At 44.2% G+C, this 230686-nt stretch carries 213 protein-coding genes, 3 riboswitches and 1 other annotated feature (2 of these 217 cut by a window edge); of the genes, 179 read left to right on the plus strand and 34 right to left on the minus strand.

The annotated features are described in order from the left end of the window. Positions 1-292, minus strand: partial view of a DUF2627 domain-containing protein gene (locus tag NSS67_RS11995; RefSeq protein ID WP_339319741.1) — the 5' portion only. 14 nt of this gene lie to the left of the window's left edge; the window shows 292 of its 306 coding nt (coding positions 1-292); it begins with the start codon at positions 290-292; its stop codon lies off the left edge, out of view. Between the two features lie 167 nt (positions 293-459). Here NSS67_RS11995 and lpdA point away from each other — a divergent pair, with 167 nt between their 5' ends. From lpdA to lipB, 5 genes are all read left to right on the plus strand, one after another. Further along, on the plus strand, positions 460-1881 hold the full coding sequence (gene lpdA, locus NSS67_RS12000) for a dihydrolipoyl dehydrogenase (protein ID WP_339319742.1): 1422 nt from the start codon (positions 460-462) through the stop codon (positions 1879-1881). Between the two features lie 131 nt (positions 1882-2012). Next, a complete protein-coding gene (locus NSS67_RS12005) occupies positions 2013-3044 on the plus strand; it encodes a thiamine pyrophosphate-dependent dehydrogenase E1 component subunit alpha (protein ID WP_339319743.1) in 1032 nt (343 codons plus the stop codon). A 3-nt stretch (positions 3045-3047) separates the two neighbouring features. Continuing rightward, entirely contained in the window at positions 3048-4034 is a 987-nt protein-coding gene (locus NSS67_RS12010; RefSeq protein WP_339319744.1) for an alpha-ketoacid dehydrogenase subunit beta, read from the plus strand. Between the two features lie 183 nt (positions 4035-4217). Next, positions 4218-5588, plus strand: a complete 1371-nt coding sequence (locus NSS67_RS12015; protein ID WP_339319745.1) for a dihydrolipoamide acetyltransferase family protein — start codon at positions 4218-4220, stop codon at positions 5586-5588. Positions 5589-5645: 57 nt separating this feature from the next. Next, on the plus strand, positions 5646-6365 hold the full coding sequence (gene lipB / locus NSS67_RS12020) for a lipoyl(octanoyl) transferase LipB (RefSeq protein ID WP_339319746.1): 720 nt from the start codon (positions 5646-5648) through the stop codon (positions 6363-6365). Positions 6366-6437: 72 nt separating this feature from the next. Here the strand turns inward: lipB and prli42 are convergent, their stop codons facing one another. Next, positions 6438-6539, minus strand: a complete 102-nt coding sequence (gene prli42, locus NSS67_RS12025; RefSeq protein ID WP_094872112.1) for a stressosome-associated protein Prli42 — start codon at positions 6537-6539, stop codon at positions 6438-6440. Positions 6540-6633: 94 nt separating this feature from the next. On the opposite strand from prli42, the gene NSS67_RS12030 reads away from it, so the two are divergent. Then, on the plus strand, positions 6634-7761 hold the full coding sequence (locus tag NSS67_RS12030) for a tripeptidase T (protein ID WP_339319747.1): 1128 nt from the start codon (positions 6634-6636) through the stop codon (positions 7759-7761). 307 nt (positions 7762-8068) lie between these two features. Here the strand turns inward: NSS67_RS12030 and NSS67_RS12035 are convergent, their stop codons facing one another. The 3 genes from NSS67_RS12035 to NSS67_RS12045 all read right to left on the minus strand — a co-directional run bounded on the left by NSS67_RS12035 (position 8069) and on the right by NSS67_RS12045 (position 9780). Continuing rightward, positions 8069-8995 (minus strand): IS3 family transposase, encoded by a 927-nt coding sequence (locus NSS67_RS12035; RefSeq protein WP_339320580.1) that lies wholly within the window; start codon positions 8993-8995, stop codon positions 8069-8071. Then, positions 8944-9261, minus strand: a complete 318-nt coding sequence (locus tag NSS67_RS12040; RefSeq protein WP_339314317.1) for a transposase — start codon at positions 9259-9261, stop codon at positions 8944-8946. Before NSS67_RS12040 ends, NSS67_RS12035 begins: the two co-directional genes overlap by 52 nt. Positions 9262-9606: 345 nt before the next feature. Then, complete coding sequence (locus tag NSS67_RS12045; protein WP_339319748.1) at positions 9607-9780, minus strand: hypothetical protein; 174 nt, start codon at positions 9778-9780, stop codon at positions 9607-9609. Positions 9781-9857: 77 nt separating this feature from the next. Here NSS67_RS12045 and NSS67_RS12050 point away from each other — a divergent pair, with 77 nt between their 5' ends. From NSS67_RS12050 to NSS67_RS12090, 9 genes are all read left to right on the plus strand, one after another. Continuing rightward, the gene (locus NSS67_RS12050) at positions 9858-10430 is read left to right on the plus strand and encodes an NUDIX hydrolase (RefSeq protein WP_339319749.1); all 573 of its coding nucleotides are present in this window, start codon (positions 9858-9860) and stop codon (positions 10428-10430) included. Continuing rightward, on the plus strand, positions 10421-11620 hold the full coding sequence (locus tag NSS67_RS12055) for an endonuclease Q family protein (RefSeq protein ID WP_339319750.1): 1200 nt from the start codon (positions 10421-10423) through the stop codon (positions 11618-11620). The genes NSS67_RS12050 and NSS67_RS12055 overlap by 10 nt, the downstream gene beginning before the upstream one ends. An 81-nt stretch (positions 11621-11701) precedes the next feature. After that, on the plus strand, positions 11702-12352 hold the full coding sequence (gene spoIIM / locus NSS67_RS12060; protein WP_076284509.1) for a stage II sporulation protein M: 651 nt from the start codon (positions 11702-11704) through the stop codon (positions 12350-12352). Between the two features lie 89 nt (positions 12353-12441). Continuing rightward, on the plus strand, positions 12442-12906 hold the full coding sequence (locus tag NSS67_RS12065; protein ID WP_339319751.1) for a Fur family transcriptional regulator: 465 nt from the start codon (positions 12442-12444) through the stop codon (positions 12904-12906). 162 nt (positions 12907-13068) lie between these two features. Further along, positions 13069-13302, plus strand: a complete 234-nt coding sequence (locus tag NSS67_RS12070) for a DUF4227 family protein (RefSeq protein WP_339319752.1) — start codon at positions 13069-13071, stop codon at positions 13300-13302. Positions 13303-13461: 159 nt separating this feature from the next. Continuing rightward, the gene (gene xerD / locus NSS67_RS12075; protein ID WP_339319753.1) at positions 13462-14355 is read left to right on the plus strand and encodes a site-specific tyrosine recombinase XerD; all 894 of its coding nucleotides are present in this window, start codon (positions 13462-13464) and stop codon (positions 14353-14355) included. 228 nt (positions 14356-14583) lie between these two features. After that, positions 14584-15762, plus strand: a complete 1179-nt coding sequence (deoB, locus tag NSS67_RS12080; protein WP_339319754.1) for a phosphopentomutase — start codon at positions 14584-14586, stop codon at positions 15760-15762. Between the two features lie 45 nt (positions 15763-15807). Next, positions 15808-16632, plus strand: a complete 825-nt coding sequence (locus NSS67_RS12085) for a purine-nucleoside phosphorylase (RefSeq protein ID WP_339319755.1) — start codon at positions 15808-15810, stop codon at positions 16630-16632. 43 nt (positions 16633-16675) lie between these two features. Continuing rightward, entirely contained in the window at positions 16676-18007 is a 1332-nt protein-coding gene (locus NSS67_RS12090; protein WP_339319756.1) for a pyrimidine-nucleoside phosphorylase, read from the plus strand. A gap of 102 nt (positions 18008-18109) precedes the next feature. Here NSS67_RS12090 and NSS67_RS12095 read toward each other — a convergent pair whose 3' ends face one another. Then, positions 18110-19123 carry a serine hydrolase gene (locus NSS67_RS12095; RefSeq protein ID WP_339319757.1) on the minus strand — a complete coding sequence of 338 codons (1014 nt, stop codon included), beginning with the start codon at positions 19121-19123 and terminating at the stop codon, positions 18110-18112. A 357-nt stretch (positions 19124-19480) separates the two neighbouring features. Here NSS67_RS12095 and NSS67_RS12100 point away from each other — a divergent pair, with 357 nt between their 5' ends. The 11 genes from NSS67_RS12100 (at position 19481) to NSS67_RS12150 (ending at position 32257) form a co-directional block, all read left to right on the plus strand. After that, on the plus strand, positions 19481-20668 hold the full coding sequence (locus tag NSS67_RS12100) for a D-alanyl-D-alanine carboxypeptidase family protein (protein WP_339320581.1): 1188 nt from the start codon (positions 19481-19483) through the stop codon (positions 20666-20668). A 175-nt stretch (positions 20669-20843) separates the two neighbouring features. Further along, a complete protein-coding gene (spoIIAA, locus tag NSS67_RS12105) occupies positions 20844-21197 on the plus strand; it encodes an anti-sigma F factor antagonist (protein WP_339319758.1) in 354 nt (117 codons plus the stop codon). Beyond that, positions 21194-21649, plus strand: coding sequence for an anti-sigma F factor (gene spoIIAB / locus NSS67_RS12110; RefSeq protein ID WP_042129726.1), 456 nt, complete (start codon positions 21194-21196; stop codon positions 21647-21649). The genes spoIIAA and spoIIAB overlap by 4 nt, the downstream gene beginning before the upstream one ends. Positions 21650-21660: 11 nt before the next feature. After that, entirely contained in the window at positions 21661-22416 is a 756-nt protein-coding gene (gene sigF, locus NSS67_RS12115; protein WP_042129724.1) for an RNA polymerase sporulation sigma factor SigF, read from the plus strand. A gap of 97 nt (positions 22417-22513) precedes the next feature. Further along, positions 22514-25447, plus strand: coding sequence for a PAS domain S-box protein (locus tag NSS67_RS12120; RefSeq protein ID WP_339319759.1), 2934 nt, complete (start codon positions 22514-22516; stop codon positions 25445-25447). 40 nt (positions 25448-25487) lie between these two features. Then, positions 25488-26150 carry a response regulator transcription factor gene (locus NSS67_RS12125; RefSeq protein ID WP_339319760.1) on the plus strand — a complete coding sequence of 221 codons (663 nt, stop codon included), beginning with the start codon at positions 25488-25490 and terminating at the stop codon, positions 26148-26150. A 203-nt stretch (positions 26151-26353) separates the two neighbouring features. Next, the gene (locus tag NSS67_RS12130) at positions 26354-27952 is read left to right on the plus strand and encodes a methyl-accepting chemotaxis protein (RefSeq protein ID WP_339319761.1); all 1599 of its coding nucleotides are present in this window, start codon (positions 26354-26356) and stop codon (positions 27950-27952) included. Positions 27953-27993: 41 nt separating this feature from the next. Beyond that, on the plus strand, positions 27994-29073 hold the full coding sequence (cheB, locus tag NSS67_RS12135; protein ID WP_339319762.1) for a chemotaxis-specific protein-glutamate methyltransferase CheB: 1080 nt from the start codon (positions 27994-27996) through the stop codon (positions 29071-29073). A gap of 181 nt (positions 29074-29254) precedes the next feature. Further along, a complete protein-coding gene (locus NSS67_RS12140) occupies positions 29255-30022 on the plus strand; it encodes an ABC transporter ATP-binding protein (RefSeq protein ID WP_339319763.1) in 768 nt (255 codons plus the stop codon). Then, positions 30012-31976, plus strand: coding sequence for an FtsX-like permease family protein (locus NSS67_RS12145; protein ID WP_339319764.1), 1965 nt, complete (start codon positions 30012-30014; stop codon positions 31974-31976). Before NSS67_RS12140 ends, NSS67_RS12145 begins: the two co-directional genes overlap by 11 nt. 59 nt (positions 31977-32035) lie before the next feature. Further along, the gene (locus NSS67_RS12150; protein WP_339319765.1) at positions 32036-32257 is read left to right on the plus strand and encodes a hypothetical protein; all 222 of its coding nucleotides are present in this window, start codon (positions 32036-32038) and stop codon (positions 32255-32257) included. A gap of 70 nt (positions 32258-32327) precedes the next feature. Here NSS67_RS12150 and NSS67_RS12155 read toward each other — a convergent pair whose 3' ends face one another. After that, entirely contained in the window at positions 32328-33335 is a 1008-nt protein-coding gene (locus NSS67_RS12155; protein ID WP_339319766.1) for an ABC transporter substrate-binding protein, read from the minus strand. Between the two features lie 213 nt (positions 33336-33548). Between NSS67_RS12155 and NSS67_RS12160 the strand changes: the two genes are divergently transcribed. The 7 genes from NSS67_RS12160 (at position 33549) to NSS67_RS12190 (ending at position 42475) form a co-directional block, all read left to right on the plus strand. After that, entirely contained in the window at positions 33549-34607 is a 1059-nt protein-coding gene (locus NSS67_RS12160) for an iron ABC transporter permease (protein WP_339319767.1), read from the plus strand. 2 nt (positions 34608-34609) lie between these two features. Continuing rightward, positions 34610-35644 carry an iron ABC transporter permease gene (locus tag NSS67_RS12165; RefSeq protein ID WP_339320582.1) on the plus strand — a complete coding sequence of 345 codons (1035 nt, stop codon included), beginning with the start codon at positions 34610-34612 and terminating at the stop codon, positions 35642-35644. Positions 35645-35687: 43 nt separating this feature from the next. Then, a complete protein-coding gene (locus NSS67_RS12170) occupies positions 35688-37403 on the plus strand; it encodes an ABC transporter ATP-binding protein (protein ID WP_339319768.1) in 1716 nt (571 codons plus the stop codon). A gap of 42 nt (positions 37404-37445) precedes the next feature. Further along, a complete protein-coding gene (locus tag NSS67_RS12175; RefSeq protein ID WP_339319769.1) occupies positions 37446-38486 on the plus strand; it encodes an NAD(P)/FAD-dependent oxidoreductase in 1041 nt (346 codons plus the stop codon). Positions 38487-38626: 140 nt separating this feature from the next. Then, complete coding sequence (locus NSS67_RS12180; protein ID WP_339319770.1) at positions 38627-40138, plus strand: spore germination protein; 1512 nt, start codon at positions 38627-38629, stop codon at positions 40136-40138. Then, positions 40135-41340, plus strand: a complete 1206-nt coding sequence (locus NSS67_RS12185; protein ID WP_339319771.1) for a Ger(x)C family spore germination protein — start codon at positions 40135-40137, stop codon at positions 41338-41340. The genes NSS67_RS12180 and NSS67_RS12185 overlap by 4 nt, the downstream gene beginning before the upstream one ends. 37 nt (positions 41341-41377) lie before the next feature. Next, positions 41378-42475 (plus strand): GerAB/ArcD/ProY family transporter, encoded by a 1098-nt coding sequence (locus tag NSS67_RS12190; protein ID WP_339319772.1) that lies wholly within the window; start codon positions 41378-41380, stop codon positions 42473-42475. A 1-nt stretch (position 42476) separates the two neighbouring features. On the opposite strand, the gene NSS67_RS12195 is transcribed toward NSS67_RS12190, so the two are convergent. The 3 genes from NSS67_RS12195 to NSS67_RS12205 form a co-directional block, all read right to left on the minus strand. Beyond that, positions 42477-42707, minus strand: a complete 231-nt coding sequence (locus tag NSS67_RS12195; RefSeq protein WP_339319773.1) for a hypothetical protein — start codon at positions 42705-42707, stop codon at positions 42477-42479. Positions 42708-42883: 176 nt separating this feature from the next. Further along, positions 42884-43849 (minus strand): ABC transporter substrate-binding protein, encoded by a 966-nt coding sequence (locus NSS67_RS12200; RefSeq protein WP_339320583.1) that lies wholly within the window; start codon positions 43847-43849, stop codon positions 42884-42886. A gap of 160 nt (positions 43850-44009) precedes the next feature. After that, positions 44010-45596: an AraC family transcriptional regulator gene (locus NSS67_RS12205; RefSeq protein WP_339319774.1), complete on the minus strand. Its 1587-nt coding sequence runs from the start codon at positions 45594-45596 to the stop codon at positions 44010-44012. 230 nt (positions 45597-45826) lie between these two features. Here NSS67_RS12205 and NSS67_RS12210 point away from each other — a divergent pair, with 230 nt between their 5' ends. Further along, entirely contained in the window at positions 45827-46186 is a 360-nt protein-coding gene (locus NSS67_RS12210; RefSeq protein WP_339319775.1) for a (2Fe-2S) ferredoxin domain-containing protein, read from the plus strand. A gap of 93 nt (positions 46187-46279) precedes the next feature. On the opposite strand, the gene NSS67_RS12215 is transcribed toward NSS67_RS12210, so the two are convergent. Beyond that, positions 46280-46882, minus strand: a complete 603-nt coding sequence (locus NSS67_RS12215; protein WP_339319776.1) for a hypothetical protein — start codon at positions 46880-46882, stop codon at positions 46280-46282. A 238-nt stretch (positions 46883-47120) separates the two neighbouring features. Between NSS67_RS12215 and NSS67_RS12220 the strand changes: the two genes are divergently transcribed. The 4 genes from NSS67_RS12220 (at position 47121) to NSS67_RS12235 (ending at position 53808) form a co-directional block, all read left to right on the plus strand. Continuing rightward, positions 47121-48467, plus strand: a complete 1347-nt coding sequence (locus NSS67_RS12220) for an extracellular solute-binding protein (RefSeq protein ID WP_339319777.1) — start codon at positions 47121-47123, stop codon at positions 48465-48467. Between the two features lie 133 nt (positions 48468-48600). Further along, the gene (locus tag NSS67_RS12225; RefSeq protein ID WP_339319778.1) at positions 48601-49476 is read left to right on the plus strand and encodes a sugar ABC transporter permease; all 876 of its coding nucleotides are present in this window, start codon (positions 48601-48603) and stop codon (positions 49474-49476) included. Further along, entirely contained in the window at positions 49476-50306 is an 831-nt protein-coding gene (locus tag NSS67_RS12230; protein ID WP_339319779.1) for a carbohydrate ABC transporter permease, read from the plus strand. The genes NSS67_RS12225 and NSS67_RS12230 overlap by 1 nt, the downstream gene beginning before the upstream one ends. 43 nt (positions 50307-50349) lie before the next feature. Then, on the plus strand, positions 50350-53808 hold the full coding sequence (locus NSS67_RS12235) for a glycoside hydrolase family 2 TIM barrel-domain containing protein (RefSeq protein WP_339319780.1): 3459 nt from the start codon (positions 50350-50352) through the stop codon (positions 53806-53808). A gap of 99 nt (positions 53809-53907) precedes the next feature. Here the strand turns inward: NSS67_RS12235 and NSS67_RS12240 are convergent, their stop codons facing one another. Continuing rightward, positions 53908-55476, minus strand: a complete 1569-nt coding sequence (locus NSS67_RS12240) for a response regulator transcription factor (RefSeq protein WP_339319781.1) — start codon at positions 55474-55476, stop codon at positions 53908-53910. Further along, the gene (locus NSS67_RS12245; RefSeq protein WP_339319782.1) at positions 55451-57304 is read right to left on the minus strand and encodes a histidine kinase; all 1854 of its coding nucleotides are present in this window, start codon (positions 57302-57304) and stop codon (positions 55451-55453) included. The genes NSS67_RS12240 and NSS67_RS12245 overlap by 26 nt, the downstream gene beginning before the upstream one ends. A gap of 495 nt (positions 57305-57799) precedes the next feature. Here NSS67_RS12245 and NSS67_RS12250 point away from each other — a divergent pair, with 495 nt between their 5' ends. The 10 genes from NSS67_RS12250 to NSS67_RS12295 all read left to right on the plus strand — a co-directional run bounded on the left by NSS67_RS12250 (position 57800) and on the right by NSS67_RS12295 (position 71804). Next, a complete protein-coding gene (locus NSS67_RS12250) occupies positions 57800-62923 on the plus strand; it encodes a glycoside hydrolase N-terminal domain-containing protein (protein WP_339319783.1) in 5124 nt (1707 codons plus the stop codon). A gap of 184 nt (positions 62924-63107) precedes the next feature. Next, complete coding sequence (locus NSS67_RS12255; RefSeq protein WP_339319784.1) at positions 63108-64268, plus strand: mandelate racemase/muconate lactonizing enzyme family protein; 1161 nt, start codon at positions 63108-63110, stop codon at positions 64266-64268. A 15-nt stretch (positions 64269-64283) separates the two neighbouring features. Beyond that, a complete protein-coding gene (locus tag NSS67_RS12260; protein WP_339319785.1) occupies positions 64284-65246 on the plus strand; it encodes a sugar kinase in 963 nt (320 codons plus the stop codon). A gap of 16 nt (positions 65247-65262) precedes the next feature. Continuing rightward, positions 65263-65907, plus strand: coding sequence for a bifunctional 4-hydroxy-2-oxoglutarate aldolase/2-dehydro-3-deoxy-phosphogluconate aldolase (locus NSS67_RS12265; protein ID WP_339319786.1), 645 nt, complete (start codon positions 65263-65265; stop codon positions 65905-65907). A gap of 12 nt (positions 65908-65919) precedes the next feature. Continuing rightward, complete coding sequence (locus NSS67_RS12270; protein WP_339319787.1) at positions 65920-66702, plus strand: SDR family oxidoreductase; 783 nt, start codon at positions 65920-65922, stop codon at positions 66700-66702. 24 nt (positions 66703-66726) lie between these two features. Beyond that, positions 66727-67635, plus strand: a complete 909-nt coding sequence (locus NSS67_RS12275) for a dihydrodipicolinate synthase family protein (RefSeq protein ID WP_339319788.1) — start codon at positions 66727-66729, stop codon at positions 67633-67635. Between the two features lie 15 nt (positions 67636-67650). Further along, complete coding sequence (locus NSS67_RS12280) at positions 67651-68409, plus strand: FadR/GntR family transcriptional regulator (protein ID WP_339319789.1); 759 nt, start codon at positions 67651-67653, stop codon at positions 68407-68409. 320 nt (positions 68410-68729) lie between these two features. Then, complete coding sequence (locus tag NSS67_RS12285; protein WP_339319790.1) at positions 68730-69884, plus strand: AI-2E family transporter; 1155 nt, start codon at positions 68730-68732, stop codon at positions 69882-69884. Positions 69885-69903: 19 nt separating this feature from the next. After that, entirely contained in the window at positions 69904-71382 is a 1479-nt protein-coding gene (locus tag NSS67_RS12290) for a carboxylesterase/lipase family protein (protein WP_339319791.1), read from the plus strand. Positions 71383-71399: 17 nt separating this feature from the next. After that, positions 71400-71804, plus strand: coding sequence for a VOC family protein (locus NSS67_RS12295; RefSeq protein WP_339319792.1), 405 nt, complete (start codon positions 71400-71402; stop codon positions 71802-71804). Between the two features lie 94 nt (positions 71805-71898). Here the strand turns inward: NSS67_RS12295 and NSS67_RS12300 are convergent, their stop codons facing one another. Together NSS67_RS12300 and NSS67_RS12305 are read right to left on the minus strand one after the other, a co-directional pair. After that, the gene (locus NSS67_RS12300; RefSeq protein ID WP_339319793.1) at positions 71899-73401 is read right to left on the minus strand and encodes an N-acetylmuramoyl-L-alanine amidase family protein; all 1503 of its coding nucleotides are present in this window, start codon (positions 73399-73401) and stop codon (positions 71899-71901) included. Positions 73402-73618: 217 nt separating this feature from the next. Then, positions 73619-74791 (minus strand): substrate-binding domain-containing protein, encoded by a 1173-nt coding sequence (locus NSS67_RS12305; protein ID WP_339319794.1) that lies wholly within the window; start codon positions 74789-74791, stop codon positions 73619-73621. 205 nt (positions 74792-74996) lie between these two features. Continuing rightward, positions 74997-75145, plus strand: a riboswitch (FMN riboswitch). A gap of 126 nt (positions 75146-75271) precedes the next feature. Here NSS67_RS12305 and NSS67_RS12310 point away from each other — a divergent pair. From NSS67_RS12310 to NSS67_RS12340, 7 genes are all read left to right on the plus strand, one after another. After that, complete coding sequence (locus NSS67_RS12310) at positions 75272-76228, plus strand: DMT family transporter (RefSeq protein ID WP_339319795.1); 957 nt, start codon at positions 75272-75274, stop codon at positions 76226-76228. Positions 76229-76572: 344 nt separating this feature from the next. Continuing rightward, on the plus strand, positions 76573-78285 hold the full coding sequence (locus NSS67_RS12315; RefSeq protein WP_339320584.1) for a histidine kinase: 1713 nt from the start codon (positions 76573-76575) through the stop codon (positions 78283-78285). An 11-nt stretch (positions 78286-78296) separates the two neighbouring features. After that, a complete protein-coding gene (locus NSS67_RS12320) occupies positions 78297-79937 on the plus strand; it encodes a response regulator (RefSeq protein WP_339320585.1) in 1641 nt (546 codons plus the stop codon). Between the two features lie 109 nt (positions 79938-80046). Next, positions 80047-81750: a sugar ABC transporter gene (locus NSS67_RS12325; RefSeq protein ID WP_339319796.1), complete on the plus strand. Its 1704-nt coding sequence runs from the start codon at positions 80047-80049 to the stop codon at positions 81748-81750. A 247-nt stretch (positions 81751-81997) separates the two neighbouring features. Next, complete coding sequence (locus NSS67_RS12330; RefSeq protein ID WP_339319797.1) at positions 81998-82888, plus strand: ABC transporter permease subunit; 891 nt, start codon at positions 81998-82000, stop codon at positions 82886-82888. A gap of 24 nt (positions 82889-82912) precedes the next feature. Next, positions 82913-83791, plus strand: a complete 879-nt coding sequence (locus NSS67_RS12335; RefSeq protein WP_339319798.1) for a carbohydrate ABC transporter permease — start codon at positions 82913-82915, stop codon at positions 83789-83791. Positions 83792-83793: 2 nt separating this feature from the next. Continuing rightward, positions 83794-84840, plus strand: a complete 1047-nt coding sequence (locus tag NSS67_RS12340) for an arabinogalactan endo-1,4-beta-galactosidase (protein WP_339319799.1) — start codon at positions 83794-83796, stop codon at positions 84838-84840. 59 nt (positions 84841-84899) lie between these two features. On the opposite strand, the gene NSS67_RS12345 is transcribed toward NSS67_RS12340, so the two are convergent. Beyond that, the gene (locus tag NSS67_RS12345) at positions 84900-85088 is read right to left on the minus strand and encodes a glycosyl hydrolase 53 family protein (RefSeq protein WP_339319800.1); all 189 of its coding nucleotides are present in this window, start codon (positions 85086-85088) and stop codon (positions 84900-84902) included. Between the two features lie 304 nt (positions 85089-85392). On the opposite strand from NSS67_RS12345, the gene NSS67_RS12350 reads away from it, so the two are divergent. After that, positions 85393-86376, plus strand: coding sequence for an alpha/beta hydrolase (locus tag NSS67_RS12350; protein WP_339319801.1), 984 nt, complete (start codon positions 85393-85395; stop codon positions 86374-86376). Positions 86377-86403: 27 nt separating this feature from the next. Here the strand turns inward: NSS67_RS12350 and NSS67_RS12355 are convergent, their stop codons facing one another. Both NSS67_RS12355 and NSS67_RS12360 read right to left on the minus strand, forming a co-directional pair. After that, complete coding sequence (locus NSS67_RS12355; RefSeq protein WP_339319802.1) at positions 86404-86622, minus strand: hypothetical protein; 219 nt, start codon at positions 86620-86622, stop codon at positions 86404-86406. Between the two features lie 163 nt (positions 86623-86785). Further along, the gene (locus NSS67_RS12360) at positions 86786-87007 is read right to left on the minus strand and encodes a lasso peptide biosynthesis protein (protein ID WP_339320586.1); all 222 of its coding nucleotides are present in this window, start codon (positions 87005-87007) and stop codon (positions 86786-86788) included. A gap of 323 nt (positions 87008-87330) precedes the next feature. Between NSS67_RS12360 and NSS67_RS12365 the strand changes: the two genes are divergently transcribed. The 5 genes from NSS67_RS12365 to NSS67_RS12385 all read left to right on the plus strand — a co-directional run bounded on the left by NSS67_RS12365 (position 87331) and on the right by NSS67_RS12385 (position 92611). Then, positions 87331-87987 (plus strand): stage V sporulation protein AA, encoded by a 657-nt coding sequence (locus NSS67_RS12365; protein WP_339319803.1) that lies wholly within the window; start codon positions 87331-87333, stop codon positions 87985-87987. 2 nt (positions 87988-87989) lie between these two features. Continuing rightward, positions 87990-88415, plus strand: a complete 426-nt coding sequence (locus NSS67_RS12370; protein ID WP_339319804.1) for a stage V sporulation protein AB — start codon at positions 87990-87992, stop codon at positions 88413-88415. 536 nt (positions 88416-88951) lie between these two features. Further along, on the plus strand, positions 88952-90574 hold the full coding sequence (locus NSS67_RS12375; protein WP_339320587.1) for a spore germination protein: 1623 nt from the start codon (positions 88952-88954) through the stop codon (positions 90572-90574). Between the two features lie 126 nt (positions 90575-90700). Continuing rightward, complete coding sequence (gene lysA / locus NSS67_RS12380; RefSeq protein ID WP_339319805.1) at positions 90701-92035, plus strand: diaminopimelate decarboxylase; 1335 nt, start codon at positions 90701-90703, stop codon at positions 92033-92035. Positions 92036-92179: 144 nt separating this feature from the next. Then, positions 92180-92611, plus strand: coding sequence for a peptidylprolyl isomerase (locus tag NSS67_RS12385; RefSeq protein ID WP_339319806.1), 432 nt, complete (start codon positions 92180-92182; stop codon positions 92609-92611). Between the two features lie 32 nt (positions 92612-92643). On the opposite strand, the gene NSS67_RS12390 is transcribed toward NSS67_RS12385, so the two are convergent. Then, on the minus strand, positions 92644-93411 hold the full coding sequence (locus NSS67_RS12390; RefSeq protein WP_339319807.1) for a TIGR02206 family membrane protein: 768 nt from the start codon (positions 93409-93411) through the stop codon (positions 92644-92646). Positions 93412-93691: 280 nt separating this feature from the next. Between NSS67_RS12390 and NSS67_RS12395 the strand changes: the two genes are divergently transcribed. The 22 genes from NSS67_RS12395 to NSS67_RS12500 all read left to right on the plus strand — a co-directional run bounded on the left by NSS67_RS12395 (position 93692) and on the right by NSS67_RS12500 (position 116986). Continuing rightward, a complete protein-coding gene (locus tag NSS67_RS12395; protein ID WP_339319808.1) occupies positions 93692-97153 on the plus strand; it encodes a collagen binding domain-containing protein in 3462 nt (1153 codons plus the stop codon). A 363-nt stretch (positions 97154-97516) separates the two neighbouring features. Further along, positions 97517-97921: a large-conductance mechanosensitive channel protein MscL gene (gene mscL, locus NSS67_RS12400; protein WP_339319809.1), complete on the plus strand. Its 405-nt coding sequence runs from the start codon at positions 97517-97519 to the stop codon at positions 97919-97921. Between the two features lie 618 nt (positions 97922-98539). Continuing rightward, positions 98540-98715: riboswitch (FMN riboswitch) on the plus strand. A gap of 216 nt (positions 98716-98931) precedes the next feature. Next, the gene (ribD, locus tag NSS67_RS12405; protein ID WP_339319810.1) at positions 98932-100032 is read left to right on the plus strand and encodes a bifunctional diaminohydroxyphosphoribosylaminopyrimidine deaminase/5-amino-6-(5-phosphoribosylamino)uracil reductase RibD; all 1101 of its coding nucleotides are present in this window, start codon (positions 98932-98934) and stop codon (positions 100030-100032) included. Between the two features lie 34 nt (positions 100033-100066). After that, positions 100067-100735 carry a riboflavin synthase gene (locus tag NSS67_RS12410; RefSeq protein ID WP_339319811.1) on the plus strand — a complete coding sequence of 223 codons (669 nt, stop codon included), beginning with the start codon at positions 100067-100069 and terminating at the stop codon, positions 100733-100735. Positions 100736-100796: 61 nt separating this feature from the next. Further along, positions 100797-102050: a bifunctional 3,4-dihydroxy-2-butanone-4-phosphate synthase/GTP cyclohydrolase II gene (locus NSS67_RS12415; RefSeq protein ID WP_339319812.1), complete on the plus strand. Its 1254-nt coding sequence runs from the start codon at positions 100797-100799 to the stop codon at positions 102048-102050. Positions 102051-102086: 36 nt separating this feature from the next. Continuing rightward, positions 102087-102554 carry a 6,7-dimethyl-8-ribityllumazine synthase gene (gene ribE / locus NSS67_RS12420; RefSeq protein ID WP_036676377.1) on the plus strand — a complete coding sequence of 156 codons (468 nt, stop codon included), beginning with the start codon at positions 102087-102089 and terminating at the stop codon, positions 102552-102554. Positions 102555-102689: 135 nt separating this feature from the next. Then, positions 102690-103481 carry a segregation/condensation protein A gene (locus tag NSS67_RS12425; protein WP_339319813.1) on the plus strand — a complete coding sequence of 264 codons (792 nt, stop codon included), beginning with the start codon at positions 102690-102692 and terminating at the stop codon, positions 103479-103481. Then, entirely contained in the window at positions 103450-104052 is a 603-nt protein-coding gene (gene scpB / locus NSS67_RS12430; protein ID WP_339319814.1) for an SMC-Scp complex subunit ScpB, read from the plus strand. Before NSS67_RS12425 ends, scpB begins: the two co-directional genes overlap by 32 nt. Positions 104053-104238: 186 nt before the next feature. Next, a complete protein-coding gene (locus tag NSS67_RS12435) occupies positions 104239-104952 on the plus strand; it encodes a DUF2953 domain-containing protein (RefSeq protein WP_339319815.1) in 714 nt (237 codons plus the stop codon). An 84-nt stretch (positions 104953-105036) separates the two neighbouring features. Then, complete coding sequence (gene ytfJ, locus NSS67_RS12440) at positions 105037-105528, plus strand: GerW family sporulation protein (RefSeq protein ID WP_339319816.1); 492 nt, start codon at positions 105037-105039, stop codon at positions 105526-105528. A gap of 166 nt (positions 105529-105694) precedes the next feature. Beyond that, positions 105695-106894 (plus strand): D-alanyl-D-alanine carboxypeptidase family protein, encoded by a 1200-nt coding sequence (locus tag NSS67_RS12445; RefSeq protein WP_339319817.1) that lies wholly within the window; start codon positions 105695-105697, stop codon positions 106892-106894. Positions 106895-106930: 36 nt separating this feature from the next. Further along, entirely contained in the window at positions 106931-107596 is a 666-nt protein-coding gene (locus NSS67_RS12450) for a nucleoside recognition domain-containing protein (protein ID WP_339319818.1), read from the plus strand. 7 nt (positions 107597-107603) lie between these two features. Then, entirely contained in the window at positions 107604-108137 is a 534-nt protein-coding gene (locus NSS67_RS12455; RefSeq protein WP_339319819.1) for a spore maturation protein, read from the plus strand. Between the two features lie 66 nt (positions 108138-108203). Next, positions 108204-108548: an N-acetylmuramoyl-L-alanine amidase gene (locus tag NSS67_RS12460; RefSeq protein ID WP_339319820.1), complete on the plus strand. Its 345-nt coding sequence runs from the start codon at positions 108204-108206 to the stop codon at positions 108546-108548. A 20-nt stretch (positions 108549-108568) separates the two neighbouring features. Continuing rightward, the gene (locus NSS67_RS12465) at positions 108569-109327 is read left to right on the plus strand and encodes a pseudouridine synthase (protein ID WP_234531783.1); all 759 of its coding nucleotides are present in this window, start codon (positions 108569-108571) and stop codon (positions 109325-109327) included. A 120-nt stretch (positions 109328-109447) separates the two neighbouring features. Next, positions 109448-109969 (plus strand): redoxin domain-containing protein, encoded by a 522-nt coding sequence (locus tag NSS67_RS12470; protein ID WP_339319821.1) that lies wholly within the window; start codon positions 109448-109450, stop codon positions 109967-109969. Further along, a complete protein-coding gene (locus NSS67_RS12475) occupies positions 109969-111654 on the plus strand; it encodes a cytochrome c biogenesis protein ResB (protein WP_339319822.1) in 1686 nt (561 codons plus the stop codon). Before NSS67_RS12470 ends, NSS67_RS12475 begins: the two co-directional genes overlap by 1 nt. After that, positions 111651-112913: a cytochrome c biogenesis protein CcsA gene (ccsA, locus tag NSS67_RS12480; RefSeq protein WP_339319823.1), complete on the plus strand. Its 1263-nt coding sequence runs from the start codon at positions 111651-111653 to the stop codon at positions 112911-112913. The genes NSS67_RS12475 and ccsA overlap by 4 nt, the downstream gene beginning before the upstream one ends. A gap of 77 nt (positions 112914-112990) precedes the next feature. Next, the gene (locus NSS67_RS12485) at positions 112991-113707 is read left to right on the plus strand and encodes a response regulator transcription factor (protein ID WP_036676174.1); all 717 of its coding nucleotides are present in this window, start codon (positions 112991-112993) and stop codon (positions 113705-113707) included. Further along, the gene (locus NSS67_RS12490; RefSeq protein WP_339319824.1) at positions 113708-115144 is read left to right on the plus strand and encodes an ATP-binding protein; all 1437 of its coding nucleotides are present in this window, start codon (positions 113708-113710) and stop codon (positions 115142-115144) included. 118 nt (positions 115145-115262) lie between these two features. Next, positions 115263-116756: a glycerol kinase GlpK gene (gene glpK, locus NSS67_RS12495; RefSeq protein WP_339319825.1), complete on the plus strand. Its 1494-nt coding sequence runs from the start codon at positions 115263-115265 to the stop codon at positions 116754-116756. Positions 116757-116770: 14 nt separating this feature from the next. Continuing rightward, complete coding sequence (locus tag NSS67_RS12500) at positions 116771-116986, plus strand: DNA-binding protein (RefSeq protein ID WP_339319826.1); 216 nt, start codon at positions 116771-116773, stop codon at positions 116984-116986. A 76-nt stretch (positions 116987-117062) separates the two neighbouring features. On the opposite strand, the gene NSS67_RS12505 is transcribed toward NSS67_RS12500, so the two are convergent. The 6 genes from NSS67_RS12505 to NSS67_RS12530 form a co-directional block, all read right to left on the minus strand. Continuing rightward, the gene (locus tag NSS67_RS12505; protein WP_339319827.1) at positions 117063-118055 is read right to left on the minus strand and encodes a ketoacyl-ACP synthase III; all 993 of its coding nucleotides are present in this window, start codon (positions 118053-118055) and stop codon (positions 117063-117065) included. A 57-nt stretch (positions 118056-118112) separates the two neighbouring features. Beyond that, the gene (locus NSS67_RS12510; protein ID WP_339319828.1) at positions 118113-118463 is read right to left on the minus strand and encodes a hypothetical protein; all 351 of its coding nucleotides are present in this window, start codon (positions 118461-118463) and stop codon (positions 118113-118115) included. Between the two features lie 195 nt (positions 118464-118658). After that, positions 118659-119027 (minus strand): carboxymuconolactone decarboxylase family protein, encoded by a 369-nt coding sequence (locus tag NSS67_RS12515; RefSeq protein ID WP_339319829.1) that lies wholly within the window; start codon positions 119025-119027, stop codon positions 118659-118661. Between the two features lie 9 nt (positions 119028-119036). Then, positions 119037-120680, minus strand: a complete 1644-nt coding sequence (locus NSS67_RS12520) for a thiamine pyrophosphate-binding protein (protein WP_339319830.1) — start codon at positions 120678-120680, stop codon at positions 119037-119039. Between the two features lie 118 nt (positions 120681-120798). Then, positions 120799-120894, minus strand: a riboswitch (cyclic di-GMP riboswitch). Between the two features lie 189 nt (positions 120895-121083). Then, complete coding sequence (locus NSS67_RS12525; protein WP_339319831.1) at positions 121084-122334, minus strand: HAMP domain-containing methyl-accepting chemotaxis protein; 1251 nt, start codon at positions 122332-122334, stop codon at positions 121084-121086. A gap of 117 nt (positions 122335-122451) precedes the next feature. After that, positions 122452-123414: a YafY family protein gene (locus NSS67_RS12530; protein WP_339319832.1), complete on the minus strand. Its 963-nt coding sequence runs from the start codon at positions 123412-123414 to the stop codon at positions 122452-122454. A 172-nt stretch (positions 123415-123586) separates the two neighbouring features. Between NSS67_RS12530 and NSS67_RS12535 the strand changes: the two genes are divergently transcribed. Further along, entirely contained in the window at positions 123587-124420 is an 834-nt protein-coding gene (locus NSS67_RS12535) for an SDR family NAD(P)-dependent oxidoreductase (protein WP_339319833.1), read from the plus strand. A gap of 72 nt (positions 124421-124492) precedes the next feature. Here the strand turns inward: NSS67_RS12535 and serA are convergent, their stop codons facing one another. Next, positions 124493-126085 (minus strand): phosphoglycerate dehydrogenase, encoded by a 1593-nt coding sequence (gene serA / locus NSS67_RS12540; protein WP_339319834.1) that lies wholly within the window; start codon positions 126083-126085, stop codon positions 124493-124495. Positions 126086-126331: 246 nt separating this feature from the next. Further along, positions 126332-126562, minus strand: a binding site (T-box leader). 110 nt (positions 126563-126672) lie between these two features. Next, positions 126673-127584, minus strand: a complete 912-nt coding sequence (locus NSS67_RS12545) for a hypothetical protein (protein ID WP_339319835.1) — start codon at positions 127582-127584, stop codon at positions 126673-126675. A 115-nt stretch (positions 127585-127699) separates the two neighbouring features. On the opposite strand from NSS67_RS12545, the gene NSS67_RS12550 reads away from it, so the two are divergent. The 3 genes from NSS67_RS12550 to NSS67_RS12560 are packed head-to-tail and all read left to right on the plus strand — an operon-like array spanning position 127700 to position 129494. Continuing rightward, positions 127700-128293 carry a CPBP family intramembrane glutamic endopeptidase gene (locus NSS67_RS12550; RefSeq protein WP_339319836.1) on the plus strand — a complete coding sequence of 198 codons (594 nt, stop codon included), beginning with the start codon at positions 127700-127702 and terminating at the stop codon, positions 128291-128293. Then, on the plus strand, positions 128290-128658 hold the full coding sequence (locus NSS67_RS12555) for a hypothetical protein (RefSeq protein ID WP_339319837.1): 369 nt from the start codon (positions 128290-128292) through the stop codon (positions 128656-128658). The genes NSS67_RS12550 and NSS67_RS12555 overlap by 4 nt, the downstream gene beginning before the upstream one ends. Then, positions 128652-129494 (plus strand): metallophosphoesterase, encoded by an 843-nt coding sequence (locus tag NSS67_RS12560; protein WP_339319838.1) that lies wholly within the window; start codon positions 128652-128654, stop codon positions 129492-129494. The genes NSS67_RS12555 and NSS67_RS12560 overlap by 7 nt, the downstream gene beginning before the upstream one ends. A 94-nt stretch (positions 129495-129588) precedes the next feature. On the opposite strand, the gene NSS67_RS12565 is transcribed toward NSS67_RS12560, so the two are convergent. After that, on the minus strand, positions 129589-130485 hold the full coding sequence (locus tag NSS67_RS12565) for a polysaccharide deacetylase family protein (RefSeq protein WP_339320588.1): 897 nt from the start codon (positions 130483-130485) through the stop codon (positions 129589-129591). Positions 130486-130579: 94 nt separating this feature from the next. Here NSS67_RS12565 and NSS67_RS12570 point away from each other — a divergent pair, with 94 nt between their 5' ends. The 50 genes from NSS67_RS12570 to NSS67_RS12815 all read left to right on the plus strand — a co-directional run bounded on the left by NSS67_RS12570 (position 130580) and on the right by NSS67_RS12815 (position 176505). Then, a complete protein-coding gene (locus NSS67_RS12570) occupies positions 130580-130951 on the plus strand; it encodes a hypothetical protein (RefSeq protein ID WP_339319839.1) in 372 nt (123 codons plus the stop codon). Positions 130952-131214: 263 nt separating this feature from the next. After that, the gene (locus NSS67_RS12575) at positions 131215-131829 is read left to right on the plus strand and encodes a genetic competence negative regulator (RefSeq protein WP_042190227.1); all 615 of its coding nucleotides are present in this window, start codon (positions 131215-131217) and stop codon (positions 131827-131829) included. Between the two features lie 150 nt (positions 131830-131979). Next, positions 131980-132672: a glutamic-type intramembrane protease PrsW gene (gene prsW / locus NSS67_RS12580; RefSeq protein WP_339319840.1), complete on the plus strand. Its 693-nt coding sequence runs from the start codon at positions 131980-131982 to the stop codon at positions 132670-132672. 359 nt (positions 132673-133031) lie between these two features. After that, positions 133032-134390 (plus strand): germination protein YpeB, encoded by a 1359-nt coding sequence (ypeB, locus tag NSS67_RS12585; RefSeq protein ID WP_339319841.1) that lies wholly within the window; start codon positions 133032-133034, stop codon positions 134388-134390. 139 nt (positions 134391-134529) lie between these two features. Continuing rightward, complete coding sequence (locus tag NSS67_RS12590) at positions 134530-135183, plus strand: flagellar brake domain-containing protein (protein ID WP_339319842.1); 654 nt, start codon at positions 134530-134532, stop codon at positions 135181-135183. 176 nt (positions 135184-135359) lie between these two features. Continuing rightward, on the plus strand, positions 135360-136100 hold the full coding sequence (gene cmk / locus NSS67_RS12595) for a (d)CMP kinase (protein ID WP_339319843.1): 741 nt from the start codon (positions 135360-135362) through the stop codon (positions 136098-136100). Continuing rightward, positions 136097-136684 carry a lysophospholipid acyltransferase family protein gene (locus NSS67_RS12600; protein ID WP_339319844.1) on the plus strand — a complete coding sequence of 196 codons (588 nt, stop codon included), beginning with the start codon at positions 136097-136099 and terminating at the stop codon, positions 136682-136684. The genes cmk and NSS67_RS12600 overlap by 4 nt, the downstream gene beginning before the upstream one ends. Before the next feature lie 175 nt (positions 136685-136859). After that, positions 136860-138182 carry a 30S ribosomal protein S1 gene (gene rpsA, locus NSS67_RS12605; RefSeq protein ID WP_339319845.1) on the plus strand — a complete coding sequence of 441 codons (1323 nt, stop codon included), beginning with the start codon at positions 136860-136862 and terminating at the stop codon, positions 138180-138182. A 169-nt stretch (positions 138183-138351) separates the two neighbouring features. Then, positions 138352-139677, plus strand: a complete 1326-nt coding sequence (gene der / locus NSS67_RS12610) for a ribosome biogenesis GTPase Der (RefSeq protein ID WP_283908310.1) — start codon at positions 138352-138354, stop codon at positions 139675-139677. Positions 139678-139689: 12 nt separating this feature from the next. Beyond that, positions 139690-140307: a glycerol-3-phosphate 1-O-acyltransferase PlsY gene (gene plsY, locus NSS67_RS12615; protein ID WP_339319846.1), complete on the plus strand. Its 618-nt coding sequence runs from the start codon at positions 139690-139692 to the stop codon at positions 140305-140307. Continuing rightward, the gene (locus tag NSS67_RS12620; protein WP_339319847.1) at positions 140300-141340 is read left to right on the plus strand and encodes an NAD(P)H-dependent glycerol-3-phosphate dehydrogenase; all 1041 of its coding nucleotides are present in this window, start codon (positions 140300-140302) and stop codon (positions 141338-141340) included. Before plsY ends, NSS67_RS12620 begins: the two co-directional genes overlap by 8 nt. A gap of 66 nt (positions 141341-141406) precedes the next feature. Next, a complete protein-coding gene (locus NSS67_RS12625) occupies positions 141407-141682 on the plus strand; it encodes a stage VI sporulation protein F (RefSeq protein ID WP_038572437.1) in 276 nt (91 codons plus the stop codon). A gap of 198 nt (positions 141683-141880) precedes the next feature. Then, positions 141881-142060: a DUF2768 family protein gene (locus tag NSS67_RS12630; RefSeq protein WP_339319848.1), complete on the plus strand. Its 180-nt coding sequence runs from the start codon at positions 141881-141883 to the stop codon at positions 142058-142060. A gap of 34 nt (positions 142061-142094) precedes the next feature. Then, the gene (locus NSS67_RS12635; protein WP_339319849.1) at positions 142095-142463 is read left to right on the plus strand and encodes a 2Fe-2S iron-sulfur cluster-binding protein; all 369 of its coding nucleotides are present in this window, start codon (positions 142095-142097) and stop codon (positions 142461-142463) included. 30 nt (positions 142464-142493) lie between these two features. Beyond that, positions 142494-143240, plus strand: a complete 747-nt coding sequence (locus NSS67_RS12640) for a hypothetical protein (RefSeq protein ID WP_339319850.1) — start codon at positions 142494-142496, stop codon at positions 143238-143240. Between the two features lie 430 nt (positions 143241-143670). Next, entirely contained in the window at positions 143671-145149 is a 1479-nt protein-coding gene (gene spoIVA / locus NSS67_RS12645; RefSeq protein WP_339319851.1) for a stage IV sporulation protein A, read from the plus strand. 376 nt (positions 145150-145525) lie between these two features. Continuing rightward, positions 145526-145798, plus strand: a complete 273-nt coding sequence (locus NSS67_RS12650; protein ID WP_036676223.1) for an HU family DNA-binding protein — start codon at positions 145526-145528, stop codon at positions 145796-145798. A 117-nt stretch (positions 145799-145915) separates the two neighbouring features. Then, positions 145916-146164 carry a trp RNA-binding attenuation protein MtrB gene (gene mtrB, locus NSS67_RS12655; protein ID WP_313639199.1) on the plus strand — a complete coding sequence of 83 codons (249 nt, stop codon included), beginning with the start codon at positions 145916-145918 and terminating at the stop codon, positions 146162-146164. Between the two features lie 93 nt (positions 146165-146257). Continuing rightward, the gene (locus tag NSS67_RS12660) at positions 146258-146800 is read left to right on the plus strand and encodes a hypothetical protein (RefSeq protein ID WP_339319852.1); all 543 of its coding nucleotides are present in this window, start codon (positions 146258-146260) and stop codon (positions 146798-146800) included. Between the two features lie 90 nt (positions 146801-146890). Further along, the gene (locus NSS67_RS12665) at positions 146891-147784 is read left to right on the plus strand and encodes a heptaprenyl diphosphate synthase component 1 (RefSeq protein WP_339319853.1); all 894 of its coding nucleotides are present in this window, start codon (positions 146891-146893) and stop codon (positions 147782-147784) included. 3 nt (positions 147785-147787) lie between these two features. Beyond that, positions 147788-148540: a demethylmenaquinone methyltransferase gene (locus NSS67_RS12670; RefSeq protein ID WP_339319854.1), complete on the plus strand. Its 753-nt coding sequence runs from the start codon at positions 147788-147790 to the stop codon at positions 148538-148540. Beyond that, on the plus strand, positions 148533-149405 hold the full coding sequence (locus NSS67_RS12675) for a UbiA-like polyprenyltransferase (protein ID WP_339319855.1): 873 nt from the start codon (positions 148533-148535) through the stop codon (positions 149403-149405). Before NSS67_RS12670 ends, NSS67_RS12675 begins: the two co-directional genes overlap by 8 nt. Next, complete coding sequence (locus NSS67_RS12680; RefSeq protein WP_339319856.1) at positions 149405-150007, plus strand: flavin prenyltransferase UbiX; 603 nt, start codon at positions 149405-149407, stop codon at positions 150005-150007. Before NSS67_RS12675 ends, NSS67_RS12680 begins: the two co-directional genes overlap by 1 nt. Positions 150008-150011: 4 nt before the next feature. Continuing rightward, entirely contained in the window at positions 150012-150872 is an 861-nt protein-coding gene (locus NSS67_RS12685) for a menaquinone biosynthesis protein (RefSeq protein WP_339319857.1), read from the plus strand. After that, positions 150869-151837, plus strand: coding sequence for a polyprenyl synthetase family protein (locus tag NSS67_RS12690; RefSeq protein ID WP_339319858.1), 969 nt, complete (start codon positions 150869-150871; stop codon positions 151835-151837). Before NSS67_RS12685 ends, NSS67_RS12690 begins: the two co-directional genes overlap by 4 nt. Before the next feature lie 101 nt (positions 151838-151938). Then, complete coding sequence (ndk, locus tag NSS67_RS12695) at positions 151939-152382, plus strand: nucleoside-diphosphate kinase (protein WP_339319859.1); 444 nt, start codon at positions 151939-151941, stop codon at positions 152380-152382. Positions 152383-152409: 27 nt separating this feature from the next. After that, positions 152410-153213: a protein-glutamate O-methyltransferase CheR gene (locus tag NSS67_RS12700; RefSeq protein WP_339319860.1), complete on the plus strand. Its 804-nt coding sequence runs from the start codon at positions 152410-152412 to the stop codon at positions 153211-153213. 106 nt (positions 153214-153319) lie between these two features. Further along, positions 153320-153481, plus strand: coding sequence for a hypothetical protein (locus NSS67_RS12705; protein ID WP_339319861.1), 162 nt, complete (start codon positions 153320-153322; stop codon positions 153479-153481). 1199 nt (positions 153482-154680) lie between these two features. Continuing rightward, positions 154681-155850: a chorismate synthase gene (gene aroC, locus NSS67_RS12710; RefSeq protein ID WP_339319862.1), complete on the plus strand. Its 1170-nt coding sequence runs from the start codon at positions 154681-154683 to the stop codon at positions 155848-155850. Between the two features lie 2 nt (positions 155851-155852). Continuing rightward, positions 155853-156956: a 3-dehydroquinate synthase gene (aroB, locus tag NSS67_RS12715; RefSeq protein ID WP_339319863.1), complete on the plus strand. Its 1104-nt coding sequence runs from the start codon at positions 155853-155855 to the stop codon at positions 156954-156956. Further along, positions 156950-157324: a chorismate mutase gene (aroH, locus tag NSS67_RS12720; RefSeq protein ID WP_339319864.1), complete on the plus strand. Its 375-nt coding sequence runs from the start codon at positions 156950-156952 to the stop codon at positions 157322-157324. Before aroB ends, aroH begins: the two co-directional genes overlap by 7 nt. Positions 157325-157757: 433 nt before the next feature. Next, on the plus strand, positions 157758-159323 hold the full coding sequence (gene trpE, locus NSS67_RS12725) for an anthranilate synthase component I (protein WP_339319865.1): 1566 nt from the start codon (positions 157758-157760) through the stop codon (positions 159321-159323). 39 nt (positions 159324-159362) lie between these two features. Continuing rightward, positions 159363-160403 (plus strand): anthranilate phosphoribosyltransferase, encoded by a 1041-nt coding sequence (trpD, locus tag NSS67_RS12730; RefSeq protein WP_339319866.1) that lies wholly within the window; start codon positions 159363-159365, stop codon positions 160401-160403. After that, positions 160393-161223, plus strand: coding sequence for an indole-3-glycerol phosphate synthase TrpC (gene trpC / locus NSS67_RS12735; protein ID WP_339319867.1), 831 nt, complete (start codon positions 160393-160395; stop codon positions 161221-161223). Before trpD ends, trpC begins: the two co-directional genes overlap by 11 nt. Beyond that, entirely contained in the window at positions 161216-161893 is a 678-nt protein-coding gene (locus NSS67_RS12740) for a phosphoribosylanthranilate isomerase (RefSeq protein WP_339319868.1), read from the plus strand. The genes trpC and NSS67_RS12740 overlap by 8 nt, the downstream gene beginning before the upstream one ends. Next, positions 161890-163089, plus strand: a complete 1200-nt coding sequence (gene trpB / locus NSS67_RS12745) for a tryptophan synthase subunit beta (RefSeq protein WP_339319869.1) — start codon at positions 161890-161892, stop codon at positions 163087-163089. Before NSS67_RS12740 ends, trpB begins: the two co-directional genes overlap by 4 nt. Further along, positions 163086-163910 carry a tryptophan synthase subunit alpha gene (trpA, locus tag NSS67_RS12750; protein ID WP_339319870.1) on the plus strand — a complete coding sequence of 275 codons (825 nt, stop codon included), beginning with the start codon at positions 163086-163088 and terminating at the stop codon, positions 163908-163910. The genes trpB and trpA overlap by 4 nt, the downstream gene beginning before the upstream one ends. 59 nt (positions 163911-163969) lie before the next feature. Next, entirely contained in the window at positions 163970-165067 is a 1098-nt protein-coding gene (gene hisC / locus NSS67_RS12755; RefSeq protein ID WP_339319871.1) for a histidinol-phosphate transaminase, read from the plus strand. Between the two features lie 48 nt (positions 165068-165115). Continuing rightward, complete coding sequence (locus NSS67_RS12760) at positions 165116-166210, plus strand: prephenate dehydrogenase (protein ID WP_339319872.1); 1095 nt, start codon at positions 165116-165118, stop codon at positions 166208-166210. Positions 166211-166869: 659 nt separating this feature from the next. Further along, positions 166870-167457: a sigma-70 family RNA polymerase sigma factor gene (locus NSS67_RS12765; protein ID WP_313639728.1), complete on the plus strand. Its 588-nt coding sequence runs from the start codon at positions 166870-166872 to the stop codon at positions 167455-167457. 5 nt (positions 167458-167462) lie between these two features. Further along, positions 167463-168053, plus strand: coding sequence for a hypothetical protein (locus tag NSS67_RS12770; RefSeq protein WP_339319873.1), 591 nt, complete (start codon positions 167463-167465; stop codon positions 168051-168053). A 181-nt stretch (positions 168054-168234) separates the two neighbouring features. Next, positions 168235-168822 carry a histidine phosphatase family protein gene (locus tag NSS67_RS12775; protein ID WP_339319874.1) on the plus strand — a complete coding sequence of 196 codons (588 nt, stop codon included), beginning with the start codon at positions 168235-168237 and terminating at the stop codon, positions 168820-168822. An 89-nt stretch (positions 168823-168911) separates the two neighbouring features. After that, a complete protein-coding gene (locus NSS67_RS12780) occupies positions 168912-169994 on the plus strand; it encodes a hypothetical protein (RefSeq protein WP_339319875.1) in 1083 nt (360 codons plus the stop codon). Between the two features lie 243 nt (positions 169995-170237). Further along, positions 170238-170417, plus strand: coding sequence for an IDEAL domain-containing protein (locus NSS67_RS12785; protein ID WP_042129535.1), 180 nt, complete (start codon positions 170238-170240; stop codon positions 170415-170417). 1493 nt (positions 170418-171910) lie between these two features. Further along, a complete protein-coding gene (locus NSS67_RS12790; RefSeq protein WP_339319876.1) occupies positions 171911-172330 on the plus strand; it encodes a DUF2487 family protein in 420 nt (139 codons plus the stop codon). 240 nt (positions 172331-172570) lie between these two features. Beyond that, positions 172571-173131, plus strand: coding sequence for a ubiquinol-cytochrome c reductase iron-sulfur subunit (locus NSS67_RS12795; protein ID WP_339319877.1), 561 nt, complete (start codon positions 172571-172573; stop codon positions 173129-173131). Between the two features lie 6 nt (positions 173132-173137). Continuing rightward, complete coding sequence (locus NSS67_RS12800; RefSeq protein ID WP_042129529.1) at positions 173138-173809, plus strand: cytochrome b6; 672 nt, start codon at positions 173138-173140, stop codon at positions 173807-173809. Between the two features lie 26 nt (positions 173810-173835). Then, the gene (locus NSS67_RS12805; RefSeq protein WP_339319878.1) at positions 173836-174708 is read left to right on the plus strand and encodes a c-type cytochrome; all 873 of its coding nucleotides are present in this window, start codon (positions 173836-173838) and stop codon (positions 174706-174708) included. Between the two features lie 93 nt (positions 174709-174801). Further along, on the plus strand, positions 174802-175449 hold the full coding sequence (locus tag NSS67_RS12810; RefSeq protein ID WP_339319879.1) for a DUF1405 domain-containing protein: 648 nt from the start codon (positions 174802-174804) through the stop codon (positions 175447-175449). 156 nt (positions 175450-175605) lie between these two features. Then, complete coding sequence (locus NSS67_RS12815) at positions 175606-176505, plus strand: sporulation protein YpjB (RefSeq protein WP_339319880.1); 900 nt, start codon at positions 175606-175608, stop codon at positions 176503-176505. Between the two features lie 126 nt (positions 176506-176631). Here the strand turns inward: NSS67_RS12815 and NSS67_RS12820 are convergent, their stop codons facing one another. Then, positions 176632-177501 carry a YitT family protein gene (locus NSS67_RS12820; protein ID WP_339319881.1) on the minus strand — a complete coding sequence of 290 codons (870 nt, stop codon included), beginning with the start codon at positions 177499-177501 and terminating at the stop codon, positions 176632-176634. A gap of 169 nt (positions 177502-177670) precedes the next feature. On the opposite strand from NSS67_RS12820, the gene NSS67_RS12825 reads away from it, so the two are divergent. The 26 genes from NSS67_RS12825 to NSS67_RS12950 all read left to right on the plus strand — a co-directional run bounded on the left by NSS67_RS12825 (position 177671) and on the right by NSS67_RS12950 (position 203058). Next, positions 177671-178000, plus strand: a complete 330-nt coding sequence (locus tag NSS67_RS12825) for a nucleotide pyrophosphohydrolase (protein WP_339319882.1) — start codon at positions 177671-177673, stop codon at positions 177998-178000. 59 nt (positions 178001-178059) lie between these two features. Beyond that, positions 178060-178581 (plus strand): tetratricopeptide repeat protein, encoded by a 522-nt coding sequence (locus NSS67_RS12830; protein ID WP_339319883.1) that lies wholly within the window; start codon positions 178060-178062, stop codon positions 178579-178581. Between the two features lie 36 nt (positions 178582-178617). Continuing rightward, positions 178618-179421, plus strand: coding sequence for a 4-hydroxy-tetrahydrodipicolinate reductase (gene dapB, locus NSS67_RS12835; RefSeq protein WP_339319884.1), 804 nt, complete (start codon positions 178618-178620; stop codon positions 179419-179421). 15 nt (positions 179422-179436) lie between these two features. Then, positions 179437-179859, plus strand: a complete 423-nt coding sequence (locus NSS67_RS12840; protein WP_339319885.1) for a methylglyoxal synthase — start codon at positions 179437-179439, stop codon at positions 179857-179859. Beyond that, the gene (gene bshB1 / locus NSS67_RS12845) at positions 179856-180563 is read left to right on the plus strand and encodes a bacillithiol biosynthesis deacetylase BshB1 (protein WP_339319886.1); all 708 of its coding nucleotides are present in this window, start codon (positions 179856-179858) and stop codon (positions 180561-180563) included. The genes NSS67_RS12840 and bshB1 overlap by 4 nt, the downstream gene beginning before the upstream one ends. Positions 180564-180586: 23 nt before the next feature. Then, a complete protein-coding gene (gene bshA / locus NSS67_RS12850) occupies positions 180587-181744 on the plus strand; it encodes an N-acetyl-alpha-D-glucosaminyl L-malate synthase BshA (protein WP_339319887.1) in 1158 nt (385 codons plus the stop codon). Further along, positions 181680-183143: a CCA tRNA nucleotidyltransferase gene (locus tag NSS67_RS12855; RefSeq protein WP_339319888.1), complete on the plus strand. Its 1464-nt coding sequence runs from the start codon at positions 181680-181682 to the stop codon at positions 183141-183143. The genes bshA and NSS67_RS12855 overlap by 65 nt, the downstream gene beginning before the upstream one ends. Then, positions 183133-183933 carry a biotin--[acetyl-CoA-carboxylase] ligase gene (locus NSS67_RS12860; RefSeq protein WP_339319889.1) on the plus strand — a complete coding sequence of 267 codons (801 nt, stop codon included), beginning with the start codon at positions 183133-183135 and terminating at the stop codon, positions 183931-183933. Before NSS67_RS12855 ends, NSS67_RS12860 begins: the two co-directional genes overlap by 11 nt. A 337-nt stretch (positions 183934-184270) precedes the next feature. Next, positions 184271-185137, plus strand: a complete 867-nt coding sequence (panB, locus tag NSS67_RS12865) for a 3-methyl-2-oxobutanoate hydroxymethyltransferase (RefSeq protein WP_339319890.1) — start codon at positions 184271-184273, stop codon at positions 185135-185137. Between the two features lies 1 nt (position 185138). Then, a complete protein-coding gene (panC, locus tag NSS67_RS12870; protein WP_339319891.1) occupies positions 185139-186029 on the plus strand; it encodes a pantoate--beta-alanine ligase in 891 nt (296 codons plus the stop codon). After that, the gene (gene panD, locus NSS67_RS12875) at positions 186022-186405 is read left to right on the plus strand and encodes an aspartate 1-decarboxylase (protein WP_339319892.1); all 384 of its coding nucleotides are present in this window, start codon (positions 186022-186024) and stop codon (positions 186403-186405) included. The genes panC and panD overlap by 8 nt, the downstream gene beginning before the upstream one ends. 114 nt (positions 186406-186519) lie before the next feature. Then, on the plus strand, positions 186520-187161 hold the full coding sequence (locus NSS67_RS12880) for a hypothetical protein (RefSeq protein ID WP_339319893.1): 642 nt from the start codon (positions 186520-186522) through the stop codon (positions 187159-187161). A gap of 125 nt (positions 187162-187286) precedes the next feature. Continuing rightward, on the plus strand, positions 187287-190157 hold the full coding sequence (dinG, locus tag NSS67_RS12885) for an ATP-dependent DNA helicase DinG (RefSeq protein ID WP_339319894.1): 2871 nt from the start codon (positions 187287-187289) through the stop codon (positions 190155-190157). 129 nt (positions 190158-190286) lie between these two features. Continuing rightward, on the plus strand, positions 190287-190940 hold the full coding sequence (locus NSS67_RS12890) for a redox-sensing transcriptional repressor Rex (protein WP_339319895.1): 654 nt from the start codon (positions 190287-190289) through the stop codon (positions 190938-190940). Then, positions 190927-192228: an amidohydrolase gene (locus tag NSS67_RS12895; RefSeq protein ID WP_339319896.1), complete on the plus strand. Its 1302-nt coding sequence runs from the start codon at positions 190927-190929 to the stop codon at positions 192226-192228. Before NSS67_RS12890 ends, NSS67_RS12895 begins: the two co-directional genes overlap by 14 nt. Before the next feature lie 179 nt (positions 192229-192407). After that, positions 192408-192926, plus strand: coding sequence for a DUF5590 domain-containing protein (locus tag NSS67_RS12900; protein WP_339319897.1), 519 nt, complete (start codon positions 192408-192410; stop codon positions 192924-192926). Between the two features lie 408 nt (positions 192927-193334). Continuing rightward, positions 193335-193877, plus strand: coding sequence for a hypothetical protein (locus NSS67_RS12905; RefSeq protein ID WP_339319898.1), 543 nt, complete (start codon positions 193335-193337; stop codon positions 193875-193877). Next, positions 193870-195372 (plus strand): AAA family ATPase, encoded by a 1503-nt coding sequence (locus NSS67_RS12910; RefSeq protein WP_339319899.1) that lies wholly within the window; start codon positions 193870-193872, stop codon positions 195370-195372. The genes NSS67_RS12905 and NSS67_RS12910 overlap by 8 nt, the downstream gene beginning before the upstream one ends. Before the next feature lie 133 nt (positions 195373-195505). Continuing rightward, the gene (locus NSS67_RS12915) at positions 195506-196378 is read left to right on the plus strand and encodes a 3-hydroxyacyl-CoA dehydrogenase NAD-binding domain-containing protein (protein WP_339319900.1); all 873 of its coding nucleotides are present in this window, start codon (positions 195506-195508) and stop codon (positions 196376-196378) included. Next, positions 196375-197583: an acetate kinase gene (locus NSS67_RS12920; RefSeq protein WP_339319901.1), complete on the plus strand. Its 1209-nt coding sequence runs from the start codon at positions 196375-196377 to the stop codon at positions 197581-197583. Before NSS67_RS12915 ends, NSS67_RS12920 begins: the two co-directional genes overlap by 4 nt. 21 nt (positions 197584-197604) lie before the next feature. Next, on the plus strand, positions 197605-198903 hold the full coding sequence (asnS, locus tag NSS67_RS12925; protein WP_339319902.1) for an asparagine--tRNA ligase: 1299 nt from the start codon (positions 197605-197607) through the stop codon (positions 198901-198903). Positions 198904-198929: 26 nt separating this feature from the next. After that, complete coding sequence (locus NSS67_RS12930; protein ID WP_339319903.1) at positions 198930-199682, plus strand: DnaD domain protein; 753 nt, start codon at positions 198930-198932, stop codon at positions 199680-199682. Positions 199683-200192: 510 nt separating this feature from the next. Further along, positions 200193-200729, plus strand: a complete 537-nt coding sequence (locus NSS67_RS12935) for an RNA polymerase sigma factor (protein WP_339319904.1) — start codon at positions 200193-200195, stop codon at positions 200727-200729. Then, positions 200726-201208: a hypothetical protein gene (locus tag NSS67_RS12940; RefSeq protein ID WP_339319905.1), complete on the plus strand. Its 483-nt coding sequence runs from the start codon at positions 200726-200728 to the stop codon at positions 201206-201208. The genes NSS67_RS12935 and NSS67_RS12940 overlap by 4 nt, the downstream gene beginning before the upstream one ends. A 21-nt stretch (positions 201209-201229) precedes the next feature. After that, complete coding sequence (locus NSS67_RS12945; protein WP_339319906.1) at positions 201230-202336, plus strand: hypothetical protein; 1107 nt, start codon at positions 201230-201232, stop codon at positions 202334-202336. Then, entirely contained in the window at positions 202333-203058 is a 726-nt protein-coding gene (locus NSS67_RS12950; RefSeq protein ID WP_339319907.1) for a hypothetical protein, read from the plus strand. Before NSS67_RS12945 ends, NSS67_RS12950 begins: the two co-directional genes overlap by 4 nt. A 74-nt stretch (positions 203059-203132) precedes the next feature. Here NSS67_RS12950 and proC read toward each other — a convergent pair whose 3' ends face one another. Genes proC through proB form a run of 3 tightly spaced genes read right to left on the minus strand, consistent with a single transcriptional unit; the run spans position 203133 to position 206449 of the window. Then, positions 203133-204002: a pyrroline-5-carboxylate reductase gene (gene proC / locus NSS67_RS12955; protein WP_339319908.1), complete on the minus strand. Its 870-nt coding sequence runs from the start codon at positions 204000-204002 to the stop codon at positions 203133-203135. Between the two features lie 57 nt (positions 204003-204059). Continuing rightward, positions 204060-205307 (minus strand): glutamate-5-semialdehyde dehydrogenase, encoded by a 1248-nt coding sequence (locus NSS67_RS12960; protein ID WP_339319909.1) that lies wholly within the window; start codon positions 205305-205307, stop codon positions 204060-204062. Between the two features lie 38 nt (positions 205308-205345). Further along, the gene (gene proB / locus NSS67_RS12965) at positions 205346-206449 is read right to left on the minus strand and encodes a glutamate 5-kinase (protein WP_339319910.1); all 1104 of its coding nucleotides are present in this window, start codon (positions 206447-206449) and stop codon (positions 205346-205348) included. A gap of 428 nt (positions 206450-206877) precedes the next feature. Here proB and NSS67_RS12970 point away from each other — a divergent pair, with 428 nt between their 5' ends. After that, positions 206878-207075 carry a hypothetical protein gene (locus NSS67_RS12970; protein ID WP_339319911.1) on the plus strand — a complete coding sequence of 66 codons (198 nt, stop codon included), beginning with the start codon at positions 206878-206880 and terminating at the stop codon, positions 207073-207075. Between the two features lie 106 nt (positions 207076-207181). Here NSS67_RS12970 and NSS67_RS12975 read toward each other — a convergent pair whose 3' ends face one another. Both NSS67_RS12975 and NSS67_RS12980 read right to left on the minus strand, forming a co-directional pair. Continuing rightward, on the minus strand, positions 207182-208093 hold the full coding sequence (locus tag NSS67_RS12975) for a LysR family transcriptional regulator (RefSeq protein ID WP_339319912.1): 912 nt from the start codon (positions 208091-208093) through the stop codon (positions 207182-207184). Positions 208094-208284: 191 nt separating this feature from the next. After that, complete coding sequence (locus NSS67_RS12980) at positions 208285-209634, minus strand: FAD-binding oxidoreductase (protein ID WP_339319913.1); 1350 nt, start codon at positions 209632-209634, stop codon at positions 208285-208287. A gap of 316 nt (positions 209635-209950) precedes the next feature. On the opposite strand from NSS67_RS12980, the gene leuC reads away from it, so the two are divergent. The 15 genes from leuC to NSS67_RS13055 form a co-directional block, all read left to right on the plus strand. After that, on the plus strand, positions 209951-211375 hold the full coding sequence (gene leuC, locus NSS67_RS12985) for a 3-isopropylmalate dehydratase large subunit (protein WP_339319914.1): 1425 nt from the start codon (positions 209951-209953) through the stop codon (positions 211373-211375). A 29-nt stretch (positions 211376-211404) separates the two neighbouring features. Beyond that, positions 211405-212007 (plus strand): 3-isopropylmalate dehydratase small subunit, encoded by a 603-nt coding sequence (gene leuD, locus NSS67_RS12990; RefSeq protein ID WP_339319915.1) that lies wholly within the window; start codon positions 211405-211407, stop codon positions 212005-212007. 186 nt (positions 212008-212193) lie between these two features. Further along, entirely contained in the window at positions 212194-213774 is a 1581-nt protein-coding gene (locus NSS67_RS12995; protein WP_339319916.1) for an N-acetylmuramoyl-L-alanine amidase family protein, read from the plus strand. Positions 213775-213921: 147 nt separating this feature from the next. Beyond that, complete coding sequence (locus NSS67_RS13000; RefSeq protein ID WP_339319917.1) at positions 213922-215364, plus strand: N-acetylmuramoyl-L-alanine amidase; 1443 nt, start codon at positions 213922-213924, stop codon at positions 215362-215364. 114 nt (positions 215365-215478) lie between these two features. After that, complete coding sequence (locus NSS67_RS13005) at positions 215479-216144, plus strand: GerMN domain-containing protein (protein WP_339319918.1); 666 nt, start codon at positions 215479-215481, stop codon at positions 216142-216144. A gap of 81 nt (positions 216145-216225) precedes the next feature. Beyond that, positions 216226-218961: an S-layer homology domain-containing protein gene (locus tag NSS67_RS13010; protein ID WP_339319919.1), complete on the plus strand. Its 2736-nt coding sequence runs from the start codon at positions 216226-216228 to the stop codon at positions 218959-218961. Positions 218962-219180: 219 nt separating this feature from the next. Further along, positions 219181-219861: an endonuclease III gene (gene nth / locus NSS67_RS13015; protein WP_283908250.1), complete on the plus strand. Its 681-nt coding sequence runs from the start codon at positions 219181-219183 to the stop codon at positions 219859-219861. 25 nt (positions 219862-219886) lie between these two features. Continuing rightward, positions 219887-220153 (plus strand): hypothetical protein, encoded by a 267-nt coding sequence (locus NSS67_RS13020; protein ID WP_042129455.1) that lies wholly within the window; start codon positions 219887-219889, stop codon positions 220151-220153. A 412-nt stretch (positions 220154-220565) separates the two neighbouring features. After that, positions 220566-222218 carry a dynamin family protein gene (locus NSS67_RS13025; RefSeq protein WP_339319920.1) on the plus strand — a complete coding sequence of 551 codons (1653 nt, stop codon included), beginning with the start codon at positions 220566-220568 and terminating at the stop codon, positions 222216-222218. A 2-nt stretch (positions 222219-222220) separates the two neighbouring features. After that, positions 222221-224251 carry a dynamin family protein gene (locus NSS67_RS13030; RefSeq protein WP_339319921.1) on the plus strand — a complete coding sequence of 677 codons (2031 nt, stop codon included), beginning with the start codon at positions 222221-222223 and terminating at the stop codon, positions 224249-224251. A gap of 149 nt (positions 224252-224400) precedes the next feature. Further along, complete coding sequence (gene purT / locus NSS67_RS13035) at positions 224401-225591, plus strand: formate-dependent phosphoribosylglycinamide formyltransferase (protein WP_339320589.1); 1191 nt, start codon at positions 224401-224403, stop codon at positions 225589-225591. Next, positions 225581-226045, plus strand: coding sequence for a GNAT family N-acetyltransferase (locus NSS67_RS13040; RefSeq protein WP_339319922.1), 465 nt, complete (start codon positions 225581-225583; stop codon positions 226043-226045). The genes purT and NSS67_RS13040 overlap by 11 nt, the downstream gene beginning before the upstream one ends. 670 nt (positions 226046-226715) lie before the next feature. After that, positions 226716-228368: a response regulator gene (locus NSS67_RS13045; RefSeq protein WP_339319923.1), complete on the plus strand. Its 1653-nt coding sequence runs from the start codon at positions 226716-226718 to the stop codon at positions 228366-228368. A gap of 2 nt (positions 228369-228370) precedes the next feature. Beyond that, on the plus strand, positions 228371-230200 hold the full coding sequence (locus tag NSS67_RS13050) for a sensor histidine kinase (protein WP_339319924.1): 1830 nt from the start codon (positions 228371-228373) through the stop codon (positions 230198-230200). Beyond that, positions 230197-230686 carry the start of a substrate-binding domain-containing protein gene (locus NSS67_RS13055; protein ID WP_339319925.1) on the plus strand. It continues 533 nt past the right edge of the window, so the window shows 490 of its 1023 coding nt (coding positions 1-490); the start codon lies at positions 230197-230199; its stop codon lies beyond the right edge, outside the window. The genes NSS67_RS13050 and NSS67_RS13055 overlap by 4 nt, the downstream gene beginning before the upstream one ends.

Consider the following 230686-nt stretch of genomic DNA (forward strand, 5'->3'; position numbering starts at 1 on the left):
CCTGCGCTGCAGCTTGTTTCGCTTTTTGCTTCTCCTTGAACCGAGGGCCAACATAATTGCGTTTGCGATCTCTTGTTAGAATCCATCCGCCAAGGAAGGTCATACCAGCTGCAAAAAGTAACAGTCCACCACCGAAATGCAGCCAAGCGAAATCCGGCACGACGGTGTCGTCGCCATGCATGGATATGTAATTAAAAATATCGTCTTTCATCATTAAGAAGCCCTTCATTGCAATTAAACCAGGAAACACAAGAATAAGGATGGCAATGAAGCGTGAAATTAACAGTTTCATAAGTGTCTCCTACCCCTCTTAACCCATTGGATTCATCCATATGATAACGCTTTAGTAAGAAAAAGTCCATTTGGATATGACGTTTATAAGTTTTGTAATACTCTGAAAAGAGAGTACAATATACATTGTAAAATGAACTTACGTGTAATGACTGGAGGATACATATCATGACAATTTCATGTGACGTGGCCATACTTGGCGGAGGAACCGGGGGATATGTGGCGGCCATTCGCGCTGCACAGCTTGGAAAGTCCGTCGTCGTCATCGAGATGGACAAACTGGGAGGAACCTGCCTGCACCGTGGCTGCATTCCAAGCAAATCGCTACTCCGAAGCGCTGAGGTATATGCTGAAATCAATGAGAGCGAGAGCTATGGCATTGAGACAAGCGGTGTACAACTTGTATTCCCAAAAGTACAAAAGCGCAAGGAAGCGGTAGTTGAACAACTTCATCAGGGCGTACAATATTTGATGCGCAAAAATAAAATACAAGTTATAAAAGGGAAGGGACGCGTGACTGGTCCTTCTATTTTTTCCCCGCGCAGTGGTGCTGTAGCTGTTGAACTAGAAGATGGTGAAATGGAAACAGTAGTCTCTAGCCATCTTATTATTGCTACTGGATCTCGTCCTCGTGTATTACCTGGTTTGGTGCCAGACGGGAAAGCTATTCTTAGCAGTGATGAAGCACTCACGCTTGAAGAGTTACCCTCTTCCATCATTATTGTTGGTGGCGGAGTAATTGGTGTGGAATGGGCCTCTATGCTGGCTGATTTCGGAGTCCAGGTTACGGTGGTGGAAGCTGCAGGTCAGTTGCTGCCACAAGAGGATGAAGAGGTAGCTAAAGAACTGCAACGCTTATTGAAAAAACGTGGCGTTAAAGTATTGACTGAAACTACAGTGGAAGCTGCAAGCTGCAAGGTAACGGAGGATGGAATTTCAATCGATGCCCGTAAGGGAGAGCAGACTCAAAGCCTATCCGCAGAAAAGCTGCTTATCTCCGTAGGTAGAGTAGCCAATATCGAGAATATTGGTCTGGAAAACACAGATATTCGCTTTGATAAAGGAATTATTTCTGTAAATGCTAATATGCAGACGGCTGAGCCACATATTTATGCGATTGGCGACTGTATCGGTGGACTTCAACTAGCTCATGCGGCCAGTCATGAAGGCATTAGGGCGGTTAATCATCTTTCCGGGGAGAAGCTTCATCCTTATCATACACATCTTGTACCGCGTTGTGTCTATACACGTCCAGAAGTAGCGAGTGTGGGTCACACTGAGAAGGAAGCTAAAGCATCGGGACATGATGTTGTGACTGGCAAATACCCCTTCTCGGCCATTGGCAAGGCGATTGTATACGGCCAGAAGGACGGGTTTGTTAAAGTTGTAGCGGATCGGAGCAGTGGAGATATTCTTGGTGTGCAAATGATTGGGCCACATGTTACGGATCTAATTGGGGAAGCAGCACTGGCTCAACTGCTGGATGCAACACCTTGGGAGATTGGTGAAGCCATTCATGCTCACCCTACACTTTCGGAGATCATCGGAGAAGCAATGTTAGCTGTAGATGGAAAATCTATAGGGATTTAGCTTTTCTTTTTGGGTGGAAAGGGATTATAATAAACTCAAGCCAAGTCTTAGTACCAGGTTTTAAGATCAGGATACAATTGGTCTTAAATCCTGTAAGACTTCAGGCTTTATGAATAAGGAGGTATCTCTTTATGGAACCCCAAGGTACTGTAGAAACGATTAACAGACATAAGCAGCTTGGATTAAGTGACGGCCAGGTCATCGATATGTACAGATATATGCTGCTCGCACGTAAATACGACGAGCGCAGTCTGCTGCTTCAGCGTGCTGGCAAGATTAACTTTCATGTCTCCGGTATTGGCCAGGAGGCGGGTCAGGTGGCAGCAGCATTCGCGCTGGACCGGCAGAATGATTATTTTTTACCTTATTATCGTGATTATGCTTTCGTACTCTCCGTGGGTATGACTACTCGTGAACTGATGCTGTCTGTGTTCGCGAAGGCAGAAGATCCGAACAGTGGTGGACGGCAAATGCCAGGCCACTTTGGTAGTAAGCGTCTGCGTATTGTGACAGGCTCAAGTCCTGTAACCACGCAGGTCCCTCATGCGGTTGGTTTTGCATTGGCAGCCAAAATGCAGAAAAAGAAATTCGTCTCATTTGTAACCTTCGGGGAAGGTTCAAGCAACCAAGGCGATTTTCATGAAGCTTGTAACTTTGCCGGAGTGAATAAACTGCCGGTTATTATTATGTGTCAGAATAATCAGTACGCCATCTCTATTCCTGCTCACAAGCAGCTTGGCGGCAAGATCAGCGACCGTGCACTGGGCTATGGATTTCCAGGGGTGCGTGTAGATGGCAATGACCCGCTGGAAGTTTATCGTGTCGTTAAAGAAGCTCGGGAAAGAGCACTTGCGGGTGAAGGTCCTACGCTAATCGAAGCGATGATGTACCGTCTGTCTCCACACTCCACCTCGGATAATGATTTGGCTTATCGGACCAAAGAAGAGGTTGATGAGAACTGGAAGAAGGACGGCGTAGCAGGATTCCGAAATTACCTGATTGGTCTGGGACTTTGGAGTGACGAGCAAGAACAAGATCTTATTGCTGAGTGCAATCTTGAGCTTAAAGCGGCTATCGAATATGCTGACAACGCTCCGTTCCCGAAACCGGAAGATACACTGCTGCATGTATACAGTGATTCCGACCTGAAAGGAGGCGTATAAACCATGGCTATAATGGAATATATCGATGCTATTCGGCTTGCGATGAAGGAAGAAATGGAACGCGATGAATCCGTGTTCGTGCTTGGTGAAGATGTGGGTCTAAAAGGCGGCGTATTTACCACAACGAAAGGTCTGCAAGAGCAGTTTGGGGAAGAGCGTGTACTGGATACACCGCTTGCGGAATCAGCTATAGCTGGTGTGGCGATCGGTGCGGCCATGTATGGTATGAAGCCGATTGCTGAAATGCAGTATTCCGACTTCATGCTTCCAGCAACGAATCAAATTATTAGTGAAGCGGCTAAAATCCGCTATCGTTCAAATAACGATTGGAATTGTCCGGTTGTCATTCGTGCGCCTATCGGCGGCGGTGTGTTCGGCGGTCTGTATCATTCGCAGTGTCCGGAATCGATTTTCTTCGGTACACCTGGATTGAAGATTGTCGCACCATACTCTGCTTACGATGCTAAAGGATTACTGAAAGCAGCCGTACGTGATCCTGATCCGGTGCTATTCTTCGAGAATAAGAAGTGCTACAAGCTGATCAAGGAAGAAGTGCCAGAAGGCGATTATACGGTTCCTATTGGCGAAGCCAATTTGCTGCGGCAGGGGACGGATATTACGGTTATTGGCTATAGTTTGCCATTGCATTTTGCGATGCAAGCTGCAGAGGAATTGGAGCGCGAAGAAGGCATTACAGCGCATATTCTGGATCTACGGACCTTGCAGCCTCTAGATCGTGATGCGATCATAACAGCTGCTCGTCAGACCGGGAAGGTATTGATTGTGCACGAGGACAATAAGACAGGCGGTATTGGCGGCGAGGTGGCGGCGATTATCGCTGAGCATTGTCTGTTCGAACTAGACGCGCCGATCTTCCGTCTATGTGGTCCTGATGTTCCGGCTATGCCAATCAGCCCACCAATGGAGAAGTTCTTCATGCTTAGCAAAGAAAAAGTGAAGGCGGAAATGCTTCGACTGGCGCAATATTAAAATAGTTGAGTGGACGCGAAGCTTCGTGAAACTTAAAGATTATGCTTACGAAGGCAAGTTTTACTGCGGAGTATTACTAAGAAGCGAAGCTTCGTAAAACTTAAGATTAAGCTTACGAAGCAAGTTTTACTGCGGAGTATCTCTAAGAAGCGAAGCTTCGTAAAACTTTTAAGGAGTGAAAAGATGTCTGACAACCAAAAGTTGACTGACGTGATCATGCCGCAGCTGGCGGAATCGCTAGTATCGGCGACGATCGGCAAATGGCTGAAGAAACCGGGCGATCCGGTAGAGCAATACGAACCAATATGTGAGCTTATTACAGATAAGGTAAATGCTGAATTGCCTTCAACGATAGATGGAGTTATGGGTGAACTATTAGCGGAAGAAGGTCAGGTTGTCAATGTCGGCGAAGTCATTTGTCGTATTGCCGTGCCTGTGACTGCATCTGCTGCTGCAAACGTGACTAACACTAACACAGTTGCAGCTAATTCCTCTAATAATGTTGCAGAACAAAATGCGACTTCAACTGCTAACGATACGATGCGTGCACGCTACTCTCCTGCGGTACAGACTTTGGCGGCTGAGCATAACATCGACCTGACTTTAGTTATGGGTACTGGTATGGGTGGCCGAATTACCCGTAAGGATGTGCTGGCCTTCATCGAAAGTGGCGGAGCTACATCTCCAGCTTCGATTTCTGCTAGTCAACCAACCCCAGTGGTGTCACAACCGCCTGCTCCACAGTTCGTTCAAGCCCAAGAGAAGAAGGCGGAAGAGCCTCTTCGCCATTCGGGTCTACATTTGAGCGAATCTCCTCGTATTCCAACAATTGAAGTCGAGGGTGGACGAGGCAGCAGTTCGGAATACCTGATTGATGTAACACCAATCCGGAATACAATCGCTACAAGAATGCGCCAAAGTGTCTCGGAGATTCCGCATGCTTGGACAATGATTGAGGTAGATGTGACTAATCTGGTCGCACTGCGCAATAAACATAAGGATGAGTTCAAGCGTAAAGAAGGTATCAATCTAACCTATCTGGCTTTCATGATGAAGGCTGTTGTGAGTGCGATTAAGGATTACCCGATTATGAACTCTGTCTGGGCTGTAGACAAAATTATTGTCAAACGTGATATCAATATCTCGTTAGCGGTAGGTACTGAAGATTCGGTTATCACTCCTGTAATTAAGAAGGCTGATCAGAAAAACGTTGCCGGGCTGGCACGTGAGATTGATGAATTGGCACAAAAAACCCGCGAAGGCAAACTGAGTCTGGAAGATTTGCAGGGAGGGACTTTCACTGTAAATAATACCGGCTCATTTGGCTCCATTCTTTCTTATCCAATCATTAACTATCCACAGGCAGCGATTTTAACGTTTGAATCGATTGTAAAAAGACCTGTGGTCATTAACGATATGATAGGTGTAAGATCAATGGCTAATATTTGTCTGTCGCTGGATCATCGGATTCTGGACGGAGTGATTTGCGGTCGTTTCTTGCAACGCGTCAAGGATAACATTGAAGGATATACCCCAGATACGAAACTTTACTAAAAAATAATAACGAGCCAAACTGTGCAGGCATGAGACTGAAAAAGGGGACCTGACGGTATGAATAATTCGGATATTCGTAAGCTGCAGATTTCATATGACCCTATTATGGAGTATGGGGAGGCTTGGGATCTGCAAAAGGAAAGTGTGCACGCCATTGATGCTGGTGAGCAACCGGAACGATTGATTCTTTTGCAGCATCCGCCTACCTATACTATTGGTTCACAGAATCATCCCGAACATCTTCTTCTAGATGAAGAGCAGCTCAAAGAAAAAGGAATTGCGCTGTTTGAAATCGACCGGGGAGGAGATATTACATATCACGGACCGGGTCAGCTTGTAGGTTATCCGATCCTTATGCTCGGTGAAGAAGGTAAGGTGGATTTACGCGGGTACTTGCGCAGTCTGGAAGCAGTGATTATTGATTATTTGGCATCCTACGGAATTGTAGGGGAACGGAAGCCGGAATATACAGGGGTATGGGTTGGTGACGAGAAAATCTGTGCTATTGGCGTCAAGTTTAACAAAAGCAAATTCCGAAAAGGGTTCGTTACCAGCCATGGGTTTGCTTTTAACATTACTGAAGGGATCTCTGGACACGGCTTTCAAGGAATTATTCCATGCGGTATTACCGAATTTGGAGTAACCTCACTAGAAGAATGTGCAGGTCGTCGATTTGAGCTTCAAGATGTGGCCAAAGAATTGGTTCCATATTTTCTAAGACACTTCCCATATGAGGAGCAGGGTGAGTCCTTCAGCGATATGGCTGTGGCTGATTAATCAACAAACAGACAAGCCAAATAGCGGCAAGGGAATCCCTAGCCGCTATTATCAATGTTCCTTGTGCAGTGTTTAACCCGCAAGGAAAGGCTCGATAACCATAAAGAGCGTAGAGGCAATCATGGCGAACAACATGACGTAGATGAAGATTTTGAACCACTTATTACGTTGCATGAGTAACTCCTTTAGATTTAGTTTAAGTTAATATCATAAAGATGGTCTTGCTGTACAACCATTGTAACGTATTCACGAAAGAGAGGGAAGTCCAGTGATTTCACAAGACAGATTGATTAAAGAATTTATGGAACTTGTCCAAGTTGATAGCGAAACAAGAAATGAACGGCAGATTGCCGATGTGCTTAAGAGCAAGTTTAACGCTCTAGGATTAGAAGTTACCGAAGATGATTCCCAGGAAAGAACCGGACATGGCGCAGGTAATCTATTCATTAAATGGCCAGCTGAGAACGGTGGAGCAGCACCAAAGCTGCTGTTCACTTGCCACATGGATACGGTTGTTCCTGGACAAAATATCAAGCCTACACTTGGCGCGGATGGATGGATTACAAGTGACGGAACTACGATTCTCGGAGCTGATGACAAAGCAGGGCTCGCTGCACTGTTCGAAGCGATTCGAGTAATCCAGGAGCAAAAGCTGCCGCATGGTCAGATTCAGTTCGTAATTACTGCGGGTGAAGAATCTGGATTGCTAGGTGCACGTTCGATGGATCCGAGTAACTTGGATGCAGATTTCGGTTTCGCACTTGATTCTAATGGTGAAGTCGGAGCGATCGCAGTTGCGGCACCTACACAAGCTAAAATTACGATGCAAATCTTCGGAAAATCTGCTCATGCAGGTGTTAATCCAGAAGACGGCATCAGTGCGATTCAAGTAGCCAGCAAAGCGATTGCTGCTATGAAGCTTGGTCGGATCGACAACGAAACGACTGCGAATATCGGTAAATTCGCTGGAGGCGGCCCTACGAATGTGGTGTGCGATCACGTTCAACTGGATGCAGAAGCACGTAGTATCGTGCAGGAGAAGGTGGGCGATCAAATCGCTTCGATGCGTGAAGCACTGGAGACCACTGTCCGCGAATACGGTGCAGAATGCGAATTCCGCAGTGAAATTATTTATCCAGCTTTCAGCTTTAATGAAAATGATCCAGTGGTACAGCTTGCACAACGGGCTATCACTTCTATGGGTCTTACGCCGCGTCTGTTCCACTCTGGTGGAGGAAGTGACGCTAACGTCTTCAATGGCCTGGATGTTCCGACCATTAACCTTGCTGTAGGTTACGAACATATCCATACCACTAAGGAACGGATTAAAGCCGAAGACATCGTTAAGGTGGCTGAGCTTGTAGTGAATATTGTTAAAGAGAGCGTAAAGGGCTAACCTTCGCATAAGACAGCAGAACAGCGATCCTCACTAGAGGATTGCTGTTTGTTTTTTTATGAACAAGTTTGCTTTACAGGGTAAGGGGAGCGCGAAAAAGCCGCATATAAGGTCATCTGTGTCCGATAGCCTTGAATCATAATCTAGCGCTGAGGATATCGGACCCAAATGACGTTATTAGCAAAAAAAACGTCTTTTGAGCAGAATTTTCGGACTCCAGTGCAGCTATGGCCCATGAAAAGCTTGTTTAATGGGGATTTTTATGCCAATAACGCCGCTATTGGACCTCTGTCAAGAAAGTGGACAGTCACGAAACAGATTTTCCAGTAAATTGCTCAGCAAAACGAACGGGGGAAAGATACCCCAGCGCACCATGCATTCGCTTGCGGTTATAGTAAAACTCAATGTATTGAAAAAGCGCCTGGTAGGCTTGCTCCTTGGTTTTGAAGCGTGGATTGCAATAGATAAGTTCCTTCTTCAAAATGCTGTGCCATGACTCGATACAGGCGTTATCGTAACAGTTGCCTCTGCGGCTCATGCTGGATTCCATGCCGTATTCCTTCAATTGCTTAGCGTATTCATGAGAAGTATATTGAGAACCTCGGTCGGAGTGATGCAATAGGCCCTTTTTGGGTCGTTTGGCTGCGTAAGCATCTTGCAAGGCACCCAAAACCAGGCTAGTTTCCATATGGTTCTCCAGACGCCACCCTACAATTTCACGCGTACAAAGATCCATTACACTGGCTAGATACAAGCGTCCACCTCGGCAAGGAATATAGGTAATATCCGTGACCCATACTTTGTTGGGTTTAAGGATCTTAAATTGTTGGTTTAAAGTGTTCGGAGCGATCGGGTGGTCATGATTGGAGTCGGTAGTTTGCACGCGATACGTTTTACACACAACGGAACGAAGCTTCATTTGTCGCATATACACGCTTACAGTACGCTCGGTAATGGTGTAGCCTTCTTGATGTAACAGGACGGTGATCTTCGGACTCCCATACCGCTTATGATGATCCGCAAAATGATACTGAATTCGCTTCATTATGGCAGTCCTACGAAGCTTTTGTGTATTGGTTTTTTCTAACCGCCACTTGTAGTATCCGCTCCTTGACACCTGTAGAGACATGCACATCTTCTCCAAGTGGAACTCGGAGCGATGCTTTTCAATAAACTGGAATCTTAGTTCCTTGGTTTGCTGAAGATGTGCACTGCTTTTTTTACGATCGCTAATTCTTCTTCCACATCAGCGATCTTATTATCTTTTTCTTGAAGTTGGCGACTCATTTCTTTCAACTGCGCCTCAAGTTCTCGTACTCGATCCCTGCTGGCTACCGGTTCATTCTTCAGTTCTCGGTATTGGCTCATCCATTGATGAAGAGTACTTTTAGGGATGTTGAGCTCTTCGGCCAAGTCACCTACCGTCTTCGTTTGATCTTGAATGAATTGCACCGTCTGTTTCTTGAATTCTTCGTTATACCGTTGTCGATGTTCTCCCATGTGAACACACCTCCGTGGACTCATTATCGGTCAGTCTGTTAACTGGTGTCCACTTTTAATTCTAACTCCATATGGTCCGTTAGCATCCTAAAATTGCGAAAAATTCGCATATAAGGTCATCTGTGTCCGAAGACTGCAACGAGCGCAACCTCGCGATCTAAACGAACTATGTCCGATAGCAGCATGGTCCATACACTCGTAATCAAATGGAACGAAGATTAGTATTCTGATTCAGCAGTGAGAAGCCCAAATTTAAGGGGGGCCCCAGCAGCCATTTTAAGGCTTTTAGGACACCCCTATATTTGGATTTGCATGTATGATTAAATCCTTATGGAAAGAATGAATTCATCCTGCTTTGGTGGGGATGATCTTGGATTGATCCTTTAGGGATAGAATGTACGATAGCGGCATATCGCGTCCATACTGCTCTATCCACCTAGTTAAGATGGCCTTGATTTCCTCCGGTTTACCTACCATTGTGACTGCAGATGAGCTTGTACGGCTGAAGATTTCGTTCATTTGAAATTCCTTCTTTCCCTTTAAGTTTGCTATAATACACCGTATGCAGAACAGAGATAAAGGAGACCAGAAATTTTATGGGAAACCAACATTTATACAGTAAACCAGAGCTTGACGAAATAACGCTGTCTACACAGCCTGTATTTGATGGGAAAATTATATCTTTGCAAGTGGACACTGTGAGACTGCCCGACGGTAATACCGCAACACGTGAAGTTGTGAAGCATCCCGGCGCTGTAGCAGTACTGGCTCTGAATAACAACAAAATGCTTGTTGTGGAGCAATACCGTCAGCCTATGCACCGCACAGAGGTGGAGATTCCAGCCGGTAAGCTGGATAAAGGTGAAGATCCATTAGTTGCGGCTGGTCGTGAGTTACAGGAAGAGACAGGTTTTCATAGCGGAGATTTGAAGCTACTTAAATCGTTCTATACTTCCCCCGGCTTTGCCGATGAAATTATACATTTGTACGTGACTACTAACGCTCAATCGGGGGACATGTCGCTTGACGAGGATGAATTCTTAGAGGTCTCGGAGCTTACTTTGGAGGAAGCCTATCAATATATAGCGGACGGACGCATCGCGGACGCGAAGACGATGATGGCGGTGTACGCTTGGCATTTATATACGCTGACAGGCCAATGGAATTAACACCTGAACTGAAGAGCTTCTATTGCGATCTGCATGTTCATATTGGACGAACGTCGGAAGGACAAGCGGTCAAAATTAGCGGCAGCCATGAGCTCACCTTTGCTGGAATCGCTAAAGAAGCCGCAGAACGCAAGGGACTTGAGATGATCGGCATTATTGATAGTCATTCACCTGGCGTATTGCGTGATATGGAGCGTTCCTTGGAATCAGGAGAGATGACGATAGCTGAAGGTGGAGGGATCACTTACCGGGGGACCACGATCATTCTGGGAGCAGAGATTGAAATCCGTGAACCTGGGCGAAAAGAGTGCCATGTACTCGCCTTCATGCCGGACGTGGACCGTATGTCAGACTTTAGTGCTTGGATGAGCCGTCATATGCGGAATGTGAATCTTAGTTCCCAGCGCCTCTATGCACCCGCTAGGGAGCTTCAGGATGAGATTTATGGCCGTGGGGGCATTCTAATCCCTGCACATATTTTTACGCCTCACAAGGGCTTGTACGGGTGCACTGCGGAACGGATGGCGGACATCTTTGATCTGGATCGTATAGCTGCAGTTGAGCTTGGGCTGAGTGCAGATTCGGAAATGGCTGGTTACCTCTCTGAGCTGGATGACTTCACCTTCCTAACGAACTCTGATGCGCATTCACTAGGCAAACTAGGGCGCGAGTATAATGTAATGGATTTGGCACGACCTTCGTTTGCTGAACTGCGGCTAGCACTTGAACGTAGGGAAGGACGGAAGGTAACTGCCAATTTCGGACTTAACCCCCGACTTGGCAAATACCACCGGACCTACTGTGGAGGCTGTGGCAGTATTATTGACGAAGCTTATGTCACATCGGAGCGCTGCCAGTATTGTGGCAGTCTTAAATTGGTGCGGGGTGTATTCGACCGGATTCTTGATATCGCTGATCGCAAGACACCTGTAGTACCTGCAAACCGCCCGCCATATCATTATCAGGTTCCGCTTGAATTTATACCGGGCCTTGGGAAGGCTAAGATGAATGCTTTGCTGCAAGCTTTTGGCACCGAGATGAACATTTTACATGGTTGTGGTGAAGCTGAAATTGCTAGTGTGGTAGGAGCGGATTTGGCGGCTATGATCGTTCAGGCTCGCTCAGGCGTATTGGAACTATCAGCAGGCGGAGGAGGGACGTACGGTAAAGTCGTACAGCCCAGAAAGTAGCGTTATTACGTGAAGGACAAGTCATATCGCAGGGCGTTTTCTCATATGGTGTAACATGTAACCGGAAAGGGGAACGTCTCGATGCGTAATTTAAGGCTGATGATGAAGGAACAGACGCCTCTGTATATTTTTGTCGGCGTGTTATTTCTGGTGGGTGTTGTATTTGGGGCTCTTATCGTTAGTGCGCTTACGATGGATCAGCAACAGGAGCTGGGGGATTATCTGGGGAATTTCTTTGTAACGGTTGATCAGCAGGGTCTACCAGCAGCACCTGATTCTTACTGGAGTATAGCGGCCTTAAATCTGAAATGGATCGGGCTGATCTGGATCCTTGGGTTATCAGTCATTGGGCTGCCGGGAATCTTGATTCTTGATTTTCTTAAAGGGGTATTGATCGGCTTTACGGTCGGTTGTCTAGTGAGTCAATATTCATGGCATGGGATGCTGTTCGCACTAGTCTCTGTGGCTCCGCACAATCTGGTGCTGATCCCTGTGCTGTTAGTAAGTAGTGCGGCGGCGATCGCCTTTTCCTTGCAGATGATTCGTAGCCGAGTGTTAGGACAACGCCGGACGCCGGTGACCCGACCTTTTACAATGTACACGATATTGTCACTTGTGATGGCACTGTTGATTTTGGGCATTTCTAGTTTTGAGACCTATGTCACGCCGATCATGATGCGCTGGGTTACGCCCTCACTTGTACAAGCGGTGACGACCTTGGGCTTGCAGTAAAAGCGTTTGACTTCTCAAAGCGACACCCCCTATAATGGAAGAAGTGGTTTGAAGACCGGTGAGGTAATTTTCCAAGGGGGAGGGAGACAATGGAAGCCCGGATAGACAAGATTAAGCAACAGTTACAATCCCAAGGATACAAGCTTACACCCCAACGGGAAGCGACCTTAAGAGTGCTGCTGGAGAATGAGGAAGATCATCTTAGTGCAGAAGATGTATTTATGCTTGTGAAAGAGAAAGCTCCCGAGATCGGTCTTGCGACTGTATATCGTACCCTGGAACTGCTTAGCGAGCTTCATGTCGTAGAAAAGATTAACTTCGGTGACGGTGTCGCCCGTTATGATCTGCGAACAGATACTTCGAAGCACCATCATCATCATTTGATTTGTGTGCAATGTGGTAGTATGGATGAGATCCGCGAAGATTGGCTAGGTCCGTTAGAAGAGCGACTGGAGAAAGAATTTAATTTCACAGTGCTTGATCATAGACTTGATTTTCATGGGATATGCTATCGGTGTAGCGATAAGAATAATACAAACGGAAATCCGTCCTAAGTTATCTTATAATGAAATTCAATTCATAAGCTCTTTCCGGTTTTTTTACCGGAGGGAGCTTTTTAAATGAGTGGTCCATAGGAGAAATACATATCAGTCCATTTTGGTGCATAAAGTGAAGGACGAGCAGATCTTAACTGTTCGTTAGAGGGAGGCGTCCATATGATCGTTTCTGTGCCCAAAACAGTTCGAAAGCTGTATTTTATGATCATGTTTGTGGCTCTAAGCTATTTACTCTACTATGCTATGAGCTGGCTAGGTGAATGGATTAGTCCGATAGAGAATTATGGAATTCCTGAAGGCACTGCCGTTCGGGCATTTGATCATGCCGATCGTGGTGATGATGGTTTGGATACAAGGCAGCGCTTGCGTTTCTATTACTGGTACGGAGAATGAAAGCTCTATGGGAAGCAGGAAAAAGCGAGAAGAATGTCGAAGAAAGCTAGAGTGGATTCATGCAGCGTATACTAATTGTACACATCTGCAGAAACCTCTTGCTGAATGTGCTGCAGGAAGTCACTATGAGTAGCTGCGCCAGGACAGGAGCGTGAAATAATGAAGTCACACTTGCAGCCGTTTTTACATTATTTGTCCGGAGATAAAGGTTTGTCCCCGAATACACTGGAATCTTACGGTAGGGATGTATCGCAGTTTCTAGAGTTTGCTGATGAGCGGGGGGCTAGGCAGCCTGATGAGATCCGAAGATCTCATGTGATGTTATATCTTGGCTCATTACGCGGAGCGGGACGAGCAACGGCAACGTTGAACAGGAACGCAGTATCTCTCCGTGCTTTTTTCCATTATTTGCTGAAGGAACGTTTGATTGAGCAGGATCCAACACTGGATATGGAGACCATGAAGCCTGATAAGAAACCTCCTATGGTGCTTACCATTTCGGAAATTGAGCAGTTGTTGGCTGCGCCGGATGTGAGTACGCCACAAGGGGTACGTGACAAGGCGATGCTGGAATTGCTCTATGCAACAGGCATTAAGGTCTCTGAATTAATCTCGCTTAACGTGGACGATGTGCATACGGATATGAAATTTGCACGTTGTACAGGAAATTCTGGCAAGGAACGGGTGGTTCCCATTGGAACCATTGCTGCTGAGAGTGTAGCGGCTTACACTTCACTTATGCGGGACAAGCTGCTTCGTGATCATCAGGAGGAGCCAGCCATGTTCCTGAATAGTCTAGGCGGGAGATTAACTCGGCAAGGCTTTTGGAAAATCATAAAAAAATACGCGCGGGAAGCAAACATTGAGCAGGATATTACACCACATACACTTAGGCATTCCTTCGCAGCCCATCTACTGGAAGGCGGAGCAGATTTGCGTTCCGTGCAACAAATGCTGGGCCATGCCGATATTTCGACGACTCAGATTTACAACGGTATCGCCCGTAAGAATATGAAGGAAGTATATGAGAGTCACCATCCTAGGGCTCGCTAATTCTGCTTCAAAGATGCTTTTTGTGAGTAAGATGGTTATGATGGAATCATACTGAAAGGATAGACTGGGGAATACTCCGCAGGTTATCCTTTAGCAGAAACGGATACCTGATAAGCGGTACATTGTATCGCTAGCTTCGGAAGCGTATGTCTTCTGGAGACGGTACAGCCGTTTCTTCTTGTTGGTACGAAAGTATAATTTATATTAAAAAAAGGAGTGAAGACAACAATGTCCTCATTTAAACGAATTGGTTTTATTGTTCTAGATAGTGTTGGTATCGGTGAAGCGCCAGATGCTGCAAATTTCGGTGATGCTGGGTCGCATACGCTTGGTCATATATTGGATCGTGTTCCTGGATTGAAGCTGCCTAATCTACAACAGCTCGGGTTAGCTAACATTGCTCCGCTGCCGCCACTTGAACCTGTAACTTCTCCAACAGGGTACTACGGCAAAATGCAGGAAGTATCAGTAGGTAAGGATACGATGACAGGACACTGGGAGCTAATGGGGCTAAAGATTGAAGTTCCTTTCAATACGTATCCTGATGGCTTTCCAACAGAATTGATTGAGAAGTTCGAAGCGGCAACTGGACGTAAGGTGATCGGTAATAAACCGGCATCTGGTACGGAGATTCTAGTTGAATATGGCGAAGAGCAAATGAAAACAGGGGCTTGGATTGTCTATACCTCCGCGGACAGTGTATTCCAGCTTGCAGCACATGAAGATATCATTCCACTCGAAGAGCTGTACAGCGCGTGCAAAATAGCCCGTGAATTAACAATGGCTCCTGAATTCTCTGTAGGTCGCGTCATTGCTCGTCCTTATGTTGGAGAACCGGGGCATTTCGTTCGGACGCCAAATCGGCATGACTATGCTGTGAAGCCGCCAGAACCAACGGTAATGAATGCGCTGGCTGATATCGGGAAAGATGTTATTGCGGTAGGTAAGATCAACGATATCTTTACAGGAGAAGGCGTTACGGCTTCTTATCCTACGAAGAGTAATGAACACGGAATCGAAGTTACCATTGAGCAGCTTCGTCAACCGTTTGATGGCTTCCTGTTCACAAATCTGGTGGATTTTGATTCCCTGTATGGACACCGTCGTGATCCGGAGGGTTATGGCCGTGCACTGGAAGTATTCGATCAGGCTTTGCCTGAAATTCTATCCACACTTGGTGAAGATGACCTGTTGATCATTTCTGCAGACCATGGCAACGATCCAATCCATAGTGGAACTGATCATACCCGTGAATATGTGCCTCTCTTAATTTATAGCCCACGGTTTAAACAACCGGAAAGCTTGGGTATTCGTGAGACCTTCTCTGATGTTGCCGCAACCATTTCCGATAACTTTGGAGCGAAAGCACCGCAGTATGGGACAAGCTTCTTAGCGAAACTGCAATAAAGGTATGTAGGGTTTCTCCAATACATCAATTCAGGAGGATCATCCATGAGCGCATTAACTCAACAAGAAATTCAAGAAGCAGCCATTTATATAAAAGACAAATTTCCGGTGGCTCCGGAAATTGGATTGATCCTTGGGTCAGGTCTCGGTGTGTTAGCAGATCTTATCACTGATGGAATCAGCATTCCATATGATGAGATTCCTCACTTCCCTGTGTCCACTGTAGAAGGACATGAGGGCGAACTATTGATCGGTATGATCGAAGGACGCCGAGTAGTGATGATGAAGGGCCGCTTTCATATGTATGAAGGTTACGGACCTGAGGTAACGGCATTCCCTGTACGGGTGATGAAAGAGCTTGGTATAGCCAGCCTACTAGTAACTAATGCTGCTGGTGGAGTGAACACAGATTTCACGCCGGGTGATCTGATGCTCATTACAGATCATCTTAATCTGACTGGACGGAACCCGTTAATAGGACCTAATGATCCTGCACTTGGAGTCCGATTCCCAGATATGTCGTCTGCCTATAGTCGCCGCCTAATCCAGGTAGCGAAGGAAACGGCAGCTCAGCAGAATTTCGAGTTCAAAGAAGGCGTTTATGCTGGTCTACTTGGACCTTGCTACGAAACGCCTGCTGAAATCGTAATGCTACGTCTTCTAGGTGCTGATGCTGTGGGCATGTCTACTGTATCGGAGACCATTGTTGCCCGTCACGCAGGTATCGAGGTATTGGGTATCTCCTGTATTACTAATATGGCAGCGGGAATCCTAGATCAACCTCTCAATCATGAAGAGGTGATGGAAACTGCTGACCGTGTGCGTGAGCGTTTCCTGAAGCTGGTCTTGGGCTTTATTCCGAAAATGTAATTTCGGGTACTGCATTTTAAGTTACTGGGAGGTCATATGTAAGATGAGAGCTGTCGATATTATTCAGAAAAAAAGAGATGGCGGAGAGCTGAGTCGTGAGGAAATATCCTTCCTAATTCAGGGCTTCAGTAAAGGTGAGGTTCCTGATTATCAACTTTCCGCTTGGGCAATGGCTGTTTATTTTCAAGGCATGAACGCTCGGGAGACCGGCGATCTAACGATGGAAATGGCGATGTCTGGTGATCAAGTAGATCTAAGCCCAATCGCAGGGATTAAGGTCGATAAACACTCCACAGGCGGTGTTGGAGATAAAACAACCGTGGTGCTTGCACCGTTGGTAGCCTCTGCTGGAGTACCAGTAGCGAAAATGTCCGGCCGTGGACTTGGTCATACCGGAGGCACACTAGATAAGCTGGAGTCGATCAGTGGCTTCTCTGTAGAGATGGATCGCGAGCGTTTCTTTGATCAAGTAGGAGAAATTGGAGCGGCTGTTATTGGTCAGTCGGGCAACATTACACCTGCAGACAAAAAACTGTATGCACTGCGTGATGTAACAGCGACAGTAGAGTCCATTCCACTAATCGCAAGCTCTGTGATGAGCAAGAAGATTGCGGCAGGTGCAGATGCCATCGTACTGGATGTCAAGACTGGTAGCGGGGCTTTCATGAAGACACTCGATGATTCTATTGCGCTTGCACAGGCGATGGTTGACATTGGCACACATTTGGGTCGCAATACCGTTGCGATCATTAGTGATATGGACCAGCCACTTGGATACGGAATTGGCAATGCGCTCGAAATTAAGGAAGGAATCGAGACCTTGAAGGGGCACGGTCCGAAGGATTTGCAGGAGGTCTGTCTTATTCTGGGCAGCCAGATGCTTGTTCTTGGTGGTAAAGCCAAGGACGAAGCAGAGGCTCGCTCGATTCTTATGACACATATTGAAGATGGCACAGCGCTGGAGAAATTCAAACAGATCGTGAAGGCGCAAGGTGGAGATGTATCACAAATCGATGATCCGGAGAAACTCCCTACTGCTAAGCGATTCATTGAAGTGAAAGCGAAAACTAAGGGATTCATTGAGGGTATTCAAGCAGAAGAAATCGGTATTGCTGCTATGCTGCTTGGTGCAGGACGTGAAACCAAGGAATCTGTGATTGATTTGGCAGTTGGTATTCAACTCGCTAAAAAAGTTGGAGATGCTGTCGAGATCGATGAGACACTCGCCGTATTGCATATTAACGATGCTAGTGAGCAGAAAGTAAAGGAAGCTGAAGGTAAGATATTAGAAGCTTACCGTATCACTTCTGAATCGGTTCCTCCGCTACCCCTGGTATTTGCGCTTGTTACGAAGGATGGAGTAACACGGTACTAGCCAAAGTAATGTAATTATTGTCATGACAAAGGCTGTAAATAGACAGTAAAACAGCGATCCTCCTGTAATAGGAGGATCGCAGTTTTACGTTTTTGGCGGAGTCTATAAATGTTTATCGATAACATTGAAAATCTTAGAAGCCCCGCTACCCACATTACACATTACGACTACAGTCTCACCACTAGCTGGATAGATAGCTGACCGGAAGGAAACACCGGGATCGTAGCCCATAATGTGAAACTTAAACACTTTTCCTTCTCGGAGAGTGATCCAAACTCCATAACCATAATATCCTTCGCCATCTACATGTACGTGGGGAGTAAGCAGTAGTGAAGTTAGTACAGGACTCAGTAGTATATGGTTCATTAGCCCGCTCCAGAAAAGTTGCATGTCGGGAGCCGTTACGAATGCGCCACCGTCAGAGCCACCTTTTACAGGGATTGAATAGATATTTGTTCTCCAGCTACCATCCTCGTTCTCTATGTATCCCGTTGCACAGTTGGGAGGCAGGGCATCTAACGAAAAGTAACCGGATTGCTCCATTCCGCAAGGCTTAAAGATACGAAGCTCCACATAATCGGAAAAGGACATTCCGCTCAATTCCTCGACCAGTAACCCCAGTACGATATATCCGGTATTATTGTAATGGAATCGTTCACCAGGGGGCCACATCATAGGAAGGTTTCGAAACATCGGTACAAAGTCTTCAAGCTGCCTTAAAGTGTACATGGGTCGTGTCTTCCACAGTTCTTCGAAATCATCCATGATCGTTTCATCAAAATAATCAGGAATCCCAGAGCAATGCGTAAGCAGCTGATGTATGGTGATTTCAGAACTAAAGAGAGGGAACTCTACCTTCTTCAGAAAGTCTGATAATCTACTTTCGAAAGAAATCAATTCCTGTTCAACCAGTTGGCAGACGGCGAGGGCTGTGAATATTTTACAACCGGAAGCGATGCCGAATCGAGTATGAATATTGTTTGCTCGCTCATCTGACTTATTGGCATAACTGTAACAGCTGCTGGTGATTTCTTTATCATGTTGTTTTACTTGTACTACGCCAGAGAAATTGTTCTGTAAAGCTTCTGTCTCAATATAACCTTCAAGTGGGTTCATTCGTATTCTCACTCCTCTATAAAACAGTATAGGTTCTTAGATAGCATTCGTGAAAGACAACGATTTACCTTTATAAGGACTGAAATGAGAACTTGAAAAATGGAAATACTTTAAATTTGAAATATCATTTGATCTCCCCTATAATAAAAAATACTCTTACACAATTTACATAATCCTTATATTTCTCGCTCAAACGCTTGCTGTCCATAATAGGACGTTGAAGGTGTTTATACTCGTGATAAATAATTGTGGTTATTTGCTTAATAATGGAATAATTTTCACCCTTTCTGACGAAACTGAAACACAGTACCTGTGATATGAAGGTTAACGTTCAGGAGGGGAACCATTGTGAGAAAAATGCGTTTTGCTGTGCTTGTGCTCTGTATCGTTGTGTCGGTTTTAGGACCGGTGTCAGGTGCTTATGCTGAGGAAAAAAGCAAGAATGCTGGCAGTAAGACTGCCGCTGTAGATCTTGCGCCTGGTGCGCGTTCCGCGATTCTAATGGATGCAGGCACCGGCACTATTATTTATGAAAAGAACAGCCATGATAAGCTGCCTCCCGCAAGTATTACGAAGATTATGACGATGCTGCTTACGGTGGAAGCGCTGGATGAAGGAAGGCTGCAACTGACGGACAAGGTGCGCACGAGTGAATATGCCGCATCGATGGGCGGATCGCAAATTTTCCTGGAGCCTGGTGAAGAAATGACGGTGGACGAGATGCTGAAAGGCATCGCTATGGCCTCCGGTAATGATGCATCTGTGGCGATGGCAGAGAAAATAGCTGGTTCGGAGAGCGCTTTTGTCGATCTGATGAATAAACGTGCAGAGGAGCTGGGTCTAAAAGATACCCATTTTGCCAACTGCAACGGTCTTCCGGCCGCCAATCACTATTCCTCAGCTTATGATATTGCGGTCATTAGTCGGGAACTTTTGAAGCATGATCAAATTATCAAATATACCGGTTCCTATCAGGATTACTTACGTAAGGATTCAACCAAACCGTTCTGGTTGGTGAACACGAACAAGCTGGTGCGTTTCTACACTGGTGCTGATGGACTGAAGACAGGTTATACAGCCGAGGCTAAATTCTGTCTGTCCGCTACAGCTGCAAGAGATGGCCTGCGTGCTGTCGCTGTTGTGCTAGGCGAGCCGAACACGAAGACACGCAACAGTGAAGTGTCAGGCATGTTCGATTACCTGTTCTCGCAATATAAAGTACACACGATCCACAAAGAAGGGGATGCGATTGGCACCCTAAAGATTGAGAAGGGCGTAAAGTCCGAGCTGCTGATTACGGCGAAAGAGACGTACAGTGTTCTTTTGAAAAAAGGTGGGACCCAAGAAGGCATTCGCCACGAGCTAGTGCTGCCGGAAAGCGTGAAGGCTCCAGTGGCTGAAGGTCAATCCGTGGGCAAGCTGGTTGTCTACCAAGGAACCAATGTGATTAAGGAATATGAATTAAAAGCAGGGGAAGCTGTGCCGAAAGCAAGCTGGTGGAAGCTCTTTAAGCGCACAACAGGCTCGATGTTCGGCGTGGATTAAAAACAGTTTTTTTGTAGATTGCCCCCATGTACTCTGTAGATTCATAGGGGTTTTCTTCTAGTTTTGTCGTGAGGCAGGATTCCTGATTTGCCGCGTAGAAAACCTTGTCCTTGTAGGGAATAGGTACAGTCTTTCAAGGTCAGTTTTCAAAGCAACGAAGAGGAGAGTGGCAAACATGAATTCTCATGTGGAGATGGAGCATCACAGGGGTGTGTTGATTGTCCGTTTATCAGGGGAGCTGGATCATCACGCAGCCGATTTTGTAAGAATGGATATGGATGAAGCGATTATGCGTAGTCAGGTATCGCATTTGGTTCTTAGTCTTAAGCATCTGCAGTTTATGGACAGTTCAGGCCTAGGTGTGATTCTGGGCAGGTATAAACTGATCCACAGTAAAGGTGGAAAAATGGCTGTGTGTGATGCAACGGCACCAGTGAAGCGGCTTCTGGAAATGTCAGGCCTCTTCAAAATCATGCCCCTATATGACGACGAGAGCACTGCACTCTCGGATTTGGAGGTTGCGTTATGACAAATAGTAAGGCTGGTAACTTCATGAATGTGCAGTTCGCTGCACGCTCGGAGAACGAATCGTTCGCGCGTGTAGTCGTAGCGGCATTTGTTTCCCGGCTTGATCCTACGATGGACGAGCTGAATGATCTGAAGACAGTCGTGTCGGAAGCGGTCACCAACTGTATTATTCATGGGTATGATAGTGATCCGGAAGGTATTGTGACCATCTCGGCATCACTGGACAACGAAACGGTACATTTAACCATTGAGGATCAGGGACGGGGCATTGAGGATTTAGAGCTGGCGCAACAGCCGCTGTACACCTCTAAGCCAGAACTGGAGCGGTCGGGCATGGGCTTTACTATTATGGAGAATTTCATGGATGAATTTGAAGTCACTAGTGAACCGGGACACGGTACTTCTATCTCAATGAAGAAAACCATCGTCTCGAAAAAAGCTTTATACAATTAGGGGTTGGAGCCATGGATGCAGAGTCAAAAAAAGCTCCGCCGACCTATTTGGACGATGCGGAGGTCAAACGTCTTATCGCACTCAGTCAGGCCGGAGATAGTCTTGCCCGAGACACGCTTGTAAGCTGTAATATCCGACTGGTCTGGTCGGTAGTACAGCGGTTTATGAATCGCGGGTATGAGCCTGACGATTTGTTCCAGATCGGTTGCATCGGACTCTTGAAGTCCGTTGATAAATTTGATCTCAGCTATGAGGTCAAGTTCTCCACCTATGCGGTGCCGATGATTATCGGTGAGATTCAGCGTTTCCTTCGTGACGATGGTACCTTAAAAGTCAGTCGTTCCCTTAAGGAAATGGCTAACAAGGTTCGCAAGATGAAGGATGAAATGTCTAAAACGCTTGATCGTCTGCCTACGATTGGTGAAGTTGCGGAAGCACTCGGGGTTACTCCCGAAGAAGTGGTATTCGCTCAGGAAGCCAATAAGCCGCCGACCTCTATTCATGAGACGGTGTTCGAGAATGATGGCGATCCGATCACGCTGATTGATCAAATCGCTGACGAATCACAGGAGCGTTGGTTCGATAAGCTGGCATTAAATGAAGCTATCGGAGGCCTTAGCGAACGTGAACGTCTGATCGTCTATCTTCGATACTATCGTGACCAAACGCAGTCGGAGGTCGCCAGTCGTCTAGGGATTTCTCAAGTGCAGGTATCCCGGCTGGAGAAGAAAATATTGCAAAATATCCGTGAGCAGATTGCTCAGTAGGATAAAGCTAATCATGTAATGACGCTTGTAAAATAGCGAATTGGAAGAAAAAGCCGCCCCGAAAAGGGGGGGCTTTTTATGTGGAGGTGATCTCAATATGCATGCACTCGGCGACGAGAATGTGATCACATGGTCTATAGATATGGAAGAAAATCTGCTGACGATGTCGAATGGTTTAGAGAAATGGGTAGGTGTCACAAGTAAGGCTATTTCGCATAGCCCTAATTTTCTGCGGGAATTTGTGTATGTAGTGGATCTTGATCAATATGATACCTACATGGAAAGATTGAATGCTGGTCTTATCAGTAGTCTTGAGTATCGGATGCAACGATCTACTGAAGAACTTAAGTGGGTTCAAAGTATTGGTACGCCAATTCTAAATGAGGATAATAAGGTCTGCCGAATAGATGGAGTTATGCTGGACATTACTGAACAAAAAAAGGCGCAAATTCAATTAGAAAGCACATTTTCTTTGTATCAACAAATGCTCTCCAAGCTTGATGTGGCAATTTGGTCTTTCGATTACGTATCTAAGAAAGTGCTATTTATATCGGATGCCATTTTCAATATCACCGGTTATTCAGTTGAAGAGGCGAAGGAGGATGACTTTTGGCTCCGTATTGCGCATAAGGAAGAAAATCCTTTGGATCAGGAGATCATGTCAACGGCTCTGCAGGGGATTCCAATGCTTACTGAATATCGGATCATCCACGCAAATGGTGAGCCTCGATGGTTACAGGTCAGGATCATACCCAGTCTAGATGAATCCCAAGCGGTGGTTCGGCTTGATGGGATATTGGCAGATATCACTGAAAAAAAGTGTATGAAAGAGGCTTTCTTCAAAAGTGAACAACGTTATAAATCTTTATTTGATTATAACTCAGACGTCGTATGTGAACTGGATCTGCAAGGGAATATTTTAGCAATTAATTCTGCGGCAGAGCAAATTACTGGAGAATCTTTAAGTATGGTCGGAGAGAAATTGTCCATTATGAATCTATTTGGAGCAGAGAATATACCAAGGATGGCGGATTATTTTGAAAGAACAGTACGAGGATCTGCTCAGCATTATGTTGTGACATCTTCCCGCAAGGATGGAAAAGTGAGTCACTGGTCTATGAAAAATGTCCCGGTATATGTGAATAGTCGTATTGTTGGTGCTTTTGTGGTCGCTAAAGATATAACATCAACAGTAGAAGTAGAGCACAAGCTGGTGCAACGTGAAGCAGAATACAGACTTATTATTAATAACATGAAGGATATGATGGGTGTTCTAGATCAGAAAGGGAATTTCATTGTAGCTTCCCCCTCCTGTGAGACCCTAATCGGTATTCCTGTAGGCTTAATCAAAGACACTACTATACTAAAATATATCGATCCAGATGAGCAAGAAAGCTTGCGTGAACAGATATCAAATATTTTTAGGACAAAAGCAAGCATGATGTTTTACAATCGTTTTATTCATTCAAAAGGTTATATCTTAAATTTAGAATGTCTTGCTACTCCCGTTCTAGGTGAGGATGGAGAAGTAATGAGTATTGTAATTGTAGCAAGAGATATTACCAAGAGAGTGCAAATGGAAAAAGAATTAAGGGAAAGCGAGGAGTTCAATCAGCAGTTGATCAAGCTATCACCTGAAGCGGTCGTTCTTCATAGCGAGTATAAGTTTGTTTATGTGAATTTCGCCTGTCGTGGTTTATTTGGAGTTTGCGATGAGAGTCAGTTGATCGGTAAAACGATTTTTAATTGGGCGCATCCGGACTATTTGTCGCTGGCGAAAGAACGCATGCTTGAAATCTATAAGGAGCCCTATAAGATCTTAGTTCCAATTGAACAAAAGGTCGTACGTTCGGATGGAACGATTATCGATGTAGAGGTAACAGCTAGCTCCATTTTGTACAAAGGGAAAATTGCATGCATCTCTATATTTAGGGATATAAGTGATCGAAAAAAAACAGAAGAGGACAGACAACATGCCTCCCAAATGATTCGTGAAAGCGAGGAAAGGTATTTTCGTTTGCAGATGAGTCTGGACCAGTTCTCACAGGATCTTTTTGGTGTAATGAAGATTAGCCATATGGAACAGCGGTTGCTCAAAGAAGTCAGAGATATCCTGCAGGTATCAAATATTAGTCTAATCGATGTTGAACATAATCATGATAAATTATGCGAAATTATCGAAACGGAGCAAGGGTATTCACTCAAGATCGGGGAGTTCCGCGGAACAAGTTATTTACTATCGATTAACGAGAAGACCCGTTTATTAGAAATCAGTTCTATTCGAGTCTGGCTTGAGACGATCACCCGTTATGTTAGTGTTCTCTTTGATCATTTTTTGCTGATTGAAGACTTAACTAAGGATCTTGAGCAAGCGGCTTCCAAGCAAGTAGCTCCTACATGGCTTCTCCGCTTTATGTTTAATTTATCCGAGAATGAACGAAAACGACTTGCTCAGGATTTACACGACTCCGCCCTTCAAGAACAAATTATCTGGTATCGTAAGCTGGATCTTCTCCTAGGGGATAAGTCCATTAGTGGGGAATTTAGAGGACAACTAGAACAGATCACAGAAGGCTTACTAGATGTCATCTATCAACTGCGGATTATTTGTAACGAGCTCCGCCCCCCTGCACTAATTAATGAGGGCCTTACCTCTTCGCTGGAGACGTTGTTTGAATTCACTCAGCTGCGTACCAATTATCAGATTTATTTCCAGTCAGAAGCATTCACACATAAGCTAGATGATGAAATGCTTATAGGATTGTACCGGATTGTGCAAGAGCTTTTAGCTAATGCAGCGAAGCACTCCTTTGCGACAGAAGTCCACATTACCTTAGCTAGTGTAGCTGAGCAGATTCATTTGAATTATCAAGATAATGGAATTGGAATGAGTTTACTTGGAGAGGATTCGCTAAAAAGTATGGGGATATACAGTATGAAAGAAAGGGTTCGGAGTATGGAGGGGACGATAGTATTCCACTCGCCAGAGAATAAGGGATTAGCGGTCAATATATCTATACCTGCAGATTAATCATGCGGCATAACAATTGGATAGAGGTGTAGTAGTAGGCATGATTCAAATTTTGTTAGTGGATGACCATCCATCTGTAATGGAAGGGACTAGAATGATATTAGAACAAGAGGGAGATATGAAGGTTACTCTAGCCAATTCTGCCCATGAGGTGCTTGAAATGGTGAGTAGTCATTCTTTTGACGTAATGTTATTTGATCTTCATATCGCCGATGTGAATGGAATTGATTTGGCGAAACAAGTATTAACAATGAACGCGGATGCGATCATTTTAATCTATACCGGATACGAATTTAACAACAAATTTAATTTGATGATCGAATCAGGAATATTTGGATTTATCTCAAAAACGACCAATAGAGAGCAGTTGATTACAGCAGTACGTTGTGCATTAAGAGGGGAAGTCATTCTACCGCAGACTTTAGTCAAGCAGTTAAGAAAAGTACCACCTAAAGGATTAGAAATCACTGATGAACAAGCAACCTCCATGATTAGCAAAAGGGAACATGAAATGCTAACAGAAATTGCAAAAGGAAAAAGTAACAAGGAAATAGCAGAGATAGTGCTTATGAGTCAGCGGTCTCTTGAATATAGTTTAACTAATTTATTCCAAAAGCTAAATGTGAAATCAAGAATTGAAGCGGCTATCACAGCTAAAAGGCTGGGAATATTAAAGGAATCAGATTTTACTAATTCATTGTGAAAATACGTAATAATCACATAGATTGAAATCCCGTTCACTGGTTAGTGAGGCGGGATTTTTTGTTATGCGCATCTTTGCGGGGGGACGCAATAATTTTGCGCGATCACGCCATTTTTTTTCGGTTACCATATTCTGCTTACAGTTTATGATGAAATAGTTCCTAAGAATTTCAAAAATTTACTAGCGTAATGAGGTGCAGAAGGGTGAAATGGTTTTATAATTTAAGAACAGCAGTAAAGTTAATCTCAGCATTTGTGTTGGTATCGGCCATATTATGCTTCGTAGGATTCTATGGAATAAGCAATTTAAGTAAGATGGATGAGTCCATCGAGGATATGTATAAGAATCGCTTAACACCGATTGCCTATCTCGGTGAAGCGAATGAGCTTTTTTTAACGAATAGAATAAACATTCGAGATATAAATACGATGGCCAAAACCGAGGTGAAGAAAAAAGAGTATCGAGATAAATTACATAAGAATGTCCAAAGCATTGAAGATATCATGAGTAAATATAGTAAGACTAAATTGAGAGAAGAAGAATCAGAGAAGATGAAGACTTTTCCTGAGATTTGGCAACGATACATCACCAGCGTGGATCATGCGATTGAATTGGATATGAAGATCATCAGTAATGAAGAATATACAAATTATTTGCTAACAGGAGATTTACAGTTGGCTACTACGGAGATGACGGATTTCCTGCAAGGTCTAATTGACATCAACATGAAGCAGGCACAGGGATCCAGTGAATACGCAAATAAGCTATATCAATCCTCTCGTTTGATTACCTTCAGTGTTACTATTGTTGCACTGCTGATCAGTGTGAGTTTTGGTTATTTAATCTCTCAAATTATCGCACGACCTCTAAATCAAGTGATGCGCCTGCTGGGTAAAGTAGCCAGTGGAGACTTAAGCGAAACATCAAATCTGGAATCCAAGGACGAGATCGGAAAGCTGGCCCATTCAGTTAATGCCATGGTTATGAACTTAAGGCGTACCGTGGGAGGTATATTGTCCTCGGCGGAAAGTGTCTCAGCTGCTGCGCAGCAAATCTCTGCAAGTACTGAGGAAGTAGCTAGCGGTAGTATGAGTCAAGCCACTGCAGCGCAAACGATGAATGAACTATTCCGAGAATTATCTGAAGCGATTAATTCAGTAGCTCAAAGTGCAGAGCATGCCTCAGAGCTGTCAGATCAGACGATGCGTATCGCTCAGGATGGAGGTGCTGTAGTTACGGACTCCATACAAGGGATGAGGCTGCTAAATAATCAAATGTCTAGTTTAGAAGAAGGCTCTGATAAAATTGGGCAGATTATTGCGGTTATTGATGATATTGCAAAACAGACAAATCTGCTGGCCTTAAACGCAGCAATCGAAGCGGCTCGTGCTGGAGAACAGGGCAGAGGATTTGCAGTTGTGGCAGATGAGGTAAGAAAGCTAGCAGAGCGGAGCAGTGAAGCTACGAAGCAAGTTACGGACATTATTAAAGACATGCAGAAGAATACGCAGCATAGCGTGAAGGCTGTCGTAGAAGGTGTAGCTTTCTCACAAAAAAATGGGGAAGCCTTTGATTATATTATTTCTATGGTTAACGATACCGCACATAAAGTAACAGAAATCGCAGCCGCGAGTGAAGAACAGGCTGCACAATCATCAGAAGTCCTGTACTCCATTGAGAGTATATCAGCAGCAACAGAAGAAATGGCGGCCAGCAGCAGTGAAACGGCAACGACGGCTAATGCATTAGCACAGCTTGCGGAGGAATTAAATGCTCTCGTATCATTTTTTAAAGTTAAATAAACAGTGTCATGGGTATTATCATTGATAGGAGAGGAGAAGTAGTGCAAAAGTTAAAGGTGCTCGTAGTAGCTACTTCAGTAACCATGCGTAAACAGATCTCGATCCTAATTGCGGAGGATTCAACTATCGAGGTCATTGGAGCAGCTCGAAATGCATCCGAAGCGGTTAGCAAAGTACAAGAACTCAGACCCGATGTCGTAACTATAGATATAGAAATACCGGAATTAAATAGTTTGGTAGCACTCTCAAGCATTATGTCACAGCGTCCAACGCCAATTCTTATTCTGGGTTCAAGAACTAAGGATGGAATAACAGCGACCATCACAGGGCTACAAAACGGTGCAGTGGATTTCATATCTAAACCAACCAAATCCAATGGATTTGATCTATCTGACATAAAAGATGAGCTGCTATTCAAAATAAAACAAGCTGCCCAAATCCCATTGAGAACCCTCATCCTTAATAACATTACCGTTTCCAAAGTGATTTCAGGATTACAGGCAGAAGAAAATTCTAAGTCCGGTTGTAAGGAAGCATTGGATCAAATTGTGGCAATAGGATGTGGAGTAGGTGGCCCGAAGGCGCTTGAAATCGTAATCAGCTCGCTCCCAGCGAACTTCCCATACCCCTTACTAATCGCTCAGCATATGCCGCCCAAGTACACAAAAGTATTGGCAGAACGATTGAATCGGTTCTCAAATGTACGGGTGGTTGAGGCGAAGGATGATCAGTTGGTGCTCGGCGGAACGGTATATATCGCACCTGGTGATCGTCATATGACCGTAATCCAGAAACAGCAAGAATATAGAATCAAACTTCATCAGAAGCTTCCGGTGAATGCGCACCGTCCATCTATTGATGTGCTGTTCGATTCCATCTCTGGATTAAAGAGCCTGAAGCAGCATTTGATCTTAATGACCGGAATGGGAAACGATGGGGCGAGAGGAATGCTACTTGCTAAACAAGCAGGAACTCAATCAACGATTGTTGAATCGCATGAGACTTCTATTGTAAATGAAATGCCCGGAGCAGCGGTGGCGCTTGGGTGTGTGGATTATGAGGTTCCTTCGCATTTGTTAGCCTCGAAGATTATGGAGGTTACGGGGGAGTTGCGACGGTAGGTAAGAATGGAAAGAGTCTCCTTTAGGAGGCTCTTTTTGTACATTTGCACGCTCGAAACAATTAAACCTCTGTGAGCAATCTAACAACCGAACGCTCCGCGTACCTTTATAGTATTAGCAGGAATAATGTGATTCCATTTAATGTTAATTCATTCCGAGCTATGAAGGGGAAGGTGCCAGCATGTCGATTCTAGAAGTAGAGAATCTCTCTAAACAATATAGAGGCAAAGGCAAAATGAATGTATTTCAGGCGCTAAACGGGATAAGCCTGAGTGTGGATAACGGTGAGTTTGTAGCGATAATGGGACCTTCGGGGAGCGGGAAAACGACGCTGCTGAATATCCTTAGCGGAATCGACACGGAGTATAGTGGGGTAGTACGGATTGCAGAGACAAGCATAAGTGAGATGTCCAAGAACGAGCTTGCACTTTTTCGCCGGCAGCGAATGGGGTTCGTTTTTCAGGATTACAATTTGCTGGATAGTTTGACCCTTCGGGAAAATATCATGGTGCCTATGGTGCTGGATGAACAAGAGGTAGAAGACATCAATGCCAAGACTGATGAGACGGTATCTCTATTTGATCTAGGTGAGGTGAAGGACAAGTATCCGTATATGGTTTCAGGAGGGCAGCAGCAGCGAGCGGCGATCAGCAGAGCGATTATTAATAATCCGGCTGTGATTTTTGCGGACGAGCCTACGGGGAATTTGGATTCCAAATCATCGAGTACAGTGATGAGAACCTTTGCTAAACTGAATGCTCTGAAAGGAGCGACGATTGTAATGGTGACGCATGATCCTTTTGCAGCCAGCTATTGTAATCGAGTGCTTTTTATCAAGGATGGGAAGGCGTTATTAGAGATTGCTAGAGATAATAAAGAGCGCAGAGCATTTTTCGATATGATTCTGGAGAACCTGGCCTTCATTGGAGGGGGAGAAGATGACCTTTAGGAGAATGGCTTATCAGATCTTTAAGGCGAACCTTAGAAGGTATTTGTTATTTTTCCTGTGCAGCAGTTTTACGATCATGGTCTTCTTCACATTCTATTCGCTTTATACGAACCCTGATTTCAATAACCCTTATCAAGTGAATGGGATGGTATCCGGTAATTTATATGCTCCTTTTTTGGTTATACGAGTGTTTGCTGTTCTATTTATTTTGTACGCACAAATGGCCTTTGTGAAATTTAGAAAAAGCGACTTCGGGCTGTTAATGGTCCTAGGAATGACGTATCACAATATCCGCAAAATAATTTTTTTCGAGAATAGCATGATCGCTTTAGCTTCGATTCTCACTGGTTTAGGTTCAGGGACGGTTTTTGCGGGAATATTTTTCTTCATCGTATCGAAGTTTGTTGATATTGGGGACAGTGCTTTTACACTGACGTTGGATAGTTATTTTCATACTACTATATTCTTCGTGGTTATTTACATTGTAGTGATAGCGGTCAATCTATTGTTAACCCTGAGATATAACATGGTGCGCCTTTTAAAAGAATCCAGAACTGCAGAACGCAGCCTTCTTCACGGGAAAATTACCGGGTTCGTTGGAGTCGTACTTTTGGGAATCGCAGTTTATGATATGCTCAGTCATTACAGTTACACTAACGGCAATGTGATGCTAAGAAGTATCGGAATATGTATAGTGGGAGTCTATTTTTTGATGTCAGGACTTGGGGGGTGGATGGAGTTCTTCTTATTGCGTGTAACACGCTCTAATCACAAGCACCTTCTGTTTATGTCCGATCTGAGCCATACCCTTGGACGGTCACGAATAGTAATTGCTCTTATCACCTTCCTCGCCTTCATTACTATTTCTCTGAGCAGTATTATATTTTTTATCACCTGGGATTCTCAAGCGATTGCGGTTAAGAATAACCCGTATCATATCGCCTATACAGAAGTATTCGGGAAAAATAGCATTTCACCAGAGACACTTAGCGAGATCACAGATCATGGCGCTACACCGCTGATTTCACATCAAGAGCTTCCATATATAGATTTATTCGCTTTCAAAATATTCTCTGTCCAGAGTATAAACTCATTAGCTGGCAGTGATTATCATGTAGAGAAAGGTCACTTTCTTAATCTTGCTTTAGTTGCTCAAGGTGACGAGCTTAAGAATCAAAGACCGGAAATGCCATCCTTCGAAATGAAGCTTTCCTCCGGCAACCAAACGCTGCACTCACAAGGTCTCATTTTAAAAATGCTATTCAATCCTGTGCCGATTCTAATGAATGGACTTCATATCATTGTGAATGAAGAAGATTATGCGGCTCTGAAGGCGGAGCATACGAACTCACTCGGGAATCTTCAGCTGCTTAACTTCAAGGATTGGAAGAAGACTGCTGAAATAGATGCTAAGATAAATGCGGCATTAGCCAATTATAACAAGGACAACACGGAGTCTTGGTATGGAGATGATCGGCATGATGCCAGCGCATTCTCCACCAAGTCTAGAATTAATGAATATTCACAGTTACAGGAGTCGGGCCGATTCGGAATTTTCGTATTTACGTTTGTAGGCCTATTATTCTTTATTGCTTCTGGTGTGGTTCTGCATTTCAGTATTCTTACGGATCTAGAGCGAGAGAAGATAAAATTCAGGAAGCTGAACAAGATTGGAATTACTTCTAAGGAAGTGGCCCAAATCATAGGTAAACCCTTTAAAGTACTATTTTTTCTCCCTTATGTATTAGGTGCGATGCTGGCTACTTTTTTTGTAGTAAGTTCTACCAGGATAGAAATGTCCATAGGTCTGGCTCCGTTTTGGTTTTGTTTGTTAATAGGAGGGGCGTATCTTGTATTTCAAGTCCTCTTTTATAATGTATATACCAAAATATATACTCGCAAGATGCTGTCTCATATCCAATTACTTGAAATTCCCTTAGCAGAACAAAAATGATACCAATATAATTCCAAATATGATAATATTAACAAACAAAAAACGTAGGGGGATTCCGTTTGAAGAAGATCTTATCCAGAATTGCAGTGGCATTGTTGATCTTGACTCTAGTTGCTATTGTCACTTGCTTTTATATTGGTGAATTCACTTATGCGTACTTATTAATTTTGGTACTGTTTTTTGTTTTTGCGGGGATGGGGCAGCTATACAAGCTTAAGAATGATGAGTATATGTACAAAAAATTAAATAAGTCCGATCAGTATGAAGAATATACTAGATAACATTCATTTAATACCAAAACACCCCACTTTAGGCATCGCCTTAAGTGGGGTGTTTCTTTGTTTGTTATGCTTATTTCTTACCGTTTCGCTCAAGAATCATTTCCACGAACAGATCGATCTGTGCGGTAATTGCAATAGGATCATAGCGGTAGAAGGTATCAAAATCGTTGTAGAACAGATGGTCGTTCTTCGCAGCATCAAGTCCATTCCAAACTGGAGATTCCTTCAGCTCTTTCAGTTTATCGCCTTTTTTATCAGGATCATAAGTAGTTAGGAACATGTAGTCAGCTGCATATTCTGGCAATAGCTCCATAGACAGCTGTAGCGTTTGGTTGTCGTTGCTGTTCTTTGCAGGCATTTTCAGCTTAAGCGCGTTATAGAGGGCTTGTCCACCACGGCCAGCATTGTTCCCGAAGGTCCATAGCTCGCCTTTGTCAGTAAGCTCATAGATGCCAAAAGTATCATTTTCATTTACGACATCTTTAAGCTTCTCGCGGCCTTCCGCAGCCTTTTTCTCAAAGTCAGCGATGAATTGTTTGGCTTTGTCAGGTGCACCTACAATATCACCGAACAGTTCTACTGTCTCATAGATATTCGTTGCAGTCCCGTAAGGAATATGAACCGTTGGCGCAATTTTGGATAAAGCATCGTAGTTATCATCGTACATAACGACAATTAAATCTGGTGTAAGTTCTAAAGCTTTCTCAGCATTGACTGGAGCACCTACATCTTGTGTATTTTTGAGTAAATCTTTCAAGAAGGGGTTGTCAAAGGTACTAGGTTCAACACCGACCACATTTGCTCCAACGGAAAGCAATTCCCCGCCATAATAATCGGTAACGATACGCTGAGGTTTAACTGGAATTTGCACAGTACCTTTACTAGTTTCATAGCTACGCGTTTCAGCGGCAGGAGCTTCTGTAGCTGCCGTTGCCTCGGCACTTGGTGCCGTTTTTGCTTCGGATGTAGCTGATGGTGTATTAGATGAAGCATTGTTGTTCCCCCCGCAGGCGGTCACAAATACGGACAATAACATTGTGAGTGCCAGGATGGGGAAGAGGGTCTTTCTTTTAAACATGGTAAACCTCCCTAAGTATACGTGCTAATTAATAATAATGAGAATCATTATCATTATTATTATTATTTTGAACCATATCAAATCCTAGAATTCGTGTCAATGCAATAATTTAAATTTCACCAATTAAATCTATCTATTGCCAAATCCAAGAAGTCTAAATTACAATAGACAGGTGATAATGAGAATCAATTTCATAGAAATAGGGTGGCATTCATGAATCAACAGATAACTACCAGGATAGGAGCCGATAAGGGAGTAGTAAAACGAGATTTTCGTTCACGTCCTTGGGCTGCAACCTTAATCTTGGTTGGCGGTCTGGCGCTATTAGTATTAGGTATCGCTGTCTCCGTCTCTTTCGGTGCAGCAGATATTAAGCTGTCTGTGGTGTGGTCAGCTGTATTTAACTTTAATCCGGAGATCATGGATCATCAGATTATTAGAGAATTAAGATTACCCCGTGTACTTGGCGGGGCAATGATAGGGGCCAGCTTTGCAGTTGCTGGCGCCATTATGCAGGGGATGACGCGAAATCCACTGGCAGATTCAGGTCTGATGGGTATCAACTCAGGCGCAGGATTTGCGCTCGCGCTTTGTTTTGCTTTTTTTCCAAATTTATCGTTTATGTATTTGATTCTATATTCTTTCCTGGGTGCCGGAGTAGGTGCGGGCGTTGTATACGGGATTGGATCACTTGCCAAAGGAGGATTAACTCCTGCTCGATTGGTGCTGGCGGGTGCTGCTTTTAGTGCACTTTTGTCGGCGCTTAGTGAAGGGGTAGCTTTATATTTTCACATCGGTCAAGATTTGGCTTTCTGGTATGCGGGAGGCGTGGCTGGGACGAAATGGATTCAACTCAAAATCATGTTCCCTTGGATAGGGGCTGCTTTACTTGGTGCAATGGTAATCTCCCGATCGATCACGATGCTCAGTTTAGGTGATGATGTGGCTAAAGGGCTAGGTCAGCGTACAGGGCTTGTGAAGTTGGCAGGGGCTTTAATCGTATTGGTTCTGGCCGGATCATCGGTTGCCGTAGTTGGTGCCGTTGGTTTCATTGGACTTATAATTCCGCATTTAACACGTTTTTTTGTGGGTGTCGATTACAGGTGGATCATTCCTTGTTCAGCTATACTTGGCAGTCTACTCGCAGTGTTTGCAGATTTAACGGCACGGATGATTAACCCTCCTAATGAAACGCCGCTTGGGGCGATTATTGCACTGATCGGTGTGCCTTTCTTCCTTTATCTTGCGCGTAAAGAAAGGAGGGAGCTGTAATGATGGAGAAGACCACGTTCTCTACCTTCGAAGCCTCTAAGAATAAACGGGGTTTTATTACAATGATTTCGTTGGCTGTACTGATTGTTATTGCTTTTATTATTAGTATGAATACAGGATACATACGTTTGACTCCTATGGAGCTGCTAAATACGATATTCGGTAAAGGTACAGATAAACAGGAACTTATTTTATTTCAATTTCGGTTACCGCGTATTGTGATTTCTGTTCTGATCGGAGCAGGTCTGGCTGTATCTGGAGCTGTCATGCAAGGGGTCTTTCGGAATGCCCTTGCGGATCCCGGTATTCTTGGTATTAACGCCGGCGCGGGAATTATGGTTATGCTGTTAATTTCTTTTTACCCGACGGCAACCGCGGCTCCAGTGTATTTGCTGCCAATGGTAGCGTTTGTTGGCGCGGGAGTTACTGCTGCCTTAATCTACGCCCTAGCTTATAAGCGGCATCAGGGAATATCCCCTATGCGGCTGCTGCTGACTGGTGTAGCTGTAGCAGCAGGGATGAGTGCAGCTATGATCGTGCTGACGCTCCGCTTGGATCCTGAGAAGTATCAATTTGTCGCTACCTGGCTGGCGGGTAGCATTTGGGGAACAAGCTGGAAGTTTGTCCTCTCTCTCCTACCGTGGATTCTTATTTTGGTGCCTTATGTCATCTATAAGGCAAGGGTGATGAACGTACTAAATTTAGGTGAGCAGACAGCCGTGGGACTTGGGGCCGCAGTTACGAAGGAACAATTCCGTCTTCTTGCGGCTGCAGTAGGGTTAGCGGCGGCGAGTGTCGCTGTTAGCGGTGGCATTGGCTTTGTAGGATTGGTCGGGCCACATTTGGCTAGACGGCTAGTCGGGCCGAAGCATCAACTCATGCTTCCAACCTCGGCACTGCTCGGGGCACTGCTCGTGATTACAGCGGATACTATCGGGCGCTGGATTCTACAGCCGTCTGAGATTCCTACGGGCATCGTTGTTGCTGTAATTGGAGCACCATACTTTTTGTATTTGTTAGCCCGTACGAAATCTTGATGAAAGTAGGCTGATTACTCACCAGAAGGAGCGAATTCTTACCATGTTGCGTCGTTTTTTTGCTTACTATAGGCCTTATAAGGGATTGTTTATTCTTGATTTTTCCTGTGCTATTGCTGCTGCACTGCTGGAATTGGTCTTTCCTCTGGCTGTTAACCGGGTAGTTGACGATCTATTGCCAACTGGAAACTGGAAGTGGATACTCTATTCTTGCCTTGGCTTGCTAGGAATTTATATCGTCAGTTCCTTCATGCATTTTGTCGTCACTTACTGGGGGCATAAGCTGGGGATTAATATCGAATCAGATATGAGAAAGAAACTATTTGACCGTGTACAGAAGCTGTCTTTCAATTTCTTTGACAATAATAAGACGGGTCATTTGGTCTCTCGGATGACAAATGATCTGATGGATATCGGTGAGATTGCCCACCATGGTCCGGAGGATTTGTTTATAGCGGTGATGACGCTGCTCGGCGTATTCGGTATCATGCTCAGTATCAATTGGCAATTAGCTATTCTGACGTTTGTTATCGTTCCACTTATGATTTATTTATCGATGTACTTCAGTCGAAAGATGTCCAAAGCCTTCAAGATCATGTTTGCGGACATCGCAGATTACAATGCACGCGTAGAGAACAATGTGAGTGGAATCCGTGTCGTGCAGGCTTTTGCTAACGAGAATTATGAAATTTCCCGCTTTGCGGTGAATAACGAGCGCTTTCGGATTACGAAGCTGCTAACCTATCGAATTATGGCTTGGAACTCATCCTTTAGCTTTATCTTAATGAAATTAGTCTCTTTATTTGTTCTACTGTGCGGAACATATTTTGTGATTCAGAAGCAAATGACTTACGGTGAATTCATTGCCTTTGTGATGTTGTCCAATGTTTTCTTAGGCCCATTACAACAGATTAACTCGGTCATTGAGACGTATCCGAAAGGCATCGCTGGTTTCAAGCGTTATCTCGAACTACTGGAGACTGAGCCAGATGTTGCTGATGCCAAAGACGCCAAGCCAGTACATGGTCTTAAGGGGGATATCACCTTCAATGATGTAGCTTTCGCCTACAGCGATAAAGATAAGGTGCTTCAAAATGTGAATCTATCGATTACTGCAGGAGAGACCGTCGCTCTGGTTGGACCTTCCGGTGCGGGTAAGACAACGCTATGTAGTCTACTGCCTCGCTTCTACGATGTTAGCGGAGGTAACATAACCATTGATGGAATTGATATTCGCTCGATCACACTTGAATCTCTTCGTTCCCATATCGGGATTGTACAACAAGATGTATTCCTGTTTGACGGAACTATCCGTGAGAATATCGCTTACGGTAGATTGGGTGCTTCCGACGAGGAGATCTGGGAGGCAGCACGGCGTGCTCAACTGGAAGAACTGATCAAATCTCAGCCTACTGGGCTGGACACTATGATCGGGGAGCGGGGCGTTAAGCTGTCCGGAGGCCAGAAGCAGAGGTTATCCATCGCCCGGATGTTCCTGAAGAATCCGACGATTCTCATTCTGGATGAAGCCACATCGGCGCTGGATACCGAGACGGAGTCCGCGATTCAGGAGGCGCTCGCTGAGTTGTCTCAAGGTCGTACAACGCTTGTTATTGCTCACCGTCTTGCAACGATCAAGAATGCCGACCGCATCGTTGTCGTTGCGGAAGGTGGTATCTCAGAACAAGGTAAACATGAAGAACTGTTACAGACTGCCGGAATTTACAGTCGACTGCATGAGGCACAATTTGGGGCGTAATCGGCTAAGAACATCAAAAGAATATACTTTTGGAGGGACACAATGAACAATCAACTGGAATTATACGATGTAACTATTATTGGCGGCGGACCTGCTGGGATGTATACAGCTTTTTATAGCGGGATGAGAGACTTGAAGACCAAGTTAATTGAAGCGAAGGATGAGCTCGGAGGAAGAATGCTTATTTATCCTGAAAAAATGATCTGGGACGTAGGGGGCTTAACTCCCACTCTCTGTCACCAGCTAATCGGTCAGCTCAAGGAGCAAGCTCAGACCTTTGAACCAACCATTGTGTTGGGGCAGCTAATCATGAAACAGGAGAGACAAGAAGACGGGACGTATATTTTAACCTCGTCCACCGGAGAACAGCATTGGACAAAAACAGTTATTTTAACTATTGGCTACGGAATTCTACAGATGGCTAAGCTCGAAATTGAAGGTGCGGATCGCTATGAGGTGACGAATCTTCATTATACCGTTCAGGAGCTGGAGCCATTCCGTGGCAAAAGAGTGCTAATCTCAGGTGGAGGCGACTCCGCAGTAGACTGGGCGAATGAACTGGAGTCCATCGCAGCAAGTGTAACGATTGTACATCGTCGTGAAAAGTTTGGTGGTCATGAGAAAAATATTGTGCGGATGAAGGAATCTTCAGTCAATGTCCGCGTGCCATATGCAGTAAGCCAATTACACAGCAGTAACGGTGAAACGATAGATCAGGTTACGATCAACCACATAGACACGGGAGAAACAGAGAAATTCGAAGTGGATGCAGTCATCGTAAACCATGGTCTGAAGAGTGATTTTGGACCGTTAAAAGAATGGGGGCTTGATATGGGCGATTGGTGTGCGAATGTAACCGATAAGCTGGAAACCAATCTCCCTGGGATATTTGCTGCTGGTGACTTTGTGGATTATACGAGCAAGGTTCGTTTAATTGCAGGTGCTTTCACGGATGCGGTTTTGGCGCTTAATAGTGCCAAGCTGTACATAGATCCATCTGCGGACAAAGTTGCTTACGTTTCTTCTCACAATGAGCGGTTCGCGGAGAAGAATAAGGCGCTTGGCGTCGTTGATGGTCATTAATAAGAATATATGCCGATTGGCCCATCGTGGCTGATCGGTTTTTTTGTGTTTAATTGTTCTAATCCGAGTAATGCTCTAAATTCCAATAGTTGTATAAAAAAAAGATACAGAACAAATAGTATAGGCAGGAGGTGTTGAGGATGGACCCCTTTAACTCTACTATTTTGGCAGATAATCTTGAAGAGCTTCAAGGCAGGCTTGGGAATAGTCCTGATATTGTTATTCGTAGGCTTAAATCCATTACGACACAGGTTGAAGTGGCTGCGATATATATTGATGGCTTAGTAGAAAAGTTGATGGTCAATGAGTTTGTAGAGCATGCAATGTCTTTTGATAAGCTCAGTGAAGTAAACCTTGAGTTAACATCTGCCGAGGATATTTTTAACTATATGAAAGAGGTAGCAAGAGGGATCGGAGAAGAACAAACCACTAGTGACTGGGATGGGCTATATGAGGCTTTATTCTCCGGAGATACCATTCTATGGGTTGACGGTGTTAAGGACGCTATAAGAGGGAATACGAGCGGTGGTGAGGTTAGAGCGGTTTCGGAGGCGACAACCCAAGTAGCCATTCGCGGCTCTAAGGAAGCTTTCACAGAGTCTATGGGGACTAATATTTCATTGGTGCGCAGAAAAATACAGAGCCCTGATCTATGGATTGAGTCTATGAAGATAGGTAAGGTCACGCAAACGAATGTATCACTTATGTATATCCATGGAATCGTCAATGATTCAATCTTGGATGAGCTTAGAAAAAAACTCAAAAGTATTACTATAGATGGCATTCTGGAATCTGGGTATATTGAGCAACTTATTGAAGATACTCCTTTTACGCCTTTTCCAACATTATATAATACTGAGCGCCCTGACAGTGTTGCTGGAAATCTCCTTGAAGGGCGAGTGGCTATTTTTGTAGATGGCACCCCATTTGTACTGATTGCTCCAACCACTTTTTTTATGTTTTTTCATGCAGTAGAAGATTATTACCAGCGGTTTGACATTACGACCTTGATCCGCATATTAAGATTTATTTGTTTGGCAATTTCATTATTTGGACCCGCACTATTTGTTGCGATTCTAAACTTTCACCAAGAGATGATTCCTACACCTTTGCTCATAAATTTAGCTTCACAAAGAGAGGGAGTACCGTTCCCGGCTTTTATTGAAGCGATTTTAATGGAGATTACCTTTGAGATTATACGCGAAGCAGGAATTCGTATGCCCTCACCTATAGGCCAAACAGTATCGATCATTGGGGGCTTAGTCTTAGGACAGGCTGCGGTACAAGCAGGTATTGTCTCTCCTGCGATGGTTATTGTAGTTTCCCTCACAGGAATATCCAGCTTTGCTACTCCAGCCTTTAATATGGCTCTATCCATACGCATACTGCGTTTCATCATAATGTTTATTGCTGCCTTTATGGGGCTTTACGGAATGGCGATCTTTCTCTTTATTTTAATTGCTCATATGTGTAGCTTGAACTCGTTGGGATTTCCCTATATGTCGCCATTTGCTCCTTTTATCGCAGATAACCAGAAAGATACCATCATGCGAGTGCCGCTGAAATATATGAAGACCAGACCTCGTCTATTATACCAAAAGAATCATACCCGACTCAAAACGAATGAGAGAAAGCCGGGGGGAGCGAAATGAATTTTGGATGGATTGTGCGTTCATTTGTTTATATGGGCTGCCTACTGCTATTAACTAGCTGCTGGAACAGTCGTGAATTAAACAATCTGGGTATAGTAAGCGGAATGGGTGTGGATAAAGTACCAGATAAAGAGGAATATCAGGTTACTTTCCAGGTTGTAATTCCATCCTCTACAGCAACAAGTGCAGGGGCAAGTACTGGAAAGCCCACGATTACTATTTATTCTGCTAAGGATCGGACAATATTCGGTGCTTTTCGCAAAACTTCAAAAATTGCGGCTAGACAATTGTTTTTTGCACACACGCAGCTGTTCGTTATAGGGGAATCAACTGCTAAGAGTGGCATTGAAGGTATTTTCGACATCTTTGAGAGATCCCATGAGCTGCGGCTTAACACGGAAGTCATTGTAGCGAGAGATACAGATGCGATCTCAATCCTGAAGCTTCTGCAGCCCATAGAGAATCTCCCTGCTGTGGGGATCGTTAAGAAGAGTAAGAATACCGCTAGAATATGGGGAGAGAGTAGAGATATTAATGTATTTGAGCTGGTCAATGGAATGGGTGGTGAAGGGGAAGTGGTCATCTCCGGTGCAAAGATCATCGGAAATCCTGAAGATGGTGCGAAGAAATCAGGAATGGAACAAACCATAGTTAAAGCACTTGTTACAATGAGTGGGATTGGGGTATTTAAAAATGGGATTTTGCAAGGCTGGCTGGATGATTCGGTGGCTAGGGGAGCACTTTGGGTTCAAAACGAGATTAATGAAACCAGTATCAATGTAGATTCGCGTGATATTAAGGATTCTATAGCCGTAAACATAAACCAATCTAAAACGAAAATTAAAATTGAACTCCATGATAAGCAAGCGATCCTTCATGTTGATGTTGTGGAAGAAGGAGGAATAAATGAAGCACAGAGCTACATTGATATGAGCAAGAAAGAGGAAATTGAAAATTTGGAAGTCGAATTGGCCCAAGAGACCAAACGTGAGATCATTCAAGCATTACAGGCTGCTCAAGAAATGAAATGTGATATTTTTAATTTTGCAAATGAACTCAAACGTACAAATCCGAAGGCATGGGACTTGGTAAAGGATGATTGGGAGTCTGTGTTTGCGAAGGCGGAATTGGATGTTTCTGTTAAGGCATATATACGCAGTATAGGAATGAGGTTAAATCCGCAATTGTTTAAAAAGAAATGACAGAGTTCTAGAGGAAAGGTAGAAGGAGGGGGAGCCTATGAGAAAAGAAACTATCAGCGCGAATCAATTATTTGCCCTAATTCTTTTGTTTGAATTGGGAACCGCACTTGTGGTACCGATTGGACTTGAAAGTGGACATGCAGTATGGATTGCCATTTTGTTAGCGTTGCCCGGTGGCCTTCTACTGTATATGCTCTATGTATATTTATACCGTCAATATCCTGACATGATTATTAGCGGGTATACAAGGAAGATACTTGGCAATGTTATAGGTTGGCCGGTAAGCTTAACGTTCATTCCAATTCTCCTCTTCAATGCCTCTAGAAATCTACATGAAGTAGGCGATTTATTAATAGCCGCATCTTATGACAAAACACCAATGATCATTATTAATGCGATGATGATTGTTGCCGTTATCTACATTTTGAGTAAGGGCATTGTAGTGTTTGCACGGGCTGCAGAAATATATATGCTATTCATTATATTGATGGGTGTAGTCTGTTGTTTTTTAGTTGTAGCTGCCGGTCTTATAAAGCTGGACAACTTGTTTCCAATCCACGGCTCAGACTGGAAGAATGCATTGAAATCGGCCTACCTGAACATTTGGCTGTTTCCGTTCGGGGAGATGATTTGCTTCACTACGATTTTACCTCATATCATTAAACCAAAAGTGGCCAAGAGAACAGGGATCATTACAATCGTATTAAGCGGATTATTACTCAGCTTTATACATGCTATTGAAATATCCGTTTTAGGTGCAGATATCTATGACAGAACAACCTTTCCGATGTTTACTACGATTACTTTGGTTAACTTAGCTAATTTCATTCAACGCATGGACGCACTGGTTATCTTAACAATGATCATTGGTGTATTCTTTAAATTGTCAGTGTATTGTTACGCTGCAATGGTGATCACTGCCGATTTATTTAAGGTCAAGGACAGTAGAAAGCTTGTAGCTCCTGTTGGTGTTGTTGTTCTGTTCGGCTCATTAATTAGTTCGTCCAATTATACGATACACTTAGATGAGGGAGAAGTCTTTTTGAGATATGTATTGCCTTATTTCTGTGCTGCAGTTCCAATTCTATTATTCATCGTTCATTACTTCCGCAGAAAATTTGGGAGTGTACATTAGTTTATTTGATGGATTTATGTTTTCGTTTTCGGATGTAGGCTGTAATGGCATTCACAAACGGAATGGAGAAAAAGACAAACATAACCATAGATTCTTGTAAGCTTGTAACAGCAAAGGAGGCATGGATCGACCGCATTGAATCAGAAAGCGTTCTTCCCGATAGAAGATCAATGATTACAGCCATAAGCAAGCTCATAAATGCAAGCATGAAATACAAGGATAATAACTTCATATTTATCAACTCCTTTTGGTAAAATAAGAATGATACCATTGTAGTGTGGATAAACAGTATTATTACCTCTTGCGGAAATTCGTAGTCATTAAGGCAGAATGACAAAACCCCACCACTCCAACATTGTTGAAGGTAGTAGGGTGTCATTGTTAATTAGCTTTGAGAACTCGTTGCATTTATTTCGTAAGCCAAGCGGCCAGCTCTTCGGTCTGTGATAATACTGCGATAGGGTCATAATACCAAGAACGTTCTTCTTTCCATACATAGAGATGTCCATTTTTGACAGCAGGAAGATTGCTCCAGAATGGATCGGCCTTGTAATCAACTTCTGTAAGGTTGTTGGAGGTTAGAATAATATAATCCCCTGCGTACTTAGCGAGCGCCTCTTTAGATATTTCCGCCCACTGCTTCTCCATAATCTCCGCCGCTACAGCTGTAGGAGGCTTGCGTCCTAGCGCCTGATAGACAGGCTGTCCACCCCGCCCAAAATTGTCGCCATAGGCCCAGATGGATTTCCCACCGTCTTCCAGGATAGAGAAGGTTGCATCAGCTGGGATAGCCTTATCCACTTTTGCTTTAGCATCGGCTATCCGTTTGTCATAATCTGCAAGCCAATTTTTTGCTTCTTCTTCCTTGCCAAGGAGTTCACCGAAATAGGTCAATTCTTTATGCGCGTCTTTCAGATCTCCATAAGGAACAATGATAGTAGGAGCAATTTTACTGAGAGCTTCATAGCTTTCGGCTTGTCCCGAAATAATTAAGTCTGGATTCAGCGCGATGATTTTCTCAGGTGACATTTTGCCGTACGTCCCTGTATCTGTAACACCGGTTAGCGCTTCTTTGTAATACATATTCTCTAGGGTCAATCCGGGCGCACCGACAGGGATGGTATCAAGTGCTATTAGACTTCCCAAGTATTCCTCAGCGACAATTCGTTTTGGATGAACAGGAATTTCAATATCACCATTTATGGTGCTGACTGTTTTTAGAGTAGGGGCTTCGGTGTTTTCCGCTTGTTGACTATTTTCAGCAGGTGCATAGGTTGGCGCTGCTGTTTGGCTAGTGTTATTGGTACCACCTGTATTTTCCACCGTAGTATTGGAATTTCCACAAGCTGAAATGACTAGAATTAATGTCAGCATGAGGGGAAATAGAAGCCAATGGGTTTGTTTATTGATACTCTTTTGTTGATTATGCAATTTGTTGTTCCTCCTATGTATATTGATTATCATTCTCAATAAGAACTTTACAATCTTCTCTGGGTATTTACTATGGACGAATATGATCTTTGTTTGTGCATATTTATGATGTCATCACATGTAGCAATTCTTGAAGTTGTGCTTGAGAAGATAGTGGATCAAATCCATAAAACATATCGGCCTTGTTCAGAATATATACCCGTTTGTTACGGACTGCATCTAATTGATTCCAATCATGGGAATGAAAAAGGCGAGTGAGACGTTTTCTCCCCTCGGATGATGATGGGATGCTGGTAATAATAATATAATCTGCAGAATAGGACCCAATCTCCTCAATAGATGACACTAGATACCCGGAATCCATTATTCCGTTCTCCATAATGATGGATGGTGGCTTGAATTCAAGATCGCCGTACAAAATCTGGCAGCCCCTGCCGTAACTGCTACTGAAGCAATACGCTGCTCGGGAACTGATCTCCCATACGATTGCCGTTCCTCTTTCCGATCCTAACGAATGGTTCAGTTTCTTATTGGCAGCATGGCATAGCCCGTCATAATGACTTAACCATGCTTCTGCTCGCTGTCTCCGATTGACCACATCGGCGATCAACCCAAATTGCTCTCGCCAGCTCATTTGCATAAAGGGTAGCTCAATGACCGGAGCAACAGGAGTCAGGATCTTATTCTCAGGAAGAGTATAGCTGATAATGACATCTGGCTCTGCGGAAGCTACCGAATCAAAGAGGAGAGAGGAATTACCTTCGCACATAGTAAGTTGTTTAGAGGCGGGCACCTGCTCCAAGCTTCGCTGCCAATCGGAATACACACCGAGTTGAGGCATAATTTCCAATACACGTAGGATAGCTGTGTGATTGTAGTTCAGAGCTACAATTCTTTTATTCTTGTTCTGATAGGCCGTAGGTGAAAGGCCGACAAGCTGCTTGAATTTACGACTTAGATAAGTCCCTTCTTCATAACCAACCTCATGCGCCAGCGTGGTTAGATTTGGGGAACTGGTGAGGATTCGTTGCTGTGCTCTGCGGATTCTTAACAGTGTAATATAAGCGCTGAAAGTTTGGCCCATGAATTTTCGAAAGGTACGTGAGAAGTGCTCAGGACTTACCCCAGCTAACGAAGCCATCTGCTCCCGGGTGATATCTTCGTTGTAGTGTGCTTCTATATATTCAAACACTTGTTCAAGCCAGCTTCCTGACGTCTTCTTTCTTGCAGACTGTTCATGATGAAGCTCCACGATGAATTGGGTGAACAGTTGCTGGACCCTAAACGGTTTGTGCTCATCTGGTTCTATCCAGGCACTGTAAAGTTCACCTGCAAGCGTCATCAAACTAGTTGAGGCGTGGTGTAATTGAGAGATTTCATTTGAAAAAGAGTTCTCTTGCTTTCGATTTGTCATACAGAAGTATTCTATCCATACCCCCTGTAACTGTAGCTCGGATTCCGGATTCAATTCGGATAATACATCAAAGGTCAGGATACTTCCGGCCTTGACGCTGTGAAGCTCACCATCTAGCTTAAGCTGACCAATGCCTCCCCATACAATCAAAATGCTAGAGTTAGTCGCTGGGATATTTTCAGTTGTGTAGTGGGAAAGACCGGTTAGGCTAGTGATCTTAACAGGCATATAAAATGGATGGGAATGATGTGGCATCCTGCCGGATTGGATGGACATGTAAGTACTCGCTCCCTTTTTCAGTGATAATCATTCTCACTATAGTATACCAGTCATTCTTTCTATTGACTATAATGACTCTTATGATAGTGTTTAGAATAATCCACTAACGGAATATTGTGAACGAATCAGGAAGTATATATTTGGGGCCCCCGCAAAGTACCTGAGTACGCATCGAAGCAAAGCCCCACTTTGTGGGGATATCTTAGGCATGAAAGGAATGGGATTTCATGACAACTTGGAATTTACAAGGAACTGTAAGTCATTTGTTGATATGTAATGGAAGCAGCTGCAAGAAACACAAAGGTGAAGAGGTAGCTGAAGCGATAGAAGATGAGATTGAAAAGCAAGGTGCGCAGAGTCTAATACATACAACGGTAACTCGTTGTAATGGGAGATGTTCAGATTCCTGCGTTGTGATCGCATACCCTGAAGGGGTGTGGTATAAAGAGATCACGCCCAAATTAGCGAAGTCGCTGGTACGGAAACATTTACAGGGCGAGAAGCTTGATGACAACGTGCTTTATACGTATGATGGGCTGTTGATTGCAGCAAATGACAAGGGAGCTAAAGGGAAGAAGAAAAAATAGTTCACCGCTGATAAAAATGGCACTACCCCAGTGAACTAAGACAATGCATCAATGAGAGTAAAGAGGCCAAACCGGTGAGTTGGTTTTGCCTTTTTATTTAGTATTTTTCAACCTTTTAGGGCGCTTAACTTGTAAATTGTCAGTCTGAATTAACGTTACCTCCTCTTCAACCCTAAAGGTATAGCCGTAACCGCATAGTAACCACTCTTTACCTACCCCAGGAGCTGAAAACCATAAACCCCAAAAGGTCATCCTATGAGTAGATGGGTCCAAAACTTGAAGCCCTATTGTACCCGTACCGGGAAATACATTCCGCCTATTTCCGCCTCTTTTTCCACCTGTATTGTTATAGAAATAAGAACCGCGAGTTGAATTAGGTGGAATTATACCTGAATCAAAAAGACGATAATCGGTCCGAGCAATGAAGCTATCCCATTGACGGTTGAAGGCTTGTTCTTCTCCAAAGTCATTAATAAAGACTCTGATTTCTTTATTCGTTGTATTACGGATGGTCAAATAATTTTGTCCATTATTATTGGTGCTGCAGTCGAATAATGTACAACCACATCTTGATTGCCAGTTACCATTTCGACTTCGATTAACCCCGAGGAGATAATCATACTTGACCTGAGTGGCAGATGTTGAACGTTGAATGATTTTTTTTAACTGTGCTTTTCGTTTAACGCTCTTTTTCAAAAGGCATTCTCCTTTCTATGAACTATTAATATAGTATTCGTCGATAGAATAATCTGTGAGTTATTAGGAGCCTTTTTATGATCATCTCATTCAAGAATTTTAAAACTGATCGTTCGCTCATTCGCGATACAAGAGCTCTATTTATTCATGATAAATGGCGGATTTGTTACGTTTCTAGTCTTTAGGAATTGTTTTATTATTAAGGCAGAAAGATCACAAGTATTCAAGGAGGGGTACGATGAAGAAAGGATTGTTAGCATTTGTTGCTTCTGTGACAGTACTTAGTTTGGCAGGATGTTCAGGGAATAATGCAGCTGAAGGTAATAAAGGGAATACGGATGCACAAAATTCTACTACTACTAATACCGCTACAACAGCACCAAGTACGGATGATTCGAGCAAGCCAAAGGAAACGATTGAGATCAAATGGTTTAGACAAGAGGTTGGCGCTGCGAGAAATAAGGAGTTCTTCAAGAAAATTGAGGACAAATTCCATGAATTAAATCCGGACATTAAAGTAACTGGTATCGCTAACAATTCAAATTTAACAGCAACGGAATTTTTGAAAACATCGCTTACTTCCGGAGATATGCCGGACGTGATGACGGTACAGTCCGCCGACGAATTCGTTGGGGCAAACGCTTTGCTTGAAATTCCAGACGATGTTTCTAGTCTACTTGCAGACCCGCAGTTTGGAAGAACGAATGGAAAGCTTTATACCATGCCGTACAAAACAGATGTAGTTGGTGTTTTTTACAATAAAAATATGTTCCAAGAGCAAGGCATCGCAATCCCTACGAAATGGTCTGAGCTAGTAGCTGCCATTGATAAACTGAAAGCTAGCAAAGTTATTCCAATGTCGATCTCAGGAAAAGATAGCTGGGTCCTTGGAATGAGTGGTTTATGGCCGTTAATTGGTACGGAAGCCCTTGAATCCAATCCTGACTATCCTAAGCTTCGTGCCCAAGATCAAGCTACATTTGCAGATCCTGTATTTGAGAATGCGATGAAGAAGTTTGATGAGCTGAATAAAATGGGGGCATTCGGTAAAGGTGTTTTAGGTATCAACTATCAGCAAGCGACGGAGCAATTCACTTCAGGAAAGGCTGCGATGTACCTGATGGGATCATGGATCGCCGGTGCTGACTTGCCTAGCTTAAAGCCTGGTTTTGATGTTGGATTCTTCCCACTTCCTTCTGAAAGCGGTGTCAAAGGATACTTAAGCAAAGGCTCCGAAGGATGGAGCGTGTCCGCAACCTCAAAACATCCGGAAGCAGCTTTGAAATTTGTGAAGTTCCTGTTTGAAGATAAGGAAGTATATGCTAGCTTGCTAGAAACAGAATCTGCTTTCTCTACAACTGCAGAACCCGTGGAATATCCAATCAACGAATATGGTCAAGCTGTGCTAGATGGAATTAAAGGCTTAACACCGTATCCACTGCCTGGCTTTGGATTAGGTGAGACAGCATGGGTATCTGGAATGGACTCCTATCTGTTTAAATCATTGCAAAACGTAATCAGTGGAAGTGATATCGCCAAAGAAATAGCTGGTGCTGACGCTGAATGGAAGCGTTTGAAAAATTAGTAGCTACAAAAGGCGCAAAGATCTTACCTTTGCGCCTTCTTATTAAAAGCTTTACGAAAATTTTCACAAGAAACGGTTACCGTCTTTAATGTCGACAATACCGTTCCTTCTTATCAAGGAGAGTGAGTGCGAGATGAACAAAAAAATACTGCCCTATATCATATTATTAGCACCTGCCTTAATCGGATATCTCATTTTTGCGATCGTACCCATTTTTATGAGCTTTTATTTCAGCTTCACTAATTTCGACGGGGTTAAGTCGGTTTATGATTTTATTGGTTTCGACAATTACGTTACTGCATTCCAGGATGATCGTTTTTTTTACTCGGTCAAAGTAACGCTGATCATAACCGTCATCAGCTGTTGCATCATTAACATACTTGCTCTTCTGCTGGCAATGCTGCTGAACATGATTAGAAGAGGTAAAGGGCTGTTCCGGTTCTTGGTCTTTTATCCACAAATATTAAGCTTTGTTGTCGTAGGATTTGTGTGGGCTTACATTTACAATTACAATTCAGGTGTTCTGAATTATGTATTGCAGCTATTTGCACTAGATGGTCTGATGATGGATTGGTTGGGAGACCAAAGCATTGTTCTGTTCTCCATTACTTTTGTCATCATTTGGCAATCGATAGGCTTCTATACCGTTATTTATTTGGCGGCACTGCAAACGGTCCCTTCAGATGTATTAGAGGCTGCTACCATTGATGGGGCAGGAAGATTTCAAAAATTCAAAACCGTTATTTTCCCATTATTATCCTCTTCATTTACTATTAACTGGATTCTTTGCTTTATTAGCGGTCTTAAGACCTATGATGTCGTAAAGGTTATGACAGATGGAGGCCCCGGTTTCACAACCGAAACTATTGCCTTTAATATCATCTCGCAAGCCTTTGTCTCGAACAAGCAAGGATACGCTTCGGCACTGGCCATGTTGTTGTTTGTCTTCATAGCGCTGCTATCACTGGTCCAAGTACTGTATCTACGCAAGCGGGAGGTTGAAGCATAATGGAGAAAAAGAATAAATTAATTAATCTTGGTCTCGAACTTCTAATGGTTTTGATTGGAATCTTGATGCTTGTTCCAGCTTACATTGCTATAGTTAATGCCTTTAAGCCTGCTCAGGAAACTGGATTAAATCCATTTGCATTCCCAACATCCTTTTATTTAAAAAATTATTTGGAAGTATTTCAGACCATAGATATGTGGGCTATATTCAAAAACAGCTTTATCATTACAGCGGCGACGTTAATTCTAATGGTCGTTACGAGCTCTATGGCTGCTTTTACGATACAGCGTAAGGCTAATCGCTGGACGGGAGCTATTTATCTCTTATTCTTAGCCGGTATGATGATTCCGCCACAAACGCTGTATATCCCTATGATTAAGCTGCTAAAAACACTGGGACTTATGCAAAGCTTTGGAGGATTGCTATTGTTCTATATTGGTTTATACATGCCTTTCTGTATATTTTTGTTTACCGGCTTCATGAAAAGTGTCCCTCGTGAACTTGATGAATCAGCAACTATGGACGGTTGCGGAACGATTCGTATGTATTGGCAAATTGTATTTCCATTATTGAAGCCTGCAACGTCTACTGTCATTATCTTTGTATCGATGTGGACGTGGAATGACTTTATTAATCCGTTCATATTTTTAGGAGCTCAAAAGGGCGAGACGATTACATTGGCATTCTACGCATTTATAAGCCAATACAATACGTCATGGAATCATGCTTTTGCAGGTATGATTATTACTTCACTTCCTGCGATGCTCTTGTTTATGCTAATGCAGAAGCAATTTATTAGCGGAATTACAACCGGTGCGGTTAAAGGCTAGCAAGTAGCAATGTCAAATTTGAAGATGCTTGGAGGAATTGTATATGCGGCATGAAGAAATGACATCTGGAAATATACTGGTATGGGAAGAACCTGTTATTATCCCGAAACCTAATTATTGCCTCGACATTCCATCACCTGTTCTAAGCTTGAACAGTGACGCAGGCTTTCATTGGCAGTTCGGAAATGGCGCTAGATCCTTCGACGATATTATTCATTCGGACAGAGGTTTGGTGACATGGAGTGATATTCTGGTCCCTGGTGAACCAGCCATGCAGGGTCATGATCTTGAGAATGATGTCCCGTATTATTATAAAACGAAATTCATGATACCTTCTAATTATACTGAAAATAAGATTTTTTTGCGATTTAACGGCGTATATTCAAAAGCTAAGGTGTGGGTAAATAACGAATATATCCGAGAGCATAGAGGCGGTTTTACGACTTGGGATTGTGACATCACCCATCAAGTCGTTCCAGGTTCTGAGGCGACAGTCATTGTTGAATTCATAGATGATATTTGGGATCCATCGATCGGTAGTATTTATGCCCATCACAATATGGGAGGCATTATTAATAGCGTAGAGCTGTTAGCAGTACCTCAAACACATATAACTAAAATGCATTATACGGTTGATTTTGATAAAACTTTTCATGATGCGGAGTTGACGGTTACGCTAGGTGTTTCATTAGGGTATGCTGCGGCCTCGTTTGTTCAATTGGAGCTTCTCGATTCTCATAACAACGTTATTCAGCTCGATCATTCATTCATCGAGTTTCAGGCGGAATCTCAGGTAAAAGAAGTCATTTTCCATATTGCTAATCCTGTAAAATGGGATGCTGAGCATCCTAATCTGTATACATTGCAAGCCAAGCTTTATAACGAATCCTTGCAAACCCAACTGCTACAGGCTTGCCAAGTAAAAGTAGGGTTTCGCAAGATTACTTACGGTGGCAAGGATGGTACAGATAAACGGGAAATTTACGTTAATGGACAACGTGTTAAGCTCAGAGGCACATGTAGACATCATGTCCACCCGACATTAGGCCGTACAGTAACGCCAGAGATGGATCGCGAGGACGTTGTGCTTTTGAAAGGGCAAAACGTTAATTATGTGCGAACCACGCATTATCCACCGACACAAGAATTTTTGGATGCTTGCGATGAGCTAGGGATGTACGTTGAAGAAGAGACCGCGGTTAACTTTCAATATGCAAACGGACCGGGTCCCTGGAGAGATGATGAAAGCTGGTTTATGGATCAATTCTCGGAAATGGTAGAGCGAGACAAAAGCCATCCATGTGTCCTTATTTGGTCCCTTGGCAATGAATCAGGCTGGCGCGCAGGCGTCGAAGGGGATAAATTCAGGAAGCAATATCAATATATTAAACAAGTCGATAGGAGTCGACCGGCTAAATTCAGCTATCCATTTAATATTGAAGACGGCACCGTGATGGATATCTATAGCGTGCATTATGCAAAGTATACGGATAGTCCAGTTTATCTTCGAGCTGGATACACCAATGGTGAAGGATCGGAAGAGCTAGTTATCGAGTATAATGGGCCTGTCATTCACGATGAATATGCGCATATTGCTTGCTATAATTTGAATGAATTAGAGCGTGATAATAATGTTCGGAATTTCTGGGGTGAGAGCTTAACTAAATTTTGGCAACAGATAGTACTTACAGAAGGTGCATTAGGTGGAGCTTTATGGGCTAATATTGATGATGTTTTTCAACTGCCAGAGGGAGTTCGCGAAAGACATCAGCTGCATTCCAGTGGCACGGCTGCAGGTTATGGTGAATGGGGAAATATGTGCGATCAGTGGCGACGAGAGAAACCAGAATATTGGCTTACGAAGAAAGCCTACTCTCCTATTCGGATCGAGGATAAGCCGCTAGGTAACCCTGGGCATGCGGAGCTACGAATTCCTATCTTCAATTGGTTTAATCATACGAATTTGCTTGAGGTTCAAGTGCTATGGAGTATTACTGTAGACGATCATATCGTAGAGCAAGGGCAAATGATGGGGCCAGATGTAAAACCGTATCAGCAAGGAGTACTCGTATTTCCTAAGCGAGCTTGGAGAGAAGCCGAGCATGTATATGTGAAGTTTATTACAACTGACGGAATAACTGTAGATGAGTATGACTTGCCTCTAGCAGCAGCAATCTTTACATTTGAGGAAGAACGATTAGGAAGTTTAAGCGTTGAGGAATCTGACGATCAGCTTTCGATTTGTAGTGAAGCACTTGAAATTGTGTACTCCAAGCAGACCGCTCAGATTGTGACAGCTACTTATCAAGGGCAGCTGCTCATGACAGGAGGTCCTCGTCTTCATCTGACAGGAGAGGAACTTGGTGAGTGGAATGCTGAGAGTATGAGCATTCCACGCTCGACAGAGCAGCTTGTAGAACTCTTAATCATTGGTGAATATAGCAATGGCTTGAAGGTGCAATTTCTACAAACGATCGAAAATACTGGTAAATTTACAACAAGCTATCGATTATTAGATTGTAAAATAAATTATGAACAAAGTGATTACGGAGTCATGTTCGAGCTTCATCAATCGCAAGATGATCAGTGGGATGCGAAATTAAATGAGCTCGGGTTAGTGTTCGATCTTCATCAAGGTGTAACAGGGGTGGAATGGAGGAAGGAAGGAGCTCATTCGGTTTATCCTGAACATCATATCGGTAGATCGTTTGGTCATGCGGATCGTATTCGCCAAGACGCAGAAAGCGAACCGGATCGTTATCGCATCGCTCCAAGCTGGAATTGGAAAGATGATATGCGTAATTTTTACCTCGAAGATCGCTCGGACCGGACAAAAGGGCTCGTTACAAGAGATTTTAATAGTATGAGAGAGCATATTAAGTATTACTCCGTTTTATTCGAACATACAGATGCTCGAATAAGGGTAGAATCGCCAGGGACTGATGCGGCGCGGATTCATTATGGATATACCAAGCGTCCTGTAATTCAAGATAGGGATCTGGAACAAATAAGTTATACTGGTAATTGGCAAGATGGCTCAGATCCGAAATGTCTTTTAGGAACAGAGACCTTCTCCAATCAGCCTGGCGCGAAAGCGGAATTCTCCTTCCAGGGTACCGGAATTAGAGTATTGTATAAGAAGCAACGGACAAATGGGAAAATGCTAGTAAGCATTGATCAGCAGCATCCTGAGCGAATTGATACATTTAGTGATATTGGTACGCCTCTTTATCAGCAAATATACGAAATTAAGGATCTTATGTACGGGCAGCACACGATAACGATTGAAGTGCCTGAAGATAACGAGGGAAGAATGGTTTCGATCGATGCCTTCGAAATTATTGATTCTACTACAATTACAGAAATTGAAGCAAAACTGATCGTAAATAATGAGTGGAGATACTCTGGATTAAGCTGGGGTAACTACTTGGGACCAGTCATTAAAATATCAGACGGTTACGAGAATCAGGTCACGCTACGCTTTACAGATCATAATCGTTAATTTCTGATGCATTGCTAATTTATATCCAGTTTCCTACAATGAAAAATGAGCCTCAGTTCTAATCTGAAGGCTCATTTTTCATAGTTACGGATTCGCTGATTACTTTACGTTGCTAGGCAGCACACCGAATTGCTGTTTAAAAATTCTACAAAAATAGTTGTAGTCTTTGTAGCCTACCGACTCCGCAATTTGATAGATTCGTTGATTCGTCGACTTTAATAAATGCTTCGCTTGTGTCAATCTTACTTTATTCAAATAATCGTTATAGGATTCGCCTTTATCCTTGCGGAATAACTTGCCCAAATAGCTTGAATTCATATAGTAAATTTCGCCAAGGTCCTTAAGCTTAATATCCTCCGCATAATGCTCATCGATGTAGCTGCAGACCGCTTCGATAATCTTGCTCGGCCGGGATTGCTGCAAACGCTGAATATTAGCGATGACCTCGGAGGAGATAAGAATTAAATGCTCGGCGATCGCATCGATCGAATTCAAGGAAGTAAGCCGCTGATACAGACTGGTTTGACCGTCATATAAGAAGGAGAGATTGCCGTTATATTCTTTCAATACCTCGACACTATTAAAGATAAATTTCATGGCCATGTATTCAATATAGGTTCTGGGGGGGACCGCTTCTTGAAGTTTCTTTGTGAACAATTCCATTATTATCTGTTTGGTGGTCTCCAGGCTGCAGCTACGGATGGATCTTTCATAACTTGAGAGCCATTCTTCCTCGTTAATCGATACATGAGAGCTAACGGGAATCGAGCTGCTGGTAATGACCAGGTTATACCCGAGAAAAAATGTATATTCAAGCAACTTGATCGCTTCCGAATAGGCTTGATGAAGACCCGATAACGAATACGCTTGATCGCTAAGTACGATCGTTACGGTTGTCTTAACGTAGATGCGTATTGCATGAAGAATACCTTCCATTTTTTGCTCTGGCGTTTCAGCTGTATTCATATCCTCAAAAAGACATACGATCCGGTGCTGACTATCCTCGAATACAACAGAGGCTAATCCATCATTTCGGAATATCTCTTTCACAACGTTAAGGCATGCATAGAGTGTGGCGTACTCCATGCTGTCTAGTTCTTCATCGTATTTCGCTGCCAAACATTCCAACTCAATAATCGCCTTGCGATAAGGTGCACTTGGAATTTCGATTTGCAGGAAATTTGCCCGGTTACGAAATTCAATCATGGAGATCTTATGTTGAATCATTCTGTTCATTAGATGATTGGTTAAGATTTGTGAATGCTCGCTACCCAAATACTGATGCTCGATCTTCGTGCTAATGGCGTGTTTCACATTTAGCAAAGTTTCGATTAATTCCTGTTCGGAGATAGGCTTCAGCAAATAATTATCCACTTGATATTTCATGGCTTCCTTCACGTATTCAAATTCATTGTATCCGCTTAGAACAATAATTTTTAGCTCGGGATTAAAGGTTCTGATTTCCTGTATTAACTCGAGACCGTTCATATTTGGCATCGATATATCCGTAATCATTACATGGAAATAAGCAGATTTAAGCTTAGTTAATGCCGTTTCTCCATCCGAAGCTTCATCCACAATGCAATAGCCTAGCTCTTCCCACGGGATTAACTGCTTGATGCCTTGCCGTATGATCGATTCATCATCGACTATGATCGTTTTTAACATATTGTCTCATCTCCAGTATATGTTTGGCAGGGAAACAAGCAGCAACCGTAATACCGCCATGAGCATTACTCGAAATCTGTAATCCATAGATGCTGTCAAATCCGAATAATAAACAAATTCGTTCATGTACATTGGATATACCGACCGCATTGCTTGGCTCTCGTTCGAGATTGCTCTGCCTGCGAAGCTGGTGATTAAGGAGCGCGATCTGGTCAGGCGGCATGCCTGAGCCATTATCGCTTATGCGAATGAGCAGACAGTCCTCCATACGTTCTGCTTGTATGTGAATGCTGCAAGAACCGGAGCTATTCCTGAAACCATGAATAAAAGAATTTTCCACAATAGGCTGCAGCATAAGCTTAAGGATACCGAACGATAATATGTCCGGCGGTATGTCGATGGTGTAGGTCAGCTGTTGTCCAAAGCGAATCTTTTGAATGTCGAGATAGGTACTGATAAACTCAATCTCTTCTTCCAGCGATATGACTGCATTCATCTCCTTCACATTCCAGCGGAATAAGTCGGCCAATATCTTAATCATGTGCGCTACGTCCGTATCCTGATTCAGAGCGGCTTTCATCCGAATACTCTCAAGCGTGTTATACAGAAAATGCGGATTAACCTGCATCTGTAACGCCTTTAACTCTGCTTCCTGACGGCGTATGCTGCTGATATAGGAGGTATCAATGAAATCCTTCAGCCGCAGACGCATGATGTCTATGCTTGAAGCTAGCTGTCCAATCTCATCCTGTTGTTTAAACGGAATGACAGGGATGAAATTACCTTCTTCGATGCGGTGAATTGCTTTTAGCACTAGATTCAATCGTTTGAAAAAGCCTCTTGAAATCAATAACAGTGTCAGCATCAAACAAACAATCGCGATCATGACAGTTATTATAATGGTGAGATTAATTTTGGAAATTCCATTGGTTAGCTGAGAGTGCGGAATGACTGTGACAAGCTTCCACTTAAAAGATGGTACCGTGGTATAACTGATATATTTGCCTCGTTCCCAATTTACGAATTGATGACCACGCTCTTGTGTGAGCGTATTCGCTAAGTCTGTAAATGAATCAGGCTTCTGGCCTGTGTATCTATTCTTGTAATCGTATATGATCGAGCCATCTTCACCAAATATGTAGAAATCTCCTTTAAAATCCTTCGTATAACTCTCGAAAATATGTTGGAACGTTTCCGTTTGTAGGTTTACAATAATCGTCCCGATGTCGCGAAGATCACGAATCTTCTGAATATCATAAATATTGCGGGCAAAAGTGATCATATATTTGTTGGTATTGAAATTGTCTAAATAATCGGGAATGTTCGTATCCATAATGGTAATTTGTCGCTCATTTTGCTTAATCGCTTTATACCAATTCTGGTCGGCAAAGTGGTAGCCATTTACACGTCCAATATTATTTGCTCCCCAGAAGTAGGGGGTATCAGACACATTATTGAGGAGTAAAATCGATGAAATTTGATATCTAGAGCTATTGAAATTTAGAAAAAATCTTGAAAAATCATAATTCATTTGCAAAGCCTTGTCCGTCTCGTTGGTTGTATTCAGGAAACTATAGAATGGGTTTTCAAGATTGCCCTCGTAAGCTAATACCTTGGTTAAATTGTTCAAGTCATCGTATAGATCGTCAAGACTTTCTGAGACTTGATCCAAAATATTGTTCTGCAGAGAAATATTTAGTCCCGTAACCTCTTTGGACACTTGTTTCGTCGTGAAATAAATTATAACCATGGATGAGCATAAAAGTATAACAGCGTAGTAAATAGAGATTTTGGTGAAGAGACTATTTTTTTTGAATAGTTTGGCCATGGAGAATAACCACCTTCAAGGGGATTGTCACATTTCGAAAGCGATTACAAATTGAAGTATCTGGCCTGGCCCTAAAGATGACCACCTGGCATATTTAACTCGGTAATCTGTCTATTGTAAAAGATAACCCGCTATAGGTGAATACCATTGATTAATCTTCACTATTTTAACATGGTAAATAGCTAGTTCATACTGTATTGCACCCTTTTCTATTCTTCTACAATTGTCATGCCAGAACATTCAAATTGAATAAGGCTGTGTTTTCATTCACATTATGGCATTATGGACATTCTGATGGGGCGGGAGCGCCGGTATAGGGCTGTCCGACAATGACGTCGTATTCCTCATGGTAAATGTCTAATTCGTACTATATTGATTCATCTTCCAGTGAACTACAATGAAAATGCTAAACCCTTCTAAAGTTAGCGCATCCGTTAATTAGCAGTTTTTTCTCCAGTAGGGCGGGGAGGCAAATCAAATTTAGGGAGGTTTAAAATGAATAGTTGTAAGCGTTATCAAAAGTTGGTGTCCTTGTTAATGGCGATTTGTATGATATTTTCAGCCTTTAGCGTGGTAAACGCCGCTGAGCCAACTACAGACATCAATGATTCATGGGCGGCACCTGTATTTAAAGAATGGGCTGAAAAAGGATGGTTAAACGGCTATAACGACGGAACCATGAGACCAAATAACATCATCACAAGGGCGGAATTTGCAACATTAATCAATAGAGCAATGGGCTTTACTGACAAGGATAATATAAGCTATAAAGATTTGGATGCCGGTACTTGGGCATATGAGCAGATGGCCATTGCCGTCAAAGCAGGTTATATCAAAGGTTATGAGGACCAAACCATTCGTCCGAATAAAGCTTTGACCAGGCAAGAGGCCGCTGTCATGTTGGCTGCTACACTGCGATTGGAGTCCAAGCAAGAGAATCTATCTCGTTTTACCGATGCATCCAGCATTGCAAGCTGGAGTCAAGCAGCTGTGAGTAATCTTGTTGAGAATGGAATCATGAATGGTTATCCAAATGGATTATTCCAACCCAGAAGTAACATCACGCGAGCGCAATCAGTTGTAGCCATAACTAGAGCGATGAATTGGAAAATGAAGTTTGGTAACAAAACCTATAATCAGGCAGGAGTTTATGGTCCGGAAGCTGGTGCGGAGGTAGTTGAAGGCAATGTAATTATTAATGCGCCAGGTATTACGCTTCAGAATCTGGTCATTAAGGGAAATCTAATTGTAAACAAACAAGTAGGAAATGGCGATTTCACGATTGACCATGTAAAAGTAGAGGGAGATACGACGATTCTGGGCGGTGGAGCCAACTCCATCTACTTTATAGATTCTACATTGGGACTTGTCATAGTCAATAAGATGGAAGGAGATGTTCACTTAGTCGCAAAGGGTTTGTCAACTATTGTTCAAATCATATTGCTATCGGGGGCTAAGATTGAAGAATCTGAAATAAAGGGTGCGGGCATCACAGACATCGTTCTATCAAAAGATTTGCCCGAAAATTCAATTGTTGTATTGCTCGGTGCATTTGAAAAAGTAGATGTTCAAGCTTCTAATAGTATTGTTAATATCGTGCAAGGTAGCATCAAACAATTAAATGTGAGTTCGGATGCAAAAGGAGCTCAAATTAATTTAAATGCCAGTTCAACAATAATCCAATTAATCGTAGATGCACTAGTTAAATTAACTGGACAAGGAAAAATTGAGAGTGCGAACGTTCAAAAAGGCGGAAAGGGGTCAACTTTTGAGCGCTTGCCAAATCAAATAAACGGATTAGGGGCAGACAGCATGATTTATACTGGTGGAACACCAACGGATTCGGGGTCAACGGCAACGCCGGAGCCAACGGCAACACCGGAGCCAATAGCAACACCAGAGCCAACAGCAACACCAGAACCAACAGCAACACCAGAGCCAACAGCAACACCAGAACCAACAGCAACACCAGAACCAACAGCAACACCGGAGCCAACGGAAGAACATGATTGGAGTAACATGAAATTATCCTATAATTCGCCTGCCATTACGAGCGGGGAAGGGTCAGCTTTTGGAATACCGATGGGAAATGGTAGCTTTGGAGCCAAGCAATTAGGCGGAGTATCAGAGGATATTTTCCAGCTAAGTGACAAAGGCTTCTGGTCAGGGGATCCAGCCACGATTGATGATCTCCAGGCAGGTGGCACTGGCAGCCATGGCACGACACCAGAGGGACGACTTGATGCTTTTAATAAGACTAGAGAACTTCTTGCAGAAGCGTATTCAGAAGGAATAACAAGCGAAGCTCGATTAACCAAAATGAAGGAAGGTGATTCCGAAGCCCAAAAAATGTGGAGCTCCTCTTATCTAAGCACGCATTTGCCATTAGGTAAAATGAAGCTTCAATTTCCGGATTTAAAGGATAATGAGGTGACGGGTTATAATAGATACCTAGATATGGACGGCGCAACTTCGAACGTTTCGTTCGTAAAAAATGGCACAACATACACCCGTCAAGCTTTCACTAGCTACCCTGATAATGTAATGGTTGTGAAGATTAGCAATGATAATAATGAGCCTATGAATATGAATGTCATGATGGAACTACACAACAATATGGTGGGTAAAATTGCAGATAATAAAGTAAGCGCTGACATCGCCAACAATGAAGTGGTAATGACGGGCAGAGCTCCTGTATCCGGTAGCCAAAATATTTGGGATCCGAATAGAGGCATCACCTTTGAATCTCGCGTTAAGGTTATTCCCTCCGGTGGAACTGTGGAAGCCCGCGATGGGAAATCATTAGTTGTTTCAGGAGCTTCAGAGATTATTCTCATCTATTCTAGTGAAACGAGTTTCAAGGATATGTTTACGGATCCATCGAATAGCGGAATTGACGTCTCCGGTATTGTACGCAGCAATATTGATGGCGCGGCTGCCCAAACCTATGATGCGTTATTGCAAAGTCATCAAGACGATTTCAGATCGATTTTTAGAAGACTATGGATTAACCTGGAAGGTGATTCGATTAAAGCAAAAAATAATGCTTCGATTACACCTTATGAATATGCAAGACATTATCAGTATAGCCGTTATCTAATGATCTCAGTGGAACGAGAAAATACGGACCCTATTCCAAACAATTTACAGGGAATGTGGAACTATAAGTGGTACCCTGAAAATCAGAGCGCTTACTTTCTAAACGAAAATATTCAAAAATTCCATGCACTTTTAGGGCCGGCTAACATAGCGGATACTGCAGAACCGCTGTGGCAATGGACGAAGGGCCTAGCAATTAACGGTCAAAAAACCGCAAAAGAAAGCTTTGGAATTGATCAAGCTTGGATGGTAGCCCATTCTACGGACATCTGGGGTAAAACGGATTTATATGGTTTGGATACGGATTGGGCCAACTGGACGAGCGGCGGACTCTGGCTGATGAATGATATTTATAATCTATTCGAGTTCAATCAGGACATCGAATATTTGAAGGAAATGTACCCGATTATTGAGAGAGCGGCTCGTTTTGCGCTAGGTACCTTAATGGAAGTAGAAGGTGTGAAAGGCGAGCTTAAAAACTATCTAGTCATTGCTCCATCCGCATCTGCCGAGCACTGGTTCACGGCGAACGGAAGCAAGGTAAGCGGAGTCGATATCAGTTCTGCAGGCGATATTCAAATTTACAAAAATTTGTTTAATATCGTGGCAAGAGCGTCCAAACAATTGCAGAAATCCGGTTATGAAGTAGACTTGGATTTCGTCAATCAGGTGAATAATGCAAACGCTAAAATGGTACCTCTAGAGAAGTATATTACCGAAGATGGTCGCTTAAAGGAATGGTATAACGAGTATACATGGGGGCAAGCGAATCATCGTCATGCGTCTCATTTACTAGGCTTATTCCTAGGTTATTTGGATATTAACGAGAGAATGAATCCTGCTGTATTCGAAGCAGAGAAAAAAGAGTTGATTCGTTTAACCGGTTTGGGCGGAGGCTATCATCCTGACGATATCACTTTATCAGTCCACGCGGGTATTCCTACATGGGGTTATAATAAAACGCTTCACGGTATACTTAGCTCAGGATATAACAGCTCTGATGTGGCGTATTGGGGACCGATTGCAGGGGCATCTATTGCCGAAACGATTCTTGACAGTCGCTTTGATGAATTGAATATTATGCCAGCTTTACCAAGTGAGTGGAAGACGGGGCAAGTTAGCGGAATACGTGCACGCGGTGGCTATGAGCTGTCAATTTCATGGGAAAACGGAGAACTAACGAAAGCTGTTATTCATTCTCCTACTGGAGCTACTCCATTCGTGCGTTATAAAGGGCAGGCAATTGATCTAAGCACTGACTCGCGGTTTGAGCTGAAACTCGAAACAACGACATTAGACAAATTGATTGCTGAAGCAAACGAAAAGTTGGAGGGTCCATATACCAATTTCTCAAAAGATGCTTTGCGGGATGTGCTTGTAAGCAATGATTACAATACCATTTCTACAGCTATATTCCATCTGGTTTCTGTTGAAATCGGTGCTATGGTCTCACTCACAACAGATAACGATCAAACAGAACTTACAGAAGAAGATGAAACCTTGCAGTTGATAGGGGGATCCAACGTACCGGATACACAATATGTGTGGAAAGTATCTGCTCTTAATGGGAATGCAACAGATGCCGCTACCATTGATCAGAACGGGCTTCTGACGGCTAAAAAAACCGGTCAGATTCTTGTTACAGTATCTCTTCGAGGAATGCCAAGTGTTTCTGCGAATTTAGAAATCAGTATAAAAATTCCTGGACTTTCTCAAGAGATCGTTGATGATCGAGATCCAAGAGTTAAGTACACCGGTGCGTGGAAACAATGGAATGAGGGCAAACACTTGAATGGAACGGTTACCTATGCTGATGTAAGTAACACAGGGGATTATTCAGTGGAATTTACATTTAATGGGACCGGCATTGAGTTTGTATCCTCTCGCGGCAGCGATATGGGTCAGGTCCACATTGAAATTGATGGCGCAGTCGTCGAACAGAATCTTTCTTTGCGCGGCGAAGGGATTTGGCCATTTTATGTGTATAAGAAGCTAGATTTATCAGAAGGGGAACATACGATCAAGATATCTAAAGTTAACCCAGGTCTGGATGCTAAAAATGGCGTGCAAGTGGATGGATTTGTCGTTTATACCCAAATAGGAACATCAGAACCAGAACCTACAACAGAAATTGTTGATGATCGAGATCCAAGAGTTAAGTTCAGCGGAAATTGGAACAACTGGAATGAAGATAAACATTTAAATGGAACGGTAACCTATGCGGATCCCAATAGTACAGATGATTTTTCAGTAGAATTTAGTTTTGAGGGAACCGGTATTGAGTTTGTATCCTCTCGCGGTAGCGATATGGGCCAGGTACGTGTTGAAATTGATGGCATAGTCGTTGAAGAGAATCTTTCTTTGCGCGGCGAAGGGATCTGGCCATTTTATGTGTTTGAGAAACTAGATTTAACAGACGGGGAACATACGATCAAAATATCTAAAGTGAAGCCAGGTCCGGATGCTAAAAATGGCGTGCAAGTGGATGCGTTTATTGTTCATTCCCTGATTTATAACTAATACTAAGAGGCTGGAAGACAGTTTTTATCGCTGTTTTTCAGTCTTTTTGTGCATTCTATGTAAGCGCTGCTATTGAAGTCGTAAGGTTTTCTACTACAAAAAAATATAGGATTGACTTCGCGATAAATACATCATATCATATCAACATAAAGATATGATCATTAAATACATGGAGGTTTTCGGCGTGAAAATTACGGACGTGAAGGTATGGTTGGTTGAAGGCGTCAAATATAATTGGACGATGATCAAAATTTATACCGATGAAGGCCACACAGGGGTCGGGGAAGCGACGAACTGGCCGGGAAGTCCGATTGTCGAAGCTGCCGCCAGGCATGTGGGCGAACGGATCATCGGTCTTGATCCGATGAAAACAGATTTTATTTGGACTAAATTGTATCGCGATTTGAACTGGGTAGGACCATACGGAGCAAGCCTGTGCGCGATAAGCGGAATTGACATGGCGCTGCTTGATTTGAAAGGAAAAGTGCTTGGCGTTCCTTGTTACGAGCTGCTCGGCGGAGCGTTCCGCACGGAGATTCCGCTTTATGCGAATTACTGGTTTACGGGCGGCGGTCATAATGCGGAGGATTACGCGGCGCAAGCACTTAAAGTGAAAGAAGCCGGCTTTGGAGGATTGAAGTTCGATCCGTTCGCTCACACCAACTATTTATACGGGGAGGATTTGTCCAGCAATCTTTCTTTGACGCCAGAGCTTCAGCAGAGAGCATATGATGTCACGAAGGCTGTACGTGAAGCGGTAGGATACGAAATGGATATGATGATCGAAACACATGCTATGCTGAATTTCAAAACGGCAATCACAATGGCAGATAGGCTTGCAGAACTAGATATTACGTGGTACGAGGAGCCTGTAGGACCTGAAAGTGCAGAGACATTAAAGGCCATACGTGAAAGGCTAAACCCAAAGGTATCGATTTGTGTTGGTGAACGCCACTATACCAGATATGGAATCCGCCCGATTCTTGAGAAGCAATTGGTCGATATCATAATGCCGGACATTACACGTTGTGGCGGCCCGTCCGAGATGAAACGAATGGCGACGATGGCGGAAGCTTACAATGTACAGTTAGCACCGCATAACCCTAACGGGCCGCTCTCCACGTTGGCTAGCGCTCATGTCTGCGCTTCGGTTCCGAACTTCTTTAGACAGGAATTTATGTTCAATGATGTTCCGTGGAGAGACGAAGTGATCGATCATCCAATCGAAGTAAGACAAGGACAGCTCGTGTTATCAGGGCGTCCGGGACTTGGTGTCGATTTGGTCGAGGAAGTAATGAAAGCGCATCCGGGGGTTCGGGAAGCTAGACCAGGATTCTATGTGTAAAGGGAGATCTGACTTATGAAATCAATAGACCTCATTACATTCGGCGAGTCGATGGCATTATTTACATCAGCTAGAACATTGCCACTAGAATACGAGAATCAGTACTTTAGGCAAATGGCAGGTGCGGAATCCAACGTAGCCATAGGCATGAGCAGACTCGGTCATTCCGTAGGCTGGTTCAGCAAGCTAGGTCAGGATCCATTCGGCGAATTTATCTATAAATCAATGAAAGGTGAGGGCGTTGACGTGTCTCGCTGCAGTTTTACCGAAGAAGCACCGACTGGACTGTTTTTCAAGGAAAAACGCAACTCGGGAGATGTAAGAATCTATTATTATCGCCGTAATTCCGCCGCAAGCCTGATGAGACCCGAAGATTTGGATGAGGACTATTTGAAATCCGCTAAATATTTACATATCACGGGGATTACGCCTGCGTTGAGCAAGTCATGTAGAGAAATGGTATTTGCTGCTATCGAAATCGCCAGCGCTCACGGCGTAAAAGTCGTGTTCGATCCTAACTTGAGGCTGAAGCTCTGGAACGGGGAGGAAGCACGACAGGTGTTGACTGATCTCGCTGATAAATGTGATGTCATCCTCCCGGGCATGGATGAAGGCGAGTTCTTGACCGGTGAGCATACTTGTGAAGCCATAGCGGCTAAGTTAGCGCAAAGAGATAAGACGGTGATTGTAAAGCTGGGCAAATCTGGTGCATTTTATCTAAATATGAATGAGTCCGGGATCGTGCCGGCCTTTCCAGTGAAGGAAGTCGTTGATCCCGTAGGGGCAGGAGATGGCTTTAGCGCAGGTGTCATAAGCGGACTTCTTCGTAACGAGCCATTATCGATGGTCGTCAGGCGGGCTAATGCCATCGGTGCGATGGTTGTCGGCGTGCATGGAGATAGCGAAGGATTGCCAAAGAATGAGGAAGTCGAGCGTTATATGGATAGTAGTCAATCCGAGCGAGATGTAATCAGATAGGAAGCGAGGTGTTGCAATGATGAAATCGATACAATTGCAGAAACTCCAAGATTCAGGAGTGGTTGCCGTTATCCGCCGACCTAGACTTCAAGATGTGCTGCATATCGCGCATGCATTGGTTGAAGGGGGTGTAGGCGCGTTAGAAATAACAGTTGATTCAACAGGTGCTTTTGATTTGATTACCCTTTTGAAGGAGACATTTGGTGAGCGTGTTTTAGTGGGGGCTGGCACTGTATTAGACGCGGATACAGCGAAACAGGCAATTCAGGCTGGATCAGATTTCATATTCTCCCCCATCTTGGATATTGACACAATCCGGGTAACCAACGAATATGGGAAGATCTCGATCCCAGGAGTGATGACCCCAACCGAAATTGTAACAGCCTACAGGGCGGGTGCAGACTTGATTAAAGTGTTTCCCGGAAATGCACTTGGGGTCGATTATATCAAAGAGCTTCAAGGGCCATTGGGACATATCCCAATGATGCCGACCGGGGGTGTGACGCTGGATAATGTGGCACAGTTCATACGGAACGGGGCCGTTGCCGTTGGAATTGGCGGTAATTTAGTGAATAAGGCTGCCATTGAGGCCGGGTGCTTCGAAGAGGTGAGAGAGTTGGCAAGAACGTTCACGCAGCTTATTCAAAAAGCAAGAAGATAAGGAGATTACCAAATGACACTTAATATTGATCTGAGTGGCCAAGTCGCTATCGTGACAGGTGCATCCGGAGGCATCGGGCTAGGTGTGTCACGCGTGCTGGCGCAGGCAGGGGCAACAATCGCAGGTTGCGCTCGCAACAGCAGCCCGGCATGGGAGCACTTCCAAAAGGAACAGCAGGAATTGGGGAAGCAAAGCCTATTTGTGGAGGTAGACATTACCGACGACGAGGCGGTTCGTCATTTCGTGAGGCAGACAGCTACGGTGCTCGGAGGTATTGATATTCTCGTTTCGAACGCTGGTGCTAATGTGTTTGCTGGCGCGACGGACTGCGATGCGGATCTATGGCAGCATAATATGGATCTCAATTTGAGATCCCATTGGTTTATCAGCCAATGCTGCAAAGCGGATCTGGAGCAAAGCAAGAACGGTGTGATCGTTATTATGACGTCGAATCATGCCATTTCGACGATAGCTGGCTGCTTCCCTTACAATGTCGCCAAAACGGCGCTTACTGGGCTCGTTCGCAGCCTTGCCATCGAATGGGGACCTTCCATTCGGACCGTTGGCCTCGCCCCCGGGTTTATTGATACGCCTGGCAACGATTCCTGGTTCCAATCCTTTCCCGATCCGCAAGCGGAACGGGAGGAGACGGAGCGAAGGCATCCTGTCGGACGTCTCGGAACGACCGAGGAGATCGGCGCCTTCTGCGCGTTCCTTGCTAGTTCTTATGCGGCATTTGCCTCCGGCACGACTTATGTAGTGGATGGCGGCCGCACGGCGCTGTTGCAGGATTAAACATTGTAGGAGGAAAAATTAGCAATGGGAAAATCGATTTCGGGCATTGTACCTATCGTTGCCGCGACCTTTACGAACACCGGTCTACTGGATGAGGACAGCTTTCAGCATCTGGTGCAGCATTTGCTTGGTACCGGCATTTCCGGATTGACTTTGTTCGGCTTGGCAACGGAATTTTATAAGCTGACCGATGAAGAGAAAAAAACGATGCAGCGGATTCTACTGGCGGAAACGTCCGCGCATCCGACAGTGGCTAGCATGATCTCCGTGACGGATCACTCCGCTGAAGTGGCGGAACACAGAGCGAAGCTAGCCGAGCATCAGGGGGCGGACGCGCTCATGCTGCTGCCGCCGTTTTTCCTCCAACCATCAGAGCATGCAATCATGGAGCATATTCGTCGAGTCGTCAGCGCCGTTTCGATTCCAGTTGTCGTTCAATACGCGCCAAGTCAGACCGGCGTAAGGCTGTCGCCCGATGTGTTCGTTCGGCTAAAGGAGCAGCACGACAATTTGCAGGCCATAAAAGTCGAAACGCAACCTCCGGGCCGTTACGTAGGGCAATTGCTGGACAGCTCGAATGGAAAGCTTGGCGCTTTGGTCGGATACGCTGGCGTACAAATGCCTGATGTGCTTATGCGAGGGGCAAGCGGCATCCAACCCGGGTGTTCGTTCTCTGAAGTGTATGTGGAGCTGCTCCGACTGAGTCAAGTAGATCATAAGGCGTACTTGAGCTTGTTCCATCGATTGCTACCGTACATTTCGTACTGGATGCAAGGGGTAGAATTAATTATTAAAGCGGAGAAAATTATTTTGTATAGACGAGGGCTAATCGCGTCCGACTACTGCAGAACACCGGCATATGGCATGGACCAGCAGGAGCTTGAACAAATTGAGAGCTTTTTGGACGAATTTGGAGCCTACTGGACGATTTAGAGTAGACAAGGACTCTTGGATGCATTGATCTTACTGCTGCCCTTACGGTATGATGAGGACAAAGTCAAGATGAATGAGGAGAAGAGTGTCACTGTGAAGAAACTTGCACATGAATCTATTCTCGAGCAGATGAAAGCTCGTATCGAATCGGGAGTCTGGAAACCTGGTACACGTTTGCCGACCCTGAAGGAGCTCGCCGAAGAATTTTCGCTTAGTGTGACGGCTGTGAGGGAAGCCCTTCGTATCCTTGAGAGCCAGAGAATTATTAGCATCGAACATGGAAGGGGCTTATTCGTCAGTAACGAACCGGGGCTGCTCGAGGATGCAGGACATAAGCTGCGCGAGATGGGGAACAGCTCGTTGCTCCAGCTGCTTGAAGCGAGAATTGTACTGGAGCCCGATCTCGCTTACTTCTGCGCGCAGCGGGCAACTCCTTCGCAGGTGAAGCAGCTAAAGGAGCTTGCCGAGACCATGGAAGCGCAAATGAGAGAAGGAGGCGACTTCTTTACAACCGATCTGCAATTTCATCAATTGATTGCCGAAGGTGCGGACAACCCGGTTCTTGCCCAAATGTTGGCAGCTGTCACAGATTTGTCTGCGGCCGGAAGGCGGGAGACGAACAAGCTTCCGAATATGAGAGGCAAGGCGATGAGTTATCATAATCTAATTGCCATAGCCATGTTGGAACGTCAAGCCGAGCAGGCGAGAGAGCTCATGAAGGCGCATATTGCGGATATGATGAAGTCGGTGAGGGAACACGTGAAGAGTCGTTAAATCACGGAATAAGCCCCGAGTATGCACCGGTATTCGGATGGGGTCTGTCCGGCTGTGGCGAGTTTTCTCCTTAAATAATGTGTTGAAAGAGGAAGAGCTCAAATGAACGCGACTCACGATGTCGCGTTCATTTGAGCTCTTTTTCTTAGTCAGCTTCAATATACTGCACCACCGACTTGCGTTCTCGATGAGAAACTGAATGAGCAGACGGGCAGAATCGCGGATATCAAATTTGACTTGCGCCCCTAACGTTGACTATGCTATTAAAAAGTGAATAAATAACACTTCATATATGGTGGGCGCATGGGGGAGAGGGTACGATGGAGAGGCTGCAGGTGTGGCCAGAGAAGTTTAAAAAGTTTTTTCTGAACAATAAATTTGTGGTGACCTTACTTATTTTATTGTTAACTGGGATAACGATCCTGGTGTTCTCAAAGATACCGTTTATTTTTACGCCTATATCTGTATTGCTACACACGGTGGCTGCACCATTGTTACTATCGGGTATCGCTTATTACTTACTGAATCCGTTAGTAGACCGAATGGAAAAAAGATACAGAATAAAACGTGTGTATGCGATCATCATTCTTTACCTGTTAATTGCGGGTATCATCACATTGATTCTGGTAATGGTGATTCCAATTCTTCGTACGCAATTATCTGGTTTGATCGATGAATTTCCAAGGTATAGTGACTTGATCCAGGAACGATTTATGAATCTAACGGGTAGTGAATTTTTTGGTCAAATTCAAGATAGTATAGGAACCAATTTAAGTGAGATAACCAGCAAGATTACGGCTTGGGGCACTTCTTTTCTGAATAATGCTCTAAACGGCGTAGGGAGCTTCGTCGGCGCAGTTACGGAGATAGTGCTGGCGGTAGTAACGACACCGTTTATTCTATTCTACTTGCTTCGTGATGGAAAAAGATTGCCGGATTATATTCTAAAATTCGTTCCTACCTCGCTGCAGCCGCAGACTCGGATGGTAATGTCGGAAATGAACGCTCAGATATCTTCCTATATACGAGGGCAAATTATAGTAAGCTGCTGTATTGGTGCGCTGCTATATGTTGGCTATTTGATTATTGGGCTGGAGTATTCACTCGTTCTTGCCATCGCCGCTGCTTGTACAGCAGTGGTTCCATATTTAGGTCCAGCAATTGCTATTACACCAGCCTTAGTTGTGGCCATGGTCACTTCTCCATTTATGCTGCTGAAGATGATCATCGTCTGGACGGCTGTACAGTTAATTGAAGGGAAGTTTATTTCTCCACAAATTATGGGCAAGTCGCTGAAGATTCATCCGATCACTATCATTTTTGTGATTATTTTTGCCGGAAAAATGTTCGGCGTTCTCGGGATTATCCTTGCAGTTCCTGGTTACGCAGTACTAAAGGTTGTATTTACACATATTTTTCAATGGTTCCGGTTCCAGTCCGGATTATATAAGCAGGTTGAAGAGAATAAGGAATAATGTGGAAGGGTGAAATGTAATGGGTGGACCGATAGCAGTAACCTCTTATGGTAAGCTTCAAGGACGAGAGGAGGGTGGCGTGTATGTTTGGCGTGGAATCCCTTTTGCAGCTCCGCCAGTTGGGGAGCTTCGATTTCGTGCGCCGCAGCCACCAGAAGCTTGGAGCGGAATTAGAGATGCTTCTGAATTTGGTCCAGTTTGCCATCAACCGGCGGATACGAGAGGTACTCGTTTTGGTGGCATAGCACCTCGTCATTCTGAGGATTGTTTGTACTTAAATGTATGGTCACCTGCTGCCCCGGGCGAGGCGCTTCCTGTAATGGTCTGGATTCATGGGGGCACATTTGTGACTGGTGCGGGAAGTCAGCCACAGTTTGATGGCACTAGCTTCGCGGAGCAGGGTAAGGTAGTTTTGGTGACGGTTAATTATCGACTGGGGCCGTTTGGCTTTTTGCATCTGTCTTCGCTAGGTGACGGATTTGCGTCTAATCAAGGCTTACTGGATCAAATCGCCGCGCTGGAATGGGTGAAGCTTAATATTTCCGCCTTTGGAGGCGACCCGCAGCGAGTCACGGTATTCGGAGAGTCAGCTGGCAGTATGAGCATTGCAGCACTCTTGGCAATGCCTGCTGCAAAGGGATTATTTGCTGGAGCGATCATGCAAAGTGGAGCTGCCCAGACGCTGCCAAATCAGCAGGGGAAAGATATTGCAGTAGCTTTACTTTCTGAATTAGGCATTTCGCCTGATGGGGATACTAGCCTGATTAGTTCATTTTCAGCGGAACAAATTGTTGAAGCCGCCACAAGAATGACCATTAAATTAACGGGTGGATCATTAGCGATGTTGTTTCAACCTGTCATTGATGAGAATACGCTTCCTGTAGAGCCTGCACAGGCAGTGGCATCAGGATCGGCTGAGGGTATCCCATTGTTGATCGGAACCAATCGCGATGAGGGTAACTTGTTTTTCAGGGGAGAAATGCCTGGTGCAGACTTTGAGGAATCGCTCAAGGCGCTGGAGCAGATGATGGGGACTGGAAGTCTAGCGGACATTGCCGGCCACTATTCTTCTACCTGGGAAGGACAGGCGGAGATTCTAACGGATCTTTATTTCTGGGGGACTTCTATATTCTTTGCAGAGAGTCAATTGGCTTATGCGCCTGTTTGGATGTACCGTTTTGATGGAACGGTCCCTGGTCATCCGCTGTTAAACAAAGCTGTGCATGGCGCAGAAATTGCTTTTGCCTTTAATAATCTGTCTCATATATCTCGTCTTGGTGCGGAAATTACACCGGCGATGCAGAAGCTGTCTGATAGTATGCATGATGCATGGATTGCCTTCGCGCATAGAGGAGATCCTATCACATCCGAGATGTTATGGCCCAATTACACTCTGGAAGAACGTGCAACGCTGATCTTTGATGAAGAGATGTACGTAGCTCATGATCCTGAGTCGGAGAAACGCAAGAGAATCATCTCTATTCTGGTTGGAGAATGATGAGGGGATGAACATAGATGAAGGTCCAAGGCTTTAATCATGTGACGGTGAATGTGAGTAATTTATCGCGTTCATTGAATTTCTATACTGGTATTTTAGGCCTTCAGCTTATTCACAAAGGGAATACAGATGTTTATCTGGAATGGGGAAGTGCTTGGATTTGTCTCATTGAACAGCCTGAGTACACCGAATCCAAGGGTAATGTAATTGGGGTAGACCACATTGCCTTTAGTATAGCGGAAGAGCATTTCGAGGAGGCTGTCCAAGTACTCCAATCCCACGAAGTACGAATAATTAGGGGACCAGTTAAACGGGGATTAGGCTGGACGGTCAATTTTCTCGACCCAGACGGGATCCAGCTAGAGCTGCATACCTCTAATCTAAAAGAACGAATGAGCGTTTGGAATAACGCGATAAAATAGAAAATGGGCGCTCTCACAGCCAATATGGCTAATGGAGCGCCCATTTTTAGTCGTTTTTAGGCTCTTATAGGGAGATTTTCCCTATATAAGTTTGTTAACGACCTAATTGTTCTTTAATTCCTAAAACGACTGCATTAGCTACTTTATCCTGAAAGTCTGCACTGAAGAGTAGTGCTTCATCCTTGGTGTTACTTAAATAACCGCACTCAAGTAAAATAGCAGGCATTGTGGTCTCTCGTGTGACATGGAGACTACTTTGGCGAACCCCACGGTCTGAAAGACCCGTAGCGGCTACGAGATACTTATGAACAGTTTGAGCAAATTGTAAACTTTCTTTACGAGTGTAATAGGTCTCTGTGCCACTTGGATTACTCTTGCTGCCCTCCGGAATACTATTCGCATGAATAGAGATGAACAGATCAGCTTTAAGGTTGTTAGCTAGCTTAGCTCTTTCCTGTAGAGTGGGATATGTATCATCACTTCGGGTCAGCACAACCTGAATATTTGGATCGTTCTTTAACAATTCTGCAATTTTCAGCGCAGTTGGCAACGTGAAATCCTTCTCATAGAGCTTATTTACACTTACGCCCCCTGAATCTTTCCCGCCGTGTCCTGCATCAATGACGATAATCTTCTTGCCAGTATCGTTTGTTACAGGTGGTGGTGTTGTGACTGGTACTTCAGGTGCAGTGGTTGCAGGAGGCGTGGTGCTTGTCCCATTTAGATCCACTATAATAAGTCCATCGTTAGCATTGGTCACACTATAGTTACTAGCGCTGTTAAGATCAATGACAATCCGAATTGTTGATGGGGAACTACTGAATAATGAATAACGAACTGCAGAGACATTAGGATTATCGGTAATTGTTAATTGCCCGTTTTGGTTCTTTCCGGTAGAAAGGTTCTGATGGAAGCTGTCTCCAAAGCTGGTGTTCGGTAAGTCTACGACAATTCGGTCTTTATCTGTCATAGTGAATACATTGGGTGTTACACTGCCGTTCACCGCTATGATCAGCTTGTTATCTACGAAGCTAAGATTTGTGGCTGCAGACACCGAGGCGTTTCCACCGGTTGCTGTGTTGCCATTTGATCCGTTATCGGAGGGTGTAGTTACAGACGTGTCTGGAACTTTAATTTCTGGATCGCTTACGCCAATCTCTGGTGCTGGAGAAGTTAAGTATACTGTTTTGGTCACATTATCCCAACCGACAGAAGTTCCTGTATGTTCTCCAACAAATCTTAAAGGGACGAGAGTCGTGGTACCACTGAGAAACGGAGGGTTGTCCAGTTTAACCTGTTTCCCTGAAGCCTCTGCCATCTCATTATTCAAGATTAACTTTAATATCGTTCCCTTTTGCTCAATGAGTGCAGTCTTAGTCACATTATCCCATTTCACGGTATAACCAAGCTGCTCCGCAACGACGCGAAGTGGAACCATCACGCTTCCATTTACAATTTGAACCTGTGCTTCTTTTGAAATCTTAAGATCATTGCCGTCTAGATTGATGTGTGTTTCTGCAGAGCCGGCATAACCAGTTCCTGGGTGAACCAGTACCAACAACAGCAGCAGTAACGCCAAAAAACCAAACTTCTTCATCTGCAATCCCTACCATCCCCGTTTCTTGGTCTCTAGCAAACTTACTTTTTTTTCCTTTGAGGCAGTTTCGGCTTATATAAATCTTAAACGACAATAGTTTCCAAAAGTTGCGCTTTGCAAGAGAGAAAAAAGGAAAAATTTCTCTAGATAAAGTGAAGAGGGTCAGCAGCACTCCTAGATTCTAGGAGCGCTGCTGACCCTTTAAGTTCAATCGATTTTATTTCAAAGAAGTATAACCAGTTTTCTCTACCAATTCCTGCCCCTGTGAGGATTGAAGCCAATCTAGGAACGGCTGGATATTTGGATTGTCATTTCGAGTGGTTACAGCATAAAATTCGGTGGCTAATGGGTACTGTCCACTACGAATACTCTTCTTGTCGGGCTTTACACCATCGATAGATAGGAGTGTGATTTCTCCACTTTGATTCATTTCTGAGGCATAAAATAAGAAGCTGTAACCGAGTGCATTCTTATAATTGCGATAGCTGGAGGTTTGTTGAATGATTCCGCTCATAACATCAGCTATATCTTCTTGAGGTGGTGTCATGAGTGGAGTATCCCCCATAAACTTTTGAAGCATTGTCTGACTTCCGCTATCTTCTGGCCGTTGAAAAGCACGTATCCGGTTACTAGGACCACCAACAGTCTTCCAATTTGTGATCTTACCTGCGTAGATATCTTTAAGTTGATCAGCGGCTAGTCCGGTTACGGAATTTCGTTTATTCACAAAAAATACGAAAGCCTCGCGGCCGATGGGTGTAAGCTTCAGCTCAACGCCTTTTCGCTTCGCATGTTTCTGCTGTGCGAGGGAAGGAGCAGCCACAAAAATAATATCGGTCTCACCTTCAATTAGTCTTTTGTAGGCCTCTGGTGTACTAGTACAAAGCACTTGACTGTTTCTATAGTCATATGGATCATATTTGCCAACAGGATAGACGGATTGCACGAAAGCTGAATACAGGGGGTAGAGTGCAGTTGCACCATCTAATCTAGGAGCATTACTGTCGATATGAAAATCTGCTGGTTCATCCAGATTTACTACTTTGGAATTCTCGACAAAAGGCTCATACAGCGTTAGATTGACCTCCCGATCATCAACTGTGGCAAGTCTGCTGACATAAGCAGCTTTAATCTCATATCCAGCGGTAGCCAGCAGGCTAAGACCGACGATGGATAACAGCACAATACGGCTTATTTTTCGTGACAAAATATTAAATATAAGGAGTACAACATAAATGGCGATTACAACAGATAAAACCACTACAAGTGGCGTATAAAACATAAGTCCCCCGGAAATTGCAGTAAATATAAAACCTATGACTCCTAAGAAAGCTATTCCGCCTACGGCAAAAAAGGAGAACAATAACTTCGTCCAGAATGATTCCTTCATTATAACCTCCTTGTATTTATTGTTAAAGTATGGAAAAACTTAATTTCATTATACAGTAGCTTTTAGGATGAATCTGTAGAATATTATCGAAAAAATATGTAATAAAAAGCTGTGACACATGAAAATTTTATGTATATTTTCATAAAGTGCTGGACTAATTACAAGAAGAGGTTTATTCTGAGATTGTGAAAAAAACAACGGAATACAAGATTCTCGGGGTAGGGTGAAATTCCCAACCGGCGGTAATGTTCAAAGCGAACTGAGCCCGCGACTCACTTGTTCTGCTTGCAGAGAAGTGACTGATCTGGTGTAACTCCAGAGCCGACGGTAAAGTCCGGATGGGAGAGGATCATAAGATAAAGGCGCTAGGAGTCTATCCTGTACGTCTTTATTGATAATGCCCCCGAGTCTACCTATTATGGTAATTCGGGGGTTTTTGGTCTCTTATCGAGGGTTTGTATCGACAAGGAGAATGGAATTATGAGTAATGTAACAGTTTCATCATCAACTAAGGTAAGCAGCACGTCTCCGCTACGCAGTGGGTTTTGGCTCGTTGTGATCGGTGCAGCACTATGGGGCGTTGATCCGCTCTTTCGTATTATCCTCTTAAAGTCGTTAACCTCGTCGCAAATTGTCCTGTTGGAGCATGTTGTGCTTTTCTTTGCGGCTTCACCGGTTCTTTGGCGTCACCGTGCCGAGCTTAAAGGCGTCGGACTACGCCAAATAGGTGCGCTGTTAATTGTTTCATGGGGAGGCTCCGCCGGGGCAACAATCCTATTCACGATGGCACTTTCCAGTGGGGATTTGAATGCAGTGCTATTGCTGCAGAAGCTGCAGCCAATATTCGCGATCGGTCTGGCGGCTTTAATTCTTAAAGAACGTCTGCCCAAAAATTTCGGAATTCTCATTGTTCTGGCACTGGTAGGAACCTATCTGTTGACCTTTGGTTGGAGTATTCCTTTTGGACATGTGAATAACTTTATCGGTGTTAGCAGTCTGATGGCCTTAGGAGCAGCCGCACTGTGGGGTGGATCGACAGTAATGGGTCGTTATCTGCTTGGGTCTATGAAATATGAGACAGTGACTTCCCTACGATTTATTTTGGCGCTACCCTTGCTCTTCGTTATCACTACATTAGAAGGTGCACCATGGCAGAGTCATGGCGGATTTGGTGCATCTGCTGCCATAGCCATTAATTTGTTGCTGCAAGCTTTGCTGCCAGGATTACTCAGTATGCTTCTGTATTACAAAGGACTTAGCACTACTAAAGCTTCCTTCGCCACATTGGCTGAACTAAGCTTTCCTATGACGGGAGTCATTATTAACTGGATCGTATTCCAGCAGCTTGTTACTCTTCCGCAAATTATCGGATTTGCTTTGATCTGGACCGCTTTATTCTTTATATCGAGCCAACAGTCCAAACCACAAACGCTCTGAGTAGACTCTCATTGAATAGATTCGACTATATAAAGGGATGACTGAAATGCCTAGAGGCCTTCGGATCATCCCTTTTTTATGTCTCTACACTATTTTCTCGTTCATTCGACTGCAAAAACTGCAGAAATGTTTCGTACGTAACATATAGCAGACTAATTTAAGCCTTTACAATAAGAGTGGCGATAACAGCGCTTGAACAGGGAAATGCCAATCTACTTCATTTTGCAGGGATATTTGTTCTATGCGTCAGCGAAGATTATTTGTACAATAGGGGCTATGACATTTGAGTCGGGGTGTGAAGGAAAGTGTATAGATATAATTTATTTACCAAAATCGTGAGTATCATGGTCATTATGCTGATCCCGATTACGATCCTCTACTTCTATTCCAACAAAACGACTACGGATGTGCTGCGCACGGAGTTAAATACTTCGAACAGCAATCAGCTCAGTTTTTTTCAGAATCAGGTAGAGAGTAATATGGAGCTATTATCATCGTGGCCGATCTTGCTGATTCATGATCCTGATATTTTGAGCTTAAAGGACACTTATTTGAAGGGTACACATTTGAATCTGGATGCGATCAACCTGGTCAAGCGGATTCAGACCAAAATTAGTATCCAAGAAAGCTCCTCCAACTGGAAGAGCAAGTTGTATCTATACTCCCCGTCCATCCATCGAATGGTGTCAGAAAGTGACGCTATACCGTATGCGGATGAGGATTTGAAGCGGGAAGTAAAGTCAGGCTGGCATGTAGAAAAGATCAAGGAACAGGATGGCGACCGCTTCTTGTTCTCATGGTTTTCTTTTACACCCTTTATGTCAGAGTTCTCTCCGGAAAAGGTCAATACGGTTATGAAGGTAGAGTTCGACAGCCGAAACATTGAAGATATGCTGGATAAATTCAAAAGTGATGGTAGAAGAGATCCTTTTTATTATAAGCAAGGTACTGGACTTATCTTTAACCGCAGTGCCGACAAGCTGCTAGCCAAAGAACTAGTAGAAAGGCTGGAGCAAGAGCAGCTGAATCAGAGCGAGAATCGTACTGTGAAAATTGAAGGCGAGTCATACAGTGTAAATATAGTCTATTCGGACAAAATGGGCTGGTATTTAATCGACTATATGCCGCTGTCAGAAATACTGCATCCGATCCTAACCTCCAACCGCTTATTTTATTTTGCTGTTAGTGCATTGTTATTAATGAGCTGTCTCGTAGCCTATTTATTATATGTTCAGGTGCAAGTGCCCGTTAGATTATTGGTTGGAGGTTTCCAGAGGCTGAAGCAAGGGGACTACTCTACACGGGTGGAGATCAAAGGTAGGAATGAGTTCAGCTTTCTGTCCGGACGGTTTAACAGCATGGTAGAACAGATCCAGCAGCTGATAGAGAATGTGTTAATGGAGAAAATCCATGTTCGCGAAGCTAGATTAAAGCAGCTTCAATCCCAGATCAATCCGCATTTCTTCTATAATTGCTTCTCATTTATTACGAGCATGGCGAAGCTCGATAATATGGGTGCTGTCGTCGGTATGTCGCATAATTTATCTCGATATTACAGATATACAACCCGCCAAGAACGTGATCTAGTCGCTTTATCCGAAGAGACAGAATTCGTGACTCACTATTTGGAAATCCAAAAAATGAGGATGAGCAGACTTCAGTATGAGGTGAATATCCCGCCGCAAATGCGTAAAAGAGATCTTCCACCGCTAGTTCTTCAACCTTTGGTTGAGAATGCGGTTATCCACGGGATTGAGCCCGTCTCTAAAGAGGGGCTGGTGCGAATTACCGGTTCATGCAACGGTAGAGTCATGACATTATCGGTTGAGGATGACGGACAAGGCATGAGCCGAGAGGGTATTATCGAATTGGAAAATAAACTAGGCAAGGCGATGGATGAAGAAATGGGCTGTGGGCTTTGGAATGTACATCAGAGAATGCGGCTGCGTTTTGGTGAGGAAGCAGGATTGACGATTTCACCATCACCACTCGGGGGATTACAGGTTACACTGCAGTGGTTAATACCACTAACTGACAATGATACGGATGACATCTAGGAGGGAATATGATGATAGAGATATTGTTAGTCGATGACGAGCCTTATGTAACGGAAAGTCTGGCCCGCACCATTCCGTGGGACGAGATTGGAGTAAAGCAGGTGCATCAGGCGGCATCAGGTGCCGAGGCACTACAAATACTGGAAGAGCAGGACATTGATATCATGGTTACTGATATTTCTATGCCTGGGATGTCCGGGTTGCAATTAATTGAAATGGTAAGTGAGAGATGGCCGGATATTCGGTCGATTCTACTGACAGGTTATTCTGATTTTGAGTACGCGAAGAAGGCTATTCAGCTGCAGGCATTTGATTATATTTTGAAGCCAGTAAGTGATGAGGAGTTTATCAACAGTGTATCCGGTGCTATCGAATCTCTGAAAGACGAATGGGAGGCACATGATAAATATCATTTGCTTCTCTATAATCGGAAAGCCGATTACAGTGTCTTGCGGGCGAATTTGATGCATGAATTACTTCTTGGCAGGGTGCTGTCTGAGCGGACGCTTGCACTAAAGCTTAAGGAATATGAAATCTCTTTCGAATCGGATGTTGAAGCGTCGATGTTATTGATTCAACTGGGTAAGCATTATGCCGCAATGGATCATCATTCGGTTTCCTTAATGGAATATGCTATCGGCAATATTGCCGAGGAACTCTTCAAGGAGCAGTTCCATGTCTGGTTCTGCAAAGCACCGCATGATTGTTTAATTCTGCTTGTAGAACTGAAGCCAGTAGTTCAGCGAGAGTTGGAGAAGTCGGATAATTACGAAGCTGCGAGACAGCAAATCCTTAAGTCAGCGATAGCTAATTTCCGAATTAGTGTGAGCAATTACCTCAAGGGCCAGATATCGCTTATCGTAACGGAGTGGTTCGCATTCCCTGAAGGGATGACGGCTGCATATCGGAGTGGCCTAAGTTCTATGTATTTAGCAGCACATAATGAAACCGGCTCGGTACTTTATCTGGGGGATCGACATCATCAGGAGATGATGAGCATCAAATCGCTCGAAAGTCTTTATCGTCCGCCAACGCTCATTCATTTGCTGGAATCTAAGCAATGGGATATAGCCCGCCAGAAGATTGCGGATGTGTTCCGAGATATGGAGAATGCACGCTTTTCAAGTGAGCATCTTTATGAGGTCTTTCTGTCAATTACTAATGCGTTCATGTACATTGCTCACAAAGGGGGGCAGTTCATCTCGCAAATCGACCAATATGCGTTTGATCCGATGTTGACGCAGAGTATAATTGTTTCGTTTGACAAGCTGAAGGACTGGGCGTTTGATATGCTAGACAAGCTTCAGAAGGAGCTCTCGGAAAGTGACCAGAACACGAAAAGTTATATTATAAAGCAGGTACATGAGCTGGTGGGAAACCATTCTGGGCATGATCTGTCGGTTAAGACGATAGCGGATCATGTGTATCTGCACCCCGTATACTTATCTAAAATATATAAAGCTGAGACAGGAGAAGGGCTTGGAGACTATATTATCCGCATGCGGATGGAACGCGCACTTTATCTGCTTAAGAACACCAACAAAAAAATCTATGAAATCACTTCCGAGCTAGGATATCAGAATCCGCAATATTTCAGCAAAATGTTCAAAAAACATTACAATATGACACCAAATGAATTTCGGGATGGATAGAGAGGTTGAGAAAGGTGCAGAAACCTTGTTTAAATGACGTATTCGACATCATCTTCGTTCCCTATAATTAAGCTATAACCAACACTTAAGGAATCTAAGGGGGAACAAAATGAGCGCGATGAAGAGAAAGAAATGGCTGCCGCTCCTGTGTATGAGTATGCTTATGGTAGGTAGCATCGCAGGTTGTTCAGGCAATAACGCTGCTGATGGAAAAAATACAGCTGGTGAAACGACTACAAATACAGCGACTAATTCTGAAAACGCCTACAAGGATAAATACGATCCTGAGGTGACTATTACAACCGTATGGGGCGTTGACCCTGAGCTTAAATTCAAGAACGGGGAAAGCATTGAGAATAACGTAGCTACGAAGTGGGCAAAAGAAAAATTCGGCATCAACATTAAGTCACTATGGTCCATCACAGATACGAATGGTGCATTTGGAACTAAGCTACGCCTATCGATGTCATCTGGTCAGGAAATGCCTGATGTTGTAACCATCGGTACGGGAGATAGCACGATTGCTCAGGATTTGATCGATTCCGGTATGTATGCTGAAGTGGGAGAAATGTTCGATAAATATGCTTCAGATACTTGGAAAGAAGCGATGGCACAGGATCCTAACGTATGGAACCAATACAGCCGCGATGGCAAAAAAATGGGTCTTCCTGTACTCGATTACGCGTACAACCATGATTACGTGCTTTGGATCCGCCAAGATTGGCTGGATAAACTAAATATGCAAGCTCCTAAAACGATCGATGAGCTGGAAAAAGTTATGGATGCGTTCAAGAATCAGAACCCTGATGGCTTGGCACCAGATAAAGTAACTCCACTTAGTATCGGCTTTAAGACATCAATGAACACTTGGATGGGCGATCCTTCTTGGATCTTCGGTGCTTACGGAACCCTTCCACAGCAATGGAATCTAGATGCTGATGGTAAATTGGAATACGGCTCTGTGAATGCAGGTATGAAGCAAGGGCTGGAAAAAATGAAGGAATGGCTCGCAAAAGGTTATATTCCTCAAGAAGCAGCGCTTTGGGATGAGAACAAAACAGCTGAGCCTGCAGTGGCAGGTACAGCAGGTATTCTCCCAGGACCTTATTGGATGAGTGGTTGGCCGCTTCAGGATACCGTGAAGAACGCTCCGGATGCCGTATGGGCTCCAATTGAAATTCCTGAGGGTCCAGATGGTAAAGTTATGCGTCACGGTACACAGTTCACCAATGGTGTAACTCTGATCAGCACTAAAATGAAAAATCCAGAAGCATTCTTCACTTATCAAAACTATCTGTTCGATAACTTCGCTGATCCAAAGCCTGGTAGTGAGCTAGATAATGGTCTCTTCGCAGGATATGACTATGAACTAGATGCGGCTGGTAAGATGTTACCTAATGATCAAATTGCTGGCGGTTATGTGAATAGTGTTCGTTATATGCTAGTTCGTGATGGTGCGCGGATTCCGGATGCCCAAATGAAAGCACTTCTTAACCTGGCAGATGGTGCTGAACCAACAACACGTCTGGAGAAGGATGTAGCCGTAAACTATGGTAAGGATACTCCTGCAGCTGCGAAAGTCCTGCTGGCGCAAGAGGATAAATCCTTCAAAAATATGTTCACAGGTCCTACAACTCAAACCATGAAATCGAAGATGGATTACCTGAACAAGATCGAGAACCAAACGTTCAATGAGATCATCTATGGCAACAAACCACTGGATTCTTTTGATACCTTCGTGGCGTCCTGGAAATCAGGCGGCGGCGATCAAATCACTAACGAAGTAAATGAATGGTACGACAGCGTAAAATAATGCTTTGTTAAGTGTATAAGTAACACAATACGGGACCGTTTCCTTAGCTGTATATTCAGCTGTAGGGACGGTCCTTGCTTGCGTTTTGGGTTACCGGAATGCGTTTACATAAACATCTATTTCTATGTGGTAAAGAGATTGGTTTTGTACCATATATATTGGTTTTGCTCGCTGTTTGGCGAATCCTGTCGTTGTTATAATTTGAGTATGGTTACAGAAGAACTTGACACGATATGGGGGACCAAGGATGAAAACACTTAAAAAAACATGGCCTTTTCACTTGATGTTGCTTCCGGCGATGATATTCCTGATCATCTTCAGCTTTATTCCGATGGGCGGAATTGTGATGGCATTTCAGGATTATAAGCCATGGCTAAAGATTTCCGGATCAGCGTGGGTTGGACTAGACAATTTCCGCTATCTATTTGAACGTAATGACAGTATGCAGGTCATTTGGAATACATTGATTATTGCCGTTCTGAAGATGATCTTCAATCTGGCTGTGCCGTTTGTGTTCGCCATACTATTAAATGAGATTCGTAAGGTTTACATACAGCGTACAATTCAGACGTTGGTTTATTTACCTCACTTCTTGTCTTGGGTCATCCTCGGTGGGATCTTGCTAGACTTACTAGCTACAGATGGTTTTGTCAATCAGATCCTCGGCAGCATGGGGATTAAACCCATCTTTTTCTTAGGTGATAATAACTGGTTCAGGTTCACGGTCATCCTCACAGATGTATGGAAGGAATTCGGTTATAACACGATTGTCTTCCTAGCCGCTCTAGCGGGTATCAACCCTTCATTATATGAAGCTGCTGAAATAGATGGCGCTACTCGCTGGAAACAGACACGTTATATCACAATGCCTTCTCTACTGCCAATGGTTGTTGTTGTAGGTACTTTGGCTCTAGGAAACGTATTGAACGCAGGGTTTGACCAGATCTTTAACCTCTACAATCCGCTGGTCTATCAGAAAGGCGATATTATCGACACCTTCGTGTACCGTACAGCTATTTTGAATGGTGAGATGGGCTTTGGTACGGCGATCGGACTGTTCAAGTCAGCCATTAGTATGGTCCTGATCCTCGTTTCGTACAGTCTGGCTAAAAAATGGGCAGGATATCGCATTTTCTAAACTACCAAGGGAAGAGGGAAACCTATGTATTACAAAACTAAAGGTTATCGTATTTTCAACATATTCAATACTTGTTTTCTGATCATACTAGCACTCATGTGTATTGTTCCTCTGATTCACGTATTAGCTGTATCTTTCAGTGCCAAGTCTGCGGCAGATGCCAACCTGGTGGGCTTGTGGCCAAAGCAGTTCTCTCTGGAAGCTTATAAAAAGACAATGAATAACCCGATATTCCTACACTCCATATGGGTATCCGTACAAAGAACTATACTCGGAACTGGACTAACACTTTTAATTACTTTTCTGGCAGCTTATCCTTTGTCAAAAGAAAATTCGGCCTTCAAGGGCCGGAATGTGTACTCTTGGTTATTCGTCTTCAGTATGGTGTTCAACGGTGGATTGATTCCATTCTACATTGTGATTCAAAAGATTGGCCTAATGGATTCCTTCTGGGTACTAGTTCTACCAGGTGCAGTAAATACGTTCTTGGTAATCCTGATGTTGAACTTCTTCCGAGGTATACCTAAAGATCTGGAAGAGGCTTCGTTAATCGACGGAGCAGGACATTTCCGTACCTTGTTCAGCATTTACTTGCCAATTTCATTACCGTCTATTGCGACGATTGCACTGTTTAGTATGGTGTTCCATTGGAACTCCTGGTTCGATGGACTCTTGTATTTGAACAATTCCAAGCAGTTTCCGCTGGCAACCTTCCTGCAGACTGTTATTATTCAACGGGATATGAGCTCTATGAGCATTAATCCGAAGGAGATGGAATTGATCTCGCAGACCACGGTTAGAGCCGCGCAAATATTTATCGGGGCCGCTCCAATCCTGATCGTATATCCTTTCCTGCAAAAGTATTTTGTTAAAGGAATGACACTTGGTTCTGTAAAGGAGTAGAAATGATGATCAGCACATTTATCAATGGAATGGACATCTCGTTTCTGGATGAAATTGAACAGGGTGGAGGCAAGTTTCATTGTAGCTCTGTTCAGGCAGCTGAGGAGGGTGAGGATCTGATTCATCTCCTTAAGGACAGTGGAGTAAATGCCATACGACTGCGAATTTGGAATGACCCTCCAGGTGGCTTCTGCAATTTAGAACGTACGCTGTTTATGGCAAAGCGAATTAAGGAAGCAGGCCTTAACTTTCTACTAGATTTTCATTATTCAGATAAATGGGCCGATCCAGCTAACCAATGGAAGCCAAAAGCTTGGGTGGCACTTGATTTAAGTGGTTTGACATCTGCCGTGTATGAATATACTCGCGAGGTTCTTGGGGCTTTACAGTCCCAAGGCACGCTGCCTGATATGGTGCAGATCGGAAATGAGATTACGCCGGGCATGTTATGGGGTGAAGGCAAGGTGGATGGAGAGTGTGATACTCCGGAACAATGGGAGCAGTTCACTACGCTAGTTAAAGCAGGTATAGCGGGTGCGAAATCCGTCGATGCTGACTTGTCCATCATGATCCATATTGACCGCGGGGCGGATCATCCGGCAAGTCGTGAATTTTATGATCGGTTCTTAGAACATGGTGTCCATTTTGATGTGATCGGATTATCTTTCTATTCTTGGTGGCATGGTACTTTGGACGACTTGCAGCATAACCTGAACGAATTAGCGCTGCGTTATAACAAGGATATCGTTGTGGTGGAAACAGCCTATCCATGGACGCTGAATGCACCTGAAGGCTTTTCCATAATTGTTAATGAGGAAGCCCAGCTGCATAAAGGTTATCCCGCCACAGTAGAGGGTCAGGCTAAGTATATGAAGGATTTTATAAACGTAATTGAGAATACACCTAACGGAAAGGGCATCGGCTTTTATTACTGGGAACCTGCTTGGATTCCTTCGCAAAAGGAATGGTCTGTTGGCCATGAGAATGGTTGGTCCAATTTAGCCATGTTTGATTTTGAAGGTAAGAAACTGGATTCGCTCCATTTTTAAGAATCTCTGGGATAGAACAAGAAGACAGCCTATGGTTTAGCCATGGCTGTCTTCTTTTTTTAATTCAAAAAGGCATCCAATGCTAACGTTGGTTTTCCAGAAGAATCAAAGGCGCCCTTCGTGTAAGCGTACCATGTCCCGTAACTCTCCGGCTCCCAATAGAACACGCCAAGCCCTTTGCCGCCGCTTACCGATTTAGTTTTGCTAATAATATCCGTAAGAAAGGCTTTAGCTGCTGAAGGTCTCATTTACAAATCAATTAGGCAGATGATTAGTGGGATATTGCGTAAATGAATTTATACGAATGAATACTAAATGTCCATTTTATGTTATTCAAATCGGGAAATACACGGAAAGAGAGTGTCCCCAAAGGGCGCTCTTTCTGGTCTATCTGACTGTCTGGTGAGTAATGACAGCTTTTGCGTCGATTTTTTAACCAGAATTTAAACAATCAAAGAACCTCATTTTAACCTTTGTCTTCTACAATTAATATGAAGATGAGTGACAAGGATGTCTACTTATCCAATCTTTTGTAAAGGGAGCAACGCTAAAATGAAGACGAAGAGAACGTTTAGATTTACAAGGATGATTCGAAACATTGTGCTGGGTTTAACCACAATTATGCTAATAGTTGTGTTAGTGAATCAAGTACTTTCAAGGTACGAACACAAGAAATACCCTGCATGGGGTCAATATGTTGAAGTAGATGGAAAGAAAATGCATGTGTATACAAAGGGGACGGAGGGTAGCGCCATTGTTTTGTTAAGCGGACTGGGAACGATTTCACCTGTATTGGACTTCGAACCCTTAATTAACGAGTTGGCCAACCATCACAAAGTAGTCGTTGTAGAACCTTTTGGATATGGTTGGAGTGATATGACCGATAAAGAACGAACGGTGGAGAACATCGTAGGGGAACTTAGGAGCGTGTTGCAAAAAGCAAAGATAGATGGTCCCTATATCCTAATGCCTCATTCTATTTCCGGAATTTATAGTATGTATTACGCCAATAAATATCCCGACGAAATCAAAGCTATCGTTGGAATCGATATCACCTTACCGCAAGCCGTGGACTATTTTAAGGAACCCGTTCCCACTATGCCCAAATATATGAGCTTGGTCGTGCCGAGCGGGTTGGCAAGACTTGCATCCTATATCAGTCCGGGCATTGTTTTACCACAGGCCGATGAAGGTACTTATACTCTTGAAAATCTAAAGATGACCCAAATCATTACCGCATGGAAAGCCTATAATAAGAATGTAGTGAATGAAGCAAGGGAAATAAAGAACAATATTGCTGCTACAAAGGATATGGTCTTTCCGCCAAGTCTGCCTGTAATGATCTTTACGCCCCCAAGTGATAAAGTGAATGCCGATGGGAAATCTAATTTAACCTTCTATGAGGATCAGCTCCGTAAGCTGGATCAGCATCAGCTCATCATCATAAAAGGGCATCATTATCTGCATTGGACCCAATATAAGCAAATATCTGCTGACGTGAACATGTTCTTAAACAACTCTGCTGCATTGGAGTGAATCATGAGGGAGCAAGCTCTCTCAACTTCATCCGATGGCCTTCGCTGAACACTTTTGTAACGTGCTGCCGCAAAAACTCCGTTGCAGTTCTTTGCCAGACATTTCTCTATTCGTAAATGACCCATCATAGTTAAGCAGATTTCCACAGGAAGATTTGTCCTGTTTATATATAGCAATGGTCACATCTTGCTCCTCAGCTAAATAAAGCGCCGTTTGCGCCTCAAAAAAACGTGTCCACCAAAACACAATCTAATGATGAAAATACTTTGTTATCTATAAATCACAAATATTTGAGAACGATTCTAAATTAAAATCACTGATTTATTCTTATTATATAGTTGGCGCATGTCTAGTTTATCCTTATAAAGGAACAACCCAAGCGACCAATTTAAGCATCAGGTCCTTTGGGTTACGACTGCTGGATTGAAAGGTCAAATGCCTTTCCATCAATCTTGATCCAGGAATGATCGAAATACGGTTCATCCGGTCGCTGAACTTCTCCGATGCAAAGCTCCGACTCAATGCCTTGTTCGTTAAGCATCACATACATGATGGAAGATAGTAGATGACAAACGCCTGGACTTGGGTTCTTCTTAAAGTCGTCATTCAGCAGGAAAAACGTCTTATGGATTGCCGCTTACTGAGAATGGTTGAAAATTACCTCTTCCGCGACCTCGCTCCAAGTTTTCCCACAGCAGCCTCCGCAGATTAGGATTTAAACAACAATGCCCATTAAGAAGAGATGTTTGTATCCGCTTACATAAAACTCCTCCCTTCGTCTTTTATAACAAAATTGTAAGGTGGGGTAAGCATTCCCGATACCAATAAAAATTCAACATTTCAACATCTTTGGAAATTGATTCAGAGCTTCAAGAGTAAAAATAAGGCTTTACTCCCATACTACCGTTATCTTGCACCGGAGCTACTTCACCACAACCTTTAGGAGGACTGCGGATGAAACAACATTCTGCTCCCGCCATCTATATACAGCTTAAGAACCGTGTGTCGGTGCCCAAAGGTAAAAATATCACACTGGGTGATATTGCTTTCTTGATTGCTGAGCCAGAGCTGAAGGAGTCGTTGGAATCTATTCTGCTAAAAGAGCCGGAGCAAAGTGACGGTAACCTGATTTTGATCGATCTGCTGATGGTTATTCCGCTCATCCATGAGCTTCTGCCGGATGCAGTGATAGAGCCGATCGGTGAAGGAAGGACGATTGTGCAGATTGAGGGGCCGATGGAGAGAAGGAAGCCTTCAGTAGCGATGTTTGTATTAGTGTGGCTGCTGTTATTCTTTGGATCTGCGCTGACAATCATGAATTTCCATGCAGATGTAAACATGCTGGAGGTACAAATCCGAATTGTGGAGATGATAACCGGACATCGTGATGAGCATCCGATTGTATTTCAGATTGCTTATTCTGTTGGAATCGGTTTTGGAATGGTCATTTTTTTCAACCATTTATTTAAGAAGAAGTGGAATGAGGAGCCTACACCGTTAGAAGTGGAAATGTACCTGTATCAGAAAAATATCGATCATTACGTCGTCAATGAGGAATACAGCAAAATGAGGCGCCGTGGAGAAAAACAACCGGAGAATATGGAGGACTGAAGATGACAGCACCTTTATCTCTGGGACTGAATTTATTGCTGGGGATTGCGGGAGGAATCGCAGTTGGCGGCGGGGTGATCGCATTATTTGTTGTGCTCGATATGGTGCCTCGTCTGGCTCAATTAACCTCTTCCTACGATAAAGTTCACTGGTACGAAGGTGCGATGGTTTGCGGATCATTGGTAGGTACCGTAAGTGATTTTTGGAATTGGAAAATATCCTCAGGTCCTTTGGTTGAACTTGGTATAGGACTTTTTGACGGGATTTTTGTCGGGATGCTCGCTGCAGCATTGACCGAGGTATTAAATGTGCTGCCAATACTAGCGAAACGCTTGAATATGACACATTATCTGTTCGGGCTGTTAATGGCGATGGTGAGCGGGAAGGTCGCGGGTTCATTGTTCGACTGGTTTGTATACCGACAGTAAACGGAGGGGTTAAGTATATGAGTAAATATATTCACAGCGGTGATTCTGCGCCGGAGGAGGACCATCAGGAAGATAACGCTGCGGCTGCCGCAGCAATGAAGAATACTGCAGCGGATCTAGTTGCAGATCACACAGATGCTGATGTAGCTTCTATGACCAGTGAAAGTGCAGATTCTGCGGAAAATGCTGTAGTAGATGAATCGAGTCTAGGTCAGCAGGATGCAGAGACGTCTGCGGAGCTAGGGACCGAAGAGCAAAGCACTGAGGCATCAGTTCAGCCGGATTCAGGTCAGCAGGATGCAGAGGCATCTGCGGAGCTAGGGACCGAAGAGCAAAGCACTGAGGCATCGGCCCAACCGGATTCAGGTCAACAGGATGCAGAGGCGTCAGATGAGCTCGGTAATCAGGAGCAGAACGAGCCTAGCAAAGGTTTTTTTGCCAGGTTATTCGGCTTAGATTCAGACTCGGAATCCGAAGGTGAGACGCAAGATCAGAATGCCCAGCAAGCAGATGGATCAGAGGCAGCAACGGGGTCTGTGGAAGAATCCCAAGCGACGCGAAAGTCCAAACCATCTAAGAAGCAAGCGTCACAAGAGAGCACTGAGCAAAAGGGAACCAGTAAGCTGCAAAAGAAACGCGATAGCGAGCGCTCCAATTCTTTAAAGGAATCCGTCATTTACTGGCAAGGAACTGATGAAATCTCACCTTCCCTGCAAGATACGAAACAAACACTTACTGAGGTAATGGGGCTGGGAACAAGCTTTGATGTCACATTTAGACAGATGTCCTTTGGTGGACATAAGACAGCTCTACTCTGTTTAAGTGGATTTACCAACACAGATGTAACCGATGATATACTCAAACGTTTGACCTATCTCACATCTGAGAATCTGTCTACGGGTGTGCTGTCTAGCTTTATGAATGAATATGTCCCTCACATACAGGTGGAAGAGGGCAATTCATTAAGTGAAAGCATCGAAAAGGTACTAGAAGGTTTGAGCGTACTATTCGTCGAGGGTGAAAACAAGGTTATCATAATGGATACTCGTGCTTACCCTAGTCGAAGTCCTGCCGAGCCTTCGATTGATCGAGTGGTGCGCGGTGCGCGCGACGGTTTTACAGAGACTCTACTGAGCAATATCTCGCTTGTCAGAAGACGGGTTCGTGATCCGGGACTGAAATATGAGTTGTTTCGGGTTGGACGACGGACACAGACGGATGTCTGCGTGGCTTATATTGATGATATTGTTGATAAAACACAGGTTAAATCAGTGATCGACAAAATCAATAGCATTGATATCGATGGCATTCCTCTGGCAGATAAGCAATTAGAGGAAGCGATTATCGGTGGTGGATGGAATCCATATCCTATGGTGCGTTATTCTGAACGCCCTGACGTTGTTGCCTCCAATTTGTTGGAGGGACGTGTAGTAGTGTTTGTAGATACCTCACCCATTGTTATAGTTCTTCCGACTACGTTTTTTGATCTTTGTCAGCATGCAGAGGAGAATCGCCAGACTCCTTTTATGGGAACGTACTTGCGATGGGTTCGTTTCATCGGTATTTTTGCGTCGATGTTCCTGCTGCCGCTATGGATGCTGCTTGTCATTCATCCTGAACTAAAGCCAGCTGTGCTGGATTTTATTGGGCCTCAAAAGACCGCTAGAATTCCTTTACTCGCCCAGTTTCTTATTGTTGAGCTTGGGGTTGATTTACTGCGGATGGCTGCAGTACACACACCAACACCTTTAGGCTCAGCGATGGGCCTGATTGCAGCCATATTGATTGGTGATATAGCGGTACAGAGCGGTTTGTTTGTAAACGAGGTAGTTCTGTATATGGCTGTAGCTTCTATCGGTATGTTTGCAACTCCGAGTTATGAGCTGGGTCTGGCCAATCGAATAGTCAGGCTTGTGTTATTAGTAGCCGTTGCGGCATTCCAGGTGCCAGGATTTATGATTGGAACGACGCTACTTACGATTTTCCTGACGACCCATCGTTCCTATAACTCCTCATATATGTGGCCGTTTATACCTTTTAATGCAAAGGCAATGAGTGAAATTCTATTGCGTAAGCCGGTCTTAAGTTCGAAGACAAGGCCGTCTTTTAACAAAACTAGAGACAATACCAGAATGCCGCCTTCTCAAAAGAATGATTAACAGTCGCAGGAAAATACAAAACTACTGCAAATTAGTCCATTCAATGGAGTTCCCACTGTCTGTTATACTGAATACACTAAGACAGGGTGGAACCTTGATATTCCACAGAAATTGGAGGACTAAAGAATGTTTCTACACGGTACTAGCCGAATTAATGATGCTGGGCATCTGGAGATCGGCGGATGTGATGTAACTGAATTGAAAGCGGAATATGGAACCCCGCTATATATATTGGACGAGCAATTGGTTAGACAACGTTGCCGGGAATATATGGATGCTTTTAAAGCCTCTGGACTTGGTTTCCAAGTAGCTTACGCAAGCAAGGCGTTTTCAGTGATGGCAATGGTACGTTTGGCTGATGAGGAAGGCTTGTCGCTTGATGTTGTATCTGATGGCGAGCTTTATACAGCTTTGCAAGCTGGCTTTCCTGCTGAACGTATACATTTTCATGGCAACAATAAGACGTCCGAAGAGATCGAAATGGCGATTGATGCCGGGATTGGCTGCTTTGTAGTCGATAATCTGGTAGAGCTTAACCTTTTGCAGTCGATTGCTGCACGCAAGGAAGTTACGGTTAACATCTTACTACGTGTGACACCAGGTGTTGAAGCACATACGCATGAGTACATTACAACAGGTCAGACTGATTCCAAATTCGGTTTTGATATCGGTAATGGATCGGCTTATGAAGCAGTTAAAGCGGCAGCTAGCAAAAAGAACTTAACGCTGCTTGGCCTACATTCCCATATCGGTTCTCAAATTTTTGAAACAGATGGATTCCAGCTTGCTGTTGAACGTGTAGCGAGTTTTGCTCGTAGTGTTAAAGAAGGCTTGGATGTGGACTTCCGTGTAGTAAACCTAGGTGGAGGTTTCGGCATTCGTTATGTTGAGGGAGATACTCCGTTACATGTTTCTGAATATGTTGCGGCGATTACGGATGCAGTGAAGACTCATTTTGCTGGAATTTATAATGCTTTGCCTGAAATTTGGGTAGAACCGGGCCGTAGCATTGTTGGAGATGCAGGTACTACACTTTATACAGTAGGTACTAACAAGGATATTCCAGGCGTGCGTAAGTACGTTGCGGTAGATGGCGGAATGACCGATAATCCACGCCCTGCATTGTACCAGTCTAAATATGAGGCAGTACTTGCTAATCGTGCGAATGAAGAAGCTACAGAGACCGTCTCCATCGCTGGTAAATGCTGCGAGAGCGGAGACATGTTGATCTGGGATGTAGAGCTGCCACAGGCTGAAAGCGGCGATCTGTTGGCTGTAGCTTGCACAGGTGCTTACAATTACTCCATGGCGAGCAACTATAACCGGCTTCGTCGTCCAGCTTTAGTGTTCGTTCAGAACGGACAAAGCGATCTTGTAGTGCGTCGTGAAAGCTACAATGATCTTATTGCCAACGATATTGTTCCTGAGCGTATCGCTAAACAAGCCGCTGTTGCCAAGTAACAATCGCTACTGTAAGTAGGGAATATTAGTGAGGCATAAAGAGCAAGTAGGAATTACTCCTACTTGCTTTGCTTTGTGCGTGGTTTCATAGTAATATAATTGAGGTATTCTAATTTTGTTTATTTTGAAAGGGGTCATTTACATATGGCAAAGCAAGCGAAAATTACTCTTGAAAATGGCGGCGTTGTGCTGATTGACTTGTTCGATCAAGACGCACCAAACACTGTAGCTAACTTTGAAAAGCTAGCAAAAGATGGTTTCTACAATGGATTGACATTCCACCGTGTTATCCCTGGTTTTGTAGCTCAAGGCGGATGTCCTAACGGAACTGGATCTGGCGGTCCTGGGTACACAATCAACTGCGAGATCAACCCAAACAAACACGAGCGCGGAACACTTGCAATGGCTCATGCGGGTAAGAACACAGGCGGAAGCCAGTTCTACATCTGCTACGCACCGCAACCACACTTGGATGGAGTACACACTGTATTCGGTAAAGTAGTGGAAGGTATGGAGCTTGTTGATACTTTCAAAGGACGCGACAAAATGACTTCGGTAGAAATTATCGAAGCGTAAGATTTAGAAATTTAAAAAGGCTAGTCTCCGAATTATCGGAGGCTGGCCTTTTTTTGGCTTACTCGCTTGCGCCTCGAATTACGCCGCTCTGGCACCCAGAAGAATATCAAATACATGAGCAGAAACAGAATGAAGGCAAACAACTCTTCAATAAGCAGGTAGTAAGGATAAGGTCCGAAATAATCTAATACGGAATAAGTGCTGGGCTTGTAAGACAGGAACATGTAGTTAGATCCAAGGATGTAATTGGCGATCCAGACACAAGCGGCCACAATGTTTAGGCCAAGCATGGTGAACAAGAGTGACTTCCAAGTCGGTTTATAGCCCTCAATCCAGGTCATATAAAGAGAAGCGAGAATGATACCACCATGAGCTATGAAGAACAGAAGAAATCGGAAATGTGGGAACGGATAGACCAGATTAGGTGTAAGTAACGCAATGAATGCTCCACCAATTCCAGCAAAATAGAGAAAGGAATATAGTGTTCGGCTGCGTGTAATCAGCATGATAACGGATAGTAGTAAAGTGATCCCGCATAGTTCGAGCGGTAGTGAGGTACTGGATCGCCATACGTTCTGAGAGATGTACCATATTTGAAGTCCCGCTTCTGAGGATACAAGGATCATAATCAGCAGCAAGCGAACACTTTGCCGAAGTTTTACATCGGTGCGAATTTCGAACCTGAAGCCGTAAAGCAGTAGACACACCAATGCGATGATGGACAGAGCGATCCAATGTGAAGGGGAGAACATAATGAAATCCTCTATGCGCTGTCGATCAAAATATGATGAAAGTTGCATGAACGAACCTCCTTTGAACATAAAACATACTCCAATAATAAATTATGTAAAATTTTTATATTTATTGTTTCTGGAATCCATGAAATGGTTAAATATGTATGCAATCTGTCGACTCCGCTACATAAGGGAAGTCTTTTCATTATTTTAACATAAGATGGGGCGATGGAAGCGGAATTACATAAGAAGCATTCAAGCATGAAGAGTGGCAGAGATTACGCTTCAAGAGAGGATTCAAACACAGAAAAAACAAATTGGAAAAGGAATTGGGGGCTTTTGGATCATGTTAAAGAAAAGAATAAGTATGATGATCGTTATTCTGATGCTGGTATCGCAATATGCTTATGGCATCGGATTCGCTCCACAAGTAAAAGCAGCAGCGATCGATCAAGAGCGGAACATCATCACCAGTGTCTCAATGGCTGTGTACGGTGCAGACGGGCAGACCGTCACGGATAGCGTCTATGAGCAAGATGCTAATGTTACATTGGACTATACGTGGTCTCTTCCTAAAGATCATCAGTACAAGCAAGGTGACACTTTTACCTTTCAGCTTCCAGAGCAGTTTCAGCTTTATAATGATTTTAACGGATTGTTGGTCTCAGAGGATGGAGATGTGGGAACTTTCGCTGTGGAGCAGAGTTCTCACCAAGTGATTATGACCTTTAATGACTACATAGAAACGCATGATGACGTGCAAGGAACGCTTCGGATAAATACTAAATTTGATAAACAAAAAATCTCAGGAAGTACTATTCAACAAATTTTATTTCCTGTGAGTGGTGGTGTTCAGACAATATCGGTAAATTTTAAGCCGAGTGTCGGATCGACCATTGAGAAGAGGGGGATCGCTCAAGGCTTCAATGCAGATCGTATTTTGTGGTCTGTTGACGTTAATAAATCGTTAAAAACCGTTGGAAATGCAGTCGTAACAGACCCTATACCGACAGGTTTGTCATTGAGCACTCCGGTTACTGTAAGCGTGTATCAACTAAGTATCCAGCTGGACGGTTCGGTAACGCAAGGTGCACTACTCGATACTAGCAAATATTCTACAGAGTTTATTGGAGGATCACTAATTGTTCGTTTCACTGATCCAGTGATCACTAGTGCTTACCGTATTGAATACACCACAGCTATTACTGACGAGCATCAGCTGAATTTCACCAATACAGCGACCTTTACAGGAGATGGGCAAGTTCCTGCTAGTTCCTCTGCTACTGTCCAAGTAGAACGAGGAGGAAGCTTGAACAAGTACTCTAGCGGGTATGACTGGAGCAAACAAATCATTTCCTGGGCAATCGAATATAACTATAATAAAAAAACGATTCCGCAAGGAAAAGCTGTAATAACGGATTTGTTTAATGATTCACAAGAGCTAGTTGTGGATTCGTTAAAAGTGTACACGGTGCAACTGGATTCAGCGGGTGCGGCAACGATAGGCAATCTTTTGGCAAAGGATCTTGATTACACAGTAGCTGCAGCGTCAGACGTGAATAAGACTGGGTTTACCTTGCAATTTAAACATGATGTATCCTCCCCCTATCGAATCGAATATAAAACCAAAGCTGTAAAACGTGTATTTGCAGATACTACAATCACTAATACAGTTACGGATAGTACTTACACTGAAGAAGCTACTCGCTTAATACGGTCAGCCATTCTGTATAAGAACTTATCAGACGTGGATTACCAGAATAAAACGGTGGGATGGAAAGTCACATTGAACAGTGACAACTATCCAATGAGTCATGTTGAGATTACGGAATCGTTCCCCTTTGGAGGACTGAAATTCATTCCGAATTCAATTGTGATTAGAAATCTGAAGGGCAATGTATTGAATCCAGCAAATTATAATTTAGTATACAATACACCTGTTCAGTCTAATAAAGGCTTCAAGGTTGTCTTCAAATCGCCGATTTCTGAAACTTATACAATCAGCTATACTACAGAGTTTAATAAAGATTGGATTTGGTCAAATACTGAAAATTTCAATAACAAGGTTAGGATGGACTGGTTAGACACGTCCGAAATTCCTCGCACAACAGTAGCAGAAGGTTTATTTATCCCAAGAACTGAAGCGAAGAGTAATGGTTTGAAATTTGGTTCCTATAATGCTTCGACTAAAGAATTAGCTTGGACAATAGGGGTCAACTATAATGGCAAAACGATTACAGAGCCAGAGGTCGTGGATATATTGCAATCTGGCCAAAGCTTGGTTCCTGGATCGCTGAAAGTGTACACCATGAATGTTGCAAAGAATGGTGATCCAACTAAAGGTGTTGAGGTGAATAGTAGCAAATACACTTATAGTGTTAGTGGTAATAACGAGATAAAGGTCTCTTTTAATGACGCTATTCATTCCGCATATTATATCGACTTTCATACAAGTCTTGAAGGCCAAGTCATCGGCACTTCTATTGATAACAAGGCCAATCTTTATGACGGGACAAAAAAGATCTCCAAGGATTTGAAGGCATCGGTAACGATTCCTTATGGAGACGAATATCTCTTAAAGAATGGTGCCCAGAACGGAGATAAAATAGATTGGAGTATTCTAATTAATCGTGGTCAGTCTACTGTGAAGAATGCTTTAATCCAAGATACTCCTAGCGCAAATCAAATTTTGTTACAGGATTCATTCCACCTCTATCCTACTGCAGTGGCTGTAAATGGGGATGTAACCAAAAGCGGACCTGAACTGGTTCAGGGTACCGATTATAGCGTTGAAATAAAAACGGATGTTGATGGTAAACAGTCTTTTGATTTAAGCTTCGCTAAGGAGATTAGTAAAGCTTATATTCTTGATTATCAATCTCTGATTATGGCTAATACAGGAGATAAAGTTATTAATACCGTTCGTTTCAGTGGTTACAATGTTATTGAAATAAGTGAAGATTCTTCCAAAGAAATTATCGTCGGTGTCTCGAGTGGATCGGGATCAGGTAGCGGGGTTAAAGGCATATTGACGATCAAAAAGGTGGATGCAGAGGACCACTTGAAATTGCTTAGTGATGCGACTTTTGCACTTTATCGACTAAATGGCGCTGACCGAGTATTTATTAATAGCTTGACCACAGATTCCGCTGGAACAGCCACATTTAATAAAATATGGATGGGCAACTATGTATTGATTGAGACAGCAGCTCCAAGTGGCTATGTACTTGATCCTACAGAACACCCAGTGTCTATTCATTCTTCGTCAGCGAAACAACTCGTGATTACGAACCAAAAAGCAGTGGAGCCTACGCCTACTGCAACGCCAGAATCAACTGTAACTCCAACACCATCAGCTTCGTCGGAACCCACCGTTACTCCGTCAACAACGCCGACTGCCACAACAACACCGGAATCGACGGTAGCACCTACACCAACATCAGGAACCCCTGGGGGTCCGGTTGTACCTACGCCTACGAGTTCGTTGGTGCCTGGAGTAATCATCAATGATCCGGCAGTACCTGCTGGCCCTGGGAATACGACTGGTCTGGAGTCCGCGACATCAGTAGAGGAGGAAACTCCAGATCTAGTTATTACAGATGAAGATGTTCCTTTGGGAGAAGTCGACATCGCTGATGAGGAAGTACCTAAGGGTACTGTGAACAACAGCACCTCAGGTGCTGCTCATCCTCAGCTTCCGAAGACGGGGGAGAGTAGCCCTGTGCCACTCTACATGACAGGTATAGGATTAATAGCAATAGGCTTTATTCTGAACCGTGTATTCCGGCGGAGGGGAAACATAGAGTAAGTGAACTGATCAAGTATGCTTCGAAATTGTAATGAGAAAGCACCCGTCGAGATAATGTCGGGTGCTTTTGGCGCTAATTGTTATCGTGTTCATATTTTCAATGCTCAGAAAAGGTTGATAAAGAAAATTCGGACCAGTGGGCGATGCAAGGCGGACCCGGGAACCATTTGTGTTAACGTGAAATAAAAGCGTGAACAGTAATTAAATCTATTCACTTAGAACGCAAACGAATTGAAACTCGGTAATCCTTTCTAGTAGCCATTAATCTTAATTTATCAAGAGAATTCATAACATGTCTTAAGATTTGGGAGACTACTATGCTATAATAATTTCAAATTCAATATGTTGGAGGAGAATTGAAAGATGTGGAAAGAGTTTAAAGCCTTTGCCCTGAAAGGAAATGTACTTGATTTAGCGATTGCTGTCGTAATTGGAGCAGCTTTTGGTAAGATCGTGACATCATTAGTAGCTGACATTATAATGCCGATCGTCGGTTTGTTAACAGGGGGGATAGATCTCAAGGAGCGAGCTCTGAATGTCATGGTTATGGATAATAAATTATCTATCCCGTACGGTCTGTTTTTACAGTCGGTAGTTGATTTCTTTATTATTTCCTTCTCAATCTTTATGGTGATCAAGCTGGCAAATAAATTTCAACGTAAAGAAGCGGTTAAAGTTGAAGTGGTGGAGACTCCTGCACCATCAGAGGATATCGTGCTGCTTACTGAAATTCGTGATTTGTTAAAACAACAAGAACGTGGTTTGTAATCGTGAAAATACAATCAAGAAGCGCTGGGAGATACTTGTTCCGGCGCTTTTTGGTTTCTTTTTTTTACGTAAATAAAAGGATTGATGAAGGGTATAAGCAGCACAGTGTAACTCAAAAATGCCGATGGTTGACTAGTCAGTAGTGATAGTACTCCAGTTTTATTAGGGGGCCTAGGAGCTAGAGCGGGAAAGAACGGTATAAATCCCGTAGAATTGACGGAATTGGGCGCTAGAGGGGGAAAGAACGGTATAAATCCCGTAGAAATGACTGAATTGGGTGCTAGAGGTGGAAAGAACGGTATAAATCCCGTAGAAATAGCATAATTACGCCGAAGAAGCAGAAAGAGGGAGTAACTTTTCACTGTGTGATGTTAGCTCAAGGGTTCTTGAAGATTTTATATAAAAGTATAAGTTTTACGCTGAAAATAATTCTACTAACTCTAAGAGAAACGACTATCTTCTTTTCCATAATGACAACCTCGTATCTACTTGTAATCACCATACATCTTAGAATTAAGTTACAAATTTTAAGTAAATATATTAAACGCACTTGCATTTCGATGGTGTAAGTGATAATTTTGTTAGTAAGGAAAACTTGAATCTCAATTTAATAAAGGATCAATCCTTCAGGGCAGGGTGTAATTCCCTACCGGCGGTGATGCTGTTGTAGAATGCTTATTTATTAAGTTTATCTACTACACTTAGTCCGCTACCCGGCTCGCGTTGTTGACGCGAACGGTGGACCCGGTGAAATTCCGGGACCGACAGTATAGTCTGGATGGAAGAAGGAGAGGTTAACCGCTTGTCTGCAATAGACAAGTGGACTGCAGTGTTTTCATTTATTATGTGCGATATTTCACAATTGCCGTCGTTGGACGGTTATTTACGCACACTTTTATTTGGACTGCCGATAAACTCTCGCATAACCCATCTTGAGCTCCTCCTGGAGAATGAGATGGGTTTTTCTGTTTTTAAGTATCAGATAGACAGTAAATGGATAGGAGGACGAGATGGACAACATGAATGACGAGTTCTATATGTCGCTAGCGCTGGATATGGCGGAACGGGCCCAAGGACAGACGGGAATAAACCCTGTTGTTGGCTGCGTTGTTGTAAAGAATGGAGCTATGATTGGACTTGGAACTCATTTGCAGCGCGGAACAGGTCATGCTGAGGTGCATGCCTTGAATATGGCGGCCGGTCAAGCTCAGGGCAGTACAGCCTATGTCACACTGGAACCGTGCAGCCATTATGGTAAGACTCCCCCCTGCAGCCAAAGGCTGATCGACGAGGGAGTAGCCAGAGTTGTAGTTGCTTGTGAAGACCCTAATCCACAGGTGGCGGGTCGCGGGGTTCAAATGCTGCGTGAGCATGGCATTGAAGTCGAGGTAGGGCTGCTGCGTGATCGTGCGCTGCGGCTGAATGAGCGGTTTATCAAATATATTTTGACCAAACAGCCTTTTGTTACACTCAAGAGTGCCAGTACGCTTGATGGCAACCTAGCTACCAAATCTGGTGACAGTAAATGGATTTCGAATGGAGAAGCGCGGGAGATCGTACATACGCTGCGGCATCGGCATCAAGGAATTATGGTCGGTGTGAACACAGTGATTGCAGATAATCCTTCACTGACGACAAGAACGGAAGTTCCGGGTATTAATCCGGTACGGATCGTGATTGATTCTGGACTGCGTATTCCTTTGGATTCGGCAGTTGTAAGTGACGGTCTAGCGCCTACTATTATCGTGACTACAGAAGCCGCAGACGTTGCGAAGAAAGCGGCTCTGCTAGAGGCAGGTGTTCAAATCGTTGTAAGCGGAGCAGGACCACGTGTGGATTTGAAGGCTGCTATGGTAACGCTCGGCGAGATGGAAATTGGATCGATTTTACTCGAAGGCGGAGGCACGTTAAATGGTGCGATGCTGGAGAGTGGGTTAGTAGATCGAGTGATCCTCTTTTTCGCTCCAAAGATTGTCGGCGGCGGTGCTGAAGCGAAAGGGACCTTCGTATTCCCAGGTGTAGAGCTGATGAAGGATGCGATTTCTCTGGAGGGATTGGAAGTAAAAGTGCTCGGGGATAATGTATGTATCAGCGGTACTCCGGTGCGCTAAAGCGTATGCTTACAAAACTTTTAGGAGGGAAAGCATGTTCACTGGATTAGTTGAGGAAGTTGGCACTTTGAGAAGTGTCTCTACCGGTGGCGAAATGATGGTGCTGAACATTACAGCTTCGGTCATCATGGATGATCTGAAAATTGGTGATAGCGTGTCGGTTAATGGCGTCTGTCTTACAGCGACAACTTTAGGCGAGAACTTTTTTACAGTGGATGTCATGCCTCAGACCTATCGAAATAGTAACTTGAAGGAGCTACGTCCTGGCAGTCGGATGAATCTGGAGCGAGCCATGGCAGCTGGTGGTCGATTTGGAGGACATATTGTTCAGGGGCATGTGGACGGTACAGGTGTTATCAAAAGCGTAAAACGTGATCAGAATGCAGTCGTCTATGAGATTGCGCCAGATCGCAAATCGCTGTTCAAATACATCATTCCTAAAGGGTCGGTCACGATCGATGGTATTAGCTTAACAGTAGTAAAGACTACGGCTTCATCGCTTACAGTATCTATTATTCCGCATACGTTAGGGGAAACCGTGCTAACCTACAAGCGGGCTGGGGACAGTGTAAATATAGAGTCTGATGTTCTGGGTAAATATGTAGATCATCTTCTTCATTATGGCTCAGCAGCACAGGATGAAGAATCTGATAGCAGTTCCGGGATCAGTCGTGATTTCTTGGCGTCGAATGGATTTGTTTAATTATAAGAGGATGCTTACGAAGGATGTAGTGCTTCGTAAAGCTATATAGGAGGATAAAATCATGAGCGAACAATCGAAAAAGGAAAGTGTCTTGGACCCGATTGAAGAAGCTATATATGATTTAATGCGCGGCAAAGTTATCATCGTGGTGGATGATGAAGACCGTGAGAATGAAGGGGATTTTATAGCACTTGCTGAACGGGCAACACCAGAAGTCATAAATTTCATGATCACTGAGGGACGTGGTTTGGTCTGTCTGCCAATTACTGCAGAGCGAGCAGAAGAGCTTGAACTTCAGGCCATGGTCAGCCACAATACGGATAATCACGGTACAGCTTTTACTGTATCCGTTGACCATGTAGATACAACTACTGGTATATCTGCGGGGGAGAGATCCTTGACCGTTAAGGCCTTGATTGATCCAAAAGCAAAGCCCTCTGATTTTCGTAGACCTGGCCATATGTTCCCGCTGATTGCGAAAAAAGGCGGCGTATTGCGTCGTTCCGGACATACTGAGGCTGCTGTTGATTTAGCCCGTATGTGTGGTTCTTATCCAGCCAGTGTGATCTGTGAAGTTATCAAGGAAGATGGTACGATGGCCCGGCTGCCTGATCTGGTTGAGCTTGCAAAGAAGCATGATCTTAAGTTGATCAGCATCAAGGATCTAATCCACTATCGGAACGAAAAGGAACAACTCGTTAATCGTGAAGTATCTGTGCGTCTGCCAACTGACTTCGGTGAGTTTCAGACGATTGCCTATACGAATGAAGTGGATGATAAAGAACATGTAGCTTTGGTGAAAGGTGATATTTCTGGTGATGAACCAGTGTTAGTACGTGTGCATTCCGAATGTTTGACGGGGGACGTCTTCCACTCCCATCGCTGCGATTGCGGCCCACAATTTGAAGCGGCGCTTCGGCAGATCGAAGCTGCAGGTAGAGGCGTGTTGCTCTATATGCGCCAAGAAGGCAGAGGCATTGGTCTCATCAATAAGCTCCGCGCCTACAAGCTTCAAGAGGAAGGCCTCGACACCGTAGATGCGAATCTAAAGCTTGGTTTCCCAGCAGATTTGCGTGATTACGGGATCGGTGCACAGATTCTGAAGGATTTAGGTGTACGCCAAATTCGCCTCTTAACTAACAACCCTCGAAAGATCAAAGGGCTGGAAGGCTATGGATTGGAAGTTGTTGAACGCGTGCCAATACAAATGCCGGAGAATAAGGATAATACCAATTATCTCCATACGAAACAGGCGAAGCTTGGGCATTTACTTTCTTTTGACGATATCGAACAAAATGAAGATTCAAAAGTATAACCATACACAATAAAAAACGAAGGGTAGATGAATGATATGCCGAAATATTTAGAAGGACATTTAGTTTCTGAGGGATTAAAATACGGGGTTGTAGTAGGACGTTTTAATGAATTTATTACTAGCAAGCTGTTATCCGGTGCACTGGATGCTTTTAAACGCCATGGCGTTGGTGATGATGAGGTGGATGTAGCTTGGGTTCCAGGTGTGTTTGAAATTCCGTTGATCGCTCAAAAAATGGCTGAAAGCGGCAAATATGACGCTGTAATTACTTTAGGAACAGTTATTCGTGGTTCTACAACACACTATGATTATGTATGTAATGAAGTCGCTAAAGGGGTTGCAGCGATCAACCTTAAAACAGGCGTTCCGACGATTTTTGGGGTAGTAACAACTGAGAATATTGAACAAGCCATTGAGCGTTCAGGAACCAAAGCAGGGAATAAAGGCTGGGATGCTGCGACTGCTGCGATTGAAATGGCGAATCTTAACAAACTGTTTAAGTAAGACAGCTATTGACGAATCAGTTGAATTCGTGCTTATTTATAGTATAAGAAGAAAGCATGGATTATAGAGCCCTTTCTACTTGTGTAGCGTCCTTTTGGGCGCTGCACTTTACTTTTTTTGGCGGGAGGATGCTTCGTGACTGTATTGTACAAGCTGGAAACGTTTGAAGGTCCGCTGGATCTGCTTTTGCATTTAATTGATAAGGCGGAAATCGACATCCAGGACATTCCGGTCGCCGAGATCACCGAACAGTATATGGAATACCTGCGAAGTATGCAGGAGCTTGAACTGGATATTACGAGTGAATTTCTCGTGATGGCCGCAACCCTATTATCTATAAAGAGCAAGCTATTGCTGCCCAAACCACCGGTCATTGAGATCGATGATTTTGAATATTACGAAGATGATGAATTTGATCCACGAGCTGAACTCGTTCAGCGACTGATTGAGTATCGTAAATTCAAGAGTATTGCTGTTCATTTAATGGATATGGAGAGCGAGCGGAGCTTGATTTTTACGAAGGAACCGGAGGATCTGGGTCCATTCGTGCCTGAAGAGATTGACCATACGCTAAAAGGACTACATACTTCCGACCTTATAGCTGCTTTCCGTAAAGCACTAAGTAAGGCGGCAAGAAGGTCTTCTTACCAGCGGATCACCCGGGACGAAATATCGGTAAAAGATCGTATACGTGATGTATCGGATGCGCTGCAGCGCAGAGGAAAGGGCGGAAGGCTCCATTTCTCAGCACTGCTTCACGATGAAATGGCGCGACACGAAATCGTAGTTACTTTTCTTGCGATTCTGGAACTGATGAAAATGAAGGCGATTTTTTGCTATCAAGAGAAATTGTTTGAAGACATCGTAATGGAGTGGAGAGGAGGAGAACACTTCAATGGATTACAAAACGCTGAAATCGATTATTGAGGGCCTGTTGTTTCTATCAGGTGATGAAGGGATCTCCGTGCGGCAAGTCGCCGAGATTACGGAGCAGCGGCCAGAGCTTGCGGCTGGAGCATTAGAAGAACTGAAAGAGGATTATGTTGCACAGGAGCGGGGTTTGCAGGTAGTCCAAATTGCTGGGAATTATCGGCTGGCTACATTGCCTGATCATGCCCATTATTTTGAGCGCTTGGCTTATTCCCCATCCAGATCAACCTTGTCTCAGGCTGCATTAGAGACATTGGCAATCGTGGCATATCGTCAGCCAATTACACGGGTGGAGATCGAAGAGATTCGAGGCGTGAAATCCGAACGTGCAATTCATACGCTGAATAACAAGGATTTGATCCATGAGGTAGGTCGTGCGGAGGCCGTAGGGCGTCCAATCTTGTATGGGACGACTAAATCATTCTTGGAGAGCTTTGGCCTTGCAAGTCTGAATGAGCTGCCTGAACCATCCAACTTCGAATCCACTGATAATTTGGAAGAAGAGACACAGCTACTGTTCAATAAACTGGATACTCAAATGACGTTCGAGGATATTGAGAAACCTTAGAATTTTTGTTATTCCGCAATTATTTTTTTATTAATGGAACTGCCCCAAAACCATTTATCTGGTGTTGGGGCAGTTTCTTTTTTTTTGAAGAGCCACATTTTTTAACCAAACCCCGAATTTTTTCCAGCTTATAATGCCATACTAAACCAAAGGTTCCCATTATTAAGGTTTCTTGGAGGTAAATACGTGACGTTATGGCTTGTAATTCCCCTCGGTTTGCTAGTACTGGCAATGATCTTGGTTCTGTCTTCATCTATCGATTTCCGCATTCGGTGCTATAAACATGGAAAAAATGACCTGCTGGAGTTAGATGTTACCACTCTTTTTGGTCTAATTAAACTCCACTATGAACTGCCCCGATTGGTCTTTAAGGGATTGGAGCAAGGGGTGATTGGGAAGTTCAAAGAGACAGGTACTGCAACAATAGGTGTAGATACGGTAAAAGAAGAGCAATTCGATAAAGAAAGATTAGAGCGTTGGAGGGACAATTTACAGTTAGCAATGAAATCCACACGTGGATTGAAGGAATGGTTCAGGGACGTCTTATCTCATGTCAAAATATCAAAGCTTGACTGGTCCACTGATTTCTCACTAGGTGATGCAGCAGATACTGCCATAGCATCAGGAGCCGTTTGGGGACTGAAATGGAGCATCGTTGGATTTATTTCGCAGTGGGTCAAATTGAAACACAATCCACGAGTGTTTGTGAAGCCTGTTTTTCAGGATGAGCATTGTTTTTCAATGGAGCTAGTATGTGAAGGTAAAATGTCAGTTTCCTATGCTGTATACGCATCATTTCAGCTTCTTCTTCGTGTCTTGAGAGAGACAGGAGGGATCGGTAAGTGGAGAAAGTTACTAAAACGGATGCGAAGTGAGCCTCGTGGGCAAAGTTTAGAATGAAAGTTACATACAAATGTGTGGATGTGGGGATGATAAGCGCTGTAGAAGCAAGAGAAATCGTACTCAATCAAAGGAGGAAACAATATGAGCGACCATCCTATTCAGGGCCTAATGCAAACAGCGATGGAAAATATCAAGGGTATGGTAGATGTGAATACGATTGTTGGAGACCCAGTACAAACACCTGACGGTAGTATTATTCTGCCGATTAGTAAAGTGGCTTTTGGGTTTGCTGCAGGGGGTAGTGATTATCGAGTAGAAGATTCTATAAGCGGATCAAGCTCCCAAGGCGGTGTCAAAATGCTTCCTTTTGGTGGTGGTAGTGGGGGCGGTGTCTCCATCAGACCGATCGCTTTTCTAGTGGTTGGTAAGGATGGAGTAAACATTGTGCCACTCGACAATCAAACGCATTTGTTCGAGAAAATCATCGATGCCACACCAGGGCTCATCGACAAAATCCAGACTATGTTTCAAAGCAGTAGTTCTTCAGCTCAAGCTGGGACAACACCCACTGCTCAAGCTGCACAAGCACCTGCTAAACCCGATCCAAGTACATCTCAAACTTCAACACATTAGGTACACATAATTCTTCAAATAGCCTCGGGGATATCGCCTTACATCAGGCGGTGTCCCTTTTTGTGTGGAGAGGACATACCCTAAGGCTGGTCCGCATACACTTGTACAACATAAGCATGAAATGAATCACTTTACTTAAGAACCGATAAGAATCCGGAGGATAAAAATGAAGACAATAACTCTAAAATTTCCAATCGCTTTATTACTGTGCATTTTGCTGGTGTTTCTGACACCGCTAACCTTAATTCATGCGGAGAATAGCTCCATATCTACGCATGCAAGGGCAGCGGCGTTGATTGATGTGGAATCCGGGCGTATTTTGTATAGTACTCGAGGGGATGAGCCTATGCTTATTGCCAGCCTGACAAAAATAATGACCGCCCTTGTAGCTATTGAGAATGGTGATTTAGCATCGAAAGTCAAAGTTGGAAAAAATGCCTTCGCTAAAGAAGGCTCCTCTATTTATTTGCAGCAGGGTGAAGAGATGACACTGGAAAATATGCTATATGGTCTAATGCTGCGCTCAGGGAATGATGCGGCGACAGCGATCGCTGAGCATATCGGCGGATCTGAGGAAGGCTTTGTATACCTGATGAACACTAAGGCTGAGGAGCTGGGGCTTAAGAATACCCATTTTGCTAATCCGCATGGTCTAGATGCTGAAGGCCATTATTCGAGTGCTAACGACTTAGCTGTACTGACGGCTTATGCTCTTCATAATCCTGTATTTAAGCAAATTGTGAAGACGCAGGAGAAAACTGCGGACAATCCAAATGAGAAATGGGATTACAAGTGGAGAAATAAGAATAAAATGCTGTACTTATATGAGGGTGCGGACGGTGTAAAGACAGGTTATACCAAAAAAGCGCTACGCTGCCTTGTTAGCTCGGCGACCAGAAACGGCCAGCAGCTTGTCGCAGTGACCATCAATGATGGTGATGACTGGAATGATCATGCTTCACTACTAAACTTCGGGTTTAATCACTATCCCCTTAAAACATTAATCGAACGTGGGGACCCCGTGAGCGGTTATGACTTTGTGACAGCCAAAAAATTTGCCTATCCTCTCGGACAAGGCGAGCAGAATAGAGTGACCACTAAGCTTGTATTAAATCAGATGCCTGCGGCGTCAGCCAAAGCTGCAAGATCAAACTTTGGACTGCAAGGGGTCCTCGTTCTAGATCTAGGTGGCAAAGAGATAGGTCGGGTACCGTTGTATACACGAGAGTCTTTACCGCCTGAGGAATCCGCTTATTCTAAAAAATATAGCACAACACAAGCACACTCCTATCCTGCCGATAATTGGTTTCAGGCTTTAGGGAGTGCACTGAAGGCGTTATTTAAACTGGGTGAAAGTTCCAAGTAAGCAGATAGGCTGAATAATGAAGAGGGAGGCGTATCCATGATTAACGGGATTTGGCTAGGAATGATCATCATCGGTTTTCTGTTCGCCGCCGTTAACGGCAGAATGGATGAATTTACAGCCGCCGTATTCGACGGAGCCAAGAATGGGGTTACAGTAAGTTTCGGCTTAATAAGTGTACTTGTATTCTGGTTAGGGATCATGCGGATCGCTGAGGATGCTGGTTTACTTAAAAAAATAGCCAAAATACTCGGTCCGATCGTATCCTTTCTATTTCCAGATGTGCCGAAGGGCCATCCTGCGATCGGATATATTCTCTCCAACATGAGCGCTAATCTGCTCGGACTAGGCAATGCGGCAACCCCAATGGGCATCAAGGCGATGCAAGAGCTGCAGAAGCTCAACCCAGATAAAGACATGGCTACGCCTGCCATGTGTACCTTGCTGGCGCTTAACACAGCAAGTATTACGCTTATCCCCGCCACTCTAATTGCGATACGGTTAAATTACAATTCGACAGATCCAGCGGGTATAGTGGGGACAACCCTTGCAGCAACGGCTGTGGCTACCCTTGCTGCGATTGCGGCTGACCGATTTTTCCGAAGGATGTCTTTGCTGCGTAAACCTCCAAAGCCGCCATCAGTAAAGTCTGGTTCTGCCCCATTGGCGAAGACGCCGCTGCCTAATTCTTCCTTGAAAGGGTGAGCATGACTTGTACCAGTTAATCAGTCTCATATCGGCATGGGCGATTCCGGTCATGATTACGTTCATCCCGCTCTATGCTTTTACACGTAAAGTCCCAGTGTATGAGTCATTTGTTGAAGGAGCGAAGGATGGATTTGGTACGGCAATAGCGATTATTCCTCATCTTGTGGGGATGCTTGTAGCGATCAGTGTCTTTCGCGCATCGGGCGCACTCGACTTCCTAATGGGGTTCATAGCCCCTGCCCTGCAGGGGCTTGGCGTACCTGCAGAAGTATTGCCACTCGGCCTTCTGCGGCCCCTCACAGGCACAGGGTCGCTTGCTTATACCACGGATCTGATTCGCGTTCATGGCCCAGATTCTCTAATCGGCATGATCGCCTCCACTATACAGGGGAGTACGGACACTACACTCTATGTGTTAACGGTTTATTTTGGAGCTGTAGGTGTGCGTAACGGCCGTTATGCACTTAAGGTAGGACTTTTCTCCGATGTCGTAGGCTTCGTCGCTGCTATCGCGATCTGTCTACTACTTTTTGGGTAGGAGACGTCACCCCATTTCCCTCCTCGACATATGCTATTGCAGCAATGTGGAGGGAGGCAACCCGTTATGAACTATAAAGGCTTTATACTGCATCAGTCTCGCTGCCCATCTATTAACGGTAAAGGCTTTGATTTCTGGGTTGGTATGGATGGAGGAATCTATGCTGCGCCACTGTTGACCGATCCGGAGTATATTCACATTTGCCTGGAAGGGGATTTCAGCAAAGAAGACAACCAACCTCAATTATCTGGAAGGCGTAATCAGCTTTTTGCAACGGTTAAACTTTTGTTAGAACTGGTAGATCGCTATCAAATTTCCCCATTAATCATAGAACCCCACAATAATTACTGCCCAGGAGCATTTTTTCCATGGAATGAACTTGTGATTTATCCCTCTGATGGTTATCATTAACCTGAGGTGACTAGTCGAAAATGGAAAGATTACAGAAAATTTTGGCGCAAGCAGGTGTAGCGTCTAGACGCAAGTGTGAAGAAATGATTTTGGCCGGTAAAGTGGAAGTCAACGGGGAACTCGTAACTACGCTTGGCACGAAGGTAGACCCCGCAACAGATATTATTAAAGTCTCCGGTCGACTGATTAGAGGCGAGAACAAAATTTATATTATGTTCAATAAACCAAAAGGAGTAATTACAAGCGCTTCCGATCCAAAGGGTCGCAAGGTTGTAACGGACTACCTTAAAGGGATTACTGAACGGGTTTACCCTGTAGGCCGTCTGGATTATGATACGGAAGGATTGCTGCTGCTGACAAATGATGGCGATTTTGCGAATCTGCTTACCCATCCTAAGCATCATGTCCCTAAGACGTATCATGCTACGGTCAAGGGTATACCGCACGGTACTGCACTGGACAAGCTAAAGGCCGGGATCAAGCTGGAGGATGGCATGACAGCGCCTGCGGAAGTGGAGTATAAGGATATTGATGAAGTGAATAAAGAAGCGGTAATCAGTATTACGATTCACGAGGGACGTAACCGTCAGGTACGACGCATGTTTGATGCGATCTCACACCCCGTACTCCGTTTGAAGCGGATTTCTTTCGGGGATATTATGCTGCAAAATCTCAAACGTGGCTCATACCGTCATTTAACTAAAGATGAAATTAACCATCTGCAGCAAATTGCTAAAGCAGGGTTGCTCAAAGAAAGAACTCCACGTAAAGAGTCATAAAGACACACAATATTCACAATTAGGCCCCCTAATGATATGACGAAATTCGCTATAATGTTCATAGGATGTTCACACCTTACAACATAAGTATGAGTTGCGTCACAGAAGGGGGCTTTACATGTGGGTAAAGCGAGAAAACCAATTCAAATCGTAATTCTGTTTCTAATCGTTCTAGTGGGTGGTTATGCTATTGGTTCCTCTGTATTTGGAGGAAACGGAAAGCCAGAGGAAGGTAGTAAAGCGCCTGCCATTGATTTGCTTGGGCTGGATGGCCTTGGGCATACGTTAGACGAGTATAAAGGTAAGGCTATTGTGCTGAATTTCTGGGGCACATGGTGCGCACCTTGTGTAAAAGAAATGCCGGCTCTCCAAGCACAGTGGGAGAAATGGAAGGACAAGGATGTAGTCGTTGTTGGAATCAATGTAGGTGAAGATCAGATGACTGTCGAGAATTTTGTGAAGCAAGTCGACATTGATTTTCCGATTTTGATGGACACGGGACGAGACGCTGTGCGAAGCTATGGTATTTCTCCACTCCCAACTACTTTTTTTATTAATGCAAAGGGTAAAATTGACAGCATCCATATAGGCCAGCTTGATTTAGATTCACTAGATGATCAAATTGGGAAGCTGGTGGATTGATGAGTAAACGCGAGGCTTTTATCACCAATACTAAATGTGAATGTGGCCACCAGAACCCTGTAGGCACTGTTCTCTGTGAAGCATGTGGAAAGCCGCTTGGCAAAGAATCGGACTGGGGCGAGAATCTGGAAATGCGTTATGATGGTGTAGCCCGCCGTTCGCAGCGCGTTAATCCAGGCATTATTGATCGAGTTTGGAACTTCTTTTCATCCGTCAAAATAGCAATTTATCTAATCGTTTTGACACTGTTAGGCTCTATGCTGGGAACAATTTTCCCTCAGGAGAGTACTTTCCTTAATATTGACGCATCGAGTTATTATAAGCAGGAGTATGGAACAGCTGGGGACATCTACTATAAGCTTGGACTTTCACATACATACGAATCCTGGTGGTTTGTAACTCTACTTGTAATGATTGGCGCTTCACTGGTCATTTGTAGTTTGGACCGAGTCCTTCCCCTATACAAGGCATTAACTAGGCAGAAGATTCGGAAACATCGTCAGTTCTTAACCCGGCAAAAGGCCGTGCTAGTCACTGAAGTGCAAGAAGAACCAGAAGCATGGGTTGCTCGGGTGGTTCAACCTATGCGTAAAAAGGGCTACCGAGTCAAGACAGAAGGAGGAGCTCTGCTAGCAGAGAAACACCGCTTCAGCCGCTGGGGACCTTACGTAATACATATTGGTTTGATTATTTTTTTACTTGCTGTACTGGCAAGAGGATTGCCGGGACTCAATATGGATCAGCATCTTGCCTTCCCGCAAGGGGAGATTACACAGATTCCGGATACTACCTACTATTTAAAAAATGAGAAATTCACCGTAGAGTTTTATACAGATGAAGAGATGCCTGAGGAGTTTCGCGGCAAAAAAATCCTTCCGAAATTATTCCAAACCAAAGCAGTGCTATATCAATGTACCGCGGATTGTGGAGATCCTACTAAGGAACCGCAGCTTACCGAGGTGACAACTCATAATATCCAAGTTAACTCACCTTTGGATTATAAAGGATTGAAAGCGTATCAGTTTGATTATGATTTAACGCCTGTGCTCCGTTCCGTACAGCCTGTACTTAAGAATTCCGACACTGGAGAGGCATACGGTAAATTTAAACTGGACATGAAGAATCCGCAGCGTGCGATTACAGCGGGACCTTATTCGTTGACTTTAAAAGAGAAGTATATGGATTTTGGTCTCAATGAGGAAGGGCAGCCGATATCCAAGTCACCTTATCCGAATGCACCTGCATTTTTGTTCTTGATTCAAGGTCCGAATTTGCCTGAGGAAGGGCAGCAGTATTTCTATTTTCCTAAGCAGGTAGATAAGGCACAGTTTCAGCAGGTAGCGATTAACGATAAGCTTGGTGGCAGCAGTAGATTTCTTGAGCTTGAAGTGGACAACATGAGCGATGTTGATTTTTCGGAATCGACCACATACTTGAACATACGTATTGATCGTGCAATGCCTTTTGTATGGTTAGGTGCAGCAATCGTGATGCTAGGATTAGTCCTTGGATTTTACTGGCAGCATAGACGCATCTGGCTTACCGTTACTAACGGAGAGCTAATACTCGGAGGACATACGAACAAGAACTGGTTCGGCTTCCGCCGTGAAATCGTTTCTATTTTAGAAAAAGTAGATATGGTAGTCGATGAAAAATCAATAGATAATGGAGGAGGCCTTACATGAGCTTGCTCGATATCAGCAGCGCTGTCTTTATTGCCGCATTCTTATTATACAGCGGTTCGTTTATGTTATTCACTATCGCTATCATGGGTCGCAAGTGGTCGGGCCGTAAGCCAGAGGAACATACTGCTCGCTGGGGGAAAATAGCTTTTATTGTTTCTTCAATAGGACTTATCTTTCATCTCATATATTTCTTTACACGCTGGTCTGGTTCAGGACATATTCCAGTCAGCAATATGTATGAGTTCATGACTTTCTTATCTATGATGGTTATGGTAGCCTTTACAGTGATGTTCGCGATCTATCGAAAGGTGATTCTCGGTCTGTTTGCAGTGCCAATTAGCATTATTGTGATGGCATATGCAGCTGTATTTCCACAGGAGGTTCAGCCGCTGATTCCATCCCTACAATCGAACTATCTTAAGATTCACGTAACACTGGCTGCACTAGGTGAATCCTTCTTCGCAGTAGGATTTGCGGCAGGGCTGATGTATCTGCTGCGGACTGTGAATTTTGCCAGTAAAGAGAAGGCGGATCGTAAGCAGCAGAAGATGATTGAATTTACTCTCTTTTCAATCATTGTTATAATTGGTTTTCTGGGTTCAGTTTTTGCTTTCCGCGGAGCAGGTTATGAGACTGTTTTTGTCCGTCCCAACGTTACGATTGACAGCGCAGGGCAGGAAAATAGTACAATAGAGAAAGTGAGTTATCGAATGCCGCCGATTGTGGCTCCTCACAATAGCGAAATAGAAAGCTTCCAGTCGTTTCTTGGCATGAAAGAACCTCTCTTTGAAGCTCCTTCTTGGATGAATGGTGTGAATGCTGGCCGGAAGTTTAATACTGTAATCTGGTCGATTCTCTCTGGATTAATCCTTTACGGAATTCTTCGCTTAATCATACGCAAGCCATTGGGCGCAGCGATTCACCCAGTGATGGATGGAATTGATGAAGGCGATCTAGATGAGATTACGTATAGGGCGATAGCGATTGGCTTTCCTATTTTCACATTAGGCGCTTTGATTTTTGCAATGATATGGGCGCAAATAGCCTGGGGAAGATTCTGGGGATGGGACCCCAAAGAAGTCTGGGCACTCGTTACTTGGCTTTTCTACAGTGCTTATCTTCATTTACGATTGGCTCGAGGATGGCAAGGGCGAAAATCTGCCTGGCTTGCCGTTCTAGGCTTTTTGGTCGTAATGTTTACCTTGGTTGGCGTTAATCTAGTCATCGCCGGACTTCATTCTTATGCGGGGACGGACTGAGCATAGTTTACCTGCTAACACAGCACAATGGATTTAAGGTTACGTTCTACTGTATTTGATGAAGGGGTTGTTGTGAAATGGCAGATCATTTAAACAGAATTCTGGTAGTGGATGATGAGGAACGCATTCGCCGCTTGCTTAAGATGTATCTTGAAAAAGAAGGCTATGAAATCGACGAAGCAGAAGACGGCGAAATCGCTCTTCGTAAAGCAACGGCAAATGACTATGGTCTAATTTTGCTGGATGTTATGCTGCCTGGCATTGATGGAATGGAAGTGCTGACCAGACTCAGAGGGGTCAAGTCAACACCAGTCTTAATGCTTACAGCTAAAGGTGAAGAGATTAATCGTGTGCAGGGCTTTGAGATGGGCGCTGATGATTATGTCGTGAAGCCTTTTAGCCCTCGAGAAGTGATTTATCGCGTGAAGGCAATTATGCGCCGATCATCGGCAACAGCATTTTTGTCGAAAGAGAGCAACTCCAGTAATAACATTGTATTTACTCATCTTATTATTGAGCATGACGCGCACCGAGTTACTGCAGGCGGTGAAGAAGTGAGTCTGACACCGAAAGAATATGAACTGCTGCATTATTTGGCGATTTCGCCGGATAAAGTGTTCTCTCGTGAAGAACTGCTTAAGGATGTTTGGAATTATGAGTTTTTTGGAGATTTGCGTACAGTCGATACCCATGTTAAGCGTCTTCGTGAAAAACTAAATAAGGTATCACCGGAATCCGCGGCGATGATTACAACTGTATGGGGTGTAGGCTACAAACTTGAGGTACCTAAATAAGTGAACTTCTGGAGAAGTCTTGTCGGCAAGCTGTGGGTCACGATCATCTGCCTGGTCGCTGTCGTGCTTATTACACTGGGGTTGTTCCTGCTGCCCTATATCGACAGTAACTTTGCCAATTCCGGCGATATCAAACGTTTATTTATGTATACGTGCATGATCGGATTTTCTTTGACGACATTCTTCGCGTTGTTCTTGTTTACCAAGATTACTCAACCGATGCAACGTGTCATCGAGGCTGCAAACAACATTCGACGTGGTGAATACGGAACAAGGCTGACGCTTGTCACAAGCGACGAAATCGGCCAATTGGCGACTTCATTCAATCATATGGCTGAGGAGCTGGAAGAGAATATTCGCAGTCTGCACCATGAGAAAGGTCATCTATCCAGTGTATTGCGCAGCATGAGTGATGCTGTAATCACTTTTGACATCGAAGGCCAGATTATTCTGACCAATCCGCATGGTCAGTCGTTGCTTGAGAGCTGGAGCGATTTAGAGTGGGAACAAGATAGTGACATTCAGCTTCATTCGGAAACGGCGGGAAGTAATGTTCCACCTCCCCTGCGTCCTTTATTTTTGAGTACGTTGAAACAAGGCGGCGATGAGCGCTCTAATGTGCATGTCCGGCAGGGTGTATGGTCTGTCCATATGGCACCTTTAAATTCTGAGGGTAACATTCGTGGAGTGGTTGCTGTTCTGCGTGATGTGACTGAAGAGGTGCGACTCGAAAAAATGCGCCGTGACTTCGTGGCTAACGTCTCCCATGAGATTCGGACTCCGTTATCGATGATGCAAGGTTATAGTGAAGCACTAATTGATGGGATGGCTTCTTCACCCGAGGAAAGTAGTGAACTGATTCAGGTCATTCATGACGAATCACTACGGATGGGACGTCTCGTTAAGGATTTGCTCGACCTTGCGCGGATGGAAGCTGGGCATACAGATATGCTGAAGGCAGAGGTAGATGCGAATGAACTGCTGGAACGAGTTTATCGTAAATTTTCCGTACGTGCTAAAGAACGCGATATTCATCTTCAGCTAAACAAAGAAAGTGATGTCCCTATTCTTAAGGCGGCGGATGAAGATAAGCTGGAGCAAGTCTTAACCAATCTACTCGATAATGCTTTTCGTCATACACAGGGTGGAAAGAAGATCACCGTTCATACAGGAACTTGTGTCTTAGAAGGACGCCGCTATCTTGAAATTAAAATTCGGGATGAAGGAGTCGGCATACCACAGGAAGATCTGCCGTATATATTTGATCGTTTCTACAAAGCCGATAAGGCTCGTGTACGGGGAGAATCAGGTGGAACCGGACTGGGGCTAGCAATTGTCAAAAATATTGTAGAAGCGCATCACGGGTACATTTCCGCTTCCAGTAAGCTTGGAGAAAGTACGACCTTTACGCTAAGACTTCCTGTCGAAAAACAGTAATTCCAAACACAATGTGTGATAGCGCCTCTGATAGCAGAGGTGCTTTTTGTTGAAACAAACACATTAATCTTGTTCATCGTGGAACATATCTCATTGTTTATGCTTGGGAGGCCATTAAATGATTTTATCTTTAGACCAAGGTACTACCAGTTCACGAGCCATATTGTTCGATAAGGACGCTAGAATGGTCTCACAAGGGCAATATGAGGTTAAACAATCATTCCCACACCCTGGCTGGGTGGAGCATGACCCAGGGCAAATCTGGGCTTCACAGCTTGCAGCTGCAAGAGATGCAATTACTCAGGGCGGGATAACCGCTCAGGAGATCTCTTCCATCGGAATTACGAATCAGAGGGAAACGGCCCTGATCTGGGATAAAGCAACAGGTAAGCCGATTTATCCTGCGATTGTGTGGCAGGACAGACGTACTGCGGAGCTGTGTGAAGAGATCAAGAGTAAGGGACTAGAGCGATTAATTGCAAGCAAGACGGGACTCGTTGTGGATGCTTATTTTTCTGCTACTAAAATTTCCTGGATACTTGATCATGTGTACGGTGCTCGAGAGCGGGCGAATAATGGCGAGCTACTAGCTGGGACGGTAGACAGCTGGTTAATCTGGAAGCTTACTGGTGGGGCTGTACATGCCACTGATGTAACCAATGCATCGCGTACGATGTTATATAATCTCCATGAGCGTTGCTGGGACGATGAGCTAATGGAAGAGCTTCGTGTACCGCGTTCCATCCTGCCAGAAGTGAGAATGTCTGGCGGTGAATTTGGAGCTGCAGATGCAGAGTGGTTCGGAGTAGAAATTCCTATTCACTCTGTATTGGGAGATCAACAGGCTGCTTTGTTTGGACATACTTGTCTTGAACCCGGCAGTGCCAAAAACACATATGGAACTGGCTGCTTTATTCTAATGAATACAGGCACGGAAGCCGTAGTCTCCAGTCATGGGTTGTTGACCACTGTGGCTTGGGGAATGGGAGATGAACTCTATTATGCGCTCGAGGGTAGCGTATTTGTAGCAGGTGCGGCTGTACAATGGCTTCAGGAGGGTCTTGGCCTTATAGAGGAGCCAGCAAGCTCAGAAGACAAAGCACGGGAAGTTGAGGACAGTGAGGGGGTTGTCGTTGTACCTGCTTTTACTGGACTGGGTGCACCCTATTGGGATATGTACGCTCGTGGTGCAGTATTCGGTCTGACTAGAGGCACGACCTCGGGACATTTGGTACGAGCAACTTTAGAGTCATTAGCATTTCAGTCTAGAGACGTAATCGGCGCTATGGAAAAAGACGCAGGCATGCCGTTGACTGGATTGCGTGTAGATGGTGGAGCTGTGCGCAACGATTTGCTGATGCAGTTCCAATCTGATATTCTCGGTAGTGAGGTTACACGAACTACATATGCGGAGACGACTGCGCTGGGAGCAGCACTACTCGCTGGATTGACCTCTGGGATCTGGACGAGAGAAGAGCTAGAAAGCTTCAACAAAGCGGAGAGGGTCTTTTCACCTGTAATGGATATAGAAGAACGTGAACGTCGCTACAACGTCTGGAAAGACGCTGTAGCGCGAACGATGGGCTGGGAGAAACATGAAAGATATCAGTGATCAGGGGGATGCACATGTCTATGTTTAACGGAACAGAATCTGATCTACCAAGTGGTCTATCTAACCCGGCACTTCGAGCGCTTCAGGGTGCTGGTTATGTACAGCTTCAACAATTTACTAAGCTTACTGAGTCAGAGCTTCTGAAGCTACATGGACTGGGTCCAAAGACGATCGTTCAATTACGAAGCGCACTCGCGGAGAAGGGTCTAACCTTCGCGGGTAAATCTTGATCTAGCTTTCATTTCTATAATAAAAAGCGGCAAGCTAAGGAATATCCTTGGCCTGCCGCTTTTTGTATTGCAACTCTTAATATTCAATAACAAATGCTACATTTTGCCATCCGGCGCCCACTGTCCAGAACAGAACTTTATCACCGCGTTCGATTTTTCCAGTAGTTATAGCTTTGTGTAGAGCAATAAATGGGCTGCTAGTTGAGGTATATCCGAATTCATCCCCTATGTACACTGCCACATCACGATCAATACCAACTTTCTCACAAACACCAACGATATTAGGCAGTGAAAGCTGTGAGAAACAGGCTGCTTTAATAGCTTCAGGCGCTATGTTGTTATCAGATAGAAGGGTGCGGATCGCTTCAGAAGCAGCATCTACACAAATGGAATCATCAAATGGAATGAACTTCACATTGAATTCTCCAGCCGCGACGCCTTTTCTACCCAGATTGGCCAAGCCTTCAGCCGGGAACATGGAGTTGCCGTAAACACATGTGTCTGTTTGATAGATAGAATCAATGAAGCCTACTGCATTTTCATCACGCTCAAGAAGGACAGCCGCAGCTGCATCACCGAAGTTAGCGTAGTAGACCGGATCATTCTTGTCAGCATGTGGTGCCACATGATCGGACCCGATGACCAAAGCACGTTTAATTCTAGGATTCGCTTGCATTTGACGGCTTACCTGTTCAACCGAAGCAGTCATACCCGCACAGTTAGCATTGCTGTCAATGCAGATCGTATGGGATGCGCCGTTGATTAAACGGTGAATCATTAAAGAGTTAGTAGGAAAGATATATTCAGGAGTTTGACTCGCATAGGCAATAAGATCGATATCGGCTCCAGTGAGACCGTTTTTCTCCAACACATTACTGGCAGCCTCGAAAGCCATCGTAAGGGAATTTTCTTCCTCGTTCTTAATACTGTAGCGTGTATCACGGCCTAATACGGTCAGCAGACCTCGGATATCGATACCCTTTTCGTCAAAATGCTTAATGAAAAAGTCATTACCAACTTTATTGCTAGGATGATAGATATCAATGTCTTGAATACGAATTCCGGTCATATGACTCCTCCTGAAAGACTCTATAGTATATTTTTTAATTCAAGATAATTGAAGAACTTAAGCAGTAACGCTAGAAATGATCTCGATGTTATCAAGTCCAGCTTTACGTCCAAGACGAGCTAGCTGCATTTTAAGGATTGGGTTATTCTCAAGGGTTAGATTTACTTTTACAAACCCATCATTCTTAAACATTACGAAGCAACCTTCCAAAAGAGGTACAACATCAGGTGCAGTTACGTTTAGCTTTCTGCAGTCGATTTGCAATTCATAGTCTACTGGATTGATAGGATTAATAGTTTGTTGATAAGCTTGGATGGATTTCAGACCATCTTCTTCAGAAAATGTTCCTTCCAGCTCAATATTGATCACTTTTTTAGTAGTGTCCGTCTTCAAAATAAATTGTCCCACGTTACATCTCTCCCATTGTTTGATTTGTTCTAATCATAGTTTGGCTGTAATTTACAGCCGTGTGAATATCCATATAAATTGTTTATTTAGTCATGTTTCGACAATGGACAGTATATATTGGAATATTTTAACTCTATTATAGGCATATACATATCGAATTTGCAATAATAAAGTCGAAATGTGTCGAACGAATAATTATTTTATTTCATCAATCGTTTCGAGAAGGATATTAAAAGCCGTGATGATTCTAGGTGCCCCTATAGCGGGTACTAAGTGTAATAGAATCCCTTTGAGTTGTTCTACAGTAACACCCACACTAAGAGCCATAACATAATGAACTCCCAACTGATCGAACTGGCCCATCGCAATCAGAGCAGAGATAACCGCAATTTCCTTCCAATCAGCTTCAATGGTATTACGTTGAAAAATATCGCCGTAGGCATTACCCATAATAAATTCAGCCAAGTCTGGAAAATGTTCTTTAATCGGGGCCAATGCTTTAGCGCCATAGTCTCCTGAGAGATTCGTGAAGTGGTTCAGACCACTGTTAACATTGTCTTTCATAGTAACCTCCTAATTTAGATTCAAAGTACGGTGAGCAGTCGGTGGGACTTCATCACGGTTTGTTAGCAGTTCAATGACGGCAACACGGTTGATTGCTACGGCATCCTTGATGGCAGTTTCGAATTCTTCTGCTGACTCACACTTGTAGCCCGTTGCTCCTAGTGATTCTGCAAATTTCACGGTGTCCATAGGGACTTCGTAGATAGTTCCGTCAATACGGCCTGTAGTTTTTTCCATTCCTTTTAGAGCCATATCTAGCTGCTTATTATTTACAACAATGAATATGACAGGAATATCTTTACAGACAGCAGTATTAATCTCCGCGCCAAGCATCATAAAGCAACCATCACCTGCAATGCAGAAGATAGTTTCTTCTGGAGCAGCAACTTTTGCGCCGATAGCCATACCGATGGAATTACCCATACAAGCAAAGTAAGCATCGAAAACAAAACTGCCCGGTTTCTTAACCTTGAACCATTTCGCGGCATGGAAACCGTGGCTTCCATCATCAACAAAGACGGTACTGTTATAGGGAATCAAATCACTCATCGTACTCAAGACCGATGCAAGTGAAAGGCCTGGTAAAATCGGAAGCTCTTCGGAATAATCGACATTTGTGGCAACTTCGCGTTTTGTGATGTTGTTCGTGTCGATATGATTGAGATAGCAAACCAGATTATCACGTAGATCTCCAGTGACTGGGATCGTGTTAGAGAACAATATTTTGCCGACAAAGGTCGGATCGCTATCAAATTGAATTAGTGTTTTCGGATGATTTTCCCGTTTAAGATTACAAATAGTCATATCACTTAGGCGTGAGCCGAGAACGATAAATAGATCACTTTGATTCAGCAAGTCATCCCCATGGGTACAACCGCCTACTCCAATTGGACCGTGATAGAGTGGATGATCCCAAGCTATAGCCCCTTTACCACCTGGAGATGTAACTACAGGAATATTAAATGTTTCCGCTAATTGAATCAGCTCACTATGTGCTCCTGAGCGGTTAACTCCTTTACCGGCGATAATTAATGGATTCTTTGAGTTGTTAATAGCTTCAAGGAACCGGTCGATATTCGCGAAGCTAACCAGTGATTCCCGCTCAGGGATCACAATATTACACTCCTCCAGCAATTCTGTTTGAACATCAAAAGGGATACAAAGATGAACTGGACCGCGATTGCCGCTCAGAGCAATGGATATCGCATGATTAAAAATCGTGCTAAAGTGATCTCCACGTTCAATAAGCTTGCTAAACAAGGTAGCAGGTCTAAACATATCTGCTAAATCAGCTAGATAAGAGGAAGAGTCCTGACATTGTGGAATACCAAGCTCTTTAATGGATTGGTGTCCGGTAATAAATAGGACAGGTAAGTTGTTAGCCTTCGCATGTGCCGCTGCTGTAAGCAGGTTTGTTCCACCAGGACCGGAAGTACCAAAAGCTACACCTATATTTCCAGTTTTTAGCGCATACCCAGCTGCTTCGAATCCTGAGCTTGTTTCGTGTCGCCCAGGAATAAATTCAATACCGTAATCTACCATTTTAAGAACGATTGGACAAATAGATTTACCAATAATACCAAAGGAATGGGTAACACCAAGTTTCCTTAGTGCTTCCGACATGTAATCTGCGACTGTCTTCAAAAAGTACACCTCACAAGTTGATTATTATTTGAATAAAAAACAATAGAAAACCTGTGCTCAAAAATAGGGCACAGGTTGGAAGCATGAATCGCCATAGAGACCGAACAATAGTCCAGTCGTCTTGGTTTTCAGCAACCTGGCAGTCATGGCCTCAAATTAAAAATGAGGCTGTAGATCCATGGCTTTGCGTCATCCTCTTTCGAAGATTTTGCCAATATTAATTTAAAATTTATAAGAAGAATTTTCCTTTACAATATATTCCTCGAGATCCTTTGTCAATATATACTCGCAAATTAACTCGAATTTTGACGAAAATCTTGTCTAACATTTGAAATAATGGACAGAAAAAAACCGCCACCTAAGTCAAACTTAGGGGCAGTTAAAGGGTATGTTGATAAGGATAGTCAGTTATTTAAAATTTGAAGATATGGATTGTCTTCTGTAAATTAAATACCGCCGTTGTCATTTTCTCGGTTTCTTCTGCGACGGACTGCAGGGCATTAATCTGTTCATTCATAGCGGCTGATACTTCTTCTGTGCCCGCAGCGGTTTGCTGAGTGATCGCAGAGATATTCTCTATTGCACTTGAGATTTTCAAGGCACTTTCCAACATAAGATCACTTTCTGCAGAGAAGGAAGAAATCTGCTCGGTAATATACTGTACACTTTGCACAATTTGCGCAAAGATATGAGCGGATTGAGTGATCATTTCATTCTGTACCTGTACGACTTCTTCGTTGATAGCGATATTGTCAATTGCTTGTTTAATATCAGTTTCGATGCTCCGAACCAAGCCGAAGACTTCCTTCGTTGAAGCCGTGGATTCCTCAGCGAGCTTACGAACCTCCTGTGCGACAACAGCAAATCCTCGACCATGTTCACCGGCACGAGCTGCTTCGATGGACGCATTAAGCGATAAGAGGTTGGTCTGCTCAGCGATCTCTGTGATGGTCTTGGTGATCATCGTAATTCCGCGAGCATTATGAGAAAGGGCCTCGATAGTATCAGCTACTTTTTGAGTAGCTTGGATGTTTTTACGCATGCCTTCAGCTTGAGTATCAACGGATTGGCGTCCTTGTTCAACTAGTTCTAGCGTATGTATTGAACGTTTGTTCATTTCTTTCGTTGAGTTCGTGTAATTGGATACTTTATTCTCAATATCTTTAATAGATTCTGTCATCTCAGCGATATCCGTAGATATTTCATTTGCACCAAGCGCTAGCTCGTTAGAGGAAGAGGCTACCTGTGCCATGACTATTTTCAAATTCTGATTCTTATCCTCAATTCCGCGGCTTGCATCCATAACTTGGCGAGTGATTTGCGAAGCTTCTGTCAAAATCTTCTTGAGTTTGTCAATCATAGTATTAAAGGAACGACTTACGTCCCCCATAGACCCGTTCTCATCGGCTCTACTAGTAAAATCCCCTTTTGAAATACTATGAGATACATTCGCGATGTCATCAAATGAAGATGTAAGCGTTCTCTCGATGAAGCGGGCAACAGGTAAAGTTAAGGCTGCAAGTACAGCTACTAGAACAATACCCAAAATAATGTTGCCTAAGATCAAAAAAGTAACTAAAACAGGAATGGCAAATAGTGCGGCAACTAGGTAACATCCGGCAACAATTCTTTGTTTTAACGGAAGTTTATGCATCCAGTTCATTGGTATAATGTCCCCCTTATTAATATTATGTATTGGTGCTATTATATGGGATTTAAAGGTCATTGGTCTATAGTAAGAACTGACATAAATCTTCATTTAAAAAGAGTTTTTTTAAATTCATGTCAAAAAATCCTCGTATATAGCGGAAATTGTTGCGATAGAAGACTTTACCATCTCTAACAGCTCTTGTGGAGCAAGAACAATAACTGAGGGGCTAAAGGAGAGTATTATCCTGCAGGCAGATTCGATAGTATTAAATTCGGCATTTACGTTCACCCACTCATTGTTGCTAGATGGTTCTATCCAAAGGATAGAGACGAATCTTTCACGCTGCAATTCTTTTAAGACAGATGCTTTAACCCTCAATTTTACCGGATACTTTGGCAGCGCTGCTTTAAAGGCAGTAGTGGACTCTTCCCAGTATTGTTTTAAATCAAAATCGTCAGGTCTATTAAACCACTCTTGAGTCTCCTCAACGTTAACTAATCTGGACACACGAAAGGTTCGCAGCTCACCCTCGCTTCTGGCTACGACATACCATACTCCACGTTTTGCGACTAGTCCAAGAGGTTCAATGAAACGGATCTTAGTCTCGTCATTTCTGAGATAAGTGATTTTTACTTTACGGTCCTCCCATAAAGCTCCCTGAAGTACAGAAAGGAACGGATAAGTCTCATCAGAAGGATGCCAACTGGCACCGTCAATATGGATACGCTGGCTTAAGAAATTTGCGGGGGTACTAGTTCGATGTGAGGAAGCAGCCTCCAGTTTGAGAACCGCTGAAGAGAAGTCATCCTGTATCCCCAGATCCTTCATTATTGATGCATCAGCGGACAGAAGCAGCGAACCAATCTCTTGTGGCTTCATACCCGTTAGGGAGGTCCGGTACCCTTCTGTAAGCATCCAACCTCCTTCACGACCTCGTTCAGATAAAATAGGAATCCCTGATGCACTCAATGCCTCCATATCTCTAAACACAGTTCTTTCTGACACTTCGAGTGTTTGAGCTAGTTCTCGAGAAGTCATTTTTCCACGCTTTTGCAACAGAAGCAATATGGATAACAAACGGTCAGCTCTCATTAGTCTTCTATTCCTCCTCGTATTAATCTAAGTCGATCTCCGTTAATTATTTCTAAATCACAATTATATTATATATGTCAGTTGATGTCATATATAAGAGCTATAATTATAAATTATAGGGAATGATCACAGAATACTGAAATCTGAAATCATGTTGAAAGGATTGAGGGATATGACATTGAAAGGGAAAGTCGCACTAGTTACTGGGAGCAGCAGAGGTGCTGGCAGAGGGATCGCTTTAGAGTTAGCAAGAAGAGGCGCTTTTGTCTATATTACTGGGAGAACCACAGATGTATCTGCCACTGAACATATTAAAGGGAGCATAAATAGCGTACTTAGGGAGATAAAAGAGAGTGGAGGAGCTGGTGCGGTAATACGATGTGACCATACGAAGGATCAGGATACAGAAGCAGTGATCCGTCAGATCGCTGAAGAGCAGGGGCGACTCGATATCCTAGTTAATAACGTATGGGGAGGCAATGATTTAGCTATCGAGCAGAAGCCTTTTTGGGAGCTACCTACAGCGCATTGGGAGAATATGTTTGATGCGGGTGTGAGAGCACAGTTGATCACAAATTATTACGCAATTCCCTTAATGCGCAAGGCAAATACTGGCGGACTAATTATTCATACAACCTTTTGGGATCAATATAAATATTTAGGTAACTTTTATTATGATCTTTCTAAAAACACACTTTTACGTATGGCCTTTGGTCTGTCGAAGGAGCTGAAGGATGACGGGATTGCTGTTATTCCACTTTCGCCTGGATGGATGAGAACAGAAGCGGTTCTAGAAGCGATGAATACAGATGAGGAGCATTGGCAAGAAGTCGAGGAGCTGAAAATGAGTGAATCGACGACATATATTGGTCGAGCTGTAGCTGCACTTGCCGCTGATCCGGATATTATGTCCATGTCCGGTGAGCCGCAGTTGGTTGGAAAGTTAGCTGAAAAGTATGGATTTACCGATTTTGATGGAAGGGTAATCCCTGCGTTCACAGTGTAGGAAGAATAAGGATTGATAAATAAAAGAAAGGCCATCCCAGTACATTCTGGAATGGCCCTTCTATATTATAGACTAAAGTAGGATGATTTCTTCAGCAGTGTTAATCTCTGGTATACCAGCAAGCTTCACAAGAACTTGCTTAGGAACAGCTTTGTCAACGGTCAGCAGCATAATTGCAGCGCCCCCAACAATTTTACGTCCCACTTGCATGGAAGCGATATTGACATCGTTCTCGCCCAGAAGTGTACCTACAAGTCCGATTATCCCTACCTTGTCGTTATGGGATACGTAGATTTGATGACCTTCAGGAGCAATATCAACTGGGAACTTATTCACTTGAACAATCCGTTCTCCATATCCTTGTAGCAGTGTGCCAGCAACAAGATACTCTTGGTCACGATCGGCTTTTAGTGTAACAGTAATCAGGTTGGTAAAGCCCTTAGTTTTGGAAGCTTTAGTTACTACTACATTCACGTCACGTGTCTTCGCCAAATGCATGGAGTTTACGATATTAACATCCTCCGCAAAGTGGCGGGAGAGCACACCCTTTACGATGTAGCGAGTTAATGGCTGGGTATCGACATCTGAAAGATCCCCAGCATACTCAACATGGATCTCACGGATAGCTGCAGCCGTAATTTGGGTAACAAAGCTGCCCAGCTTTTCTCCAAGTGTGAAGTAAGGTTGAAGCTTATTCATTACACTTGGAGCCACTGGAGGAATGTTGACCGCGTTAATGAACGGTTCATTACGCAGAATATGCAGCACTTGCTCCGAAACATCGATCGCCACATTCTCTTGAGCTTCAATTGTAGAAGCACCAAGGTGAGGAGTCACGATGATTTTTGGATGAGACAGGAAAGGATGATCTGCTTGAGGCGGCTCTTTCTCGAATACGTCGAATGCAGCGCCAGCAACAATACCGCTATCTATAGCTTCTACTAATGCCATTTCATCAATTACACCACCACGGGCACAGTTGATGATGCGCATTCCCTTTTTCATCACCTCGAATTGCGGGCGAGAAATCATATGGCGTGTTTCCGGAGTAAGTGGAGTGTGCACAGTAATGAAGTCTGCTCCGCGAACAACATCGTCTACGGAAGCCAATTTAACTTCCATCTTTTCAGCACGTTCAGCTGTTAGGAAAGGATCAAAAGCAAGAATTTCCATACCGAAAGCTTTGGCACGTTTAGCCACTTCGCTACCGATTCTGCCCATTCCCAGTACACCTAAAGTTTTGCCACGAAGCTCTACACCTACGAATGTTTTTCTATCCCAGGTTCCACCGATTGTTTTTGCATAAGCTTGTGGAATGTGACGGGCCAGTGCCATCATCATTGCGAAAGCATGCTCACAAGTCGTAATCGTATTTCCATCCGGAGCATTGATTACAACAATACCACGCTTTGTTGCAGCATCCAGTTTGATATTATCTACACCAACACCTGCACGACCAATTACTTTTAGGTTTTTTCCTGCTTCGATGATTTTGTCTGTTACGGTAGTTTGACTGCGGACAAGTAAACCATCGTATTCACCGATAATTGCAATGAGTTCGTCTTCGCTGAGGCCTGTTTTTTTGTCAACAACTACATCTTCTGCGTCCATCAATTTTTGAATGCCCAAATCACTGATTGGATCCGATACTAATACTTTAAACATGGTTTCTTATCCCCCTTAAAGTTGAAAAGCTTTATATGTCGAGGACGCCTTTTTGGGCAATCCACAATACCTGAAGATTCACGAACTAGTAGAGAAAAAACATGTGATAATAGTAGATCAACGCGGTGTCGCATAAAAGAAGGAGCTTGCAGGAGTGCCGCGGAATCGGTAACTTTGGGCAAAAGGATAGTATTAAAAGGTTATTTAGGAATTAAAAAAACTCCCGACCCCCATACTACTGCCGTAGTAAGGGACGAGAGTTATCTTCGTGGTACCACCCTAATTCACTGCAACTTGGAAGAAGCAGCCTCATTGGCCTGTAAAGGCCACACTGGTAACGGAGTTGATCCGATTGCACCTACTTTAAGGTTCGATACAATATCTCAGGAGCGCTAAAGACATCTGTTTGTCACCGGTTTGCACCAACCACCGGCTCTCTGAAGACTTTCAGAATCTTTGTTCCATCATCGTTTTTGATTGATTAATTTTTTCATAATGTAACACGGTAATCTAGATGTGTCAATAGGCTTTGAAAGTAGGCTTTCTTGAAGTGAACTTCATTTTTCGTTATGATTCAATGACTGGTTCTATTCGTAAAAAAACGGGAGCTGTGGAATCGTCTCCTTGCTATAGTACTGTTCGCGCCACTTCATAAAATCCTCTACCTGTATAGCACCTGTGGAAATAAGCAGGGTTACTGAGGATTGAACATCGGTAAGATTCAATGAGCTGGCAGTACCAGAATGTATCAAATCATCTATTTTTGCTGTAATGTCCTGAGGATCGTAAGCTGAAAAAATTCCGCGATTCAACATCATATCCGCAATAGATGCGTTCTTTTGCAGGAGAGGCATTTTTTTCCACTGAACAAAAGACATGGTCTTAAGTTCACCAGCATCAGAAGGGATTTTCTGGTTTGTCTTAGAGCCCCATTTTAGCATAGAATCATAAAAGTTCTTTTGTCCTAACAATCCAAACTTAACAGCACCGACTGTAAAAGGATCATTTTTCAGCAATTTTGCCGTTTCTGCACCAGATGCACTTGCAGATATTTCACCAGAAGCTTTGGAGAATAGAGTTAGGCTCTTTAGTATATTGAGCTGTGATTGATGTAACAAAGGAGAGTTAGAAAAGATAGAGTCCTGGTTAACTCTCTCATATTGTTTATCTGCTAGAATGCTAAGATTCTTTATGGCTGCTGCGTTCACACGGGCATCTGTGCTGCGTGCTAGCTTGTCTACTTGTGTGTTCCAATTCTGCTTGAATTCCCGATAAGGCAAAAATACGTTATGATAGAAGGTAACAAGATCCTTTTGTTGATAAGAGCCTGTGAATTCTTCTAATCCAAATCCATTGCTGCTCTTTTGTTTTTCATATTTAGCTTCAGTTTTATCTGCGCCAACCTTCACGCCTGTGAAAAATGCGGCGAAGGCGCAAATTAGGAAAAACAAAAAGAATAGTGTGTATAACATTTGAGTACGGGAATTACGTTTGCTCATAATAAGTGCTCCTTTTTCTGGGGGAATTATCCTATGTATTATGTATTGATAGCAACCTTATGGACGGTTTCTCTTTCGGAGCTGCCCGAAAAAATTAAAGAACAGGCAGGTCACGATGAAAAAATTCAAATTTGGCGAGATTAAGATAAAAAAAGTAGAACCAGGCCAGTTAACAGACCGTCTTCTGCTCCTCAATCTCTACATTACTCAGGGGCTTACATTAATTATCGGTTTGATATGGATATTATTTCAGAAAAGAAACCCTTTTCAGCTATTAATTTTTCCAGAAAGCGTACATTTTGTGGCATGGGGCCTTGGACTGGCCGCTGTAATGCTGGTAGTAGATTATTTACTGACTCATATTGTACCTGAAGAAAGTATGGATGACGGGGGAATAAACGACCTTTTATTTCGAAATCGGCCCATATGGCATATTGTTGTAATTGCTGCAATGGTATCGATTTGTGAAGAGCTTCTGTTCAGAGGAGCTATTCAACATTCCATTGGCCCTTATTGGACGAGTATTTTATTTGCTCTTATTCATGTTCGTTATTTACGTCATTTCGTCCCTACCGGATGGGTATTCTTAAGCAGCTATGGTCTTGGATATATATACATTCATTCAGGAAGCCTTTGGGCACCTATACTATGTCATTTCTTCATCGACCTATTCTCTGGTCTGGTGATCCGCTACAGGAGGGAATCATGAGTGAGGAATTGAGCCGGTTGAAGTCTCGCCAGAAAAAACGTAGTAGCGAAGGCAAACCTTCTGGCAAAAGTAAAAAAGTGAATCCGCGATCGGAGGGAACTCCTAGGAAGAGCAGTCATTCACGGACAACAGCAACAACTTTATCAAGAAAAGCGCGCCGGACGGCAGCTTCTGTAAAGGGATCTACCAGTGGGAACAATGAGCAAGAAGAATCTATTCCGTCACGTTCGAATACGTATTCTTCAGAACGTGTTCGTCTTAGCAAAATGTTTGTGAATTCTCTGATCTTCATTTTTGTGATATTGCTGATAGCGCTCCTCTGGTGGGGAATTGAAGGGGCGCCGCCTTTGAGAACATTATGGTGATTTTTTGGATATGGGGATTGGTCGTGGCTGCGGTTTTGATCGCGGTAATAGTTGCAGTGATTATGGTAAGTAACGCCTTTAAAAACAAAATTATTACCGAGGAAATAATTTTGAAGTCGCTCCCTGATGTGTTTGATGGATTTCGTATCTTGTTTATAACCGACATTCATCGCCGTCGCCTTCCATCAGCGCTATTGACTCCGTTAAAGGGAAGTGTAGATGCTGTTTTGTTAGGCGGTGATCTAACGGAAAAAAACAGCCCTCTGAATCGACTGGTCGATAATATGAGTCTGGTCACCTCTATTGCTCCTACCTATGTTGTGCATGGGAATCATGATTACCGAGCCAATATATCATTGGTTGATCAGATTATTCGCGGCAGTGGTGCAAAGCTATTATTGGATGAAAATGTGAGCTTTGAACGTGAGGGTGTTTCTCTTTGGTTAACTGGAGTGGATTTTCCGAAAAAGGGTGGCAACGCTTCTTATCGTCTGTTACCACGATTAACGACACATGCTTCTATTAATGATACTTGTCGTATCATTCTTGTGCATGATCCATTATGGTTGTCCAAACAAAAAAGTGTGCCGGCTGATCTGATATTGGCAGGTCACACGCATGGAGGACAGGTTATTCTTCCTTTTTTAGGTCAAAGGCATGTAGAAACCTTCTATCATAAATATGACGCGGGAATGTTTCAATGGCCCAGGAGGGATGGGACCGGAAGGGATGCAAAGCTGTTGATCAGCAGAGGGTTTGGAACCTCTCACCTGCCGATCCGCTGGAGAAGTCCTGCTGAAATGCATGTACTAACCCTTCGTAAAGAGCAACATTAGGAAGAAGTCAATGTACAGCTGAACTGGTAGACAAAAACAGGTAACCACCTTTCGAATAAGGTGATTACCTGTTTTTATTTGTCCTATTTAAGAATTAGCGCATCTTAAGCTCAATGCTGCGAGGATCTACGAAGCTGTAGCCCTTGCCCTCAAGAGTAGTAAGCAGCTTATCCAATGCTTCGACGGTCCAAGGCAGCTCATGCATCAGAATATTACTGCCTGAATGCAACTGGTCCGTCACATTTTTGATTAATTTATCCGTTTTCCCAGTTTCTTTCTCTTTCATCTCCCAATCCAGAGATCCGTTGGACCAGGTCATATATAACATTCCATTCTCAGCGGCAATCTTTTTACCGACATCTCCGCCAGCACCATGTGGAGGTCGGAAGAAGTTAGGTGCTTCACCGATGATCTCCTTGACAGAGCTCTGAACGTCTTCGATTTGCTTCTTAACCTCTGTGTAAGACTTGTCCTTGAGAATAATATGATCCCAGCTATGGTTGCCGATAATTCCTCCGCGGTTATGAATTAACTCTAGAAGCTCGGGATGCGCTTTGACACGGTACCCGTTCACGAAGAAAATGGCTTTGGCCTGATGCTTGTCCAGAATATCCATTAATGGATTAATCATAGCCGCATCTTTGGGGCCATCGTCAAACGTAAGTAAAACAACTTTTTTATTTGTTGTTTCTTCGTTGGGGACAATATCATAATTTTTGTTCATATGGTACAGAAGTGGAACTTCAGCTGAGGACTTATCCCCAGTGGCAGTATTACTAGAGGCGGCTTCTCCACCCACAGTTGTTTGAGGTGTAGGACTGGCCGTAATTTCAGTTGTTGGTGTCTCGGTTTCTACGCTCTGAGTAGCTGCCGCTGTGGGCTGATTATTTGTAGTGTTTGTTTCCTTAGCTGTATTACCGTTTCCTCCGCTGTTGCCACAGGCTGTTAGCAGTAAGGTAGCCAGTAAGAGCACTGATGTCATTTTACCCACTTTTTTCAACTCGCTTTCTTGTTATTAGGTTGTATGAGCTGGAATCTTTCCGCGAACACTAAACATGATTTTACCATACAAGGAGGCTGGGAATATGAATACTTCGTCATTTTTATGTGGGGTGCTGATGGGCGCCGCAGCTAGTATGATTATGTCCAAAAAGCGGAATTCATTAATGTCTTCGCTGGGGCAATCGGGTGGTTCCATGAGCGGAGCCGCAGATAAAGCAAAAGAAAAAATAATTGGTATGGCTACGACAGGGTTTGGAAACACTGCTGCTTCAAGCAGCAATACTCAAAGTAATGGCTCGAACAGCGCAACCTCTGAGCATAAGACGGAATCGCCGGCAAAATCGAAAGAATCTAATCTTAAATTACTGAAGGACTTCATTCGCAACAATCCTGAAGTGAAGAGTGAAGTGGAACAGATTCTTAAAGAAACGCATACAGCCATACCGGGATTGTAACCGTAAAGAACTCCTTCAGAATCATTTTGGGGATGAAATATTCCACAGAATGATTCTTTTTTATTTTCAAGCCCATGAAAATGGTTTATGTAGTAGAATAAGCTCTTCAGTAGTGGCAACGCTTTAAGAGGATTTTATATATTTATTTACGTGCATTTATCTCTGCAAAATGATAACATACATACATAGTAACCATTTTTGGCTCATTACTCGGGACTCATCATACATTATAATAAATGAGCTTGCAAAAGGAGGATCCTGTCATGAGAATAGAGCGATTAAGTCAAGATAAGATACGGATTTTCCTCACTTTTGACGACCTGAGCGAGCGGGGCATCCAGAAGGAAGACATGTGGCAGGAAGTTCCCAAGGTTCATGACCTGTTTACGGAGATGATGGATCAAGCATATAGTGAACTAGGTTTTGATGCTACCGGTCCGCTTGCCGTAGAAGTTTTCGCATTGCCCGCGCAAGGCATGGTCGTTATAGTGACCCGAGGAAAATATGATCACCATCAGTACGGTGCGTCCGGGGAAGAAGAATTGCCAGAAGAGATTTATGAAATGGAAGTTACTCTTGAACAAAGCGACTCCATTGTATATGCATTCCGCGATTTCGAGGTTCTTGTTGAAGCGGCTCATGTGCTCATTGGTAATATTACTTCTCAGGGGAAACTGTATTCTTATAACAATAAATGGTATCTGTACTTCGATCCTAAGGAATTTGAAGAAACAGCATTGTCAGGCCTTGTTGGCGTATTAGCTGAGTTTGGAGATTCCTCACCGGTTACAGAAGCTGTTCTCGATGAATATGGGAAGACAGTAATGCCGGAGAATGCAGTCCAGTTATTGTGCACTCATTTTAAGCGTCAGGATTAATTAACAGGATGGGGCTGATTAAGCATCATTTTGCCTGATTAGCCCTAGCTTGTTCTTAGTGGTATGGCGGTCATTCTTGAATTAAAACTGTTATCTGCCTTGCTGTAAATCAGCAGAAATAGGCGCTTAGGGGTATAGGGAGGTTATTCGGTGCTCGTGTTATCGGTTATTTCGTCGGCAGTAGCGCCGGGACTTGCTCTGCTGACCTTTTTTTATCTGAAAGACAAGTATGATCAAGAACCGCTTCATATCGTCATTAAGGTGTTCCTTCTAGGCCTCCTGATTGTATTTCCTGTTATGATCATTCAGAGAGGGCTGATGCTAGGACTAAATGGCGGTCCTTATGTGGAGTCGTTTCTCATATCCGCTGGCGTGGAAGAATGTCTAAAATGGTTTGTGCTTTACCATATGATTTACAATCACACCGAATTTGACGAGCCATATGATGGGATACTATACGCCGTAGCGATTTCGCTCGGCTTCGCAACAATAGAAAATGTAATGTACGCTTGGTATAGCAATGCTTCAATCGGTTCCATGTTTCTGAGAGCACTGCTTCCGGTTTCCGGACACGCTATGTTTGGTGTAATCATGGGCTATCATTTAGGAAGAGCCAAGTTCTCAAAAGGGGCTAAAACAAAAGGGATTCTGTTGATCTCTATCTTGTTGCCGTGGTTGTGGCACGGGATTTATGACTTTATTTTGAGTACGACAGCCTACTGGATATGGTTTATTGTACCTTTGATGGCTATTCTATGGTATGGAACGATGGGGAAGGTGGATAGAGCTAATAGCCGGTCCCCTTTCCGCTTTCTGAAACGAGAAGAAGAGGTTAACCTATAATCGAGATGGACACACTTATACTCAAAGGATAGTTCCTTAGCGGGGAATTCCAGAGAGGAGAGAGGTGTCTTTTTTTGCGTATAAAAGTCCGTATACTTTGCAAACGGTGCGGTGAGACCTACATATTAAGAGGGATAAGAGAGCAGGGTGTTATTCAAACCGGCTTTAAGCAATGCCTTTGCAGTAATAGTAGTGGCTTTGAGATCGAAGAGAGAGCGTAAGAGCGTTGCTATGTAATTTTGGAGTAAAATGCTCTATTCAAATGATTTAGTCACATTGTGTTACAGACGGGTGCATAAGACTCCTAGTTTATTGTCAAACTAACGCCAATAAGCTATCGAAAGGAGTCTTGCAGCCCTATGTACAAAAGATTAAGTGCTGTTATGTTCCCGCTGACTGCGCTGCTGTTAATTGGAGCGCTTGTGTGGGGTTATCAGGAGAACCAGGAGAAGAATGCGATTCTAATTAAGGCGGAGAACCAATATCAGCGTGCCTTTCATGATTTGTCTTACCATGTGGAACGTCTTCATGGAGAGCTAGGGAACACCCTAGCTGTTAACTCCGCTTCTAACGGGATGCACCGCAAAGGACTTGTTAATGTCTGGCGGATGACAAGTGAGGCGCAAAACGAGATCAATCAGCTGCCACTCACCTTACTGCCATTTGTCAAAACGGAGGAGTTTCTGTCCAAAATCTCCAACTTTTCATACAAAGCTGGGATTCGTGACTTCACTAAGAAACCTTTAACAGATGGTGAATTGAGTAATTTAAAAGCATTATACAAGAGCTCAGGAGAAATCTCTAAAGATTTGCAAGAGGTTCAGAATAAAGTGATTGGCAGCCGCTTGCGCTGGATGGATGTTGAAACCGCACTGGCTACTGAGAATAAGGCAGAGGACAATTCAATTATTGACGGCTTCAAGTCGGTGGATAAACGTGTTGAGGGTTACCCTGAACTGGATTGGGGGCCTTCTGTTGCAAGTATCTACGATAAACGTTCCGTAAAAATGCTCGGAGGTACCCCTGTTTCAGTTGAAGATATCAAACGGAAGGCCATTAAGTTTGCTGATGCAGGATCCAACGCTAAGGTAGATGTTAAAGAAAACGGAAAAAATACGGAGTGGCCTTCCTATACGGCTACGGTCAGTGGTTCGAATAATAAGCAGATTGTCAGTATGGACTTCACCAAAAATGGTGGTTTGCTGATTTCCTATTATGATAACCGTGAGGTTGGTCCTGCTAAGGTATCTTTAGAAGAAGCAGTTACCAAGGCGGAGAAGTTTCTTGAAAAAAAGGGATATCCTCATATGACGGCAGTCAATGCTGACCGTTACGATAACATGGGGAATTTAACTTTTGTGACCAAACAGAATGATGTGTTGATTTATCCTGAAAAAATGACGATTCGTATAGGACTTGATACTGGATCAACAATAGGATTTGAGGCTAGCGAATATGTTAATGAACATAAGGACAATCGTAAGATTCCAAAGCCGAAGCTCACTCTTGCGGAAGCAAAGAAATTTCTGAATTCGGATTTCAAAGAGATTTACCATCGCAAGGCTTGGATTAAAAATGATGACTCAGTAGAAGTATTAACATACGAGTTTGGCGGAGAGGTAAATGGTACACAGTATCGTATTTATCTTAATGCGGATGATGGCATCGAGGAGTCTGTAGAAGAAATCAGGGCTTCTTCGGGATTGGAAAAAAAATAAAGTTATAAGGCGCATCCATTTATTTGGGTGTGCCTTCTTTTATTTTTCATATTCGAATAATATATCTCTCATTGGGTGATATTCCCATGCTATAATCATTGTTAGTATTTATTACTAAACTGATCTGGCGGTGACATCTTTGTATCCTAAAATTAATGAATATCTATACATACAGGTTGCTTCTAGTGACGCTTCTGAAGCAGAAGTTGAATATAGATCGAGAATTGCAGAGACAGAAGACAACGCGTTCCTGATTGAAATTCCTATGCAAGAGAGTAATGGTCATTTGAAAAAGCTTTTTATGGGGGACGAGCTTTCGGTTTATTTTATAACTGAGGGTGGTATTAAAAATTACTTTAATACACATGTTCTCGGTTTTAAAGAAGATGTAATTCGTATGGTCCGGATTCAAAAACCAGCGATGGATTCGATTTTTAAAATTCAGAGACGAAGCTTTTTTCGAGTCAATGCAGATCTTGAGTTAGCTGTGAAGGATAGCGCTGGTAATAGGTTTCTTGTACGTACAGATGATATCGGTGGCGGAGGGACCTCTTTTCTGGTGGATAACCAGGTAAAGATCGAAGTGGGAGGGAAATTGTCCTGCTGGGTTCTAGTGCCTTATCGAAACGGTAGTATTGAGCATGTGGACTTTGAAGGTGAAGTGGTTCGGATTAAAAGTCTTGAGAATGGGCGCCAATTAGCCATGCTGAAATTCGTAAGTATTACGGATAATGAGCGCCAGAAAGTAATACGTTACTGCTTCGAACGTCAGTTTGATTTCCGCAACCGATAGACATTTTTCTTAGCTCTATTAAGCGGTCTGATTTTGCACTGAAGTATAAACTGTGGTATAATTTTATAAGTCGCAGGCAATGCCTGCTTTTTTCTTGATAATATCATCAAGCATATCAATTGTATGTGCTCTTTGATATTGCAGGAACGAACTTGACATCGCTAGATGCTTTTCTTATGAAAGAGTGTTTGAGGAGGAATGCCCCGTTGGATAGGCAGGGTACACATACTTACGACAGAATTAACGTCGCCATCGACGGACCTGCCGGGGCAGGCAAGAGTACTGTAGCCCGATTGGTAGCCCAGAAGTTGTCTTATATTTATGTCGATACAGGTGCAATGTACCGGGCGATCACCTGGTATATGATCCGGGAAGGCATAGAACCGGAAGATCAGAATCAAGTGAACCAGAAAGTTCGCGACATGGTTATTGAGCTTATTCCGGAAAAAGACATCCAGAAGGTGCTGATTAATGGGGAAGACGTAACGCCGCATATTCGGAGTCTTCAGGTCAGCGGCCTTGTGTCGCAGTATTCGAAGATCGAAGGTGTAAGATCCAGACTTAGTCATTTGCAGCGTCAGATGGCGCTTCGCAAAGGCGTTGTAATGGATGGCCGCGATATCGGTACGACCGTACTGCCCGATGCCGAAGTGAAAATTTTTATGACGGCAAGTGTGGAAGAAAGAGCTCTCCGTCGTTATAAGGAATTGAGAGACGCGGAATCGGTGACACTTCAGCAGCTTGAACATGATATTGCTCAGCGGGATCGTCTGGACGAAGGACGGGAAATTTCACCGCTGCGCCGTGCGGAAGATGCAATTCTTCTGGACACGACCTTTATGGATATCGATCAAGCCGTGGAGGCCATTGTATCCCATTGTAGATCTCATGTTGACGGGGAGAGAAATCATTTATGATTTATGCAATTTGTGTTAGATTGCTTCGCTTGGTTTACGCAATTATTTTCCCGCTTAAGATTGTGGGGGAAGAGAATGTGCCAAAGGAGGGCGGGGTGCTGCTCTGTGCCAACCATATTAGTTTGCTGGATCCGATGACTATTGGGATTAAGCTAGACCGTCAGGTAAAGTATATGGCTAAGGCGGAACTTTTTGAGGTTCCTGTGCTTGGCTGGCTCATTAATAAATTGGGTGCTTTTCCGGTCAAACGTGGTGGTGTAAGCAAAGAATCCATTAAAACGGCCCTTAACACACTTCGTAGTGGTAATGTCATGGGTATCTTCCCGGAGGGTACACGTAACTCTGATGCCGGAGTTGCTAAGAAAGGTGCTGCAAGCTTCGCACTTCGAAGTGGCGCGGCAGTTGTTCCAGCCGCTATTGTCGGTGAGTACAAACCCTTTCGACGGATGGTTGTTGTCTATGGAGCTCCTATAGATCTCAGTCAATTTGCCGATGCAGGAAGTGAATCTCTCGAGGCTGTTACCGATGTCATTATGGAACGCATCCATGAGATGAGGAAGACGGGTATACCTAGCGCTAGTTAAGGGATAAGCGAAATATTAAATTTCGTTCAGTGCTATGATTAAATAACGGCATAGTCGCTATTTTTTGGAACATACTATCTTCAAGTGTAAATTGTAATGCCAAGCAGTGCTTGTTTTGAACTCTGCTATACGCAGGTTTAAATAAATGGGGTTTTGAATCGAGGAGGCTAATCACATGTCTGAAGAAATTAAAAATCAGGAAGCTACGGAGAATAATGAAACCGTAGAAGCGGTGGAATCCGCTGTGACAGAAAATAACGGAGCTGTAGAAGAAGTTGCTGCCGTTAACGAAGAAGAAGTGACTAACCAAGCTGACTTGGAAATCATTTCTTTGAAAAAAGGCGATACCGTGAAAGGAACAATCGTCAAAATCGAAGATAACCAAGCTTATGTAAGCATTGGATATAAATACGACGGTGTGATTCCGATTCGCGAATTGTCCGCAGTACAACTGGACAACGCTGCTGCAGCGGTAGAAGTTGGACAGGAAGTAGAATGTAAAGTGGTTAGCATCAACGACAACAAGGAAAGCCTTGTTCTTTCCAAACGTGCTGTTGATAGCGAAAAATCATGGGAAGATCTTGAGAAGTACTTTGCTTCCCAAGAAGCTTTCGAAGTTACTGTGGCTGACGTTGTTAAAGGCGGTCTAGTAGCTGATGTTGGAGCTCGTGGATTTATCCCAGCTTCCATGGTTGAGCGTCACTTCGTTGAAGATTTCAGCGATTACAAAGGCCGTACCTTGCGCGTTAAAGTGAAAGAACTTGACCGTGAGAACAGCAAAGTAATTCTGTCTGCTAAAGAAGTACTTGAAGAAGAGTTCGAAGCTAACAAGCTCAAAATTATGGCTGAACTGTCTGAAGGTCAAATCATCGAAGGTACTGTACAACGTCTAACTCAATTCGGCGCATTTGTTGATGTTGGCGGAGTTGATGGTCTTGTACACGTATCCGAAATCGCTTGGAATCACGTAGAGAAGCCATCTGATGTAGTATCCGAAGGTGATAAAGTACGTGTTAAAGTACTTAAGGTTGATCCTGAAAAAGGAAAAATCAGCCTGAGCATCAAAGCTGCTGCTCCAGGTCCTTGGGACTCTGCTGGCGGCGAAATCAACATCGGTGATGTTGTAACAGGTGTTGTGAAACGTCTTGTGAACTTCGGAGCATTCGTAGAATTGCTTCCAGGGGTGGAAGGTCTTGTGCACATTTCGCAAATCTCCCACAAACACATTGCAACTCCACACGAAGTTTTGAAAGAAGGACAAGAGGTTCAAGTGAAAGTTCTGGACTTCAATCCATCCGAGAAACGTGTTAGCCTGAGCATCAAAGAAACAGAAGAAGCTCCAGCACCAACTACTAGACCTGAACGCAGCAACAGCAGAGACAGAGCTCCTAAAGAAGTATTGAACAACCCTAACGTTTCTCTTAGCAACGAAGGCCTTAGCTTTACGCTTGCTGAACGTTTCGGTGACAAGTTGGACAAATTCAAAGGTAATAACTAATCCTGATTTTTGAATATACGGGTAAAGTAATCGGCGAGCCCTCGATACGGGGGTTCGCCGATTCTCTTTTTTCGGCAACAGAAAGATTTATCGAAGTTAACATGAGTGTTAGCCAATTTTAATGTTTTTTGCTATGATGAGTATCGTAAGGATGACAGGAGGAATGAATATGGCAAGACCCGTTGTGGCAATCGTTGGGAGGCCTAACGTCGGGAAATCGACGATTTTTAATCGGCTGATTGGCGATAGATTGGCCATTGTAGAAGATAAGCCGGGGATTACACGTGACCGGATTTATGGTATTTCAGATTGGAACGGTAAGTCGTTCAGTGTGATTGATACCGGAGGTATTGAAATTGATGGAGATGACACGATTCTGAAATCAATCCGCGTTCAGGCGGAGCTGGCGATCGAAGAAGCGGATGTTATTGTATTTATGTGTGAGGCGAAGAGTGGAGTAACGAATTCAGATGAAGAGGTAGCTCAAATTCTGTTCCGTTCAGGTAAACCAATCGTGCTTGCCATCAATAAAGTGGATAATATGAAGCGTGCAGATGATATTTATGAGTTCTATAGCTTGGGCTTTGGAGATCCAATCGGAATTTCCGGTAGTCATGGTACTGGACTCGGAGATTTGCTCGACGCTGTAGTAGAACGACTGCCAGAGAAAATAGATGATGAATATGATGACGATGTCATTCGCGTAGCTTTGATTGGCCGTCCGAATGTAGGTAAATCCTCTTTGGTTAACGCGATTCTAGGTGAAGAACGCGTTATCGTAAGTGATATTGCAGGTACTACACGAGATGCTATTGATACCCCCTTTGAACGTGATGGACAACGTTATGTGCTTATCGATACTGCGGGTATGCGCAAAAAAGGTAAAGTATATGAGAACATTGAGAAATACAGTGTTATGCGTGCAATGCGTGCGATTGAACGGGCTGATGTGGTTCTCGTTGTAATTAACGGCGAAGAGGGCATCATCGATCAGGACAAGCATATTGCTGGTTATGCACATGAAGCAGGTAAGGCATCTATTTTTGTTGTGAACAAATGGGATGCCATTGAGAAGGACGACAAGACTATGCAGAACTTCGAGACTAAGATTCGTGACCATTTCTTGTTTATGAGTTACGCACCGGTTGTCTTTTTGTCGGCTTTAACTAAGCAGCGCCTGCAAAAGCTCCTACCTGTGGTGCAGCATGTATCACAACAGCACGCACTACGCATTACTACGCATCTAGTGAACGACGTTGTATCTGATGCCATTGCGATTAACCCTCCACCAACTGACAAAGGCCGTCGCTTACGTATTAACTACGTAACACAGGTTGCTGTGAAGCCGCCGACGATCGTGGTGTTCGTGAATGATCCATCGCTGATGCACTTCTCCTATGAACGTTACCTGGAGAATAAAATCCGCGCGGCGTTTAACTTCGAGGGAACGCCAATCCGTCTCTTTACACGGCGCAAATCCGAGAACGAAGGTTAGGGGAGAAGAAGTGTGGCGCTTGAACTTCTGGTTATCGTTGTAAGCTATTTGCTTGGTTCGGTCAGCTTTAGTGTGCTGTTCGCCAAGCTCCTAAAGGGAATTGATATCCGTCAATATGGAAGCGGTAATGCAGGGGCTACCAATACACTTCGTGTACTGGGAAAAGGTCCTGCAATAGTAGTGTTGGTGCTGGATGTTCTGAAGGGCGTGGCCGCAGTTTGGTTAGGAACCTGGGTAGGTGGCTGGGGAACCTGGGTTCCTGCTCTTTGCGGGATCGCTGCCATTGTCGGACATAATTGGCCGCTCTACTTTCGCTTCCGTGGAGGGAAAGGCATCGCTACTACGATTGGCGTTATGGTCACACTTTGTTTGTGGCCAGCGCTGCTCGCCGGTATCATCGCTATAGGGTCTATCTTTATCACTCGTTACGTGTCACTTGGCTCGTTAATATTTGTTGCGCTGACACCTGTGTTTCTATTGTTAACAGGATTTACTCAACCTGTTCTCTGGACTAGTCTTATTATTGCAGTCTTTGCCTTCTGGCGGCACCGGACGAATATTGTGAAGATTGCAGAGGGCCGTGAGAACAAGATAGGCTCTAAAGTTAAAGGAGGGAATCGTGTTGTCTGATAAAGTTACCGTACTAGTAGCGGGGAGCTGGGGAACTGCGCTGGCAAGTGTGCTGGCTGCTAACCACTCGGAAGTTTATCTGTGGACACGTAACTCTGATCAAGCTGCCGAGATCAATGGTTCTCATATGAATAATAAGTATTTACCCGGGATCTCGCTTCCTGTTAACATCATTGCAACCACGGATATGGAGACAGCAGTCTCCGGTTCTAAAGCGGTTGTTATTGTGGCGCCGTCTTCAGGTATGCGGCAGGTTGCTCGTAGTCTGAAGTCATTCTGGAAGCCTGATATGCTAGTCGTTCATGCTACGAAGGGCTTTGAGACAGAAAGCAAAAAGCGGATGTCAGTCGTAATTGCTGAGGAACTCGGCTGTGACGAAGGGCAGATTGTCGTACTCTCCGGACCGAGCCATGCAGAGGAAGTAGTGCGCTTGTGTCCTACCACAGTTGTTGTGGCTTCACCTGATGATAAACGTACTGCAGAAGCGCAGGAATTGTTCATTAACAACGATTTCCGTGTATATACGAACCGAGATCAGGTAGGAGTTGAGCTTGCTGGTGCACTAAAGAATATTATTGCACTCGGCGCAGGTCTATCCGATGGTCTTGGATTTGGGGATAACGCTAAAGCGGCGCTTCTGACACGTGGACTGGCCGAGATTTCTCGGGTGGGAGTTGAGCTTGGAGCGAATCCTTTGACCTTTGCAGGGCTTGCAGGAATTGGCGATCTAGTAGTGACTGCTACAAGCAAGCACAGCCGTAACTGGCGCGCAGGCTTTATGCTCGGGCAAGGGAAACCACTGGATGAGGTGCTGGAGTCGATGGGAATGGTTGTCGAAGGTATTCGTACTACGGAAGCAGCGTATGCCATTTCCATCAAGCTAGATGTCCAGATGCCCATTACGGATCAAATTTATCATGTTCTTTTTCAAGGTAGAAGCCCACGTAATGCTGTTGAAGCTTTGATGGGCCGTGATCGTAAGCCTGAGCTTGAGACGATATCTCAGGAAACTTGGGAGCAGTGGCATTCCTGATCCTGTTCACCTTTTTCCGCCAATTCTCATATGTTGTATTGGGGATTGACGGAGGAGGGATGAAAAGTGAGCAGAGATTTTTCCAAGGATGCATTGAACGCCATTAACAAAAAGGCGGGCAAGAACATTACGGAAAGTGCCGTCAAAAAGCTAGCCAGTACGGTCAAGCCAGGAACTACGCAGAACGAAGCCCAGCTCCGCCAGTTAATTAAGCAGGTGTCATCGATGGCGAAAGTGCCGGTCAGTGAAGCTACAGTGCAGGAAATTATCAATGCCGTCAAAAAAGGCGGCGCAGGTTCCAGCACAATGGAGTCTTTAATGAAAATGATGCTTAAAAAATAGCTTCAGGTTGGGTGAGCAAAAGATTCAGAATCCAAACAGATTCTGTTATCTTTTGCTCTTTTTTGTATGACTTGAAAAACTCTTACAAGATGAATTATCTTAATAATAATATATAAAAAAAGATGTTTTTTTACAGAATAGGATAAGGTCGTGATATAATAGTCCCTAATATATTACAGGTGAATGGGGGCTTTGAGCATGGATCCGATGACAAAAATGTGGTTGTCCCTGATTGCAATGCTGGTTATGGGATTGTCTGTGTTTCTAATAACGTTTGCTCGGAGCAAAACAAAAGGATTGCTCAAGGCACTGCTATCTATCATAGCGTTTGTCATCATGTTAGTTGGTCTTTTGGGCGGAGTCGTTTCGATTATGTAAGCAGTTACACAGCGTTAAGGAAGGAAGTAACATCATGAAATTGCAAAATGGCGTCACCGTTGTATTTCAACCTGAAGGTCGAAAAGCTGTCGTTAACCGCGGCATATCGTTACTGGAGGCAGCTCGAAAAGCCGGAGTCACGATAACCACACGCTGTGGTGGCAAAGCTGGCTGTCTGATGTGCAAGGTAAAAATTGCGAATGAAGAGGCTAATGCGGTGAGACCTCCAGGTGATATTGAACGGCGTAAGCTTGGAACTGCGTTAGAAGAAGGGATGCGTCTGGCCTGTCAGGCTGCCGTGTGGAGCGATGTGACCGTTCAGGTACCAGAAGATCCACTTAAGGCTGCTGTGCGCCGTAAGCTTGAAGCTGCGCGGCGTGGGGAAGAAGATGAGCTGTGGTAGAGTAAGATTGTCACCGTGGGAGGGACTCGGTTGGAGTTTATAAGAAGAAAGAAGAAGCTGAAGGCAGGAGCAAGACTTTGTCTAGTAGTGGTGTCGATCGCTCTTACTCTTTCGGGTTGTCTGTATCCTGGAGAAGAGAAGCGGGCTAGCGTTAATTATCGAGAAAGTGTTAAGCGGATACAAGCAGCTGTTGATGATTATCAACAAGAGGAAGGTGTGCTTCCGATTCTTAATGCGGATCAAACAACTCCAAGATATGAGAAGTTCCGTATAGACCTGGGTAAGCTGAACAATAAGGGATATTTAGACGATATTCCTGATACGGCTTTTGAACAGGGGGGAAGTGCTTATTTTCTTATTTTGAATGAGGAAAGTGATCCAGTTGTTAAGGTAATGGACCTTGTTACAGTTCAGAAGGTGAATGATGTACAGCGTCAGATTAATCGTTATAAATCAGCTCATGACGGCGCTCTGCCCGTGCTTGATGAGCTATATCCTGGATTGTACACCATTGATCATAAGAAAGCAGGTACAAGCTCCATATCATTAACTAGCGTCTATTCTGGTCAGATTCTTGATTTCATCATGGATAAGGCTGGAATTGTCTACGTAGATTATGTCTTTGATATTATGGCTGCCATCGATAAGAAGGGTGGAGAACATGACGAGAAAAAGGATTTACGACTGGATTTGGAGGAAGCCTCCTATTATGTGCCAGTGAAGTCATTGCCGTATCTATGGATTAACAATCAGCCGGTTCCCCAACCTCCTAGTTAACAGTACATATAGAAATGTTATTCAAAAGTAGAACTGCCCGAACATCGGTTTCAAGCCGAGCGGGGCAGTTCTTTTTTGATACATTAGCTGTTCTATCAATGAATCCTACCACATATGATGGATGAGAAAGCTTCCGGGCGTCAGACGCCTTGCGGCGCGCACAACTAATTTTTAGAAATTACATTGCAAAATGCGCGAATACGGGTCATAAATTCGTTCCGGATACATATGATGATACTAGTCCAAATGCATGTCCGAGCATTCGGAGTTTAGCGCGGGGCAAGTACGTCCCGGTCGAAAGCAGCTAGGCTTCGGGCGGGCATACGATAAGTCCGGTTGATGTCCTGCAAGGGTCAGATTACCGGCGGAACGCGAAGTCGATGCTCTTCAGGCATTTTTTCTTCGGAGTAATATGAGGAGGGGATCTCTTTTGGAAAAAGTGGATATTTTCAAGGACATTGCCGAGCGTACCGGCGGAGACATTTATCTTGGCGTCGTCGGCGCGGTTCGCACGGGGAAATCGACATTCATTAAACGCTTCATGGAAACAATTGTCCTGCCTAACATCACGAATGAGGCAGATCGGGTAAGAGCTGTGGATGAGCTTCCGCAAAGCGCAGCAGGCAAAACAATTATGACCACTGAACCTAAGTTCGTGCCTAACAACGCAGTCCAAATCAAGGTTGCGGAAGGGCTTGAAGTTAATGTTCGACTGGTAGACTGTGTGGGTTACGCTGTAGAAGGCGCTAAAGGCTACGAGGATGAGAATGGACCACGAATGATCTCTACGCCTTGGTTTGAGGAGCCAATTCCTTTTCAGGAAGCGGCAGAGATCGGGACACGTAAGGTCATCCAGGAGCATTCAACGCTTGGTGTTGTGGTAACAACAGATGGAACGATTGCAGAAATTCCGCGGAACTCGTACGTGGATTCTGAAGAGCGTGTCATTGCGGAGCTGAAGGAAGTGGGTAAGCCATTTGTACTGGTCATTAACTCCACTCGGCCACGCAGTGAGGAAGCGCAGCAGCTCCGCAACGAGCTAGCCGTCAAATACGATATCCCTGTTATGACGCTTAGCGCGGCAAACATGACTGAAGAAGATGTTACCGGTGTACTGCGTGAGGTATTGTACGAATTCCCTGTACATGAAGTGAATGTGAACTTGCCAAGCTGGGTCATGGTGCTTGGAGAGAATCACTGGCTGCGTAGTAGCTATGAGAACTCCGTCCGCGATACGGTAAAGGACATTCGCCGCTTACGGGATGTTGACCGGCTCGTATCACAGTTTACAGAGTATGATTTTATCGATAAAGCTGGCCTAAGTGGGATGAACATGGGTCAGGGAGTAGCAGAGATTGATCTTTATGCCCCAGAAGAGCTGTATGATCAGGTTCTGATGGAGGTAGTAGGGGTTGAGATCCGCGGCAAGGATCATTTGCTCCAGCTGATGCAGGAATTCTCACATGCGAAAAGGGAGTACGACCGTTTCTCGGAAGCTTTAGAAATGGTCAAGACAACTGGTTATGGTATTGCTGCTCCTTCGTTAGCTGAAATGGCTCTAGATGAACCAGAACTTATTCGTCAAGGCTCTCGCTTCGGAGTTCGCTTAAAGGCTACCGCACCATCTATTCATATGATTCGTGTTGATGTTGAATCTGAATTCTCACCAATCATTGGTACAGAGAAGCAAAGTGAAGAGTTGGTTCGCTATCTGATGCAGGACTTCGAGAATGACCCGATTAAGATTTGGGAATCCGATATTTTTGGGCGCTCCTTGCACTCCATTGTGAGGGAAGGTATTCAAGGCAAGATTGCGATGATGCCGGATAATGCCCGCTACAAATTACAAGAAACGCTTGGTCGGATCATAAATGAAGGCTCAGGCGGATTAATTGCAATTATTCTTTAAGCTAAATTTGAGTGATTCGAAGAGTGGGAGAAATCCCACTCTTTTTATGTGCAAAAATAATGAAACTTGATTCTTATTTCCTACAATAACGGTGAATCTGACTCAATTTTTCTTATGAAATGAAAGAGTTATACTGGTCTAATAGGTCTAAAAAATTTGAGGAAAAATAGATGATTATGCAAGCATTTATGATAAATTCTGCTCCTTTTTTGACTAACAGCTTGAATTTATGGATGGGCTGTATTACTATAAGTTTGTTGCGCTTCAAGGTCTATGGGCGCCAGTGTTCAGTAATAAACGGGATTATCACGTATATTTTACGTTTAAACGGAAACAGTGTATGATACCGGAAATTTACCCAGGGAGGTGAGAAAACATGAATAAATCTGATTTGATCAATGTAGTTACAGAAGCAACTGAACTTCCCAAGAAGGATGCTACTAAAGCTGTAGATGCGGTTTTCGAAGCAATTACAGAAGCACTGCAAAGCGGTGACAAAGTACAACTGGTTGGATTCGGAAACTTTGAAGTGCGCGAACGTTCCGCACGTAAAGGCCGTAACCCACAAACTGGTGAAGAAATCGAAATTCCTGCAAGCAAGGTACCGGCATTCAAACCCGGTAAGGCGCTGAAAGACGGAATCAAATAAAGATTTCTACATATCAATCCCATAGTCTTTTTAAGTAACAACTATGCCGCCCTCCAAGGCGGCATTTGTTTTTTGGAATAGCATGGGCTGTACATTAGTTTTAGAGGAGGATCAGCGATGACGGATAAAAATACGAGCGAAAATCCGCTTCCGACAGGTAGCGACTATATTGTGGTTAAGGCCAAAGAAAATGGCGTTCAAGTCATTGGTTTAACTAGAGGTACGGATACACGCTTTCATCATACAGAAAAGCTAGATAAGGGTGAGGTATTGATTGCCCAATTTACCGATCATACCTCAGCTATGAAAATCCGCGGTAAAGCTGAAATATTTACGAAACATGGACAATTGGAAAGTGAAAGCTGAAAAGCAGGCATAGCCTGCTTTTTTTCAAAATATAGTAAGGGTGAATGATCGCATCCACAAAAAAGTGGGTACTATGGATAAGGGGGCCTGTCCATGAACAAAGCCTGGTTGATCGGAGCCGTATTACTCTTGACCGCAACCTCCGCTGTTATTTTGCCGAAACTGGCAGACTTAGACTCAACTGTACAGCAGAGGAATGGGATAGTGGAGACTTTTACGGGCAGCCATAACACAGTGCTTAACAATGACAATCTTGTTGATGTTCTGGGTACCCTTCCGTTAACCTTATCCATAGATAGCGTAGGCTGGGAAGATCATGTTCTGTCACTGGATCTGAAAGTGAGCGGGAACGATCATGAACCTGAGGAACTCTATCAAAATATGGCCCAGGCCATTTTCTTTGCTATTCAAGAAACCTCGAATGTGAATCAGCTTCTACTTCGCATTGTGGTTGAAGATAAATGGGTTGGTAGCCGCCGATTGCTGTTATCTGGGGATATCAGACGTTCTGAGTGGTCTTATGCGTTGCAAGATGAACTTCAGTCTGCTGGTAATCTTCCTATATCGGAGCGTCTCAAAACAGGCTTCCGCATTAGTGAAACTGAGCTCTGGAAGAAACAGTTCATTTATCCTTGAATGGATTAAAAGAAACTCAGGCGTACCACAGTGCGTGACAAAAAAACATGTGATATAATAGACAAGATTGTGAACAAACGAATTATTATAATGTCAATGGCTTCGGAGGCTGAAATGAAACCGTACTGCATACCGCAACTGGCTAAACCCTACACCGACTACGACATGATTCAGAAGCATACGGATTTGCCGCCGTTTTCTGATGGCCGGGGTCATTTGTTATATATTTTTCTGAATCACGCTTCTTCTGCAAAAGGAAGTTCCGGAGAGTTGTACACGCTTGTGACCACGCTTGTACAACTGGGTCTGGACACTCACGAGGTAATTGACCGTTCGAATGATAGACGGGGGGGAGACCCTATGCGTTCCCGTCAATTGAAGGTACTGGCTGGTGATTACTTCAGTAGCTGGTTTTACCATCTGCTTGCAAAGAGTGATCAGATTGAGATGGTTGGAATCTTGAGTAAGGCAATTGCAGATTTCAATGTCTTGAAAGCGAATCTCTACGTGAAGATGAGAGGAATACGCCTCTCGGCTGAACAATACTTGCGGCACATGGTACAGCTGAATATGCGGCTGTTCCATTCATTTACGCCTATGATAGAGGACTCCTTAGTGGAGCTATGGGAGAAGTTGCTGGTTGAATTCAGTCAGTGTGAGACCGTTGCTCTTGAGCTTCTCCGTAGTGATGATCCCGCGAATGCAGAGAATAGCTATTGCTATTGGAAGATGATGGAGACTGCGTCTGAGGATGAACGCAGGCAGCTTCAAGACCAGAACCTTGATCAGAAGGAATGGAAGATGCTGAAGATGAAATACAAGTGTGATTCTCAACTGACGGACAAGCTTCATCAATCGCTTAAGTCTATTCAGGGACTATTGCAAAGCGTTAAAGACGAGAGTTTGCTTAGAGAGCTAGAGATTGCGCTGGATCGTCTTCTCCTGCAGATGAAGGTATCAGGACAAGCAGCCGTGGAGGGTTAATGGATGACTATGGAAAAGACGACAACTGCTGTGGGTGACAACAGCAAACCGAAAGAGCAGTTTGTGCATTCCGTGTTTGAGAGTATTGCTGGAAAATACGATTTGATGAATGACATTCTAAGCTTTCGCCGTCATAAGGCTTGGCGAAAATTCACAATGAAGAAGATGGGTATGAAGCACGGAGATTCAGCTGTAGACCTATGCTGTGGGACCTGTGATTGGAGCATTGCCTTGGCGGAAGCCTCACAGACGGGTAATGTGATCGGACTGGATTTTAGTAGGGGTATGCTCGAGGTAGGACGCCGCAAGGTTGAAGAGCGAAAGCTTCAGGACCGTATTTCGCTCGTGCAAGGCAATGCTATGGAGCTGCCTTTTGAAGACAATGCGTTCGATTATGCAACGATTGGATTCGGACTACGCAACGTACCAGATCCGGTTCAAGTGCTTAACGAAATGAAGCGGGTAGTAAAGCCTGGTGGGATGGTTGTATGCTTGGAGCTATCCAAGCCGATGAAACAGCCGTTTAAAGGTGTGTATTTCTTCTATTTCCAGCGTGTACTTCCACTGCTGGGTAAGCTGTTCGCGAAAAGGTACGAGCAATACAAATGGCTGCCAGAATCACTGGCATTGTTCCCTGACCGGGAGCAGCTAGTCACTATTTTCCGTGAAACCGGACTTCAAAAAGTGGAATCCTTCCCCTTGACCGGAGGCATCGCGGCATTACATATTGGGCTCAAGGAGAACGGGAATGTTTAAGAAAATCGGTATCTTTTTGCAAATGATTAAGTTTGAACATACGGTATTTGCTTTACCCTTTGCCTTTATGGGTGCTTTACTCGGTTCAGTTGTCATGAATGATAGTCTTCCATCCTGGAGTCAAATTGGCTGGATTGTAATCGCCATGTTTGGAGCACGAAGTGCTGCTATGGGATTGAATCGACTGATAGATCGGATTAGTGATGCTAAGAATCCACGCACAGCCGGAAGAGCGATTCCTGCAGGGTTACTCAAGATCGGTGAAGTTGTCATTTTTATCGGCATTTCGTTTTTCTTACTCTTTTGGGCAGCCTTTAAATTGAATCCTTTGTCCGCTAAGCTTTTACCTATCGCTGTATTTCTTCTTGTTATTTATTCATTCACTAAGCGCTTTACATGGGCATGCCATCTTATCCTCGGCCTCACCATTGCGCTCGCACCTCTGGGCGGCTGGGTAGCTGTGACCGGAAGTGTAAATTGGACTTCTATGGTATTTTACTTCACAATTGTGTTTTGGACTGCTGGTTTTGATGTTATATATTCTTGTCAGGATGTTGAGTTTGATCTTAAAGAGGGCCTAAAGTCCATTCCAGTGCGATTTGGGGTCCAAGGCGCGCTCGTTATTGCCCGCGTATTTCACATTCTTACGGCGATTGGATTCGTATCGCTGCTGTTTTTGACGGATTTAAGCTGGTGGTATGTAGCAGGTATGATTCTCGCTTATATTATTCTTTTTTATGAGCATTATATTGTATCTCCGAGTGACCTTAGTCGTTTGCAGACAGCTTTTTTCACTATGAACGGCGTGCTGAGCATCGTGGTGTTCTCTTTCACTTTGATTGACTTGGTGGTGCACTTCAACTAATGACGCTTACTAAACCGAAAAACTTTGTGGTGGGCATTACAGGAGCAAGCGGTGCTATCTATGGTATCCGTCTGATCGAAACGTTACTATCGCTAGGCTACTCCGTGCATCTGGTAGTAAGTAATGCGGGCTGGCGCGTATTTAAAGAAGAGCTGGGTTATATCGCAACAGACCGGGAAGGCTTTTTGAACGAGAAGTTCAAGGGCTATCCCGGTTCTCTGATTTATCATCCTGTTGCTGATATCGGTGCAACGATCGCAAGTGGTTCCTTTCGTGTGGAAGGGATGATTATTATGCCTTGTTCCATGGGAACGTTGTCTGCGGTTGCTAATGGAACCTCCGATAATCTGATGACTCGTGCTGCTGATGTTATGCTTAAGGAAGGACGTCCACTGGTCCTTGTTCCTCGTGAGACACCTCTGCATGCTATTCATCTTGAGAATATGTTGAAGCTGTCCCGTCTGGGGGTTCGGATCATTCCGGCAATGCCGGCTTTTTACTTTGGACCACAAAGTATGGATGATCTGATTAATTTCATGGTGGGCAAAGTGCTTGACAGCTTCAATATAGAACATCAATTATTTCGCAGATGGGGGGATTGAAAGGATGGACAATAACAGCCACACCATCATCGGTAAAATCAGCTATACCAACTCATGGCCGGTATTTCACAATTTTCATCCCTCTGCACTGAAGTATCCTGCAGAGATGGTGAGTGAAGTACCTGCCATTCTTAATCAGGGGATGAGTCGTGGAAGTATTCATGTGGGTGCGTTATCCTCTTTTGCATATGCTGAAGCTAATGATAAGTTATTGCTGTTGCCTGATTTATCGGTAAGTGCGGACGGTCCCGTGAGGTCAATATTTCTTTTTTCTCGGGTGCCTCTTGCTCAGATAGGTACGGGTACGATAGCAGTTACGAACACTTCTGCAACATCGGTGAACTTGCTGAAAATTTTAATGGAAAAAGCTTTTGGCAATCAACCAGAATATATTAGCGCTAACCCTGATTTGGATGCCATGATGCATCAAGCAGATGCCTGCTTACTCATTGGTGACAATGCTATTAAGGCCTCTTGGCAGGATCAAGGTTATATCGTAACGGACCTGGCGGAGCTTTGGAAAGACTGGACGGGTTTAGGGATGACCTTTGCGGTCTGGGCTGTGAATCGAAAGGCTGCGGAGGACAAACCAGAAGCTATTGCGGAGATTGCCGAAGCTTTTGCTGAGAGTAAACTGCGGGGATTAAGTGATTTAGATCCTATAGTATTAGCAGCCTGTACAACCATTGGAGGAAATAAGTCTTATTGGGAAGGGTACTTCCGCAATTTATGCTATGATTTTGGAGAAAGGCAGCAGAAAGGTCTGAACCTCTATTTCCGCTATGCCTATGAGATGGGCCTGCTGCCGCAGGCAGTGAAGATGGAGATTTGGAGTCATAAACTGTTGACACGGGTGAAGGAATGAAACGACTGCAAATATTCGGATTACTGAATAGAGACATGGATCAGATTGAAAAAGAGTTGTATCGTAGCGTTCAGGGTGATGACGATTTACTAACCGAGACCTCCTTGCATTTATTAAAAGCTGGCGGCAAAAGATTGCGACCCGTTTTTGTCTTGATGGGTGGGAAATTTGGAAAGTATGATCTAGAGAAACTGAAGCGTGTGGCGATACCGCTAGAACTGATTCATAGTGCATCACTAGTTCATGATGATGTGATCGACGATGCAGAACTGCGCCGAGGTGAACTCACTGTAAAAGCCAAATGGGGCGATAAAATTGCCATGTACACCGGTGACTACATATATGCAAAAGCGCTGGTGATGACGACCGAGCTGAAGAATCCGCGAATTCATCAGATTTTGTCCAAGGCCATGATTGAAATGTCGTTAGGTGAGATGGAGCAGATTCGTGACTTCTTCAACAGTGAGCAGAGTGTGCGTCATTACCTGCGGCGGATCCGCCGCAAAACAGCGCTGCTGATTGCCGTTAGCTGCCAGCTTGGGGCTCTTGCTGCTGAAGCAGATCCAGAGGTAGCTCGTCTACTTTATAATTATGGTTATAACGTCGGTATGGCGTTCCAGATTAGAGATGATTTACTCGATCTTTCAGGCACTGAGAAACAAATTGGCAAACCCCCAGGCAGCGATATGCGACAGGGAAATATCACACTACCAGTCATTTATAGTCTGGAAGATGAAAGATTGCGGGCGTCACTCCTTGAGGAGTTGAAGTCTATTCGCGAGGGTCACAGTACAGTAGGACGTGCCATTGATCTTATTCTTTCTGGAGACGGTATTGCCCGTTCCGAAGAGCTGGCTTCTCGTTATATTGCGAAGGCACTTGCGGCACTAGATCAGCTGCCTAACAACAAGACAAAGCGTAATCTGCGTGATATTGCCTTTTTTGTAACAGGAAGAGCTTATTAGAGATTTGGCGGTAATATGAAATTAAACGTTTCCAGATAGCGCGGTTTCTGTTAAGATAGCGTCAAAACAACCCAACTAATGGGAAATTGGAGAGTGCCTCTATGGAAAAGACGTATTTGATGGTCAAACCGGATGGAGTACAACGTGGACTAATCGGGCGTATTGTTTCACGCTTTGAAGATAAGGGTTTTAAGCTGGTCGCTGCAAAGCTGATTACAGTAAGTGAAGACCAAGCTAAAAGACATTATGCGGAGCATGCTGGTAAGGACTTTTTTTCAGAGTTGGTCGCTTTCATAACATCAGGTCCGGTGTTTGCAATGGTATGGGAAGGTGATGATGTTGTGGCTTTATCCCGTACACTTATTGGTAAGACGAAGGTCGGAGAGGCCCTGCCGGGTACGATTCGAGGCGATTTTGCTAGCCATACACCACTTAATTTGATTCATGGATCAGACTCGCCTGAAAATGCTGAACGAGAAATTGCTAATTTCTTTACTCCAGATGAACTGAATCTGTATAACAAAGACATCGCAGTCTGGATGTAGGAGCCAGACGGGAGGTAGGGGATTAACATGTCTGATCGTAATGTCACAGCATTAACAGTAGATCAAGATTACATAGGGTTTATTCATCATGTTAAGCAAAGCACCGGAATTGATCTGGCTCAATATAAGGAAGCGCAGATGAAGCGGCGTTTAACAACTCTTCGTGTGAAGAATGGATATCAAACCTTTAGTGATTTTTTTGCAGCAATGATGAAGGACAAGGATTTATTTTATGAGTTTTTGGACCGAATGACGATTAATGTCTCGGAGTTCTGGCGGAATCCGAATCGGTGGGAAGTATTGCGAGATATCATTCTTCCTGACTTACAACAATCTGGGCGCAGATTAAAGCTGTGGAGCGCTGCATGTTCCACTGGAGAAGAACCCTATACACTAGCTATGATTTTATCGGATAAGAATGTATTGGGACAGACAGGCATTCTGGCTACGGATATTGACGACGGTGCTCTTTCCAAAGCGAAGCAAGGCCTGTATCTGGAACGTTCTTTAAAGGATGTGCCTAAGGATGTTGCTGCTCGTTATTTCAAACCCGAAGGTCCATTATTCAAAGTTAGTGACACGCTTAAGAAAAACATAGATTTCCGCAAACAGAATCTACTGCTGGACAAGTTCGACGAGGGCTATGATCTTATCATTTGCCGTAATGTAATGATCTATTTCACTGAAGAAGCGAAGAATAAACTTTACCATAAGTTCTCGGCTAGTTTACGTCCTGGAGGATATTTGTTTGTGGGCAGCACGGAGCAAATCTTTACACCAGCGCAATTTGGCTTTGAATCGACGGAGACCTTTTTCTATCGCAAAAAATAATTACTTCTTGCTCCTTCATCAAAGTACTTTTTAACGTATACTTTCGCTATAGTTAGTGATACTGGTTAGTAGAATCTGTAAGCTAAGCGAAAGGATCGTTAAACCGATGGACAAAAGCAAGGTCATTGCCGCGTACAAACGAGGCTTTATCACCGTTGTTGAGTGCGGGCAAATTCTCGGTGTGGAAGAAATGCAATTGAAGCGCCTTCTGCAATTGGAAGAGCGTAAGTCTACATTTCCTTCAACAAGCCAGCGGATCGGCAGCTAATAAGCGCCGGACCGAACCGAGGAGGGGCTGTCCCAAAAGTAGATTTTTTACTGAGGGATGGCTTCTTTTTCTTTTTAAAAGGTGATTGTCAGCGGAATTTTTCCTTTTGTCGGTGTCATTACAACTTATACGATATGGCAATCCTTAATTTAATGAAAATTTTACCAATTTCAATTTCCCATGAGGACAAAGTTAAAATGAGTAGAATGAGGTATAGAAATGCACCAGATTTATCGCTGCATTAGGTGAGTTACATGGAGAAATTTCTTGATTATTAGTCTGATGAGCAGTAATCTCCAGAATTCAGAGAGATTTCCGTAATGTATACAATCCATGGGTTATTTGCTTGTGTGGTACGGACTCAGACGCAGTTATATGCGCATTTTAAGCCTTTTGGAGCGAGTTATGGACTGGAGAGACGTTATTCATCATAAATAGGGGGAATATCATGTCATTTCAGTCATATAACTGCACTGGAGTCCGTTAGTATCCCAAAACAGCGTAATTATTACAGATAAGGGCACTGGTGTCCGAACGCAAATTTGGTCGCAATAAAATTATATTATTTTTTTTATTTAAAGGATTGCTCAGACGAGAATAGTTGCAGTTTGTGCATTTAAACTAATTAGTTTTAGGGAATATGGCGCTTTAGTTGCAGTTTGTGCAATTACATCAACCTAACATGCTCCGAAAGCTCTAAAAATCGTTTTTTAACTGCAGAGAGTGCAATTAAAAGAAGAGACGTAATAAATTCAGCTACAATAGATGCAGAAAATGCAACTATTTAATCGTTGAAGGTGTGAGTGTGTCGGACGGTTATCGTCTTTAAAAGATGACAACGTAATGTAGCCTGAGCACAATGATCGAATACATGGATATACCTGCCGAATTGAAGATCGCGTTGGAACATGCCTGAGGTGGAAGAAAGCTCTCAAGTAGAATAGAAAAGGGGACGGATATGAGTGGAAAAACATATCCGTCCCCTTCCCGCACTGAAGCGGTTGAATTTACTCCGGATCTTTAAAGGATCGAGCCGTAAGTGAGATTTTTCTTAAAAAAAGTCGGTTCATTTTGTTGCGAATGGAGTCATTTTATGAAGATCCCTTTCTTGTCAAAGAGGATTGCCTATACTATAATGAGCAAAGATCATACGGATTTTAGCGGTTTACAGTTTAAAAGTATAAAAGGGGGAACGCAGCATGAGTTTGCGCTATTTAACAGCGGGGGAAACGCACGGGCCCCAGCTTACGGCCATTATTGAGGGATTGCCAAGTAATTTGACATTGGATTTTGAAGAGCTTAATTTTCAATTGCAGCGTCGCCAAAAAGGGTATGGACGTGGACGTCGCATGCAGATTGAGAAAGATACGGCGCAAATTGTAGGTGGAGTGCGTCACGGCTATACTACAGGTGCTCCGGTAGCATTGGTAGTAGAGAACAAAGACTGGACCCACTGGAAGAACATTATGAACATCGAGCCTATTCCTGGCAGTGACGAAGAAAAACGCCGGGTAAATCGGCCACGTCCTGGCCATGCAGACCTGAATGGCGGATTGAAGTATAATCATACGGATCTTCGTAACGTTCTGGAGCGCTCCAGTGCTCGTGAAACGGCAGCTAGAGTTGCATGTGGCGCTGTAGCCAGACAGCTGCTCGCAGCTTTTGGCGTGAAAGTAGCAGGACAAGTCATCCGCATCGGTGAAATTGAAGCCCCTGCTAACGATCTGCCTATCGATGAGCTGATTGAACGGACAGAACAGTCCTCTGTCAGAGTTGTCGATAAAGAAACGGAGCAGAAGATGGAGGCTTACATAGATCAGATCAAGGAAGAAGGCGACTCCATCGGTGGAATCGTTGAATGTATCGTCGAAGGACTGCCAATTGGACTTGGCAGCTATGTACAGTCCGATCGGAAGCTTGACGGGGCAATTGCTGGGGCGGTAATGTCGATTAATGCATTCAAGGGTGTTGAAATCGGGATTGGGTTTGAGGCAGGCAAATTGCGTGGATCGCAAGTGCATGATGAGATTATGTACGAGGCTTCTCAAGGCTACTACCGTGCAAGCAACCGCTTAGGTGGTTTTGAAGGTGGTATGACTAACGGAATGCCTGTTGTAGTTCGCGGTGTCATGAAGCCGATCCCTACCCTCTATAAGCCGCTTCAAAGTGTGGATATCGACACGAAAGAACCATTTACAGCACAAGTAGAACGTTCGGACGCTTGTGCAGTCCCTGCGGCATGTGTGGTTCTGGAAAACGTAGTGGCATGGGAAATTGCAAAAGCTTTTCTTGATAAATTCGGTGGCGATTCACTGGAAGAAATTAAAGCGAACTATGAGAACTACCTATCTCAACTGGAGAGCTACTAATTATGCGTACGATTAATGTAGATTTGGGTGACCGCTCGTATCCTATCCTTATCGGAAGTGGATTACTTAAGGACATTGCCCATTATTGTGCTGAGGCGGGATTTTCGGATCGTAGTCCACTGTTAGTTGTGAGTGATAGTGAAGTAGCACCACGGTATTTGCCGGCTCTTGAGGAAGCTCTGCGTTCACATGGCTATACTGTGGTCAGTCACATTATGCCGGCAGGTGAAGCTTCTAAATCATTAACTGTGTATGAAGAGGTCATGACTACCGCGATTCAAGCAGGGTTAGACCGTAATTCAGCAGTTTTGGCTTTAGGTGGCGGCGTGGTTGGTGATTTAGCTGGATTTGTAGCAGCAACCTATATGCGCGGAATCGGATTTCTACAAATTCCGACGACGATTCTAGCTCACGATAGTAGTGTAGGTGGTAAAGTGGCGGTGAATCATCCATTAGCCAAAAATATGATTGGGGCTTTCTATCAGCCTTCGATGGTACTCTATGATTTGGATACCCTTCGCACGCTTCCGCCGCGTCAAGTAACTTCTGGTCTGGCCGAAGTAGTAAAGCACGGTCTTCTAGTCGACAAAGAGTTCGCCTATTGGTGTAGAGATCATGCCGAAGAACTGCTAGGCTTGAATGTCGAAGCTTTGGGTTATGCACTAGAACGCGGCTGTGCGATCAAGGCAGAGGTAGTGGCGAATGATGAGCGTGAACATGGACTTCGGGCCATACTCAATCTCGGACATACCATTGGACATGCCATTGAAGCCGTTGGTGGGTACGGCGTGTTTTTACACGGAGAAGCGATTGCTATTGGCATGGCAGGTTCTGCGCTTTTGGCTGCAAAGCTTGGTCGGGATCCATCTATCTATGAAGATACAGTAACTATGTTGTCCGCACTATCACTACCGATACGACTCCCATCCGAATATGATGAGGATGAGTTGATGGAAGCTATGATGCATGATAAGAAATTTAAAGAAGGTAAGATGACATTTATCGTGCCTGATTCTATAGGCTCTGTAAGCATTGTGAACGATGTGCCGGAGTCGCTTGTGCGAGAGGTTCTCGCGGAGCTAAAGAGGGAGGAAAGACCGTGGTAAACCGGGGGATTCGCGGAGCAACAACCGTGACTAAGAACGAAGAGGCAGAGATTTTACGCGAGACCGTTATACTGCTACGGGAAATCGTAGAACGCAATGATGTTATAGCTGAGAATATAAGCAATGTATGGATTACGATGACCAATGATCTGGATGCTACTTTTCCTGCAAGAGCGATACGTGAGATTGAGGGCTGGGAAATGGTTCCACTCATGTGTTCAACAGAGATCCCGGTTAAAGGTAGCTTACCGAAGTGTATCCGGTTGATGGTACAGATTAATACGGATAAATCGCAACGTGAGATTCGCCATGTTTATCTGAATGAGGCTCAGAAGCTGCGTCCAGATTTATCAGAGAACAAGTCTTAAATTATAGTTGTGGGTTGTCAATGACCCTTGTCATCATGTATAGTGTAATTAGCCGAGTATAGAAGAGTTTAGTTTAGTTGAGATGAGTATAGTTGAGCAGAGTGCAGAATTTTTTGCAAATATAAGAAAGTATACGTTATGTTCTATACATTCTTATATTTCTCGCATATACGCTTTACCGTCCTTATAAGGACGCCGAAGACGTTTATGCTTGGATTAGCAGGTATTGTGTAAGCAGAGTCTTTATTGTGATATGGACTGAAGTGCTATTTGGCATCAGTTATGTATCTTATTTAAGGATAAGTCTGTTAACACTACATAATTATGCTGATCAATGCTCAAAAACATATACTAACTTACACAAACCCTCTACTTCGGTAGAGGGTTTTTCTGTGTTTCGGAACCATTCATATATTTAAGGGGGCATCTAAAAATGACGAATCCGAGTGTTCAAGAAGTGGTAAAGCTGTCGCGGGATTTTAATCTGATTCCTGTTGTGAAGCGACTGCTCGCTGATATGGAGACACCTATCCGGTTATTCCAACGTTTCGCTGAACGTGACCGTGCGTTCTTACTTGAAAGTGTAGAGGGTGGCAAACAATGGGCCCGGTATTCGTTCATCGGTAGCGATCCCTTTTTGATGATATCAGGTAAAAAGGGTGCAATTAACGTTGAAGTCGGCGGTGAGAAGAAGCAATTGCACGGAAAGCCAATTGAGGAGCTTAAGGCGTTATTACGCTCCTACCGTAGTCCTAAGCTGGAGGAGATGCCTCCATTTACAGGTGGGGCTATCGGATTTTTTGGATATGATCTACTGCAATATTATGAGAAGCTACCTCAGCACCCTGTGGATGATCTCAAAATGGATGATATAAGATTTATGTTTTGTGATCGCATCATTGTTTTTGATCATGTGAAGCAGCAGATTCTTCTTGTTGGCAACCTGCATGTAAAAGATGGAGATACAGATTCAGACATCAGATCCAATTATGAAAGCTTGAGTCGTAAGCTGGAGGAGATGGCTGAGGATCTGCAAAAAGAAGGTCCTAAGGAAAATGTGAATCGTCGCAGCATTCCGCAGGATATCGAACTAGGTGAGATTCATTCTAATCTAACCAAAGAGCAGTACATCAACAATGTAGAACAGGCGAAGGAATACATTCGCTCCGGGGATATCTTTCAAGTGGTGCTTTCGCAGCGTCTGCATATTGAAACAGAAGTTTCTCCATTGCATGTATACCGGATGCTTAGAACGCTTAATCCGTCACCATACATGTACTATTTAAAAATGGATGAGGAGATTATTGTTGGTACCTCACCGGAAGCGCTCGTGAAGGTGGATGGAAATCGTGTGGAGACACGGCCGATTGCTGGAACAAGACCAAGAGGTGAAAGTGAGGCTGCGGATCGTGCGTTTGCTGCGGAGCTCCTGGAAGATGAAAAAGAACGGGCGGAGCACCTGATGCTTGTTGATCTAGGTCGTAATGATCTAGGGAGAGTCTCCAAATTTGGAACTGTGAAGTGTGATTCCTTTATGGAGATTGAAAGATACTCGCATGTCATGCACATGGTATCGAATGTGTCGGGCACGCTCAGTGAGGATAAAGATTTCTTTGATGCATTTCTCTCCTGTCTGCCAGCCGGAACTGTTTCTGGGGCTCCGAAGCTACGGGCCATGGAGATAATAGCTGAGCTAGAACGAGAAGCTCGGGGAGCTTATGCCGGAGCGATTGGATACCTAGGGTTCTCAGGAAACATGGATTCTTGTATCACCATTCGTACCATTATCTTTCGAAAAGGTCGTGCGTACGTGCAGGCCGGGGCAGGGATCGTTTGGGACTCGGTTCCTGAGAAAGAATACGAGGAGACCGTGAATAAAGCGAAGGGCATGCTGAAGGCCATTCGTATGGCAGAAGCTATGTTTCCATCCGAAGTGAAAGAGAAACAAGTCATCAACCAAGATTATATGTACGAATATACCCCTGAACAAGTGGTTTGATTTATATAGTAACTCATTAAGGCTGGGAGGAAGAATATTATGGATAGAGCGAAATTGATACAATCAGGAATCGCCGGACTGATCGAAGGCAAGAATCTGACACGTACTGAAGCACGGGATATAATGGGTGCTATAATGCTTGGAGATGCTTCACATGCGCAAATCGGTTCATTGCTGACTGCTTTACGGATTAAGGGAGAAACCGTGGAGGAGATTACGGGTTTTGCGGAAGCCATGAGAGGTTTCGGCACATCCGTACTCACTGACCGCGCACGTTTGTTAGATACCGCTGGTACTGGCGGTTCCGGCATCCATAAATTTAATATTTCAACCGCCTCAGCGATTATTTCCTCAGCGGCTTCAGTAAGAGTTGCAAAGCATGGCAACCGCTCTGCTTCCGGTAGAGCGGGAAGTGCTGATGTTCTTGAAGCCCTAGGCGTTAACATTCATCTGAATGCTGAGCAGGCCCGGGAATGTCTGGATCGTATCGGAATTTGTTTTTTATTCGCACAAATTTATCATCCCTCGATGCGGCATGCTGCAGCTCCTCGTAAAGAGCTTGGTGTGCGTACAGTTTTCAATATGCTAGGCCCGCTTACGAATCCAGCAGGAGCGGATCGTCAATTGCTAGGGATTTATGACCGGAATAAGACGGAGACAGTGGCGAATGTACTGAAGGAGCTGGGTTCCAAACGCGCAATGGTTGTAAGCAGTTATGATGGCCTTGACGAAATCAGCATCTCAGCCCCTACATTAGTGTCGGAGTTAAAAGAGGGTATTGTGACCACTTATGAAATCACTCCGGAGAGATTGGGTCTTAACAGACACCCGCTTGAAGCTGTTCTTGGTGGAGATGCAGCTGAGAATGCAGCAATTATTACCTCTGTGCTCCAAGGTGAGATCACTCCTTATCGGGATATCGTTTTAGCTAATGCAGGAGCATGTGTATATGTTGCAGGTCTGGCAGATACCTTGGCTGGTGGCGTCGAGAAAGCTAAAGAAGTAGTGGATTCAGGCAAGGCATTATCCAAGCTAGAACAGCTTGTTGTGATGACGGAGGAGCTTAATTATGTATCTTGATAAAATTATAGCTACCAAGATTAAAGAGGTGGAGGCGCTCAGTGATAGCTTTTCTCTGGCCCAAGCTGAACGTGATATAGCAGCACTCCCACAGACTAGAGGTTTTCGTAAAGCTCTGACCCAAGGGAAGAACAGGGATATGGGCTTGATCGCTGAGGTGAAGAAGGCTTCCCCTTCTAAAGGGTTGATCCGTGAAGATTTTGATCCTGTTTCCATTGCAAAAGGTTATGAAGCGGGAGGCGCTGACTGTTTATCAGTTCTAACAGATAAGGATTATTTCCAAGGCAGCGCTGCTTACCTGCAGCAAGTGAAGGAAGCCGTAAATCTACCGCTGCTTCGCAAAGATTTTATTATCGATGAGAAACAGATCTACGAAGCTCGTCTTCTCGGAGCAGATGCGGTGTTGTTGATCGTAGCTATATTAACGCCGGATAAACTGTCTTATTTTATAGAAATAGCTACAGAGCTTGGAATGGATGTGTTGATTGAAGTTCATGACCGAAATGAGCTTGCGGTTGTATTAAGCACAGACAAGATCAATCATTCTAATGTACTGCTAGGAATTAATAATCGTAATCTTCGTACCTTTGAGACATCCTTGGAAACAACAGCAGAGCTGGCAGCCCTCGTACCTCAAGGCGTTCCCGTGATCAGTGAAAGTGGAATCGCAGGGCCAAGTGATATTGACTACCTAAGAACGACAGGTGCTCATGGAGTACTTGTAGGGGAGTATCTCATGCGCCAGGCTGACGTGGAAGATGCGGTAAACAACTTGCTAGGCGTCCTTCCAAATGGAAAGGACCGTGTCCAGCATGGCTGAGACATTGGTAAAAATCTGTGGACTTCAGGACGTTGAAGTGCTAAAATCTATGGTACACTTACCACTAGATTATATTGGATTTGTATTTGCGCCTAGTCGTCGCAGGGTCACTCTGGAGCGTGCTGCCGAACTGATTGCTGAGCTTCCACAATGGAAGACTAGTGAAAAGCCTAAAGCTGCCGGGGTTTTTGTTAATCCTGAGCTGGATGAGCTGAGAGAACTACTTTCCGTAGCGCCACTAGATGTCATTCAGCTACATGGGCAGGAAAGTCCAGCCTTTTGTCAGACGGTTCGGCAAGCTTTTCCACAAGTTCAGGTTTGGAAGGCATTGTCTATTGCTGATAAAGAGCGTGATGACGCAGATAACGAATATTCATTGGAACAATATGCAGGCTCCGTGGATGCGGTTTTATTAGATACTTATGATCCTCAGCAGAGCGGTGGCTCTGGGCGCACATTTGCTTGGGAAAGATTGCCTGATTATCAGGAAATTGCGCTACGAATTGGTTTGCCGTTGTTTGTGGCTGGAGGACTTCATCCTAATAATGTAGGAGAATTGCTAGATACCTATGCTCCGTACGGAGTAGACGTATCTAGTGGGGTAGAGAGTGAAGGCATTAAAGATATTATTAAAATGACAGCTTTTGTGGAAAGGGTGAAGCAATCATGACACAAGTACCGGACCAGCATGGACGTTTCGGTTCATTCGGAGGGCGCTTCGTGCCCGAAACTTTGATGACTGCATTGATTGAGCTGGAGGAAGCCTATCGAAAGTATTCGGCGGACCCGGCTTTTCAAGAAGAAATAGATTATCTATTAAAGCAATATTCCGGACGTGAGACCCCGCTGTATTATGCGGAACGTCTAAGCAAGCATCTGGGAGAAGCTAAAATATATTTGAAGCGTGAAGATTTGAATCATACAGGTGCTCATAAGATTAACAATGCGATTGGTCAGGGGATTCTGGCCAAAATGATGGGTAAAACCAAGGTGATCGCTGAAACTGGAGCTGGACAGCATGGCGTAGCTACTGCTACGGTTGCAGCTCTACTTGGGATGGAATGTAAGGTGTTTATGGGAGAAGAGGATACTCGTCGCCAGGCCCTCAACGTATTCCGTATGAAGCTGCTTGGTGCAGAGGTGATTCCTGTTACATCCGGATCGCGCACCCTTAAAGATGCCGGTAACGAAGCACTTCGCTACTGGGTTAGCAATGTAGAGGACACTTTCTATATCCTCGGTTCAGCCGTAGGCCCACATCCTTATCCGATGATGGTTCGTAACTTCCAGCGGGTGATTGGTGATGAAACGCGGCGCCAGATTCTGGAAGCTGAAGGAAGACTGCCGGATCTGCTTGTAGCTGCTGTAGGTGGCGGTAGTAATGCTATCGGCATGTTCTACCCGTTCGTGGAGGATGAGAATGTCGGTATGATTGGTGTTGAGGCAGCAGGCAAAGGTATAGACACACCTTTTCATGCGGCGACGATGAGTAAGGGGACTCATGGCGTATTCCAGGGCTCGATGAGCTATCTACTGCAGGATGAGCATGGCCAAGTAACAGAGGCACACTCCATTTCCGCAGGTTTGGATTATCCTGGTGTTGGTCCTGAACACTCCTATCTAAAAGATATCGAACGCGCAAAATATGTCCCAATTACAGATGCAGAGGCGCTAGATGCACTGAAGCTACTTTGTGTAACGGAAGGCATTATTCCAGCGCTAGAGTCGGCACATGCGATAGCCCATGTAGTGAAGCTGGGTCCGACCCTTACCAAAGATGATGTTGTTGTTATCTGCCTGTCAGGCCGGGGAGACAAAGATGTGGAATCCATCATGGCGTACACAGAAGGGAAGGGAAACGAATGACAACCGAAACTACAAACCGGATGGATTTGGTATTCCGGAAGCTTAAAGCGGAAGAACGGACGGCATTGATTCCTTTTCTGACGGTCGGAGATCCAGATCTGGAGACTACTCTTGCCATCATCGCCGAACTAGAAATTGCTGGCGCAGATATTCTCGAGCTAGGGGTTCCTTATTCCGATCCTCTTGCTGATGGCCCTGTAATTCAGCGAGCGTCTGCACGGGCACTACGAGGTGAAGTTCACCTGCGTACCTGCATGGAGACCGCGTTAAAAGCTCGTCAAGCCGGAAGCAGTATGCCATTTATTTTATTTTCCTATTACAATCCTATCCTGCAAATGGGGCTCGACACATTCTTCGCTGAACTGAACGCTCATGAGATTAGTGGACTTATTATACCAGATCTCCCTGTCGAGGAATCAGAGGAAATGCGTCGACGCAGCAGTGAAGTTGGAGTTAACCTCATCCCATTAGTTGCTCCGACCTCAAGCGAACGTATTGCGAAGATTGTCTCAGGTGCTAGTGGGTTTATCTATTGTGTATCCTCATTAGGTGTGACAGGAGAACGATCCACTTTTCATGCTGATGTAGAAGCGTTTATTAATTCTGTACGTCAAGCAACTGATCTACCAGTAGCGGTTGGATTTGGTATTTCAACTGGCGAACAGGTTGCCCGCTTTGCTCAGATTTGCGATGGTGTTGTAGTAGGCAGTGCCATTGTTCGCAAAATAGAAGATGTAATTCCGCTGCTCGATCATCCTGCCACGCGGAATGAGGGACTGTTGCAAATTCGAGAATTTGTGGCACAATTAAAAAGACCATAACAGTGTCATTCTGACCTGTGTATAGTGGAGTAATCAACTATGGAGAGCGAGGACTATTCATGAATCCAAAACCGAATATAGTTAATCTCCCTGTCTACAAACCAGGGAAACCTATAGACGAAGTCAAGAAGGAGCTTGGCTTAAGTGAGGTTATTAAGCTTGCATCCAATGAGAACCCGTATGGAGCTTCTCCGAGCGCTAAAGAAGCTATTCTAGCAGAGCTTGAGAATCTGTATCTTTATCCAGACGGCTCGGCTGTTGAGTTAACGGCAGCACTTGCCAGTCGTCTTGGTGTGAATAGCGACAATATTATTTTTGGCTGTGGCTCTGATGAGATTATTGCACTTATTGCTCGCGCCTTCTTCTTGCCAGGTGATGAGACAATCATGGCTGACCAGACCTTCTCTGTGTATAAGAGTAACGCAGATATCGAGAGTGCTGTATCTATTGAGGTACCACTTGTAAATGGTACACATGATTTGGATGGGATGTTGGCCCGTATAACGGATCGCACTAAGGTGATCTGGATCTGTAATCCGAATAATCCAACAGGTACGATTGTACCGGAGGAAGCTTTGGTTTCTTTCCTAGATGCTGTACCTTCGAATGTGATGGTTGTCCTTGATGAAGCATACTGTGAATACGTAACCGATCTTTCTTACTCAAACGGCATCGAATTATTGAATCGTTATACGAATCTGGTTGTGCTTCGCACATTCTCCAAAATTTATGGCTTGGCTGCACTGCGTATTGGTTACGGCGTTGCGAGTCCTGAGATTATTTCATTGATCAACAAGGTACGTGAGCCTTTCAATACCTCACGCCTTGCTCAAGCGGCGGCTCTTGCTGCCTTGAATGACCAAGACTATGTGCAGGAATGCCGTCGTCTTAATAGCGCGGGTATTCTTCAATTGCAAGGTGAATTCAAACGTCTGGGCCTAGAATCTTTCCCTGCACACGGGAACTTCATTATGGTAGATGTTCGTAAGCCTGCAACTGAGGTCTTCGATGCTTTGATGCGTAAAGGAATCATTGTGCGAGCTGGCCACCGTATTTACCCAACTTATATTCGTGCCACTGTAGGATCAGCAGAGCAGAACTCAGCTTTTATAACCGCTTTGGAACAAACGCTTATAGAGTATGGTGTGCGCGCTTAGGTAATAAACAGCAAGACTAGACTAAAAAAGGCAGGTAGTTCAAAGAACATGACGACAAAAATAGCTATATTCGGTGTCGGTCTGATCGGAGGCTCACTGGCCCTTTGCTTTAAAGGCAAGGAGGGCCTGACCGTCGTAGGACATGCCCACCGTCCTGAATCCGCGAATAAATATATAAGCAGAGGTGTGGTAGATCATGCCACGCTTTCTGTTGAAGAAGCAGCACTTGATGCTGATTTCATTTTTTTGTGTGTACCGGTAGGGATGTTAGAGGATTATCTGCAGCAGTTAAGCAATTTGCCCCTAAAACCCGGCTGCATTATTACAGATGTGGGAAGTACGAAAGCTAGCATTGCCGCATGTGCGGTCTCTTTAGATATTCCTGGAGTACATTTTATCGGCGGACACCCAATGGCAGGCTCAGAGCGGTCAGGTGTTGAGGCAGCTTCATCCCTACTGTTTGAAAATGCGTATTACGTGTTAACGCCTCCTCCTGGAGTGCCAGACGAGGCCTATCATGCACTGGAGTCCTTACTACACCATACAAGAGCGCAGATTGTACGCCTTAATCCAGAACGTCATGATGAGATTGTAGGTGCCATTAGTCATTTGCCACATATTATTGCTGTTGCTCTGGTAAATCAGATTCGCGCCTATGATGATAACGACTCCTTGTACAGTACGCTAGCCGCTGGAGGATTTCGGGATATCACTCGGATAGCGTCAAGCGATCCTATTATTTGGCGTGACATCCTACTGAATAATCGTTCAGTGATGCTTCGTTTATTGAAGGATTGGAATGAAGAAGTATCTTCTTTTGTTCACTTACTGGAAAATGAAGATGGTGTAGGGATTGAAGAAGCCTTCCAACAAGCGAATGGTTTCCGCAGTCAGTTACCTGAACGGCGTAAAGGTATGATAGCGCCTTTATTTGATCTACATATTGATGTGCCGGATCATCCGGGTATTATCGGTCGTATTGCAACAGAGCTGGGGGATCAAGGAATTAACCTTAGCAACGTACAAATTATCGAGAGCCGTGAAGATGTGCCGGGTATTATGCGTCTCTCGTTCCGGCAGGAGAACGATATGGAGCGAGCCAAAATTCTGCTGCAGGAGCACGATTATACGGTTTATGTATAGTAAGCAGCCCTTCCAATACGGAGGGGCTTTTTTGTTATGGGATTTGAAAAAAAGCACAACGCTGAGAACAGCTACTGCTTCAAGTGGATGCAGAAGGGGGTATTAATGACTATGGGGAATATAGCGCTTACAAGGCAAAAAAAAGACCGCTTACAAAGTAAGCGGCTACAGTTCACAATAAATTGGAACCGTGTAGTATTTGGATAGGAGTGGAGAGAAACCATACTGTACTTTTATTATATGTATCCGTTTACATTTTGTCAATAGTTTATTAAAAAGAGATTAAAGTCATATTAAAGTGATCAAAGTCTTATTGTTGGAGCTAATATTCGTTTATAATCTGTTGTCAGGTCTTGCTGACGAGATTACTGCTCTGAAGTCTATTAATGTCATCCTATGAGAATCTGTGATACAATAGAGCAGGTATATTTCTAGATTCGTTTCTAATTTTATGCACGCATAGAAGTATGCCTCTTTTCTTTTTATATTCATCACAATCGTTACGCCTTATTTATAAGGTGCTTGAATATACATAGGTGTATTTCATAAAAAACTAAAAATTTGCAGTAAACACCGCAACTTTTAAAGCCCAACCCGGTAATAATAAGTACGGACCGGACGGGAAAAGACGTGCAAGGGCGAGGAGGGCCAATCTCACCATGACGGATTCCCAGTTGATCCAGCAAATCAAACAAGGAAACACAGAATTATATTCAGAATTAATGCGTCGTTATCAGCGGAAAATATTGGCATTTGTATACCATATGCTTAGAAACTCACAAATGGAGCTAATTGCAGAGGACCTTTGTTCGGAGACTTTCTACAAGGCATTCCGTAGCTTGCATTCCTTTCGAGAGGTAGATGCGTCCTTTTCAACATGGTTGTATACTATTGCTCGTAATACTGTGCTAAGTGAGCTGCGTAAGAATCGTGCTGGAAATGTATCCCTAGAAGAGAGTGGATATACTCCTGTGGCACCGCTTGAAGTAGCACCTGAGCAGGCTGCATTGCGTAAAGAGCGGATGAACTTGGTCCGTGAGGCAATTAATAATCTTCCGGAGAAACAACGCTCTGCGCTAATCCTGCGTGAGTACGATCAAATGGACTATCAAGAAATTGCAGAAATTTTGGATCAGAGTGTAAGCTCCGTGAAATCATTGTTGTTTCGTGCCAGGAGTAGTGTGAAGCTTCAACTCGAATCCTATTTCAATGAGCCTGAAGTTGAAGAGCAGGTTGAGAGGGTGTAAGGCGAATGAATTGCAGGGAAGCGCAAGAATGTATTCCGCTCTTGTGGGACGCTCCCCCCACACATCCTAGGCGGATTTTGCTTGAAAGACATATTGTAACTTGTCCTTACTGCGCTGCTGAATGGTCTTTGTGGCAAGAGAGTAGTCAGCTTATGCAAGATTTGAAGGCAGAGATTAGTGAAGAACGTGCAGAGGTCATAAACGTTAAAGTTATGGAGCGGATTTATCTAGAGAGTCCTTGGTTGATGCCAGGGGATGGAAAATCTGCAGGGACATCTGCCATTGTTCGCCATCGGCTTAGTCTCTGGATCGCGTGCTTTCTGGCGGTATTTCTGTCCAGTGTTCTTTATTTTACTATGTTTAGAACACCTGCTAATATCACGGTGGCTCAAAGTGGAATTGTAGAGACTGGTATTGCCGGTTCTATGGAATGGACATCCACTTATCCCATTTTAGGCTCTGAAGGCGGGATTATTGAACCGCTTGTAGTGAATATGGGACCTACTCACCCACAATATTGGATGATGTTATCCATGCTTGGCGTGGGCTTTGCAGTATTTTCACTAACCCGGCTGAATCGCTTTCGCAGATCATAAAGACGTATTGACGTATGACTTAGCTGTTGCAGTATATAATAGTGTTAAGAACGTTGTAGAAGTCCCTTTAAGTAAAGTTATTAGGGGCTTTTTTGCATTCTAATACATATAAAAAGAAGACTTTTATTTTCATCCATGTTACATTAAGAAACAAATACTTGAGAGAAAAGGGGGAGGCAATATGCTAATCGGCTTGATACGCCATGGACTGACGGACTGGAATGCAATTGGTAAGATACAGGGGCAAAGTGATATTCCGCTTAATGATGAAGGACGAATGCAAGCTGCGATGCTTGCTGACCGCTTATTACAAGAACCGTATCGCTGGGATTACTGCATTACAAGTAACCTTTCCCGCGCCGCTGAGACAGGCAAAATTATCGCTGATAAGTTAAGTATACCGCTGCTAGATCCTGATAATCGTATCCGGGAGCGTGCCTACGGACAAGTAGAGGGGCTTACTGCTGCTGAGCGTGAAGAGAAGTGGGGGAAGGAATGGAGTCAGCTCTCACTTGGTCAAGAAACCGATGAACAGCTTCAGGCTCGTGCACTTGCTTTTATGGAAGATATTTCTGCGAAGCATCCCAATCGGAACATTCTAGTCATTTCTCATGGGGGCTTCCTTGCTCAACTGTATACTGCACTTTACAAGGATAAGTATTCTGAGCGAATTGGCAATCTATCCCTAACAATTTTGGAGAAGAATGAACGGGATTGGAACCCTATTTTATATAATTGTACTCGCCATATCCTGCAAAATCAGCATTAACCCGTGCATCGGGTTATTTTTTTTGCGCCAAGGGGAATAAAATGGGCTGTAATTCCCATAATGGTAGTAAAACGGTGAGGCGATAAAATATGAATCTGGCGGATATGCTCACTTATGCAGATATTGGACAGCTGACCGCCATAGCGGGACGCTACCGGTGTGAATGCAAGCAGAATTCCAAACATGACTTGATCCAGAGTATTTTGATTATGCTTGGAAGTAGAAGTTTTATGGAGTCTCATATCCGGGAATGTGCTCCGGAGGATCTGCGGTTTCTGAATACATTACTTTTTGATGAACGCAGTCACTTTAGTCTAGAAGATTTGTTGGCTGTAGCTAGGCAGGCTTCTTTTGATGCTCCTGAAGGAAAGAGCGGAGGCTTCCGGGAGATGGTTTCTCGTTTCAAAAGTGGAGGCTGGCTCTTTAGTGGCTCCTCCCAGCAAACCAGATACTTGTTCCAAGTGCCCAAAGATTTGAAAGAGCGCTTTCGTGAGACAATGAGCGCAAATATCAAAGATAAGATCACGATTAGCTCTGAACCAGCCGTGTATCGAAATGAAGGGGAATTGTTGACAAGCGATCTGGTTATGCTTCTGAGATATATTAAAGAAAATGAGCCAGAGCTAAATCAGGAAGGGGCAATGTATAAGCGGTATCAGCAAGGCGTGATGAATGCACTTCATATTCCGGAGGAGCTTCTTAGCAAGGGAGGCTGGAGGTTTGGTTATGGTAGGGCATGTGAGCATTATCCACCAAGATTAGCACTCCTGTATGATTATGTTCGTCACCGCCGCTGGATCACTGAAGAAGGCTTTCAGCTAAGGCTTACAGCGACGGGTGAGGCTGTCTTGACCGATGGGAAATGCGATTCATTGATGCAGATATTCTCTTTTTGGTTAAAGCTATATAAAGGGGCTGTGCCAAACCTACCTTCACTTGTGTATTGGGTAAGCATCGGTGCAGGGAATTGGGTGAGCGTACCTTCATTAGTGGATGGTGTGGGGTGGCTAATTAAACCGTTCTATTATGATAATGCTGCTTCGATTCTGGAGCAACGTATTATTCGGATGATGGTGCACCTTGGGATGCTTAAATTAGGCGAGACCTCTGCTGGACTTGCTGTGATGATGACGCCGTGGGGGATGGAGATAGCCGTGCCTAAGCATCTATAGTAGTGATGAGGCATACAAGTAAATGCTTATGGGGATTACATACGCATATGAAGTCTTCGTTAGGTTGCAGATGGGCACAATAGAGGAGTATTGAGTAGATTGGGCAAATATGTAGAACGTAGACAGGATTGTTGAATATGATTTAGTAGGTGACGCCTCTTTTGAAACCGAAAACATAATCATCTGGATGGATATCAAAATATCGAAGAGATAAGGATCTCTTAAATAGCGGAGGTGTATCGAATGGACAAAATGAAGGCTACGTATGAAGTGATGCTAGGACTTGCGGCAGAAATGGTGTGGGATGAAGCGCTGCGAAAGCGTCGCTCCGACATCTTGCACCGTGAGATCGACACGGCTCTGGCTACAGGAGATAAGTTGGCTTTTCGAAATCTTACAGAAGAACTTAAAAGTTTGGCATAAAGAAATGCGCTTAGCGCATTTCTTTTTTTTATTGTTTAGGAAATTATCCGAAGAAAGAGGAGGGCGGGAATGAACGTGAAGAAGCAGGAGACATGGAAAAAACGAGAGTCGCACGTCAGATTCTAAAAACCGAACGGGCCTTATATCCTCCGAAATGCATGTTTTAGTCGAGCTTACGGATAAATGTATGCGAAAAACCGAATACAATGTGCCGCCAGTAACGTAACCGAGCCAAATGTATGCGAAAAAGCGAATACAATGTGCCGCCGGTAACGTAAACGAGCCAAATGTATGCGAAAAAGCGAATACAATGTGCCGCATTAACGTAACCGAGCCAAATGTATGCGAAAAATCGAATACAATGTGCCGCTGGTAACGTAAACGAGCCAATGTATGTGAAAAGCCGAATACAATGTGCCGCCAGTAACGTAAACGAGCCAAATGTATGCGAAAAACCGAATACAATGTGCCGCCGATAACGTAAACAAGCCAAATGTATGTGAAAAGCCGAATACAATGTGCCGCCGGTAACGTAAACAAGCCAAATGTATGCGAAAAAGCGAATACAATGTGCCATCGGTAACGTAACCGAGCCAAATGTATGCGAAAAAGCGAATACAATGTGCCGCCGGTAACGTCAACGAGCCGAATGTATGCGAAAAAGCGAATACAATGTGCCGCCAGTAACGTAAACGAGCCAAATGTATGCGAAAAACCGAATACAATGTGCCGTCGGTAACGCATACGAGCCAAATGAATGCGAAAAAGCGAATATAATGTGCCGCCGGTAACGTAAACAAGCCAATGTATGCGAAAAAGCGAATACAATGTGCCATCGGTAACGTAACCGAGCCAAATGTATGCGAAAAAACGAACACAATGTGCCGCCGATAACGTAAACGAGCTAAATGTATGCGAAAAAGCGAATACAATGTGCCGCTGGTAACGTAAACAAGCCAAATGTATGCGAAAAAGAAAATACAATGTGCCATCGGTAACGTAACGAGCCAAATGTATGCGAAAAAACGAACACAATGTGCCGCCGGTAACGTAAACAAGCCAGCACTGTTATTCACCCCAAATTACCCGGAAATGGGCTGTTATTAGGGAATAAGTTCAATACGGTCCGCCCCTAATATATGTGCTCATTTAATCGAAATAAAGGCCATACGGTCCGAAAGCGGAACCTCACTACGAAGGTGTATATGGATACGAGTATGGAATTACGGAATCACGGAATTACGGAATTACGGAGTACTCAGCTTGCAACTCTACCTCCAAGGACGCGGTCAGGCGTTTTTCTTGTTTATTCGTTGTAATTTTTCTAATGGAGTAATGAAGCTTTCTGTATCATTTGAGCGTGAAGGAAGACGAGTGAAAATCTAAATCTAGACGTGTGTCCTTCTCTTTCAATATAATGGGATTTATAACTTCGGGCAAAATTTGTGAAAAGTGGAAGCGGCGAAGGATCGTATAAAGGGAGATGGACATAAATGAAATTCAGTGATTTCGAAGTGGAGCAATGGGAAGAGAATCGAAAATTCTATGATACATGTCTCATACCTTTTACAGGATTAAGTGGGTCCGAGAGCCCTCCTGAGACGGTTCAAGCATTAGAGAGATTGCGTGATTTCATGGATTTAGTGGAAATACCGTTTAAGGGACGTATTGTAACTTATCCAGCAATTCAGTATGGAGGGGGAGGATATGTCGATTTAATCAATGAGGTTTGCCGAAAAGTCAAATCCAGTGGTTTCCAGTATGCTGTTGTGTTAACAGCGGATATAGCACTTCAGGAGATAGAAATTGTTGAAAGCGATTTAGTACTCTCTCTGCCTATCATTGAGGCCTCTCAGGAAGGTAAGATAAACAGTAATATTGGGTTGAAAATTCAAGAGATGTGGCGACGGTGATCGTCTTTCAAATGTGACAGAAAATCAACAATTATAAGATAAATTCACTTTTTGGCCTGTCACAAATTAGACAATATTCTTGACGGGTTTTGGAGCCTAAGCTATTATTAGGTTGAATCGAAATGGTATGTGATGTATTTCATTGAAAAGATTTGAAAACGGATTATTTATAGTAAGGCATCTCTGATCGGACACCACTAGATACTTTCTTATATCTTGAGAAGGGGGTTATATAACAGTATGAGCAGCCATAATGATCAACAGGATATTTGGCCTGAACAAGAACAACCACCCAGCCGTAAAGAGATGTCGCGCAGGCAATTTTTGACCTACACGTTAGGTGGCGCTACTGCTTTTATGGGGGCAGGTGCAATTCTCCCAATGGTCCGTTTTGTCGTGGACCCAATATTACATAAGAAGGGCGCAGGAGAATTTATAAAGGTTGCTGAAATAAGCAAAATCACCGAAGAGCCCCAAGAGTTTACGTTTGAATTGAAACAGAAGGACGGATGGTACGACAGCACAGCATCATTGACTGCGTGGATCCGTAAAGACGCACAGGGTGATATTTATGCGCTTTCACCCATTTGTAAACATTTAGGCTGTACGGTCGGATGGAACAATGATAAGGCACATCCGGACGAGTATCACTGCCCTTGCCACGGTGCGCGTTATACCAAACTCGGCAAAAATCTCGAAGTAGCTCCAAAACCGCTTGACCAGTATAAAACGAAATTTGATAACGGGTGGGTTCTTTTGGGTGATATTGTGCCTAATACAGTAGCTAGTGAGGAGGCGTAGGTTCTGATGTTTAAAAATGTCTATAACTGGATTGACGAACGTTTGGATGTTACGCCAATTTGGAGGGACGTGGCCGATCACGAGGTTCCTGAGCATGTTAACCCGGCCCATCACTTCTCTGCGTTTGTGTATTGTTTTGGCGGACTGACCTTTTTTATTACAGTGATTCAGATCTTATCGGGTATGTTCTTAACGATGTATTATGTACCAGACATTATCAATGCTTATGCTAGTGTTGAATATTTACAATCTAGTGTTGCTTTTGGACAAATTGTCCGTGGAATGCATCACTGGGGTGCCAGTCTAGTAATTGTCATGATGTTCCTTCATACGATGCGTGTCTTCTTTACAGGCTCTTACAAAGCTCCACGTGAGATGAACTGGGTGGTTGGAATGCTCATTTTCTTCGTAATGCTCGGGCTCGGTTTAACGGGTTACTTATTGCCTTGGGACAATAAAGCTTACTTTGCAACAAAGGTAACACTCGAAATTGCCAACTCTGTTCCAGTGATGGGACCCGTACTGAAAGAACTTATGCAAGGCGGTACGATTGTTGGTGCAGAAACGTTGACTCGGTTTTTCGCACTACATGTATTCTTCCTCCCAGCGGTGCTTCTTAGTCTGCTCGTAGGACACTTTATTATGATCCGCAGACAAGGGATTTCTGGACCGTTGTAAGTTAAACTCAGAGAGGAGGAATACGGATGGCACATGGAAACAATTCTAAGGAAAAGGTTGTATACGTCGGTGATTCCAGGGTTCGCAGAGGGAACGGCTTTGTTACACCTCCAGACTATTCAGCCTATCCTGGTAAATCGGAAGCCTTTATCCCTAACTTTCTACTGAAAGAATGGATGGTTGGCGTCGTTGTACTTGTAGGAATATTAGTGCTTACTATTTCTGAGCCAGCGCCGCTAGGGTTTCCAGCGAATGCGAGTGCTACAGTTATCCCAATTCCTGACTGGTATTTCTTGTTTCTCTATCAGTATTTGAAGCTTCCATATGCTTCTGGTGATTATATCGTGCTTGGTACATTAGGAGTAACTGGTGTAGCTTTTGGTTCGCTGCTGTTGGCTCCTTTTCTAGATACGGGTAGAGAGCGTCGCTTCTATCGTAGACCGATCGCTTCCTCGTTAATGTTCTTGTCACTTGCGGCGATTGTGTACTTAACGAACACGGCTTGGACTGAATACAAACATGAAATGGCTGAAACCGGTCAAATTCCTGAAGATATTCAACGGGAAGAAAAGGCAGCGGAGAATAGGGCGAAGGGTCTTCCGACCTCGAGTGCTGTTAAGGCAAAGGAAATAGCGATTGTGGATAAGGATGATCCAGCTATGGCACTGTATAAACAAGCCACATGTATCTCCTGTCATGCAGCGGATTTGAAAGGGGCTGGTGGACCTTCACTTCGCGGCGTTGGGGACACCCATGACAAAGAAGCAATCCTTACTATTATAAAAGAGGGTCAAGGGCAGATGCCGAAGATGTATGATACTGCTCTGGGAGCGGGGCTTTCGGATCAAGACATTGATGCCTTGGCAGACTGGCTTGCCAAACAAAAAAGCGAACAGTAAAATAATAATAACGCAAAACCTGATCGAAACTGCGGTCAGGTTTTTGTATGTCTAAATGTAAAGTTGCCACTACTTGGGAGGTTAATAATCTGTATGTCAGTTCATTGGTTTGATAAACTGTTTAAGCACCGAGGAATCATATGGTTGTTATTTATTGTGAATCTTCTCGGTACAATTTATGGCTACATATGGTATGGCAATCAATTGGAGTTCACGGCGGCTAACTATCCTCTTTGGTTGCTCCCGTTTGTTCCAGATAGTCCAACCGCGAGCTTGTTCTTTACCTTGGCGCTGTTACTAATGCTATTTCCTCCTAAAAGCTATACGGGAAACAACGTAAGAGAGCTTATTGAAGCTTTAGCAGTGGTGACTTCTGTGAAGTATGGGTTATGGGCAGTAAGTATCATTTTTGCTGGAGGGTATCAAGGAGATGTTCTAGTTTGGAAAGACTGGATGTTGGTTGTCTCCCATTTGGGCATGGCGGTAGAAGCCTTGATCTATGCACGATTCTTTTCTTTCCGTAAAATGATTCCGCTAGCACTCTTCTGGACCCTGGCTAACGATATGCTGGACTATTCGTACGGAATATACCCATGGTTACCTTCTGTACTGAATGATGATGTCACCCAGGTGCAATACTTCACAATGGCACTTACAGTATTTAGTGTTGTTGCTGCTTGGTTGTTTAGTAGAAGACAAAGACCAGAAGAGTCAATCTATCAGTTTAAGAATAGACGATAGTAAGCAGTTCTAACCCTTGTCCTCCTGCCATACATTTAGAATTATAAGAAGTATAAGTTTTATACTATACGTTATCCTTATAATTTTACGAGAAACGAATATCGTCTTTAAAAAGACGACAACGTCGTTTCTTCTTAGGTAGGAGGGGGATGTCTCATGCTCCGCGGGAGATATTATGTATTGGTTGTTTTAGTATTCTGCTGGCTAATGACCAGCGTGAGTGTTGTAAAAGCTTCAGCAGCGCAAGGGGATGCTGGTGAAGGTTCTGAAAATGTTTCGAAGCAAAGCGCCGACGTTAGTTCGGGCATCGGTTTGACAGTGATGAGTGGAAAGACTGGAGCACAGCAGCTAGAACAAGCCGCTGAGGCATTGTATGGGTATGTCTTGGAAGGGGATTTGATGAAGTTACGTCAAGAGACTGAAGAGATCTCCAGGATCTTTGTGTCCTCTTCCTTTGAAGGAATGACCTCTGTGGAGGGCATTAATGCGTTGTCTGGGGTCATTATGGACCTGAAGGCTGCTATGGCAAGCGCAAAAGTATCGCAGCAGCAATTGGAGGCAACAGCCACCAGGTTGCGGTTAGCCGCCAACAGTCTGAATCAACCTCGGCAGCCCATTTGGCTTCAGTATTATAAGCTAATTCGTGAGGATTTAAATGCGATGGAGCAAAGTGGTGCTGCAAATGATCTGGTAGGATGGAGAACGGCTGTAGAGAGGCTACAGGGTAGGTACGAAAATATCCGGCCTGCGGTGATCGTTTCCCGGCAACCAGAAGTAGTAAATGCCTTTGATTCTTGGCTCTCATATGTAGCGGGTATTCCTTCTTCCTCACATAAAATCGAACGGACCCGGTTGCTTGAAATTGTGTCTTACGGTCAGGACGCGGTACGGGTGATGTTCGGAAAAGAGAAGGATGAACCAGCTTTGTCGTTGCCGCTGGCATCGCAAGAATTCGGGATTTGGGGAGGGTTAGCCGCAAGCTTTATTATTGCTGTATTAGCGTATGCGGGCTACCGTAAGTACCGTGGAGAGAATCAGAACTTCAAGCCAGTGTAGTGAAATACTTGGATAAATAATAAAAAGGAGCGGGATTCTTTCCCGCTCCTTTTTGGTAACGAATTTGGGGCCCCCGCAATGTACCAGAGTACGCATCGAAGCAAAGCAACACTTTTTGGGGATATTTTATGTTTCTCTAAATCCTTCGCCCTGTACGTCGTGCACATCACTGATAATAACGAATGCATGCGGATCAATGGATTTGACCAGTAGACTAAGCCGGCGAATTTCCTGCCTAGAAACCACGCAGTACACCATATGCTTGGCTTGCTTGGAATACGCACCGATCGCGGGGATGAGCGTTACCCCTCGTTCTAGTTCTGCTGTAATTAGATCGGCGATTTGGGGTGCCTCATCACTAATGATTGTAAAAGCTTTTGCGGCATAGGCGCCTTCCTGAATAAAATCGATGACACGTGAGGCGATAAATACTGCAACGAGTGTGTATAGTATTTTTTCTTTGGGAATATAGAAGATGGAAGAGCCGATAATGAAGATATCGATAGCCAGAATAATCTGCCCCATGCTCCAGCCGAAATTCCGTCCAAGAATTCTTGCAACAATGTCTACGCCACCTGTAGTGCCGCCAAAACGGAATACAATCCCAAGCCCTGTTCCGAGCGTTACTCCTGCGTACAGCGCAGCAAGAATAAAGTCATGTTCGGTACTGAATGGTACAATCCATCCAGCAGAGATCAATCTTTCGAAGATCCACAAGAAAAGCGACAAAGACCCGATCCCTACACCTGTGTACACAATTTGGCGGCCACCTAAGACTTTCCAACCCAGGAGAAACAATGGGAGATTGATCAGTAGCGTTGTTAAAAAGATTGGAATGTCAAAGGCATAATTAAGGAGTAGTGTGATTCCTGTTACGCCGCCTTCCATTAGTTGACTGGGAATAATGAAATACAGTAGTCCGAATGCATATATTGCGGTTCCGAGCATGATGGGAGCAACTGTTTTGCTAATTGTAATTACCTTGTTTGAATTCATGGTATCCCTCGTTAGGCCTTGTTAAAGGCAGTTTTTCTTTTCCTATAATAAGTATACCTTTTCTTGCGGGTGTTAAAATATTCAAAAAAGATTTGTCTTCAAAACGTCTTTACGATAACATAGGGGCAAACAGAAGGCAAGATATTCAGAGGGGGCAAAGATACATTTTATGGACAAAAGTCTTAGTGACATTCAGCGGGAAGTAGACGCTTATATATCGCAGTTCAAAGAAGGCTACTTCAGTCCGCTGTCTATGTTGGCCCGCATGTCCGAGGAAGTCGGAGAGTTGGCCCGTGAAGTCAATCATGAATTTGGTGAGAAGCCGAAGAAGTCTGATGAAGCCGAGAATTCTATTGAGCTTGAACTGGGAGATATTCTGTTTATAACCGTTTGTTTTGCAAATTCTCTTGGGATTGATCTGACAGAAGCGCATAATAAGGTTATGCATAAGTTTAATACCCGAGATGCGGGACGTTGGACGCCAAAAGACACCGATTAGGCCGTCATAACATATGCTGTACCAAACGAACGGGATTTAGCCGTGAGGATGGTGCGTATATGGATCAAAGAGATTATGTAAGAGAAGCCTATCGCTCTATATTGAGAAGTGACTTTGCGGAAGCTATTGTTTGCTTCGAAGCCGCGATTGCAGCAAGTCCGGCTGATGCTGAAGTCAGATATCGTTGTTCCATAACGTATGCCCGCAGTGGTATGCTAGATAAAGCTTTAGTTCATGCTCAGGCCGCTATGAAGTTAGATGGCAGCAAACCTGAGTATAGTCTACATCTACAGCATTTGCAGGCTATGATGCATGTTCAGGAAGCTAAACGGTTGATAGAAGATGAAGATAACAAAACTCGTAACCCGTATCATCCGATCACGCTGCTGAAAGAGGCTATTACCCTTGATCCTTTATATGGGGATGCTTATGTATGGCTTGCCATCGCGTATAGTCGGGTGAATGAACATATGCAGGCAATGGCTGCCTTGAAAGAAGTGATTTCTTTACATCCGGATGATTCTGGCTTGCGAGAATTGATGGTAGACCTTCAGAAATCCATACAATCGTATATGCAGTAGCAACTATATAACCAGTGAGAGCGAGGAAGAAAAGATATGAGCAACAAGATCAGAGTTATCGTATCCGGCGCAGGCGGGAGAATGGGTAAAGAGGTTGTTAAACTTGTACTGCAGGACGAAGAGTTGGAGCTAGCAGCTGCGGTAGATCGTTCAACGATGGATATTGACGCAGGCCGTCTGGTAGGTCTAGAAGACTCAGGCGTTATTGTAACTTCAGATCTTGAGGCTGCCCTCGCGGGAAGCAATGGAGATGTTATGGTCGATTTCACTATACCGCAATCGGCTTATACGAATACAGCGCTAGCCATTAAATATGGAGTGCGTCCGGTTATCGGTACAACCGGATTCACACCGGAGCAAATTGTGGAACTGGACAAGCAGTGTCAAGAGCAGGGGATAGGCGGACTCATTGCTCCGAATTTCTCCATTGGGGCTATTCTTTTGATGAAATTTGCGGCCCAAGCTTCAAAGTACTTCCCGCATCTGGAAATTATCGAATATCATGGTGACCAGAAATTGGATGCTCCATCCGGAACTGCAATCAAAACGGCAGAGATGATTTCAGAAGTACGGGAAGAACTTCGTCAAGGCAACCCTAATGAAGAAGAAACCATTGAAGGTGCCCGTGGAGGTTATTACAATGGATTCCGGATACATAGTGTCCGTCTTCCTGGCGTGTTTGCTCAAGAAGAAGTGATTTTTGGTGGGTTCGGACAATCATTAAAAATCCGGCATGATTCTTATGAGCGAGCAGGATATATGCCAGGCGTTAAGATGGGGATTCAGAAGGTAATGGGATATACCGGCTTGATCTATGGATTTGAGCACTTTATAGAATAGACAGGAGAGAACACCATGTTAAAGATCGCGTTTATTGCACATGATCGCAAAAAAGATGAAATGGTAAATTTTGTATTGGCTTATGAGCATGTATTTGTAGGTCACGAACTGTTTTCTACGGGAACTACGGGCCAACGGATCATGGATGTGACTAACTTGAAAATTCATCGCTATATGTCAGGACCATTAGGTGGAGACCAGCAAATTGGCGCGATGGTAGCACAGGATGAATTGGATCTTATTATTTTCTTGCGTGACCCATTAATGGCACAGCCACATGAGCCAGATATTACAGCTTTACTTCGTCTATGCGACGTTTACGGTATACCTGTAGCTACGAATATCGCTACAGCTGAGGTGCTTGTGAAGGCGATTGATCGCGGTGATTTTGCCTGGCGTGAACTAGTTCATAAGTACAAACCAGGTGTTGATGAATGAAGCTAGACATTCTTGTATTTGGAGCTCATGCGGATGATGCGGAGATCGGTATGGCAGGAACGATTGCAAAACATACCGCTGCAGGACTTCAAGTGGGTCTGTGTGATTTAACAGCAGCGGAAATGTCCTCGAACGGTACTGTAGAGCTACGTAAGGAAGAGGCGCAGCAAGCTGCTGATCTGCTTGGCGTATCGGTGCGGACGAATTTAGGTCTATCTGACAGAGGACTTTTTATTACGGAAGAACATGTGGCAGCTGTGACAGCAGAAATTCGCCGGTTTGCTCCTGCGATTGTTTTTGCTCCTTATTGGGAAGATCGTCATCCTGATCATATTGCATGCAGTAAGCTGGTAGAAGAGGCTGTCTTTAATGCCAAGCTACGTAAATATATGCCGGACAAGCCAGCAATTCCAGCTCCACAGTTGTTTTTTTATTTTATAAATGATTTAGGACGTACGGATCTTATTGTAGATGTTACTAAACAATATGGGGTGAAGGAGCAGGCATTGTCCTGCTATCGCTCCCAGTTTACAAAGCCGCTAGGTGCCGATGCTGTATCTACACCATTAACGGAAGGCTACATTGAACGTGTTCGCTCCAGAGACATGTTGCTTGGACAGCGGAGACTCATTCCCTATGCAGAAGGGTTTGCAACAAAAGTGCCTTATGCAGTAGATCTGTTTACTGCGGGGGATCATACTTAATAAAGTATAGAAGGGGACGGAGTATGGATCGTTTGAAAATAGGTATTACCTGTTATCCGTCTCTTGGCGGCTCAGGCGTAGTAGCGACTGAATTAGGAAAACTCTTAGCCGAAAAGGGACATGAAGTTCATTTTATTACACATAGTATCCCGTTCCGGCTAGGGAAGTTTCAGAAGAACATCTTTTACCATGAGGTAGAGGTTAACGATTATTATGTATTCAAATATCCTCCTTATGATTTAGCACTTGCTACTAAGATGGCCCAAGTTGCCAAAATGCAGAATCTGGATCTGTTCCATGTTCATTATGCCGTTCCGCACGCTGTGTGTGCTTTCCTTGCGAAGCAGATGCTAGGTAATGATATAAAAGTTGTAACGACCTTGCATGGCACTGATATTACGGTACTTGGACAGGATGAATCACTAAAAGATCTAATCCGTCTTGGAATTAATGAAAGTGACGCAGTAACAGCTGTATCGAAGGATCTCATTAGAGAAACACGAGATGTCCTGGATATCACACGCGAGATCGATCTCACTTATAACTTTGTAGATCATCGTGTCTATTATCCACGGGATGTAACGAACCTACGGGGAGATTTTGCTTCTTCTGATGAGAAGATCCTAATGCACATCAGTAATTTCCGCCCAGTCAAAAGGGTGAGTGATGTGGTGGATATATTTGCTAAAGTGAATCTTGAAATACCTTCACGTCTGCTGCTTGTTGGCGAAGGGCCAGATCTTCCTAAGATTCAAGCCAAGATCAGTGAAATGGGTCTAGAAGATAAAGTGCGCTTTTTAGGTAGACAGGATGAGATCGCTCAAGTGATTTCGTTGGCTGATCTGCTCCTGTTGCCTTCAGAGAAGGAAAGCTTTGGTCTGGTTGCGCTGGAAGCGATGGCATGTGGCGTACCGACTATAGGTTCTCAAACCGGAGGTATCCCGGAGCTTATAGAACATGGAAAGACAGGATTCATTGCCCCGGTTGGTGATACAGAAACTATGGCGAACTATGCAATCAAACTCCTATCGGATGATCGTATGGTGCAGCAGTTCAGCCAAGCTTGTCTGGAAACGGCCTGCAAAGATTTCTGTAAAGATTCGATTACAAGTCAGTATGAAGATATATATTACCGTGTGCTGGGGCGCAAGGTGCCTAGACTGGATACAGTCAGGGGGTAAGGAGTTCGTAATGGAATGGAAAATGGCGCCATCCGCTATGGCTCTTGCCGCGGAAAATGTAATTTCTGAGCTAACTCAAAACGGCCATGAGGCTTTTTGGGTCGGAGGATGCATTCGCGATGAGCTATTGGGCAGGCCAGTGCATGATATGGATATTACAACTTCAGCATTGCCGGAGGAAGTGATAGCTATCTTCGCACGCAGTGTTCCGACAGGATTAGCACATGGGACTGTCACTGTGCTTCAGGATGGACATGGGTTTGAAGTGACTACATACCGAACAGAAAGTGGTTATGTCGATCATCGTCGTCCGGACCATGTTGAATTCGTAAGCGATGTGAAGGAAGATCTTCGTCGTCGTGATTTTACGATTAACGCTATATGCTGCGGGCTGGGTGGAGATCTGATTGATCCCTTCGGTGGTGAGAAGGATCTAGCTCTTCGTGTGATCCGCTGTGTGGGGGATGCGGAGGAGCGGTTCGATGAGGATGCACTTCGCATGCTTCGCTGCGTTCGTTTCGCATCGGTGTTAGATTTCTCCATCGCCAAGAATACGTGGAGGGGGCTATTGCGCCAGCGAGAAAGACTAGCGCATATTGCTGTGGAGCGTGTCCGCGCGGAGCTGGAACGCATCGTAGAGGGGCCGCATCCTCGGCGCGGCCTCGCTATGCTGGCGCGCTGCGAGCTGCTCGCGCGCGGCAAAGCCCCGTTCCCCTGGACCGGAACCGATCTGGCGGCTGCTGCCGCCTTAACGGCCGGGATAGGGGAACTGGAAAGCGCCCACCTGCGGTGGGCGCTTCTCCTACATGCCCTGAAGCAGTCGGCCCAGGAGGCCGATGAGCTGCTGCGGGCATGGACGTTCTCGGGGACGACGCGGACCAGCGTCGTCCAGGTGCTGCGGGTCCGCGAAGCTTGGACCGCTGCCCTGAAGGCGGTGCCGCCGGGGGAACCAGGCGGCACAGATCTACTGCGGCGGCGCTGGATCGCCGCAGTGCTGTCCTTCGGCGTGGAAGCCGCCGAAGGGTGGCTCTCGCTGCTGGCTATCTTGCCAGCAGCCGCTCATCCCGCTGCGAACCCGCCAGCGGACTCAAAGAACTCACCCGCTGTCAGCACCTCAGCGGTCTCGGAAGTCTCGCCCGCTGTCAACACCTCAGCGGACTCAGAAGTCTCGCCCGCTGTCACCGTCCCAGCGGAGTGGATCGCTCAGATGCCGCTCAAACGCCTCTCAGAGCTTGCAGTTACAGGTAATGAGGTGGCGGAAGCGCTTGAGAAGCGTCCGGGTCCTTGGCTCGGAAATATGCTGAACGCACTTCTGCAAGCGACTGCATCTGGTGATCTTCTAAACAATAAACAAGTATTGCTGCTTGAAGCAAAAAGGATGGATGGTCATGAGCTATGATAAAGCGCTGTCGCTAACCGAATTGAAGCAAAAAGCTTCCAATTCGAATTGGATAGACAGAGTTCAGCTCCTGGAATCTGTCGTGTCCACTCAGGAGGAAGCCAAAAGATTGGCAGAAAGCGGTGCACCAGAGGGTACAACTGTAATCGCTGAAGAACAAATCGGTGCTAGGGGGCGAATGGGGAGGAAATGGTTTTCTCCTCGTGGCAAAGGCATTTGGATGAGTATAGTATTGCGACCAAATTTACCTTTGTTACAGACGCCTCAATTAACACTGCTGGCTGGGGTTGCCGTCTGTAAAGCGATTCGCCAAGTAACCGGAGTAGATGCCGGCATTAAATGGCCGAATGATTTGCTTGCGGGTGGTCGTAAGATATGTGGAATTTTGCTCGAATCTTCTCTAAGTGAAGGGGAGCTTCATTATTGTATCGCTGGGATTGGAATTTCTGCGAACATGACTGAAGATGATTATCCCGATCATCTGAAGGAAGTAGCTACTTCACTTCAGATTCAGCGGGGTGGTGTTCCTATTGACCGTTCGGAGCTGGTAAGAGCTGTATTGGATGAACTTGAGATGCACTACAATCTATACATGAAACAAGGTTTTATGCCTATAAAAGAGCTGTGGGAGTCGATGTCAGTCACCTTGGGTCGCCAGATCGCTCTGAATAGCCCTCAGGGGCGTTCGGAAGGAGTTGTAGTAGGTCTGGATGACCTGGGTGGATTGCTGCTTAAGAATAGCTCAGGGAAGATCTCTAACGTATGCTCAGGGGAAATTGAACTTTTATAGGCCTTTTCTATATGACAGGGGTGTCATTCCTTGTCATATTTTTTTCGTGTAATTCCACATTCTTTTTGATATACTATGGATCGGAGGCGGTATCGTTTTGCGAACTGTACTCTTGATCTGATGTAATTAATAATATTTTTATTACTGGAATCACCTTCATAACTGCGTTAGACGGTTACGTTGGATTCTGCTCTGAGCCGTAAGGACCGAGACAGAAGGGACGATCGCGAGTGACTCTTTTTTGCCCTTCGGACCTTTTTAGCAAATCATTGCTAAAAGGTTTTTTTGTTGCGATTTTTACGGGGATGTAATTTCAAAAAGGAGGACGAAGAGAAAAATGGCGAACAAACAAGCGCTTAATATTGTAAAAATGAAAAAAATGAAAGCAGAAGGTGTGCCGTTGAGTATGCTGACCGCTTATGATTACCCATCGGCTTTATTAGCTGAAGAAGCAGGTATCGACCTTATCCTAGTGGGTGACTCCTTGGGAAATGTGGTACTTGGGTATGATACAACTTTACCAGTTACGATTGACGATATGGTCTACCACACGCGCTCAGTAACCCGGGGAGCACAAAAAACGTTCATCGTGGCAGACATGCCATTTATGACCTATCACGGAAGTATTGATGAGACCTTGCGAGGTGTGCGCAGATTGATGCAGGAAGGGCGGGCTCATGCTGTCAAAATGGAAGGCGGTCTCGAAATTTGTGAGACAGTTACTGCGGTTGTAGCTGCAGGAGTTCCTGTTCTGGGTCATATTGGGCTAACGCCTCAATCGGTAAATATGATTGGTGGTTACCGCATTCAAGGAAAAGATGCGAAGGATGCAAAACGCCTGATGGATGAGGCTAAGGCCCTTGAAGCAGCCGGTGCTTATGCAGTGGTACTGGAGCTGGTGACAGAAGAAGTAGCACAAGCGATTTCAGAGGCGCTGAGCATTCCGACCATTGGGATAGGTGCAGGACGTTATTGTGACGGACAGGTATTGGTTTTCCATGACTTGCTGCGTTATGCCTCACCATACCGCGAGAAACGTTTTGTCAAAACATATGTGGATGTGGGTAATATGATACGTGAGGGCATCAGCCAATATGTGCAGGAAGTGAAAGACCGCTCGTTCCCGGATGAAGGTCATGTTTTTAATGCTGATGAAACCGTTCTGGAATCTTTATACGGCGGTGCCGGAAAGGAAGGGGAATAAGATGAGAGTTGTTAGAAGCATTGAGCAGCTGCGCGAAGCTTTGGAATATATGAGACAAGGCGGGCATACCCCGATTGGGTTTGTTCCAACGATGGGCTACCTGCATGAAGGACATGCCAGTCTGCTTCGTCGGGCTGGAGAAATGAGCAACACGGTGGTTATGAGCATATTTGTGAACCCGCTGCAGTTCGGACCCAATGAGGATTATGATTCCTATCCGCGTGACGAAAAGCGTGATTTGGAGCTGGCAGAACGCGAGGGAGTGGATATTGTATTTATCCCCAGTGTGGAAGAAATGTATCCACAGCCTACCCGAACTACTGTCTCGGTATCGGAGCTTACCACTCGGCTCTGTGGGGCTTCTCGACCAGGGCATTTTGATGGTGTAACAACAGTGGTTAATAAGTTCTTCAATATCGTACAGCCGGATTATGCCTTCTTTGGGCTAAAGGATGCTCAACAGGTCGCTGTGCTCCGCCGAATGGTGTCCGATCTGAATATGCATGTTGAAATTGTACCTTGTCCTATCGTTCGCGAAGCGGATGGGCTGGCACTCAGCTCACGTAATGTTTTCTTATCTTCAGAGGAGCGCAGTCAGGCTTTGGTGTTATCCCGTTCTCTTCGAGAAGCGCGTCAGTCCATCGAAGAAGGTAAGGTAAGAACGGCTGCTGAAGTGCGGGAAATCTTAAACACGGTTATTTCCAGCTCACCTTTAGCGGTGATCGATTATGCGGAGATCCTAACGTTCCCTGATCTTGAAGGGTTGAACGATGAGGTTGTTTTATCGGAAGTGAATGGGGAAATTATTATAGCGCTTGCCGTGAAGTTTGGCAGAACACGCTTAATTGACAATAATGTATTTATTCCAAAGGAGGTTGCCGCTCTTGTTTAGACATATGATGAAATCCAAAATTCACCGCGCGACGGTGACAGAAGCGAATTTGAATTATGTGGGTAGTATTACCATTGATGAGAATTTAATGGAAGCGGCAGATATTCTTGAGAATGAAAAAGTGCAGATCGTGGATAACAATAATGGTTCACGGTTAGAAACCTATGTCATTCCTGGGCCTCGCGGTAGTGGAGTGATCTGTCTAAATGGTGCGGCCGCTCGTCTTGTTCATCCAGGAGATACAGTCATTATCATTTCGTATGCGATGTTGTCCTCTGAAGAACTGAAGTCCCATAAGCCAACAGTGGTATTCGTGGATGAAAATAACAAACCCGTGAAGCTGGCAGATCATGAATTGCATGCTACAATCGCTTAAATATAATGAACATACGCCATGTAATGAATGGCAGGGATGAAAGTCCCCGATCTCGCAGAAAATGAAGTCAGGCAAGCTGAACTGATTTCATCTTCAGTAAGAGGGGGATAGCCCATGTTTCAACATTTGTTTGCTGAAATGAACAAGGTGCTTCAGGAAATCGTTACAGATTACCCTACAGCGGAGGGTGCCCGCCGGAATGAGCTTTTATGCAATTATAATATGCTGCATAGACTAAGCGATAAAGTGATGGACGAATGGCTGGCTTTTGCTGAGAAGCTTAGTCACTTTCGCGAGAGTGTGGATTTTACGTCGGTGGTCGAAGAGGAATTGCCAGAGCAGGAAGCACCCGAGCTGTGTATGGATACTTTTGTAAGAGGTCAGGGTTATTATAAGCTCTTGATGTATGGAAAATGTATTGAACAGTTTAAGGAAGTTATCCTGCAATATCCGGATAGTTTGGCCGCCCGATTATATTTAGCCATTTCTTACCTACAGGAAGGGGATGGGGAAACAGCTTGGGGTCATCTGAACCATATGCTTAGTTTGATACGGGAAAATAAGCTGAAAGCAATGGTTTACAATGCTTTAGGCTGCATACGAGCATCTCAGGAACGTTTCAATGAAGCGCAGGAGCTGTTCGGCCTTTCTTTGCAGCTTGACCCGGCACTTCCTGAGCCAACCGTTAATTTGGAGGTTTGCCGCCGCCGAGGAGGAAAGCTTCATTTCGGAAATCAGCTCGTTTCTTTGTTGTAAAATATTTTTTAATTCCGCACTTTCATTCAAGCGATGCATCCCCTAAACCAGTGGTGTGCATCGCCTTTTTTCGCAACTTCTGTTATGCTGATTAAGAGTCTCAATTGAAAGGGAATAGAATTATAATGAAATTTGCCGTGCTTGATTTTGAAACAACGGGAACCCAATCCGTGGGTGAAATTATCCAGGTTGGCCTTGCAATTATAGAAGAAGACCGGTCCATCTCCCGGGTATATGGTTCCTACGTCAAGCCCGGAACGCCGATACCTCCTTTTATAACTGGTCTGACGGGGATTACCGACGATGATGTAAAGGATGCGCCTGAGCTGGATGAGATGATGATGGAGCTTGTTCCGCTGTTGGATGATGTTGTGCTTGTAGGGCATAATGTCGCATTCGATTTCCATTTTTTGCAAAATGCTTTAGATCGATGTGGATATCTGCCATTTCAAGGACGGATTTTGGATACGATTGATTTTCTGAAAATCTGCTTTCCTTCTCTCACATCCTATCAACTAGGATCGGTCAGTTCCCATTTTGGAGTGACACATGATCGCCCACATCAGGCAGACAGTGATGCACTTGCAACTGCTCTTGTATTGCTGAAATGTCTGGAGGAGCTCTACGATTTGCCTCTGCTGATCATCCAGAGACTTTGTGAGCTGTTTACCGAAGAGGATAGTGATTTAGGTTGGTATTTTGATGGTCTACTGCGTGAACGGGAAGCGGAGACGCTTCAGCCCGAAGGTGATCTGACTTTCTATCGTCAATTAGCGCTTGCTGTGGGAGACTGGAATGAGTTAGCTTCTCCTAGGGATGGGCATGGTGAGAATCCGTTAGAGAATTTATCTTTTACAGATTATATGGATGAAGTAACTAAACGGCTTAAAGACACTTTACCGCAGTATGAAAGCCGAGAAGCTCAGGATATTATGATCAATGATGTGATGACGGCACTTGCTGAAGACAAACATCTTCTGATCGAAGCAGGAACAGGAACCGGCAAATCGCTTGGTTATTTGTTGCCTGCTATTTATCAAAGCGTTCGCACCGATCAAAAGGTCATGGTCAGCACTCATACCATTAATTTGCAGGACCAATTACGGGAGCGAGATATTCCTTTGTTAACGCAGGTAGTTCCTTTTCCATTTAAAGCTGCGATTTTTAAAGGTAGAGGACATTATTTGTGTCTGCGTAAGTTTGAACATAAAATTAACAAAAAGGACTTTATAAGCCCAAGGGAAGACGCGCTTACTGCGGCTCAGATGATCGTATGGCTGACTCAAAGTGAATCTGGAGATGATGAAGAGCTCAATTTAAGCGGTCGAGGCGGTGATTTCTGGGAGACGGTTGCAAGTGATACCGATTCCTGTCTAGGCCGTTCGTGTCCATGGTTCCGCAAATGTTATTATCACCGGGCTAAGCACGAAGCGGGTATTGCTGACGTGGTCATTACGAACCATTCTAAGCTGTTCGCGGATGTTAAGGCGGGTCATCAGTTGCTCCCAGCTTATGAGCATCTTGTGATTGATGAGGCCCATCATCTGGAGGATGTAGCTGGCAAGCATTTAGGTATGCATATGAAGCATTTCACGGTGGCGCATACGCTATCGCGTCTTTACAAAGATAGTCGAAACGGCCAGCTTCCTACTCTTCGCCAAATGCTTCAGTCATCAGGCAGCGAGGAAGCTTCTGAATGGAGCGGAGTCATTGATAGAATCTATCCAGATCTGCTTACCATAAAAGAAACCTGGGATCTACTTAGTGACAAACTGTTCAGCCTTTTGCCGGAACGCAGTGATGCAGCGGCGGGAGAAGCTGGACAATTAGTTATGCGTTTACTTCCTGCTCGGAAACCGAAAGATTGGGATGAATTGGTTGCTTTAGAGAATACTATAAATCTGACATTAAGTGAAATTATCCGTAAGGGTGATAAAATGCTTAATGAGATGCGCGATCAAGAAGGCCAATCATCATCAGACAGTCTAGTTACCGATATTAGCGGCTTATTCAAGGATTTAGCTTCTATACGTGAGCAAATACGGTTTTTTATGGGATTAAACGACGAGAATGTAGTATATTGGCTGGAGGCGAATGGAAATTATCGCAGCAAATCGCTACAGATGTATGCCGTCCCTGTTGATGTAAGTACCCAGCTTAAGGATCTCTTCTTCGATAAGAAGAAAAGTATCGTGTTAACCTCAGCGACGCTCTCAGTCGATAAATCTTTTCAGTTTATGATTGATAATCTAGGATTAAATGAGGCTGCCGAAGAAGGGCGACTGATGACATCGCTACTACCTTCACCATTTAAATATCGGGAACAGGCACTGCTGGTTATTCCGCGTGATTTTCCTAGTGTGAAGGGTAGTGTGGGAGATGCACGTTTTGTGGATACACTCGTTCAGTCGCTAGCGGAAACGGCGGTAACAACCCGCGGGCGGATGCTTGTCCTGTTTACCTCTTACAAGATGCTGCGCCAGGTTTATGATCCTCTGAAAGAGGCTCTAGCCTCACAGGAGATTACGGTGCTAGGTCAAGGTGTGGAAGGGGGCAGCCGCAGCAAGCTTATCCGCCGTTTTCAGGACAGTGCAGCCTCAGTTCTGCTAGGAACAAGCAGCTTCTGGGAGGGTGTAGATATTCCGGGTGAAGCGCTAACCTGTTTGGCCATCGTGAGGCTCCCATTCCAACCGCCGAATCATCCACTAGCGGAAGCGAAGTCGGAGTTATTGCAAGCCCAGAAAAAGAATCCGTTCATGAAGTTGTCTGTTCCTCAGGCAGTTATTCGCTTTAAGCAAGGATTCGGAAGACTGGTACGGACAGCGCAGGATCGGGGTATTGTTATTGTTTATGACACAAGGGTTATAGAATCTCACTATGGGAAGTATTTCCTTTATTCACTGCCTGGCCCGAAAATGGAGCATATGCTAACGGATCAAATGGTTCCTCGTATAGCAGAGTGGTTGGAGGACGGAGGCGTTTCCCGAAACGTATAACTTCAGTTTGTGATCACTCTACAAATGAAGGGCGGTATAAGAATTAAGAATACCGCTCTTCATTGAGACGAGGTACGGAATTTTTGTTAGGATTTGAAAAAAAGTAATAACTAATTTAGGAGGCATATTATGAAATCGGATAAAATATCAGAAGCTGTCGTTCGCAGACTTCCTGTGTACTTGCGTTTTTTAAATGATCTTCAGAATCGTGAAATATTAACCGTTTCCTCTCAGGAGCTTGGTCAAAAGCTTGATCTAAATCCCGCTCAAATCCGTAAAGATTTGGCTTATTTCGGTGATTTCGGAAGAAAAGGTATTGGTTATGATGTTGCTTATCTTATAGAAAAAATTCGTCATATCTTGAAGCTTGATCAACAGCTGAATGTGGCTTTGGTAGGAGCAGGTAATCTTGGTCATGCCTTGTCTAATTACAACGCATATTTGAAGGATACCATGAAGATTACTGCTATATTTGACTCCTATGCCCCTAAGGTTGGGCGGAAAATCAACTCACTGACTGTGCAACCAATGGAGGAGCTGGCAAAGACGGTCCGCGAGCAAGGTATTCGAATTGGGATTATTACAGTGCCTAATTCAGAAGCGCAGAATGTTGCGGATATTCTCATTGAAGCAGGAATTGAGGCGATTTTGAATTTTGCGCCAGTGATTCTAAAAACACCACCGAATATCCGGGTTCATGCGGCCGATTTTACAACGGATTTGCAAAGCCTTGCTTATTACCTGAAAGACGGAAAGGAAGAAAGTAGAAATGAAGAGCAATAAAACTATAATCAAGGGCGGGCGTTTTCTAATTCCGGGAACGGATGAGCCGGTTCTGAGCGGATATATGACTATTGAAGATGATTTGATCACTTACATAGGAAAAGAAGAGCCTTTGATTGAAGATGGTGTGCAAGTGGTTGATGGCAGTCGTCTACTGTTCATGCCAGGTCTTGTAAACACACACGGCCATGCCGCAATGTCGTTACTACGTGGTTATGGAGACGATTTAGCACTTCAGGTGTGGCTTCAGGAGAAGATGTGGCCGATGGAGGAAAAGTTCACCGGAGAAGATGTATACTGGGGAACCTCCTTGTCTGTACTAGAAATGCTAAAGGGTGGGACTACAACCTTCTTGGATATGTATGATCATATGGACCGAGTAGCTGAGGTAGTCGAATTGTCAGGTATCCGTTCCGTACTGATGCGCGGCGTAATAGGCCTATGTCCAGAGGAAGTACAGAATCATAAGCTTGCGGAAGCGATTTCTTTTGCACGTAACTGGCATGGGAAGGCTGACGGCAGAATTACGACGATGATCTCACCACACGCCCCATATACCTGCCCACCGGACTTTTTTGTTAAGTTTGTACAGGCGGCACATGATTTGGATTTACCGATGCATACCCATATGTCCGAAACGAAACGTGAAGTGGAGCAGAATGTGGTGGATTATGGACTGCGTCCTGTAGCGCATCTTGAGAAGCTTGGAATGTTCACACGGCCGTCTATTGTTGCTCATGGCGTTCATTTGAATGATGAAGAGATCGAGATTCTGGCTCGTCATAATGTAGGTGTGTCACATAACCCAGGGAGTAACCTTAAACTGGCCAGTGGAGTGGCTAGAGTGCCGGATCTTCTAAAAGCTGGAGTGAAGGTGTCTCTGGGTACAGATGGCGCGGCAAGTAATAACAACTTGGATATGTTTGAAGAAATGCGTCTTGCAGCGCTCATCCATAAAGGTGTAAGCGGTGATCCTACGGCTGTTCCAGCTCCTGAAGCGCTGCGTATGGCTACGGAGTATGGCGCAAAGTCTATCTTTTTAAATGATGTGGGTAGACTCGCTGTAGGCATGAAAGCTGACTTTATCGCCATTGATATAGACCAGCCGCATTTGCTGCCACACACAGATCTGTTGTCTCATGCTGTATACTCTGCCAGTGCCAAGGATGTTGAGCATGTATGGGTGAACGGTAAACAAGTAGTGAAACAGGGACAATGCGTAACGCTAGATGAGGAAGCTATCCGTCGTAAGGCACAAGAATCCTTTGATGGTCTGCTCAAGCGCTAGTCTATAATAATAGTGAATAACTGAAAGGCTGTGACTTCTGCGTTTGCAAAAGTTACGGCCTTTTGTGTAAATATAGGAATTTATGACTAGATAATGTTGGATGGATATGAAACTTTGGATAAACATACGGGTGTGTTATATAATCAAAAAAGATATATTACTAGAAAGGGAGCTGCACCTTGAAGAAAAGGAAAAAATGGATCCTCCTGGGATCAGTTCTGATTCTGCTCCTTCTGTTTGGACTTATCCAGTTCTATGCTTATATTATGAAAGATCAATGGAACGAGCGAGATATCGCTAAGGGTGTCGCCAAAACCAGTGCTGGTCTGACAGAGGTAACTAAAGCACAGAAATCCGTGTGGGATGAAAATGGGGTGTACTGGGTCTTAACAGGGAAGAATGAAGCCGGGACCGAGTTGATGGTATGGGTACGCTTTACTGTAGATGGGAAGTTTGCTGAGGGTGCCGATGCAGTTTATGCTGAGGAACTGAGTAAAGGGACCTCTGAAGCGAAGATGCGAAGCATTATAAAAGCCGATCTTCCGGACATTACCATTGAGCGATTGTTGCCGGGGGTATATAACGGAGAATATGCTTGGCAGCTTTTTTATAAACAAAGCGGTCGGTATTATTATCAATTTTATCGCTTCTCAGATGGGGCACGATTGGGTGAAGGATACAGTTTGCCTAGCCGCTAAGAGTGAGAAAAGTACTTTAGGAGAACAAGCGGACTATTTATGGTTCGCTTTTTTTCGTTCCAACGGCATACTGAATGATATACTTATAGTGTATAGAATGTGTTATACTATAAGGGCGGGTTTTAATATTATGATTTAAAAATACATGAAAAAGTAGGCCTGTTAATGATGAATAACGGCCCTTTTTTGTCGAAATAAATCAATATATTTTATGAAATGGAAACAATTAAAAAATAAAATTTTAAATATCTTCACACTTTTTTTCAATTTCGTATATACACCTATGATATACTACTGTTTGTAATTAGAAAGGCATTAACAGAACATTAGGCTCTGATGAGCTCTGAACTAGCTATGATTATTGATCATTCTGTTTACATTTTGTCATCTTTGAGAGGAGGACGTTTCTTGAAACTACGTCTAGTACCTGTACTGATAACGTCTCTACTGTCGGCTACTGTATTGTTTGGAGGATTCTTTTTATATCGTCAGTTTGCTTTACAGGAACCACTTCAAAAGATTGTATCCGGATATGATGGAGTAAATGATTCACATATTAGTATTAACCGCGATGAGGTCACATTGAAACTTGATTTGCAGCCAGGCACGAATTTACGCGATCTGGTAACGTATGTTTCCAAAGAAGGGAAATCCGTGATTGATGGACGTAAGCTTAAACTGGATGTGGAGCAAAATTCAAGTGAACTACTGGATGATTACTGGGATAAAGCGATGTTCTCTGTAGCTGAAGCCATGGAGAGCCGTAAATATACGATTATACCTACTGAACTTGATAGATTGAAAGAGCAAAATTCGGAATATAAAAATGTGATAGCATCTACTGAAATCGACGACAACAATGTGTACGTAAGCTTGAGTAATGGGAAAGAAAGTAAATTTATTATTTTGCCGCGAAAACCTGCGACCTTGGGGGTATGGAATAATGCCTAAGTACCTTAAAGAAATTTTACTCGGATTTATTCCTGTACTGTTTATTTTCATGGCATATCTAGGTATTAATATATTCCCGATTGTTATAGCAGCTGGAATGCTTACTGCATTACTTATAATTGCTCATTTACGTGGTGGGCTTACCGTGAACGCTGGTGCAGATAAGAAACGCAAAAAGGTAGGACCTTCAAAGCTCACTTTCGAAGAAATTGGTGGGCAAGACAATGCGAAGCAAGAGCTTCGTGAAGCACTCGATTTTTTGATCCGGCATGAGGAGATTAGTAAATTTGGGATTCGGCCTCTGAAGGGGATCCTGCTTACGGGTCCTCCAGGAACAGGTAAGACACTTATGGCACGGGCTGCAGCTCATTACACAAACTCCGTATTTGTTGCTGCATCAGGTAGTGAGTTTGTAGAAATGTATGTAGGTGTCGGGGCCGGTCGAATTCGCGATTTGTTCAAGGATGCTCGTAACCGTGCTGTTAAGGAGAACAAACAAAGCGCTATTATTTTCATTGATGAAATTGATGTAATTGGCGGTAAGCGTGAAGGCGGACAGCAGCGTGAATATGATCAGACCTTGAATCAGCTGTTGACTGAGATGGACGGCATTTATAATAACGAAACACCGCGTATTTTACTGGTAGCTGCAACAAACCGAAAAGAAATGCTTGATTCGGCATTGCTACGTCCTGGACGGTTTGATCGTCATATTCAGGTGGACATGCCTGATAAAAAGGGCCGTAAATCGATTCTCGAATTGCATGCTAAAAATAAACCACTTCATGCTGATGTGAGCCTAGACAAAATCGCGGAAGAAGCCTATGGATTTTCCGGTGCTCAGCTCGAAAGTGTCATGAATGAGGCTGCGATTTATATGATGCGTGAGGACTTGACGGAAGTTGAGCAGCGGCATCTGTCGATGGCAATTGACAAGGTAATGATGGGTGAGAAAACAGATAGAGAAACAAATCACGAAGAGAAAAAGAGGGTCGCTATTCATGAATTGGGACATGCCATTATGGCAGAGCTCCTTCGTCCCGGAAGCGTAAGTCAGGTTACACTGACCCCGCGTGGACAAGCCCTTGGATATGTGCGTCATAATCCTCAACAAGAGCAGTATTTGTACACCAAAGATTATTTGGAAGATCAGATTATGATCGCTCTTGGCGGAGCGGCGGCTGAAGAAATGTATTATGGCGGACGAAGCACTGGTTCACGCGGGGACTTCGATCAGGCACTGAATATTGTGGAAACGATGATGAAATCGGGTCTAACCTCACTTGGTATTGCTAAGCTGGAAATGGTTACCACTGAAGAGCTTATGAAGGAAAATAGTAAGATATTGGATGAGTTGATGACTCGCACACATGAGCATCTTGAAAAGCAACGAAATGTATTTGATTACTCTCTTGACATTTTAATGAAGGAAGAAGTGCTCTCTGGAGAGCAATTTCGATGTCAATTTCGTGACAGCGTCCTTTTACCAGCATAAATATTTATGCTGGTTATTTTTTTTTACTTTTCAGGCATGCTAAGATATCATTATATGTCGGGCTTTATAAATATTTGCGACAGACAAGGTACAATACAAAAGTATAGATACCTGAAAGGATGGAGACTTTTTTATGAATTTCAAAAAAATAGGTGTCATCGGCGGTGGCACAATGGGACAAGGTATTGCTGAAATGCTAGCTGCCAAAGGTCTGGATGTATTACTGGTGGAGAAAACCGCAGAGAAACTGGACTACTCTTACGAAATGATCGAGACAAGTCTAGATAAGCAGCTGGAGAAGTGGGCAATTACTCAAGCAGAGAAGAAGCTAATTCTTAGCCGCATTCAAAAAGTGACACATTTCGCGGAGCTCAGCTCTTGTGACATGGTCATCGAAACTATTGTTGAGGATTTGGAAGAAAAGAAAAAGATTTTAAATCAATTGGATCAAGTATGTCCAAACAACATTATTCTTGCTAGTAACACGTCGACACTCAGCTTGACTGAGCTTGCTAGTTCTACAATGTATCCGGAACGCGTGATCGGTATGCATTTCATATATCCTGTAGCTAAAGTGGATCTTGTAGAAATCGTACGTGGTCTGAAAACTTCAGACGCTACTTTTGAAGATACAAAGTCCTTTGTGGATGAAATTGTTGAGAAAAAAGGTGTAATGATTTACGAATCCCCAGGATTTGTGACTTCACGCCTCATTTGCTTGCTTATCAATGAAGCTATGCATGTGCTGCAAGAGGGTGTTGCCTCTGCACAGGATATTGATGACGCTATGCGTATCGGATATCAATTCCAATACGGACCGCTTGAAATGGCTGACAGATTCGGCTTGGATTCGGTTCTTGCAGCGCTTGAAAATATGTTCCGTGAATATGGCGAACTGAAGTACCGCCCTTCTACAATTCTCAAGAAGATGGTACGTGCAGGACAACTGGGTATGAAATCAGGAGAAGGCTTCTTCAAGTACGACAAGGATGGTGACCGTGTATGAATATTCTAGTTATTAACTCAGGTAGTTCTTCTTTGAAATATCAGCTGTACAATATGGACGATGAATCGGTTTTGGCTAAAGGTTTGGTAGAACGTATTGGAATGGATTCCTCCATTCTGAATCATAAACCGACTGGTAAAGCAGAAGTGACAGAAGTAAGCGAAATTCTGGAACATAATACAGCGATCCGTAAAGTCCTTGCTTGTCTTACAGACAAAGAGCATGGTGTGATTGAATCCATTAATGAAATTAACGCTGTAGGTCACCGTGTAGTGCATGGTGGTGAGTTCTTCAACGCTTCCGCGCTTGTTGACGCTGATGCAAAGACTAAAATTCGTCAATTGATTGACCTTGCACCACTGCATAACCCAGCAGCAATGATGGGGATTAATGCAACCGAAGTAAATATGCCAGGTGTACCGCAGGTTGTTGTATTCGATACTGCATTCCACCAAACAATGCCTGAAAAAGCTTATATGTACGCTATTCCTAGAGTGCTGTACAATAAATATAAAGTTCGTCGTTATGGCGCACATGGTACATCACATGACTTCGTAAGCAAGGCTGCTGCGGAGTACTTGGAGCGTCCGCTGGAAGACCTGAGGATCATTACTTGCCATATCGGTAACGGTGGTAGTGTAACAGCAGTTCAAGGTGGAGTATCCGTGGATACTTCCATGGGTATGACCCCTCTGGAAGGATTGATGATGGGTACTCGTAGTGGTGATCTCGACCCAGCGATTGTCCCTTATGTAATGAACAAGGAAGAATTGTCCGTAGGCGAAGTTAACTCCATGTTGAATAAACATAGTGGTCTCTTAGCAATTTCGGGCGTAAGCAGTGACATGCGTGATATTATTGATGGTATGGAAAAAGGTGAGCCTAATTCCACGCTAGCTTTTGAAATGTATGAGTACCGCTTGCGCAAGTATATCGGTTCATATACAGCTGCCATGAACGGTGTAGATGCGATCGTATTTACTGCCGGTGTTGGTGAAAATGCTTCATTACTTCGTGAGAAACTGCTAAATAACCTTACTTTCTTGGGTATTGAGTTGGATGCTGAAGCTAACAAAGTTCGTTCCGGCGATCCACGTCGTATCTCTACGGTAGATTCCAAGGTACAAGTGCTAGTAGTTCCGACAAACGAAGAACTTGTCATTGCACGTGATACACACCGTATTGTGCAAGGAATTAACTGCTAAATTAGAGGAGAGATTGAAGGCATGGCTAACAAGAGTGTAATTAAGAACGTGAATGAACATGTTGGAGAGAGTGTTGTTATTGGCTGTTGGGTAAACAACAAGCGCTCCAGTGGTAAAATTCAGTTCCTGCAGCTTCGCGATGGTACAGGTTATATTCAGGGAGTTGTAGTGAAATCAGAAGTGCCTGAAGAGGTATGGGATGCAGCTAAGAGCCTCACACAGGAAAGCTCTTTGTATGTGACCGGAATTATTCGCGAGGAACCTCGCAGTCAATCTGGTTTTGAAATGACTGTAACTGGAATTGAAGTTCTGCATCTTACAGAGAATTATCCGATTACTCCGAAAGAGCATGGCGTAGATTTCTTGATGGATCACCGTCACCTCTGGCTACGTGCCTCGAAGCAACGGGCTGTTCTGGTAATTCGTGCAGAAATTATTCGTGCAATCCAACAGTTCTTCAACGAGAGTGGATTTACAAAGGTGGATCCTCCGATTCTGACGCCAACGTCAGCAGAAGGAACTACTAACTTGTTCCACACTAAGTACTTCGATGAGGACGCCTATTTGACACAAAGTGGACAGTTGTACATGGAAGCTGCGGCAATGGCACTTGGCCGTGTGTATTCCTTTGGACCAACTTTCCGTGCAGAGAAATCGAAGACTCGTCGCCACTTAATCGAGTTCTGGATGATCGAGCCAGAAATGGCCTTTACAGATCACGAAGAAAGCTTGAAGGTTCAGGAAGAGTTTATTAGCTTCGTAGTGCAATCCGTATTGAAGAATTGCCGTGCTGAGCTGGAAGCGGTAGGACGCGATATTTCCAAGCTGGAGAATATCAAAGCACCATTCCCGCGTATTACTTATGACGAGGCGATCAAGTTCTTAAACGATAAAGGCTTTGAGGATATTGCTTGGGGTGATGATTTCGGTGCACCTCATGAAACAGCTATCGCAGAAGCATACGATAAACCTGTATTTATTACTCATTACCCTGCTTCTTTCAAAGCGTTCTACATGAAGCCAGATCCAAATCGTCCGGAGGTTGTACTGTGTGCGGATATGATCGCTCCAGAAGGCTATGGAGAGATTATTGGTGGTTCACAGCGGATCGATGATCCTGCACTGCTTGAAGAGCGTTACAAAGAGCACAATCTTTCGATGGATGCTTACAAATGGTACATGGATCTGCGTACTTACGGATCTGTACCTCACTCTGGTTTTGGACTTGGGCTTGAGCGTACTGTAGCTTGGATCTGTGGTCTTGACCATGTACGTGAAACCATTCCGTTCCCACGTACACTGTATCGTCTCTACCCATAAGTTCTTATATTTGAAGGGGGACGTTCATGGACGGCAAAGGATGGAGTACCTGGGGCGAAGGCGTCTCCTTCGGTCTGGAGAACGGAATGGCCGTCATACCTTACGCATTACTGAAGTATTACCGGAAGCTGAATTTAAGCGGAAGTGAAGCCATGCTGCTCATACATCTGCTTTCTTTCAGGCAGGTGGAAGGGATTGAATTCCCTTCTCTTGAGGAGCTTCAGGTCGTAACAGGCCGTAGCATATCTGTACTAGCAGGAGAATTGCAGAAGCTCATGAAGGAAGGTTTTATTAGCATCGATGGCGACAACGATGAGCTAAGAGACATCCATTATGAACGCTACAACTTCTCAGGGTTATACGGAAAGCTAGGTGCTTATCTAGCGACGGTTGTGCAAGAGCATGAGCAAGATAAGCACGTGGGGACCAATACAACTTCGGCACCGCGGTCTACTTCAGGGGGCGGATTCGGCGGAAAGCCCCCCTCATCTCCTTCTCAACTTGGAGCTGAAGAGGAAAGCCGAAATCTGTTCAGTATTTTCGAGAAGGAATTCGGGCGTCCGCTATCTCCAATGGAGTGTGAGACGATATCTAGCTGGGTGGATCAAGACCGGTACCCTGAAGAGCTAATTCTGTTAGCGCTGAAGGAATCTGTATTTGCAGGTAAGGTTCATTTCCGTTATATCGATCGAATATTGCTGGAATGGGCCCGTAACCGGGTCAAGAACGCTCAGGATGTTAAGAACTATACACAAAAATTCCGCAATGGTGGAAGATAGATCGTTCAGGAGAGAACCGCATTGCTTTAGCCTCTCGCTAAAGCCAGTGCGGTTCTTTTTTTACGTAATATAAGGAACGATCAAGGGTATAAGCAGCACAGTGTAGCTCAAAGATGCTGATGGTTTGACAAAACTGTAACGATTACCGATGAATAAACCTGCAAAAGTACATTTTTTAATGATACGCTGAGGGCTAAAGCGATAATTCCTGCAAATCTGCAGTTATTCTTACTTCAAATGAAGTCTTCGAGCTATAAGTGAGAATATACCTGTACATTTGCAGTTTTAGGATTTAATGAAGAGAATATCTGCTCAAAAAACTGTACTCATGCAGGTTTCATTAGTCCAGCGAAAGGTACGGATGGATAAGAGGGAATAACATTTTCAAAGTGGGATGTGAGCCGAGGGCTCATGAAAGTTTTTTGGAATCTTTTTTAAAAAAGTGCAGGGGTAGTTGAAATCGAGTGCGTCTATTGCTGTGGGAAGGAGGGGAGAGTCATTGAAGAAGAGGTGTTAATCAAGCGGATTTGCCAAGGAGACGAAGATGCGTTCCGGCAATTTGTAAATACATACAGTCAGCAAATATACAAAATTACTTATTCTGTATTACGCGATGTCAAGATGGCCGAAGATGCTGCCCAGGAAGCTTTTTTACAAATGTACAAATCTCTCCCTGACTACCGTTATCAAGGTTTGAAATCATGGATTACTCGGATCGCCTTAAATAAGGCAATCGATGCCAAACGTAAACGTGATCGACTTAGAGAACTATCCGTTGACTATGAGCTTGTACTGAGCCAGACGGCTTCCAACGAGGAGGATGTGTTGTCAGGAGTTGTACGCCGTGATCGAATGGATCGGCTGCTCTGTGAAATCAATAACCTACCAGAAACTCATCGTGCAATTATGGTGGCTTATTATCTGGAGCATAAAAAATATGATCAGATTGCTGCAGAGCAGGGGATTTCCCTGAAGACGGTAGAGTCCAGATTATATAGGGCGAGACAATGGATTCGAAATCATTGGAAGGAGGACGAATGGCTATGATGAAGCGTGGAGACGATCCAATCCATCGTGAACAAGCAAATGCTTATATTGAAGGTCAAATGGACGAGGCGATCAGAGAAGAATGGGAACGATTGCTGCTGGAAGATGAAGAAACGTTTAATTCCTACGTGGGAATGCTGGATGAGCTACAGGAGGATCTGCCTTCATTGGAGAATTCGTCTGCTTTTACAGAAAGAGTTATGGGAGATTGGGCTAAAATGACGGAATCTTCAGCAGCATTGGAACAAGTAGCGGTTGAAGAAGGGGGACGAATATATCGCTGGTATGAAAAGACAATCTTTCATTATGCGGTTGCCGCGTCACTTACGCTGTTGATAATGTCTTCCGGTATGTTTGATAAGCTGCTAACGGGTCAAATGGAGCTCATTGTCCCTAAAAAAGATAATTCACCATCATTTAGCGAGCAAGTCATACAGGCCACTAGCGGATGGTTAGATCAGTTAATGGGCAGCAGATAGTTATGAGAGGAGAAATGAAACATGCAACAGCAGCGTAGTAGATTAAAAGCTTTTTTTCTGAATTTGATTCCTGGAGCAGGTCATTATTATATGGGGAAACGCCCACAGGGAATTGTTTATCTTCTGTTAAGCTTTGGCATCTTATTTATGTCATTCTTAATAGCAGTGGCTGAAGGTGACGAAGAGTTTCTAGCGATGGGTGCTGTAGGCTTCTTTATCATAGGGACCCTTTCGATGATTCATCTGGTGGTTAAAATGCTGCAGATGCCTGCGCCTATTTTAGCACCGGATGGAACAAAGCTAGAATACAGTTCTTTTGTGCCCGTTAAAACAGAGGACAATGAGCGTGTACATGTAATCTTATTATCGTTCATTCCTGGATTGGGTCATTTTCACATGGGACTGATGCAGCGAGGTTTGTCCTTCCTCATTTCATTTTTCGGTTTCATGACCGTAATGTTATTCCTGACAGGTATAACGTCAAGTGATGCTTTTTTACTCCTATTTGGTGTATTACCAGTAATCTGGTTATATTGTATGTTTGATGCGGTTCAGTTAATCCATCGCAAGCAAGCTGGAGAAGAGCTGCTAGACCGCACTTTATTCGAAGAGATGGAGGCTGGTCGTGAGGAGGGGCGCCGTAGCAAAGTATTGGCAACACTGCTTTCTGCTTTTCCGGGTGCCGGACAAATGTATTTGGGACTGCAAAAAAGAGGATTACAGCTCATGCTACTTTTCTTGGGAAGTATTTATGTCATGGACTTGCTGCGATTAACTTTGCTTTTCTTCTTGATCCCTGTCATTTGGTTTTACAGTTTGTTCGATGGTTTACAGCTGGTCAGCCGATATGGACGTGAGCCCTTGCAGGATAAGCCAGTCATCGAAGGATTCATGAATCATCAAGGGTGGCTCGGAGCTGCACTGATGTGTCTAGGGCTGTATTACATTGTAGTGAATGTCGCAGTTCCCGCACTGGATATTAGATTTCCTGAATGGCGTCTGGGATACAGAGTCAATGAGTACTTCAGGACCATTATCGTATCTGTACTCTTGATCGGCGGTGGTTTGAAGTTGTTAGTTGGAAATAAGAATAATAAAGGCAGAAAAGGGACGGGTGGTCATTCTTGAATAATCCAATAGAAGTGCAGCCGGGAGTCATTGTTCCAAGTGAGCATCCTGTAACTGAAGAAAAGTCAAGACGCTGGCGTGTAGGGACGTTGTCGATGGGACTGAGTCTTTTATTTCTAGGAGCATTAATTATGGTCTCGCAGTGGAGGGGCGCGGAAGTGTTTGAGACGAAGCTTGCTTGGTGGCCGATTATTTTTATCTTACTAGGTTTAGAAATTGTGATATATACTTTATGGTTTCGTGGAAAAGGAAAAATGTATTATGACGTGCTAAGCGTTCTGTTCGTAGGGTTTATCGCTGTGTGTTGTCTGATTTTTGCGGGATTTAGTTCCTTAGGATTAACGCAAGAATTCCGTCGTACCGTCTCAGCGGCGGAAGAAAGTTATGCATTACCAGATTGGAAGGGAGCTGTTCCAGAAGGCGTTAGTACCATCATTATCCAAGCTGCCGAGCCTTATGGGATTAAAGTTGATCAAACGGGTGGGAGCGAGCTGAATGTATTTGGAAGTTATTTCTCAAATAAAGGGAAGCTACAAGAAGCTCAAGAGCAACAGCTGCTTCAAACTAAGCATGTTGGGAACACGCTATACATTATCTTAGGGAAAATGCCTAGAGATCTGCTATTTGATAACTCCAGGAATGCACTGGACGTGACTGTTGGGGCTCCGGCTAATGTAAAAGTGATCGTTCGAGATACTTATGGGAATGTAGTAAAGAGCTAATCTCAGCCTTATTATCAAAATATAAAAAAGATCGCTTCCCATACCCTTATCGGTTAGGAAGCGATCTTTTTTGGTTATGGATGCAGCTCTTTCGCAAGAGTAGCTCCCATTTCACGGGAACGCTCAGCACATCGATTTACTGCCGAAATGACTGTTTCAAAGAAGTCCCCTTGCTCAAGCACTTCTATCGCAGCTTGTGTGGAGCCATTCGGGGAAGTAACCTTCTTACGTAGAGCAGCTGGATCCTCACCCGTCTGCTGCACCATTCGGGCAGCGCCTAGAACCGTTTGAACGGTTAGCTGCGTACTTTGATCAAGCGGCAGTCCACCCCGGATACCAGCAGCGATCATGGCTTCCATCATGTAATAAATGTAAGCAGGTCCACTGCCGGAAATACCCGTCAAGGTTTCCATGCGTTCTTCATCAATAACTGTTGTAAGTCCAACAGCTTCAAAGATGTTAAGTGCTAGGCGTCGGCCTTTCTCATCGACTTCTTTGGAGAAGGCTATGCCGGTGGCACCAAGACCAATTGAACTAGAGGTATTTGGCATAGTACGTACGATAGGTTGCTCTTTGTCGAGCAGACCCTGCATCGTTCGAATAGACAGTCCAGCGATGACAGAGACAATGATCTGATCTGGAGAAAGAAGTGGGCCGAGTGCTCGTAACGCTTCTGCAGCGTCTTTTGGTTTCATCGCTAGCACGATTACTGGTGAGTTCCGTAGATACTCTGTTTTTTGCTCAGGATCATTTGTTCCAATAACGCCATATCGGCTTCTTAGTTCAGCCAGACGTTCACTACTGCTGCGATTAAGCATAATAACATTGTCGGATTTCACAATATTGCGGCTAATCATCCCGCGAACGATGGCTTCTGCCATTGAGCCTGCACCATGAAAAACAATATTATGATTCATAAGTGGAATGGAAGGTTGCTGACACATGGCTAAAGTCCTCCTAAAGGTTGTGTAATTGGAAATAGATAAGTGGATATGTGGATACTAACCCCGAATTTGACCCGTTCCGTAGATCTTATATTTGGTTGAAGTAAGGGCCGGCAGACCCATCGGACCCCGAGCGTGGAGTTTCTGCGTACTAATGCCAATCTCTGCACCGAATCCAAATTCAAAGCCATCTGTGAAACGGGTAGAGGCATTGTGATAAACAGCAGCAGCATCAACCTCTTGCAAAAAGCGTGAGGCATTATTCTGATCTTCTGTTACGATACATTCTGAATGCTTTGTACCATACTGGGCAATATGCAGTAAGGCTTCGTCCAAATCACTAACGATTTTGATGTTCAGGATATAATCGTTATATTCTGTAGCATAGTCCTCTAGAGTTGCAGGTAATGCCCATGGAACGAGGGATACCGTTTCTTGACAGCCTCGTAATTCTACTTTAGCATCACGGAAGGCTTCGGCTAAAGAAAGCAGATGTTCACTTGCGTATGCCTTATGAATAAGTAAAGTTTCCATGGCGTTACAGACAGAAGGGCGCTGTGCTTTGGCATTTATGCTAATATTTTGAGCCATTTCAGGCAACGCGCTTGCGTCGAGATAAGTATGGCAGATGCCGGCTCCCGTTTCAATTACAGGAACAGTTGCGTTAAGCACCACATTTTGAATAAGAGAACTACCTCCACGTGGGATAATCACATCCAGGAGTCCGTTCAGCTTTAGCATTTCGTCTACAGAGGAACGATTGGGATCTTCAATCAGCTGTAGCGCGTTCTGTGGCATAGAAGTTCCTGCGAGAGCACTGTGTAGAACCTCGACAATTTTACGGTTGGAGGACAGCGCAGAGGAACCACCACGCAGTACAACGGCGTTGCCAGTCTTGAGACATAGTCCAGCAGCATCTACTGTCACATTTGGACGCGCTTCGTAGATGATACCGATCACACCAAGCGGAACACGGAGCTTCTGGATGTTGAGACCATTCGGGCGTTCAATGCTTTCTAGCGTATCACCGATAGGGTCTGGTAATACGGCAATTTGTTGAAGTCCTTCGGCAATGCTGTTGATTCGGTCCACATCTAATGCAAGTCGGTCGAGCATGGACTCAGGTGTGCCAGAAAGACGTCCTCGTTCAAGATCCTCTGTATTAGCGGCGATAATCGCTGGGGCTTCGCGGCGAAGTGCATCGGCCATAACGAGCAGTGCTTCATTTTTTTGGCCTGTTGTTAAGTTAGCTAATACTGCTGTGGTTTCTTTGGCTAATTTTGCTTTATTAATAACTTCACTCATGACGATTCCTCCCTAAATTTTTGTATGGAAAAGATCTTTTACCTCAGTGTAATCCATTCGTCACGGTGTATGACCTCTAGCCGGTGCACTTCTCCCAGCTTTGGTACAATCTCACGACTTGGTAAACCTTGAATACTGCGTAGCTGCGAGTCATCATAATTCACAATCCCGCGTCCCAGCAGCTTGGAATCAGGTCCAAGGACCTCTACAACATCACCTGCGTGAAAGTTGCCTTCTATCTGTTTGACGCCGACAGGTAGCAGACTGTGACCGCCATGGAGTAGAGCTTCTACGGCCCCCTCATCCACGTATAACGAGCCGAGTGGGGTGGACATAAAGCCTAGCCATTGCTTTTTGACGGGGAGAGACGATAGCTTGGTTGCAAAATAGGTGCCTCTACCAGTCCCCGCGGCTGCGAGTTGTAAATCACCTGGTTCGGTAGCTCTACCAACAAAGACAGGCACACCGCCTCGTGTAGCGATCTTGGCAGCATCAATTTTTGAGCGCATACCCCCCGTTCCTACACTAGAGCCAGCTCCGCCGGCAATAGCATAAATCTCCGGTGTAATATCATCAACGAACTGATAGCGTACAGCATCTGGATGCTTCCGAGGGTCTCCACTGTATAAGCCATCCATGTCGGTTAAGACCAGTAGTCTAGAGGCTTTCAATAGGTTAGCGACTAGTGCTGACAGAGTATCGTTATCACCAAATTTAAGCTCATCCACAGACACTGTGTCATTCTCGTTAAATACTGGCACCGCCCCTTGCCGTAACAACTCCTCTACGGTCATCATCGCATTATTCATTGCTTTTCGACTGCAGAAATCGGTACGGGTTAATAATATTTGGGCAGTTGTAATTCCAAGCTTGGCAAAGGCTTCTTGATATGCCTGCATGAGCAGTACTTGACCTACGGCTGCTGCGGCCTGCTTCTCGTGTAGAAGTTTTGGCCGTGTAGGATAACCGATACTGCGAAAGCCTGCGGCTACAGCACCGGAGGTTACCAATAACACCTCGCAGCCGTTTTTCTTTAATTCGGCAATCTCTGAAGCAAAGAAGGAGACTGCTTCGTGATTTAATCCGCCCTCAGTTCCAGTCAGCGAGCTGCTACCTATTTTGACTACGATTCGTGTCGTCATTTCTGTTCACTTCCTCTTAATTAATAGATCCTGAAAACGACAAAAAGCCCCCATCCTTAGACTTAGCAAAGGACGAAAGCTTGTAAACTTCCGCGGTACCACCTTCATTGATGAGGGATCATCCGACTTCATTCTCGTAACGGGAGGATCCGTCCTGTTTAGCACAGGCCGCTCGGGGGTAGGATTCGGAACGAAAACCGCGGTAAATTCTTTCAGCCTGTCGGAATTTACTCTCTAGGCGCGGTTAGACTCATTCTTACTGGTCCCGTCTGCACGTTTCACTTATTTTCAATAGAATACCATGGAGATCGTCGCATTGCAAAGGAAAAACGAAGGATATTTCTCGTATCAGAGAGCTTTAAATATTATGTTTAACCTCTAAGCGAAAGGGTAAAGTACTTATAATCTGTTACAGGAGGTGGATTAAATTGACTAGAGACAACAATGCCAAGCAGGAACAGAATCAAGATCAGAGTGAATTGACAGAGCTGCAGAATAATGTCACTCGTGAGTTTGTGGAAAATCACACTGGGACACCTAACGATAATGGTTCGGTTAATGAAAGTACAGCTCGGGTGTCGGATGATCAGAACCGCCTGATTACACAGCGGAATATGCGTAAATAAACTCGGGATTTTAAAAGAAAAACTTGCAAAAAGTGCCCCACTACCATGAAGATGGTTACTGGGGCACTTAATATTGCTGTAGATAAGATTAGGAGAACCTAAGCGTCTACTCTTCGGTTAATTCAGATACTGTTGATTTAAATGTTTCTACAAATGCCTTTGCGGCCTTGGATAAATAACGTCCACGTCGATAAGCCACGACTAGCGTACGGCTAGGTGCAGGATCAGCGAGCGGTAAGTAAACTGGAACGAATTCACTCCGCGGTGCACGAGCAATAAAATGAGGTACAAGAGTGACTCCCATACCAGTAGCAACTAGAGACTGTACCGTCTCCATGTTATTACTCTCAAAGACGATTCGTGGCTCAAATCCGGCTTTCCGGCACAGCTCTACAGTCATTTTACGGAAACCTTGACCTTCCTTAAGTACGATAAAGGGCTCGTTCTTCAGCTCTTCCAGAGAAGTTCTTGTTCCATCTAAGCTTCGTTTAGCGAGTGGATGTTCGGGTGGGACTGCTAGATCAATCCTTTCCTCACCAAGCTCTTCGTAAGCTAGAGCCGGAATTTCGAGCGGTAATGAGAGCAGGCTTAGATCGGTCTGACCACTCGCAGTGAGCTTCTCTAGATTCATAGAGGAGTCTTCCAGTAGTGTGATTTCTACTTCAGGATAATTCTGTTTAAAAACCGGAAGCACATGCGGTAGTAAATGTGCACCTGTAATGGGCATACTGCCAACGACAACACGCCCGGTACGCAGTTCAGAAATATCAGACATTTCTTGTCGCAGCAGTTCTACACCATCAATAATGTTTTGGGCTTGCTCCACGAATTTCGAACCGGCATAGGTCAGTTCAACGGAGCTGGTATTACGATGAAACAGCAGTACGCCGAGCTCTTTTTCCAGTTTGGAAAGCTGCTGACTGAGTGATGGCTGGGCAATGTGCAGCTTGTCCGCTGCACGAGAGAAGTTTTTTTCGGCTGCGATTTGCAGCACATATTGCAGTTGTCTCAGTTCCATGTATGAGCTCCTTGGTAAATTGATTTACTTATAAGTATAACCTATAAATACGAAGTGTTGTATAGGTGCTTATGTGAACTCATACTCACAGAGGTTCAGCGATAGATAAACGAATTCCTGGCGAATTCAGCCCAATAATTGAATTGCTCCTGATCCCAATGCTGCCAATCAGCGGGAGCATTGGGATTTTATTACACTTTGCGGGCCGGAGAGATGCTTTGAGGGTTGTTGAATATATTTCCCGGGTCATATTTAGCTTTGACTCTCCGTAATCTAGGATAGTTCGCTCCATAATATACCGGTCCGGAATTTTTAATTCCTTGGTCTGGGACGTTGATGTAGCTCCCCACGATAAAAGGTTGCAGCTTTCGACGTGTATTTCGTACTACGAATATATTTCTAGCAGCGTCCGATTTCTTGATCCATGAGCTATTCCACTCTACATAGAATTTCGCTTTACGCCAGTAGAAGGCTGTAGATTTAAGTGACTTACGGCTTACAGCTCCACCCCAGTTGAGGAAAAAGAAACCTGCGAACTCTCCCTCCACTTTCTCTAAGAATTCACGCATGGACTTAATTGCCTTGTCCGGGAAGGGTTTTCTTACGAAACCGCTGGAGAACTGGTTGCTGACTCTTTGAGTTAGCACTGGATCGGGAGCTAACATAAAACTCACTACTTTTGTATAGGGCAAAGAGCGGATGATTTGATTCGTAGGCGTTCCAATGCTCGTAACTGGCTTTAAGAGGCGGCTAGCCTCTGCTTTTGATCCGAGGAAGAGCCCCAACATAGTGACATTACCACCTTTTTTCGGACCAATGGATAATTCACTGCCCAGTTTGGTATTAACGGAAGGAGCCCATAACTGCCAAGCTTTGAATACCTTCTCGAACTGATCCCAGGGCCAGGTGATGCGAAATACGGTAGCCGAAGCTGGAGCAGGACGTACTTTGAATTTGTAACTGGTGTAAACTCCGAAATTACCCCCGCCACCTCCGCGGGAAGCCCAGAGGAGATCAGCGTTACTATTCTTATTGGCACGAATAATTCTCCCTTTGGCATCAACCATTTCGAGTTCGATAAGATTATCACTAACAAGGCCCACGGTTCGTTGGAGCGGCCCGATTCCCCCGCCTAGGGTGATGCCTCCGATTCCAACCGTAGGGCTATCACCAAAGGGAGCCATATATCCTTGCCCAGCAAGCGTGTGTGCAATTCTCCCCACTGTATTTCCAGTACCCACAACAACAGTTCCTGATTTTTTATTTAGTTTGATTTTCTTCATTTCACTTACATCGATGACAATTCCTCCGGTGATCTGTGAAAGATTAACCTCCAGAGAATGTCTACCGCTTCTTGCTCGGATGGGGATTTTATTCTCATTAGCCCATTTTATGGCGTTCGCAACATCTTGTGTTTTTTGTGCGAAGACAAACACTTTCGGGAATTTGTCGGTATGCGGATCCCAATTTTTTCGTGCCGCGTCATACCCTTGATCACCTTTGAAAATAATTCGCCCGGTAAGTCTCGTTCCTGACTTCACTTGTTCCAACTCCTTCTGAGCTACTAGCACGTAATATAGTATGAAGGGCATTGGTCTATGGAATGGGCTGACGCGGAGTGAAACTTTCCAGAGGTCAATGGTGGGATAGAATGATAATACGCCTTTATGAACAATAAAGAGGATCCATATAAACAAACGAGTAGCAAAACTCCCCTAATCTATCTTATAGTTTAAACCTATCACTTTTATAGATATCATATCTTGGAATTATAAAGAAGGTGATGTTATATTTAGATCATTCAAGAGAGACTCCACGCTCTCTTCCAATGAACGATTCTATTAATGAGGTGAAATTATGAGCAACAAGACAATGTTTGAGAAAATTTGGGATAATCATGTTATTCATCAAGAGGAAGGTAAGCCTAGCATTATTTATATCGATCTGCATTTGGTTCATGAAGTAACTTCCCCACAAGCTTTCGAAGGACTTCGCCTCAGTAACCGTAAGGTTCGCCGTCCTGAACTAACGTTCGCTACGATGGACCACAACGTGCCTACCAAGGATCGTTTTAACATTAAGGATCCAATTTCTAAGCAACAAATTGATACGCTTTCTAAGAACTGTGCTGATTTTGGTGTGAGATTGTTCGACTTGAATGATATTGATCAAGGCGTTGTACACGTAATGGGTCCTGAAATCGGCTTGACTCACCCGGGCAAAACTATTGTTTGTGGTGACAGCCACACCTCCACACATGGAGCTTTCGGTGCGCTGGCCTTTGGTATCGGAACTAGCGAAGTTGAACATGTAATGGCTACCCAATGTTTGCAACAATCGAAAGCTAAGACTATGGAAGTTCGCTTTACGGGTAAACGCAACCCTGGTGTAACAGCAAAAGATATGATTCTAGGTGTTATTGCTAAATACGGAACTGATTTTGCAACAGGTTATGTTATTGAGTATACAGGCGAGGCTATTCGTGAGCTGTCGATGGAAGAACGTATGACAGTCTGCAACATGTCGATCGAAGGTGGAGCAAGAGCCGGCTTGATCGCTCCAGATGAAACTACATTTGACTATCTGCGTGGACGTCAGTATGTGCCGCAAGGCGAAGCTTATGACGCTGCTGTTGAAACATGGAAGGGGCTTGTAAGCGACGAGGGAGCTCAGTACGATACGGTTGTTGATTTCGATGTGGAGTCTTTGATTCCTCAAGTAACCTGGGGAACTAGCCCGGGTATGGGAACGGACATCAACTCAAGTGTACCGAATCCGGCTGATTTCACCACAGAAAATGAACGTAAAGCTGCTGAAAAAGCACTTGAATATATGGATTTGACTCCGGGTACGCCAATTTCTGAAATTCCGATTGACTATGTATTTATCGGTTCTTGTACGAACGGACGGATCGAAGATTTGAGAGCCGCAGCCGTGGTTGCAAAAGGTCATAAGGTATCTGATAAGGTTACAGCAATTGTTGTACCAGGTTCTGGTCGTGTTAAAATGCAGGCTGAGAAGGAAGGGCTTGATAAAGTCTTTACGGATGCGGGCTTTGAATGGCGCGAAGCGGGATGCAGCATGTGCCTTGCGATGAACCCTGATGTACTGCAACCTGGGCAGCGCTGCGCATCTACCTCGAACCGTAACTTTGAAGGACGTCAAGGACGCGGTGGACGCACGCATCTGGTATCCCCAGCTATGGCTGCTGCAGCTGCAATAAAAGGTCGTTTCACTGATGTACGTGATTGGAACTATAAGACGGAAGCCGTCAGCTCATAGAACTAGAGAGAACACGGGAGGATAAAACTATGGATGCTTTTAAAAAATTAACAGGAATTGTTGCACCAGTAGATCGGGTGAATGTAGATACGGATGCGATTATCCCAAAGCAGTTCTTGAAACGGATTGAACGGACGGGATTTGGACAATTTTTGTTCTTCGAATGGCGTTTTGATGAAGCTGGTAACGATAACGCTGCTTTTGAAATGAATAAACCACGCTATAAAGGTGCTTCTGTCTTGATCTCGCGTGCTAACTTTGGCTGTGGTTCCTCACGGGAACATGCACCTTGGGCGATTATGGATTATGGGTTCAGAGTTGTCATTGCACCTTCTTATGCAGATATCTTCTACAACAACTGCTTTAAGAATGGCATTCTGCCGATTAAGCTTTCGGAAGAGCAAGTTGATGAGCTGTTTAATCGGACAGCTAAGCATGAAGGCTACCAGCTGACAGTGGATCTTGAGAGCAATACACTTCATGATGAATTTGGATTGAGTATCAACTTTGATTTGGATGAGCACCGCCGTCAGTTCTTGCTGCAAGGTTTGGATGATATCGGGTTGACCCTTCAGCACGCAGATGAAATTGCTGCTTATGAAGAGCGTCATGCGGCCAAGTTATTCTCTTAATAATAGGATATTACTGGTTTCATTCTTAACCTTTACAAAAATTACGCAAAACTTCTATTTCCGGGTGTCGGAAATAGAAGTTTTTTTGCTATAATCGAAATATTCATTGGTGATAAAGGAAACATTTGGTGTTTTCTGTCGTCTAACTACTTATCTAGATCTATTACTTGCAGAAGGAGCGGGAAAATGAGAAGAGTTGGGTATCGTACGTTGCTGCTATTGTTGCTGCCATTATTATTACTATCATTTACTGGACATGAAGCTGCCGCAGCTGGTAGTAGCTCAGGCAGAATCATTATGGACAATCAAGAGCTTGCTTTACCGAAAGGAATTAAACTTGAGAATGTCAATGGTAGCGTTATGATACCTGTCAGAGTGGTAGTGGAGAATCTCGGGTTTGAGGTGTTATGGGAGCAGCAGGCCCGCAAAGTAACTGTTCACCAAGATGGTAAAAGCATTGAGCTGGCTGTAGGACGGAAAACAGCTGATGCTGATGGGGTAACGTTTGATTTAAACGCAGCACCTAAGCAAAGTGGTGGTACAGTTCTCGTTCCAATTCGTTTCGTAAGTGAACAGTTCGGTCTGAAGGTTGGCTGGGATAACAGTGATAAAACAGTCTATTTGACGGGTGGACAAGCTTCGGTGGCTACACCTGGGGGAACTGTTACAGGCCCAACTGCAACCAATACTCCTTCTCCATCTCAGATTACTACACCAGGAATCGATAACGGCACAACCGCTGGAAGTATTATACCTTCACCTAGTCCAACACCTACACCACAAACATCCACAGTACCGGGAAGCACAGGTGTGAATGCAGCAGGACCTTTAGTAAACGGGGTAGCCTTCACTGAGAATCGATTAATCGTCGCTGTTTCTGGGGGTACTAAACCAAGCATCACAAAAATGAGCAATCCAGATCGAATCGTTATGGATTTTCCTGGCGCGGCGTTTGCTCCTAATTTCGTTGGAGGCCTACCGAGTATTACCGCAAATGGAAGTCCGCAAGGGAAGCTGGATGTTTCAGGTTACCCACTAGTTTCTGAGATTCGCTATGCATTGTTCAGTGTAAGCCCTTCCACGGTTAGGATCGTGATTCAAACGCTCGGAAGTCAACCCTATCAACTAATTATTGATGAAAGCACTGGACTGGTGACACTTGATTTGAACGTTACAAGTAGTGAAGGGAATACCACAGGTGGTAACGGAATGACTGGGAAGCCAATTGTGGCTCTCGACGCAGGTCATGGAGGGACACAGTCTGGGGCAGTCAGCCTCACGGGCAAGCTGGAAAAAGACTTCAATCTAGCTGTTATCCGTAAAGTACAAACACTCCTAATGCAGGAAGATTTGGTTGATGTCGTGTTTACTAGAACTGAAGATATTACACTTGGCCTTCAAGATCGAGTGAAAATCGCAGAAGCGGCAAAGGCTAATCTATTTATTTCAGTGCATGGGAATTCGCTGGAGCTGGGTTATCCGAATAGAGAGAAAATAAATGGCAGTGAAACCTACTATTCGCGGAGTGAGAGTCTGCCATTTGCTCAGATTATGCACAAACATCTGGTAGCAGGTACTGGGTTCAAGGACAACGGAGTAAGAGCGAAAAGTCTGCATGTTACACGAGAAACCAGTATGCCGGCAGTACTTCTAGAAGCAGGATATCTTACAAACACAGGGAATGAATCAGCAATGTATAGTGAGCTGCTTCAAGACCAATTAGCGAGGGAAATTGTAGCTGGTATTAAGGAATACCTAGGACTTTAATGCATGATGTTGGTGAGATTTCTCATTTTTTATGGAATATATTCGCAACCTTTATAGATTATTAGCGTCTAATAGAGGTCTGACTTTCCCGTAGACAGGCCATCACGATCGCCATTCACAGGCGAATACTAGATTTAGAGGTGAAGAATGAAGAAATTCAGTTTGATGTTGTTTTTGTTACTCTTTGTATTGGTTTTTCCTGAGAACGGACATGCTGCTGCCGGGAATAGCAAGATTTATCTGGACGGTAAAGAGCTGACCGCAGGGCAAAGTGTCCCGGTTGAGAATGTGAATGACACGATCATGGTACCGTTAAGATTGATCTCCGAAAGCCTTGGATATAGCGTGGGCTGGGATCAGAAGAGCAAGACGGTAACGATTGAACAGCAAGGAAAGGTCATCAAACTGATTGTAAATCAAAAGACAGCCTCAGTTGATGACAAGACAGTATCGCTTACCACGGCCCCAATTCTTCGGAGTAATACGACACTTGTACCGATTCGGTTCATAAGTGAACAGTTTGGTCTAACTGTATCGTGGGATAATGCGAAGAAGATTGTTTATCTTATTACCCCAGGAATCTCAGATGATAACGGTAGTTCCGATGGAGATTCTGGAAATGGTGGATCAGAAGTTGTGGTCCCGCCGGTAGATCCTTCTAAGAATTTAACGATGGTAAATGGTGTGAGCTTCAGTGAAAATCGTTTGATCATCGCCATGGATGGTAATTCAGATCCAAAAGTGACGGCGATGACTGGGCCGGATCGGTTAGTGGTTGATTTACCGAATGCCACCTTCTCAGACCTGTTTGGCACAGGACAAATCCTTGATCCTGACCTTAACGGTAGCCTGGAAGTGAAAGATTATCCAGATGTATCAGGAGTACGATACTCCCTTTATAGCACAAACCCTTATACAGTACGTTTTGTAATCGATTTGAACCATGCGAAGAATTATAACGTTAGCGTAACAGGAGACGAATCTAAGCTAGTTGTAATCGATCTAAATGCGGAAAGTACGGATGATACTGCAACACAACCAGGAAATAACGGCAGAAAGCTTGTAGTATTAGATGCAGGGCATGGAGCTAAAGATTCTGGAGCAGTGGGTGTCACAGGTAAATACGAGAAGAATTTTAATTTGGCCATCGTACTTAAGACAGCTGAATTGCTGAAAAAAGAAAATAATATCGACGTCGTATTAACACGTAGTAATGATACTTTCTTGGAGCTCAAGGAAAGAGCGGCAATGGCTAATAATTTAAAAGCAGATATATTCATATCAGTGCACGCCAATAGCTCAGCATCCTCATCAGCTAGTGGAACAGAAACGTATTATCAACGGGAGGCTAGTAAGTCTCTTGCGAAGGTGATGCATAAGTATCTTGTTCAAGCTACAGGACTTAGTGATCGTGGGGTACGATACGGGAATTTCCATGTTATCCGCGAAACGAAAATGCCTGCTGTATTACTTGAGGTGGGATACCTTAGCAGCAAGAAAGATGAGGCACTGCTCTTTTCGGAAGCATCACAAAATAAAGTTGCTGCTTCAATAGTGAGTGGAATTAAGGAATATTTGGGTATAAAATAACAGACCAGTGGCAGACGAGCGCCGCAAAGTCAGCTTTCTGCTTTTATTTAAAAAGGCAAGAAGTGGTTTTGCGGTACCTGTCTGCCCGTATTCATCTATAGGAGGCGTTGATTAATGATGAAACATAAATGGAGTACGATTGGGATTGCCACACTGCTTCTGCTAGTGATTGCTGGCTGTGGAGATAAGCCTACTGCGGCTCCTGCAAATGGAGTGGAGCAAGATACTTCGAATGTTGCAAGTGGTGCGGGGGAAAGTACACAGGCTCCAACCGATGATCCAGGAAACGAAGTGGCTAGTACGCCTCAACCGGCAGTAGATAATAACAAAACAGAAACTCAGGCAACTGCGAAGCCAGTAGCAGAGGAGAAGCAAAAACAGAGTCAAAGTATAGAGGCTTATTATACGAATTCACAAGTTATGGATTTGGTTCCTGCTAAGACTAATATCAGCTTCTCGAACGATGTGGAGAAATATACAGAGACGTTCAAAACATTGCAAAGTAACGAGAAGACTGAGCTTGTACCGTTATGGGATAAGATTGAACTGAAATCGTTAAAGTTTGTAGATGGTCAAATCGTGATGGATATTCATAAACCAGAAGAAGCACAGCTTGGCGCTGGGGGGGAGTCCTTAGCGATTACTTCTCTTGCAAAAACCTATTTTCAATTTGATGAAGTGAAGAGTATCGAAGTTTTGGTAGATGGTGAAAAGGTTGAAAGTTTGATGGGGCATGTGGATCTAATGCATCCTATAACTCGAGATAATAGCCAAATGTAATTACAACAAAGGAATAAGGGATCTAACTGACGAATTTTAAATTATACTATTTATTTGAGTCATAGAGAGGGGAATAATCTATTGTCCGCGCAAAAAAGGTCAAAACGTCCATTGAAGGCTTATTCTACTAAGGCAGTATCGGCTGTTATGGCTGGAGTCATGGTTTTTGGAGGCGCAAGCGCAGTATTTGCAGATACAGCTGCTCCGGCAGCAGCAACATCTACCACTACACAAGCTGTAGGGATTTTTAGCGATGTGAAGACAGGCTTTTGGGCTGAAAAGCATATTTATAAACTAGCATCACAAGGTATTGTGGTAGGAAATAATGGTTTGTTCCGTCCGGGAGATTCTGTAACACAACAGGAAGCTGTGCTTATGGCGTTACGGTTTATGAAGCTACAGGATAAAGTAGATAATTCTTCTGCTGTAGCTTTGCCTACTGATTTTAAGGTTTCAAATTATTACAAGGATTATGTTGTTCTAGCGTTTCAACAAGGTCTTTTGGATAAAACTACGGAAATGTCTCCTGATAATCTGAAGACATCTTGGGGGGAACGTAAAGCATCCCGCGAATGGATTGCTGAACTGTTAATTCGTGCACTAGGCAAAAGTGCAGATGCAGCCGTTGCAGCTAGTGAGCCGACAGGCTTTGCAGATGATGCTAAAGTGTCTGCAAACAAGAGAGGGTACATCAACGTTGCTGTTGATCTAAAATTAGCCAACGGTGTTGATGGTAATCGCTTTGATCCACAAGGGGCTGTGACCCGTGCTCAATTGGCTACCTTTTTCAGTCGGGCGGAAGCCCATAATACGATTGAATATGATAACACTTACACAGGAACAATTAGTCAATTGAAAGATGGGAAACTGACCGTGTTTAATAACGGAAAGTCTACTACATATAATTTAGGTGCTAACACCGCTTATTATACTAACACTTCTGAAAGCAGAATTAATTTAAGTGATGTACAGCCTTTCACGAAGGTTACCGTTATTGGGGCAGCAGATAATGCAGCCTATGTTGAAGTGCTGGATCCTACTCAACAAATTGAGAGCCTATCCGGAAACTTTGCAATGGTAGCTCCAGGTAATAAGCTATGGCTGAAATCAGCTACTGGGTTCACTGAATATTACTATGATGAAACAACAACCTTTGTAGATGCGAATGGGACTCCAATTGAACCTGCTTCTCTGGTAGCAGACAGTGTAGTTACGTTGCAGCGCGAGACGTATAGTGGATCACATAAAGTGGTTAAGGTTCAAGTGACTTCAGGGGTTGTTAACAAAACTACAACAGGAACCATTCAAAGTGTAGATCTTACTGGCAAAAGCATTACCTTTAAAAATGCTGCCGGTACGGTGGAAACCTTTAAATGGGAGGATGGAACTTCCTTATTTACTTACCAAGCATCCGTGTTGCAGCCTGCAGAGTTGAAGATAGGTTCTGCTGTTAAATATACGGTTAAAGAAAATGTGATTCGTTCAGTAGAAGTAACAGAGGGTATTGAACGGACCGTTCAGGGCGTTCTTAACGAACTGACAAGCTCAACAGTAGTTTATAAAAAAGCGGACGGAACTCGTGAAGTTAAGCTGTTAGGTACTAAGCCAGCGATTGTTATTCCAAACGTGAACAGCGCTGTGGCTGATGATCTTATAGCGGATGCAGTCGGCGGAGACAAGATTCAGCTTACGCTGAACAGCAGTGATCAAGTCACAAAAATTGAAGTGTTAAGCCGTCAAATTGAGCAGTATAGTGGAGCGACGGTTATTGATTATAATACTAAAACTCATCTGTTGACCGTTATGGATACTGATAAAAAGGCCCATGTCGTTCAGTTGGATGAAAAAACAAAGCTGTTGATTGAAGGTGCACTTCCTAACTTAACTAATATGGGTACGAAACTTATTGAGAACCGTAAAGTAAATGTAAAAGCAATAGGACAGAGGGCTTTGTCTTTGGAAATTGTCACAAAGTACGAAGGAACCTTGACTGCGGTTAATTCTTCTTCGAAAACTATTGTATTGAAACTTAATGATGGACAAACTTTAACGATGCCTTACCCGCAACTTATTGATCTCTTTGGAAAGACCAATCCAACGTTAAGCGATATTCCTGTTGGCAGTAATGTGACAGCCTCACTGACAACTGGCCAGGATCTAATTGCAGTATTGAAAGTGAAGGCAGTTTTACAAGTTGAAGCGGCAACTGTTAATTCCGGAACCAACCGTTTGAGCGTTAAATGGAATGGTGGAACTAGTGAGATCAATACTGCGGCGCTCCCAATAACAAATGAAGCTGGTGAGAGCATTAAGATAACCGCTTTGAAATCGGGAGATTTTCTCAATGTAACCTTTGATGGTAGTTCACCGCTCGCTATTCAGACAGTAAAGCTTACTACTGGTCAGATTAGTTCAGTAGATGCTGCAGCGAATAACCTAGTTGTGAAAGAGTACGCTGGTGCTGCACAAAACTTCGCTGTAAGCGGTGGAGTCAGAATTATTCGTGATGGCTCGACAACAACTGCTCTTAGTAACTTAACAACGGCGGATAGAGTGGAGATTCGTAAAGATACGGATGGAGCTACAGTCATTCGTGTGTTACCTCAATTAACTCGGTCATTCTCTCGCTATGAGAGTACGACGAATTCCTTGGTAACTAAAAGAGCTAATTTGAACGATAAATACCAGTTCACTCTTGCTTCAAATGTATATATTCATCAAGGAGATACGACATTATCCGTGCAATCTCTGAAAGAAAATGATAATATTATAATGTATTTCAATAATGATATTGTGGTTGAAATTGTGAAACAATAGTAGCAATGGTGGATTTCCGAGTGAATCACCGTCTTGACACAGGGGCTTTGCCTGCGTCAAGACGTTTTTTTTGAAATATAAGAGCACATTAGTATTGTATTTTCTTGAAATGTATGAAACCATACGTTATAATACAGACTTTGCTTATATTTCTTTACATTAGAGAGAACACGCTCATGTAGATTTTGCTGAGCGTAATTGCTCCGTGGAGGGGACACTATGAAAGTTGCAGAAGTCCGCCACATTTTGGATACCATTGGAGACTTGTTCCCTGATGCACATTGCGAGCTCAATCACAGTAACGCTTTTGAATTAACGATAGCGGTGCTATTGTCAGCCCAATGTACGGATGCAACGGTGAACAAAGTGACCGAGGACCTGTTCCAAAAGTACAAAGCCCCCATCGATTATATTTCTGTACCGTTGGAGGAATTGGAGGGGGATATCCGGCGCATTGGCTTATATCGTAACAAAGCCAAGCATATCCAAAGTCTGTGCTCTATACTCATAGAACAGTATGGTGGCGAGGTCCCTGAGGCTCATGACTTGCTTGTAACGTTGCCCGGTGTAGGTCGTAAAACCGCAAACGTAGTAGTATCCAACGCTTTTGGAGTTCCTGCCATTGCAGTGGACACGCATGTGGAGAGGGTTGCCAAACGACTTGCATTAGCAGGCTGGAAAGATTCTGTGCTGGAAGTGGAAAAGAAGCTGATGAAGGCTGTGCCACGTGACGAATGGACGATCACTCATCACCGGCTTATCTTTTTCGGACGCTATCACTGCAAGGCACAGAACCCAAAATGTCAAGTTTGTCCGCTCCTTGATGTATGTCGAGAGGGCAAAAAGCGTATGAAAACAGCTGTTGTCAGGAAAGCTAAAGATCATACGTCAAAAAGTTAGAGTTGAAGAAGAGGATGGGATAGAGATGAAATGCATTTCTGTATACACAGATAATTTTGAAGTGTTCTCGGATATTTTTGACCGCGTAGTGGAAAGCCCACTCGAAGAGAACGAAGAGCAAGAAGTAGAGGGAATCACAATCAGTCATTCCGGTGACGTACCAGAACATTATTTTGAGCGTATGTCCGTGAAACCAGAGGTTGTCGTAATGAGAGATAAATCTCGTGGTTTGACTATTCTGCAGCACGGAAAAGTATTCGAAATTCTGTTGCCTGTTTCGGAAACTGCATAAATTAGAGTGATAAAAGGAGTCGGCCCTAGGGGCTGGCTCCTTTTTTTGTTCTTACTTTCTTTAGCGAGAATAGCAGAAAGATGTTTGGTTAACCTCATTTCGTAGGAGATGATAGGTTATTTTGTAAGTAGTGTGTATTTAAATTGTGTCAAACTGGTGATAAACTGTAATTATTATTTATAAAAAGAGTTTCGCACTACATCTCAGAAATTGCATCTTAATAAACATTGCATAAGCATAAGCGCATTCGGCGTCCTTATAAGGACGGTAAGCGTTTAAGCGAGAAATATAAGGATAAAGTATATTGTGAAACGTATACTTTCTTATATTTTAAAAAAGAGTCTGAATTAGTATTCATGAATGGGTTATGTTCAGAGCATGATTAGATGGTAACAATGGAGGTGGAGAGTCAGTGAGAGCGGAACAGGTTAGAATCCAGAAAGAGACATTAAATGAAACAGCGTCGCTGCTTTTCCAGCTGCGAGCATTAATGCACCGCTGGGGTGATGAGGGATCTGAACGCATATATGAAGATTTACAAAACAAAGAGGGTGGGAATGAACTGACCCTTGCTTTTTGTGGACATTTTTCGGCGGGGAAATCCAGTATGATCAATCTTCTATGCGGCAGTTCAGTACTACCTTCTGGACCAGTGCCGACTAGTGCCAATATTGTTTCTATTCGCAGCGGGGTTCCAAGAGTGCTTATCTATCCTAGGGTTGAGGGAAGTAAAAATGAACTTGCTCCTATAGAGACAACACCAGAAAGATTACAGGAATACTGTCGAAATGGTGGAGATTATTCCGCGATTGAAGTATGGAATGAGATCCCACTGCTAAGCAAGCATGGCGTACTATTGGATACGCCTGGGGTAGATTCGACAGATGATGGCCATCAGGCGGCAACTCGCTCCGCGCTGCATTTGGCTGATGTCGTATTCTATGTAATGGACTATAACCATGTACAGTCAGAGAATAATTTGGCTTTTGCCAAAAATCTTAGTGACTGGGGTAAACCGTTGTATCTGATCGTTAATCAGATCGACAAGCACAGGGAACAAGAAATTTCTATTGAGGAATATAAACGTCAACTAGAACATGCTTTTGAACAGTGGGGGATTCATTGTGCGGGAATTCTGTTCACTTCTCTCAAAAAGAAAGAACACCCACTTAATCATTGGGATAATCTACTTAGCCTTATAACCGATTTGTTGGAGCAAAGAGAGCAACTACTTCAATATAGCCTATCTCGTTCCATCCATCATACAGCAGATTCTTCTTTAACTGCATTCCGTGAAGACCAGCAGGAGGAACGAGAAGCTCTCCTTGAAGAGCTGGAAGGATCAAATGCAGAGACTGTGACGAATGAACTGAGATCACTTGAGGAAGAGCAGGCACGACTTGAGGATCTGCCTCAGCTGTCACGAGCGAGCTTGCGAAATGGCCTCGACACCTTACTTAACAATGCTAATCTAATGCCTGCGGATGTAAGAGAGGCTTCGGGAAGCTATATGGAGAGCGTCAGCCCTACATTTAAGCTAGGGTTTTTCTCTACGGCTGCGCGGCGGGAGAAGGAACAAAGTAAACGATTGGCAGTCTGGCAAGGACTGTTGGCCCGAGAGGTTTCCGCCCAGCTGGAATGGTATTTGATTCAGCTGGTACGTGATTGGGCGGAGAATCTCGGGCTGTGGGAAGAGGAGGCGGAGACGACTCTGAAGCAAGGCTTCCCGGCGGTGAGCCAGGAGTGGCTGGCGGCTGCAGTTAAGCCGGGAATGGGCTCTAGTGGCGAGGCGCTGCTCAATTTCTGCCGCACCCTTGCGGCTGATATTAAGAGCCAGTTCCGCCGTGCGGCGTTGTTGGTTGGCGATGAGCTGCTAGCGAAGCTGCCATCGCTTATTGATGAGCGGCGCGCGGAGCTCCAGCGCCGTGAGCAGGCCCTTGCACGGCAGGCGCGCGCCGTAGCCGCGCTAGCCGCCCTGGACCGCGCGGCAGACGCCCGCGCGCACGAGCTCGCGGCGCTGCTGCCGCCGCGCCGGCCCTCACCCCCGGCATCCTGCCGGAGGTGAGGGTGACCCCGCGTGCGGCTGCGCAGAGCGCCGCAACGCGGGAGGCCCAGCCGCCGCAAAGCGCCGCGGCTGGAAGTGCCGCCGCCGCAAGCTGGGCGGCGGGCACGGCTTCGCCGGCGGGCGGACGCCGCCGGCTATCCGCAGCCGCGGACGCGCTGGCGGCTGCGGCAGAGCTGCTGCGCCGCGAGCCAGCGATGGCATCGGCGGCGCGGAATCTGGCGCTACGTGCGGAGGATCTCGCCGGCGGCCGTTTTACCCTTGCGCTGTTCGGTGCGTTCAGCGCGGGTAAGTCCTCCTTCGCCAATGCGTTGCTCGGCGAAGAAGTGCTGCCCGTGTCTCCACATCCCGCCACGGCTGCGGTCAACCGCATATTGGCGCCGGAAGGAGACTTCCGCCATGCCAGCGCGGTTGTAACGATGAAGACCATGGCAGATTTCTGGGATGACATCTGCCATTCCTTCAGTGTGCTGCAGCTTGGCGAGCCACAGCAGAACACATGGACTTCAGTACTTGCAAGCTTGCCTGCAAGGGGAATTCATCCCTCTGCGCTGCCGCATGCTGGATTTCTAAGGGCAGCAGCGGCTGGCTGGGCTGAAGCCGAGCCCTTGCTAGGAACGGTGCGAACCGTTGATTTAGAACAATACCGAGGCCTTGTAGCAGAGGAGACCCGGGCCTGCTTTGTGCAGGGAATTGATTTGTATTATGCCTGTCCCTTGACCGAAAGTGGGATAGTACTCGTGGATACACCAGGAGCCGATTCGCTACACGCTCGTCATACCGGCGTAACCTTTAATTACATGAAAAACGCAGATGCCATATGTTTTGTTACCTATTACAACCACGCTTTTTCAAAAGCAGATCGAGGTCTGCTTGCTCAGCTGGGCCGAATTAAAGATAGCTTTGCACTTGATAAAATGTTTTTTATTATCAATGCTTCCGATCTTGCTTCAGGAGAAGATGAATTGGAAGAGGTACGAGAGCATGTCGCTCAAAATTTACGTGCCGGTGGCTTACGCTCGCCGAGAATTTATGCGCTCTCCAGCTTGCTTGCTCTGGAAGGTAAAACTCAGCATAATTACGAACGCTATGAGGCTTCCCGGTTCCATCATTTTGAGCAAGCTTTATCCAGCTTTGCGGGAGATGAACTTCCTCAGCTTTCACTTAACGCAGCTGCAGAAAGTATCGCATCAGTTCGCCGCAGGGCGGAAGAGTGGCAAAATCTCGCTTCCAGGGCGGCAAACGAGCGTGAAGCTGGCTTAAAAGAAATGCAAGAACGTCGACAGTTAGCTATGAAACGGCTATCCCTTTTGGAGATGGAGGATCGCCCTAGCAGAGATCTTGTTCATGAAGGCGAAGAGCTGATCTATCATGTCTGTCAGCGAATTAGCTTCTCTTTCACCAGAAATTTTCAGGAATCCTTCCACCCCTCATTATTGCGTGAGGACGCAGGGAATTTAAAGGCTATATTTGCTGCGTGTGGTGCAGAGCTGATGCGTACCACCCAGCGTGAATTGGAGCAAGAGCTGTGGGCGACAACGCTGCGACTGGAGAGTACTGGGCGCAGACTTGTTCATGAAGCGGCTGAAGCTGCTGCTACTGAGCTACTCTTCTCTACTCAGGAGCTCCATCTAATGGAGAATGAAGAAGCGTCATGGCCTTCCCCTACTGAGCTGGAGTGCCAGCTTCAGTCCGTGGAATGGTCCACCTTATGGGGACATTTCAAATCCCCTCGGTATTTCTTTGAAGGCGCTGGCCGGGAACAAGTCAAAGGTGCAGCGGAGCCTCTTGTGAAAGAAGCTGTTAATACTGCGGCAGCAGCGCAGAAGAAAAAATTGCTTGCACATTATGTCGAATGTGTCGCCAGTGAGCTAAAGTCTGCTGCAGAGCGTTTGCAGGAAGGGTTAGCAGAGCAAGAGAAAGCGATGCTAGATCTCCTTAAAGGGGGTGAATCCGCAGATCATTGGGGTCAGTTAGGCCACCAATTATCCCTCTTGGAACATTCTTTCGTTGATATATTAGACAAAGATAATTGAAATTTGTAGGAAATTGTCGAAGAACACTTGCAATCTGGCGTATGATGGATGAAAATAAAGAAGCCTGAAAATATACAATGAAACTGTTCCGTTTTCAGAAATTTATGGAAACGAGATAGTCAATTTGCCGAAAGAGGTTGAAATCGACAATGTGGGGAGCTCCTTTTTCAGCTCAAAGCCGCAAGCTGCTGCTGCTGGGCAGCGGGGAACTGGGTAAGGAAGTCATAATCGAAGCTCAACGTCTTGGCGTAGAGACCGTAGCTGTAGACCGTTATAGCAATGCACCGGCGATGGGTGTAGCTCATCGTTCATATGTTATTGATATGCTGGATGCAGAGGCGCTTAAAGCGCTTATTCGCTCAGAGAAACCGGATGTAATCGTTCCAGAAATTGAGGCAATTGCCACTCACGCTCTTCAAGAGCTTGAGGAGGAGGGATTCTTCGTTGTTCCAACTGCCCGGGCAGCCCGTCTGACCATGGACAGAGAGGGCATTCGCCGACTTGCTGCGGAAGAGCTTGGTTTGCCAACAGCGGATTATCGTTTTGCAGATAGTCTGGAAGAGCTGCGCCAAGCCGTTGCGGAACTTGGCACTCCTTGTGTCATCAAGCCGATTATGAGTTCTTCCGGCAAAGGTCAGAGTGTTTGCAAAAGACCGGAGGATGCGGAAGATTGCTGGAACACTGCTTTAGATGGAGCGAGAGCCAAAGGGACTCGTGTTATCGTGGAAGCCTTTGTTACCTTTGAGAGCGAGATTACACTCTTAACGGTGCGTTCCGTGTCTGGCACGATATTTTGTCCTCCAATTGGGCATATTCAGAAGGATGGAGATTATGTCGAATCATGGCAGCCACACTTTATGAAGCCGGAACTTTTGGAGGAAGCGCAATCTATCGCTAAAGCAGTAACGGATCAGCTCGGAGGTTTCGGTATTTTTGGAGTGGAGCTGTTCTTGACGGATCGAGGCGTATTGTTTAGTGAAGTGTCACCTAGACCTCATGATACGGGGATGGTAACAATGGCGACGCAGGATTTATCTCAATTTGCAGTACATGTCAGAGCCATTCTTGGTTTTCCTGTCCAGTCAGTACAATTGCTGACACCAGGTGCCTCAGCTACGCTGAAGGCTGAAGGAGAAGGACGAGCTTTTGTTGTGACCGGAATTGGTGAAGCTTTAGAGCTTCCTAGGACTCAGGTTCGGGTGTTTGGTAAACCGGAAGTTCGTCCTGGGCGGCGGATGGCAGTAGCGTTAAGTGCAGCGGAAGATGTGGAAATCGCGCGGACGGTAGCCAAGCAGGCAGCGTCTATGCTAAAAGTGGAGGTAAATGAGGATGAACAGTAGTACACTGGCACCTGTACTGGAAATTCGCAAATGCGGCTTGAATGATCTGGAGAGAGTAACAGCGCTTCTGCGGGAATTCGGCTATCCAACAACGCTTAGCGTGATGAAAGAGAGACTCGAAAGCATGGAGAACAATCATCTCCAATGCACGCTTGTTGCAGAACTAAACAATGAAGTTGTGGGAATGGTCGGTCTTAGACAGGTAATCTCGTATTACAAACAGACAGATTGTATCACAGAGATTACTGCACTTATCGTATCAGAAGAACTTAGAGGAAACGGACTCGGCAAAAGACTTGTGGCCGCAGCAGAAGAATGGGCGCGTGAGCAAGGTTGCTGTCAGCTCTTCCTGAGAAGTGGCAACCGCGTAGAGCGAGCGCCGGCACATGCTTTTTATCGTCATATGGGTTTCGAAAAGACAGCAGGCTATCGCTTTAACAAAGCGTTGCTATAATACTTATAGGTTCCGATCATCCCCATCCCAGCTACGGCGGGATGGTTTTTTTTTGTTGCAGGATAATGCTTTGAAGTGGATCGTTTTTTAATATGTCGCCTTGTGATGTGCTAGATTTGGCAGACTATAGTTAGAAATTAGGCTGATGTTATAGGGAATCTCTCCTTATAAATCTGCCTTTTATGGTCAAAAACCCTATAATCAATAGTTGGCAGTCCAAACTCTCTATGTACGATCGCGCGAGAAGTTAATTTACACCATCCCTCTAACACTCAAACTTAACTGACATTACCCATTACTACCTCAATCCAATCAGGTAACTCGCCAGTTATTCACATCAATGAGACAACTCGGTTTGATTTTATCCATGGCACTAGCTAAAGCTGGCATCGAATTATAATTTAATGTATTTCATCATTACTCTATGTATTTCATTTCTCTATGTATTTCATTGCTCTATGTATTTCATTACTCTGTGTATTTCATTGCTCTATGTATTTCATTCCTCCATGTATTTCATATCCCTCAAAATCGCACTTTGTAGTTTTACACTAACTCTTTTAGTTTTTAGTGAATTGATTTAAATAACTAACCATAGATGGAATAGTTTGAATCATATAGAATGAATTTTATGACAGTTAAATAAATCGTTTCCAAAGAGGGATGAGAAATGTACAAGTTAATTCTTGCTGAAGATGAAGAAGATGTTAGAGAAGGGGTTATCGGGCAGATTGATTGGGAGCACTATGGCTTCGAAATTGTAGAACAGGCGGAGAACGGACGGGAGGCAGCGGATGCGATTGATCGTTTGCTCCCGGATGTGGTTGTGACCGATATACAAATGCCTTTTATGAACGGGCTGCAGCTGGCTGAATGGATTCGCGAGCGGCATCCTAATACCAAGATCATCATTTTGACGGGATATGATGAATTTGAATATGCACAGAAGGCGATTAAACTGCAAATCGATGAGTATATTTTGAAACCGTTCTCTTCGAAGGAATTGATTGATGTTCTGCTTAAGGTCAGAGCTACCATAGAGGCTGAAATCGCAGAAAAAGAAAATGTTTTTGTGCTCAGCGAGCATTATCGAAAAAGTCTGCCCGTACTGCGTGAACAATTTTTATCTTCACTAGTTTCACGCAGATTACGAATGAATGAAATAAACGAGAAAAGCTCGGAGTACGGAATAGATCTACATGGGAAATGGTTCCAAGCCTCCGTGATCAGTGTGGATTATATTCGTCCAGAGCGGGAAACGTTTGGCATTTCCGCAGGTAAGCAAATTTCTTTACGAGATACGGGAGAGAGAAATCTACAGCTATTTGCTGTGCTGAATATTGCTGAAGAATTATGTACTAAGCATGGTTTTGGCAGGGTATTTATCCATCGTGATGAGGTAGTGCTGCTTTCCATTTGTGATGCAGGTGAAAAAGTTGAAATAACAGGGAAGACCTTTGAGATTTTAGAAGAAATCCGCCAAAATGTGCAGCGGTTTCTGAAGCTAACGGTAACCGCTGGTTCTGGAACGGTATGTCACTCGCCTACTATGCTATTTAACTCCTTTGGAGATGCTATGCAAGCGTTAGATTATCGTCTCATTCTTGGCAATAACCGAGTCATTTGGATCGAGGATGTGGAGTCACGTTCTAATACACTCTTGGCCTATGATGAGCTGACCCAGCAGTCCTTAATTCGAACGATTAAGATGGGAACGGTACAGGAGCTAAAAGAGGTCGTTGAGGAGTTATTTGGCGGATTGGATGCTGAGCAGGTATCCACTCAGGATTATCAGATTTTTTTGCTGGAGATTATTACATCCATCCTGCGTGTAGCCAAAGAATCGGGGAGTGATGCTGCCAAGTTCATAGGGTCTGGCATTTCCTCATTAACTGAGATCAATAAATTCAACAGTATGAGCGAAGCCAAGCAATGGATTATTACGATCTGCAGCCGACTAATGGATTCCATTGCCTTAGAACGTCAATGCAGCTATAAACTACTCATTGATGAAGCCAAAGAATATATTCGCAGCCACTATGAGGAATCGGATATTTCTATCGGAAAAGTGTGTCAACATTTACATATAAGTACGGGGTATTTTAGCAGTATTTTTAAGAAGGAAATGAAGATGACATTTGTTAGTTATCTCTTACAAATTCGATTAGAGGCAGCTAAGGAGCTTTTGCGGTCCACAGAACTGAAGGCTTTTGAGATCGCCGAGAAAATTGGCTTTGCTGATCCTAACTATTTCAGCTTTTGCTTCCGCAAAAAATATGGTCAGTCTCCTAAAGAGTATAAAAACAGCTCCAGAGGAGGGTAGCCATGCGGCAAGAAAAGTCCTATTCCTTCCGACTGCGGCCTCAGCATCCAAAAGGGGGGAAACGTCGCTTGTCCTCCAAGCTGCGGAGCATTCAAGTGACGATTACGCTCACTTTTACATCCGTTGCCGTTCTAGTAGCTGTCGTAGTCAGCCTTATGCTGTATAACAAGTTTGCAAAAACAGCAGAAGAGAATGCCAATATGAATATGCAGCAGATTATTGAGCAAGTGAACTACAATCTGGAGCTTTACGTAAAGGGCATGCGAAATATTTTTGAAACAGCTGAAGATCAAATTACGAATAGTCCCTCCGTGGACTCCTCTTTACTGATGGAACGAATGGCAATGCTAATGGGCAGCAGAGAGGATCTGGTTTCTGCAGCGGTTTTTACACCACAGGGGAAATACGTCGTGGGTACTGCAGGACAGAAGCTGCGCAGCAACACACAGTTAGAAACACAGAGTTGGTTTACTTCGGCCAAAAAAACATCTGAGATCTCCTATTCAGCGCCTCATATTCAGAACTTGTTTAAGGGTCAATACATATGGGTCGTGTCTATCAGTAAACTAATTCAATATAAGGAAAATGGAGAATTGAAAACCGGTATCCTGCTGATGGATTTTAACTTTCGCACCATAGATGAGCTCAGCAAGCAGGTTAAGCTTGGGAAAAGAGGATACGCTTACATCCTCGATCAATTAGGTAATATCGTGTACCATCCACAGCAGCAGCTAATTTACGCTGGCTTAAAGTATGAGAATGTGGAGCCGGTACTGGAATATGCTTATCGCAGCTATTTGGATGAGTCTACAGGTGAAAAACGTTTTATCACAGTGCGCACGCTAGAACAGACCGGATGGAAGATAGTAGGTGTTGCTTATTATGATGAGATCGTAACCACCAAACGTGATCTTAACAACTTTTTGTCCTGGTTCTTAGCGGTAGTTATTTTATGTGTCATTATCGTATCTGTCTTCTTGTCTGCGCGTATTGCCCGCCCGATCCGTAAGCTGGAACGGACACTTCAGCAGGTAGGAGAAGGAGATCTCAATACCCGTATTGATGTCAGTGGCGCGTATGAGGTTGAGCAGTTGTCTAAGCGATTTAACCTCATGCTGCAGCGCATCCGTCAATTGATGGATCAAATTATTTATGAACAAGAGACCAAACGTAAGGGTGAACTTGAAGTGCTGCAATCCCAGATTAACCCGCACTTCCTGTACAATACCTTGAACTCTGTGATCCGACTCGCTGAACGTGGCAAGACCGAGGAGGTAATCACGATGATTCAGTCCTTATCGAAGTTTTTCCGAATTAGCCTAAGCAAAGGTAATAATATGATTACCGTACAGGAAGAGCTCGATCATATTCGTCATTACCTCGTCATTCAGAGCTTTCGTTTCAAAAATAAGTTCCGCTATGAAATCGTTGCGCAGGATGAAGTACTTCAGTGTCAGACCATTAAACTTATTTTGCAGCCGATTGTAGAGAACGCTTTGTATCACGGGATAGAAATGATGCCTGATGAAGGCTTTATCTCTATCCGAGCGGAGCTGAAGGACGATCTTGTCATCATACGGATTATTGATAATGGACTAGGAATGTCCAATGAGACAATGAAGGTGATTTTGACAGGTGGCAGTAAGAGTATGAATGGTTCCGGGGTTGGCGTAAGAAATGTGAACGAGCGTATTGAGTTGTACTATGGCCGTGAATATGGTCTTTCTTTTGAAAGTGAAATTGAAGAAGGCACTACGGTTACCCTTATCTTCCCGGCACTTGCAAAAGTTGAAGACAATGAAGGGCTTAAGGAGGATGAGACATCCGCATGAAAAACGTTCGTTTTTGGCTAACCTTGTTAATATGTGCGGTGTTATGGACTACGGTTACCTCTTGTTTTAATTCAGCGCCCAATTACATCAATACAAATAAGACTCGTAATATTCATCTCATTGTGAAAATGAACAGGGGCGATTACTGGAATACAGTTAAATTGGGGGCAGAGGCTGCAGCGCAGGAGTTCAACGTTAAATTAACCTTTAAGGCTCCGGACTCTGAGAGTGACATCACAGAACAGGTGAAAATGGTACAGGAATCCATTAAAGAAAAAGCAGACGTGATTATTTTAGCTGCAAGTAGTTATATGGGGCTTGCTCAGGTGGTAGATCAGGCCGCTTATTCCAAAATCCCTGTGATATCCGTTGATGCGGAAGTAGGTTCTGCAAGAGTAAGGACATATATTGGCTCGAACGGTTATGAGGCGGGGCAAAAATCTGCAGAAAGACTGATCAAGCTGTTGAAAGGATACGGCGAGGTGG

Origin of the sequence: Paenibacillus sp. FSL R10-2734 (assembly GCF_037963865.1) — a bacterium.
Lineage (GTDB): Bacteria > Bacillota > Bacilli > Paenibacillales > Paenibacillaceae > Paenibacillus_AQ.

What these genes read in the sequence shown, in the direction of transcription:
- NSS67_RS12315 (WP_339320584.1), top strand. Translation starts at nt 76,573, where the DNA reads ATGGTCATTATGCTGATCCCGATTACGATCCTCTACTTCTATTCCAAC.
- NSS67_RS12195 (WP_339319773.1), bottom strand. Translation starts at nt 42,707, where the DNA reads ATGAAGTTATTATCCTTGTATTTCATGCTTGCATTTATGAGCTTGCTT.
- spoIIM (WP_076284509.1), top strand. Translation starts at nt 11,702, where the DNA reads ATGCGTAATTTAAGGCTGATGATGAAGGAACAGACGCCTCTGTATATT.
- panC (WP_339319891.1), top strand. Translation starts at nt 185,139, where the DNA reads ATGAGAGTTGTTAGAAGCATTGAGCAGCTGCGCGAAGCTTTGGAATAT.
- panB (WP_339319890.1), top strand. Translation starts at nt 184,271, where the DNA reads ATGGCGAACAAACAAGCGCTTAATATTGTAAAAATGAAAAAAATGAAA.
- NSS67_RS12090 (WP_339319756.1), top strand. Translation starts at nt 16,676, where the DNA reads ATGAGAGCTGTCGATATTATTCAGAAAAAAAGAGATGGCGGAGAGCTG.
- NSS67_RS12805 (WP_339319878.1), top strand. Translation starts at nt 173,836, where the DNA reads ATGGCACATGGAAACAATTCTAAGGAAAAGGTTGTATACGTCGGTGAT.
- cmk (WP_339319843.1), top strand. Translation starts at nt 135,360, where the DNA reads ATGAAAGAGTGTTTGAGGAGGAATGCCCCGTTGGATAGGCAGGGTACA.
- NSS67_RS12765 (WP_313639728.1), top strand. Translation starts at nt 166,870, where the DNA reads ATGACGGATTCCCAGTTGATCCAGCAAATCAAACAAGGAAACACAGAA.
- NSS67_RS12500 (WP_339319826.1), top strand. Translation starts at nt 116,771, where the DNA reads ATGTCTATGTTTAACGGAACAGAATCTGATCTACCAAGTGGTCTATCT.
- NSS67_RS12515 (WP_339319829.1), bottom strand. Translation starts at nt 119,027, where the DNA reads ATGAAAGACAATGTTAACAGTGGTCTGAACCACTTCACGAATCTCTCA.
- prli42 (WP_094872112.1), bottom strand. Translation starts at nt 6,539, where the DNA reads ATGCAACGTAATAAGTGGTTCAAAATCTTCATCTACGTCATGTTGTTC.
- NSS67_RS12155 (WP_339319766.1), bottom strand. Translation starts at nt 33,335, where the DNA reads ATGTTTAAAAGAAAGACCCTCTTCCCCATCCTGGCACTCACAATGTTA.
- NSS67_RS12680 (WP_339319856.1), top strand. Translation starts at nt 149,405, where the DNA reads ATGACGCTTACTAAACCGAAAAACTTTGTGGTGGGCATTACAGGAGCA.
- spoIIAA (WP_339319758.1), top strand. Translation starts at nt 20,844, where the DNA reads ATGAATTCTCATGTGGAGATGGAGCATCACAGGGGTGTGTTGATTGTC.
- NSS67_RS12085 (WP_339319755.1), top strand. Translation starts at nt 15,808, where the DNA reads ATGAGCGCATTAACTCAACAAGAAATTCAAGAAGCAGCCATTTATATA.
- mtrB (WP_313639199.1), top strand. Translation starts at nt 145,916, where the DNA reads ATGACGGATAAAAATACGAGCGAAAATCCGCTTCCGACAGGTAGCGAC.
- leuC (WP_339319914.1), top strand. Translation starts at nt 209,951, where the DNA reads ATGAGCAACAAGACAATGTTTGAGAAAATTTGGGATAATCATGTTATT.
- bshA (WP_339319887.1), top strand. Translation starts at nt 180,587, where the DNA reads ATGGATCGTTTGAAAATAGGTATTACCTGTTATCCGTCTCTTGGCGGC.
- NSS67_RS12570 (WP_339319839.1), top strand. Translation starts at nt 130,580, where the DNA reads ATGAATACTTCGTCATTTTTATGTGGGGTGCTGATGGGCGCCGCAGCT.
- NSS67_RS12830 (WP_339319883.1), top strand. Translation starts at nt 178,060, where the DNA reads ATGGATCAAAGAGATTATGTAAGAGAAGCCTATCGCTCTATATTGAGA.
- NSS67_RS12760 (WP_339319872.1), top strand. Translation starts at nt 165,116, where the DNA reads ATGACGACAAAAATAGCTATATTCGGTGTCGGTCTGATCGGAGGCTCA.
- NSS67_RS12345 (WP_339319800.1), bottom strand. Translation starts at nt 85,088, where the DNA reads ATGAGACCTTCAGCAGCTAAAGCCTTTCTTACGGATATTATTAGCAAA.
- NSS67_RS12220 (WP_339319777.1), top strand. Translation starts at nt 47,121, where the DNA reads ATGAAGAAAGGATTGTTAGCATTTGTTGCTTCTGTGACAGTACTTAGT.
- NSS67_RS12295 (WP_339319792.1), top strand. Translation starts at nt 71,400, where the DNA reads ATGAAGGTCCAAGGCTTTAATCATGTGACGGTGAATGTGAGTAATTTA.
- NSS67_RS12915 (WP_339319900.1), top strand. Translation starts at nt 195,506, where the DNA reads ATGAATTTCAAAAAAATAGGTGTCATCGGCGGTGGCACAATGGGACAA.
- NSS67_RS12260 (WP_339319785.1), top strand. Translation starts at nt 64,284, where the DNA reads ATGAAATCAATAGACCTCATTACATTCGGCGAGTCGATGGCATTATTT.
- mscL (WP_339319809.1), top strand. Translation starts at nt 97,517, where the DNA reads ATGTGGAAAGAGTTTAAAGCCTTTGCCCTGAAAGGAAATGTACTTGAT.
- NSS67_RS12450 (WP_339319818.1), top strand. Translation starts at nt 106,931, where the DNA reads ATGATTAACGGGATTTGGCTAGGAATGATCATCATCGGTTTTCTGTTC.
- NSS67_RS12705 (WP_339319861.1), top strand. Translation starts at nt 153,320, where the DNA reads ATGGACAAAAGCAAGGTCATTGCCGCGTACAAACGAGGCTTTATCACC.
- NSS67_RS12770 (WP_339319873.1), top strand. Translation starts at nt 167,463, where the DNA reads ATGAATTGCAGGGAAGCGCAAGAATGTATTCCGCTCTTGTGGGACGCT.
- NSS67_RS12795 (WP_339319877.1), top strand. Translation starts at nt 172,571, where the DNA reads ATGAGCAGCCATAATGATCAACAGGATATTTGGCCTGAACAAGAACAA.
- NSS67_RS12350 (WP_339319801.1), top strand. Translation starts at nt 85,393, where the DNA reads ATGAAGACGAAGAGAACGTTTAGATTTACAAGGATGATTCGAAACATT.
- nth (WP_283908250.1), top strand. Translation starts at nt 219,181, where the DNA reads ATGAAAGTTGCAGAAGTCCGCCACATTTTGGATACCATTGGAGACTTG.
- NSS67_RS12210 (WP_339319775.1), top strand. Translation starts at nt 45,827, where the DNA reads ATGACAACTTGGAATTTACAAGGAACTGTAAGTCATTTGTTGATATGT.
- NSS67_RS12015 (WP_339319745.1), top strand. Translation starts at nt 4,218, where the DNA reads ATGTCTGACAACCAAAAGTTGACTGACGTGATCATGCCGCAGCTGGCG.
- NSS67_RS12930 (WP_339319903.1), top strand. Translation starts at nt 198,930, where the DNA reads ATGGACGGCAAAGGATGGAGTACCTGGGGCGAAGGCGTCTCCTTCGGT.
- leuD (WP_339319915.1), top strand. Translation starts at nt 211,405, where the DNA reads ATGGATGCTTTTAAAAAATTAACAGGAATTGTTGCACCAGTAGATCGG.
- NSS67_RS12460 (WP_339319820.1), top strand. Translation starts at nt 108,204, where the DNA reads ATGAACTATAAAGGCTTTATACTGCATCAGTCTCGCTGCCCATCTATT.
- NSS67_RS12890 (WP_339319895.1), top strand. Translation starts at nt 190,287, where the DNA reads ATGAAATCGGATAAAATATCAGAAGCTGTCGTTCGCAGACTTCCTGTG.
- NSS67_RS12685 (WP_339319857.1), top strand. Translation starts at nt 150,012, where the DNA reads ATGGACAATAACAGCCACACCATCATCGGTAAAATCAGCTATACCAAC.
- ypeB (WP_339319841.1), top strand. Translation starts at nt 133,032, where the DNA reads ATGTACAAAAGATTAAGTGCTGTTATGTTCCCGCTGACTGCGCTGCTG.
- NSS67_RS12995 (WP_339319916.1), top strand. Translation starts at nt 212,194, where the DNA reads ATGAGAAGAGTTGGGTATCGTACGTTGCTGCTATTGTTGCTGCCATTA.
- NSS67_RS12245 (WP_339319782.1), bottom strand. Translation starts at nt 57,304, where the DNA reads ATGGCCAAACTATTCAAAAAAAATAGTCTCTTCACCAAAATCTCTATT.
- NSS67_RS12825 (WP_339319882.1), top strand. Translation starts at nt 177,671, where the DNA reads ATGGACAAAAGTCTTAGTGACATTCAGCGGGAAGTAGACGCTTATATA.
- NSS67_RS12305 (WP_339319794.1), bottom strand. Translation starts at nt 74,791, where the DNA reads ATGAAGGAATCATTCTGGACGAAGTTATTGTTCTCCTTTTTTGCCGTA.
- NSS67_RS12095 (WP_339319757.1), bottom strand. Translation starts at nt 19,123, where the DNA reads ATGAACCCACTTGAAGGTTATATTGAGACAGAAGCTTTACAGAACAAT.
- NSS67_RS12505 (WP_339319827.1), bottom strand. Translation starts at nt 118,055, where the DNA reads ATGACCGGAATTCGTATTCAAGACATTGATATCTATCATCCTAGCAAT.
- NSS67_RS12740 (WP_339319868.1), top strand. Translation starts at nt 161,216, where the DNA reads ATGGCTGAGACATTGGTAAAAATCTGTGGACTTCAGGACGTTGAAGTG.
- hisC (WP_339319871.1), top strand. Translation starts at nt 163,970, where the DNA reads ATGAATCCAAAACCGAATATAGTTAATCTCCCTGTCTACAAACCAGGG.
- NSS67_RS12790 (WP_339319876.1), top strand. Translation starts at nt 171,911, where the DNA reads ATGAAATTCAGTGATTTCGAAGTGGAGCAATGGGAAGAGAATCGAAAA.
- NSS67_RS12045 (WP_339319748.1), bottom strand. Translation starts at nt 9,780, where the DNA reads ATGAACGAAATCTTCAGCCGTACAAGCTCATCTGCAGTCACAATGGTA.
- NSS67_RS13005 (WP_339319918.1), top strand. Translation starts at nt 215,479, where the DNA reads ATGATGAAACATAAATGGAGTACGATTGGGATTGCCACACTGCTTCTG.
- NSS67_RS12065 (WP_339319751.1), top strand. Translation starts at nt 12,442, where the DNA reads ATGGAAGCCCGGATAGACAAGATTAAGCAACAGTTACAATCCCAAGGA.
- der (WP_283908310.1), top strand. Translation starts at nt 138,352, where the DNA reads ATGGCAAGACCCGTTGTGGCAATCGTTGGGAGGCCTAACGTCGGGAAA.
- trpC (WP_339319867.1), top strand. Translation starts at nt 160,393, where the DNA reads ATGTATCTTGATAAAATTATAGCTACCAAGATTAAAGAGGTGGAGGCG.
- NSS67_RS12975 (WP_339319912.1), bottom strand. Translation starts at nt 208,093, where the DNA reads ATGGAACTGAGACAACTGCAATATGTGCTGCAAATCGCAGCCGAAAAA.
- deoB (WP_339319754.1), top strand. Translation starts at nt 14,584, where the DNA reads ATGTCCTCATTTAAACGAATTGGTTTTATTGTTCTAGATAGTGTTGGT.
- NSS67_RS12945 (WP_339319906.1), top strand. Translation starts at nt 201,230, where the DNA reads ATGCAACAGCAGCGTAGTAGATTAAAAGCTTTTTTTCTGAATTTGATT.
- lipB (WP_339319746.1), top strand. Translation starts at nt 5,646, where the DNA reads ATGAATAATTCGGATATTCGTAAGCTGCAGATTTCATATGACCCTATT.
- NSS67_RS12340 (WP_339319799.1), top strand. Translation starts at nt 83,794, where the DNA reads ATGATGATCAGCACATTTATCAATGGAATGGACATCTCGTTTCTGGAT.
- NSS67_RS12840 (WP_339319885.1), top strand. Translation starts at nt 179,437, where the DNA reads ATGTTAAAGATCGCGTTTATTGCACATGATCGCAAAAAAGATGAAATG.
- dinG (WP_339319894.1), top strand. Translation starts at nt 187,287, where the DNA reads ATGAAATTTGCCGTGCTTGATTTTGAAACAACGGGAACCCAATCCGTG.
- NSS67_RS12100 (WP_339320581.1), top strand. Translation starts at nt 19,481, where the DNA reads ATGCGTTTTGCTGTGCTTGTGCTCTGTATCGTTGTGTCGGTTTTAGGA.
- NSS67_RS12600 (WP_339319844.1), top strand. Translation starts at nt 136,097, where the DNA reads ATGATTTATGCAATTTGTGTTAGATTGCTTCGCTTGGTTTACGCAATT.
- NSS67_RS12660 (WP_339319852.1), top strand. Translation starts at nt 146,258, where the DNA reads ATGAACAAAGCCTGGTTGATCGGAGCCGTATTACTCTTGACCGCAACC.
- NSS67_RS12895 (WP_339319896.1), top strand. Translation starts at nt 190,927, where the DNA reads ATGAAGAGCAATAAAACTATAATCAAGGGCGGGCGTTTTCTAATTCCG.
- NSS67_RS12690 (WP_339319858.1), top strand. Translation starts at nt 150,869, where the DNA reads ATGAAACGACTGCAAATATTCGGATTACTGAATAGAGACATGGATCAG.
- NSS67_RS12170 (WP_339319768.1), top strand. Translation starts at nt 35,688, where the DNA reads ATGTTGCGTCGTTTTTTTGCTTACTATAGGCCTTATAAGGGATTGTTT.
- NSS67_RS12415 (WP_339319812.1), top strand. Translation starts at nt 100,797, where the DNA reads ATGAGCGAACAATCGAAAAAGGAAAGTGTCTTGGACCCGATTGAAGAA.
- NSS67_RS12040 (WP_339314317.1), bottom strand. Translation starts at nt 9,261, where the DNA reads ATGGGAGAACATCGACAACGGTATAACGAAGAATTCAAGAAACAGACG.
- NSS67_RS12275 (WP_339319788.1), top strand. Translation starts at nt 66,727, where the DNA reads ATGGGAAAATCGATTTCGGGCATTGTACCTATCGTTGCCGCGACCTTT.
- NSS67_RS12005 (WP_339319743.1), top strand. Translation starts at nt 2,013, where the DNA reads ATGGAACCCCAAGGTACTGTAGAAACGATTAACAGACATAAGCAGCTT.
- NSS67_RS12785 (WP_042129535.1), top strand. Translation starts at nt 170,238, where the DNA reads ATGGACAAAATGAAGGCTACGTATGAAGTGATGCTAGGACTTGCGGCA.
- NSS67_RS12270 (WP_339319787.1), top strand. Translation starts at nt 65,920, where the DNA reads ATGACACTTAATATTGATCTGAGTGGCCAAGTCGCTATCGTGACAGGT.
- ribD (WP_339319810.1), top strand. Translation starts at nt 98,932, where the DNA reads ATGGACAACATGAATGACGAGTTCTATATGTCGCTAGCGCTGGATATG.
- NSS67_RS12560 (WP_339319838.1), top strand. Translation starts at nt 128,652, where the DNA reads ATGGTGATTTTTTGGATATGGGGATTGGTCGTGGCTGCGGTTTTGATC.
- NSS67_RS12300 (WP_339319793.1), bottom strand. Translation starts at nt 73,401, where the DNA reads ATGAAGAAGTTTGGTTTTTTGGCGTTACTGCTGCTGTTGTTGGTACTG.
- NSS67_RS12235 (WP_339319780.1), top strand. Translation starts at nt 50,350, where the DNA reads ATGCGGCATGAAGAAATGACATCTGGAAATATACTGGTATGGGAAGAA.
- NSS67_RS12410 (WP_339319811.1), top strand. Translation starts at nt 100,067, where the DNA reads ATGTTCACTGGATTAGTTGAGGAAGTTGGCACTTTGAGAAGTGTCTCT.
- NSS67_RS12240 (WP_339319781.1), bottom strand. Translation starts at nt 55,476, where the DNA reads ATGTTAAAAACGATCATAGTCGATGATGAATCGATCATACGGCAAGGC.
- NSS67_RS12815 (WP_339319880.1), top strand. Translation starts at nt 175,606, where the DNA reads ATGCTCCGCGGGAGATATTATGTATTGGTTGTTTTAGTATTCTGCTGG.
- NSS67_RS12330 (WP_339319797.1), top strand. Translation starts at nt 81,998, where the DNA reads ATGAAAACACTTAAAAAAACATGGCCTTTTCACTTGATGTTGCTTCCG.
- NSS67_RS12365 (WP_339319803.1), top strand. Translation starts at nt 87,331, where the DNA reads ATGAAACAACATTCTGCTCCCGCCATCTATATACAGCTTAAGAACCGT.
- trpB (WP_339319869.1), top strand. Translation starts at nt 161,890, where the DNA reads ATGACACAAGTACCGGACCAGCATGGACGTTTCGGTTCATTCGGAGGG.
- NSS67_RS12880 (WP_339319893.1), top strand. Translation starts at nt 186,520, where the DNA reads ATGTTTCAACATTTGTTTGCTGAAATGAACAAGGTGCTTCAGGAAATC.
- NSS67_RS12670 (WP_339319854.1), top strand. Translation starts at nt 147,788, where the DNA reads ATGACTATGGAAAAGACGACAACTGCTGTGGGTGACAACAGCAAACCG.
- NSS67_RS12810 (WP_339319879.1), top strand. Translation starts at nt 174,802, where the DNA reads ATGTCAGTTCATTGGTTTGATAAACTGTTTAAGCACCGAGGAATCATA.
- NSS67_RS12545 (WP_339319835.1), bottom strand. Translation starts at nt 127,584, where the DNA reads ATGAGCAAACGTAATTCCCGTACTCAAATGTTATACACACTATTCTTT.
- NSS67_RS12960 (WP_339319909.1), bottom strand. Translation starts at nt 205,307, where the DNA reads ATGAGTGAAGTTATTAATAAAGCAAAATTAGCCAAAGAAACCACAGCA.
- NSS67_RS12800 (WP_042129529.1), top strand. Translation starts at nt 173,138, where the DNA reads ATGTTTAAAAATGTCTATAACTGGATTGACGAACGTTTGGATGTTACG.
- trpE (WP_339319865.1), top strand. Translation starts at nt 157,758, where the DNA reads ATGACGAATCCGAGTGTTCAAGAAGTGGTAAAGCTGTCGCGGGATTTT.
- NSS67_RS13050 (WP_339319924.1), top strand. Translation starts at nt 228,371, where the DNA reads ATGCGGCAAGAAAAGTCCTATTCCTTCCGACTGCGGCCTCAGCATCCA.
- NSS67_RS12200 (WP_339320583.1), bottom strand. Translation starts at nt 43,849, where the DNA reads ATGCTGACATTAATTCTAGTCATTTCAGCTTGTGGAAATTCCAATACT.
- NSS67_RS12475 (WP_339319822.1), top strand. Translation starts at nt 109,969, where the DNA reads ATGAGTAAACGCGAGGCTTTTATCACCAATACTAAATGTGAATGTGGC.
- NSS67_RS12820 (WP_339319881.1), bottom strand. Translation starts at nt 177,501, where the DNA reads ATGAATTCAAACAAGGTAATTACAATTAGCAAAACAGTTGCTCCCATC.
- NSS67_RS12860 (WP_339319889.1), top strand. Translation starts at nt 183,133, where the DNA reads ATGAGCTATGATAAAGCGCTGTCGCTAACCGAATTGAAGCAAAAAGCT.
- NSS67_RS12120 (WP_339319759.1), top strand. Translation starts at nt 22,514, where the DNA reads ATGCATGCACTCGGCGACGAGAATGTGATCACATGGTCTATAGATATG.
- glpK (WP_339319825.1), top strand. Translation starts at nt 115,263, where the DNA reads ATGATTTTATCTTTAGACCAAGGTACTACCAGTTCACGAGCCATATTG.
- NSS67_RS12465 (WP_234531783.1), top strand. Translation starts at nt 108,569, where the DNA reads ATGGAAAGATTACAGAAAATTTTGGCGCAAGCAGGTGTAGCGTCTAGA.
- trpA (WP_339319870.1), top strand. Translation starts at nt 163,086, where the DNA reads ATGACAACCGAAACTACAAACCGGATGGATTTGGTATTCCGGAAGCTT.
- NSS67_RS12700 (WP_339319860.1), top strand. Translation starts at nt 152,410, where the DNA reads ATGTCTGATCGTAATGTCACAGCATTAACAGTAGATCAAGATTACATA.
- NSS67_RS12125 (WP_339319760.1), top strand. Translation starts at nt 25,488, where the DNA reads ATGATTCAAATTTTGTTAGTGGATGACCATCCATCTGTAATGGAAGGG.
- NSS67_RS12445 (WP_339319817.1), top strand. Translation starts at nt 105,695, where the DNA reads ATGAAGACAATAACTCTAAAATTTCCAATCGCTTTATTACTGTGCATT.
- NSS67_RS12265 (WP_339319786.1), top strand. Translation starts at nt 65,263, where the DNA reads ATGATGAAATCGATACAATTGCAGAAACTCCAAGATTCAGGAGTGGTT.
- dapB (WP_339319884.1), top strand. Translation starts at nt 178,618, where the DNA reads ATGAGCAACAAGATCAGAGTTATCGTATCCGGCGCAGGCGGGAGAATG.
- lysA (WP_339319805.1), top strand. Translation starts at nt 90,701, where the DNA reads ATGTTTCTACACGGTACTAGCCGAATTAATGATGCTGGGCATCTGGAG.
- NSS67_RS12145 (WP_339319764.1), top strand. Translation starts at nt 30,012, where the DNA reads ATGACCTTTAGGAGAATGGCTTATCAGATCTTTAAGGCGAACCTTAGA.
- NSS67_RS12780 (WP_339319875.1), top strand. Translation starts at nt 168,912, where the DNA reads ATGAATCTGGCGGATATGCTCACTTATGCAGATATTGGACAGCTGACC.
- aroB (WP_339319863.1), top strand. Translation starts at nt 155,853, where the DNA reads ATGCGTACGATTAATGTAGATTTGGGTGACCGCTCGTATCCTATCCTT.
- NSS67_RS12535 (WP_339319833.1), top strand. Translation starts at nt 123,587, where the DNA reads ATGACATTGAAAGGGAAAGTCGCACTAGTTACTGGGAGCAGCAGAGGT.
- aroC (WP_339319862.1), top strand. Translation starts at nt 154,681, where the DNA reads ATGAGTTTGCGCTATTTAACAGCGGGGGAAACGCACGGGCCCCAGCTT.
- lpdA (WP_339319742.1), top strand. Translation starts at nt 460, where the DNA reads ATGACAATTTCATGTGACGTGGCCATACTTGGCGGAGGAACCGGGGGA.
- NSS67_RS12550 (WP_339319836.1), top strand. Translation starts at nt 127,700, where the DNA reads ATGAAAAAATTCAAATTTGGCGAGATTAAGATAAAAAAAGTAGAACCA.
- NSS67_RS12390 (WP_339319807.1), bottom strand. Translation starts at nt 93,411, where the DNA reads ATGCAACTTTCATCATATTTTGATCGACAGCGCATAGAGGATTTCATT.
- NSS67_RS12675 (WP_339319855.1), top strand. Translation starts at nt 148,533, where the DNA reads ATGTTTAAGAAAATCGGTATCTTTTTGCAAATGATTAAGTTTGAACAT.
- NSS67_RS12205 (WP_339319774.1), bottom strand. Translation starts at nt 45,596, where the DNA reads ATGTCCATCCAATCCGGCAGGATGCCACATCATTCCCATCCATTTTAT.
- rpsA (WP_339319845.1), top strand. Translation starts at nt 136,860, where the DNA reads ATGTCTGAAGAAATTAAAAATCAGGAAGCTACGGAGAATAATGAAACC.
- NSS67_RS12290 (WP_339319791.1), top strand. Translation starts at nt 69,904, where the DNA reads ATGGGTGGACCGATAGCAGTAACCTCTTATGGTAAGCTTCAAGGACGA.
- bshB1 (WP_339319886.1), top strand. Translation starts at nt 179,856, where the DNA reads ATGAAGCTAGACATTCTTGTATTTGGAGCTCATGCGGATGATGCGGAG.
- NSS67_RS12385 (WP_339319806.1), top strand. Translation starts at nt 92,180, where the DNA reads ATGGCAAAGCAAGCGAAAATTACTCTTGAAAATGGCGGCGTTGTGCTG.
- NSS67_RS12525 (WP_339319831.1), bottom strand. Translation starts at nt 122,334, where the DNA reads ATGAACTGGATGCATAAACTTCCGTTAAAACAAAGAATTGTTGCCGGA.
- NSS67_RS12320 (WP_339320585.1), top strand. Translation starts at nt 78,297, where the DNA reads ATGATAGAGATATTGTTAGTCGATGACGAGCCTTATGTAACGGAAAGT.
- NSS67_RS12010 (WP_339319744.1), top strand. Translation starts at nt 3,048, where the DNA reads ATGGCTATAATGGAATATATCGATGCTATTCGGCTTGCGATGAAGGAA.
- NSS67_RS12055 (WP_339319750.1), top strand. Translation starts at nt 10,421, where the DNA reads ATGGAATTAACACCTGAACTGAAGAGCTTCTATTGCGATCTGCATGTT.
- scpB (WP_339319814.1), top strand. Translation starts at nt 103,450, where the DNA reads ATGGATTACAAAACGCTGAAATCGATTATTGAGGGCCTGTTGTTTCTA.
- NSS67_RS12225 (WP_339319778.1), top strand. Translation starts at nt 48,601, where the DNA reads ATGAACAAAAAAATACTGCCCTATATCATATTATTAGCACCTGCCTTA.
- sigF (WP_042129724.1), top strand. Translation starts at nt 21,661, where the DNA reads ATGGATGCAGAGTCAAAAAAAGCTCCGCCGACCTATTTGGACGATGCG.
- trpD (WP_339319866.1), top strand. Translation starts at nt 159,363, where the DNA reads ATGGATAGAGCGAAATTGATACAATCAGGAATCGCCGGACTGATCGAA.
- NSS67_RS12160 (WP_339319767.1), top strand. Translation starts at nt 33,549, where the DNA reads ATGAATCAACAGATAACTACCAGGATAGGAGCCGATAAGGGAGTAGTA.
- NSS67_RS12920 (WP_339319901.1), top strand. Translation starts at nt 196,375, where the DNA reads ATGAATATTCTAGTTATTAACTCAGGTAGTTCTTCTTTGAAATATCAG.
- NSS67_RS13040 (WP_339319922.1), top strand. Translation starts at nt 225,581, where the DNA reads ATGAACAGTAGTACACTGGCACCTGTACTGGAAATTCGCAAATGCGGC.
- NSS67_RS12310 (WP_339319795.1), top strand. Translation starts at nt 75,272, where the DNA reads ATGAGTAATGTAACAGTTTCATCATCAACTAAGGTAAGCAGCACGTCT.
- NSS67_RS12395 (WP_339319808.1), top strand. Translation starts at nt 93,692, where the DNA reads ATGTTAAAGAAAAGAATAAGTATGATGATCGTTATTCTGATGCTGGTA.
- NSS67_RS12555 (WP_339319837.1), top strand. Translation starts at nt 128,290, where the DNA reads ATGAGTGAGGAATTGAGCCGGTTGAAGTCTCGCCAGAAAAAACGTAGT.
- NSS67_RS12650 (WP_036676223.1), top strand. Translation starts at nt 145,526, where the DNA reads ATGAATAAATCTGATTTGATCAATGTAGTTACAGAAGCAACTGAACTT.
- proC (WP_339319908.1), bottom strand. Translation starts at nt 204,002, where the DNA reads ATGTGTCAGCAACCTTCCATTCCACTTATGAATCATAATATTGTTTTT.
- NSS67_RS12230 (WP_339319779.1), top strand. Translation starts at nt 49,476, where the DNA reads ATGGAGAAAAAGAATAAATTAATTAATCTTGGTCTCGAACTTCTAATG.
- asnS (WP_339319902.1), top strand. Translation starts at nt 197,605, where the DNA reads ATGGCTAACAAGAGTGTAATTAAGAACGTGAATGAACATGTTGGAGAG.
- NSS67_RS13020 (WP_042129455.1), top strand. Translation starts at nt 219,887, where the DNA reads ATGAAATGCATTTCTGTATACACAGATAATTTTGAAGTGTTCTCGGAT.
- NSS67_RS12335 (WP_339319798.1), top strand. Translation starts at nt 82,913, where the DNA reads ATGTATTACAAAACTAAAGGTTATCGTATTTTCAACATATTCAATACT.
- NSS67_RS13000 (WP_339319917.1), top strand. Translation starts at nt 213,922, where the DNA reads ATGAAGAAATTCAGTTTGATGTTGTTTTTGTTACTCTTTGTATTGGTT.
- xerD (WP_339319753.1), top strand. Translation starts at nt 13,462, where the DNA reads ATGAAGTCACACTTGCAGCCGTTTTTACATTATTTGTCCGGAGATAAA.
- NSS67_RS12070 (WP_339319752.1), top strand. Translation starts at nt 13,069, where the DNA reads ATGATCGTTTCTGTGCCCAAAACAGTTCGAAAGCTGTATTTTATGATC.
- NSS67_RS12630 (WP_339319848.1), top strand. Translation starts at nt 141,881, where the DNA reads ATGGATCCGATGACAAAAATGTGGTTGTCCCTGATTGCAATGCTGGTT.
- ribE (WP_036676377.1), top strand. Translation starts at nt 102,087, where the DNA reads ATGCCGAAATATTTAGAAGGACATTTAGTTTCTGAGGGATTAAAATAC.
- NSS67_RS12855 (WP_339319888.1), top strand. Translation starts at nt 181,680, where the DNA reads ATGAAGATATATATTACCGTGTGCTGGGGCGCAAGGTGCCTAGACTGG.
- NSS67_RS12575 (WP_042190227.1), top strand. Translation starts at nt 131,215, where the DNA reads ATGAGAATAGAGCGATTAAGTCAAGATAAGATACGGATTTTCCTCACT.
- ytfJ (WP_339319816.1), top strand. Translation starts at nt 105,037, where the DNA reads ATGAGCGACCATCCTATTCAGGGCCTAATGCAAACAGCGATGGAAAAT.
- NSS67_RS12325 (WP_339319796.1), top strand. Translation starts at nt 80,047, where the DNA reads ATGAGCGCGATGAAGAGAAAGAAATGGCTGCCGCTCCTGTGTATGAGT.
- NSS67_RS12940 (WP_339319905.1), top strand. Translation starts at nt 200,726, where the DNA reads ATGATGAAGCGTGGAGACGATCCAATCCATCGTGAACAAGCAAATGCT.
- NSS67_RS12530 (WP_339319832.1), bottom strand. Translation starts at nt 123,414, where the DNA reads ATGAGAGCTGACCGTTTGTTATCCATATTGCTTCTGTTGCAAAAGCGT.
- ccsA (WP_339319823.1), top strand. Translation starts at nt 111,651, where the DNA reads ATGAGCTTGCTCGATATCAGCAGCGCTGTCTTTATTGCCGCATTCTTA.
- NSS67_RS12635 (WP_339319849.1), top strand. Translation starts at nt 142,095, where the DNA reads ATGAAATTGCAAAATGGCGTCACCGTTGTATTTCAACCTGAAGGTCGA.
- NSS67_RS12250 (WP_339319783.1), top strand. Translation starts at nt 57,800, where the DNA reads ATGAATAGTTGTAAGCGTTATCAAAAGTTGGTGTCCTTGTTAATGGCG.
- NSS67_RS12180 (WP_339319770.1), top strand. Translation starts at nt 38,627, where the DNA reads ATGGACCCCTTTAACTCTACTATTTTGGCAGATAATCTTGAAGAGCTT.
- spoIIAB (WP_042129726.1), top strand. Translation starts at nt 21,194, where the DNA reads ATGACAAATAGTAAGGCTGGTAACTTCATGAATGTGCAGTTCGCTGCA.
- NSS67_RS12665 (WP_339319853.1), top strand. Translation starts at nt 146,891, where the DNA reads ATGTCAATGGCTTCGGAGGCTGAAATGAAACCGTACTGCATACCGCAA.
- NSS67_RS12910 (WP_339319899.1), top strand. Translation starts at nt 193,870, where the DNA reads ATGCCTAAGTACCTTAAAGAAATTTTACTCGGATTTATTCCTGTACTG.
- NSS67_RS12140 (WP_339319763.1), top strand. Translation starts at nt 29,255, where the DNA reads ATGTCGATTCTAGAAGTAGAGAATCTCTCTAAACAATATAGAGGCAAA.
- proB (WP_339319910.1), bottom strand. Translation starts at nt 206,449, where the DNA reads ATGACGACACGAATCGTAGTCAAAATAGGTAGCAGCTCGCTGACTGGA.
- NSS67_RS12050 (WP_339319749.1), top strand. Translation starts at nt 9,858, where the DNA reads ATGGGAAACCAACATTTATACAGTAAACCAGAGCTTGACGAAATAACG.
- NSS67_RS12190 (WP_339319772.1), top strand. Translation starts at nt 41,378, where the DNA reads ATGAGAAAAGAAACTATCAGCGCGAATCAATTATTTGCCCTAATTCTT.
- ndk (WP_339319859.1), top strand. Translation starts at nt 151,939, where the DNA reads ATGGAAAAGACGTATTTGATGGTCAAACCGGATGGAGTACAACGTGGA.
- purT (WP_339320589.1), top strand. Translation starts at nt 224,401, where the DNA reads ATGTGGGGAGCTCCTTTTTCAGCTCAAAGCCGCAAGCTGCTGCTGCTG.
- NSS67_RS12285 (WP_339319790.1), top strand. Translation starts at nt 68,730, where the DNA reads ATGGAGAGGCTGCAGGTGTGGCCAGAGAAGTTTAAAAAGTTTTTTCTG.
- NSS67_RS13045 (WP_339319923.1), top strand. Translation starts at nt 226,716, where the DNA reads ATGTACAAGTTAATTCTTGCTGAAGATGAAGAAGATGTTAGAGAAGGG.
- NSS67_RS12185 (WP_339319771.1), top strand. Translation starts at nt 40,135, where the DNA reads ATGAATTTTGGATGGATTGTGCGTTCATTTGTTTATATGGGCTGCCTA.
- NSS67_RS12485 (WP_036676174.1), top strand. Translation starts at nt 112,991, where the DNA reads ATGGCAGATCATTTAAACAGAATTCTGGTAGTGGATGATGAGGAACGC.
- NSS67_RS12165 (WP_339320582.1), top strand. Translation starts at nt 34,610, where the DNA reads ATGGAGAAGACCACGTTCTCTACCTTCGAAGCCTCTAAGAATAAACGG.
- NSS67_RS12775 (WP_339319874.1), top strand. Translation starts at nt 168,235, where the DNA reads ATGCTAATCGGCTTGATACGCCATGGACTGACGGACTGGAATGCAATT.
- serA (WP_339319834.1), bottom strand. Translation starts at nt 126,085, where the DNA reads ATGTTTAAAGTATTAGTATCGGATCCAATCAGTGATTTGGGCATTCAA.
- NSS67_RS12175 (WP_339319769.1), top strand. Translation starts at nt 37,446, where the DNA reads ATGAACAATCAACTGGAATTATACGATGTAACTATTATTGGCGGCGGA.
- NSS67_RS12370 (WP_339319804.1), top strand. Translation starts at nt 87,990, where the DNA reads ATGACAGCACCTTTATCTCTGGGACTGAATTTATTGCTGGGGATTGCG.